The 221,738-nt window shown below is 65.6% G+C and carries 218 protein-coding genes and 4 pseudogenes (2 of these 222 only partly in view); 103 read left to right on the top strand and 119 right to left on the bottom strand.

Annotated elements, in window-relative coordinates:
* Window positions 1–518, top strand: partial view of an alpha/beta fold hydrolase gene (locus FHW64_RS15845; RefSeq protein WP_184527796.1) — the 3' portion only. 340 nt of this gene lie to the left of the window's left edge; only the last 518 of its 858 coding nucleotides appear in the window; its start codon lies off the left edge, out of view; it ends in the stop codon at window positions 516–518.
* Between the two features lie 21 nt (window positions 519–539).
* On the opposite strand, the gene FHW64_RS15840 is transcribed toward FHW64_RS15845, so the two are convergent.
* From FHW64_RS15840 to FHW64_RS15830, 3 genes are all read right to left on the bottom strand, one after another.
* On the bottom strand, window positions 540–971 hold the full coding sequence (locus FHW64_RS15840) for a glutathione S-transferase C-terminal domain-containing protein (protein ID WP_260304388.1): 432 nt from the start codon (window positions 969–971) through the stop codon (window positions 540–542).
* 105 nt (window positions 972–1,076) lie between these two features.
* Window positions 1,077–2,279 (bottom strand): MFS transporter, encoded by a 1,203-nt coding sequence (locus FHW64_RS15835; RefSeq protein ID WP_184527795.1) that lies wholly within the window; start codon window positions 2,277–2,279, stop codon window positions 1,077–1,079.
* A 277-nt stretch (window positions 2,280–2,556) separates the two neighbouring features.
* A complete protein-coding gene (locus FHW64_RS15830) occupies window positions 2,557–3,219 on the bottom strand; it encodes a peroxiredoxin-like family protein (protein ID WP_184527793.1) in 663 nt (220 codons plus the stop codon).
* Window positions 3,220–3,319: 100 nt separating this feature from the next.
* On the opposite strand from FHW64_RS15830, the gene FHW64_RS15825 reads away from it, so the two are divergent.
* The gene (locus tag FHW64_RS15825) at window positions 3,320–4,240 is read left to right on the top strand and encodes a LysR family transcriptional regulator (RefSeq protein ID WP_184527791.1); all 921 of its coding nucleotides are present in this window, start codon (window positions 3,320–3,322) and stop codon (window positions 4,238–4,240) included.
* A 1-nt stretch (window position 4,241) separates the two neighbouring features.
* Here FHW64_RS15825 and FHW64_RS15820 read toward each other — a convergent pair whose 3' ends face one another.
* The 7 genes from FHW64_RS15820 to FHW64_RS15790 form a co-directional block, all read right to left on the bottom strand.
* On the bottom strand, window positions 4,242–4,877 hold the full coding sequence (locus FHW64_RS15820; RefSeq protein ID WP_184527789.1) for a response regulator transcription factor: 636 nt from the start codon (window positions 4,875–4,877) through the stop codon (window positions 4,242–4,244).
* Window positions 4,878–4,918: 41 nt separating this feature from the next.
* A complete protein-coding gene (locus FHW64_RS15815; protein ID WP_184527787.1) occupies window positions 4,919–6,028 on the bottom strand; it encodes an alkene reductase in 1,110 nt (369 codons plus the stop codon).
* 115 nt (window positions 6,029–6,143) lie between these two features.
* The gene (locus tag FHW64_RS15810) at window positions 6,144–7,133 is read right to left on the bottom strand and encodes a zinc-dependent alcohol dehydrogenase family protein (protein WP_184527785.1); all 990 of its coding nucleotides are present in this window, start codon (window positions 7,131–7,133) and stop codon (window positions 6,144–6,146) included.
* 12 nt (window positions 7,134–7,145) lie between these two features.
* A complete protein-coding gene (locus tag FHW64_RS15805) occupies window positions 7,146–8,057 on the bottom strand; it encodes an alpha/beta fold hydrolase (RefSeq protein WP_184527783.1) in 912 nt (303 codons plus the stop codon).
* A gap of 13 nt (window positions 8,058–8,070) precedes the next feature.
* Window positions 8,071–9,174, bottom strand: coding sequence for an alkene reductase (locus FHW64_RS15800; protein ID WP_184527781.1), 1,104 nt, complete (start codon window positions 9,172–9,174; stop codon window positions 8,071–8,073).
* Window positions 9,175–9,504: 330 nt separating this feature from the next.
* Window positions 9,505–10,251: an SDR family NAD(P)-dependent oxidoreductase gene (locus tag FHW64_RS15795; protein ID WP_184527779.1), complete on the bottom strand. Its 747-nt coding sequence runs from the start codon at window positions 10,249–10,251 to the stop codon at window positions 9,505–9,507.
* A gap of 238 nt (window positions 10,252–10,489) precedes the next feature.
* On the bottom strand, window positions 10,490–11,701 hold the full coding sequence (locus FHW64_RS15790; protein ID WP_184527777.1) for an MFS transporter: 1,212 nt from the start codon (window positions 11,699–11,701) through the stop codon (window positions 10,490–10,492).
* A 100-nt stretch (window positions 11,702–11,801) separates the two neighbouring features.
* Between FHW64_RS15790 and FHW64_RS15785 the strand changes: the two genes are divergently transcribed.
* The 5 genes from FHW64_RS15785 (at window position 11,802) to FHW64_RS15765 (ending at window position 19,019) form a co-directional block, all read left to right on the top strand.
* Window positions 11,802–12,398 carry a TetR/AcrR family transcriptional regulator gene (locus tag FHW64_RS15785; protein ID WP_184527775.1) on the top strand — a complete coding sequence of 199 codons (597 nt, stop codon included), beginning with the start codon at window positions 11,802–11,804 and terminating at the stop codon, window positions 12,396–12,398.
* A 214-nt stretch (window positions 12,399–12,612) separates the two neighbouring features.
* A complete protein-coding gene (locus tag FHW64_RS15780; protein WP_184527773.1) occupies window positions 12,613–12,927 on the top strand; it encodes a c-type cytochrome in 315 nt (104 codons plus the stop codon).
* A gap of 192 nt (window positions 12,928–13,119) precedes the next feature.
* Entirely contained in the window at window positions 13,120–13,593 is a 474-nt protein-coding gene (locus FHW64_RS15775) for a (2Fe-2S)-binding protein (protein WP_184527771.1), read from the top strand.
* Between the two features lie 2 nt (window positions 13,594–13,595).
* Window positions 13,596–15,773, top strand: coding sequence for a molybdopterin cofactor-binding domain-containing protein (locus tag FHW64_RS15770; RefSeq protein ID WP_184527769.1), 2,178 nt, complete (start codon window positions 13,596–13,598; stop codon window positions 15,771–15,773).
* A 360-nt stretch (window positions 15,774–16,133) separates the two neighbouring features.
* On the top strand, window positions 16,134–19,019 hold the full coding sequence (locus FHW64_RS15765) for a winged helix-turn-helix domain-containing protein (protein WP_184527767.1): 2,886 nt from the start codon (window positions 16,134–16,136) through the stop codon (window positions 19,017–19,019).
* On the opposite strand, the gene FHW64_RS15760 is transcribed toward FHW64_RS15765, so the two are convergent.
* Window positions 19,000–20,328, bottom strand: a complete 1,329-nt coding sequence (locus FHW64_RS15760) for an MFS transporter (RefSeq protein ID WP_184527765.1) — start codon at window positions 20,326–20,328, stop codon at window positions 19,000–19,002. The two genes, FHW64_RS15765 and FHW64_RS15760, sit on opposite strands and share 20 nt — an antisense overlap.
* 314 nt (window positions 20,329–20,642) lie before the next feature.
* Between FHW64_RS15760 and FHW64_RS15755 the strand changes: the two genes are divergently transcribed.
* Window positions 20,643–21,443, top strand: a complete 801-nt coding sequence (locus FHW64_RS15755) for an acetoacetate decarboxylase family protein (protein WP_184527764.1) — start codon at window positions 20,643–20,645, stop codon at window positions 21,441–21,443.
* Between the two features lies 1 nt (window position 21,444).
* Window positions 21,445–22,749 (top strand): sensor histidine kinase, encoded by a 1,305-nt coding sequence (locus tag FHW64_RS15750; RefSeq protein WP_184527762.1) that lies wholly within the window; start codon window positions 21,445–21,447, stop codon window positions 22,747–22,749.
* Window positions 22,750–23,448: 699 nt separating this feature from the next.
* On the opposite strand, the gene FHW64_RS15745 is transcribed toward FHW64_RS15750, so the two are convergent.
* Genes FHW64_RS15745 through FHW64_RS15730 form a run of 4 tightly spaced genes read right to left on the bottom strand, consistent with a single transcriptional unit; the run spans window position 23,449 to window position 27,585 of the window.
* Entirely contained in the window at window positions 23,449–24,693 is a 1,245-nt protein-coding gene (locus FHW64_RS15745) for an amidohydrolase family protein (RefSeq protein WP_184527761.1), read from the bottom strand.
* Window positions 24,690–25,016, bottom strand: a complete 327-nt coding sequence (locus FHW64_RS15740; RefSeq protein ID WP_184527759.1) for an antibiotic biosynthesis monooxygenase — start codon at window positions 25,014–25,016, stop codon at window positions 24,690–24,692. The genes FHW64_RS15745 and FHW64_RS15740 overlap by 4 nt, the downstream gene beginning before the upstream one ends.
* Window positions 25,013–26,179: a Xaa-Pro peptidase family protein gene (locus tag FHW64_RS15735; protein WP_184527757.1), complete on the bottom strand. Its 1,167-nt coding sequence runs from the start codon at window positions 26,177–26,179 to the stop codon at window positions 25,013–25,015. Before FHW64_RS15735 ends, FHW64_RS15740 begins: the two co-directional genes overlap by 4 nt.
* Before the next feature lie 35 nt (window positions 26,180–26,214).
* Window positions 26,215–27,585: an MFS transporter gene (locus FHW64_RS15730; protein WP_184527755.1), complete on the bottom strand. Its 1,371-nt coding sequence runs from the start codon at window positions 27,583–27,585 to the stop codon at window positions 26,215–26,217.
* A 129-nt stretch (window positions 27,586–27,714) separates the two neighbouring features.
* Here FHW64_RS15730 and FHW64_RS15725 point away from each other — a divergent pair, with 129 nt between their 5' ends.
* The 6 genes from FHW64_RS15725 to FHW64_RS15700 all read left to right on the top strand — a co-directional run bounded on the left by FHW64_RS15725 (window position 27,715) and on the right by FHW64_RS15700 (window position 35,309).
* Window positions 27,715–28,632, top strand: coding sequence for a LysR family transcriptional regulator (locus tag FHW64_RS15725; protein ID WP_184527753.1), 918 nt, complete (start codon window positions 27,715–27,717; stop codon window positions 28,630–28,632).
* 845 nt (window positions 28,633–29,477) lie between these two features.
* Window positions 29,478–30,503, top strand: coding sequence for a TRAP transporter substrate-binding protein (locus FHW64_RS15720; protein ID WP_184527751.1), 1,026 nt, complete (start codon window positions 29,478–29,480; stop codon window positions 30,501–30,503).
* A 4-nt stretch (window positions 30,504–30,507) separates the two neighbouring features.
* Window positions 30,508–32,397, top strand: a complete 1,890-nt coding sequence (locus tag FHW64_RS15715) for a TRAP transporter large permease subunit (RefSeq protein ID WP_409350620.1) — start codon at window positions 30,508–30,510, stop codon at window positions 32,395–32,397.
* A gap of 22 nt (window positions 32,398–32,419) precedes the next feature.
* The gene (locus FHW64_RS15710) at window positions 32,420–33,505 is read left to right on the top strand and encodes a LacI family DNA-binding transcriptional regulator (protein WP_184527749.1); all 1,086 of its coding nucleotides are present in this window, start codon (window positions 32,420–32,422) and stop codon (window positions 33,503–33,505) included.
* A complete protein-coding gene (locus FHW64_RS15705) occupies window positions 33,502–34,506 on the top strand; it encodes a D-isomer specific 2-hydroxyacid dehydrogenase family protein (protein ID WP_184527747.1) in 1,005 nt (334 codons plus the stop codon). The genes FHW64_RS15710 and FHW64_RS15705 overlap by 4 nt, the downstream gene beginning before the upstream one ends.
* Complete coding sequence (locus FHW64_RS15700; protein ID WP_260304291.1) at window positions 34,503–35,309, top strand: amidohydrolase; 807 nt, start codon at window positions 34,503–34,505, stop codon at window positions 35,307–35,309. The genes FHW64_RS15705 and FHW64_RS15700 overlap by 4 nt, the downstream gene beginning before the upstream one ends.
* Before the next feature lie 77 nt (window positions 35,310–35,386).
* On the opposite strand, the gene FHW64_RS15695 is transcribed toward FHW64_RS15700, so the two are convergent.
* A complete protein-coding gene (locus FHW64_RS15695; RefSeq protein ID WP_184527743.1) occupies window positions 35,387–36,466 on the bottom strand; it encodes a helix-turn-helix domain-containing protein in 1,080 nt (359 codons plus the stop codon).
* Between the two features lie 182 nt (window positions 36,467–36,648).
* On the opposite strand from FHW64_RS15695, the gene FHW64_RS15690 reads away from it, so the two are divergent.
* Window positions 36,649–38,142 (top strand): carotenoid oxygenase family protein, encoded by a 1,494-nt coding sequence (locus FHW64_RS15690; RefSeq protein ID WP_184527741.1) that lies wholly within the window; start codon window positions 36,649–36,651, stop codon window positions 38,140–38,142.
* Between the two features lie 47 nt (window positions 38,143–38,189).
* Window positions 38,190–38,735, top strand: coding sequence for a DUF6790 family protein (locus tag FHW64_RS15685; RefSeq protein ID WP_184527739.1), 546 nt, complete (start codon window positions 38,190–38,192; stop codon window positions 38,733–38,735).
* Window positions 38,736–39,126: 391 nt separating this feature from the next.
* Here the strand turns inward: FHW64_RS15685 and FHW64_RS15680 are convergent, their stop codons facing one another.
* A complete protein-coding gene (locus FHW64_RS15680; RefSeq protein WP_184527738.1) occupies window positions 39,127–39,498 on the bottom strand; it encodes a hypothetical protein in 372 nt (123 codons plus the stop codon).
* Between FHW64_RS15680 and FHW64_RS15675 the strand changes: the two genes are divergently transcribed.
* The 3 genes from FHW64_RS15675 to FHW64_RS15665 all read left to right on the top strand — a co-directional run bounded on the left by FHW64_RS15675 (window position 39,497) and on the right by FHW64_RS15665 (window position 41,838).
* On the top strand, window positions 39,497–40,099 hold the full coding sequence (locus FHW64_RS15675; RefSeq protein WP_184527735.1) for a TetR/AcrR family transcriptional regulator: 603 nt from the start codon (window positions 39,497–39,499) through the stop codon (window positions 40,097–40,099). The genes FHW64_RS15680 and FHW64_RS15675 overlap by 2 nt on opposite strands.
* A gap of 125 nt (window positions 40,100–40,224) precedes the next feature.
* Window positions 40,225–41,085 (top strand): MBL fold metallo-hydrolase, encoded by an 861-nt coding sequence (locus tag FHW64_RS15670; protein ID WP_184527733.1) that lies wholly within the window; start codon window positions 40,225–40,227, stop codon window positions 41,083–41,085.
* A gap of 3 nt (window positions 41,086–41,088) precedes the next feature.
* Window positions 41,089–41,838 carry a DUF4760 domain-containing protein gene (locus tag FHW64_RS15665; protein WP_184527731.1) on the top strand — a complete coding sequence of 250 codons (750 nt, stop codon included), beginning with the start codon at window positions 41,089–41,091 and terminating at the stop codon, window positions 41,836–41,838.
* Here FHW64_RS15665 and FHW64_RS15660 read toward each other — a convergent pair.
* The 6 genes from FHW64_RS15660 to FHW64_RS15635 all read right to left on the bottom strand — a co-directional run bounded on the left by FHW64_RS15660 (window position 41,796) and on the right by FHW64_RS15635 (window position 46,856).
* A complete protein-coding gene (locus FHW64_RS15660; RefSeq protein ID WP_184527729.1) occupies window positions 41,796–42,134 on the bottom strand; it encodes an SDR family oxidoreductase in 339 nt (112 codons plus the stop codon). The two genes, FHW64_RS15665 and FHW64_RS15660, sit on opposite strands and share 43 nt — an antisense overlap.
* Before the next feature lie 19 nt (window positions 42,135–42,153).
* On the bottom strand, window positions 42,154–43,065 hold the full coding sequence (locus FHW64_RS15655; protein ID WP_184527949.1) for an SDR family oxidoreductase: 912 nt from the start codon (window positions 43,063–43,065) through the stop codon (window positions 42,154–42,156).
* A 57-nt stretch (window positions 43,066–43,122) separates the two neighbouring features.
* Window positions 43,123–44,283: an acetyl-CoA acetyltransferase gene (locus FHW64_RS15650; protein WP_184527727.1), complete on the bottom strand. Its 1,161-nt coding sequence runs from the start codon at window positions 44,281–44,283 to the stop codon at window positions 43,123–43,125.
* Complete coding sequence (locus FHW64_RS15645) at window positions 44,280–44,651, bottom strand: Zn-ribbon domain-containing OB-fold protein (protein WP_184527725.1); 372 nt, start codon at window positions 44,649–44,651, stop codon at window positions 44,280–44,282. The genes FHW64_RS15650 and FHW64_RS15645 overlap by 4 nt, the downstream gene beginning before the upstream one ends.
* An 11-nt stretch (window positions 44,652–44,662) precedes the next feature.
* Window positions 44,663–45,646, bottom strand: coding sequence for a tripartite tricarboxylate transporter substrate binding protein (locus FHW64_RS15640; RefSeq protein ID WP_184527723.1), 984 nt, complete (start codon window positions 45,644–45,646; stop codon window positions 44,663–44,665).
* Window positions 45,647–45,707: 61 nt separating this feature from the next.
* On the bottom strand, window positions 45,708–46,856 hold the full coding sequence (locus tag FHW64_RS15635) for a cupin domain-containing protein (protein ID WP_184527721.1): 1,149 nt from the start codon (window positions 46,854–46,856) through the stop codon (window positions 45,708–45,710).
* 181 nt (window positions 46,857–47,037) lie between these two features.
* Between FHW64_RS15635 and FHW64_RS15630 the strand changes: the two genes are divergently transcribed.
* The gene (locus tag FHW64_RS15630) at window positions 47,038–47,991 is read left to right on the top strand and encodes a LysR family transcriptional regulator (RefSeq protein ID WP_184527719.1); all 954 of its coding nucleotides are present in this window, start codon (window positions 47,038–47,040) and stop codon (window positions 47,989–47,991) included.
* A 12-nt stretch (window positions 47,992–48,003) separates the two neighbouring features.
* On the opposite strand, the gene FHW64_RS15625 is transcribed toward FHW64_RS15630, so the two are convergent.
* The 5 genes from FHW64_RS15625 to FHW64_RS15605 all read right to left on the bottom strand — a co-directional run bounded on the left by FHW64_RS15625 (window position 48,004) and on the right by FHW64_RS15605 (window position 54,363).
* The gene (locus tag FHW64_RS15625; protein WP_184527717.1) at window positions 48,004–48,978 is read right to left on the bottom strand and encodes a tripartite tricarboxylate transporter substrate binding protein; all 975 of its coding nucleotides are present in this window, start codon (window positions 48,976–48,978) and stop codon (window positions 48,004–48,006) included.
* A 49-nt stretch (window positions 48,979–49,027) separates the two neighbouring features.
* Window positions 49,028–50,122 carry an enolase C-terminal domain-like protein gene (locus FHW64_RS15620; RefSeq protein WP_184527715.1) on the bottom strand — a complete coding sequence of 365 codons (1,095 nt, stop codon included), beginning with the start codon at window positions 50,120–50,122 and terminating at the stop codon, window positions 49,028–49,030.
* Window positions 50,123–50,138: 16 nt separating this feature from the next.
* Complete coding sequence (locus FHW64_RS15615) at window positions 50,139–51,509, bottom strand: alpha/beta fold hydrolase (protein WP_184527713.1); 1,371 nt, start codon at window positions 51,507–51,509, stop codon at window positions 50,139–50,141.
* A gap of 216 nt (window positions 51,510–51,725) precedes the next feature.
* A complete protein-coding gene (locus tag FHW64_RS15610; protein WP_184527711.1) occupies window positions 51,726–53,414 on the bottom strand; it encodes a thiamine pyrophosphate-binding protein in 1,689 nt (562 codons plus the stop codon).
* A gap of 22 nt (window positions 53,415–53,436) precedes the next feature.
* The gene (locus FHW64_RS15605) at window positions 53,437–54,363 is read right to left on the bottom strand and encodes a ketopantoate reductase family protein (RefSeq protein WP_184527709.1); all 927 of its coding nucleotides are present in this window, start codon (window positions 54,361–54,363) and stop codon (window positions 53,437–53,439) included.
* Window positions 54,364–54,700: 337 nt separating this feature from the next.
* On the opposite strand from FHW64_RS15605, the gene FHW64_RS15600 reads away from it, so the two are divergent.
* From FHW64_RS15600 to FHW64_RS15590, 3 genes are read left to right on the top strand one after another with little or no spacing between them, the layout of a single operon-like run.
* Window positions 54,701–55,675, top strand: coding sequence for a tripartite tricarboxylate transporter substrate binding protein (locus FHW64_RS15600; RefSeq protein ID WP_184527707.1), 975 nt, complete (start codon window positions 54,701–54,703; stop codon window positions 55,673–55,675).
* Window positions 55,676–55,693: 18 nt separating this feature from the next.
* Window positions 55,694–56,881: an acyl-CoA dehydrogenase family protein gene (locus FHW64_RS15595; protein WP_184527705.1), complete on the top strand. Its 1,188-nt coding sequence runs from the start codon at window positions 55,694–55,696 to the stop codon at window positions 56,879–56,881.
* Between the two features lie 19 nt (window positions 56,882–56,900).
* Window positions 56,901–58,028, top strand: a complete 1,128-nt coding sequence (locus FHW64_RS15590) for an acyl-CoA dehydrogenase family protein (RefSeq protein ID WP_184527703.1) — start codon at window positions 56,901–56,903, stop codon at window positions 58,026–58,028.
* A 39-nt stretch (window positions 58,029–58,067) separates the two neighbouring features.
* Here the strand turns inward: FHW64_RS15590 and FHW64_RS15585 are convergent, their stop codons facing one another.
* The 3 genes from FHW64_RS15585 to FHW64_RS15575 form a co-directional block, all read right to left on the bottom strand.
* Window positions 58,068–58,859, bottom strand: coding sequence for an IclR family transcriptional regulator (locus FHW64_RS15585; protein ID WP_184527701.1), 792 nt, complete (start codon window positions 58,857–58,859; stop codon window positions 58,068–58,070).
* A gap of 108 nt (window positions 58,860–58,967) precedes the next feature.
* Window positions 58,968–60,590, bottom strand: a complete 1,623-nt coding sequence (locus tag FHW64_RS15580) for an acyl CoA:acetate/3-ketoacid CoA transferase (RefSeq protein ID WP_184527699.1) — start codon at window positions 60,588–60,590, stop codon at window positions 58,968–58,970.
* Between the two features lie 388 nt (window positions 60,591–60,978).
* Window positions 60,979–62,541, bottom strand: coding sequence for an acetolactate synthase large subunit (locus FHW64_RS15575; protein WP_184527697.1), 1,563 nt, complete (start codon window positions 62,539–62,541; stop codon window positions 60,979–60,981).
* Window positions 62,542–62,701: 160 nt separating this feature from the next.
* On the opposite strand from FHW64_RS15575, the gene FHW64_RS15570 reads away from it, so the two are divergent.
* Genes FHW64_RS15570 through FHW64_RS15560 form a run of 3 tightly spaced genes read left to right on the top strand, consistent with a single transcriptional unit; the run spans window position 62,702 to window position 64,999 of the window.
* Window positions 62,702–63,307, top strand: a complete 606-nt coding sequence (locus tag FHW64_RS15570; protein ID WP_184527695.1) for a cupin domain-containing protein — start codon at window positions 62,702–62,704, stop codon at window positions 63,305–63,307.
* 1 nt (window position 63,308) lies between these two features.
* Complete coding sequence (locus tag FHW64_RS15565) at window positions 63,309–64,274, top strand: tripartite tricarboxylate transporter substrate binding protein (RefSeq protein WP_184527693.1); 966 nt, start codon at window positions 63,309–63,311, stop codon at window positions 64,272–64,274.
* Window positions 64,275–64,279: 5 nt separating this feature from the next.
* Window positions 64,280–64,999, top strand: a complete 720-nt coding sequence (locus tag FHW64_RS15560) for an alpha/beta hydrolase (protein ID WP_184527691.1) — start codon at window positions 64,280–64,282, stop codon at window positions 64,997–64,999.
* A gap of 1 nt (window position 65,000) precedes the next feature.
* Here the strand turns inward: FHW64_RS15560 and FHW64_RS15555 are convergent, their stop codons facing one another.
* On the bottom strand, window positions 65,001–65,969 hold the full coding sequence (locus FHW64_RS15555; protein ID WP_184527689.1) for a LysR family transcriptional regulator: 969 nt from the start codon (window positions 65,967–65,969) through the stop codon (window positions 65,001–65,003).
* A gap of 144 nt (window positions 65,970–66,113) precedes the next feature.
* Between FHW64_RS15555 and FHW64_RS15550 the strand changes: the two genes are divergently transcribed.
* The 3 genes and pseudogenes from FHW64_RS15550 to FHW64_RS34450 form a co-directional block, all read left to right on the top strand.
* The gene (locus tag FHW64_RS15550) at window positions 66,114–67,253 is read left to right on the top strand and encodes a cupin domain-containing protein (protein ID WP_184527687.1); all 1,140 of its coding nucleotides are present in this window, start codon (window positions 66,114–66,116) and stop codon (window positions 67,251–67,253) included.
* Between the two features lie 15 nt (window positions 67,254–67,268).
* Window positions 67,269–67,445, top strand: a pseudogene (locus tag FHW64_RS34455) (IS3 family transposase); the annotation flags it as partial.
* Window positions 67,426–67,530, top strand: a pseudogene (locus FHW64_RS34450) (integrase core domain-containing protein); the annotation flags it as partial. The pseudogenes FHW64_RS34455 and FHW64_RS34450, both read left to right, overlap by 20 nt.
* Before the next feature lie 161 nt (window positions 67,531–67,691).
* On the opposite strand, the gene FHW64_RS15535 reads toward FHW64_RS34450, so the two are convergent.
* Window positions 67,692–67,922, bottom strand: a complete 231-nt coding sequence (locus tag FHW64_RS15535) for a hypothetical protein (RefSeq protein ID WP_184527681.1) — start codon at window positions 67,920–67,922, stop codon at window positions 67,692–67,694.
* A gap of 229 nt (window positions 67,923–68,151) precedes the next feature.
* On the opposite strand from FHW64_RS15535, the gene FHW64_RS34740 reads away from it, so the two are divergent.
* A complete protein-coding gene (locus FHW64_RS34740; protein ID WP_311733310.1) occupies window positions 68,152–68,409 on the top strand; it encodes a BatA domain-containing protein in 258 nt (85 codons plus the stop codon).
* Window positions 68,370–69,185, top strand: a complete 816-nt coding sequence (locus tag FHW64_RS15530; protein ID WP_311733309.1) for a VWA domain-containing protein — start codon at window positions 68,370–68,372, stop codon at window positions 69,183–69,185. The genes FHW64_RS34740 and FHW64_RS15530 overlap by 40 nt, the downstream gene beginning before the upstream one ends.
* 7 nt (window positions 69,186–69,192) lie before the next feature.
* On the opposite strand, the gene FHW64_RS15525 is transcribed toward FHW64_RS15530, so the two are convergent.
* Window positions 69,193–69,930: a FadR/GntR family transcriptional regulator gene (locus FHW64_RS15525; RefSeq protein ID WP_184527679.1), complete on the bottom strand. Its 738-nt coding sequence runs from the start codon at window positions 69,928–69,930 to the stop codon at window positions 69,193–69,195.
* Between the two features lie 116 nt (window positions 69,931–70,046).
* On the opposite strand from FHW64_RS15525, the gene FHW64_RS15520 reads away from it, so the two are divergent.
* The 3 genes from FHW64_RS15520 to FHW64_RS15510 are packed head-to-tail and all read left to right on the top strand — an operon-like array spanning window position 70,047 to window position 73,276.
* Window positions 70,047–71,243: a mandelate racemase/muconate lactonizing enzyme family protein gene (locus FHW64_RS15520; protein ID WP_184527677.1), complete on the top strand. Its 1,197-nt coding sequence runs from the start codon at window positions 70,047–70,049 to the stop codon at window positions 71,241–71,243.
* 2 nt (window positions 71,244–71,245) lie between these two features.
* Window positions 71,246–72,205 (top strand): 2-hydroxyacid dehydrogenase, encoded by a 960-nt coding sequence (locus tag FHW64_RS15515; RefSeq protein ID WP_184527675.1) that lies wholly within the window; start codon window positions 71,246–71,248, stop codon window positions 72,203–72,205.
* Window positions 72,206–72,256: 51 nt separating this feature from the next.
* Window positions 72,257–73,276, top strand: a complete 1,020-nt coding sequence (locus FHW64_RS15510; protein ID WP_184527674.1) for a tripartite tricarboxylate transporter substrate binding protein — start codon at window positions 72,257–72,259, stop codon at window positions 73,274–73,276.
* Here the strand turns inward: FHW64_RS15510 and FHW64_RS15505 are convergent.
* From FHW64_RS15505 to FHW64_RS15495, 3 genes and pseudogenes are all read right to left on the bottom strand, one after another.
* Entirely contained in the window at window positions 73,263–73,892 is a 630-nt protein-coding gene (locus FHW64_RS15505) for a LysE/ArgO family amino acid transporter (RefSeq protein WP_184527672.1), read from the bottom strand. The two genes, FHW64_RS15510 and FHW64_RS15505, sit on opposite strands and share 14 nt — an antisense overlap.
* A 6-nt stretch (window positions 73,893–73,898) precedes the next feature.
* Window positions 73,899–75,197, bottom strand: a pseudogene (locus FHW64_RS15500) (flavin-dependent oxidoreductase).
* Window positions 75,194–76,609: a hypothetical protein gene (locus FHW64_RS15495; RefSeq protein ID WP_184527670.1), complete on the bottom strand. Its 1,416-nt coding sequence runs from the start codon at window positions 76,607–76,609 to the stop codon at window positions 75,194–75,196. The pseudogene FHW64_RS15500 and the gene FHW64_RS15495 overlap by 4 nt, the downstream one beginning before the upstream one ends.
* Window positions 76,610–76,849: 240 nt before the next feature.
* Here FHW64_RS15495 and FHW64_RS15490 point away from each other — a divergent pair, with 240 nt between their 5' ends.
* Window positions 76,850–77,398, top strand: a complete 549-nt coding sequence (locus tag FHW64_RS15490; protein WP_184527668.1) for a GAF domain-containing protein — start codon at window positions 76,850–76,852, stop codon at window positions 77,396–77,398.
* 10 nt (window positions 77,399–77,408) lie between these two features.
* Here FHW64_RS15490 and FHW64_RS15485 read toward each other — a convergent pair whose 3' ends face one another.
* Window positions 77,409–77,891 (bottom strand): Lrp/AsnC family transcriptional regulator, encoded by a 483-nt coding sequence (locus FHW64_RS15485; protein WP_409350625.1) that lies wholly within the window; start codon window positions 77,889–77,891, stop codon window positions 77,409–77,411.
* Window positions 77,892–78,047: 156 nt separating this feature from the next.
* Here FHW64_RS15485 and FHW64_RS15480 point away from each other — a divergent pair, with 156 nt between their 5' ends.
* The 3 genes and pseudogenes from FHW64_RS15480 to FHW64_RS34850 all read left to right on the top strand — a co-directional run bounded on the left by FHW64_RS15480 (window position 78,048) and on the right by FHW64_RS34850 (window position 81,663).
* Window positions 78,048–79,226: a M20 aminoacylase family protein gene (locus tag FHW64_RS15480; protein WP_184527665.1), complete on the top strand. Its 1,179-nt coding sequence runs from the start codon at window positions 78,048–78,050 to the stop codon at window positions 79,224–79,226.
* A 1-nt stretch (window position 79,227) separates the two neighbouring features.
* Window positions 79,228–80,421, top strand: a pseudogene (locus FHW64_RS34855) (diaminopropionate ammonia-lyase); the annotation flags it as partial.
* Window positions 80,407–81,663: a Zn-dependent hydrolase gene (locus FHW64_RS34850; protein ID WP_409350624.1), complete on the top strand. Its 1,257-nt coding sequence runs from the start codon at window positions 80,407–80,409 to the stop codon at window positions 81,661–81,663. The pseudogene FHW64_RS34855 and the gene FHW64_RS34850, both read left to right, overlap by 15 nt.
* A 3-nt stretch (window positions 81,664–81,666) precedes the next feature.
* Here FHW64_RS34850 and FHW64_RS15470 read toward each other — a convergent pair whose 3' ends face one another.
* From FHW64_RS15470 to FHW64_RS15440, 7 genes are all read right to left on the bottom strand, one after another.
* A complete protein-coding gene (locus tag FHW64_RS15470; RefSeq protein ID WP_184527661.1) occupies window positions 81,667–82,584 on the bottom strand; it encodes a protein NO VEIN domain-containing protein in 918 nt (305 codons plus the stop codon).
* A gap of 42 nt (window positions 82,585–82,626) precedes the next feature.
* Window positions 82,627–83,403: a S9 family peptidase gene (locus tag FHW64_RS15465; RefSeq protein ID WP_184527659.1), complete on the bottom strand. Its 777-nt coding sequence runs from the start codon at window positions 83,401–83,403 to the stop codon at window positions 82,627–82,629.
* Window positions 83,387–84,517, bottom strand: coding sequence for a DUF3182 family protein (locus tag FHW64_RS15460; RefSeq protein WP_184527645.1), 1,131 nt, complete (start codon window positions 84,515–84,517; stop codon window positions 83,387–83,389). Before FHW64_RS15460 ends, FHW64_RS15465 begins: the two co-directional genes overlap by 17 nt.
* Window positions 84,518–84,548: 31 nt before the next feature.
* Window positions 84,549–84,737, bottom strand: coding sequence for a DUF3606 domain-containing protein (locus FHW64_RS15455; RefSeq protein ID WP_184527643.1), 189 nt, complete (start codon window positions 84,735–84,737; stop codon window positions 84,549–84,551).
* Between the two features lie 110 nt (window positions 84,738–84,847).
* Window positions 84,848–85,189 (bottom strand): hypothetical protein, encoded by a 342-nt coding sequence (locus FHW64_RS15450; RefSeq protein ID WP_184527641.1) that lies wholly within the window; start codon window positions 85,187–85,189, stop codon window positions 84,848–84,850.
* A gap of 107 nt (window positions 85,190–85,296) precedes the next feature.
* Window positions 85,297–85,518, bottom strand: a complete 222-nt coding sequence (locus tag FHW64_RS15445) for a KGG domain-containing protein (RefSeq protein WP_184527639.1) — start codon at window positions 85,516–85,518, stop codon at window positions 85,297–85,299.
* Window positions 85,519–85,698: 180 nt separating this feature from the next.
* The gene (locus FHW64_RS15440; RefSeq protein ID WP_184527637.1) at window positions 85,699–86,853 is read right to left on the bottom strand and encodes a LuxR C-terminal-related transcriptional regulator; all 1,155 of its coding nucleotides are present in this window, start codon (window positions 86,851–86,853) and stop codon (window positions 85,699–85,701) included.
* A 390-nt stretch (window positions 86,854–87,243) separates the two neighbouring features.
* On the opposite strand from FHW64_RS15440, the gene FHW64_RS15435 reads away from it, so the two are divergent.
* Both FHW64_RS15435 and FHW64_RS15430 read left to right on the top strand, forming a co-directional pair.
* Window positions 87,244–88,020, top strand: coding sequence for a helix-turn-helix transcriptional regulator (locus FHW64_RS15435; RefSeq protein WP_184527635.1), 777 nt, complete (start codon window positions 87,244–87,246; stop codon window positions 88,018–88,020).
* Window positions 88,021–88,144: 124 nt separating this feature from the next.
* Complete coding sequence (locus FHW64_RS15430; RefSeq protein WP_184527633.1) at window positions 88,145–89,830, top strand: ATP-dependent DNA helicase RecQ; 1,686 nt, start codon at window positions 88,145–88,147, stop codon at window positions 89,828–89,830.
* Window positions 89,831–89,834: 4 nt separating this feature from the next.
* On the opposite strand, the gene FHW64_RS15425 is transcribed toward FHW64_RS15430, so the two are convergent.
* The 5 genes from FHW64_RS15425 to FHW64_RS15405 form a co-directional block, all read right to left on the bottom strand.
* Window positions 89,835–91,253, bottom strand: a complete 1,419-nt coding sequence (locus FHW64_RS15425; RefSeq protein WP_184527631.1) for a M20/M25/M40 family metallo-hydrolase — start codon at window positions 91,251–91,253, stop codon at window positions 89,835–89,837.
* Window positions 91,254–91,358: 105 nt separating this feature from the next.
* Window positions 91,359–91,754 carry a hypothetical protein gene (locus tag FHW64_RS15420; protein ID WP_184527629.1) on the bottom strand — a complete coding sequence of 132 codons (396 nt, stop codon included), beginning with the start codon at window positions 91,752–91,754 and terminating at the stop codon, window positions 91,359–91,361.
* Between the two features lie 118 nt (window positions 91,755–91,872).
* Window positions 91,873–92,517, bottom strand: a complete 645-nt coding sequence (locus FHW64_RS15415; protein ID WP_184527627.1) for a response regulator transcription factor — start codon at window positions 92,515–92,517, stop codon at window positions 91,873–91,875.
* The gene (locus FHW64_RS15410) at window positions 92,514–94,742 is read right to left on the bottom strand and encodes an MASE3 domain-containing protein (RefSeq protein ID WP_184527625.1); all 2,229 of its coding nucleotides are present in this window, start codon (window positions 94,740–94,742) and stop codon (window positions 92,514–92,516) included. Before FHW64_RS15410 ends, FHW64_RS15415 begins: the two co-directional genes overlap by 4 nt.
* Window positions 94,743–94,783: 41 nt before the next feature.
* Entirely contained in the window at window positions 94,784–95,575 is a 792-nt protein-coding gene (locus tag FHW64_RS15405; protein ID WP_184527623.1) for a TetR/AcrR family transcriptional regulator, read from the bottom strand.
* Between the two features lie 97 nt (window positions 95,576–95,672).
* Here FHW64_RS15405 and FHW64_RS15400 point away from each other — a divergent pair, with 97 nt between their 5' ends.
* Window positions 95,673–96,590, top strand: a complete 918-nt coding sequence (locus tag FHW64_RS15400; RefSeq protein WP_184527621.1) for an aminotransferase class IV — start codon at window positions 95,673–95,675, stop codon at window positions 96,588–96,590.
* Between the two features lies 1 nt (window position 96,591).
* Here FHW64_RS15400 and FHW64_RS15395 read toward each other — a convergent pair whose 3' ends face one another.
* The 7 genes from FHW64_RS15395 to FHW64_RS15365 all read right to left on the bottom strand — a co-directional run bounded on the left by FHW64_RS15395 (window position 96,592) and on the right by FHW64_RS15365 (window position 105,230).
* Window positions 96,592–98,172, bottom strand: coding sequence for an amidase (locus tag FHW64_RS15395; protein WP_184527619.1), 1,581 nt, complete (start codon window positions 98,170–98,172; stop codon window positions 96,592–96,594).
* A 17-nt stretch (window positions 98,173–98,189) separates the two neighbouring features.
* On the bottom strand, window positions 98,190–100,505 hold the full coding sequence (gene tynA, locus FHW64_RS15390; protein WP_184527617.1) for a primary-amine oxidase: 2,316 nt from the start codon (window positions 100,503–100,505) through the stop codon (window positions 98,190–98,192).
* Window positions 100,506–100,606: 101 nt separating this feature from the next.
* Window positions 100,607–101,584: a helix-turn-helix domain-containing protein gene (locus tag FHW64_RS15385; RefSeq protein WP_184527615.1), complete on the bottom strand. Its 978-nt coding sequence runs from the start codon at window positions 101,582–101,584 to the stop codon at window positions 100,607–100,609.
* Window positions 101,585–101,722: 138 nt separating this feature from the next.
* On the bottom strand, window positions 101,723–103,153 hold the full coding sequence (locus FHW64_RS15380) for an aldehyde dehydrogenase family protein (RefSeq protein WP_184527613.1): 1,431 nt from the start codon (window positions 103,151–103,153) through the stop codon (window positions 101,723–101,725).
* Between the two features lie 102 nt (window positions 103,154–103,255).
* A complete protein-coding gene (locus FHW64_RS15375; RefSeq protein ID WP_184527611.1) occupies window positions 103,256–104,059 on the bottom strand; it encodes a LuxR C-terminal-related transcriptional regulator in 804 nt (267 codons plus the stop codon).
* Between the two features lie 70 nt (window positions 104,060–104,129).
* Window positions 104,130–104,660 carry a dual specificity protein phosphatase family protein gene (locus tag FHW64_RS15370; protein ID WP_184527609.1) on the bottom strand — a complete coding sequence of 177 codons (531 nt, stop codon included), beginning with the start codon at window positions 104,658–104,660 and terminating at the stop codon, window positions 104,130–104,132.
* 45 nt (window positions 104,661–104,705) lie between these two features.
* Window positions 104,706–105,230, bottom strand: coding sequence for a TraR/DksA C4-type zinc finger protein (locus tag FHW64_RS15365; protein ID WP_184527607.1), 525 nt, complete (start codon window positions 105,228–105,230; stop codon window positions 104,706–104,708).
* On the opposite strand from FHW64_RS15365, the gene FHW64_RS15360 reads away from it, so the two are divergent.
* Both FHW64_RS15360 and FHW64_RS15355 read left to right on the top strand, forming a co-directional pair.
* Window positions 105,229–107,322 carry an NAD(+) synthase gene (locus tag FHW64_RS15360; RefSeq protein ID WP_184527605.1) on the top strand — a complete coding sequence of 698 codons (2,094 nt, stop codon included), beginning with the start codon at window positions 105,229–105,231 and terminating at the stop codon, window positions 107,320–107,322. The two genes, FHW64_RS15365 and FHW64_RS15360, sit on opposite strands and share 2 nt — an antisense overlap.
* A 100-nt stretch (window positions 107,323–107,422) precedes the next feature.
* Complete coding sequence (locus FHW64_RS15355) at window positions 107,423–108,655, top strand: alpha/beta fold hydrolase (protein WP_184527603.1); 1,233 nt, start codon at window positions 107,423–107,425, stop codon at window positions 108,653–108,655.
* 57 nt (window positions 108,656–108,712) lie between these two features.
* Here the strand turns inward: FHW64_RS15355 and FHW64_RS15350 are convergent, their stop codons facing one another.
* The 4 genes from FHW64_RS15350 to FHW64_RS15340 are packed head-to-tail and all read right to left on the bottom strand — an operon-like array spanning window position 108,713 to window position 111,219.
* Complete coding sequence (locus FHW64_RS15350; protein WP_184527601.1) at window positions 108,713–109,693, bottom strand: ABC transporter substrate-binding protein; 981 nt, start codon at window positions 109,691–109,693, stop codon at window positions 108,713–108,715.
* A 50-nt stretch (window positions 109,694–109,743) separates the two neighbouring features.
* Window positions 109,744–110,697 (bottom strand): metallophosphoesterase, encoded by a 954-nt coding sequence (locus FHW64_RS15345; protein WP_221210337.1) that lies wholly within the window; start codon window positions 110,695–110,697, stop codon window positions 109,744–109,746.
* 25 nt (window positions 110,698–110,722) lie between these two features.
* Window positions 110,723–110,878: a hypothetical protein gene (locus FHW64_RS34445; RefSeq protein ID WP_260303992.1), complete on the bottom strand. Its 156-nt coding sequence runs from the start codon at window positions 110,876–110,878 to the stop codon at window positions 110,723–110,725.
* Complete coding sequence (locus FHW64_RS15340; protein WP_260303991.1) at window positions 110,872–111,219, bottom strand: GntR family transcriptional regulator; 348 nt, start codon at window positions 111,217–111,219, stop codon at window positions 110,872–110,874. Before FHW64_RS15340 ends, FHW64_RS34445 begins: the two co-directional genes overlap by 7 nt.
* Window positions 111,220–111,447: 228 nt before the next feature.
* On the opposite strand from FHW64_RS15340, the gene FHW64_RS15335 reads away from it, so the two are divergent.
* Window positions 111,448–111,894 carry a GAF domain-containing protein gene (locus FHW64_RS15335; protein ID WP_184527599.1) on the top strand — a complete coding sequence of 149 codons (447 nt, stop codon included), beginning with the start codon at window positions 111,448–111,450 and terminating at the stop codon, window positions 111,892–111,894.
* A 7-nt stretch (window positions 111,895–111,901) separates the two neighbouring features.
* On the opposite strand, the gene gltS is transcribed toward FHW64_RS15335, so the two are convergent.
* Complete coding sequence (gltS, locus tag FHW64_RS15330) at window positions 111,902–113,116, bottom strand: sodium/glutamate symporter (RefSeq protein WP_184527598.1); 1,215 nt, start codon at window positions 113,114–113,116, stop codon at window positions 111,902–111,904.
* A gap of 155 nt (window positions 113,117–113,271) precedes the next feature.
* On the opposite strand from gltS, the gene FHW64_RS15325 reads away from it, so the two are divergent.
* The 4 genes from FHW64_RS15325 (at window position 113,272) to FHW64_RS15310 (ending at window position 115,404) form a co-directional block, all read left to right on the top strand.
* Entirely contained in the window at window positions 113,272–113,508 is a 237-nt protein-coding gene (locus FHW64_RS15325; protein ID WP_184527596.1) for a hypothetical protein, read from the top strand.
* A 154-nt stretch (window positions 113,509–113,662) separates the two neighbouring features.
* On the top strand, window positions 113,663–114,307 hold the full coding sequence (locus FHW64_RS15320; protein ID WP_184527594.1) for a hypothetical protein: 645 nt from the start codon (window positions 113,663–113,665) through the stop codon (window positions 114,305–114,307).
* A gap of 61 nt (window positions 114,308–114,368) precedes the next feature.
* A complete protein-coding gene (locus tag FHW64_RS15315) occupies window positions 114,369–114,614 on the top strand; it encodes a hypothetical protein (RefSeq protein ID WP_184527592.1) in 246 nt (81 codons plus the stop codon).
* A gap of 157 nt (window positions 114,615–114,771) precedes the next feature.
* A complete protein-coding gene (locus tag FHW64_RS15310) occupies window positions 114,772–115,404 on the top strand; it encodes a murein hydrolase activator EnvC (RefSeq protein WP_260303981.1) in 633 nt (210 codons plus the stop codon).
* A gap of 21 nt (window positions 115,405–115,425) precedes the next feature.
* Here FHW64_RS15310 and FHW64_RS15305 read toward each other — a convergent pair whose 3' ends face one another.
* A complete protein-coding gene (locus FHW64_RS15305; protein ID WP_184527588.1) occupies window positions 115,426–116,049 on the bottom strand; it encodes a response regulator transcription factor in 624 nt (207 codons plus the stop codon).
* Between the two features lie 244 nt (window positions 116,050–116,293).
* Between FHW64_RS15305 and FHW64_RS15300 the strand changes: the two genes are divergently transcribed.
* From FHW64_RS15300 to FHW64_RS15285, 4 genes are all read left to right on the top strand, one after another.
* Window positions 116,294–116,479, top strand: coding sequence for a hypothetical protein (locus FHW64_RS15300; RefSeq protein WP_184527586.1), 186 nt, complete (start codon window positions 116,294–116,296; stop codon window positions 116,477–116,479).
* A 125-nt stretch (window positions 116,480–116,604) separates the two neighbouring features.
* A complete protein-coding gene (locus tag FHW64_RS15295) occupies window positions 116,605–117,150 on the top strand; it encodes a hypothetical protein (RefSeq protein WP_184527584.1) in 546 nt (181 codons plus the stop codon).
* Window positions 117,151–117,409: 259 nt separating this feature from the next.
* Window positions 117,410–118,252: a hypothetical protein gene (locus tag FHW64_RS15290; protein WP_184527582.1), complete on the top strand. Its 843-nt coding sequence runs from the start codon at window positions 117,410–117,412 to the stop codon at window positions 118,250–118,252.
* A gap of 124 nt (window positions 118,253–118,376) precedes the next feature.
* Window positions 118,377–118,733, top strand: a complete 357-nt coding sequence (locus tag FHW64_RS15285) for a hypothetical protein (protein ID WP_184527581.1) — start codon at window positions 118,377–118,379, stop codon at window positions 118,731–118,733.
* Between the two features lie 67 nt (window positions 118,734–118,800).
* On the opposite strand, the gene FHW64_RS15280 is transcribed toward FHW64_RS15285, so the two are convergent.
* From FHW64_RS15280 to FHW64_RS15235, 10 genes are all read right to left on the bottom strand, one after another.
* Window positions 118,801–119,625 carry an SDR family NAD(P)-dependent oxidoreductase gene (locus tag FHW64_RS15280; protein ID WP_184527579.1) on the bottom strand — a complete coding sequence of 275 codons (825 nt, stop codon included), beginning with the start codon at window positions 119,623–119,625 and terminating at the stop codon, window positions 118,801–118,803.
* On the bottom strand, window positions 119,622–120,530 hold the full coding sequence (locus tag FHW64_RS15275; RefSeq protein WP_184527576.1) for an NAD(P)-dependent oxidoreductase: 909 nt from the start codon (window positions 120,528–120,530) through the stop codon (window positions 119,622–119,624). Before FHW64_RS15275 ends, FHW64_RS15280 begins: the two co-directional genes overlap by 4 nt.
* A gap of 13 nt (window positions 120,531–120,543) precedes the next feature.
* Window positions 120,544–121,746 carry an ABC transporter substrate-binding protein gene (locus tag FHW64_RS15270; protein WP_184527574.1) on the bottom strand — a complete coding sequence of 401 codons (1,203 nt, stop codon included), beginning with the start codon at window positions 121,744–121,746 and terminating at the stop codon, window positions 120,544–120,546.
* Window positions 121,747–121,817: 71 nt separating this feature from the next.
* Window positions 121,818–122,522, bottom strand: coding sequence for an ABC transporter ATP-binding protein (locus FHW64_RS15265; RefSeq protein WP_184527572.1), 705 nt, complete (start codon window positions 122,520–122,522; stop codon window positions 121,818–121,820).
* Window positions 122,522–123,241 carry an ABC transporter ATP-binding protein gene (locus FHW64_RS15260; protein ID WP_184527570.1) on the bottom strand — a complete coding sequence of 240 codons (720 nt, stop codon included), beginning with the start codon at window positions 123,239–123,241 and terminating at the stop codon, window positions 122,522–122,524. The genes FHW64_RS15265 and FHW64_RS15260 overlap by 1 nt, the downstream gene beginning before the upstream one ends.
* A 20-nt stretch (window positions 123,242–123,261) precedes the next feature.
* Complete coding sequence (locus FHW64_RS15255) at window positions 123,262–124,251, bottom strand: branched-chain amino acid ABC transporter permease (protein ID WP_184527568.1); 990 nt, start codon at window positions 124,249–124,251, stop codon at window positions 123,262–123,264.
* A gap of 37 nt (window positions 124,252–124,288) precedes the next feature.
* A complete protein-coding gene (locus tag FHW64_RS15250) occupies window positions 124,289–125,140 on the bottom strand; it encodes a branched-chain amino acid ABC transporter permease (RefSeq protein ID WP_184527566.1) in 852 nt (283 codons plus the stop codon).
* Window positions 125,141–125,159: 19 nt separating this feature from the next.
* Complete coding sequence (locus tag FHW64_RS15245) at window positions 125,160–125,963, bottom strand: SDR family NAD(P)-dependent oxidoreductase (RefSeq protein ID WP_184527564.1); 804 nt, start codon at window positions 125,961–125,963, stop codon at window positions 125,160–125,162.
* Between the two features lie 260 nt (window positions 125,964–126,223).
* On the bottom strand, window positions 126,224–127,996 hold the full coding sequence (locus FHW64_RS15240; protein WP_184527562.1) for an FAD-dependent oxidoreductase: 1,773 nt from the start codon (window positions 127,994–127,996) through the stop codon (window positions 126,224–126,226).
* A 1-nt stretch (window position 127,997) separates the two neighbouring features.
* Window positions 127,998–128,798 (bottom strand): shikimate dehydrogenase, encoded by an 801-nt coding sequence (locus FHW64_RS15235; protein ID WP_184527560.1) that lies wholly within the window; start codon window positions 128,796–128,798, stop codon window positions 127,998–128,000.
* A gap of 135 nt (window positions 128,799–128,933) precedes the next feature.
* On the opposite strand from FHW64_RS15235, the gene FHW64_RS15230 reads away from it, so the two are divergent.
* Genes FHW64_RS15230 through FHW64_RS15200 form a run of 7 tightly spaced genes read left to right on the top strand, consistent with a single transcriptional unit; the run spans window position 128,934 to window position 136,899 of the window.
* Complete coding sequence (locus FHW64_RS15230) at window positions 128,934–130,013, top strand: Gfo/Idh/MocA family protein (protein ID WP_184527558.1); 1,080 nt, start codon at window positions 128,934–128,936, stop codon at window positions 130,011–130,013.
* On the top strand, window positions 130,010–130,840 hold the full coding sequence (locus FHW64_RS15225; protein ID WP_184527556.1) for an IclR family transcriptional regulator: 831 nt from the start codon (window positions 130,010–130,012) through the stop codon (window positions 130,838–130,840). Before FHW64_RS15230 ends, FHW64_RS15225 begins: the two co-directional genes overlap by 4 nt.
* Window positions 130,841–130,854: 14 nt before the next feature.
* Complete coding sequence (locus FHW64_RS15220) at window positions 130,855–132,687, top strand: FAD-dependent oxidoreductase (RefSeq protein WP_184527554.1); 1,833 nt, start codon at window positions 130,855–130,857, stop codon at window positions 132,685–132,687.
* Complete coding sequence (locus tag FHW64_RS15215) at window positions 132,672–133,298, top strand: NIPSNAP family protein (protein WP_093165774.1); 627 nt, start codon at window positions 132,672–132,674, stop codon at window positions 133,296–133,298. The genes FHW64_RS15220 and FHW64_RS15215 overlap by 16 nt, the downstream gene beginning before the upstream one ends.
* A 10-nt stretch (window positions 133,299–133,308) precedes the next feature.
* Window positions 133,309–134,124 (top strand): sugar phosphate isomerase/epimerase, encoded by an 816-nt coding sequence (locus FHW64_RS15210; RefSeq protein ID WP_184527552.1) that lies wholly within the window; start codon window positions 133,309–133,311, stop codon window positions 134,122–134,124.
* 10 nt (window positions 134,125–134,134) lie between these two features.
* Entirely contained in the window at window positions 134,135–135,295 is a 1,161-nt protein-coding gene (locus tag FHW64_RS15205) for an acyl-CoA dehydrogenase family protein (RefSeq protein ID WP_184527549.1), read from the top strand.
* An 11-nt stretch (window positions 135,296–135,306) separates the two neighbouring features.
* A complete protein-coding gene (locus tag FHW64_RS15200; protein ID WP_184527547.1) occupies window positions 135,307–136,899 on the top strand; it encodes an acyl CoA:acetate/3-ketoacid CoA transferase in 1,593 nt (530 codons plus the stop codon).
* On the opposite strand, the gene FHW64_RS15195 is transcribed toward FHW64_RS15200, so the two are convergent.
* The 3 genes from FHW64_RS15195 to FHW64_RS15185 are packed head-to-tail and all read right to left on the bottom strand — an operon-like array spanning window position 136,883 to window position 139,843.
* Complete coding sequence (locus FHW64_RS15195) at window positions 136,883–137,233, bottom strand: NIPSNAP family protein (protein ID WP_184527545.1); 351 nt, start codon at window positions 137,231–137,233, stop codon at window positions 136,883–136,885. The two genes, FHW64_RS15200 and FHW64_RS15195, sit on opposite strands and share 17 nt — an antisense overlap.
* Complete coding sequence (locus FHW64_RS15190) at window positions 137,230–138,987, bottom strand: FAD-dependent oxidoreductase (RefSeq protein ID WP_184527543.1); 1,758 nt, start codon at window positions 138,985–138,987, stop codon at window positions 137,230–137,232. The genes FHW64_RS15195 and FHW64_RS15190 overlap by 4 nt, the downstream gene beginning before the upstream one ends.
* 22 nt (window positions 138,988–139,009) lie before the next feature.
* Window positions 139,010–139,843, bottom strand: coding sequence for an SDR family NAD(P)-dependent oxidoreductase (locus tag FHW64_RS15185; protein WP_184527541.1), 834 nt, complete (start codon window positions 139,841–139,843; stop codon window positions 139,010–139,012).
* A gap of 112 nt (window positions 139,844–139,955) precedes the next feature.
* On the opposite strand from FHW64_RS15185, the gene FHW64_RS15180 reads away from it, so the two are divergent.
* Entirely contained in the window at window positions 139,956–140,837 is an 882-nt protein-coding gene (locus FHW64_RS15180; RefSeq protein ID WP_184527539.1) for a helix-turn-helix domain-containing protein, read from the top strand.
* Here FHW64_RS15180 and FHW64_RS15175 read toward each other — a convergent pair.
* From FHW64_RS15175 to FHW64_RS15165, 3 genes are read right to left on the bottom strand one after another with little or no spacing between them, the layout of a single operon-like run.
* Window positions 140,834–142,717 carry an FAD-binding monooxygenase gene (locus FHW64_RS15175; protein ID WP_184527537.1) on the bottom strand — a complete coding sequence of 628 codons (1,884 nt, stop codon included), beginning with the start codon at window positions 142,715–142,717 and terminating at the stop codon, window positions 140,834–140,836. The genes FHW64_RS15180 and FHW64_RS15175 overlap by 4 nt on opposite strands.
* A gap of 33 nt (window positions 142,718–142,750) precedes the next feature.
* The gene (locus tag FHW64_RS15170; RefSeq protein ID WP_184527535.1) at window positions 142,751–143,524 is read right to left on the bottom strand and encodes an SDR family oxidoreductase; all 774 of its coding nucleotides are present in this window, start codon (window positions 143,522–143,524) and stop codon (window positions 142,751–142,753) included.
* 7 nt (window positions 143,525–143,531) lie between these two features.
* Window positions 143,532–143,945: a thioesterase family protein gene (locus tag FHW64_RS15165; RefSeq protein ID WP_184527533.1), complete on the bottom strand. Its 414-nt coding sequence runs from the start codon at window positions 143,943–143,945 to the stop codon at window positions 143,532–143,534.
* Between the two features lie 132 nt (window positions 143,946–144,077).
* On the opposite strand from FHW64_RS15165, the gene FHW64_RS15160 reads away from it, so the two are divergent.
* The 4 genes from FHW64_RS15160 to FHW64_RS15145 all read left to right on the top strand — a co-directional run bounded on the left by FHW64_RS15160 (window position 144,078) and on the right by FHW64_RS15145 (window position 148,120).
* Window positions 144,078–144,782, top strand: a complete 705-nt coding sequence (locus tag FHW64_RS15160) for a Crp/Fnr family transcriptional regulator (RefSeq protein WP_184527531.1) — start codon at window positions 144,078–144,080, stop codon at window positions 144,780–144,782.
* Window positions 144,783–144,887: 105 nt separating this feature from the next.
* Window positions 144,888–146,240, top strand: coding sequence for an MFS transporter (locus tag FHW64_RS15155; protein WP_184527530.1), 1,353 nt, complete (start codon window positions 144,888–144,890; stop codon window positions 146,238–146,240).
* Between the two features lie 34 nt (window positions 146,241–146,274).
* On the top strand, window positions 146,275–147,165 hold the full coding sequence (locus tag FHW64_RS15150; RefSeq protein ID WP_184527528.1) for a 3-keto-5-aminohexanoate cleavage protein: 891 nt from the start codon (window positions 146,275–146,277) through the stop codon (window positions 147,163–147,165).
* Window positions 147,166–147,178: 13 nt separating this feature from the next.
* Window positions 147,179–148,120 carry a 3-hydroxyacyl-CoA dehydrogenase NAD-binding domain-containing protein gene (locus FHW64_RS15145; protein WP_184527526.1) on the top strand — a complete coding sequence of 314 codons (942 nt, stop codon included), beginning with the start codon at window positions 147,179–147,181 and terminating at the stop codon, window positions 148,118–148,120.
* A gap of 72 nt (window positions 148,121–148,192) precedes the next feature.
* On the opposite strand, the gene FHW64_RS15140 is transcribed toward FHW64_RS15145, so the two are convergent.
* Window positions 148,193–148,732, bottom strand: coding sequence for a DinB family protein (locus FHW64_RS15140; RefSeq protein ID WP_184527524.1), 540 nt, complete (start codon window positions 148,730–148,732; stop codon window positions 148,193–148,195).
* Window positions 148,733–148,748: 16 nt separating this feature from the next.
* Between FHW64_RS15140 and FHW64_RS34845 the strand changes: the two genes are divergently transcribed.
* On the top strand, window positions 148,749–149,213 hold the full coding sequence (locus FHW64_RS34845; protein WP_409350619.1) for a hypothetical protein: 465 nt from the start codon (window positions 148,749–148,751) through the stop codon (window positions 149,211–149,213).
* 15 nt (window positions 149,214–149,228) lie between these two features.
* On the opposite strand, the gene FHW64_RS15130 is transcribed toward FHW64_RS34845, so the two are convergent.
* Window positions 149,229–149,570, bottom strand: coding sequence for a copper-binding protein (locus FHW64_RS15130; protein ID WP_184527520.1), 342 nt, complete (start codon window positions 149,568–149,570; stop codon window positions 149,229–149,231).
* Between the two features lie 167 nt (window positions 149,571–149,737).
* On the opposite strand from FHW64_RS15130, the gene FHW64_RS15125 reads away from it, so the two are divergent.
* On the top strand, window positions 149,738–150,298 hold the full coding sequence (locus FHW64_RS15125) for a dihydrofolate reductase family protein (protein WP_184527518.1): 561 nt from the start codon (window positions 149,738–149,740) through the stop codon (window positions 150,296–150,298).
* A gap of 174 nt (window positions 150,299–150,472) precedes the next feature.
* Here the strand turns inward: FHW64_RS15125 and FHW64_RS15120 are convergent, their stop codons facing one another.
* From FHW64_RS15120 to FHW64_RS15100, 5 genes are all read right to left on the bottom strand, one after another.
* A complete protein-coding gene (locus FHW64_RS15120) occupies window positions 150,473–151,117 on the bottom strand; it encodes a hypothetical protein (protein WP_184527516.1) in 645 nt (214 codons plus the stop codon).
* Between the two features lie 118 nt (window positions 151,118–151,235).
* Entirely contained in the window at window positions 151,236–151,928 is a 693-nt protein-coding gene (locus FHW64_RS15115; RefSeq protein ID WP_184527514.1) for a hypothetical protein, read from the bottom strand.
* 73 nt (window positions 151,929–152,001) lie between these two features.
* Window positions 152,002–154,098, bottom strand: coding sequence for an acetate--CoA ligase family protein (locus tag FHW64_RS15110; protein ID WP_184527512.1), 2,097 nt, complete (start codon window positions 154,096–154,098; stop codon window positions 152,002–152,004).
* A 4-nt stretch (window positions 154,099–154,102) separates the two neighbouring features.
* Window positions 154,103–154,903, bottom strand: a complete 801-nt coding sequence (locus tag FHW64_RS15105; RefSeq protein WP_184527510.1) for an enoyl-CoA hydratase/isomerase family protein — start codon at window positions 154,901–154,903, stop codon at window positions 154,103–154,105.
* Window positions 154,904–154,922: 19 nt separating this feature from the next.
* Entirely contained in the window at window positions 154,923–155,900 is a 978-nt protein-coding gene (locus FHW64_RS15100; RefSeq protein WP_184527507.1) for a tripartite tricarboxylate transporter substrate binding protein, read from the bottom strand.
* A gap of 147 nt (window positions 155,901–156,047) precedes the next feature.
* Here FHW64_RS15100 and FHW64_RS15095 point away from each other — a divergent pair, with 147 nt between their 5' ends.
* Together FHW64_RS15095 and FHW64_RS15085 are read left to right on the top strand one after the other, a co-directional pair.
* Window positions 156,048–156,851, top strand: a complete 804-nt coding sequence (locus tag FHW64_RS15095; RefSeq protein WP_184527505.1) for an IclR family transcriptional regulator — start codon at window positions 156,048–156,050, stop codon at window positions 156,849–156,851.
* A 314-nt stretch (window positions 156,852–157,165) separates the two neighbouring features.
* A complete protein-coding gene (locus tag FHW64_RS15085) occupies window positions 157,166–157,918 on the top strand; it encodes a PepSY-associated TM helix domain-containing protein (RefSeq protein ID WP_184527501.1) in 753 nt (250 codons plus the stop codon).
* A gap of 460 nt (window positions 157,919–158,378) precedes the next feature.
* Here the strand turns inward: FHW64_RS15085 and FHW64_RS15080 are convergent, their stop codons facing one another.
* The 4 genes from FHW64_RS15080 to FHW64_RS15065 all read right to left on the bottom strand — a co-directional run bounded on the left by FHW64_RS15080 (window position 158,379) and on the right by FHW64_RS15065 (window position 161,097).
* Window positions 158,379–158,783 carry a VOC family protein gene (locus tag FHW64_RS15080; protein WP_184527499.1) on the bottom strand — a complete coding sequence of 135 codons (405 nt, stop codon included), beginning with the start codon at window positions 158,781–158,783 and terminating at the stop codon, window positions 158,379–158,381.
* 59 nt (window positions 158,784–158,842) lie between these two features.
* A complete protein-coding gene (locus tag FHW64_RS15075; RefSeq protein ID WP_221220709.1) occupies window positions 158,843–159,394 on the bottom strand; it encodes a hypothetical protein in 552 nt (183 codons plus the stop codon).
* A gap of 222 nt (window positions 159,395–159,616) precedes the next feature.
* Complete coding sequence (locus FHW64_RS34735; protein ID WP_184527495.1) at window positions 159,617–160,066, bottom strand: glutaredoxin family protein; 450 nt, start codon at window positions 160,064–160,066, stop codon at window positions 159,617–159,619.
* 218 nt (window positions 160,067–160,284) lie between these two features.
* Window positions 160,285–161,097 carry a CPBP family intramembrane glutamic endopeptidase gene (locus FHW64_RS15065; protein ID WP_184527493.1) on the bottom strand — a complete coding sequence of 271 codons (813 nt, stop codon included), beginning with the start codon at window positions 161,095–161,097 and terminating at the stop codon, window positions 160,285–160,287.
* Window positions 161,098–161,224: 127 nt separating this feature from the next.
* On the opposite strand from FHW64_RS15065, the gene FHW64_RS34840 reads away from it, so the two are divergent.
* Window positions 161,225–161,386 carry a YdeI/OmpD-associated family protein gene (locus tag FHW64_RS34840; RefSeq protein WP_184527491.1) on the top strand — a complete coding sequence of 54 codons (162 nt, stop codon included), beginning with the start codon at window positions 161,225–161,227 and terminating at the stop codon, window positions 161,384–161,386.
* Here FHW64_RS34840 and FHW64_RS15055 read toward each other — a convergent pair.
* The 3 genes from FHW64_RS15055 to FHW64_RS15045 form a co-directional block, all read right to left on the bottom strand.
* Window positions 161,383–162,417 carry a GNAT family N-acetyltransferase gene (locus FHW64_RS15055; protein ID WP_184527489.1) on the bottom strand — a complete coding sequence of 345 codons (1,035 nt, stop codon included), beginning with the start codon at window positions 162,415–162,417 and terminating at the stop codon, window positions 161,383–161,385. The two genes, FHW64_RS34840 and FHW64_RS15055, sit on opposite strands and share 4 nt — an antisense overlap.
* 6 nt (window positions 162,418–162,423) lie before the next feature.
* Window positions 162,424–162,678, bottom strand: a complete 255-nt coding sequence (locus FHW64_RS15050; protein WP_184527487.1) for a DUF6868 family protein — start codon at window positions 162,676–162,678, stop codon at window positions 162,424–162,426.
* Window positions 162,679–162,778: 100 nt separating this feature from the next.
* Window positions 162,779–163,780 carry a GNAT family N-acetyltransferase gene (locus FHW64_RS15045; protein WP_184527485.1) on the bottom strand — a complete coding sequence of 334 codons (1,002 nt, stop codon included), beginning with the start codon at window positions 163,778–163,780 and terminating at the stop codon, window positions 162,779–162,781.
* 191 nt (window positions 163,781–163,971) lie between these two features.
* Here FHW64_RS15045 and FHW64_RS15040 point away from each other — a divergent pair, with 191 nt between their 5' ends.
* On the top strand, window positions 163,972–164,310 hold the full coding sequence (locus tag FHW64_RS15040) for a hypothetical protein (RefSeq protein WP_184527482.1): 339 nt from the start codon (window positions 163,972–163,974) through the stop codon (window positions 164,308–164,310).
* 33 nt (window positions 164,311–164,343) lie between these two features.
* Here the strand turns inward: FHW64_RS15040 and FHW64_RS15035 are convergent, their stop codons facing one another.
* From FHW64_RS15035 to FHW64_RS15025, 3 genes are all read right to left on the bottom strand, one after another.
* Window positions 164,344–164,823, bottom strand: a complete 480-nt coding sequence (locus FHW64_RS15035; protein ID WP_184527480.1) for an ASCH domain-containing protein — start codon at window positions 164,821–164,823, stop codon at window positions 164,344–164,346.
* An 18-nt stretch (window positions 164,824–164,841) separates the two neighbouring features.
* Complete coding sequence (locus tag FHW64_RS15030; RefSeq protein ID WP_184527478.1) at window positions 164,842–165,633, bottom strand: SDR family NAD(P)-dependent oxidoreductase; 792 nt, start codon at window positions 165,631–165,633, stop codon at window positions 164,842–164,844.
* 112 nt (window positions 165,634–165,745) lie between these two features.
* On the bottom strand, window positions 165,746–166,543 hold the full coding sequence (locus tag FHW64_RS15025; RefSeq protein ID WP_260303899.1) for an IclR family transcriptional regulator: 798 nt from the start codon (window positions 166,541–166,543) through the stop codon (window positions 165,746–165,748).
* 108 nt (window positions 166,544–166,651) lie between these two features.
* On the opposite strand from FHW64_RS15025, the gene FHW64_RS15020 reads away from it, so the two are divergent.
* The 3 genes from FHW64_RS15020 (at window position 166,652) to FHW64_RS15010 (ending at window position 170,045) form a co-directional block, all read left to right on the top strand.
* On the top strand, window positions 166,652–167,809 hold the full coding sequence (locus FHW64_RS15020; RefSeq protein WP_184527474.1) for an acyl-CoA dehydrogenase family protein: 1,158 nt from the start codon (window positions 166,652–166,654) through the stop codon (window positions 167,807–167,809).
* 62 nt (window positions 167,810–167,871) lie between these two features.
* On the top strand, window positions 167,872–168,828 hold the full coding sequence (locus FHW64_RS15015) for a tripartite tricarboxylate transporter substrate binding protein (protein WP_260303886.1): 957 nt from the start codon (window positions 167,872–167,874) through the stop codon (window positions 168,826–168,828).
* Window positions 168,828–170,045 carry a CaiB/BaiF CoA-transferase family protein gene (locus FHW64_RS15010; protein ID WP_184527470.1) on the top strand — a complete coding sequence of 406 codons (1,218 nt, stop codon included), beginning with the start codon at window positions 168,828–168,830 and terminating at the stop codon, window positions 170,043–170,045. The genes FHW64_RS15015 and FHW64_RS15010 overlap by 1 nt, the downstream gene beginning before the upstream one ends.
* A 42-nt stretch (window positions 170,046–170,087) precedes the next feature.
* On the opposite strand, the gene FHW64_RS15005 is transcribed toward FHW64_RS15010, so the two are convergent.
* Complete coding sequence (locus tag FHW64_RS15005; RefSeq protein ID WP_184527945.1) at window positions 170,088–170,984, bottom strand: LysR substrate-binding domain-containing protein; 897 nt, start codon at window positions 170,982–170,984, stop codon at window positions 170,088–170,090.
* 182 nt (window positions 170,985–171,166) lie between these two features.
* Here FHW64_RS15005 and FHW64_RS15000 point away from each other — a divergent pair, with 182 nt between their 5' ends.
* The 10 genes from FHW64_RS15000 to FHW64_RS14955 are packed head-to-tail and all read left to right on the top strand — an operon-like array spanning window position 171,167 to window position 180,019.
* Window positions 171,167–171,859 (top strand): substrate-binding domain-containing protein, encoded by a 693-nt coding sequence (locus FHW64_RS15000; RefSeq protein ID WP_184527468.1) that lies wholly within the window; start codon window positions 171,167–171,169, stop codon window positions 171,857–171,859.
* Between the two features lie 45 nt (window positions 171,860–171,904).
* Window positions 171,905–173,278: an MFS transporter gene (locus FHW64_RS14995; protein WP_184527466.1), complete on the top strand. Its 1,374-nt coding sequence runs from the start codon at window positions 171,905–171,907 to the stop codon at window positions 173,276–173,278.
* A gap of 49 nt (window positions 173,279–173,327) precedes the next feature.
* Window positions 173,328–174,356, top strand: a complete 1,029-nt coding sequence (locus FHW64_RS14990) for an amidohydrolase family protein (protein ID WP_184527464.1) — start codon at window positions 173,328–173,330, stop codon at window positions 174,354–174,356.
* 23 nt (window positions 174,357–174,379) lie between these two features.
* A complete protein-coding gene (gene ligK, locus FHW64_RS14985) occupies window positions 174,380–175,063 on the top strand; it encodes a 4-carboxy-4-hydroxy-2-oxoadipate aldolase/oxaloacetate decarboxylase (RefSeq protein WP_184527462.1) in 684 nt (227 codons plus the stop codon).
* A gap of 18 nt (window positions 175,064–175,081) precedes the next feature.
* On the top strand, window positions 175,082–176,017 hold the full coding sequence (locus tag FHW64_RS14980; protein ID WP_184527455.1) for an amidohydrolase family protein: 936 nt from the start codon (window positions 175,082–175,084) through the stop codon (window positions 176,015–176,017).
* 9 nt (window positions 176,018–176,026) lie between these two features.
* A complete protein-coding gene (ligA, locus tag FHW64_RS14975; protein ID WP_184527446.1) occupies window positions 176,027–176,470 on the top strand; it encodes a protocatechuate 4,5-dioxygenase subunit alpha in 444 nt (147 codons plus the stop codon).
* On the top strand, window positions 176,471–177,337 hold the full coding sequence (locus tag FHW64_RS14970; RefSeq protein ID WP_184527444.1) for a class III extradiol dioxygenase subunit beta: 867 nt from the start codon (window positions 176,471–176,473) through the stop codon (window positions 177,335–177,337).
* Window position 177,338: 1 nt separating this feature from the next.
* Complete coding sequence (locus FHW64_RS14965; protein ID WP_184527442.1) at window positions 177,339–178,298, top strand: Gfo/Idh/MocA family oxidoreductase; 960 nt, start codon at window positions 177,339–177,341, stop codon at window positions 178,296–178,298.
* Window positions 178,299–178,303: 5 nt separating this feature from the next.
* On the top strand, window positions 178,304–179,305 hold the full coding sequence (locus FHW64_RS14960; RefSeq protein WP_184527440.1) for an aldo/keto reductase: 1,002 nt from the start codon (window positions 178,304–178,306) through the stop codon (window positions 179,303–179,305).
* A gap of 3 nt (window positions 179,306–179,308) precedes the next feature.
* Window positions 179,309–180,019, top strand: coding sequence for an alpha/beta fold hydrolase (locus FHW64_RS14955; RefSeq protein WP_184527438.1), 711 nt, complete (start codon window positions 179,309–179,311; stop codon window positions 180,017–180,019).
* Between the two features lie 10 nt (window positions 180,020–180,029).
* Here the strand turns inward: FHW64_RS14955 and FHW64_RS14950 are convergent, their stop codons facing one another.
* Together FHW64_RS14950 and FHW64_RS14945 are read right to left on the bottom strand one after the other, a co-directional pair.
* On the bottom strand, window positions 180,030–180,878 hold the full coding sequence (locus FHW64_RS14950) for a class III extradiol dioxygenase family protein (protein WP_184527436.1): 849 nt from the start codon (window positions 180,876–180,878) through the stop codon (window positions 180,030–180,032).
* A gap of 26 nt (window positions 180,879–180,904) precedes the next feature.
* Window positions 180,905–181,246: a protocatechuate 4,5-dioxygenase subunit alpha gene (locus tag FHW64_RS14945; RefSeq protein WP_184527434.1), complete on the bottom strand. Its 342-nt coding sequence runs from the start codon at window positions 181,244–181,246 to the stop codon at window positions 180,905–180,907.
* Window positions 181,247–181,317: 71 nt separating this feature from the next.
* Between FHW64_RS14945 and FHW64_RS14940 the strand changes: the two genes are divergently transcribed.
* Window positions 181,318–182,232 carry a LysR family transcriptional regulator gene (locus tag FHW64_RS14940; RefSeq protein WP_311733308.1) on the top strand — a complete coding sequence of 305 codons (915 nt, stop codon included), beginning with the start codon at window positions 181,318–181,320 and terminating at the stop codon, window positions 182,230–182,232.
* A gap of 4 nt (window positions 182,233–182,236) precedes the next feature.
* On the opposite strand, the gene FHW64_RS14935 is transcribed toward FHW64_RS14940, so the two are convergent.
* The 10 genes from FHW64_RS14935 to FHW64_RS14890 are packed head-to-tail and all read right to left on the bottom strand — an operon-like array spanning window position 182,237 to window position 190,363.
* Window positions 182,237–182,632: a hypothetical protein gene (locus tag FHW64_RS14935; RefSeq protein WP_184527430.1), complete on the bottom strand. Its 396-nt coding sequence runs from the start codon at window positions 182,630–182,632 to the stop codon at window positions 182,237–182,239.
* Between the two features lie 32 nt (window positions 182,633–182,664).
* On the bottom strand, window positions 182,665–183,840 hold the full coding sequence (locus FHW64_RS14930; RefSeq protein ID WP_184527428.1) for a 4-hydroxybenzoate 3-monooxygenase: 1,176 nt from the start codon (window positions 183,838–183,840) through the stop codon (window positions 182,665–182,667).
* Window positions 183,841–183,875: 35 nt separating this feature from the next.
* A complete protein-coding gene (locus tag FHW64_RS14925; RefSeq protein WP_184527426.1) occupies window positions 183,876–184,721 on the bottom strand; it encodes a creatininase family protein in 846 nt (281 codons plus the stop codon).
* A gap of 12 nt (window positions 184,722–184,733) precedes the next feature.
* The gene (locus tag FHW64_RS14920) at window positions 184,734–185,429 is read right to left on the bottom strand and encodes an ABC transporter ATP-binding protein (RefSeq protein WP_184527424.1); all 696 of its coding nucleotides are present in this window, start codon (window positions 185,427–185,429) and stop codon (window positions 184,734–184,736) included.
* On the bottom strand, window positions 185,416–186,183 hold the full coding sequence (locus FHW64_RS14915; RefSeq protein WP_184527422.1) for an ABC transporter ATP-binding protein: 768 nt from the start codon (window positions 186,181–186,183) through the stop codon (window positions 185,416–185,418). Before FHW64_RS14915 ends, FHW64_RS14920 begins: the two co-directional genes overlap by 14 nt.
* Window positions 186,180–187,130 carry a branched-chain amino acid ABC transporter permease gene (locus tag FHW64_RS14910; protein ID WP_184527420.1) on the bottom strand — a complete coding sequence of 317 codons (951 nt, stop codon included), beginning with the start codon at window positions 187,128–187,130 and terminating at the stop codon, window positions 186,180–186,182. Before FHW64_RS14910 ends, FHW64_RS14915 begins: the two co-directional genes overlap by 4 nt.
* Window positions 187,127–187,996 (bottom strand): branched-chain amino acid ABC transporter permease, encoded by an 870-nt coding sequence (locus tag FHW64_RS14905; protein ID WP_184527418.1) that lies wholly within the window; start codon window positions 187,994–187,996, stop codon window positions 187,127–187,129. The genes FHW64_RS14910 and FHW64_RS14905 overlap by 4 nt, the downstream gene beginning before the upstream one ends.
* A complete protein-coding gene (locus tag FHW64_RS14900) occupies window positions 187,993–189,201 on the bottom strand; it encodes an ABC transporter substrate-binding protein (RefSeq protein WP_184527416.1) in 1,209 nt (402 codons plus the stop codon). The genes FHW64_RS14905 and FHW64_RS14900 overlap by 4 nt, the downstream gene beginning before the upstream one ends.
* A gap of 14 nt (window positions 189,202–189,215) precedes the next feature.
* Window positions 189,216–189,665 carry a nuclear transport factor 2 family protein gene (locus FHW64_RS14895; RefSeq protein WP_184527414.1) on the bottom strand — a complete coding sequence of 150 codons (450 nt, stop codon included), beginning with the start codon at window positions 189,663–189,665 and terminating at the stop codon, window positions 189,216–189,218.
* On the bottom strand, window positions 189,665–190,363 hold the full coding sequence (locus FHW64_RS14890) for a cysteine hydrolase (RefSeq protein WP_184527412.1): 699 nt from the start codon (window positions 190,361–190,363) through the stop codon (window positions 189,665–189,667). Before FHW64_RS14890 ends, FHW64_RS14895 begins: the two co-directional genes overlap by 1 nt.
* 181 nt (window positions 190,364–190,544) lie before the next feature.
* Here FHW64_RS14890 and FHW64_RS14885 point away from each other — a divergent pair, with 181 nt between their 5' ends.
* Window positions 190,545–191,780, top strand: coding sequence for a LysR family transcriptional regulator (locus tag FHW64_RS14885; protein ID WP_184527410.1), 1,236 nt, complete (start codon window positions 190,545–190,547; stop codon window positions 191,778–191,780).
* A gap of 9 nt (window positions 191,781–191,789) precedes the next feature.
* Here the strand turns inward: FHW64_RS14885 and metE are convergent, their stop codons facing one another.
* A complete protein-coding gene (gene metE, locus FHW64_RS14880) occupies window positions 191,790–194,090 on the bottom strand; it encodes a 5-methyltetrahydropteroyltriglutamate--homocysteine S-methyltransferase (protein ID WP_184527408.1) in 2,301 nt (766 codons plus the stop codon).
* 103 nt (window positions 194,091–194,193) lie between these two features.
* Between metE and FHW64_RS14875 the strand changes: the two genes are divergently transcribed.
* On the top strand, window positions 194,194–195,084 hold the full coding sequence (locus FHW64_RS14875; protein ID WP_184527406.1) for a LysR family transcriptional regulator: 891 nt from the start codon (window positions 194,194–194,196) through the stop codon (window positions 195,082–195,084).
* Between the two features lie 7 nt (window positions 195,085–195,091).
* Here FHW64_RS14875 and FHW64_RS14870 read toward each other — a convergent pair whose 3' ends face one another.
* The 7 genes from FHW64_RS14870 to FHW64_RS14840 all read right to left on the bottom strand — a co-directional run bounded on the left by FHW64_RS14870 (window position 195,092) and on the right by FHW64_RS14840 (window position 203,498).
* Complete coding sequence (locus FHW64_RS14870) at window positions 195,092–195,961, bottom strand: oxaloacetate decarboxylase (RefSeq protein ID WP_184527404.1); 870 nt, start codon at window positions 195,959–195,961, stop codon at window positions 195,092–195,094.
* 2 nt (window positions 195,962–195,963) lie between these two features.
* Window positions 195,964–196,935 (bottom strand): tripartite tricarboxylate transporter substrate binding protein, encoded by a 972-nt coding sequence (locus FHW64_RS14865; RefSeq protein ID WP_184527402.1) that lies wholly within the window; start codon window positions 196,933–196,935, stop codon window positions 195,964–195,966.
* A gap of 52 nt (window positions 196,936–196,987) precedes the next feature.
* A complete protein-coding gene (prpF, locus tag FHW64_RS14860) occupies window positions 196,988–198,166 on the bottom strand; it encodes a 2-methylaconitate cis-trans isomerase PrpF (RefSeq protein ID WP_184527400.1) in 1,179 nt (392 codons plus the stop codon).
* A 12-nt stretch (window positions 198,167–198,178) separates the two neighbouring features.
* Complete coding sequence (gene acnD / locus FHW64_RS14855) at window positions 198,179–200,806, bottom strand: Fe/S-dependent 2-methylisocitrate dehydratase AcnD (protein WP_184527398.1); 2,628 nt, start codon at window positions 200,804–200,806, stop codon at window positions 198,179–198,181.
* Window positions 200,807–200,871: 65 nt separating this feature from the next.
* Window positions 200,872–201,849 (bottom strand): tripartite tricarboxylate transporter substrate binding protein, encoded by a 978-nt coding sequence (locus FHW64_RS14850; protein ID WP_184527396.1) that lies wholly within the window; start codon window positions 201,847–201,849, stop codon window positions 200,872–200,874.
* A gap of 90 nt (window positions 201,850–201,939) precedes the next feature.
* Window positions 201,940–203,106, bottom strand: a complete 1,167-nt coding sequence (gene prpC / locus FHW64_RS14845; RefSeq protein ID WP_184527394.1) for a 2-methylcitrate synthase — start codon at window positions 203,104–203,106, stop codon at window positions 201,940–201,942.
* The gene (locus tag FHW64_RS14840; protein ID WP_184527392.1) at window positions 203,103–203,498 is read right to left on the bottom strand and encodes an acyl-CoA thioesterase; all 396 of its coding nucleotides are present in this window, start codon (window positions 203,496–203,498) and stop codon (window positions 203,103–203,105) included. The genes prpC and FHW64_RS14840 overlap by 4 nt, the downstream gene beginning before the upstream one ends.
* Window positions 203,499–203,630: 132 nt before the next feature.
* On the opposite strand from FHW64_RS14840, the gene FHW64_RS14835 reads away from it, so the two are divergent.
* Window positions 203,631–205,043: a short-chain fatty acyl-CoA regulator family protein gene (locus tag FHW64_RS14835; RefSeq protein WP_184527390.1), complete on the top strand. Its 1,413-nt coding sequence runs from the start codon at window positions 203,631–203,633 to the stop codon at window positions 205,041–205,043.
* A 16-nt stretch (window positions 205,044–205,059) separates the two neighbouring features.
* Here the strand turns inward: FHW64_RS14835 and FHW64_RS14830 are convergent, their stop codons facing one another.
* Entirely contained in the window at window positions 205,060–205,767 is a 708-nt protein-coding gene (locus FHW64_RS14830; protein ID WP_184527388.1) for a GntR family transcriptional regulator, read from the bottom strand.
* Between the two features lie 94 nt (window positions 205,768–205,861).
* On the opposite strand from FHW64_RS14830, the gene araD reads away from it, so the two are divergent.
* From araD to FHW64_RS14790, 8 genes are all read left to right on the top strand, one after another.
* Window positions 205,862–207,589: an L-arabinonate dehydratase gene (gene araD / locus FHW64_RS14825; protein ID WP_184527386.1), complete on the top strand. Its 1,728-nt coding sequence runs from the start codon at window positions 205,862–205,864 to the stop codon at window positions 207,587–207,589.
* Between the two features lie 30 nt (window positions 207,590–207,619).
* A complete protein-coding gene (locus FHW64_RS14820) occupies window positions 207,620–208,330 on the top strand; it encodes a ribonuclease activity regulator RraA (protein ID WP_184527384.1) in 711 nt (236 codons plus the stop codon).
* Window positions 208,331–208,367: 37 nt separating this feature from the next.
* The gene (locus FHW64_RS14815; RefSeq protein ID WP_184527382.1) at window positions 208,368–209,351 is read left to right on the top strand and encodes a tripartite tricarboxylate transporter substrate binding protein; all 984 of its coding nucleotides are present in this window, start codon (window positions 208,368–208,370) and stop codon (window positions 209,349–209,351) included.
* A 37-nt stretch (window positions 209,352–209,388) separates the two neighbouring features.
* Complete coding sequence (locus FHW64_RS14810) at window positions 209,389–210,384, top strand: tripartite tricarboxylate transporter substrate binding protein (RefSeq protein WP_184527380.1); 996 nt, start codon at window positions 209,389–209,391, stop codon at window positions 210,382–210,384.
* 13 nt (window positions 210,385–210,397) lie between these two features.
* Window positions 210,398–211,381, top strand: a complete 984-nt coding sequence (locus FHW64_RS14805) for a tripartite tricarboxylate transporter substrate binding protein (RefSeq protein ID WP_184527378.1) — start codon at window positions 210,398–210,400, stop codon at window positions 211,379–211,381.
* Window positions 211,378–212,349 carry a 2-hydroxyacid dehydrogenase gene (locus tag FHW64_RS14800; protein ID WP_260303865.1) on the top strand — a complete coding sequence of 324 codons (972 nt, stop codon included), beginning with the start codon at window positions 211,378–211,380 and terminating at the stop codon, window positions 212,347–212,349. The genes FHW64_RS14805 and FHW64_RS14800 overlap by 4 nt, the downstream gene beginning before the upstream one ends.
* A 116-nt stretch (window positions 212,350–212,465) precedes the next feature.
* Window positions 212,466–213,173, top strand: coding sequence for a DUF2628 domain-containing protein (locus tag FHW64_RS14795; protein WP_184527374.1), 708 nt, complete (start codon window positions 212,466–212,468; stop codon window positions 213,171–213,173).
* A gap of 43 nt (window positions 213,174–213,216) precedes the next feature.
* Window positions 213,217–213,981, top strand: a complete 765-nt coding sequence (locus FHW64_RS14790; RefSeq protein ID WP_184527372.1) for an META domain-containing protein — start codon at window positions 213,217–213,219, stop codon at window positions 213,979–213,981.
* 16 nt (window positions 213,982–213,997) lie between these two features.
* Here the strand turns inward: FHW64_RS14790 and FHW64_RS14785 are convergent, their stop codons facing one another.
* A complete protein-coding gene (locus FHW64_RS14785; protein WP_184527370.1) occupies window positions 213,998–214,477 on the bottom strand; it encodes an Lrp/AsnC family transcriptional regulator in 480 nt (159 codons plus the stop codon).
* 131 nt (window positions 214,478–214,608) lie between these two features.
* On the opposite strand from FHW64_RS14785, the gene hppD reads away from it, so the two are divergent.
* The 7 genes from hppD to FHW64_RS14750 all read left to right on the top strand — a co-directional run.
* Window positions 214,609–215,712: a 4-hydroxyphenylpyruvate dioxygenase gene (gene hppD, locus FHW64_RS14780; protein WP_184527368.1), complete on the top strand. Its 1,104-nt coding sequence runs from the start codon at window positions 214,609–214,611 to the stop codon at window positions 215,710–215,712.
* A gap of 34 nt (window positions 215,713–215,746) precedes the next feature.
* A complete protein-coding gene (gene phhA / locus FHW64_RS14775; protein WP_184527366.1) occupies window positions 215,747–216,655 on the top strand; it encodes a phenylalanine 4-monooxygenase in 909 nt (302 codons plus the stop codon).
* Window positions 216,656–216,683: 28 nt separating this feature from the next.
* Window positions 216,684–218,033, top strand: coding sequence for a class II 3-deoxy-7-phosphoheptulonate synthase (locus FHW64_RS14770; RefSeq protein WP_184527365.1), 1,350 nt, complete (start codon window positions 216,684–216,686; stop codon window positions 218,031–218,033).
* 61 nt (window positions 218,034–218,094) lie between these two features.
* Window positions 218,095–218,910 carry a class I SAM-dependent methyltransferase gene (locus tag FHW64_RS14765; RefSeq protein ID WP_184527363.1) on the top strand — a complete coding sequence of 272 codons (816 nt, stop codon included), beginning with the start codon at window positions 218,095–218,097 and terminating at the stop codon, window positions 218,908–218,910.
* A 59-nt stretch (window positions 218,911–218,969) separates the two neighbouring features.
* Entirely contained in the window at window positions 218,970–220,469 is a 1,500-nt protein-coding gene (locus tag FHW64_RS14760) for a cytochrome P450 (protein ID WP_184527361.1), read from the top strand.
* Entirely contained in the window at window positions 220,466–220,720 is a 255-nt protein-coding gene (locus FHW64_RS14755; RefSeq protein WP_184527359.1) for a hypothetical protein, read from the top strand. Before FHW64_RS14760 ends, FHW64_RS14755 begins: the two co-directional genes overlap by 4 nt.
* A gap of 151 nt (window positions 220,721–220,871) precedes the next feature.
* Window positions 220,872–221,738 carry the 5' portion of an FAD-dependent oxidoreductase gene (locus FHW64_RS14750; protein WP_184527358.1) on the top strand. It continues 963 nt past the right edge of the window, so only the first 867 of its 1,830 coding nucleotides appear in the window; the start codon lies at window positions 220,872–220,874; the stop codon falls past the right edge of the window.

Genomic DNA, 221,738 nt, shown 5'->3' with positions numbered 1-221,738 from the left:
CCGCGCAACGCGCTCCGGCCCTCGTGCGTCGCCTGGTGCTCGTCGGCACCGGCCCGCGTCATGGCGAAGGCATGGCCACGTTGACGCCGGAAGCGCAGGAGATCTTCGGTGCGACCTACGCCGAGCCGGACCACCTGTGGCTGCGCGTGATGTTCACGCCTTCGGAGCGAAGCCAGGCCGCGGGCCGGGAATTCCTCAAGCGCTTTCGCCTTCGCAAGGAAAACCGCGATCCGGAGGTCAACGAGAAGGTCGCTCCCGCGCAGATCGCTGCCCTGACCAGGTGGGGCGCGCCGGCCGACAGGCCGTTCGAGTACTTGCGCGACATCAAACAGCCGACGCTGGTCGTGAACGGAAGCAACGACGTGATCATCTACACGATCAACTCGTACATCCTGCAGCAGAATTTGCCGAACGCGCATCTGATCCTGTATCCGGATGGCAACCACGGCGCCCAGTACCAGTACCCGGAGCTATTCGCGTCGCAGGTGAACGACTTCCTTTCCCGTCCAGCGGACTGAGTCCCCAAGGCTTGTCTGTTCTCAGGCAAGAGAAGATGGGCGGCTGGCGACGACGTCGTACCAGCGGCGGATGGCCGTATGGGTCGCTGGCAGCGGCTTGCCGATGGCCGTCGCGAAGTCGACCGTGGCAAACGCGGTGATGTCCGCGACGGTGAACGTGTCGCCCACGACAAAGGGGGACGCCTGTAGATGCTCCTCCAAGTCGTCGTAGAAGTTATCGATGCGCTTCAGACTGCGGTCTGCCAGTGCCGGAATCTGGTCGTACGCGTGCGGTCCCGGCAAGGCGCGACCCACGAGGCCCGGTGCGCGATTGCGAGCGGCCTCCATGGCCGGAGTAAAGCCATTCAGGTCCATGCGCCGCTCCCACATGGCGACCAAGGCAATCTCCTTGGCATCTCGGCCGAGAAGAGCCTTTTCCGGGAAGTGCTCCTCGAGGTAGCGCCAGATCGCCAAGGCCCTTCTCGGCGACGTAGAAGCGAGCGCGACGCGCGTTGGGAGAAACGGAAGAGTGAAAGAGCTTCATTGCGTTGACTTGTCGGTGCCGCGGAGCGGCCGCGTTCAGCCATTGGTGTGGCAGACGCTACAACGAGGCTGCCTCAGGCGGTCACTGAGTCGCCCGGCTCGGCACCCCGCTTCCGATCGGTCCTTGAAATTTGCGATCGCCCAGGCGATGGCGCTCAGGGATGCGATAGTCACGGCGCCAAGGTCGACTGCAGCGCCGAGACCCCAATGGGCCGCGGCAAGGCCAAGAAGCAACGCTGCCGATCCCATGGCTAGATAGGCCACGAGCAATGCCGCCGAGACGATACCGCCCCGATGCTTGGAGGAACTGGCTGTCGCGAGGGTTACGAGGCCGCCAGAGACTTGGAAACTGTAACCAGCGCCGGATGCGGCTGCCGCGGCGAACATGATCGGAACGGAACGCAGGGCGATTGCGACGGCCAGCAGCGTCATGCCAACGAGGGACCCGAGCGCGCCGCGATTCAGGAGCGTCTGCGGCTCGGTACCACGCGCGAGTACGCCGGCGAGGCCCAACGCGATCGGGAACAGTGTCAGAAGCGCCGCGTTCACCAGCGCATTGGGGGAGCCAATGAGATCGTGCGCAATATGGCCGCCGAGCGACAACAGAAGCGCGCCATTTGTGTAGGCGGTGGTCAGGCTAGCGGTCGCGATGAGGAAGGGGCGGCGCCCAGCGGGCGGGACGACGGGCAAGCTCGGGCGCCAGTGCGACCACGCGATCGGAACGCGTGGCCGCGGTACCCGTCGCACGGCCGCAAGCAGGCCTACGAGCAGCACTGCCAATACAACGAAGCTCAGTCTCGTAGGGTACGGCGCGTATTCGATCAGGGCGCCGCTTAGAAGTAGCGCCGCCGCCATCCCGATCGATTGGGCCGCTGTGGCCGTCAGCGAGGCGACGTCCGCCCGTCCTGGCGGGCTGAAGTCCACCAGTGCGGCGGTTGACGGGCCGGCAGACAGTCCGACGCCGACGCCCATGAGCGCGCGACCCACGAATAGCGCGGCGAGATTCGTTGCGGCGGCGAAGAGTGTGATGCCGCCAAGCGAGAAGCTCACCCCGAGCAACATCGCGGCTCGACGCCCGACAATGTCAGAGAGATTGCCGAACAGCAATAGCGTGCTCACAACCGCGATGGGATAGACGGCGAAGATAGCCATCGTCGCAATCGTCGATAGGTGCCATTGCTCCTCGTAGAGCCTGTAAGCGAGCGCAGGCGCCGCACTCGTCCACAGCGTGTGGCTCACGACCGCCGCCGAGACCCAGAAGGCGATCTGGCGGAGGCGTTCGGCTTGCAGCGCAGTGTTGGTGGGGCCAGGCGACGTTGGAGACATGACGATTCCGTTTCAGAGGACAGAGGTAGGCAGGGGCGACCGACTTTGGGGTCTCGGAGGACTTGGCATGCACTTCGGCCAAGCCTGACTTCGATGGAGGGAATCTAGAGATTGACCGTCGTTTAGAACAATACTTTCTAGGCCCGGCAGCCATGCTTGCGCGGAATGTTCGGGTAAGGGACTCTGGCGGTCACGTGTGGTCAGTTCGTGGTCGCGCGATGTACTGAGGAGAGCGACCGCCACGTGCCTTCAAGGCTTTCAGCGCAGTAAGCAGGAACAGCGGGTCGAACGGCTGTCGGTAGTCCGAATCCACGGCCCCAAGCACTACGGTGCCATCGCGGTCAAGAACATAAGTTGCCGGCAGCGGCACCAGCCACTCGCCAGCCTCGCGCGGCGCTGGTGGCGAATAGCCGAGGTTGACGTATCGTTTGCGCAAGCCCTTGGGCAGGGTGAACGCAAGTCCGAACTGACGGATCACACGCATTTCGACGTCCTGGAGTTCGCGCACTGGCAGACCTTCTATGTGAGCGTGCCCCACGCGGACCGGAGTGATGGCGACAGCGCTCGCGCCAAGCGCAACAACTTGGCGATGGGTCGCAGCGAAGTCTTTCAGACTCTGCTCCGAGAACGAGCACCATGCCCCACGAATGAAGTGCAAGACGACCGGGCCCATTCGCAGCAGGTCTCCAAGCGCGACCTGCGCGCCGGTTTCGTCGGCGAGCGTGAAAAGCGGCGCCTTCGTGCCGGCGCGCAACGCGCCCGAGGCTGCCTCGGTTGCGACCGCAATCGCGAGTTCGGCGTCGGCCTCGGATGGGGCGCTGGGGTCGCGCGTCGTCGTGTCGGGTGCAGCCACGAATGTCCCTTCGTCCTGATGACGCGTTTGAATCTATCGACTGGCGTGCCTCACCGGAACATGCAAAATCGCATGGCGCTCATTCCGCCGGAGAATCACGATGGACCGCTTATCGGCGATCGAAATCTTCATTCGCGTTTTTGAGACGGGCTCGTTCTCGACGGCGGCCCGTCATTACGAAATCGGGCAGCCGGCCGTCTCGAAGGCGATCGCACAACTCGAGGAGTGGATTGGCGTGAAGCTCTTCCTGCGTTCCACGCGAGGACTCACGCCGACGGAGGCCGGCGCAAGCTTCTACTCACGAGCCAAACGTGCGATCGAGGAGACGGACGAAGCAGTACTGGCAGCGCGCGGCACGGCAGCTGGCCTGTCCGGCAAATTGCGTGTCTCAGCGGCTGTGTGTTTCGCTCGGCTGCACATCGTTCCGCGCATGCCGGAGTTCCTCGATGCGCACCCGGATCTCGAGGTCGACCTGGTGCTCGACGATCGCGCAATCGATCTTGTCGAGGAAGGCATTGATCTCGCGCTGCGCATGGGCCCGCTCGCGGATTCAAACATGACCGCGCGAAAGATCTCCGAGGGACGTCGCCTGGTGCTTGCAACGCCGAAATACTTCGAACTCCACGGTATCCCTCGCACTCCTGCCGACCTGATGTCGCACCAGGTGCTCATCTATACGCGGGATAGCGGCGGCGGCGAGGAATTCACGTTCCGCAAGGACACGGCCGAAGTTTCGGTGAAGGTACATGGACGCGTCCGCCTCACCGCCACGGAAGGTTTGCGCGCGGCCGTTTTCGCGCACATGGGGCTGGCCATTGCTTCGGAATGGGCGTTCGGCCCGGAGCTCAAATCGGGTGTCGTCGCACCCGTCATGGAGGACTGGACGCTCCCACGCCTCGGCCTGTCCGCGGTCTATCCGACCGGACGGCTCGCCAGTGCCAAGGCGCGGAATTTTGTGTCGTTCGTGGAGCGCTGGCTCGCTGAGTCGGGTACGGGCGAGCCTGCGTTGGTGATGGAGTAGCTCAGGGCAGGCCCAGGATCCCGCGACTCAATGCAAGTACGACAGCATTCGTACGATCGGCGGCGCCCAGTTTGGAGAGGATCTGCGCGAGGTAGTTCTTCACAGTGCCCTCGCTGAGGAGTAGCTGCTTGCCGATCTCCTTGTTGGCCAGCCCTTGCGACACGAGCCGAAGTACTTGGATCTCGCGCTCGCTGAGATCCCGCTCGTGTGCGTGAGCCGCCATACGGCGACTGACGTCGGAGTCGATCACGCGGTGACCGGCCTTGACGCCGCGGATGGCCGCGACGATGTCGCTGCCCGGCCGACTCTTCAGAATGTAGCCCTTGGCGCCCGCCGCGAGGGCGCGGCGGGCGCCTACATCGCCCGATGACTCTGTGAGGACGACGATCTGCGTCGCCTCGTGAAGGCCACGCGCGGCGGCGATGACGTCGAGGGCCGTGCCGTCAGGCAACCGCATGTCTGTCAGCACGACGTCCGGCCTCAGCTGTTCCAACTGCTGAACGGCCTGTTCGACGCCGGCAGCCTCCCCGACGAGCTCCAGCGATGGGTCTCGCGCCAATAGTGCGGCCACGCCAGTGCGGATCGTTGGATGGTCGTCGACGCACAGGACGCGCACGCGATTGGTGGCCGATTCCATGAGCAGGCTGCCTCGCAGATCGTCGCAGATCCAGGACTAACTCAAGCGGCCTTCGCAGTTTCCCGGTAGAACGGGTAGTCGGTATAGCCAACCTCTGTCCCACCGAAGAACGAATCACGGACATAAGCGTTTAGTGGCCAGCCGTGGCGGAACCGATCGGGCAGGTCGGGGTTCGAAACGAAGTGGCGGCCGAAAGCGACAAGATCCGCGTCGCTGGCCTGAAGAATCGCTTCGGCCGATAGCGCTGTGAAACCACCCGCCGAGATGATCGTGCCCTTGAAGTGCTTGCGCAGCAGCTCGGAAGCTACCGGATTCGGGTCGGCGCTCTCGTCGTCGCTGTTGCCGATGACGCGAGGTTCGATCAGATGCAGGTAGCCGATGTGAAGCTTCGAGAGCTCTTGCACGACGTACGTGAACAGACCTTGCGGGTTGGTATCCGACATGTCGCCGAATGTGCCACTCGGCGCCAGGCGGACCGCCACCCTGTCCGTGCCCCAGATCGAGATCACTGCGGCGGTGACTTCGCGAAGGAAGCGGAATCGATTCTCGAAGGACCCGCCGTATTCGTCGGTACGCTTGTTGCTGCCGTCCTGCAGGAACTGGTCGAACAAATAGCCGTTGGCGGCGTGCAGTTCGACACCGTCAAAGCCGGCATCCTGAGCGCGCTGCGCCGCCGAGCGGAAGCTCTCGACCAGTGCGTGGATTTCGGCCACGGTCAACGCGCGGTTCGGGGTATTGGGCACCCAGCCTGCTTCGGTGTAGGCCACGCCGCCGTGTGCGATCTCGGAGGGTCCGATAGGCGCCTTGCCGCCCGGCTGCAGTTGTGCGTTCGACTGCCGACCGGCGTGGTAGAGCTGCGCAAAGATGACGCCGCCCTTGGCGTGGACCGCATCGGTGACTTTCTTCCAGCCAGCGACCTGGCGATCATCGTGAAGACCGGGCGAGCCGAGGTAGCCGCTGCCGTCGGGTGCAGCAATGGTCGCCTCTGAGATCATGAAGCCGCCGCGGGATGTGCGCTGTGAGTAGTACTCGACCATCAGGTCGCCGGGAATCGCGCCAGCCTCCGCACGCATGCGGGTCAGCGGCGCAAGCACCACGCGGTGCGCGATGGGGAAGGGGCCGACTTGGGTTGGGGACAGGAGCTTGGACATATCTGGAAATCCTTGGATGTGAGGGAGTCGACCGTGGCCGACAGGGAACACTGGCGCGGCTTCGCGCCAGCGCCTGGTTAAGCAAGCGAACGTGGCGACGAGCGTGCGGGCCCGATCAGACCTTCACGACGATCTTTCCGAACTGACCGTTCTGCTCGAGGTAGCGGTGCGCGTCCTTCATCTCGTCGAACTTGAAGGTGCGGTCGATGACTGGCTTGAGCTTTCCGCTCTCGAGACCCTTCAACACGTAGTCGACGGCGGTGTTGCGGCGTGTCTCATCGCCGCTCGTGCCCCAGATGTTGTGAGCCTGAATGGTCGTCATCTTCGAAAGCATGTTGAGCACTGGAATGTCGGTTGCTTCGGGGCTCAGCGCACCGTAGATGAAGGCGATGCCTTGGAAGGAAAGCAGCGAGACCAGTTTCTGGAAAGTCGGTCCCCCGACCGGGTCGAACACGACGCGCACGCCCTTGCCTTCAGTAATGCGCTCGATCTCCTTCACCAGGTCCACTTCTTCCGTGGCAATCACGTGTCCGGCGCCCAGTTCGAGGAGTTGGTCCCGCTTGGCCGAAGTGCGCGTCAGCGCGATCGTGGTGGCGCCTGCGTAGTTGGCGATCTGGACCGCCGCGAGGCCGACGCTGCTGGAGGACGCCGGAATCACGACAAAGTCGCCGGGGCCGACCTTCGCGGTCTCGATCAGTGCGCCATAGGCCGTGACGAACATCATCCACACCGAGGCGGCTTGCTCGTAGTTCAGCGACTTGGGCTGCGGGATGACCGCATAGTCCGGCATCACGATCACCTCGCCGTAGGTCGTGTATTGGTTCATCGAGAACGAGGGCATGACGTTGACCTGGTCACCGACCGCGATGCCTTTGACGTCCTCGCCGACAGCGTCGACAACGCCGGCCGCCTCGTAGCCCAGGCCCGCGGGGAAACTGACGGGCTCGATGTAGTCGTCTACTCGCCACATGGCTTCGGCGCGGTTGATGCCGATCGCCTTGACGCGGATGCGCACTTCGTGGGCCGCGGGCGGCTTCACGGGCGCGTCGACGAATTGAAGGACTTCCGGGCCGCCCGGGGCGGCGAATTGGATGGAGCGTGCCATGATGTTTTTGCTTCAGTTGGAGGGTTGTTGGGCCGGGAACGGCAGGCGTTCCTCCGTGGAGACATCGTTCTGCAGTTCCCATGACAGGAATTGCTCGGCGTGTGCCACGAAGAGCGCCGGGTACTGGTAGAACGAGCCGTGGTTGGCGTCGGGGTACAGGACCAGTTGGGCGTTAGGGAGGGTCTGCTGCATGGTGTACGAGTTCACTGTCGGTGCAATCACGTCGTTGTGGCCTTGCACGATCAGCGTGGGCTGAGCGATGCCCTTGAGGTAGTCCGCGACCCCTTCATGACGTTCGCCGTACTTGCCCAGAGCCGCGATCTGCGCAGGGCCCACCCTTTCGTTCACTTCCGGATCGCGTCCTTCCTGGCGCAGGTGCTTGCGCTTCAGGAAGGCGCGGCCCGCGGCCTGGCTGGCGGGTGATGGCGTGAAGTGCACAGACAGCCACAGGTTCTCGGGCGGATCGTAGGTGGCCCCGAAAATCGCGGCGGCCTCCTCCGTCATCGGCGCAATGCCGACGCCACCGCGCATTCCGGTGCCGACCAGAATCAGGCGGCGCACCAGTTGCGGGGCCTGCACCGCGATCTCCTGCGCCACCATGCCTCCGATGGAGAAACCCAGAACGTCCACCTGCGTGAGGCCGAGCGCGCGGATGAAGGCGATTGCGTTGGCGCCCATCTCGTCGATCGACTCAGGCACTTCGCCGGAGCTGCTCGATATGCCGGCGTTGTTGAACAGGATCACCTCGCGGTGCGCGGCCAGACCGTTGGTGACAGCAGGGTCCCAGTAGTCCATGGTGCCGGTGTAGTGCTGATTGAACACGAGCGGAATGCGACCGGTCCTGCCGAAGCGGCGGTAGGCAAAACGGATGCCACCGGCTTCGACGTATTGCGTAGGTGCGGTCTGATTGTCATGCGTACTCACAATGTGTTTTCCTTCAGGCGACCTGCGCCTCTTCGTACGTGGGGAAATCGCTGTAGTTCTTTTCGTCGCCGCCCCAGAACGCGGCGCGCACGTATGGGGTCAATGGCAGGTTGTGCTGCAGGCGGTACGGCAGGTCGGGGTTGGAAGTGAAGTGGCGGCCGAATGCCACGAGATCCGCGTCACCCTTTTCGATGATTGCCTGCGCACCGTCGCGGTCGAAGCCGCCAGCCGCAATGATCGGGCCCTTGAAATAAGGGCGCAGGTATGACGAGGCGACTGGCGGGTGACCCGCATGGAGCGTGTCGTCTCCCTTGATACGCGGCTCGATCACATGCAGGTAGGCGATCTTGTAGCCGTCGAGCACCTTGGCGACGTAGCTGAAGGTCGCTTCAGGATTGCTGTCCGAGAGGTCGCCCCATTCGCCGGAAGGCGAGATGCGCACGCCGACGCGGTCGGCGCCCCACACCGAGATCAGCGCCTCGACAGCCTCGCGCAGGAACCGCACACGGTTCTCGATCGGGCCACCGTAGGCGTCGGTGCGCTTGTTGCTGCCGTCCTGGATGAACTGGTCGACCAGGTAGCCATTCGCACCATGCAGTTCGACACCGTCGAAGCCCGCATCCTTCGCGCGTTGCGCGGCGACGCGGAATTCCTCGATGATGCCTGGGATCTCCTCAAGCTCGATCGCGCGATGAGGCGAGGCCGGAACGAACCCGTTCTTCGTCAGCGCGACGCCCTCGAACGGGACGACCGAAGGTGCGAGAGGCGCGACACCGCCGGTCATCTCCACGTGACTCTGGCGGCCACCGTGGATCAACTGCATGAACACGCGGCCGCCCTTGGCGTGCACCGCATTGGCGACAGCCTTCCAGCCGGCAACTTGGCCGTCGTGGAAGAAACTCGCGGCGCCGAGGTATGAGCGAGCGGTAATGGAAATGCTCACGCCTTCGACGATCTCGAGGCCGCCTCTAGAGGCACGCTGGCCGTAGAAGTCGGCCATCATCTTGCTCGGGATGTCATCCGGCTGGTTGGTGCGCAGACGCGTCATTGGGGCGAGCACAACGCGATGCGACAGATCGTAGGCACCGACTTTGATGGGTGAGAACAGGTTGGACATTGCGATTCCTTTGCAGTGAACGAATTGATTGCGGTAGGTGAGAACCTGGTGGTGAATCTAGGTATTCCAAAACGACCGCAGAAGACGCTGATTCGGATATGACTCATTCCAGACTGCGGCCAACATCTGTTGATTGCGGCGAGTCGCATGCATCGCGATCCCTCGCGTCATCACATCGTCGCGGCGTAAGTCCGACGAACCAATCCCCGCGTGGCACCTCACCAACCCTCTCTTTCGAGATAGGGTTGCCGGCTTATCCAGGACGTCGCCCAGACGTCGCAAGGGGCTTGGACAGCAGGCGGCGAGCGCGGCTGCCGCCAAGGCGGAGGCTCAGAGCTTGGAGCCTCCGTCGACGTGGATCGTGTCGCCCGTCACCCAGCGCGAGTCGTCCGACGCGAGGAAGGCAATGACAGGCGCAATGTCGGTCGGATGCGCAACGCGCTTGAGACTCTGGATCCCAAGTGCGAACTGCTGGCCGGCATCGGTCTTCGTGAAGGCAGACATATCGGTTGCGACGATGCCGGGCGCGACCGCGTTCACGCGGATGCCGCGAGAGCCCAGAGCCGATGCGAAGTGCTTGACTAGGGTATCGATGGCACCCTTCGTAGCCGCATATGCGTAGATCGTGCCGACCGCTGCGCGCGCTGCGAGCGACGACAGCAGCACGACGCTGCTGCCATCGCCGAGCACCGGCAGGAGTTGCTGGACCAGGAAGAACGGTGCGCGAACGTTGATTGCGAACAGCTTGTCGAAGTCTTCGACCGACAGATCCTCGATCGGTGCGGCGTTCGAGACGCCGGCGTTGGCGACGAGGACGTCGAGCCGATTGCCGACGATCTCGCGAACCTTTGCGGCGAGCACATGCGCCCCGTCGGCAGTGCCGAGATCGGCGCCCACAGCCGTCGCCTTGCCTCCCGCACGGACGATCTCATCGACGACGGCTAGCGCTTCAGCAGCCGCAGAGCTGTAGTGGACGATGACTAGCGCGCCGTCGTTGGCGAGTGCAAGAGCGGTGGCGCGACCGATGCCGCGTGAGGCGCCGGTGACAAGGGCGGCTTTGCCATTAAGTCGGGACATGATGAATCCTTTCAACTGAAGAGGCGCTGCTCGGCTCCATGCCGACGCGCTGGGTCGAAACACTTCGACGGGCCTGGGCTTCCAGTGCCATGAGGTATCTGCCGCGGTTGGCTTGTGCTTCGCCGCTGGCAACTCGATGGAATGAAATCTAGGGACTGACAGCCTGTTTGAGAAAGACTTTGTTGGCCCATGCCCATGCCTCGTAGGCATGTCAAAGGCCCGCCTTAAGGCCCCCGGCTCAGCTGCGACTCGGCCGACCGCTGGCCCCAAGCCAGAAAATCGTCAGCCCGATCGCGCCGACGAGGGCACCGAAAAACATCGCACTGCCCAGGCCCAAGCCGTCGACAACAAGGCCGCCAAGGAACGACCCGAGCGCGATGGAGATCTGGAAGTTGGCGACGAACAGGGCCATCGCGCCTTCGCTCGCGTTCGGTGCGGCACGAACCATCCACATCTGCAGCGCCACGGGCATGGCGCCGTAGGCAATCCCCCATATGGCGAGCATCAGCAGCACGCCGACGTGCGACGCTGCCACGAAGGGCAAGATCGCGACCGGCAGGGCAAAGAACAGCATCGTGGCCGCTAGCGTGTTCTTCACGTTGCGTCCTGCACCAGCGCCGCCAATGAAGTTGCCAAGCATTCCGATTAGCGTGTAGCCCAGGAGGATGGATGAGATAACTTTGCCGTCAAAGCCCGAGGCCTTCGCGAGCAGCGGGGTGATGTACGTATAGGTCGCGAATTGCCCTGATAGCACCAGCAGCATCGCCAGCAGCCCAACGCGCCCATCTCGCGTCAAGGTGATGGCGATCAGGTCGCGGGCCTTCAATCGCTGATCGACTCGCAAGGTGGGGAGGAAGGTGGCCTGGGCGGCCAATGAGAGCAACGAAAGCGCCAGCGACGCGGTGAATGCTGTTCGCCAGCCGAGAACCTCGCCGATCAACGCGCCGGCGGAGCCGCCGACAAGCATGCCGATGGAAACCCCAGCGAAGATCGTCGAAGTGGCCTTCCCAACGGACTCGGCGGAGACCAGGCGTCCTCCAAGGCCGGCTCCGATCGCCCAGAAGCCGCCGAGGCCGATGCCGAAGAGCACCCGGCCCAGCAGCACCGTCGCGAAGTTGGGCGCAATCATGCCGAGGAGGTTCGACAGAACCAACATGAGCCCGAGGCCCAGTAGCACGCGCTTCCGATCAAGGTTGCCGACAGCCATGGTGATGAGCGGAGCCGAGATCGCCGCCAGAATCCCGGGCACCGTGACCATGGTCCCCGCCAGGCCCTCACTCACATGCAGACCCGCGCTGACGAAGCGAAGCAGGCCCACGGGAAGGAATTCGGAGGAGCAAAAGACGCTCGCAGTGAACGCGACGGACAGCACTGCTCGCCACGGTTTGGGAGCTGAAGTGTTGTGCGGGAGGCGCCCCGCAATGCCTGGGGTGAGATCAGTGTTGCTCATGAAGTACTCTGTAATTCAATACCGGTCGGTATAGTACTGGTCGGTATAAAACACTTGACTCTTCGGGGTTTTTTATTCGGATCGGTATAAAATTGAGCGCATGGGAAGGCATAAGGAATTCGACCCCGACGAAGCCCTGGCAAGGGCTGTGGAGCTCTTTTGGGAGAAAGGCTACGAGGGCGTGTCGCTCAGCGAACTGACCGACGCGATGGGAATTACCAAGCCCAGCCTGTACGCCACGTACGGCAACAAAGAAGAACTCTTCCGCAAGGCGCTTGACTACTACGACGAGCATTTCATGGGGTTCATCGGTTCGTCGCTTCGGCAACCGACCGCTCGTCTCGCGATGGAGCATCTGCTGTACGGCTATGTGGATTCGCAGACGCTGCCGGACCATCCATGGGGCTGTCTTGGCGTGCACGGGGCATTGCCGGACGAGGGCGAGGCCTCCATGCATCGGGAGTTGGTAGACCGTCGCGCAGCGGTGCGCGACGCCGTACGTATGCGTCTTGAGGCGGCAATAGAAGATGGCGACCTCGCAGCGGATGCGAATCCTGCCGACCTGGCAATGCTGGCGATGGTCATCGCCCAGGGCACGGCCACGCAGGCGCGCGCGGGAGCGGCGCGCCGGCAGCTTCACCGTGTAGTCGCGCTCGCGTTGCGTTCGTGGCCCTTCGTCGGGCCCTCGAAGCGCTGATAGATTGCCAGGCGCCACTCGCGAGGCTTTGCGGTGCGTGCACATGATCAGGTCGTTCAATCGCGATCGATGGAGGATTACTGACGCAGCAGCGTAGTGACGAACGTTGCATTTCGGTAGTCGCAATAGGTGGCTCGGACGGCATGACTTTTGAGACATGCGGCAGCACGAGTCCACAGGTATCAATCGAGGTCTCGCAGTTCAGGAGATCAAGATGTCCCCATCCTTCATCGCAGCAGTGCTATCACTCGGAGTGATCGCAGCGTCGATGGCACGCGCCGCGGACGGCGCTGCGCTCGCCTCGTCCGCTCAGTGCATTGCCTGCCACGCGGTTGACAGCCGAGTCGTCGGGCCGTCATTCAAGGAGATCGCCGTCAAGTACAAGTCGTCGCCGAATGCCGCCGACAGATTGGCCGCGAGCGTGCGCGAAGGCAGCCAGGGCAAGTGGGGCTCGACCCCGATGCCCCCAAACGCTTCCGTCAACGACGCGGACGCGCGCACGCTGGCCGCCTGGATCTTGTCGCAGTGACGCGGTCTAGGCGGATGGTCAAGTGCCTTCCGGCACGATTGGACCAATGGTCTCCGTGCGCCAAGATCAGGAGCGATGAGGTCCAAGCCCCCGCAACGCCGCATGCGTCGATGCGCCTCGCGCTCCTCTTGCTGCCTTCTTCTGTTCACCAGCGATCGGCGTGAGGACGCCCGATCGACTCAAGGAAACCACATGATTTCGATTCATCTCAATGGAAAGCCCCAGGCGTTCGACCTTTCGCCGGACGTACCTTTGCTGTGGGCATTGCGCGACGTCGCGCGCATGACGGGCACCAAGTTCGGCTGCGGCCTCGGTCTGTGCGGAGCGTGTACCGTCCATGTCGATGGCGTCGCCACGCGCTCATGCGTCACGCCTATCGGCAGCCTGTCTGGCAAGCGTGTCACAACCATCGAAGCGATCGGTGAGGCACCCGCCGGCAAGGCAACACAGGTCGCATGGCTCGCGCAAGAAGTCGTGCAGTGCGGCTATTGCCAATCGGGCCAGATCATGACGGCCTCGGCGTTGCTTGCGAAGCATCCCGAGCCGACCGACGCGCAGATTGACGAGGCCATGTCCGGCAACATCTGTCGTTGCGGCACCTACTCACGCATTCGTGAGGCCATCAAAGCGGCGGCTGTGTCACCGATCCTGAAGAGGGGAGCGTGACCATGGCTTTCGAAATTTTCAAATGCCCGGCAAACGACGTGGGACCCGCGTCGGCTTCGCGGCGTGCACTCCTGCAGACTGGTGGCGCCGTCGCGGCTGGCCTCGCCATCGGTGTGAACCTCTTGCAGGAATTTGCCGCCGCCGCAAGCGCGAGCTCATTCGCGCCGAACGCCTTCGTACAGATCGAATCCGACGACCGGATCACGCTCACCATGGCGAAGATCGAAATGGGGCAGGGGACATACACCTCGATCGCCATGCTCATCGCCGAGGAACTCGAAGTGAATCCGGAGCGCATCGTCTTGCGACACGCTCCCGCCGATGTGAAGGCCTACGGCGCACCGTTCGGTGACCAATTCACGGGCGGGTCTACGTCCATCCGTACTTTGCACGAGCCGATGCGACAGGCAGGTGCCGCCGCGCGTATTCTGCTGGTGAACGCGGCGGCGCAGACGTGGAACGTCGCAGCGTCAACCTGTCGTGCGGAGCGCGGCGAAGTCATTCATGGGCCGTCGGGCCGGCGGTTGCGTTACGGGGCGCTTGCCGCGCGCGCGTCGCGGTTGCCAATGCCGAAAGACATTCCGCTCAAGCCGGCGAGCGAGTTCAAGGTGATTGGAAAGGCTGTCAAGCGCCTCGACGCCAAGGGCAAGACCGACGGCACGGCACTGTTCGGCATCGACGCTGTCGTTCCGGGGATGAAGTTCGCATCGATCGTGGTGTCGCCCGTTATTGGCGGACGAGTCAAGTCGGTGAACGACGGCAAGGCGAAGGCGTTGCCCGGTGTCGTTGACGTGGTCAAGATCGACGATGCAGTCGCCGTCATCGCCGAGAACACCTGGTACGCGCAACGCGGCACTCAAGCCCTTGAAATCGTCTGGGACGAAGGGCCGAATGCCCACTTGTCCACGGATGACCTGCACCAGCTGATGTCCCTGGCGCTCGGTCGCCCCGGTGTAGTTGCCCGCAATGACGGTGATGCCCTCAAGGTCATTGCCGCCGATCCGGCTCGCGTGAGTTCGAACTATTCGAACCCGATGCTGGCGCACGCGACGATGGAGCCTGCCAACTGCACTGTGCATGTGCGTGCGGATGGTGCCGACATCTGGGTAGGCACTCAGGTGCCTGCACGCGCTCGCGACCGAGCAGCCCAATTGCTGGGCCTGCCGCCTGAGAAAGTGACGCTGCATAATTTTCTGCTAGGTGGCGGTTTCGGCCGCAGGCTTTATCACGACTACGTCGATCAGGCAGTGCTGATCGCTCGCCAAGTGAACTATCCGGTCAAGGTGGTCTGGCCGCGCGAGCAGGACATACAGCGCGAGCCGCATCGCGGCCACTACGCGCACACGATCACCGCGTCGTTAAACGCGGAGGGCCTGCCCGTCGCGATCTCGCACAAGACAAGCGGGCCATCCAATCTGGGCGTGTTCGCGCCAGCCTGGATCAAGCCTGATGGCGTGGACATCGATGCTGCCGATGGGGCGGTGACGTTCCCATACGACGTTCCCAACGTTCGTACCGAGTTCGTCCGCGAGGACGGCCCGATCCCGAGTGGCTTCTGGCGCGGCGTGGGACCAACACGCAATCTTCTGGCCATCGAGAGCTTCATGGACGAACTCGCGCATCGCGCGGGCAAGGATCCTCTCGCCTATCGGCTGGCGCTCCTGAGTCGTGACGAACGTTCACGCCACGTACTTCAGCGCACCGCGGAGATCTCCCGGTGGGGCGAACCGCTCGCCCCCCGGCGCGGCAAGGGCATCGCACTGCTCTATGCCTGGGACACCGTGCTCGCTCAAGCGGTTGACCTGAGCGTCGAATCGGACGGCACGATCAAGGTGAACAAGGTGAGCTGTGTCGTCGATTGCGGCACCGTCGTCAATCCCGATACCGTCGTCGCGCAGATCCAGGGCGGCATCAACTTTGGGCTCACTGCCGCGCTCTATGGCGAGATTGTCGTGAAGGATGGCCGAGTGCAGCAGAGCAACTTCCATGACTACCGTATGCTGCGAATGAGCGAAGCACCGCAAATCGACGTCGAAGTGGTTCGCAGCGCGGAAAAGCCTGGCGGCATTGGGGAGCCTGGCACGGCGGGCTTGGGTCCGGCCTTCGTCAACGCGATCTTCGCAGCTACAGGAAAACGCGTGTACGCGCTGCCAGTGAAGCCCGCATCGCTGGCGGCCTAGACGCATAGCTCCCGCGGCGGGGACGTTCTCTACCCGGGAGTTCGCGCCTCGTCAGTTCCTGCCTCCACGCAGGAGTCGGAACAGCTGGTTGGAGTCGAGCGACGAATCGTACCGAGACTGGCGCACTGCCTCTCGCGGCAATGGTTGAGCCTCGGCACAAGCGTCGGCGCGCGGCTCACGCTATATCGTCATTGAAGCCGCCACTCACGTCGGAATGTGCCAAGCCTCGACCCACAGAATGAGGGTCACTCTTGTAGACTAGGCACATCGATGAACGGGCGTCGCATGTCTGCGATGCTCGGTTGCCGCCACTGCCCCGGCGAGGGGCCACGGGAACTATGGACGAGCTGAACGAGGCAAATGCTACCCAAACCCGCGCCGTCCGGTGACGACCGAGCCGGGCATATTCGCATTGGCACGTCGGAAGTCAGTCTGGCGACCGGCGAGCTTGTCCGCAACGGTCGTGTCGTGCCGCTGGGCCGTCGCACATTGGCATTGCTGTCAGTGCTTGTGGATGCCAAGGGCGCTTTGGTTTCTAACAAGCAGATCCTCGATAAGGTGTGGCAGGGCAGGGTCGTTGAACAAAACACCCTTCAGTGGCAGATCTCCTCGTTGCGCAAGGCATTGGGCGCGGATCGCAGCCATCTCAAAACCTACTCTGGGCGCGGGTATCGAATTGTCGCGTCGATCGGCACGTCGAGCGAGCCGGTCGCCCAAGAGCCGCGTGACGCCTTAGGTCGCGAAGACTCGGAAGCCGAGGTAGCCTGCAACTTGCCATCTTCGCCGTCGGCCTTGATCGGGCGTGAGGATACGCTGGCTGAATTGTCGACTCTGCTTCAACGCCAGCGATTTGTCACGCTGACGGGTCCTGGCGGCATCGGCAAGACTCGCCTCGCCCTTGAAGTGGCGTGGAAATCTCTATGCGACTTTGACGGGGGCGCCTTCTTCGTCGACCTTTCGTCCATCGTCAACGCCGTCGACGTCGCGCCAGCCATCGTCTCGACGATCGGGATAGGGAGAGGCTCGCATACGACGCTTCAGGCTCGCGCCAAGAGCCTTGGAAGCCGTCCCGTTCTTGTCGTACTTGATAACTGCGAACACGTGATCAAGGTCGCCGCGACGGCGGCGGAGACGATCGTGCGCTCGAACGCCGTGGTCACGGTGCTTGCGACGAGCCGCGAGCCTCTGCGCGGCGACGGCGAGCACCTGTTCCCGGTGCCACCGCTGCGGCTGCCTTCGGCGGATTTCCAACCGGTGGCCAGCCTCCTTGAATGCGGTGCTACGCAACTTTTCATTGATCGCTCCGTCGTGGGCAAGGCGCGGTACATGAAGAGCTCGACCGTCGGCGAGCAGATCATCAAGATCTGTAGGCGCTTGGAGGGCAATCCCCTTGCGATCGAACTGGCTGCGGCGCGTGCGGACAACATCGGCATCGAGGAAGTCGCGCAGCGACTTGAGAACGTCCTTGCCATCCTCGTCGACGGAAAGCGCACGGCACTGCCACGGCACCAGACATTGCGCGCGATGCTTGCATGGAGCTACGAACTTCTTAGCGAGAGCGAGCGCGTCCTGTTTCGACGACTCGCCGTTTTCGCAGGAGGGTTCACGCTGGCGTCGGCGTGCAGGGTCGTGTCGAATGGAGAGTTCTCCGATTTCGAGGCGCTGGATCTGGTGTCCGCCCTTGTCTCTAAGTCCCTGATTGCGATCGACGCGGATTGGTCAGACAGGCGCTATCGATTTCTGGAGACGACGCGCGCCTATGCGCTCGAGATGCTCAAGGAGTCGGGCGAGTTTGAGCGAGTCAGCGCCGCGCATGCCACGTACTACTTGGAGCAATTGGACACAGCGGCATTCAAGACAAGCGATTCGATCCACGAGTTCGCGCTTGTCTCGTTTCGTCCTGAATGGGACAACGCCCGAGCGGCCCTGGACTGGGCGTTTTCCGATTCGGGACGCGAAGAACTCGGCATCGCGCTCGCTTCTCGCGTGACGCCATTGATGTACGAGATGCTGCTGCTGGAGCAGTGCATAACCGTGGCTTCGCGCGCTCTCGAGGCGTCGTCCGAAAATGGCGGACACGATGAGAGGATGAATCTGCCGACGAGGACGGCCTTGGCTTGTTCGCTGGTCTATCTGCGCGGACCGACCGAAGCGACTGTCGAGGTTTGGTCACACGTTCTAAAGGCGTCCCGCGAACTGAGGGAGCGCGGTTACGAGATCCGCGCCCTCTGGGGCCTTTGGACGAGCTACACGTACCGGGGATGTCCTGCACTCGCGATGCAGTACGCCCTAGAGTACAGGGGCGCTGCGGATGCTCACTCGAGCGAACAAACAGCAATGCTGGCCAACCGCATCGTCGGCGTATCCCACCACTACCTCGGAAACCACGAGGACGCATATCGACACCTGAACTTGTCGATCAGTTGCTATGTCCACGGTTCCCAATCCTTGCCCTTGAGCAACCTCATCGACCATGCCACGCTGACTCGGGCGACTCTGGCGCGCGTGCTCTGGTTCCTCGGGTTCGCTGATCGGGCAACCGACTTGGTGGAGGTGGTTGTAAGCGACGCGCTTGCCGAAGATGATCCCTTGGCCATCTGCTACGTGACCGCCGAATGCGCGCTGCCGATTGCCCTGCTTGCAGGGGATTGGGCGGCCGCACGACGCTACCAGATTATCCTGAGGTCCGCCGCCGAACGACACGGATCGACATTCTGGGCACTCATCGACCGATGCTATCTGGCACTTCTGGATGCTGAACAGGCGATGGATTCCCGCAAGCTGTCAGTGCTCAGACAAGCCATCGACGACCTGCATGTCTTCGCATTCGACACTTACAGCGTTGATCTACGCAACCGGTTGGCGCACTTGCTGCATAGAGCCGGGCGCATGGACGAAGCCCTCGCACTGACGAACCAGACCTTGGATCGAATACGCCAGACCGACGAAAGGCTTTGGGAGGCTGAGATCCTCAGGACGCGCGCGATGTTGAGCCGATACGGTGATGTGGCTTCGGAGGCAATCGACGCCGAGCACGATCTTGCTGTGTCCATTCGAGTCGCACGCGAACAAGGCGCCCTCTCGCTGGAGTTGCGATCGTCGACGGACATGGCAAGGCTGATGGTGACGCAGGGGCGGCGAGTGGAGGCCAGGACGCTGCTGGAAAGCGTCTGCGGCCGATTTCAAGAGGGACATCAGACGATCGAGAGGCAAGAGGCCTGGGAACTCATCGACTCCCTTCGTTGAAGGCGGTCGCAGCGTCGCGAGCCCCGGTTTCCGAAAGGCGTCTCGATCTCGAGGCGAAAACGACGGCGAGTGCTGCGGCCGCTGATATGCAGGCTGCGACAAACCATGCCGTGCGAAATGAATCGGCCCGCTGAACGATCAAGCCAGTCAACGCCGGCCCTGCGATGCCCCCGAGGTTGGCGATGAAATGCGTGAATCCGCTGATACGGCCCACGTGCGTGCTTGGAACAACATCCTGCACGATGGCCCAGAACGACGTTCCCGCGAGGTATAGAGAGCACAGGGCGACCGACGCGACCACCACCGCTGCAAGCGCCGATGGTGCTTCCCCGACGAGTGCCGTTCCGGCCGCCGCCACCAGCAGGCCGCCTACTTGCACGAGCGTTCTCGAGAAGACAAGACGCCCGGTCGACCTGAAGATGCGATCGGAGAGCAGCGCCCCCGCCCAGAGGCCGACAAAAGCCATGAGCCAAGGGACGGATGAGCCGAACGCCGCGCCTTGAAGGTTCAGATGATGCCTTGACACGAAAAACGTCGGCATCCAGGAGAGGTACACGGACAGCAGATACGTGTAGGCGAAGTAGGCTCCAGCGTTCGCGAGGACAAGCTGATGGCCGAAGTAGCTGGCCGCTCGTTCAGATTCGGTGCCGCGCTCTGCCGGGCTCGGGCCGGGAACCCCAGGATCGGGCAACTCTGAGAGCCTGGGTGTGGACTGTGCAGGAACTGGCTCAGCACGGTCGGCTCGGGGTAGGTGGACCATCGAGTAGAAAGTCCATGCCATCGCGAACGCGATTCCTCCTACGGCGACGATGGTCAACGACACCCTCCATCCGCAGTATGAGATCAGCACGCCTACGAGGGGCCCGGCTGCGAGTGCGCCGAACGGAGTGCCCGATGTAGCGACAGCCAAAGCGCGCGAGAGCTCGCGCTTGGGGAACCAGGCATTGATGATCTTGGCGGCGGTAGCGCCGAGCGGCCCCTCGGAGGCGCCGAACGCGACCCGGAGGGAAATCAATGACCAGAACCCCTGGGCGAGCGCTGTTAGGCCGCATAGCACCGACCAAGCCGTTAGGGAAAGTGCCAGCACAAGGTTGGGACCATAGCGATCGGCCGCCAGACCTCCGATCAGGTTCAGCAGCGCGTATCCGGCGAAGAAACTGCTGAAGACGAAGCCCATCTGCTCCGCGCTCACGTGCAGGTCGGCCATGATCGCCGGCGAGGCGATAGAGATGGCCATCCGATCCATGTAGTTGAGGGCGCCCGCTACAAAGAGGAATCCGGCGATACACCAACGACGTGTGAGGATCATGCGAGTACTTATTGATGGGTGAGGCTGCTTCCTCTCGAAGCCCAGAGGCATCGGCGCGCTTTCGAGTCAGTCGTGCTCCTACTGTATGTGCGGCTGCGAACGTACCACATGCGCTGTGTCTGGCGTGAGCGGACGACATTCCTCAGGTTTTCCTCACGTTCACGGCTTGGCGAGAGCCTAAGCTTTGTTCGGTCGCAATTCCCGATCGCCTCCGACCCGGTTGTCTGCATCCGCCTCTCGGCCACTTCGGCTGTAAGGATGGCGATGCCAGCGTGGCTGCGGCGGTCGGCTAGTCCGCAGGAAAGAACACACGAATGCCCAAGGGATTCGCCGTTCCCCGATCGCCTCTAGGCCGTGCCGCGATCAATCCGCCGCCGCCGTGGCACTACTCTAGCGAGGTCATCGGCGTCGATTTTTGGGCGGATCCGGTCGCGACGGCGGCGCTGCTTCCGGAGGGGCTCTCGCCGGATCCAGCAACTAACGGTCACGCCCGGGTTCTGTTTTCCGACAGCCAGTTCACTGCACAGGACGATGAATTCCTTGATCCTGCGCGCTATCAGTTCCGTGAGGTGCGCGTCTTGATCGACGCCGTCTGGGGCGAGACCGCAGTGACCTACTGCCCCTTTAGCTTTGCGGACAACGATGCAGCGCTGTCGCGCGGCTGGATGCAGGGCCTGCCAACAAAGCTTGGACAGATCGCCCAAACCCGCAGCTATGCGGCGTGGAGCGAGGCGGCAGCACCAGTCAGTCCCGGCGGCCGATTTGCGGCGAGCGCTTCGGCCCACGGTTGCCGCCTCATTGACGTCAGCGTGACGCTAGATCGGCGCGAGGAAGACGGTCGGAGCTTCTTCGAGCGGCCCACCGCACTGCTCAGGTACGTTCCCCAGTTGGTTGCGGGTCAGCAGCACAGGCCAGCCATGCACGAGCTGACGCTGCTTTTGGTCGAGAACGTGCGAACTGTCGACATGTGGATTGGTCACGGCTTCCTGTCCTTGCCGGAAGTGCGGGGAGAGGAACTCGACGCACTTCGGCCTCTACGGATGAACTTCGGCTTCAGGTGCGGCATGGCCTATTCCGTCGAGGATCTAAGAGTTCTGCAGGATCTGAGGGATTGAAATGGGCTTCGAGGGACAGTCTCGCCTATACATCGCGGCGATGCTTGCGGTCGAATACGCCACAACCTGTGCGCTGCTCGCTGCCTATTGGATTCTGGGTAGGGTCGATGGCCGGATCGTTGCGGCGATGGTCGCCTATTCTCTCGTGGTCAACGCGATAGGGCTGCATATGACGTCGACCGGTCAATCGAAGAGGCTGTCCGCTTCGACTGCGACGGCGTTGCAACTCGTCGCAGCCTGCGTCCGCGACTTTGGTGGTTGTCTCCTCGTGCCCGACCTCTGGTTCATCTTCGTCTTGAATCTCGTAAATGTGATGCCGCTTGCGAGCCTTCAATTCTCGGGTCGTACCCTCGGCCGCTTCTGCCTCGGCACGTGCATCGGGTTCGGACTGATATTCGTTGTATTTCTGGACAGCCCTGAGCTCCACTTCGACGGTCGGCCGGAACGGCTGCTTTTGTGGACCGTCATCGCCGCAGCGCTCGCTCGCCTAGCGATGTTCGGCTCGCACGTCGCTTCACTACGTCAAGAGTCGCTCTCGAGGGTAGTTGCGCAGGATGAAGCGAGTCGACGACTGGAGCGGGAACAAATTTCCCGTGAGCTACATGACTCGCTGCTTCAGGCCGCGTATGGGCTGGTTTGGCGATTCGCAGGATTGTCGCGGGAGCTTCCGCCGGACGATCCCGTCCGCAGAAAACTCGATACGGCCCTTGATCGCGCCGAAGACACCCTCAAGGTCATACGTGACGAAGTTTTCGGACTTCGCAGCGCGTCGCCCCAGCAGATGTCACTCGCTGAAGGCCTGCGACACGCAGGGGAAAGACTGGCCAGTGATTGCGGCATGTCGTTCATCATGCTGTCGCATGGGGCAGAAATGTCCCTGACTGAAACTGTTCGCGCGAACTTTGCGAACATCCTTCACGAAGCCATGCTGAACGCGTTTCGTCACTCGGCAGGGTGTAGCGTGCGTTTGGAACTGCACTTCTCGCCGAGAGAATTGCGGGCTTCCGTCACCGACGATGGACTAGGAATTGAGGAAGACGCCGAGCGCACGTGCCGAGACGGACACTTCGGCCTGGCCGTCATGAGGGAGCGAGCTGCCAATGTCGGCGCTAAGATCACGATTGGCAGGACGACGGCGGGCGGAACGCTGGTCGAGATTCGTGTTTCCGCTGCGCTCGCCTATGCGACGCGCTCGCGTGAGGAAGCCGGCGCGTCGAGTGCGTTGGGCAGCGGAGAGCTGAAGCCGTCTACTCGTGCCATTCATCCGCATCCCTGGTTCCCGGACATATCATCCAGAGCGCGATAGTCCCGATTGAGCGTCGGCGTCGATGGGGTTGACGGCGGCGGCGTTGCGGACCGTCCAAGGTGGGGCCTGACAGGTCGTCAAGGCTCCTGTTTGGTCAATCTCAGCGAGCCAGCCGACCTCGCGGAAGCTGCAGCGTTCGGCGGCGTGGCACCTATGTCCGGGCCAGAGTCTGAAACCGAAGCCCGGCTTCCGGCCGGAGTGCAGCGAGAGGCGAAGTTCCTGGGTGCAGCACCATGGGACCGGTCAGTGCCCTGAGCAGGCACTCGTCACGCGCGGAAATGGCTGTCATCGCGTTGATCCTGAACGGCGTGCGTTCCTGCTCTAACCGCCGTGAGCTTGAGGACTGCGCGAGTTTCTCGAATATTGCTGGCGCGAGCCTTGTGCACGCAAGTGTCCGCTGATGCAGGGGTCTGAATTGATGACGACCTCGCAGGCCAACCCATCTGGCCGAACAATAGATGTCCCGCGCATCCGAGACCTTGCGGATCGAAGTTCTGGTGCGATTCGAACTGCCGGGTGTATTCCTCAGACATTTGGGGAGACAGCGCCATCGCGTGGACAGGCCTGCTACTTCGTGCGTGAGCGGAAGCGACTTCCTTCGATCGGCGTTGGCGTCTGCTTGTTCGGAGGCTAATAGCAGTCAGCAGTAGTTCAAGCGGCTTGCTTTCGACACCGCCGGACCTTTCTGGCGATTTCCGACTACAGCGCGTTGAACTGCACCACGCCGTCCTTCATCACGAGCGGAATGTGCTCGCCCTGACCCAGCAGGCAGTCGACGCTCTGCAGCGGATTGCCGTCGACCAGCAGGAGGTCGGCCAGCGCGCCTGGCACCAGACGTCCCAGGCGGTCCTGCATGCCGAGGATCTCGGCGCCCACCGTCGTGGCGCTGGCGATCACCTCGGCGGGTGACAGCACCTGCGCGCGCAGGCGGAACTCGTCGCTCTGCAGGCGGTGCGATTCGCCGAGCAGGTCGGAGCCAAAGCCCATCTTCACGCCCGCGGATTTGAAGATCTGCAGCGCACGAAGGCCCGCTTCACGCACGCTGGCCACCTTGGCCACGCTATCGGCCGGCAGGCCGAGCGAAGCCCCCTCGTTGGCCAACGCGTCGTAGGTCACAAGCGTGGGCACCGCGTAGGCGCCCATCTGCGCCATCAGTGCGGCGGCCTCGGCATCCACCAGGTTGCCGTGTTCGATGGAGCGCACGCCACAGCGCACAGCGCGGCTGATGGCTTCCGCCGTATAGGCATGGGCCAGCACATAGGTTTGCCGCGCCGCGGCCTCGGCCACGATGGCGCGGATCTCGTCCTCGCTGTAGCCGTGGGCGCCGACCGGATCGGTTGGCGAAGCCACACCGCCTGAGGCCATGATCTTGATCTGGTCCGCGCCCATCTGCAGTTCTTCGCGCACCGCCTTGCGCACGGCATCGACGCCATCGACAACGCGCGCCAGAGAACCAACGCGCGCACAGGTGGGGCAGCCTTCGGGCTGCGCGATGTAGTCGGAGCGTGCGCGCCCATCGCCGTGGCCGCCGGTCTGGCTCAGTGCACGGCCCGAGACGAACAGGCGCGGCCCCTGCGCCAGGCCGGATTCCACCGCCTGCTTGAAAGCATGGCCCGCGCCGCCGGCGTCGCGCACGGTGGTAAAGCCGCGGCGCAGCATGCCACGCAGGACAGGCAGGCTGCGCAATGTGATCAGCACGTTGGGCATGTGCGCCTGGCGCGGCAGGTTGAGCTCCACCGCGATCACGTGCACATGCAGGTCGATCAGGCCGGGCATTGCGGTCTTGCCGCCCGCGTCGATGACCTGCGCGCCGCCAGCCGCAATGGGCTCGCCCGACACCTCGCGGATGGTGTTGCCTTCGATCAGGATGTCGTGGCGGTCCAGAAGTTCGGGCTGCAGTGGATCGAGCAGGCGGGCGTTCTTGATGAGTGTGGTCTGGGTCATGGAGCCTCCGGCGATGCGATGTAGGAATGAACGATCTGCAGCAGCGCGGCGCTGGGCTCGTGCGCAAGAAAGGGCGCCAGGGCGGGGCCTTGCGCGGCACGCACGGGGCTCGCGAGCCATTGCTGGTATGCGGCCTCGTTGATCCACTGCGCCGTGACATACATCAGATCGGGGTCCTCTTGCGAAAGCATCAACTCGCCACTCAGGAAACCTGCAACGGCCTGGGCGCACTCCTCCAGCACCCGCCCTTGGACGAAAGTGCGCACGGCCTCGTCGCGCATGCCGGGGCGCACCTGGAACGTGAGCAGTGACCTGTACTTCATGCGCCCACCTGCAGCGTCAGCGCTTCCAGCGTTTCGGGCGCCTCCGTGAGCTTCTGGTTGCCGGTCTCGGTGACCAGCACCGTGTCGGAGAAGCGAAAGCCACCGACGCCGGGCAAGTAGATGCCGGGCTCGATGCTGAACACCATGCCGGGCTTGATCTCTCGCGAATAGCCCTCGGCCAGGAAGGGCGCCTCATGCCGCGTGACGCCGAAGCTGTGACCGGTGCGGTGCAGCAGGTGGTCGCCATAGCCGCGCGTCTTCAGCAGATCGTTGACGCGGCGGTCCACCTCGGCCATGTCGGCACCTGGCACCGCCAGCTCGTAGCCGAGCGCGCGCGCCTCGAGCATCGCGTGGAACGGCCGCACCGCCGCCTCGGGCACATGGCCGATGAAGAAGGTCCGCTCCACTTCCGCGCCGTAGCCGTTGGACGTGCCGCACACCAGCGTGACGTGCGGCCCGCCGTCGGCCAGCTTGCACGACAGGTCGGGCACCAGATGCGGGTCGTGCGAGAACGCAGGCGGCGTGGCCACCGCGATCGCCTCGCAGGCCAGCACGTTGGCATGCGGGTTGGCGACGAGCAGTTCACCGACCAGCGCACCGGCGATCTGTGAGTTCAGCGCCATCGTCGCCGCGCCCGGCCTGGCGGCGGCGAGCAGCCGCGCATGGCCCCGACTGAGCCACTGGCTCGCGTAGGCGAGGCGGCCGATCTCGTAGGTCGACTTGATTTCGCGCACCTCGTCGACGATGTCGGTCGTCACCGCGGTGCCCGGAACGGCGCGGAAGACCGCCAGCGGGCACAGCGATTCGACGCCGACCCGATGCGCCGGCTTCAGCACCTCGTGCAGGCGGTCGAACCACATTTGCCCCGTGGGCGCCGGGAACTCGAAGTAGTCCAGCAGTTGCAGTTCGCCGACTGCGCGCGAGCGCACATGCGACGCCTCCAGCTTTGGAATGAGAAAGACCGGCGTGCCGCTGGCCGGCACCAGCAGGATGAACGGCCGCTCGTGGACGAAGTTCTTGAAGTTCGTCAGATAGAAGACGTTCGACGGATCGTGGCAGAGGTAGAAGTCCAGGTTCTGCAGCGCCATCTCGGCCTGGACCGCAGCCAGGCGCCTCGCGATTTCGGAAGGATCGGGGTTCTCGCAGGAAGGAACGATTTGCATGGTGGCCTCTTTGGGTGTCGTGTTGGGTGTTGTCTCTAGTGGGCCAACTCGTCGGCCGTGATGGCTTCGAGCGAACGCCCCTTGGTGGGTACGCCGAGGATGAGCACGGCGGCCGCACCGCACACCAGCACGGCCGTTGTCATGACGAACACTCCTCCGAAGCTGAAGCTGGCGGAGACCATGCCCACCAGCACAGGGGCGGCGACGCCACCCAGCCGACTCATGGTCGAGGCCAGCCCTGCGCCAGTGACGCGCACATGGGTCGGGAACAGCTCCGGCGTGTAGGCATACAGGCCCGCATAGGCGCCGTTCATGAAGAACGAGAGCAGGACGCCCGCCACCAAGATCTGGCTGTCGCCGTGGGCATAGGCCATGCCGATCGCGGCACAACCGCCCAGCAGCATGTACGAGACGATCACTGCCTGTCGCCCGATGCGCTCGTTGAGCCAGGCAGCGGAGAAGTAGCCTGGGATCTGCGCGATGGCGAGCACGATGGAGAAGCCGAAGCTCTTCGTGATCGTCATGCCGTTCTGCACCAGCAGGGTGGGAATCCAGGTGAAGAAGGCGTAGTAGCTGAAGGACTGCGTCATCCACATCAGCCAGGTCATGATCGTGATGCGGCGAAGCTTGCTCGACAGAAGCGTTCGGTAGTTGCGCGCCGCCGAGCCACGCTCGCGGCTGGGCGGCGGCGAGTCAACTTCTTGCGGGTCCAGCGTGGGCAGAACGGTGCCACGGCGCAAGGCGTCGGTTTCCATGGCGTCGAGGGTCGTCTCGGCCTCGGCGACGCGGCCCTGGCTCTCCAGCCAGCGCGGTGATTCGGGCAGGCTGCGGCGCCACCACAGCAGCATCACCACCGGCGCGGCGGTGACGAGGATGACGTGGCGCCAGCCTTCCGGCGAGGCCGGCACGAGGAAATAGCCCAGCACCGCCGCCAGCACGAAGCCGAACGAGAAGAAGCCAGCCAGCGCCCCGGTGAAGATGCCGCGATAGCGACGGGCGACGAACTCCGACAGATAGGGCGCGATGATCACGCTCTCGGCACCGGCACCGATGCCGGCCACGACACGCCAGCTCAGGAAGGACGTCCAGTCGTTGACCACCGCGCTGCCAGCAGATGCCACGCAATACAGCACCAGCGCGGACATCATCACCTTGCGCCGGCCAATCAGGTCGCCCAGCGTGCCGGCCGCCAAGGCGCCGAGCACGGCACCGACGAAGCCGGCGCTGGCCAGCATGCCAAGTTGCACGGCGGACAGGCTCCAGGCAGTGCGCAACGCAGGCAGTACGAAGGCGAGCACCGCCGCGTCCATGGCGTCGAAGGTGTAGCCGAGGCCACCCGCGAGCAGCAACTTGCGATGGAAGCCGGCGAAGGGAAGGCGCTCGATCCGCGCCGAGATCATGGTCATGAAATTCGTCTCCTGGGCGGGTGGGATGCCCGTGTGCCCCAAATCGTAGGAGCCGGCCTCGATAGAGACAAATTTATATGGCGTATCCTTTTTATAGACCGTGTGAATATTCAAGGAGCCTCGCACATCATGAACTACCGCAATGCCGACCTCAATCTGCTCAAGGTTTTCGAGGCGTTGATGACCGAAGGCAACGTGACGCGCGCCGCGCACAAGCTGTCGCTCACGCAGCCCACGGTGAGCAACGCGTTGCGCCGGCTGCGCGAGACCTTCGACGACCGGCTCTTCGTGCGCCATGGCGCCGGTGTGCGCCCCACGCGCAGGGCCGTGGAGCTATGGACGCCGCTGGCGCGCTCGCTGCAGGCAATACGCGGCGCGCTCGAAGGCGAGAGCTTCGATCCCTCGCTCAGCGACGCGCAGATTCGCGTCACGATGACGGACTACGTGTCCTGCATCATCGCGCCGCGCCTCATGCAGCGACTGGTGGAGGTAGCGCCGGGCATGCAGTGCCACACCCTGCCCGGCACCGTGGTGGACTTCTGCCAGGCGCTGGCCGACGGCAAGGCCGACTTCGCCATCGGCGCCTACAACGACGAGGTGCAGCGCCCCGCCTTCCTGCGTTCACGTCGCCTGTGGCCGGTGGACTTCGCCTGCTTCATGCGCCGCGGCCACCCGCTGGCCCAGGAACGCAAGATCACGCCGAAGAAGTTCCTGACCGCGCGGCACGTGGACGTCAGCCTGACGGGCGAAGGCGCCGTCTACGACCGCCTGCTGCGCAGCCGCGGTCTGCAGCGCAACTTGGTGGCCACCGTGAGCCACTACAGCGCCGCCTACGAGGTGGTGCGTCGCTCCGAACTGATTGCCGTCCTGCCCTGGTCCGAGGGGCGCGAGGCCGTGCGCATGGACGGGCTGGTGCGCTTGGCCCCGCCCATCGCCGCGCCGGCTCGCACCATCGAACTGTTCTGGCACGAGCGACACGAGACCTCCGTGCTGCACCAATGGTTGATCGGCTTACTCGTCGCGATGTTCGCGCGCGAGCCGATATAGGGGCCGTAGCTGAAGGAGCTAGTCCTTCTCTTGAGTTCGATGAGCCGCGCGATGGAACCGAACCGCGCAAGATCGGAATTGGCGCGAGCCGTGGCATCGCTGGGCGAACTTCCAATCGGAGTCCAGCCGGCCTCGACGAGCTTCTTCGGCGCGAGCTTCGAGAGGGCAAGTCAGTGCCCGTTGCGGTCCTTCGTTCGAATCGGAAGTACCGCTTTGGAGCCGTGCGACCTTTCGGTTCGTCAGGCCGTCCGTCCTCACTCCCTGCGCGGGAGCCTCTAGAGGGCGCGGCGGACCTTCAGTGGGAGAGAAGCCGATGGTGCATCCGCCGGATCGACCACCACACGCTGACCGCGACCAGTGTGTCTGTTGCCGAATGAAGCGACAAGCGGTTCGAGTCCAGAGCGGCGCCAGGGCGCCGCCACCTGGCACCGACATCGATCGGCAGGTCTCGGGTGAGCTGTGTAGTTGACGAAGGCCAGTATTCGCTGAGGCCGCGGACCGCAATGGGCGCAGTGTTACCGGTCGCGATGATCCTAGGACAGTGGTCGCTTGAACTTCCGTAACCTGGCGGTCACTCGCCTGTGGAGAAAGCTCCGCTGACCGTCCGCTTTCGCTGCAAGACGGGCGGGGCGGTTTGACTGCTCGGTTGCCCTCCTCCGATGATCCATCGATTCTTCCCGATCGCTGTCGTGAACTCGTGCGTCTTTCGGGTCCGACGAACGAACGCCTTGGCGAGTGGCAACAAGCGGGCCACGAGACGGCTCGGGTGAAACCCTATTCGCGGGGTGTTTGTGTATCGATATAGTAAATCGATACACTACTCGCCAATCGGTAGGAGAAAGCGTATGACCGCCACCCTGTCCCGCCGTCGCTTCGTCCAGTCTTCCTCGACCGTCGCAGCCGTTCTTGCCGTGCCGGGACTTGCATGGGCGCAGAGTCCGGTGGCGCTGCGCTTCTCGTCCTCGATGACGGCGGACGACAACGCCGCCCACTACGTCTGGTACCAGCGCCTGCAGGCCAACCTGAAGGCCTCGGTGGGCGATGCGATCCGGCTGGACTACTTCCCCAACAACCAGCTGGGCAAGGAAAGCGACGTGGTGCAGCAGGTGAAAGTGGGCTCCATTGACATGATGGTCACCGGCTCGTCCATCTGGGCCACAGTGCTGCCCGAGCTGGGCATACTGGACCTGGGCTACCTCTTCGACAGCTACGCCCACGTGGCCCGCGCCATGGATGGCAAGGCTGGCGCCGCGCTGGACGACATGCTGCAGAAGCGCGCCGGCTGCACCGTGCTCACCTGGACCTCGCACTTCGGCCCGCGCAGCGTCTACACCAAGAACCAGGTGAAGTCGCTGGCCGAGGTGAAGGGCGTGAAGCTGCGCGTGCTGCCCACGCCGGCCTTCATCGAGACCTTCAAGATCATGGGCGCGATCCCCACGCCCATTCCCTTCGGCGAGCTCTACATGGCGGCACAGACCGGCGTGGTCGACGGCTTCGAGCACGACGCAGCCACGGTACTGGCCAGCAAGCTCAACGAGGTGACCAAGTCCTGCTGGATGACCGAGCACCTGTTCAGCCCCATGGTGGTGGTGATCAGCCGGCGCAGCCAGGACAGGATCCCGGCCAACCTGCGCCCGGCCTTCATGAAGGCGGTGGCCGATTCCACCGCTCAGCAGCGCGGCCTGGCGGGCGAGAAGGGCGCGGCCGCCATCGAGGAACTCAAGAAGAAGGGCATGACCTTCTTCCCCATGGCCCCGGCCGAGCGCGATGCGGTGCGTAAGGAGATGGAGGCCAAGCTGTGGGCCGACTTCGCCAAGCAGTACCCGAGCACCGCGCCGCTCTTCGCGGACATAGCGGCGGCGCGGGGCTGATGCGGTGAGCGTCGCCATCGATACCCAGGCGCCTGCCCTGCCGGCCTTCGGCTTCAGGGCGGGCACGCAGTCGGGCCGGCTGCTGGCCGGCCTCACGCACTGGATCGAGGTGCTGTCCGCCGTGGTGTTGGCGGTGGACGTTCTGATGGTGTTCCTGTCGGTGATCTACCGCTACGTGCTGCACGACCCGGTGGACTGGGCCGAAGAGGTGGCGCGCGCGCTGATGCTGGTGCTGGTCTTCTTCGGCGCGGCCTCGGTGCTGGCGCGCAGCCAGCACGTGGGCGTGGACCTGTTCCGCCACATGCTGCCGTCGCACTGGCAGCCTGCGCTGCTGCAGGTGGGGCACTGGATCATCGCGGGCGTGTCGGCGAGTCTCTTCGTCTCCTCGATCCTGCTGCTGGTCGACACCTGGGGCCAGACCACGCCGCTGGGCCTGGCGCAGTGGCTCTATGTCTTTCCCGTGGTCTTCGGCAGCGCCTTCATGACGGTGTTCGCGATCGCACATGCAACGGCCGGGCCGTCTCGCCTGGTGTGGGCCACGCTCGTCGGCGCGCTCGTCGTGCTCGGTCTGGTGTACGGCTGGAACGCCTTCATGCCCGCCCACGCGGTGCCGCGTGGCCTGCTGCTGGCCGTCGGCTTCTTCGGCGCGCTGGCGCTGGGCGTGCCCATCGGCTTCGTGCTGGCCTTCGCCGCGCTGCTGTACTTCCTGGCCGATCCCTCGCTGCCGCTGCTCATCTACTCGCAGCAGGTGATGGCGGGCAGCGACCACTTCGTGCTGCTGGCCATCCCCTTTTTCGTGCTGGCGGGCCTCCTGATGGAACAGAACGGCATGTCGGCGCGGCTCATCGAGCTCCTGCTGCGCATGTTCGGGCGGGTGCGAGGGGGCCTCGGGCTCATCACCATCACCGCCACCGCCTTCTTCTCGGGTGTGTCGGGCTCCAAGCTGGCGGACATCGCGGCGGTGGGCGGCATCGTGATGCCGGCGGTGCGGCGCACCAAGCAGGACCCGAACGAGGCTGCTGGCCTGCTGGCCTGCACTGCCGTCATGGCCGAGACCATCCCGCCTTGCATCAACATGATCATCATGGGCTTCGTCGCGAACATCTCCATCGCGGGCCTGTTCATGGCGGGACTGGTGCCGGCCGCGGTGATGGCGCTGTCGCTGGCCGCGCTGGCCATCGCGGTGGGCGGGCGCATCAACCCGGACGACGCCTTCGAGCACCGCACCCCCATGCTCAAGCTGTTGGGCGGGGCGCTGGTGGCGATCGTCATGGTGGCGATGATCGGCAAGGGCGTGACCTCGGGCGTGGCCACCTCCACCGAGGTGTCGGCCTTCGCGGTGATCTACGCGCTGGTGGCCGGCAGCCTGGTGTTCCGCGAGCTGAGCCTGGGCGGGCTGGCGCGGCTCTTCGTGAAGTCGGCCTCGATGGCGGGCAGCATCCTCTTCATCGTGGCGGCGGCTTCGAGCCTCTCGTTTGCGCTCACGATCGAGCAGATCCCGCAGCAGGTGTCGGCCAGCATCGTGGCCTTCGCGCACCAGTACGGCAGCATCAGCTTCATCGTGCTGGCGGTGGGAATGATGGTGGTGTTCGGCGCGGTGCTCGAAGGCGCACCGGCCCTGATCATCTTCGGGCCGCTGCTCACGCCGATCGCACAGCAGCTGGGCATCCATCCGCTGCACTTCGGCACGGTGATGGTCATCGCCATGGGCCTGGGCCTGTTCGCGCCGCCCATCGGCCTGGGGCTGTTCGCCACCTGCGCCATCACCGGCACGCAGGTGAAGGACGTGGCGCGGCCCATGGCCAAGTACTTGGTGGTGCTGACGGTGGCGCTGCTCGTGCTGGTGCTGGTACCCTCGTTTTCCTTGTGGCTGCCGCTGCGGCTGGGGCTCTAGAAGCGATTGAACCGAACAAGAGATGACGACGATCCAGGACGTGGCCAGACATGCCGAGGTGTCGGTGAGCACGGTGTCGAACGTACTCAACGGCCGCGTCGACCGCATGCGGCCCGACACGTTGGCGCGGGTGCGCACCTCCATCGAGGCGCTGCAGTTCCGGCCGAGCAAGCTGGCGCAGCAGCTCAAGACCGGGCAGACGCCATTGCTCGGGCTGCTGGTGCCATCGCTGACCAACCCGATGTATGGACACATCGCCCGCGAGGTCGAGACGGCGGCGCAGCAGCGCCACGGCTTCCGGCTGCTGATCGGCAGCACCTACCGCGACCGCGAGAAGGAGAGCGCCTTCTTCGAGGACCTGCTGGCGCATGGCGTGCGACGGGTGATCGTGATCTCCTCGCTGGCGGACGAGCGCCATTTCGAATCCGCTGTGGAACGCGGCATGGTGGTCATCAGCTACGACCGTGGCGCCACGCCTGGCCGGCGCTCGCGCGTGGGCCACGTGATGCCCGACAACTTCGAGGCCGCGCGCATGGCCACCGCGCACCTGATCGCCAAGGGGCACCGGCACCTGGCCTTCGCCACCGTGGCGGGCCTCACGATGAGCCGTAGCGCCAAGATCGACGGCTTCCACGCCGCGGCCGAGGCGGTGGGCTTGGCGCAGCAGGCGCAGGTGATCGACGGCGGCGCGCTCAACGAGTACAGCGACGCAGTCATCGCCGAGGTGGGCCGCGCCATGGCAGCGCGGCTGGCGCGCATGAAGCAGCGCCCCACCGGCGTCGTTGCACTCAACGACTTGATGGCCTTCGGTCTGATGGCGGGCCTGCGCGACCTGGGCGTGCGGGTGCCGCAGGACATCTCCATCGTGGGCATCGACGGGCTGTACCTTTCGGGGTTGTCCAACCCGGCCCTCAGCACCGTGGAGTTGCCGGTGCACGACATGGCGCAGGCGATGGTCGAGCAGGCCATGGCCCGCAGCGAGGACGAGTGGGCGCGCGAGCGGGTCTTCGTGCCGCGGCAGCTACTCGAGCGCGAATCCGTTGCCGCCCCGCCGCGCGCGGCGCCACGAAGCAACAAGCCGCGCGCGGCCGAGGCGAAGGCCAAATGAGTGCACGGGTCTTCGTCACCCATCCCTGCGACAAGTTGCCGAGCTACTTCGGCCAGCGCGCCCTCGACGCGCTGCGCGCAGTGGCCGAGGTGCGGCTGAACCCGCAGCCGCGCGACCTGCCGACGGACGAGCTGATCGCCGCGGCCAGCGACTGCGACGCGCTGATCGCCTACCGCCAGACGTCCGGGCCTGCTCGGCTGTTCGACGCGCTGCCGCGCCTGAAGGCCTTCATCCGCTGCGCCATGGACATCCGCACCGTGGACGTCGCCGCCGCCAGCGCGCTCGGCGTCCTGGTGACGCAGGCCGGGCCCGGATTCAACGCGGCGGTGGCGGAATGGATCGTCGGCGCCATGATCGACCTGGCCCGCGGCACCAGCCGCTACGTGCAGGCGTACCGCCGTGGCGAGCAGCCGGTGCCGGTCATGGGCCGCGAGCTGCGCGGCGCGGCGCTGGGCATCGTGGGCTTCGGCGGCATCGGCAGCACACTGTGTCCGCTGGCGCGCGCCTTCGGCATGCCGGTGCTGGTGAACACGCTGCAGCGCATCGAGCCGCGCGAGGGCGTGCGGCAGGTCGAGTTGCCCGTGCTGCTGGCCGGCGCGGATTTCGTGGTCTGCCTGGCGCCGGCCAACGCGGGCACGGCCGGCCTGTTCGGCGCCGAAGCCTTCGCCGCGATGAAGCCGGGCGCCTTCTTCATCAATGCCTCGCGCGGCGAACTCGTGGACGAGGCGGCGCTGCTGCAGGCCCTGGAGACCGGCCAGGTGGCGGGCTGCGCGCTCGACGTGGGCATGGCACCCGACCAGATGCCCAGCCCGGCGCTGGCACGCCACCCGCGCGTGGTCGCCACGCCGCACATCGGCGGGCTCACGCCGCCGGCGATCGAGCATCAGGCGCTGGAGACCGTATCGCAGCTCACCGCATTGCTGCAGGGGCAGATGCCGGCCGGCGCAGTGAACGCTGGCGAGGCCTTCCGGCTCAAGGCCGCGGGATGGAAGAGAACATGATCGAAGGCGCCTGCGACTGCCACGTGCATGTGTACGGGCTGGGCTTCGCTCTGGCACCCACGGCCACCTTCCAGCCGCCGCCCGCGCCGGCCTCGGCCTATCGCGAGGTGCAGCGCAAGCTGGGCCTTGACCGCGTGGTCATCGTGCAGCCTACCGGCTATGGCTTTGACAACAGCTGCACGCTGGCAGCCATCGCCGAATTGGGGGAGGGGGCGCGTGGCGTGGCCGTGGTTGCGGTGGACGTGCCCGATGCGGAGCTCGACCGCCTGCATGCCGGCGGAATGCGCGGCGTGCGTTTCATGATGCTGCCCGGCGGCGTGCTGCCCTGGTCCGCGCTCGAGCCGCTGGCCAAACGCCTGGCGCCACGCGCCTGGCACGTCGACCTGCAGCTGGACGGGCGTGATTTCCGCCAGCATGAGCAGCGTCTTCTGGACTTGCCCTGCCGCCTCGTCATAGACCACATCGGCAAGTTCCTCGAGCCGGTGGAGACGGGCAGCGAGTCCTTTCGGTCGCTATGCCGGGTACTCGATGGCGGCAACGTCTGGGTCAAGCTGTCCGCGCCTTACGAAAGCTCGCGCAGCGGGCCACCTCGTTATGAAGACGTCGAACCCATCGCGCGCGAACTGGCCCTCCGTTATCCGAAGCGCTGCCTGTGGGGCAGCAACTGGCCGCATCCCAATGTGAAGCCCGTGCCCGACGAGCATGCTCTGTTGGACTGGTCGCTGGCCTTGCTTGACGGCGGTGCGACGTGGGCGAAGGCGATGCTGGCGGACAACCCGGCGCATATCTACGGCTTCGACTGAAGACGGTCAGGCAGTCCCGCGACCTGACTCAACCCAGCGCTGTCTCCGGTGGAGCGCCGTAGCGCAGACTTCCCGTCTCAACGCTGCTGCGCGCGCAAGAGATCGTAGTAGGCGCGCGCATCCGAACTCGCTGAAAGCAGCCGAGAAGCTATCGGTGCCTGCGCTCGCGCCTCGCTCGGGCTATGGCCGAAATGCTGCCGAAAGCTGCGACTGAAGTGGGAAGCGTTGGCGAACCCGAATTCCTCGGCGACGCCGACCAACTGTCGCGCTGCATGTTCGGGCGCAACGATGGCTGCGTAGATGCGCTTCAGTCTGCGCTCCTTGATGTAGTTGGCGACACCGCCGCGTGTCTCGAAGAGGCGGTATAGCGTGCTTCGCGACACCTTGAACCTGCGGCAGATCGTCGAGACCGACAGCGCCGGATCGCGAAGCGACGCGTCGATCCACTTGCAGACCTGCTGCATCAGCGTGTCCTCGATCGCCGGGCGCGCCCGCTCCAGCGCTTCCGGCGTGGCCCGCAGGCTCACGGCGAGGAGGCTTGCGGTCGCCACGGCGACGCCGCGCGCTTCTTCAACCGTAAGTTCCGCCAACCGTTCCGACACGTTCACGAGATGGCTCACCAGCAGGTGCGCAGACGCGCCGCGCGGAACAACGCCGTGCAGATCCATGCCCCCGGGAAGCACATCTGCCAAGGCATCGCGCGGCAAGAGGACAACGATGCCCGGTCCGCCCGGCGAGTCAAAGGTCGATGGGCGCGTCATATCGGTCAGTACCGGCTCGCAGGCGGCGAGGATCAGCCGCTTTCCATCTGCATCGACCCGAGCGCCAGGGCGCTTCAGGTTCATGCGAAGGTGCAGATGGTTGAACTGGTCGGCCCGGACGAGCCGAGCCGATCGCTTCGAGATCATCGGCGTGTAGTCACCGGCCGTCAGCAGGTGAGGTCCGAGATTCCACAAATGGGTCCGGCTGCGGAAGTCGCCTTGTGCCACACCGCTTGGCAGCAGCAACTCGTAGGAGGTCGCTGTGCGCTCCTTCCAAAGCTCGAAGCGCTCCCGCGGCGCCAGCAGGCTGGCGTCGAACGTGATGGGCGAAACGACGCGCGCCGATTCGCCATCATGCGAACCGAACCAGTCCTGGGGCGCGGATCGCTGGTTCATAAGCGCCTCATTTTCCCATCTTTGAATCAGGCAGAACAGACATGGGACGCTCAGTCAACGACGAACGACGCAGCGCTTCCTAACATTCATGGACCGGTAAGAACTCCGCCCGTCGACGCACTTGATTGCCCAGCAGGGCATTGCCGACAAGGAGATCACTCACTTTACCTTCGAGGAATGTCATGTCGCATCAACTCACACGTCGTTCTTTCCACCGCTTGGCCGCGTCCGGCGCCGCGCTCATCGGCAGCCATGCACTCTGGCCGCTGGCCCACGCCGACGAACCTGCGGATGTCCCTTGGACATCCGACGATCCACACCTGAGCGGCAACTTCCTTCCGGTGCAGCGCGAGGTCGATGCGCGCGACCTGCGGGTGATCTCGGGACGCATTCCCGCCGACCTGCGCGGCGTCTACATGCGCAACGGACCCAACCCCGAATTCAAGCCGCTGGGCTACGCCTATCCGCTGGACGGCGACGGCATGATCCACGCCGTCTACATCGAGGACGGCAAGGCGCGCTACCGGAACCGCTTCGTCGACACCGAAAGCCTGAAGGTGGAGCGCCGCGCCGGCCACGCCGTCTTCGGCAGCTTCACGCACCCGGTGCCGGTGGATCCGGCCATGTTCGCGCCGGGCGAAGTTCCGTCGCAACTCAAGAACGGCGCCTTCGTCAACATCATCCGGCACGGTGGCCGACTGATCGCGCTGAACGAGGCCACGACCAGCTACGAGATGAGCATGGAACTGGACACCCTCGGCCAGTGGACCGCAGGGGGCACCGAGCCGCTGCGCCTGGGCGCCCACAACCGCCACCATCCACGCACCGGCGACCTCTATGCGCTGGAGTATTCCTGGCGCACGCCGATGGTGAAGTTCCACCGCATCGATCCCAGCGGGAAGCTGGTGAGCACACGGTCCGTGGAAATGCCGATGCCGACCATGATCCACGACTTCATCCTGACGGAGCGCTACATCGTCCTCATCGCCGGGCCAGCGGTGTTCGACGCCCAGGCGGCGAAGGCCGGGAAGTCCATGCTGCAATGGCGTCCCGATCTTGGCATGCGGATCGCGTTGTTGCCGCTGGACGGCGGCGCGCCGACCTGGATCGAGGGCGACCCCTTCTTCGTCTTCCACTTCGGCAACGGCTTCGAGCGCGGCGGCCGGATCGTGGTCGACTATGTCCATCACGAGAGTTTTGCGCTCGTGCATGGCAAGGATGCCACCTTGCGGCGCCTGACGATCGATCCTGCCAGGCGCAGCTTCAAGGTGCATCAGTTCTCCGACGAGGTCACGGAGTTTCCGCGGGTCAACCATCTGTACGAAGCGCTTCCGACACGCTATGTCTACGTACCGACCCTGACGTCTTCGCTGAAGCTGCCGGACCCGCCGTCGGCAGTCTTCAACACGGTGCTCAAATTCGACACCGAAACCGGCCGCTCCAGCCGCCACGACCTCGGCAACCAGATCGTCGGCGAGGCCGCCTTCGTGCCGCGGCCCGGAGGCCACCGCGAGGACGACGGCTATCTTGCGGCGTTCACCTACGACCCGGCTCGCCGCAGCAGCAACTTCGTGTTGCTCGATGCGCGCAGGATCGAGGAGGCGCCGGTCGCGGTGATCGAGATGCCGCAGCGCGTGCCACAGGGGCTGCATGGCAACTGGATCACGCGGACCTGATGAACGCCGACCGACGGCAATGCGCTGAACTTCAATGAGGAGAGCAAATGGCTGATTTCATCAGGGCCACGATCCATTTCGTATTGGCCAACTATCCGCTGACCTTCCTTGTGATCGGGTTCCTTGTCTCAGCCGCGGCCATCGCGCGCCAGCACCGCCCATGGGTCCGCGCTGACATCGTCGAGGCCTTGCTGCGCTGGTTCGTTTTCTTCAGTGTGGGCATCTACAACTTCTACAACTTCGTGATGCACGTCTTCTTCGGTGCGCTGTCGGCCCAATTCATCGGGTGGGCCGACAGCCCTTTCCAACTGGAGGTCGGCATGGCCAGCCTGGGCTTCTCAGCGGTCGGCCTCCTGGCGGCGTTCCGCAGCTTCGACATGCGCCTGGCTGCCATCCTGGGCCCAAGCATCTTTACCCTCGGCGCAGCGGTCGGCCACCTGCGCGAAATGGTCACCGCCCACAATTTCGCGCCCGGCAATGCGGGACTGATGTTCTATGCGGACATATTCGTTCCCATGGCCGGCTTCGCCCTGCTTTGGGCAAGTCGCCCGCCAACGTATCACGCAGAACCTGTGCCTTTGATTTTGCGTTGAATGACCGGCTGGGGAGCCGGCGACCGGCACCTTCGGGCCCGGTGCCGCCGCAGGAGTTCGTCCTGACCAAGCCGGCAGTGCAGTGAGAGCGGTCCCATCGGATATGCACTACGAAACCTTGAGCCGACCGCCTGTAACGTGCCCGTCTATGTCCGGCCAGTAACGGCCCGGCGTCCTCGCCTCCACGATGCCGTGTATGGGCAGTTCTGCGAGGTCAGTACCGGCTGGCAGCTTCAGATAGTGCACTCGTCCGTCGATGCCACGACGTGGAGGACGTGACCGGAGCGGAGGACATGCGGGCAACGGCACCGAACCGTGGCATCGAACCCTTATTTTGCAGCTGACGAGGGTCGAAGCAGGATGCCCTCCCTCGATCGCAAACTGGTTCCGACTACTTGCCCGCTGCGCGTGTGGATACGACGAACTGGAGGTACTGATTGCCGTCGCCCTTCGCAACGACCTGATACTTGGTTCCGGCGCTGATCGTAGCCCAGCAGTAGTTCACGTTGGGCAAGCTATTGCTGACGCCACCACTTCCGTTGCAAAGCACCTTTCCGCTTTGATCGAGCACCGAGAAGCTCTGAATTGATCCGGACGAATTCATCGTGGCCAGGATGCGGCCTTGAGACTTGCTGAGTATCGGCCCCGACTTGTAGTTCCCGGACGCATCAAAGGCCGCGATATTGCGACGGTCGCGAAAACGACAAATACGTTGGAGAGACGAAAATAGAATGAATATTCTTTCTTCGAGACGCTTCGCCATGCCCAAGATCAACGACGAGCAAAGAGAAGAGCGCCGCAGCCAGATCCTTGAGGCGGCCTGGAATTGCTTCCACCGGTACGGCATCCACTCGACGACGATGGAGGACATCATCAAGGAGTCGAAGTTGTCGGCCGGTGCGATGTACCGGTATTTCAAAGGCAAGGACGACATCATCTTCGAGGCGATCCGCGGTTCGCTGACCGACCTCGGCGCGGTCCTCGGGCCGGTGGTCGAGAGCGAATCGAGCGCTGGGCCCGCGGAGTTCGTCGGCCAGGTGGTGGAGGCCATCGCGAAGTACAGCAAGCGCAACGACTTTCATTTGTCATCGCTCGCCGTGCATGGCTGGAGCGAGGCGCAGCGCAACGAGGCAGTGCGCGTAATGGTGCGCGACTTCTACCTGCTTTTCCGCGAACGGGTACGTGCACGCGTCACTCACTGGCAGAAGGCCGGCGTGGTGGCGAAGAATGTCTCGCCGGACGAGATGGCGATGACGCTCCAGTCGCTGATACTGGGCTTCGTGGTCCAGTCCGCAGTCACCCGCGATGCCGATCCAAGAAAACAGGCACGTGGCCTGGCCGGACTGATGGACAGCAATCCCTGACCCATGGGCATGAGCGCAGCGACGTTCGTCCCGCGCCAGATGTAAAAAGGAATGTTCATTCTTGACGGATGGGAGATCACCGCCTAGAGTAAAAGGGAATATTCATTCCGCTTCAGGAGGCCTTCATGTCCTACGTACGATTGAAAGTCCACCACCTCAACTGCGCATGCATCCAGCGGCTGACGATTCATGGCCAGCAGCTCGCGTGTCATGTACTCCTAATCGAGACGCCTTCCAGCGGCCTCGTCCTCGTCGATACGGGCCTGGGCACTGCCGACTACGCGAACATGCCTTCGCGGCTCGGGTACATGTTCGCATACGGCTACGCCAATCCGCGGCGCGACCCGAAACTCGCGGCGATCGAGCAGATCAAGGCGATGGGCTATCAACCGTCGGATGTGAAGCACATCGTTCTCACGCACATGGACCTCGACCATGTGGGCGGCCTGTCGGACTTTCCCGCGGCCAAGGTGCATCTGCACGCGACGGAACTGAAGGCTGCGATGGAGCGCAGGACCTTCAAGGCGCGACATCGCTATATGCCTGCGATGTGGGCGCACGGGCCGGACTTCCAGCCGTATGCGGTCGAAGGCGAGCGCTGGCTCGGCTTCGAGGCGGTGCGCGAACTCGCGGGCCTGCCGCCCGAGATCTTGCTGATCCCTCTCTTCGGCCACACGCTTGGGCATTGCGGCGTCGCGGTGCAGGGCGAGGACGGCTGGCTCCTCCATGCGGGTGACGCCTACTTCGATCCGCGCGAAGTGAAAGGGCCGGTGCGCAAGTGCGCGCTCAAGGTCGGCCTTTTCCAGTTCGCGGTCACCACCAATCGCCGGATGCGCTTCTACAACCAGGACCGCCTGCGCAGTCTCACCGCCGACCATCCCGAGGTGAAGCTCTTCAGCGCGCACAACCCCTTCGAGTTTCCGGATGGCCTGCAGCCGGCCGCGCCCTACATCCCGCGCACGGCGCCCGCCGGCAGCTTCGCCTGAAACGTGTCCTGGCACTCGATACGGCGGCTCTGTCGCAGGCGCAGGCCGCGCAGTCCCAGTCCGCTGCTTCAGGCGCTGCTGTGCCTGCTGCTCCTGGCATTGGCATGTTTCGTCCACTCCGAAGCCGACGGATCGCTCCTCGGCATCGAAACACCGCAGTTCCGGCTGGAGAAGGGGCAGTGGATCCTGCTGTTCGGCGTGGTGGCTGCCATTGTGGGCTGGATCATCTCGTCGATGGTGGCGATCCGAAACGGCATTCGCCAGCACACCATCAACATCCTGCTCCAGTCGCGCCTGTCACAGACCTACATGGAGCAGGCGATGATCGTTCACATGCGCTACTTCCATCGCCACGGCATGCGGTACTTGACCGAGGAGGAAATCGAAACCGACAGTCCCGACGCGCGCCTGCCTTCGCTGCGCTACGTGCTGAGCTACCTGGAGTTCATCGCGGTCGGCATCCGCTACGGCGACCTCGACGAGAAGCTCATGCGCCGCACGCTGCGCGACGTGGTCTGCAGCCTCTACGAGGCCAGCGGCGCGCTGATCGCCGGCGGGCCGCGCACGGCCGCGGGCAGGCGCGCGCAGGTGACGTTCAGCTCACTGGAGAACCTCAGCTGGCTCTACGAGCTGTGGTACGACAAGCGGCTGCAGCGGCCGCGGGTGGTCTCGTTTCCGCCGCCGGCGGACACGGCCGCTTCACTGCAGGCTCAACGCGCGCCCGTCACGGGAAGCACTGCGCCGCTCACGTAGGAGGCCCGGTCCGACAGCAGCCAGGCGATGGCCTGCGCGCATTCCTCGGGCTGCCCGATGCGGCGCATCGGCACCAGTTGCAGCAGGTCCGGCATCTTCGCGGCGAGTCCGGCCTTCTCGTGGATCGCGGTCTCGATGATCCCCGGCAGGACCGCGTTCACGCGGATGCCGTCCGGTGCGAGCTCGCGCGCCAGGCCCACGACGTCGACGTCAAGGATCCGCCGCACGGCCGCGGCGTCGAGCTTCTCGACCGTGCCCGCGCGGCCCGAACCTGTCACGAGGACGACGTCTTTCATGCGTGGTGTCTCCATGGTTTCAGACGGCGTCCCACGCGAACACGTCGCGGGCGCGGTCCAGGGGTGTCAGGGAAGGCCGGAAGGCGGGCAGCATCTGTTCGGCCAGCCGCCGTGGCGACCAGCCCGCGTCGCAGTGCATCGTGCGCACCGGCCGCGGCTGGCTGTAGAGGTACACCTCGTTGCCGCGCACGCCGAAGACCTGTCCGCTCACTTCGCACGCAGCGTCGCTCGCGAGGAAAACGGCAAGCGGCGCGACCTGGTCCGCGCGCACGGTGGCCTTCAGCTTTTCGCGGAACCTCGCCTGCTCTTCCGCGGACTGGCCGGGGATCGACTCGATCATTCGGCTGAACGCGGTCGGCGCGATGCAGTTGGAGCGCACATTGAAGCGCGCCATGTCCAGCGAGATCGATCGCGACAAGCCGACGATGCCGAGCTTGGCCGCCGCGTAGTTGGCCTGTCCCAGGTTGCCGATGAGGCCGCTGGTCGAGGTCATGTGCACCAGGGCGCCCGAGCCCTGCGCGCGGAACAGGCTCGCTGCTGCGCGGCTCAGATGGAACGCGCCATACAGGTGCACCTTGACGACCGCGTCAAACTCGTCCACGCCGAGCTGGTGGAAGATTCTGTCGCGCAGGATGCCGGCGTTGTTGATCACCGCGTCGAGCCTCCCGAAGGTGCCTACCGCCGACTGCACCATGCGCTGGGCCGCTTCCCAGTCGGTCACCGAATCGGTGTTCGCGACTGCGCGGCCCCCTGCGGACTCGATGTCCGCGGCCACCTGGGCGGCGCGCGCGGCATCGCGGCCATCGCCGCCCACCGTGCTGCCCAGGTCGTTGACCACCACGCTCGCGCCTTCGCGCGCCGCATGGAGCGCGATGTGGCGGCCGATGCCGCCGCCTGCGCCGGTCACCAGGATCACCTTGTCTGCGAGCAGGCCTGCCGATTCGTTCGATGTCATGGTTTCTCGATGAAGGTTGAAGGATGGCTGCCGTCACAAGGCGGCCGACGTTCCAAGCACCACGGTGGACTGACTCGACAGCACGCCGCCGTTGCCGTGCGCGATGGCCGTTACATGGCGCGGGAGTTGCCGCGCGCCGCACTCGCCGCGAAGCTGCCGCACCGCTTCGATGAGTACGTAGAGGCCGTACATCCCTGGATGCCCATAGGAGAGTCCGCCCCCGTTGGTATTGACCGGCAGCCGGCCTCCCGGCGCGATTGCGCCGTCGGCGACGAAGCGCCCGCCTTCGCCCTTGGGGCAGAACCCGAGGTCTTCGAGGAAGAGCAGGGTGGAGATGGTGAAGGCGTCATAGACCTCGACCACGTCGATGTCGGCAGCGCGCAGGCCCGCCATCCCGTAGGCGAGGCGGCCGGACTCCGCCGCGGCGGTGATCGTGAGGTCGGGCATGCTGCCGATGGTGAGATGCGTGGTCGCTTCGCCCGTGCCGAGGACGAAGACCGGCGGCTTGCGCAGCGCGCGCGCACGTTCGGCTGACGTCACCACGATCGCGCCGCCGCCGTCGGTCACAAGGCAGCAGTCGCGCACCGTGAGCGGCCGGCTGACCGGGCGCGCATCGAGCACTTGCCGGACGGTGAGCGGTTCCTTCTCCCAGGCGGCGGGGTTGCGCAGGGCCCACTCGCGGGCCGCCACAGCGACGGACGCAAGCTGCTCGCGCGTCGTGCCGAAAGCGTGCATGTGCCGCGAAGCGGCGAGCGCATAGGCGCTGGCGGGCAGCAACGGCCGGTAGGGTGCCTCGTAGGGATTGGGGTCCGGCGGCTGCAGATTCGCCCGCCCGATGGTCCTCTGCGTGCTGCCATAGGCGATCACCGCCACCTCGCACAGCCCATGCTCGATGGCCGCCTGCGCGTGTGCGAGCAGCGACATGAACGAGGAACCGCCGATGTTGGTGCCGTCCTGGTAACGCGGCTGCAGGCCGAGGTATTCGCAGATGGCGAGCGTCGGCATGCGCAGTTGCATCGCCGCGCCGAAGACGCCATCCACGTCGGCAAGCCGCAGCCCACATTCATCGAGCGCGCGCATGACGCCCTGGCCCATGAGATCCACCGGATGGGTTCCGGCCGGGGCCTCTCCCATGCCGGTCTCTGCCACGCCCACGATGGCGACCGAGCCGCGACGCAATGCGGGCGTGCTCATCCGGCAACCGGATCGAAGACCGGCAGCACGCCGTCGGATTCGCTCGCGCGCATCCGCACCTGCACCCGCGTGCCGATGCGTACTTCGTTGGCCGGCAGACCTTCGACGCGGCTCATCATGCGGAAGCCTTCATCGAGGTCGATCAGCGCGACGTTGTATTCGCCGCCATCGCGCGTGCCGATCGCGGTCGTCGCATACACGCTGCCCAGGCCGCGGCTGATCCGCCATTCGAGCCCCGAGCGGCCCGCCTCGGCCACGCGCGGATAGAACACCGCGCGTCCGCTGACAGGGTCGTACTGGTAGGCCAGCTCGCCGCGCCCGAGGTGGCGTCGATAGATCGCCAGCGGCGACTCGACCGGTTCGGTCATGCGGTACTCCTTTATTCGATGACGATTTCCGATTGCGCGGCGATCCGGCGGAACTGGGTCATGTCCCTGCGAATGGTCTGTTCCATCGCGGCGGGCGCGCCATAGGCGGGTGCCAGTCCGTAGTCGCGCACGCTCATGCGCACGTCGGGGTCGTCGGCCACGGTGCGCAGCGCCTGCACCAGCTTCGCGACCACTTCGGGCGGAGCGCCGGCCGGCATGGTCAGACCCTGCCACCAGGTGAGCTCATAGCCCGGCAGGCCGCTCTCGGCGACGGTCTTCAGTTGGGGAAAGCGCGGGTCGCGCTGGCGGCCATCGGTCGCGATCAGCTTGAGCTTGCCCGAATCGACGTACTGCTTGACCTCGCCCTGATGACTGCAATCAGCAACGCCTGCCAGCACGTCCTGCAATGCGGGCGCGTTGCCGCGGTAGTGCACGCTCAGCGTCTGCACGCCCGCCATCATGTTGAACAGCTCGTTGGTGAAGTGATTGCCGCTGCCCGGCCCGGCGGTCGCCATCGTGGGCTTGCCGGGGACCTTCTTCGCGTAGGCGATGAAGCCCGCGATGTCGTCGAAGGGGAGGCTCTTGTTGCACACCAGCACCGTCGTGTAGTCGAACAGCAGGCCGAGCTGCGTGAAGTCCTTGAGCGGGTCGTAGTTCATGTTGCGCACGGTTGCGGGCAACAGCGCCTGGGTCACCGCGTTGGCGAACAGCACCGTGTAGCCGTCGGGCTTGCTGTGCGCGACCTCCGCGGCACCGATGCGGCCGCCGCCGCCGCCCTTGTTCTCCACGACCACGGGTTGCCCGAGTTCCTGGCCGAGTCTCTTCGCGACCACGCGGGCGGAGATGTCGGTCATGCCGCCCGCGGCGGCCGGCACGATCATGCGGATAGGCCGCTCCGGCCAGGCCTGCGCGGATGCAGCCCCGGAAAAGGCCGCCACCGCCAGGGCCGTGGCAAGACAGCGCGCGCGCTGCGTGAGGAATGCCCGATGCGTCATGTCTCACTCCGTTGTCGTTCTGCTCCGGCGCGGCACGAAGCCGCGCCGGCCTTCGCGTGGATCAGGCGGCCTCGACCCGGTCCTCGGCGTCGAAGATCAGGTGGATCTTCTCGAAGTCCTTGATCACCTGCGGGCCGAAGCGCTTCTCCATCTCAACGCCGACACGCTTGGGAAAGGCCACCATGTCGGTCATCTGCTCGGCGCCCTGGATCACCACGAACAGGCGGCTTCGGCCCGGCCCGGTGTTGCGGAAGCCGCGCATCACCTTGGTCGGCATCGCCACGATGTCGTAGGGCTTCACCTTCGTCACGTGCTCGTGATGGAAGCCGGTGGTCATCTCCCACTCGCCCTCGATGCACAGGAAGGACTCCTGCGTGTCGGAATGCGAGTGCGGCGGCGGGCCGGCCTCGCCGGGCGTGCACTCGGCGATCGACAGGTAGAGCGACGGCAGTCCATACATCGGTGCCTTGCGGGCGCGGCCCGAATGGCCCACCGGGACGATCAGCGGATAGACCGAACCGGCCGAGAGCATCTCGGTGGCCTGCGGGGGAATGCCGGACGAGGCACTGAGCTCGCGCTTGTACGCCACGAGTTGCTCGCCGCGCGTCACGCGGCCCTCGATCTCGCCGTCTTCGAGCGCGAGGCCTGCTGCGGCGTCGAAGCTCACGCTCAGCGCTGTCAGTGCTTCCGCCGGAAGCCCCGCGACCTGATCGAACACTGCCGGCCATGTGCTGCCGGTCGGCCCGTTGAGGCAAATGACCATTCGGCCCGGCACGCCGCCGGTGTTCTCGATCGCGTGGCGCACGTCGACCGGCACTGAGACCATGTCGAAGCGTTCAAGCGTGATGCTGCGCTCCAGCTTCGGCCCGACACGCACCTTGAGCTTGCCTTCGAGGCAGAGGATGTTCTCGATCGCGTCGGTGTTGCGATAGGCCCGCGTCACCGCACCCGCGGCCAGTTCGCCGAAGCCGGTGCAGGCGCGTTCGGGGCAGCTCAGCGCCGCTTGCGAGAAGCGACCGGCCGAACCTTGCGGGGAGAGCATTGGCACCAGGCGCATGTTCCACAGCGAACTGACCGTCGATGCATGCGCGAGCGCAGGCGCATCGGCGGGCGCGCGATAGTCGGGATAGCGCGAGGTCCAGGTCTGCATGGCTTTCTCGCTCATCGGGACGCGTGTCTTGATGGCCGGCGGATGAAGGACTGCTGACATGAGGCGAATCTCCTGTAGATGTGAAAGAGAAGTGGGAAGGTCGGAAGGCGAATGCATTGCATCATTCGCCCGGTGCGCTGCCCATCCGCGAGCCGCAATGGCGACATGTCCCGGTGTCGATGCCGCACTGCGGGATTGACGGCGCATGGTGATTGCGCGCGGATCGCGCCACAATCGCGCCATGTCGGTGCCACGCCATGTCAACTTGCAACTGCTGTGCTATCTCGATGCGCTGGTGGCGGAGCGGCATGTGACCCGCGCCGCCGACAAGCTCGGCATCGGCCAGCCCGCGATGTCCGCTGCGCTGGCGCGGCTGCGCGAGATCTTCAAGGACCCGCTGCTCGTGAAGACGCGCACCGGCATGGAGCCCACGCCCTATGCCGTGGAGCTTGCCGGCCGCGTACACGAGGCGATCGACCTCATGGATGTGGCTGCACGCGCGAACCGCAGCTTCGATCCGTCGACGGCCACGGAGCACTTTCGCATCGTGTCATCCGACGGCGTGGCGATGCTGTTCCTGCCCGGCCTGATGGTGAAGGCCAGGGCGATCGCGCCGAACATGCGCTTCACCTACAGCACTGGCGACATGCGCCGCGCCGGGGAGTACCTGCGCGACGGCGAGGCCGAACTGGTGATCGCGAACCTGCGCGAGGTGCCGCAGGAACTGCACCAGTCGCCGCTCTATCCGCAGCGCATGCGTTGCATCGCGAGCGCCAGTCATCCGGCGATCCGCGGCAGCCTGAGCGTGGAACAGTTCGTTGCCTTCCCGCATGTGGTGTTCGGTGCACCGCCGGTCACCTTCACCAGCATGGAAGCCATGGTCGAGGCTGCCCTTGCGCGTGCCGGCCTTTCGCGCAAGGTGGCGTTGCGGGTGCCCAGCATCACGCTGTCCCCGCCGATCGTCGCGGCGACCGATCTGCTGGCGGTTGTGCCTGAGCGCGTGGCCCTTGAAAGCGCGGCGGCGCTCTCGCTGCAGGTGCTGCCGGTGCCCTTCGAGCTGGAGCCCGTGGACCTCAGCATGTTCTGGCATGCGCGCTGGCATCGCGATCCGGCGCATGTCTGGCTGCGCAATGCGATGCGCGCGCTGTCGGCCGAGCTCCAGGTCGGCGCCCCCGCCGCACTGCGGCGCGCCTGATGCGCGCCGCGGTCATTCGAAGCTGATGCGCAGCTCCCGGCTGAGACTCTGGTACTTCTCCACTTCAGCCGCGATGAGCTTCTGCAGGTCGGCGGCATCGCCGGGCAGGATGTTGAGGCCGAGTGCCTTCGCCTGCTCCACGTAGGTCGGCGATGCGGCCACTTCTTGCATCGCCGCACGCAGCCTGGCGGTCACGTCGGGCGGCAGTTGCGCGGGCGCGAAGAGCGCCTGCCAGATCGTCATGTCGAAGCCTGGGTAGCCTGACTCCTTGATCGTCGGGACGTCGGGGTACTGGATGTCGCGCGTGGGCCCGCTGGTGGCGATAGCTCTCACGGTGCCGGCCGCGATGTGCGACTTGGCCGCGCCGTCGAACGAACAGTCGACCTGGCCGCCGACGACCGCCTGGAGTGCCGACGCACCGCCGCGGAAGGGCACGTGCAGCATCTTGATGCCGGTCAGCATCGCGAGGTATTCGGCGTTGAAGTGCACGCCAGAGCCGATACCTGCGCTGCCGTAGGTCAGGCCGTCGGGCTTCGTCTTCGCATAGGCGACCAGCTCCTTGAGGTTCTTCGCCGGCACCGAGGGGTTGCAGATCAGCACCGAGCTGTACCAGAACAGTGGAGCGATCGGTGTGAAGCTCTTGATCGGGTCGTAGGTCGGCTTGTTGGTGGAGGCCATCAGCATGCCGTGGGTGACCGAAAGACCGAAGAGCAGGGTGTAGCCGTCGGGCCTGGCGCGTGCGACCGCTTCGGCACCGATGCGGCCTGCTGCGCCGGCGCGGTTGTCGACGATGACGGGCTGCTTCAGCGTCTCGCCGAGCCGCGTTGCGACCAGCCGCGCGGCGAGGTCGGTCACACCACCGGCCGGGAACGGTACGACGAGTGTGATGGGGCGGCTCGGATAGGTCTCGGCGTGCGTGGGCGCGATGGGGGTCATTGCGGCGAAGGCCATGCCGGCGAGCGCAAGAAGATGTCTGGCGAATGTCATGTCGTGTCTCCTGTCTCTTTCTGTTGTCTGACGCCTTTGCCGGTGAACGCTATTCGATTCGCAGCCTCCGCACGGCTTTCGCGTCCCAGTCGATGCCGCTGCCGGGGCGGTCGGGCATCTGCACATGCCCGTCGACCACCTGCAGTGGCTCCTGCAGGATCGCGTCGGCCCAGTCCACGTACTCCAGCCAGTGGCAGCTCGCGCTCGCGGCCAGCAGGTGCGCGCTGATCTCCGGCATGAGGTGCGAGGACATCGGAGTGCCGCTGACCGCGGCCAGTGCGGCCGCATCCATCCATCCGGTCACGCCGCCGATGCGCTCGACGTCGGGCATGCAGTAGTCGCAGGCATTGGCGGCCAGCGCGAGCGCCATGGCCTGCGGACCGACGAAGTTCTCGCCGATCTGGATCGGCGTGGCGACGCTGGCGGCCAGTGCGGCGCAGCCCGGATAGTCGTCATGCCGGATGGGTTCCTCGATCCAGTAGAGGCCCTCGTCGTCCAGCGCCCTGCACCGCTGCAGGGCCTCGGCGCGGCCGAGTGCCTGGTTGTAGTCGGCCATCAGCACCACGTCCGCCGGCAGTACACGCCGCACCGTGCGCACCGCGCGGAGGTCCGCCTCGAGATCGGCGCGGCCGAGTCGGATCTTCACCGCCTTGAAGCCGCCTTCGAGCAGTTCGAGCGCCTCGGCCGCGAGCGTCTCGGGCGCGCTCATGCCGAGTCCGCAGCTGTTGTAGGCGCGGATTGGCCGGCGCCTGCCGCCGAGCAGTTCCACGAGCGGCGAGCCGGTGGCGCGTGCCATCGCATCCCAGCAAGCCATGTCGAAGCCCGCGAGCGCGGTGTTCACCACGCCGGTGGCGCCGACCAGTCGGAAGTGCCGCTTGAGCTGCGCGGCGAGATGGCGCGGCGCGAGGCGTTCCCCCGTCACGGCCTCGGCGATCTCGTCGCAGGCCGCCTTTACCGCGACTGCGAGCCGCTGCAGGTAACAAAAGACGTAGGCATGGCCGGTCACGCCTTCCTGCGTCTGCACGTCGATCAGCAGCATGGGGGCGGAGACGATGGTCTGCACGCTGGTCACCAGCGGTCGCTTCATCGGCACGTTGACGGGCGTGACGGTCACGCCGCGCAGGGTGAGGAGCTTGTTGTCCATCGCGCTGGCCCTCGGCTCAGCCCGCGTTCCCGCGCAGGATGTCGGTGACGGCCTGTGCGTTGGTCAGCGCCGGGAAGTGGCCGCCGCGCGGCAGCAGGTAGTGCTTGGACTTTGCATAGCGATCGCGCACCTGCTGGCGCACCGCGGGCGGGATGATCGGGTCGTCCTCGCAATCGATGACGATGATCTTCTCGGCCGGCAGGTCCAGCGCCGGCACCGGCCGCGCGGTCGCGAGGCCGACGATGCGCGCCTTGAGGTTCTCCGCGTCCTGCTTGGTTGTCAGTGCCAGCAGCGTCGCCTTGGCGATACCTTCGGGCCATTGCTGCACCATCGCGAGCCGCTGCTGCTTAAGCGCCTCGGCCGGGGTCGCGATCAGCTCGGCTGCCGGCTTGCCGCGCTGCTGCAGCACGGTGGCGTCGACGAAGCTGGTGGCTACGTAGAGCTTCTCGACGCGCTGCGGATGGCGCGCCGCGAAGAACTGCGCCCAGTAGCCGCCGAACGAACCGCCGAAGAGATGGACCTTGTCGATCCCGAGGCGGTCCAGCACGCCGGCGAGTCCGTCGGCAAGCTGTTCGGGCTCCGCGAGGCCCGGATACCACAGCGAGATCACGCGGTACTGCGAGGCGAGCTGCCGGAGCTGTTCCGCATGGATCTCCGCGGTGCCTTGCGCGCCCGGCAGCATCACCAGCACGCGGTCGCCGCTGCCGGCTTCCATGTAGCGCCAGGCGGCGCCTTCGTGCTCGATCACCTTCTCTGGATGCTGTCTGAGCAGTTCGGTGAAGTCGACCGTGACCGGCTGCACCGGGCGCGGCGCGTCGATGCCCGCATCGAATCGCAGGCCGATGGTGCGCAGCTTCTCGATGATCTCGGCGCCGAACTCGCGCTGGACATCGCGTTCGACATCGGGCGTGAAGGCCGAGGGATCGGACTGGTCGCCCGTGGTCTGGATCAGCGCCAGCAGCCGGCCGGTCTTGTCCGACACGTTTCTGAACGTGCGGCACACGCCGGCCGGCACCGAGAGGAAATCGCAGGGTTTCAGCAAGATCGAGTCCTCGCCCTTGTCGCCCCAGGACACTTCGAACTCGCCCTCGACGACGAAGAAGTTCTCGGTGGTCTGCTCATGGCAATGCAGGGCCGGACCATCGCCGGGCGGGCATTCGGCGAGCGCTGCGATGAGGCCTTCCTCGCCACGCAGCGGCGCGCCGGCGCTGCGGCCCTTGTAGGCCTTGGGCACGAGGATCGGGAACACCTTGTGCGCCGCGAGCTTCTCCATCACTGCGGGCGGCAGTCCGGCGGCGCTTTCGAGCTGCTTCTGATAGGGCTGCAATGCCGCGAACTGCACATGGCGCTGGCGCATCGTTTCGGGGGTGACTTTGATCGTCTTCAAGCGTGTCTCCAGTGGGTGAATGTCGAATCTCCATGCTAGGAAGCGCACCCGCGGTGGAAAAGCTGAATATGCGATCGGTTCCAGCGGTCGAAATCCCGATTCCGGAATTCGGAATTTCGGGCAATGCACTTCCTGTCGAGCCCATGAAGAAAGCCCCAGGTGCGGAACGCCGCGCCTGGAGCTTCATGGAAGGCGATCGGATTCGTGGCGCCTGCTTCAGCGAACGCCCTCGGCCGTCGTCTGCGCCTGCTGGCGCAACGCGGAGAGCGTCGTGGTCGGTGTGATCGCTTCCGGATCCATCAGGCAATGCAGCAGCGCGGGGCGACCGCTGTCGATCGCGCGATCGAAGGCCGCACGGAATTCGTCTGCCGTCTCGACGCACTCGCCATGGCCGCCATAGGCACGCGCCAGCGCTGCGAAGTCCGGGTTGACCAGCGCGGTCGCGAAAGGGCGGCCCGGATAGCTGCGCTCCTGGTGCATGCGGATGGTGCCGTACATGCCGTTGTCGATCACCACCACGACGATCGCGATGCCGTGCTGCACTGCGGTCGCGAATTCCTGTCCGTTCATCATGAAGCAGCCGTCGCCCGCGAGCGCCACTACGATCCGCTCCGGATGCTGACGCTTCGCCATGATCGCGGCCGGCACCCCGTAGCCCATCGAACCCGAGGTCGGCGCGAGCTGCGTGCCGAATGCGCGAAACGGAAAGAAGCGGTGCAGCCAGATCGCATAGTTGCCCGCGCCATTGCAGACGATCGCGTCGGCCGGCAGGCGGCCGCGCAGCCATTGCAGCGCCTCGCCGTACTGGAAGCGGCCGGGGTTCGCGGGCGGTTTCGCGGTCCATGCGAGGAAGTCCTCGCGCGCCGACATCGCGTGATGCGCCCATCGCGGCCTTTCAGGCGCATCGAGCCGGAGCGCGGCAGCGGTCCAGGTTGCAGGCGTGGCGTTGAGCGCGACCCGCGGCTGGTAGACGCGGCCGAGCTCCTGGGGGTCCGGATGCACATGTACGAGCGCCTGCCGGGGTGTCGGCAGGTCGAGAAGCGTATAGCCGTCCGATGGCACTTCCGAGAGGCGTCCGCCGACCAACAGCAGGACGTCGGCCCGCTGCACGCGTTCGCGCAGCCGCGGGTTCATGCCGAAGCCGAGCTCGCCCGCGTACAGCGGATGAGTCGACGAGAACAGCGATGCGCGCCGGAAGGACGTAACCGCCGGCAGTTGCCAGCGCTGCGCGAAGCGTTCGAGCGCGGCCACCGAGCCCGCGTCCCAGCGCGATCCGCCGGCGATGAGCAGCGGAGCTTCGGCGTGCGCCAGCAGCGCGTGAAATTCCTGCACGGCGACCGGGTCGGGTGCGGGCTCGGCGGGCATCACGCGCGCAGCATCGTCGACCTCGGCAGTGGAGAGCAGCATGTCCTCGGGCAATGCGATCACGACCGGGCCGGGACGGCCCTGCATCGCGACGCGGAAGGCGCGCGCCACCAGCTCTGGAATGCGCTTTGTGTCGTCGATCTCGCACACCCATTTCGCGATCCCGCCGAAGCTCGCGCGATAGTCCAGCTCCTGGAAGGCGTCGCGGCCACGGAAGCCCGTCTCGACCTGACCGACGAAGAGGATCATCGGCGTCGAATCCTGCGTTGCGACATGCAGGCCGTGGCAGGCATTGGTCGCGCCCGGCCCGCGCGTGACCAGGCAGATGCCCGGCCGGCCGGTGAGCTTGCCGTATGCCTCGGCCATGAGCGCGGCGCCGCCTTCGTTGCGGCAGACCAGCGTGTCGATGCCGCTGTCGCGCAGCGCGTCGATCACCGGCAGATAGCTCTCGCCGGGCACGCAGCTCACTCGCTCCACGCCCTGGCGCAGCAGTTGATCGACCAGCAGGCGACCGCCGTCGCGCGGCTTCGTGTGATCCATGCGGTGCATCCTCCTCTCTCGCTCAGGACTGCAGATCGCCGTTCACGTACAGCGCCAGGATGTCGCGTATCGCGCTGTTGGCCGGCGTCGGTACCCCGGCTGCCTGGCCCATGTCGGCGACCGCGCCGCTGAGCCACGGCAGTTCGAGTGGCTTGCAGCGCTTGAGGTCGCCGTGCATCGACGAGGTCATCTCCGCGGGCAGCGTGTCGCAGAAGCCCAGGCGGCCGTCGACGAAGTTGTCCGCGAAAGTCACGCCCTGCGCGCGTCCGACAGCGACCGTCTCGGCGATCACTTGGCGCAGGAAGGCACGCGTCGTCCTGTTCGAGCGAATCGGGCCGATAGGCTGGCGGATCGATGCCGTGGTGCCCGACAGGCCCACGAGGAACACGAACTTCTCCCATGTCAGGCGCCGGATGTCGTCGCTGATTTGTGCATCGATGCCGGCGCGCACGCAGGCCGCGAGAAAGCGCTCGGCGCGCTCGGAGCGCTGCCCGTCGAGCTCGCCGAACACCAGCTTCTGCATCGTGCCGGTATGGACGATCTCGCCCGGCTCGCCGATCACGGCCGCGATGTAGCAGACGCCGCCCATCACGGCCTCGGCGCCGAGCGTGCGGGTGAGCAGATCGTCCTTGCCCACGCCATTCTGGAACGACACCACCGCCGTGCCGGGCCCGAGCAGCGGCTTGAGCGACTGCACGGCGGACTCGGTGTCCCAGAGCTTGACCGACATCAGCACGATGTCCACCGGGCCGATGTCGGCCGGCGTGTCGGTTGCCTTCACGTCCTTCAGGTGCAGGTCGCCGAGCGCGCTGCTGACGCGCAGGCCGTCCTGCCGCATGGCCGCGAGGTGTGATCCGCGCGCGATGAAGGCCACGTCCTCACCGCCGGCGGCCAAGCGCGCGCCGAAATAGCCGCCGAGGCCGCCCGCACCCATGATTGCGATCTTCATGATTCCGTTCCTTGTGTTGCCGCGCCGCATGGACGCCATGTGAAGCCCCGGAGATCGTAGGGACGGGCCGCTCGCCGCCGCAACGCGAATCTGCGCGCGATTCCGTCTATCGGAATCCGGGTTCCGGGATTCGGCATCCACGCGAATTCGGCGTGGCGATGCGTTTTCCCTTCGATCAAAGTGTGCGTTCGGTCCGGCGCGATGTCATGCGCGGGGCCATCGAGCCGCGCGCATGTGCCTATCGTCGCCGGCCGATGGACAAGGCGGGTGCGCGGGCGATTCAATCGGCCGGCCCGGCGGAGATGTCCTGCCCACGACGACGAGACGGAGACACGCGATGAACAGACGACAGTGGATCCATGCCGCGCTCTGCGGTGCCGCCATGGCCCTTCCGGCCGCTAGCAGCGCCGCCGCGGGCACCTACCCCGAGCGCCCCATCACGCTCGTGGTGGCGTACACGCAGGGCGGGCCGACCGACATCGGCGCGCGCCTCTTCGCGGCGAAGCTCGGCGAGGTCCTCCGGCAGAGCGTGATCGTGGACAACCGTGCGGGCGCCGCCGGCCGTATCGGCACCGAGTACGTGGCGCGCGCCAAGGCCGATGGCTACACGCTGCTCTTCGCGAACTCGACGACGCACGGCCTGTTGTCGGCATCCACGCAGCCGCTGCCCTACGACCCGGTCGCGAGCTTCACGCCGATCGCCCCTCTGTTCCAGTACACCTCGGCGCTGGTGTGCAACCCGCGCCTGCCGGCGCGCAACATGGAAGAGCTGGTCGCCTACGCGAAATCACGGCCGCAGGGACTGAGCTACGGCAGCCCGGGCATCGGCACCGGCTCGCACTTTGCCGCCGAGGCCTTCGGCGCGGCCTACGGCGTCCGGATGCTGCATGTGCCCTACAAGGGCAGCGCGCCCGCGCTGCAGGCCGTGATGGCGGGCGACGTCGACTGCAGCTTCGATGGCGCGGCGCGCGCGCAGATCGCGGCCGGCAGTGTGCGCGGCATGGCCACCACCAGCATTCGCCGCGATCCGACCTACGACCACCTGCCTACGCTCGACGAGGAAGGCATGCGCGGCTTCGACCTCGTGACGTGGCAGGCCCTGCTGGGCCCCGCAGTCTTGCCGAAGGACGTGGCGCAGCGGCTCGCCGCCGCGACGGCCGAGGTCATGAAGTCCGAAGCCTTCGTCGCGCGCCTGCGCGAGCTGGGCTTCAACCCCGTGCCGGGCGGCGCCAGCGACCTGGCCGGGATGATCGGCGTCGAGGTTGCGAAGTACCGCAAGCTGGCGCACGACCTGAAGATCAGCTTCGACTGAAGCGAGGGAGCACGAACGATGAAGCTGGATCTGGCCCCGGAGGACCTGGCATTTCGCGACGAGGTGGCCGCATGGGTGGCGTCGAACCTGCCGCGGGACATCGCCGCCAAGGTGCACGGCGGGCTGCGGCTGGAGAAGTCCGACATGCAGCGCTGGGCGCGCATCCTGGGTGCGCGCGGGTGGCATGGCGTCGCCTGGCCGCGCGAGTTCGGTGGACCGGGGTGGACGCCGCTGCAGCGCCATCTCTTCGCCGAGGTCTGCGCGCTGGCCGGCGCGCCGGGCATCGTGCCTTTCGGGCCGGTGATGGTCGCGCCGGTGCTGATGGCCTTCGGCACGCCCGGGCAGCAGCAGCAGCACCTGCCCGGCATCATGAGCGGCGAGGTCTGGTGGAGCCAGGGCTACAGCGAACCCGGCGCAGGCTCCGACCTCGCTTCGCTGAAGACGCGCGCCGAGCGGCGCGGCGACCGCTACATCGTCAACGGGCAGAAGACCTGGACCACGCTCGGGCAGCATGGGGACTGGATGTTCTGCCTCGTGCGGACGTCCAACGAAGGGTCCCCGCAGGCGGGCATCAGCTTTCTGCTGATCGACATGAAGTCGCCGGGCGTCACGGTACGGCCGATCATCACGCTCGACGGCGAGCACACGATCAACGACGTGTTTCTCGACGATGTCGACGTGCCGGTGGACCAGCGCGTCGGCGACGAGAACGCGGGCTGGACCTGCGCGAAATTCCTGCTTGGCCACGAGCGCACCAACATCGCCGACGTGGCGCGCACCAAGCGCGAACTGGTCCGGCTCAAGCGGATCGCCCGCGCCGAGGGCGTGTGGGACGACGCACGCTTTCGCGACCAGGTCGCGCTGCTCGAAGTCGAGGTGGTCGCGCTGGAGATGACCGTGCTGCGCGCGCTGGGCGCCTCCGGACGCCACGGTGCGCGGCCGCTCGACGTGGCCGGCGTGCTCAAGATCCGCGGCAGCGAGATCCAGCAGCGCTACACCGAATTGATGATGCTCGCGGCGGGACCTTCCGCCCTGCCGTTCGTCCACGAGGCCATGGATGCGGGCTGGCAGGGCGACGCGGCCGGTCTGGCCGTGCACTGCCTGCCGCTGGCCGGCGCCTACTTCAGCCATCGAAAGACCAGTATCTACGGCGGGACCAACGAAGTGCAACGCAACATCATCGCGCGGCAGGTGTTCGGCCACTGAACCTACGAGGACGACACGCATGGACTTCGAACTCAGCGAGGAGCAGCAGGCACTGCGCGAGGCGGTTCGGCGCTGGGCCGAGCGCGCCCATGGTGCCGAGCAGCATCGGCGCATCGCGCGCGAAGGCGGCTTCTCGCCCGCGACGTGGCAAGGCCTGGCCGGCATGGGCCTGACCGCGCTTGTCATTCCGACGTCCGAGGAAGGAATGGGCCTCGGCGCGGTGGAGGCGATGGTTGTCATGGAAGAACTGGGCCGTGCGATGGTGCGGGTGCCGTTCCTGGAGGCCGCGCTGATGGCGCCGCTGGCATTCGCGCAGGCGCCCGCGCAGGTGCGTGCTGAATGGATGCCGCGCATGGCGGCCGGCGCTGCGATGGTCGTGCCCGCGCTCCAGGAACGTGGAGTGCGTCATGCCTTGCATCCGACACGGATGCGTGCGACCCGATCCGGCAAGGGTTGGCGTCTGCACGGGATAAGCAGCCAGGTGCCATGCGGGGATCATGCCGACGCCTTCGTGGTGATTGCCCGGCTCGGTGAAAGCAACGATGCCGGCCTCTTCCTCATCGAACGGACACATGCGGGCGTGCGCGCCCACGGCTATCCGACACAGGACGGCGGTCGCGCCGCCGAGGTCGCGTTCGAGGATTGCATCGCCACCGCGATCTGTCCTCCGTCGTCCACCGATGCGTTGCTGGCACAGATGCGCGACACAGGCATCGCTGCCATCGCGGCGGAGGCCGTCGGCGCCATGGAGGCGCTGTTCGCGATGACCGTGGCCCATCTCGACCTGCGGCGCCAGTTCGGCGCGCCGCTGTCGTCTTTCCAGGCATTGCGGCACCGCATCGCCGATTGCCACGTTCAACTGGAGCTGGCGCGCTCCATGAGCTGCTACGCCACGCTGTGCCTCGACAGCAGCGGGGAGCGCCGCCGCATCGCCGCCGCGCGCACCAAGGTGCAGCTTGGCCATTCGATGCGCTTCGTCGGGCAGCAGTGCATCCAGCTGCACGGCGGCATCGGCGTGACCGATGAATGCGCCGCGTCGCACTACTTCAAGCGCCTGACCTGCCTGGAGCTGATGCTGGGTGACACGCTGCACCACCTGGGCCGGGTGGCCGATGCGATGAACGACAGCGCGGACGTGCTCGGCTGAGGCAGTCCGTCATGCGTTCACCCCGGATGCACGACCACATCAGAGGATCATCGTCGACGCGCTACGCACCATCTCGACCAGCTTCGGCCCCACCTTGCCGATGATCTTCTCCTTGGGCAGCAGATTCGACGGACCCGCGCAGGTCACGCCGTACACATGCTGGCCGTCGCGCGAAACCAGCGGCACGCCGACCGCGTGGATGCCTTCCTGCCAGCCGCCCAGCACTGCGCAGAACCCGGTCTCGCGAACCTGCGCGATCGAGGCCTCTATCGCACGGCGGTTCTTGCTCCATTCGCGTGGCCATGCAAGCCGCAGCAACCGCAGCGTGTGGGCGAGTTCGTCGGGCAGCAGTCCCGCGAGGTAGGCGTGGCCCATCGCGGTCGTCGTGATCGGCACTCGTGCGCCTACCGTCACGTGGACGCCCATGCGGATCGCGCGGCAGCGGCACTGCTCGATGTAGAGCATGTTCAGGTCGTCGATGGTGCCGACCGAACAGCCGGCCATCGCGAAGTCCGCCACCTCCTGCAGATAAGGGCGGATCAGCTCGCGGATCTCGTAGTTCGCCAGAAAGGTGAAGCCCAGGTCCAGCACCGCGCTCGTCAGGCGGTACTTGCGGTCCGGCGTCGTGCGCAGGTAGCCCAACTCCACTAGCGTCGCGGTGAAGCGCGCCACCGTCGGGCGCGGCATGCCCGTGCGCTCCGACAGTTCCTTATTCCCCAGCACGTCGTGGTTGGGCTCGAAGCAGCGAAGGATCTCGAAGCCCTTGCGCAGCGACTGCACCGTCTCGGGCGCGGCGGGTTCAGCGCGCGGTGTCGTGGATCGTGAAGGCATGAGGCAATGAATCGCGTCGGCGCGCACTCGTGGGGACGCCATCCATCCTACGAACCTGCGCCGCGCGCCTTGACAGTGAAAGCCCTCGTTCGGTGAATCCGCGCTGCTTCAGCCGGCCTTGAGTCCCATCGGCCCTTCGCGGAAGATTTCCGTCGGCATGAGCCGCAACCGATCCGCCACCGCGATGCCCGCACGACAGCGCGCGAGCACGTCGCGCACGGGATCCAGCCCCGGGGCGATCTCGGTCATGGTGAGCCGGCCGTCGCGTAGTTCGAACACCGCGCGCTCGGTCACGTAGGTCACCTGGATGCCCTGCCGCTGCGCATACGCGCCGTTAAAGCTCAGGTGCTCGACTTCTTCCAGCAGCTTGGGCACGTCGCCCTCGCGCTCGATGTGCAGCGTGCCGTCCTGCGCCTTTATCCGCAGCCCGCCGCCGCTGAACGCGCCCATCAGCACCACGCGCCGCGCGCTCTGCGAGATGTTGATGAAGCCGCCGATCCCGGCCAGGGTGCCGCCGAAGCGGCTCACGTTGACGTTGCCCCGGCTGTCGAGCTGCGCCATGCCGAGGAAGGCGATGTCGATGCCACCGCCGTCGTAGAAGTCGAACATCGCGGCCTGATCGATGATGGCCTGCGGGTACGCGCTCGCACCGAAGCTCAGGCCCAGCGCCGGTGTGCCGCCGATCGGGCCGGCCTCGAGCGTGAGCGTGATGTTGTCCAGCCCTTCGGCGCGCGCCGCGATGCCGATGCCGGCCGGCATGCCGGCTCCGAGATTGACCACGGGGCGCTTCAACGGCAGCAGTTCCATCACCGCGCGCCGCTGGATGATGCTGCGCACGTCCAGTGGCGGGGGCGCAGCGGGCGCAGCGGGCGCGGGCCCGGCATGCATCGCTGCCTGCGTGTAGGCCGGGTTCATTTCCTCCGCGTAGGTCATCCAGTGGTCCGCCGGATCCTCGGTCAGCACGATGTGGTCCACCAGGATGCCCGGCACTCGGACCAGGTTGGGGTCCAGCGTGCCTGCGGGCACGATGCGCTTGACCTGCGCGATCACGATGCCGCCGCTGTTGTGCGCGGCCTGCGCGTTGACCAGCAGATCCTGGTGGAAGGGCTCGTGCTCCGTCGTGAGGTTGCCGTGCTCGTCCGCCGTGGTCGCGCGGATGAGCGCGACATGCACCGGCAGCGTCGGGAAGAACAGATGCTCGTCGTCGCCGATCTTCATCAATTGCACGATGGGTGGCGAATCGGGGGTCAGCCGGCCGCCATCGATGCGCGGATCGACGAACGTGTGCAGGCCCACGCGCGTGATGACGCCCGGCTTGCCGCCGGCCGTTGCGCGATACAGGTGCGCGATCACGCCCTGCGGCCAGTTGTACGCATGCACCGCGTTGCGCGCGACCAGCGCACCCAGCCGCGGCGCCGCCATCCAGTGGCTGCCGATGATGCGCGTCGTCATGCCTTCGTTGCCGAAGTGATTGACGCCGCGATGCATGCGGTCGCCCTGGCCGGCTGCGTACATGAGCGTGAGGCCGCGCGGGGAGCCGGTCGCGAGAAAGCGCTTCTCCAGCGCCGCGGTGACGGCTTCGGGATGCCCCGCGCCTACGAAGCCAGCGCAGACCACCGTGGTCCCGTCCTCGACGAGTTCCGCCGCCTGTGCGGCGGTGATGATGCGGCTGGCCGTTTGCGTACGAAACGGACGTTCTTTCGCGGCAGTGCACGCGGGGGCGACGGTCATGAGTCTGTCTCCTTCGACGGGCTGAGGGCTGTGCGGATTGAAGCGTCTCGCCTTGGGCCTGTCCATCGGCCCGGAAAAATGGTGACATGTCGGCGCCATGATGGGCCTTCTTCGTTGCGCCGCGGCCTGGTCTCACAGCAGGAGCTCGATGAGCGAAGGCCATTCGTCCGTATTGACTTTTCGCATCGCATCCGCGAACTGGCCCAGGGCCGACACACGGCAGGCTGGAACACCATGCCCCGATCATGGTCACGTTCAGACTCCGTGCGCGATGGTCCACGGAGACTAGAGCGTATACATCGCACTGCCATCCTGGTTCCGTCAGCAACCCACGCCGAACGTTGATAGCATCCAGCAGCGCCGTGATTGCCTGTCTGGCGTTGGCCCGCTACACAATCACTTCAATCAGGCTGGGCCCTCCGGATGACAACGAACGTCGCATTGCATCCGCGAATTGCCCGAGCGTCGAGACGCGGCACGCCGGCAGTCCGTGACCGGCCGCCAGCGCCACCCAGTCGAGCGCGGGCCGGTCGAGGCTGAGCATGTCGCTGGCCCGCTGGCCCGGCGAGCCGGCGCCGACCTGCGCGTATTCGCCGCGCAGGATCTGGTAGCTGCGGTTCGCGAAGACCACCACCGTCACGTCGAGGCTCTCGCGCGCCATCGTCCAAAGCGCTTGCAGCGTGTACATCGCGCTGCCATCGCCTTCGAGCGCGATCACCTTACGGTCCGGTGCCGCAATGGCGGCGCCGACCGCGACCGGCAGGCCGAAGCCGATCGAGCCGCCCATATTGGTCAGCCAGTCGTGCGGCGCGGCGTCACGTGTCGTCTGGTCGAAGGCGCGACCGGTGCTGACCGCTTCATCCACGACGATGGCGTTCTCCGGAATCAGCGTGGCGAGCAGCGTGCCGATCGATGCTGGCGTGAGAGGTCCTTCTTCATGCTGCGGCGTTGCGACGAGGCGCGTGCAAGTCACGGGCTGGACGCGCATCGCGCCGAGTTCCTCGCACAACATGCGAAGTGCCTCGGCGGGGTCTTGCGCGTGCGTCGACAGCGTCGTGAACTTCGCTTGCGGTGATGAGAGTCGGCCGGGCTTGTCGGGGTAGCCGAAGAATGCGACCGGTTCGACCGCATTGACCAGGACGATGTGCTCGAAGCGCGACAGCACTTCAACCGCACCCTGCACCGCGTAGGGAAGCCGAGGGATCGCGACCCGGCCTGCGCCGCGCTCGATGCGCTCGGCATAGAACTCGGACATCACCGCGCAGCCGGTGGCCGCCGCGATGCGACCCGCCCATTCAGTGGCCCGCGCCCGCACCGCGCGTCCGCCGAGCAGCAGCATCGTGGCGCTGCCATGGTCCTTCAGGATGCGCGTCGCGGCGATCACGGTGTCCTGCCCGACGGCGCGGGGCTCTGGCTCGCGTACCGCACCGAGCCCCGGCGGCGGCGTGTCGACGGTCGACCACGCCATGTCCGCCGGAAGTGCCAGCGTCGCGATGCGGCCGGGACGGCCCGAGGCCTGCGCAACCGCCTCCCTACCATCGTTCGCAATGGCATCTGTGCTGCGCACCGTGTGCACCCAGTGGGACATCGGCCGCGCCAGCCCTTCGATGTCCGAAGTGAGCGGCGCATCGAGCGCAAGGTGTGTCGTGGCATGCTCGCCGACCACGTTGACGATGCCCGAACGTGCCTTCTTCGCGTTGTGCAGGTTGGCGAGACCGTTGGCGAGCCCCGGTCCCAGATGCAGCAGCGTGGCTGCGGGACGATCGGCCATCCGGTAGTAGCCGTCTGCCGCGCCGGTCACCACGCCCTCGAAAAGGCCGAGCACGCATCGCATGCCCTCGATGCGGTCGAGTGCCGAGACGAAGTGCATCTCGGAGGTTCCGGGGTTGGCGAAGCAGGTGTCCACGCCAGCATCGAGCAGGGTGTGCACCAGTGATTCAGCGCCGTTCATTCAAATATCTCCTGATCCTGTGTCGCGACGATTGAAGCACGGTCGTGCGAGGCTTCGCCATCGGATTCATTGATGGCGCCATTGACCGACCGCCATGGCGACCGGGGGCCGCAGCGCCTAGATTCCATCGACCCTGATTCAACTCAAACCGGAGACATTCATGCCCACGCTCAACCCGACACCCGCCGAAATGGAAAGGCGCATCGTGCGCGCCAAGACCATCCAGCCGAAGAAGCGCCGCTTCGAAGCCAGCGGCGGCATTCCCGCCAAGGCGCTGGAATCGATCGCCGCCGACTCGATCTATCTCTACATGGCGCCCGGCGAAGGCGTCGGTGCAACCAGCCAGAACCCCGGCGTCGTCGGCTTTCCGGGCCTGACCGTCAACGTGTGCCGCTGCCCGGTCGGGCAGGGGCCGGACCTGCATGCGCATGCGCGCACGCTCGAAACCTTCATGTGCCTGAGCGGCCAGTTCGAGGTGCTGTGGGGCGATGAAGGCCAGTACAAGACGGTGCTGGACGAGCACGACATGATCTCGGTGCCGCCGAACGTGATGCGCGCCTTCCGCAACAGCGGCAAGACGCCCGAAGCGGTGCTCCTCGTGCTCATCCAGGGCGAGAACCGCGACATGGCGGCCGACGTGCAGTACGCGCCGGCCACGGGCGAGAAGATCGAGCGCGACTTCGGCACCGACGTGCGCCATCGCATCGAGGAAATGGGCTGGCGCTTCGATGCGGTGCTCGGCAGCAAGGCCGGTGAGGCAGCCTGAGATGCGGCGCCGATTCTTCCGCGCGCTTGTATCGCTTGCGGCGCTGGCGGCAACTGGGTCCGCACTGGCGCAGGGTGGCTATCCGGAGCGCCCGATCAGGCTGATCGTTGCCTTCGCGGCTGGCAGCGTCACTGACATCATGGGGCGAGCCTATGGAGAACAGCTCAGGGACCAGCTCGGCCAGCCGATCGTGGTCGACAACCGGCCCGGCGCGACGGGCGCGATTGGCGCGGACCTCGTCGCCAAGGCACCCGCTGATGGATACACGCTGCTGCTCAACTCCAGTGCGATGGTGATCAATCCGTGGGTGAAGAAGCAGCCCTTCGATTTCCGCAAGGACCTCGTGCCCGTGGCGCGCGCCGCCAATTCGGTCTATCTGCTCACAGTCAATCCGTCGCTGCCGATCCGCAACCTCAGCGAGTTCATCGACTACGCGAAAAAGAATCCCGGCAAGCTGCTGTGCGCGACCTACGGCATCGCGTCACCACCCCATCTGGCCCTGGAGCTCCTGAAGAAGGAGGCCGGCATCGATGTGGTGCATGTGCCCTACAAGACCTTCGCTCAGGCCTTGCCCGATTTGATTTCAGGACAGTTGTCGTGCAGCCTCGACCCGCCGACCATTCCGCTCCAGCAGGTGGCGGCCGGCAAGATTCGGGCGGTGGCGCAGACGGGAAATGCACCGATGGAAGGACACCCCGAAGTGGACGCCATCGGCCAGCGCTTTCCAGCGGCGACGGTGGTGGGCTGGCAGGCGGTCTTCGCGCCGGCCGCGACGCCGGCGCCTGTGCTCGCGAAGCTACGCACCGAGTGGCAGAAGGCGCTGGCGAGCCCTGCGGTGCAGAAGACGATCCGGGACGCGGGCTTCGAGGCGTCCAAGGGATCGCTCGACGACTTCACGAAGGAGATCGGCGCCGACTACGAGAAGTTCGGCCGCGTGATCCGCGACAACAACATCCAGCTCGATTGAGATCCATGCCACAAGAAATCCTGAACGATCTTCCGCAGCCCAAGGCGCTGGCCGTCGAACGAGCGGGCGCCGTAGTGCCCACGGTGTACTGGCAGCCTGCGGGTGAATGCCGCGGCGTGGTGCTGGCCTGCCACGGCGGCAGCGGTCACAAGAAATCCAATGCGATCCTCATGATTGCGCGGGCCTGCTTGCCGCGCGGCCTCGCGGTGCTTGCGATCGACGGACCGGTGCAAGGCGATCGTCGCAGCGACGGCGACCTTGACCCGGGTACCGCGCGGCAGAGTTTTCGCGAGGCCTGGCGTGCAGGCGTCGGCCGCACGGGCATGGGCGAGGACATGCGCGCGGCGCTCGATGCGTTGCAGCGCGTGCCCGGCTTCGGCGAACTGCCGGTGGGCTATGTCGGCGTTTCGATGGGCACGGCCTACGGCATTCCGATGCTGGCCGTCGAGCGTCGTGTGCGCGCCGCCGCCATCGGCCTGTGGAGCACCACGTACGCCGCGAGCGAGCACCTGGCCGGATTCGCGCAAGAGATGCGATGCGACGTGTGGTTCACCCAGCAGTGGGACGATGAGTTCTTCGACCGCGAAGGCACCTTCGCGCTCTTCGATGCCATCGGCTCGCCGGACAAGCGCCTTGTCGCCTACCCCGGACCGCATCGCGAGCTGGAAGGCGAGCGGCTCACCGACGCGATCGGGTTCGTCGCCGGCCGGCTGCTCGGGCAGTAGTTCAGACGCTCGGCCGCTTCGAGAGCTTGCGGCCGATGTCGCGCAACGATTCGCGCATCCACTTGTGCGCGGGATCGTGATGTAGTCGCTCGTGCCACACCATACTCACGTCCACGCTCGGCACCTTGAAGGGCAGCGGCAGCAGCTGGATCGGCAGCGAGCGCGCCGCAGCCCGGGCCATGTGCTCGGGCACTACCGCAAGCAGGTCTGATCCTGCGACGACGTCGGGCAGCAGCGTGAGGCTGGACACGAGCAATGTCACTGGTCGCGAATGACCCAAGGCTTCGAGGGCTTCGTCCACCATCGCTTCCATGGTGGCATGCGCGACCGGAGGTGCGCCCCAGCGCGCATGCTGCGAGCTGGCGAAGTCCTCGATGCTCACCTTGCCCTTGACCACGGGATGCCCCTGCCGCGCGATGCACAGGAGCTTCTGCGGATAGAGCACCGTCTGCCGAAGCTCGGAAGGCGGGGAGCGCACAAAGGAGAGTGCGAGATCGAAATCCCCATCGCGCAGGTATTCCGAAAGACGACGCGGATCGCCAGGCTGCACCGTGAAGCGCATGTGCGGCGCATCGGAAGTCACCAGCGCCATCATCTCGGGCAGCAGGGTGCGCGAGATGCCGTCCGAAGCCATGATGCGCCAGCGCGCCTGCGAGGTCGCCGGATCGAAATGCGCGGCCTCGAATCCACGGCCGTCGAGCATGTCGGTGATCTCGCGTACCCGCCGGATCAGGTCCAGTGCACGCGGCGTGGGTTCCATGCCGGTCGTCGTCTTCACGAGCAGCACATCCTTGAACACTTCGCGCAGGCGCGCGAGCGCGGTCGACATCGCAGGCTGGCCGATGCCCATGCGCTCGGCGGCGCGGGTGACGTGGCGTTCCTCGACGAGTGCCTGGAGGTATTGAAGATGCTGGAACGTCAGCCGATTCAGCGAAGGCTGACTCGTCTCCTGCCGATTCCCGTTGGACATGTCTCTTTCCTTTTTCGATCGTGGCAGCGTCTTGCACTGTACAGGCGGCCTGCATTGACGGCGGTGAATGGCGCATTGAACGGCAGCCATGGCGGAGGGGGGGCATGGCCGGTCCAATCGAGGCACTTCCACAGGAGACCGTTGATGAATACATCCCTCGCTGCCCGCCCGGGCGCACTCAGCGCCGATCAGATGAGCCGGCAGTTCGCAGCATTTCCCGGCTATCGCGGGAATCAGTCCGCACCGGCTGCGCGGTTCGCTGCCGAGGCCACCCAACTCTGGGGCGGCCCGCTGACGCCGATGATGTCTGCGGCTGCTTGCGAGGGGCGCTTCTCGAACGCGGCGCTGGCCTGCCCACCGACTGCTTGCACCGGCGCGATCGAGTTGGTCGCCGGCGCCCGATCGCAGCCGTGGCGCAACCCCGATGCGATCGAAAACCTCGTATGCGTGGCGGGCAGTGTCGACGTCGCGTTTGGCCCGGAACTCGCGGACTCGATCGCGCTCGGCTTGTGGGACATGGTCTCCTTGCCGGCAGGCGTGCGCCATGAGATCCGCAACGGTGGCGGCTCGCCCGCGCGCCTTGTCGCGGTGCTGAGCGTTGCACCTGACGGCAGCTACGACGCGGTGTTCGATGTATCGGCCGCTCCCGGCATCACCGATGAGGCCCGCACTGCGCTCGGCGTGCGTTTCGACGAAGACAAGGGCGATGCCATCGACCCCGCCGTTCTCGCTGGCCGCACCACGCGCTTCGCGACGCTCGTGCCGTACAAGAAGGATCTGAACCGCACTGGCGGGCTCCCGCCCGAAGCCACGATGCGCCTTTCGGCCGGCTCGGTCTTTCCGCTGATCGTCCCTGAAGGCCATATCGGCCGCTCGCGCACTGCGCCGATGCATGGCAACCAGGGGCTGTACATCTCGATCGCCGAATGCTCCGCTGGCGATGACGGCCCACCGCCGCATGCGCATTCGGACACGCAGGAATCCTTCTATGTGCTCGACGGCAGCTTCGATATCTGCACCGGGTTTGACAACGAAAGCACGGTGCCTGCGCGCCCGAACGATCTGTTCGCGGTGCCGAACAAGGTGATGCGCACCTTCAGGAACACCAGCGGCAAACCGGCGCGGCTGCTCGTCATCATCCAGGGGCCGGACCGCATGCAGGACACGGTCTCCTTCTCGCGCAGCATCGGCGAGGAGTTCAAGGTGCGATTCGGCGAGGAAATCATCGGCAAGTACGCGGACATCCGCATGACTTTCGACGCCGAGGAAAGGCTCGGGGCATGAAGCGCCTGCACACATCGGTTCGGCTATCTGCGCGTGCTGGTGATGCTCAAGCGCGAAGGCTGGGCGGTCGGCAAGAAGCGGGTCTATCGCCTGTACCGGCTGGAGGGATTGCAGCTTCGCATGAAGGTCAAACGCCGCAAGCGAATCAGCCTGCTGCGCGGCCGACCGGCCGATGCAGGATGCGCGGGAGAAGTTGAAGGCTTGGCAACATGACTACAACCATCACCGCCCGCACAGCTCGCTCGGCCACCTGACCCCGAGTGAGTTCGTCAAAAAGAGGTCAGAGAACGAAGCCGGAAGCCGCCCGACTCCAGTTTAGAAATGACCGGATTCGGGGGAGACGTCACCCGGGAGGACCGGGCGCGGCAGTCTAGGAGATTCTGTAACGGCCGCGCAACCTGGGGTAACGCGAGGTATCCGGCACTGGAGGCTGGGAGCCTAGATCAGTCCTCGCAAGCGGCGTTGTGCCCGGTCGAGTCCGACGACGAGGCGGTTCTCGATGCTTTCGGCTTCGGTGATCCGTTCGTCGAACCATTCAGCCTCCGGACTTGCCACCTGCGACATCCGCTGCAGCATGGCGCCGATGAGCGCGTTGTGGTCCTTGATCAGCCCGTCCCAGAGATCGATGTCTGCCTGGGCGCCTTGTATTTCCACGTAGCTGGCCGTCATCTTTGTCTCCTGTGCCCGTGTGGGCCGGAGCGTAGCACCGGGCCCGGCGGGGCCAAAGAAAAACGCCGGGGAGCGGCAAGGCTTCCCGGCGTCTTGCGGATTGTGGATTCGCCCCTCGTCTTGCGGTTGCGAATCGCGGGCTTCAAGGGCACGATATCGCGACATTGCCGAGCAGGGTCGACACCTTCGTTGTCGTCCGCGGCACTGGCGAAACCGCACGACGACGCCGATGTTCTTCCTCTGGCCTGACGTCTTCTGGTTGCTGATGCTGCTTCCGCTGCTGCCGGTGGCCTACGTGTGGTTGCTGCGGCGCCGCAGCAAAGCGGCGCTGCGCTTCAGCAGTCTGAGCCTCGTGCGCGGCGCGGCGCGGCACTCATGGCGGCGGCATCTGCCGCCGGCGCTCTTTCTTCTGGCACTCGTGGGATTGATCTTTGCGGCGGCCGTCCGGTGGCTCGCGTGCCGCTGCCGTGGATGCGCTCCTCGGTGATGCTGGCGATCGACATATCGCTCAGCATGCGTGTCAGCGACGTCAAGCCCACCCGGATCGCGGCGGCGCAAGAGGCCGCGAAATCATTCCTGCTCGAGCTGCCGAAGAACATCGAAGTGGGCCTCGTGACCTTCGCGGGCAGCGGCCAGGTCGCGCAGCGCATGACGCTCGATCGCGAGGCGCTCATCACCAGCATCGACGGCATCCAGATGCAGATGGGCACCGCGATCGGGAACGGGATCGTGCTGTGCCTTGCGGAGCTCTTCCCGGACCAGGGCATCCAGCTCGACGACTTCGACAACCCCAGCACACGCTACGGACGCAGCCTCGACCAGAAGGAGAAGAAACCGGTCAAGGACTTCACGCCGGTGGCGCCGGGCTCCTACGACTCCGCCGCGATCATCCTCCTGAGCGACGGCCGCCGCACCACCGGCGTCGACACGCTGGAAGCCGCGAAGATGGCCGCCGATCGCGGCGTGCGCATCTACGTGATCGGTCTGGGCACGGTCGACGGCGACGTCCCCACGCCCGATGGCCTGGCGATCTACATGCAACTCGACGAGCCCACGCTGCGCGAAGTGGCGCGCATGACCGCCGGCGAATATCACCACGCAGGCACCGCGGAGACGCTGCGCAGCGTCTACCAGAACCTCGGCTCGCGCGTGCAGGTGCTGACGCGAGAGACGGAAATGTCCGGCGTGGTCACACTGATCTCGGCGGTGTTCGCGATTGCGGCGGGTGTGCTGTCGTTCGTGTGGTTCGGGCGCGCGGGTTAAAGCGGACTCACGTCTCCTGGCCGAACAACCGCGCGATTCCTCCGCGCAGGTGCGCTTCCATGGCTCGCCGTGCGCCGTCAGCATCCTTGCGCTCGATCGCGTGCTCCACGGCCGCATGTTCCAGGCACACACCCGCCCGGCGCTCGCCCTGCGGGCGTCCGGCGAGGCTGCGTGACAGGCCGATGCTGAAACGCGTCTGCGGTGCCAGCGCCGTCATCGTCATGCTGAAGAAGCGATTGCCGCACGCCTGGGCCACTGCGTCGTGAAAGGCAACGTCTTCCTCGACGGCATCGCTGCCAACCGCCAGCGCCTGATCGAAGCGCTCGCGGCAACGGCGGATGTGGTGCATCTCGTCGGCGGTGCGCATGAGTGCTGCGCGGGCCGCGGCTTCGCCTTCCATGAAGCAGCGGAATTCCAGGAAGGCGCGGATGTCCGCGATGTTCTTCAGCGTGCTCAGCGAGATGGGCTTGGCCTGCGGCAGGGCATCGGTGACGAAGTTGCCCGAGCCTTTGCGCACGTAGATGCGGCCCTCTTCGCGCAAGCGCGCAAGCGCCTGGCGCAGCACCGGACGCGACACGCCGAGACGCTGCGACAGGGCGGTCTCGCCGGGCAGGCGTGCACGCGGCTCGAAGCCCGGCGTGCCCAGCAACTGCAGCAAGTCTTCGTAGACCTTGTCGCCGAGCAGGCGGTCCGCCTTGGGCGCTTGAGGGGTTGGGGCGGTGGCGCCTGAAACGCTTGTTTTCATGTGACAGCTATTTACAGGGAAATCGTGAGACGTTTATGGATTCAGAGAGGAACACAATTCTCGCAAGGTCAGAGCGACCAAGAAATTCCCCTCAAAGATATAAAAAGCTGTAAATCATGTCAATCATCCGCTGCCTCCGAACCTACCGGCTGCCGGACCGGCCCAGCCTGATCTGGCTTGAACTCGAAACGAGCGATGGCCTCGTCGGCCTCGGCGAGACCTTCCGCGGCGCGGTGTCGGTAGAGACCTGCCTCCACGATGAACTCGCGCCCTGGCTGTTGGGGCGCGATGCACGGCACATCGAGGGCATCTCGCGCCACCTGCTCACGCCCTATGTGGGCTACAACGGCTCTGGGGTCGAAGTGCGTTCGGCCAGCGCGGTCGACATCGCCTTGTGGGACCTCGCAGGCCAGCGGCAGGGCGTGCCGATCCACGAGGCGCTGGGTGGTGCGGCGCGCGAGAGCGTGCCGGTCTACAACACCTGCGCGGGCTACGCCTACAACAGCACGGGCAAGCGTCGCGACATCGGCAACGAGGACAAGCCGCAAGGTCCCTACGACGATCAGGTCGCCTTCATGCACGACGCGGGCGAACTCGCGCGCAGCCTGCTTGACGAGGGCTACAAGGCCATGAAGATCTGGCCTTTCGACATCTACGCGCCCAAGAGCGGTGGCCATCTCATCAGCCTGCCCGATCTCGAGAAGGGCCTCGAGCCATTTCGCAAGATCCGCGAGGCAGTCGGCAATCGCATCGAGGTGATGTGCGAGCTGCACAGCCTCTTCGGCGGCCACTCGGCCTTGCGCATCTGCCAGGCGCTGGAGGACTACAACGTCTTCTGGGTCGAAGATCCGCTGTGCAAGATGGACGACCACGTCGCGCTCGCCGACCTGCGGCGCCGCACGCGCGTGCCGGTGTGCGGCAGCGAGACGCTGGGTGGCCTGCGTCCCTTCCGCGACCTGCTCGCCAACGATGCGCTCGACGTGGTGATGCTGGACCTCGCGTGGTGCGGCGGCTTCAGCGAAGGGCGCAAGATCGCCGCGCTGGCGCAGGCCTACAACCGACCGTTGGCACCGCACGATTGCACCGGCCCGGTCACGCTGATGGCGGGCTTGCAGATGGCGCTGCACGCGCCGACGGCGATCTACCAGGAGGTGGTGCGCGCCACGCTGGCAACCTGGTACCGCGACATCGTCACGGACCTGCCGGTGATCCGCGAAGGCATGGCGCAGCCCACCGTGGCCGCGGGGCTGGGCACGCGCCTGAAGGACAGCTTCAAGCAGCAGCCCGGCCTCATCGTTCGCGAAAGCCGCTAGCCATGCACATCCAGATCGTCGGGCTCCATGCGCCCAACGCGCCGCGTCTGCGCAAACTCCTCGGGCCTGACCATGAGGTCGAAGCGCTCCAGGCCCTTCCGGAAGCCGGCGCGATCCAGTCGGACGTCGTCATCAGCAACAGCATCAACGCGGACGAAGCGCCCCGCCTGCGCTGCCGATTGGTCCACGTGCCCGGCGCCGGGTCGGAACAGATCGCCTGCCAGTCGCTGCCTTCGGGCACCACGGTCTGCAACGTGCATGGCCACGAAGTGCCGATTGCGGAGTTCACGCTTCACGCGATCCTGGAGCACAGCCTGCAGCTCTGGCAGGTCCCCGCGCGCCTGGACGCGGATGCGTGGGCGAAGGTCTATGCGAACCGGCCGCAGCATGACGAGGCGCACGGAAAGACGCTTGCCATCGTGGGGTTCGGTCACATCGGGCAGGAGATCGCGCGCCGCGCACGGGCCCTTGGCATGCATGTGATCGCGGTGACGCGCAGCGGCAAGCCCGGTTCGGCGGAATTGGCCGACGAGTTCGTTGCGGTGTCGGCGCTCGACGAAGTGCTCCCTCGCGCGCAGTTCCTCGTGATCTGCTGTCCCCTCGACGACAGCACCCGCGGACTGATCGGCGCGCGCCAGCTCGCGCTGCTGCCCGCAGAGGCGCTGCTGGTCAATGTCGCGCGCGCCGAGGTCGTCGACGAGCTGGCCTTGTACGAAGCCCTGCGCGACAAGCGTCTCGGGCGCGCAGTGCTCGACGTCTGGTATCAGTACCCGAAGAAGGGCCAGCCGCCGGTGAATCCATCGCGCTGGCCGTTGCACGAACTGCCCAACGTCCGCGCCACGCCCCACATCTCGGCCATGACGCCGGCGCTGCTCGACCGGCGCTACCGCTTCATGGCGGACAACATCGTGCGGCTGCAGCAGGGGCAGCCGCTGCTCAACGTCATCTTCCGGGCGCCCTGATCGCGCGCCACTTCGCCACTTCCTTCGCGTCCACACATCACGGAGATATCGATGCAAGCCGAGACTTCCACCATCCCATTCGTCCCCGCCATGGCGCGGCGCGCGCTGCTCGGCATCGCTGCCGCGGCGATGCTGGCCGGTGCGACGCTGCCGGTTCATGCAACGGACGCGGCGGCGAACTATCCCAGCAAGATGATCCGCATCATTGTTCCCAACCCGCCTGGAGGTACATCCGACGTGCTTGGCCGCCTGCTCGCCAAGGAGCTGGGCGACACCTTCAAGCAGACGGTCATCGTGGACAACAAGGCCGGCGGCAACGGTCATATCGGTGCGGCATACGTCGCCAAGTCCGCGCCGGACGGCTACACGCTGCTGCTGCTCGACATGAGCGTGCTGACCATCGGCCCGAGCGTTGTGGCGCAGCTCACCTACAACCCAGAGAAGGACCTCGCGCCCATCGCGATCCCGGCGTATTCGCCGCACCTGCTTGTGGTCCGCAAGGACCTGCCGGTGAAGAATATCGATGAACTCGCCGCATATGCCAAGAAGAGCGGCAAGCCGGTCAGCTTCGGCACGCCGCTGGCTTCCATCAGCCAGCTCGCGGGCATCCTGCTCGCGCAGAACCGCGGCTTCGAGTTCAACGTCATCGGGTACAAGGGCGGCTCGCAGGCCCTGGCCGATCTCTCGGGCGGGCAGATCGACAGCGCGATGGCGAGCGTGGTGGCCACCAACCAGCTCGCGCAGAGCGGCAAGGTCAAGGCGATCGCGGTCACGAGCGCGAAGCCGTTCGCGGCGACGCCGGGCGTACCGACGGTCGCATCGCAGATTCCCGACTTCGTCACCGGCTCCTGGCAGGGGCTGCTCGCGCCCGCCAACACGCCGCCAGCCATCCTCGACAAGCTGCAGGCAGCCGTTCAGAAGATCGTGGCGCAGCCCGAGTTCGCCAAGCACCTGCAGGACCTGGGCTCCGAACCGTCGCCGATGACGCGTCAGCAGATCGCCGAATGGATGCGCGCCGAGTCGCAGCGCTGGGGCAAGGTGGTCAAGGACAACAACATCAAGGCGGAGTGAGGGCGCTGCGCACGAGCAGCACGGCGAGCGCGATCATGGTCAGGCCCACGAGACCGTCGAGCATCTGCCAGGCCTTCGGCCGTGCGAACCAGGGCGCGAGCCATCGCGCGCCGTAGCCCAGAAGCCCGAACCAGAAGAGGCTCGCCGCGCTCGCGCCGGCCACGAACCAGCCTCGCAAGTCCACAGGTTGCTGGGCGCCGATGCTGCCGACCAGCAGCACGGTGTCGAGGTACACATGCGGGTTCAGCAGCGTGAAGGCGGCCGCTTGCGCCAGCACGGCGGCACGACCGACCGAGCCTGATCCTTCCGCCGCCTGCAGGCTGTGCGCGCGGCGCGCACGTCGCAGCGCCTGCACGCCATAGGCAGCAAGAAAGGCTGCGCCGGCCAATGCAAGCGCGCGAGACAGGCCGGGACGATCCCCTAGCGCATGTGCCATGCCGAGTACACCCGCCGCGATCAGCACGCCATCCGCTACCGCGCAGAACAGCACCACGCTGCCCACGTGCTCGCGCCGCAGGCCCTGCCGCAGCACGAAGGCGTTCTGCGCGCCGATCGCGACGATGAGCCCGAACGAAAGGGCGAGCCCCTGGATGAAGACGGGGAAGGCGAGGGACACGTCGCCCTACGCGCCGCGCACCCGCGCGCCCGGCGCGATGGTCGGCGGCGAAGCGTTCAGCGCATCGATCGCGAAGCCGGCCGCGGCCTTGTAGCGCGCCATGAAGGCTTCGCGTTCGGCCGCCGGAATGACCTTCTCGATGTCGTCGAACACGCCGCCGCAGCGCTCGTCCACCAGCCCCAGGATGCCGAACGGACCCGCGCCGCGATTGCGCAGCACCAGCGCCGAGATGTCGGCGCAGAGCTGGTCGTTGTAGGCATCGAGGGCCGCAGGCGTCGCGCCGTGCGCCAGCACCGCCGCGCCCAGCACGCGCGCATCGACGATGGCCTGGCTGGCGCCGTTGGAGCCCACCGGATACATCACGTGCGCTGCATCGCCGAGCAGCGTGACGCGGCCGTCCACCCAGGTGGGCACCGGGTCGCGGTCGATCATGGGGTATTCGAAGACCTCCTTCGCGCCGCGCAGCATCGCGGGCACGTCGAGCCAGTCGTAGTTCCAGCCTTCGAAGTGCTGGATGAAGTCGTCCACCGAAACGCGGCGGTTCCAGTCGCCCTGCGTCCAGCCGTCGGAGTTGTCGACCGTGATCTCGGCGATCCAGTTGATGGTGGCCAGCCCCGTCGCCGGATCGGGCGGCGAGATCGGATAGAGCACCACGCGATGCCGCAGCGAACCGACGCCGACGAAGGACGCGCCACTGCGAATCGGCACGCCCGGGGTCGTGCCGCGCCACAGGATCGCGCCGCCCCATTGGATGGGTGGCTGGCCGGGGTGCATCTGCGCGCGCACCGCCGAATGCAGGCCGTCCGCTGCGATCAGCAGGCGGCCTGCGATTTCCTTGCGCTGCCCGTCGCGCGTCTCGACGAACGCAGTCACGCCGCCCTCGTCATTGCGATAGCCGGCGACCCGGTGGCCCACCCGGACCGCATCGGGGCCAAGGCGTTCGAGCGCCGTGCGGTAGAGCAGCATCTGCAACTGCCCGCGATGCACCGAATACTGCGGCCAGCGGTAGCCCGCGAGCAGCCCGCGGGGCTCCGAATAGATGTCGTTGCCGTTGCGCCCGACCAGCGCTCATTCACGCGCCTGGATGCCGATGCCGTCGAGCGCGCGGTCGTCGATGCCGAGGTCGTACAGCTCGCGCACCGCGTTGGGCTGCAGGTTGATGCCGACGCCCAGCGGCTGCAGCTCGGGGACGGCCTCGAACACGATGCAGGGCACGCCGATCTGATGCAGGGTGAGCGCGAGGGCGATGCCCCCGATGCCGCCGCCGGCAATGAGCACCGGACGGGAATCGAACGAATGAGTCATGGCGCGGATTGTCGAGGAAGCACCATGCCGGCCTGTTCGATGGCGGCGATGAGATCGCCCGTATGGAGCATCGCGTCTCGCGCGCGGTGCGCCGTGTCGTACTGGTTCAGCGTCGCGCGCAGCCGCGGCTCGTGCGGCAGGGCGTCCCAGACGGCCATCAGGCTGGCGTGCAGCGGCGTGGCGCCGTCGGCCAGCGCGCAGGCGAAGGCAAGGCTGGCCGCTTCCGAGAGCAGCACGGCCTTGGCCGCCGCACCGAGCAGCGTGGGACGCGATTCGGTCGGCGCCGGACAGAGATAGATCACCGGCTCCGGCAGCGATGGGCCGAGCGGTTCGAGCGCGCGCAGCGAACGGCCGCGCAACCGCACGGCGCCATCGACCGAGGAGAAGGTGAACGACGCATCGCCGTCCGCCTGTGCAAGCCGCGCGAGTCCTCGGAGCAGGCGCGGCATGTCGGATGTGACGGCGGCAGGCGCCGCCTTGACCTCGGCCAGCAGCACGACGTCGCAGAGACCGTCATCGACGCTCTGCACGATCGCCGCGTCCCACTCCTCCTTGGACCGGTCGCCACCGCCGGACAGCTCCCGCGGCGTGAGCAGGGTGCGCAGCACCCGGTACGGACCGCGTTGATCGCCCTCCAGTTCGTTCAGGTAGGCGGCCACCTGGCGAAGGGCCGCTGCCGCCGCATGCTCGGCCTGCGCGCCCTCGCGCGCGGCGGCTCGGCCCTGGTCGAGCGCGATATCGCTCCCCGCCGGCGGCACACGACGGGCGCGCAGTGCGCGATAGCGCTGGACCGGTTCCAGCATCGCCATCGCCTCCGCCCGGATGCGCCGCTGCAACGCGGGGTGAGTCGCGAGATCCCGCAGGCTGCTGCGCAGTGTCGCTTCGTCTTCGTTCAGCGACGTGACCAGGGATTCGGCCTTCAGCGCCAGCGCGCGCCATTCGCCGGCCGCGACAAGCGCATGCAGGTGCGACAAGGCGTCACGCCGCTCGCCCTCGGCCATGTCGCGGAGCTTGCCGGGATGCGCGAAGGCATCGACCGCCGTACGCAGCGTCCGCGCGTCGGCTGTTGCGGAACTCTCGATCTGCACCCAGTCGCGAACCTGCTTGTCGCGGGACTGCAGCACCTGCGCCTGGAAGACCGGATCGCCGCCGTCGGGCGTCATCGTGCGCCGGATCAGCGCGGCCAGCGCGATGGTGAAGGCTTCGCCATGCGATGCCGGCAGCGGGGAGCTGCGCTCCGCGGCGACGCGCGCGGATTCGATCGTGAAAGCGAGCGTGGCCTCGGTGCCCGCGGCGACCGCCGCTTCGAGACCCGTTGGCAGCGGTGGTGCCCGGTATCGCCGCGGCACCGCGCGCAGGAGCGCACGCAGCGCTGCCTGGGGTCGGTCATCCGATACCGGGGACGTTTGCACGGAAGTCTCCAAGTCTGCTTCCCCGCGGCGCATGGGCCACGGGCGCGTTGCATTGTCGCTGCGGGAGCAGGCCGGCGCCTGCAAGAAAAACGTATTCAAAAGAACGATGGCCGTCTGATATTGACCACGGCCGGGCATGAAATCGAATGTCTTTTGATCCATCGCAAGCCTGTCGGCGACAGGGCCCGCGTACCATGCTGCGCACCTAGGAGCAAATTGATAGTGGAACGAGGGAGCGAGATGCCCGCGTTCGATCACGTGGAATGGTCGGAACGCATCGCGGCAGTCACCGCCGAGGCCTACGGGGCTGACGGCATTTCATACATCGAACGTTCGATCGGCGGCCTGTTGCGCATCGTGCGCGAGCAGATCGACCTTGAAGTGGTCTTCGTCGGCGAGTTCGTCGAAGGCCGGCGGGTTTTCCGTCACGTGGTCGCCAAGGATGACGACGCGATCATCGAAGTCGGCCAGTCGCATGAGCTCGACAAGACCGTCTGCCAGCGCATCGTCGACGGCCGCATGCCCAATGTGATGGAAAGCGTGGCGCGCGTGCGCACGCAATACGGCCTGCCGCCGGTCTGCGAAGTGCTCGGCGCGCATATCGGTGTGCCGGTGCGTTTCGCCGATGGCGGCCTCTACGGCGTGCTGTGCGGATTCAGCCTCGAGCCGCGCGACCACCTCTGCGATCGCGACGTCCGGCGCATGGAGATGGCGGCCAACGCGGCGGCCCGGCTGATCGCACAGGCGCGCGGTCTCGATGTCGATGTGCCGGCAGAAGCGCTGAACTGAAACCGCCCGTTCAGGCGAGCCCGCTCGCCGGTGGAGGCAGCGGCACACGGGTCTCGAACTTCGAGCAGTTCATCGCGAACATGCTCTTGAAGTTGCGCACGTTGTTGTTCGACGAGAAGACTTCGCGCGTGAAGGCGTGGTACTGCGCCATCGACTCCGCGTTGACGATGATGAGGAAGTCGAACTCGCCCGAGACCTCGTAGCACGCCATCACGTCCTCCTCGGCGGCCATGCGTTTCTCGAACTGCGTGAGCAGGGCGGCGTTCTGCTTGTCCAGTTCCACCGAGACGAAGACGGTGAGCGGCCGCCCGACGAGCTGGCGATCCACGATCGCCACCTGTTTCTGCAGCACGCCTGATTCACGCATCTGTGCGATGCGGCGCTGGCAGGTGGCCGGCGAGCTGCCGACCTGATCGGCCAATGTACGCACCGGCAGCGAAGCGTCGCGCTGCAGCAGGTCGAGCAGCGCGGTGTCGAGCGCATCGAGCGCCACGGGAATGCCGTTCTTGCCAGTTCGTCGAGACATATGGGGCTCCAGGGCGGCCTTGATGAGACAAAGAAGTCATCAAATGGCTTCGAGGTGGTGATTTCGCTCGCGATGATGCCCCAAGAATTCTGTTCATCGCAAAGGCAGCAGGAGCCGGCCACCATGCAAACCACGAACGACATCGCCCCCGAAGCCGACTGGGTGCGCTGGCGCCATGACTTCCATCGCTTTCCCGAGACGGGGTTCGACGAGCAGCGCACGGCGGGCCGCGTCGCGCAGATCCTCGACATGCTTGGGCTGGAAGTGCATCGCGGCATTGGCGGCACCGGCGTCGTCGCGAACCTGAAAGTCGGCACGGGAAGCGGCGTGATCGGGCTTCGCGCCGACATGGACGCGCTCGCGATGCAGGAGACCGCGGCGGACCGCGCCCATGTCTCAACGAATCCGGGCCGCATGCACGCCTGCGGTCACGATGGCCACATGGCGATGCTGCTGGGGGCGGCGCAGTTGCTCTCCACCCGACGGGATTTCGACGGAACGGTGCGTTTCGTCTTCCAGCCCGCGGAGGAACACGGCAAGGGCGCCGCCGCGATGCTCGCGGACGGCCTGCTGGAGCGCTTCCCGATGGACGAGATCTACGGCGCGCACAACATCCCCGGCATGCCGGCCGGGCATTTCGCGACCCGCGCGGGCGGCATCATGGCGAGCGAGGACAACTTCGTGATCCGCATCACCGGCCGCGGTGGGCACGCAGCACGGCCGCACATGGCGGTCGATCCGCTGATCATCGGCGCGGAGATCGTGCTGGCGCTGCAGACCATCGTCGCGCGCTCGGTTGATCCGCGCCATTCGGCGGTGGTGTCGTGCACGGAGTTCATCACCGACGGCATCCGCAATGCGATCCCCACCGAGGTCGTCATCAAGGGCGACACGCGCAGCTATGCGCCGGAGGTGCAAGCGCTACTCGAAAAGCGCATGCGCGAACTGTGCGAAGGCATCTGCCATGCGCATGGCGCGCGCTGTGTCGTCGAATACACGCACGAGTTCGCGCCGACGGTGAACTGGCCGCAATGCGTGCCCGTCGCGGTAGAAGCAGCGCGCGCCATTGCAGGTGCGGCGCATGTCGATGGCGATGTGCCGCCGATGATGATTTCCGAAGACTTCGGTCGCTTCCTGCAAGACATCCCTGGCGCCTTCGTGTTCATCGGCAATGGCGACGGCGACAACCCCGGCGCGGTGCCGCTGCACAACGCGCGTTACGACTTCAACGATTCGATCCTTCCCATCGGTGCGCGCTATTTCGCCGAACTGGCGCGCATCCGGTTGCCACGTTCCCACTGACATGTTCCTGCTCAATTCCCGCGCCAGCCGTCGTCCGTACGACGCCGATCTCCAGTCCGTTCTGAGCCTTGCCGAAGGGCGCGCCAGCCGGCAGCGTCTCTCGACATGGGACCGGCTCTCGCCGCATCCGACGCCCGCGTGGTCGCTGCCCGGCCTCGCGCGCACGCTCGGCATCGCCGGGCTGACGCTCAAGGATGAATCGAAGCGCTCCAGCCTTGGCAGCTTCAAGGCCCTTGGGGCACCCAATGCGCTCATTCGACTGGTGTTGCGCCGATGGCCCGATCGCGCATGGCGTGCGGAAGACCTGTTTCGCGGATCGCATGCCGCGGCGTTGCGTGACTTCGTCGTCATCAGCGCGACCGACGGCAACCACGGTCGTGCGCTCGCGGCGGCTGCAGAGAGCATCGGCTGCCGCTGCGTGATCGTGCTGCACGCGCATGTCAGCCAGGAACGCGAAGACGCGATCGCCGCGTTCGGTGCGGAGATCGTCCGCATCGCAGGCAACTACGACGAGTCGGTGGAGGAGGCCGCGCGCCTCGCACGCATCAACGGGTGGGAAGTGGTCTCCGACACGTCCTACGAAGGCTATGAGGAAGTGCCTCGGGACGTGATGCAGGGCTACGGTGTGGTTGCCGAAGAACTGCTGGAGACCGCGCCTTCCGGTGCCTGCCCGTGGACTCACGTCATCCTGCAAGGCGGCGTCGGCGGATTGGCCGCGGGCATCGTGAGCCACTTCTGGGAGTGCTACGGCGAACACCGCCCGCGCTTCATCGTCGCGGAGCCCGAGCAGGCGGATTGCCTCTATCAAAGCGCGCTGCAAGGCCATCCGGCGCGCGCGACCGGCAGCGTGGATTCGGTGATGGCGGGGCTCGCGTGCGGCGAGACATCGCCCCTCGCGTGGCGCTTTCTGCAGCCGGCGGTCGATGTCTTCATGACGGTGTCCGACGCGCAGGCGGTCGAGGCGATGCGCATGCTGGCGCGCGGTTCGCAGGGCGATGTGCCGGTGGTCGCCGGAGAGTCCGGCGTCGCGGGCCTGGCCGCGCTCCAGCGCATCGCGCGCGACGAGGCGTTGCGGCAGCAGGCGGGCCTCACGTCGGATGCACGCGTCCTCGTCATCAGCACCGAAGGCGCGACGGCACCGGCGGTGTACGAAAGCCTCGTCGGGCGCTCGCACGATGCCGTGCTCGCTGCCCAGCGACAGTGGCTGCAGCAACGTTCGGTCGGCGAGGCGGCACTTATCGAACGCATCGAGGCGCATGCAGTCATCGGCGCGATCGAAGGCGGTGGCGTGTGCCGCATTGCGCTGACCGATGCCGATCGCGATGGCCGCGACCGGCTCGTCGCGTGGATGCGTCAACTGGATCTCGACGTGTCCGTCGACCGCATCGGCAACATCTTCGGCGTGCGACGCGGCAAGACCGACCTGCCGCCGGTGATGACCGGTTCGCATATCGACACCGTCGCGACCGGCGGCCGGTACGACGGCAACTACGGCGTGATGGCGGGGTTGGAAGTCGTGCGCTGGCTCAACGAGCGCGGCATCGTCACGCACCGGCCGCTCGTCGTCGCGGCCTTCACCAACGAAGAGGGTGTGCGCTTCCAGCCCGACATGATGGGCTCGCTGGTGCATGCCGGCGGCCTTCCGCTGCAACAGGCGCTCGACGCACTCGGCACCGACGGCGCGCGGCTGGGCGACGAACTTGCGCGCATCGGCTACGCCGGCGAAATGCCGTGCGGATCGATCGTGCCGCATGCGTTCGTGGAACTGCACATCGAGCAGGGCCCCGTCATGGAAGCTGAAGGCGTGCAGATCGGCGCGGTCGAGAACCTGCAGGGCATCTCCTGGCAGGAGTTCACCATCACCGGCCAGTCCAACCATGCGGGCACGACGCCGATGCGCCTGCGGCGCGATGCCGGCTTTTGCGCGGCGGCGATCTCGGTCTTCGTGCGCGAGCTGGCGCTGCGCTACGGCGGGAGCCAGGTCGCGACCGTGGGGGCCGTCGATCTGCACCCGAATCTCATCAACGTGATCCCGGCGCGAGCGAAGGTCAGCGTCGATCTGAGGAACACCGACGAGGCCACCCTGCAGCGCGCAGAACGCGAGCTCGCCGGATTCGTGGAAAAGCTTGCCGACGAGCAATCGGTGCGCATCGAGACGCGCCGGCTCGTGCGATTCGAACCAGTGGTGTTCGACGAACGGCTGGTGCGGAACATCGAGCGCGCATCGCAGACGCGGGCCCATGCGACACGCCGCATGACCTCCGGTGCCGGGCACGACGCACAGATGATGGCGCGCATCTGCCCTTCGGCGATGGTCTTCGTGCCCAGCGCGCTGGGCATCAGCCACAACCCGCGCGAACACACCGCGCCCGCGGACTTGCTGCGGGGCGCGGATGTGTTGCTCGATGTGCTGCTGGCGCTGGCCGAAGAAGCCTGATGGCTACGGCTGCAGCCCGGGCGCGCTGTCGACTTCGGAGCCCCTGAAGAGCTTGTGCTGCGCCGCAGGTCCCGGGGCATCGCTGACCACCGCGAGACGCCACGGATCGCCCGCCTTGGCGCATGCGCGCTCCGCGCTGGTGAGCTGGAACCCGGGCGCGCCGGACTTGACTCCCTTCACAGCGATCTTCAGCAGCGTCTTGCCCTTCTTGTCCGAAACCTCGATGTCGTAGCCGAGCCCCTGCGCCGTCACGTTCTCGGCCTTGTAGCCGTAGCCCGCGAAATGCTTCGTCAGGTGCTCCATCGCGGCTGCGTGCAGTTCTTCGGGTGACGCGGGGCCGGCGAGTGCATCCGCTTCGGGGGCCGGCTCGGGAATGGCGGCCCGGCTGCGCGCAGCCTTCATCTCCGAGTCGCTCGGGGTCCAGCCGCGCGCGCCTCGCACCAGCACTGCGATCTGCTGGTCGGCATTCCAGTCGGCGATGTGCCATTCGTCGTCGTCCGGCACGCGCACGGACACCTTGGCCGTCTTGTCGGACTCCATTTCGAGCACCGGTACGCGGTTGGTCTGCAGCACGACACGTACGCCCCGGTCGGCGTCGTAGGCGCGCTTGAGCAGGCCGTGCCGGTCCTTGGCGCGTTGCGCCTGCAGCGCGCTGCGGTCGCCGCCGCCGATGCGGATCTGCGGATTCAGCGATTCGACGTAGAACCAGCGCCCGCCGGCGCTGACGTTGACGAGTTCCGCCCAGAGCGTGGCGATGACGTTGAGGTTGTCGCCGGTGGCGATCCATGCGAGGTCGCCGGCTTTTTCGCGGGCTTCGAAGACGCCCATGCGCGCGATGATGTCAACGGGCGTGCGCTTTTCGCCCATGAGGCGCTTTTCATTGATGATCCCGAGCACCGCGGGATCGACTTCCTTGTCCATTCGGCTTGATCTGACGAGTTATGTTCGGCGCCGAGTATGCCTCTATGCGGGCACGCGCGGCACCGGACGGATCTTTCCGGCCGCAGCCTTGGCGCCGAGCACCATCTCGGTCATCCAGCTCACGAGCTGGATTCCGTAGGCGTGCCGCATCTCGTCGGTCGACAACGCGTGGTCTGCATCGGAGAGCACGCGGTAGGTGATCGAGCGTACATGCTTGAAGGCGTGGACGTAGTTCTCGATCACTTCGTGCGGCACGGTCTTGTCGATCTCGGATTCGACCACCAGCACATCGCCGCGGAAATCCGCGCAGGCCTGCAGCGCACGGTTTTCCTCGGGCCGGATCGCTGTGCGGCGGTAGGCGTTCAGGTCCTCGCGGTCGAGCTTGCCCTTGGGAACGTCCCAGTTCTCGTCGCGGTAGATCGCCGGCGCCCGCAAGGCGAGCCAGCGGGTCGGCCGCAGCGCGCTCGCGAGGGCCGCAAGGTAGCCGCCGTAGCTGCTGCCGACGATCGCGATCGATTTGTCGTCCACGCTCGGATGGGCGGCTAACGCGTCATAGGCGGCGAGCACGTCCTGCAGGTTGTCCCCGCGCGTCACGGCGAGGCGCTGCGACTGGTGGCGCGCATGGCCCCGCAGGTCGATTGCAAGGCAAACGCAGCCCAATGCGGCGAGCTCGTGCGCGCGTGCGATGTACTGCGCCTGGCTGCCGTCCCAGCCGTGGACGAGCAACACGCCGGGAATGACGTGGGAGGGCGCGACCAGCGTGCCGTCGATGTGCTGGTCGTCGACAGGGATCTCGATGGTTCTAGTCAGGGTCGGCATCGGGTTGGATGAAGGCGTATTTGGCAATGGGCCCGATCTCCGGATCGTGACCATGGAAATAGACCGTCGCGCGCGGCGGCGGAGCCGTGCCGCCGTAGGCCTCGACGCACGAGGCACGGACCACGCCGCGATCTTCGCGCAGGCGGAAAGCTTCGAGCGCCGCGACCTCCGCGCCGGTCGCGCCGCCAATGCGCCACGACTGCTCCAGGACGCCACTGCGGGGCTCGCCGCGCTGGTTAGGGCCCTGCGCCACGTCGTAGTTGATGCGTGAGGCGAAGAAGCCGGGGTAGCAGTCGACCACCGCCGCGTGATAGAGCGCCGCTTGCTCGACCGCGCGCCGCACGCCCGGCGCGAGTGGCTGTCGCAGCAGCGCATCGAAATCGCCGCGCACCATGTGCAGGTCGGTGCCGCCGTAGATCACGTGGTTGCGGTTGCTGCGCGTCTCGCGCTGCACGCCGTGGTAGCTGGCGACGATGCCGTCGACGCGCACCTGGCCCACGCTGTGGACGATCGGGTCGCTCAGGTTTTCTTCGAGCACGACACCGAAGGTGCGCAGCTCTTCCGGGTCCAGAGCGTCGAGGCGGCGCGCGAGTTCCGTCGCATCGGTCACCACGCTCTGGTCCTTGCCGCCGGCCGCGCGCGCCGGCTTCACGCGCACCTCGCCGTCCGAAAGCAGTTGCCGGCCAGCCTGCAGCGCATCGGCACGTGTGAAGGCGGAAAAGCCCTTCAGCGTGGCGTCCGCGACCGCATCGCCGAAATGCGCCACCCAGCCTTCGGGCCGCACGGCATCGGGATGCACCAGCGAGTGCGTGATGACCTTGGACGCCACGAACGGATGCGGCACGACGCCACCGAACAGATCGTCGGGCCCGCGGATGCCGAGCGCCGCCGCCGTGTCGACGTGGAGCGTGTCGCTGGGTACGAAATAGCGGGAGCCTTCAGGGGCGGGGCGCAGGTCGGGGTCGAACTCGCCTGCGAAATCGAAATGCTTGAGCGCCGCAAGGCGTCGCGAGACTTCGTTGCGCGTGGCCCGTTCATGTTCGGTGCCGAAATGATGTCCCTCGACGGTCCACGAGAAGACACGGCCCCGGACCGCACCCGCATGGTCTGCCATGGTCGGGCCTCTGGCATTCGCGGGGCGTGGGCTACATCGCGTTGCCGGGTGGCGCGCCCAGATAGTCGCGCACGTCGCAGGGCCGGGTTCCGGCATCGGCAACTGCGCGCCGTAGCGCTTCCTCCGTCACGCCGAGCGTGTCCATCCAGTAGCGGACTTCGTCGTCCTCGGTCACGGTCACTTCGGCGTGAAGCTGCATGGCAGCTTGTTTGTCTGGCATGTGAACTCTCCTTGGGTGCGCGCAGAAGCTACCGGGGCCCGCGTTTCCCGGATGTAGGAAGCGGCCCCGGGTGGGGCGTCGCACTGTCCTGCGGTCCGGTGTCTGGAGCTTCAGGCGTCGCGTTCCTCGAGCCAGTGCGTCGTCAGGCCGAAGAGGCGCTGTCCTTCCGCGACGGCCGACAGGAGCAGCAGCCGGTTGTATTCGGTGTCGGGATGCCAGAGGCCGCCGTTGCAGGGCGTGCCGTCGTTGTGCATCAGCAGGCCGTCGGTCCAGCCGACGCGGATTTCGCGCGCACGGAGATAGGGCCGCACGGTCCAACTCGGCGAATCGCCCGACGGCGACATCCCGTCGGCGATTCGCTCGTGCTCGTTGGTGCGGATCTCGCAGGAGGCCGACGACTTCATGGCCGTCAGCGTGCGTTCCAGGAAGGTCCGTGGATCTTTGCGGGTCATGGGGAACGCGATTGGGATGCCACGGGGGCCCGCTGAACGGGGCCAGAGAAGTCACGCAGGTTACGCCGAGGCCCCTTGAGGCCTCGTGCGATTCATCGCGTGGGGGTTCAGCCCTCTTTTTGCTGCGCGGCTTCGCGCGCGATGCGATTCATCCGGCTCTTCAGGCCGGCGGCGCGTGCTTCCGCGGGGCTGAACTCGTGGGCCGTGCCTTTCTCGTGGGCCGCGCGTCCGCCTTCACGGGCGATGTCGCGTTGGCGTGCGGGATCCATGCCGGCAAAGCCGCGCCCGCGTACGGTGGGTGTCTGGCTGAGGTCTTGGTCGTCTTTCATCGTGCGGTACTCCGGGGTTGGCTTCGGTCAATGCAGTCGGACAAAAACAAGGTCTGCCGGCGCGAGCCGGCTTCTGAAATGCTGTGACCGTGAGCCCGTGCGCGTTGTAGGAAGGAGTCGCAAAAGTCCGAAAGATGTGCACGGATTGATGAGCGGGCGATCGGCGCGAGGCCGCCAGCCTCAATGGACGCTCGCTTCGACGCGAACCGGCGGCGTGGAGCGATGCAGCAGGCTCAGGAGATCAGATTGCTTCGACGTCCCAGTCTTGGAGAAGATGCGCTGAAGGTGGGTACGCACTGTCGGTTCGCTGATGCCGAGCATCTCCGCCGACTCCATGCCGCCGAGCCCTTGCGAGAGCGCCAGCAGGACCCGGAGTTCGGCACCGGTCAGTCCGTGCAGCCGCGCGAAGGCCTCGCCCGGCATGAGCGGGACCTGGATCGGGTCCTGCATGAACACGGCGACCGAGGCGGCGAAGGGCGCGAGGATGCCGTTGCGCTGGCCGTTCTCGATCGGCAGCAGGGTGGCCACGTAGCCGCTGCCGGTGCCATCGGGGAGCGCGACGGAATGCTCGCTCCACGGTGATCCCGCATCCGTGCGCGTCGCCGCATCGATGTTCCTCGCCAGCGCTGCCCGAGCCGACGGGTCGATCGCGGACAACCGGTTGTTCGCGAGGCGGATCGAATGCCCGGCCCTCACCTGACGCTCGGCCGCGGCATTCATGTAGACCACGTGGCCGTCGCTGGCCGTGAGGTAGACGCCGGCGGCGAGGCCGTCCAGGGTCTTCTCGAGCATCTCGGACCGGAGCGCGCGGATGTCGAGCGCGTCCGAGATCGCGAGCGCGCGGCACACATGGGGAGACAGCAGCTTGAACAGCCGCACGTCGTGCTGCTGGTAGTAGGGCCGCGCGTCATTGCGGGACGCATGCAGCGATGCCATCCGGCCGCCGGTGCGCAGCGCCGGAAACCAGATCATGTCCGTCAATCCGAAGGGCTCCAGGACCTCGCGATAGAACCGGCTTTCGAGTAGCTGCCGGGGCTCCACGGCGAGGGAATTCACGTCGCCGACATTCGAGACTACGTCGGCGGCAGCCATCGGGCTTTCCGCGAACTGGCTGCCGAGCTTCTCCAGGAATTCCGGCTGGTAGCCGAAGACGAAGAGCTGGTCGTTCTGCACCTGCTTCAGGTCATGCACGCAGATACCGCCGCCGGTGCTGGCGCACAGGTTGGCGATGCTGCGACAGGTGGCCGGCCAGAGTCCGGGGTCGAGGGCGCAGTCGTAGATCGATCCGATCACGTCGGAGAGCTGCTGGGCGGTGATTCCTTCCAAACCGATCATGTCGGGCTCCTTTCTTTTGATGAGCTTCTGTGTCCGTCATTGCTTCGGATGACGCGGCGCCATGGGCGATTTCCTACGCTTGGACTCAGCGCGAATCCAAGGAAAGGTTGCCGATGTTCGACCGACTCTTTCGAAGCCTCTCCACGGCTGCAAGGCGGACGCCCCCGGTCTACGTGGCCACCTTCGTCGCCTGCATTCTTCTTCCGCTCGCTTGGAGGGCGCTGCAATGAAGATCGATCCGGTCGAGCCCTGGATTCCGCCGCGCTGAATATCGTGCGCTCCGATGCGTCTGGGTACTACCTGGAAAGGTGGCCTCAGGGCCTTTATGCTCGCCGACGTCTGCGGCCCGCAGACTCTTTCGGGGGCGACATGCATTCAAGCGCGGATTCCATGAATTCCCGGAGCGACGCCGTCTATGCACTCTGGGACCGGTTGGCCGAGTTCTCGGTCGGCGATGGCGACGCCGCGCTCATGCACTTGCTGGCGGCGCTGTGCGCCATGTTCGGGGCCCGCAACGCGCTGTGGTCGGTGGTCGTGCGACTGCCTTCCCCCGCGCCTTCGGACCCGCTGCTCGGCTGGCGTCCCCGCCTGATCCGGCTGCTGCATCCGGTTGCGCCGGTCGCGGCTTCGGTGCAGGAGCAGTTCGACACGCTCTGGACGACCAAGGTCGACCTCTCGCAGGTCCTGGCCGTGTCGGGCGACGAGCCGTTTCGCACGCGCCGGCTCTTCGAGGCGCTTCCGCCCGAATGGTTCGAGGGCGAGCACTATCGCCGCCACTACTTGGCGGTCGGGCATGCGGACAGCATGTCCGTTCGTCTTGCGCTCAACGACGACGTGCGGGTCCATCTCTTCATCTTCCGTGACGCGGACGCGCCACGGTTCTCCGCATCGGAGAGCAGCCTCCTCGGCTTCGTGACGCGCGGGCTGCGCTGGTTCTATCGGCAGCAGCTGCTGAGCCACGGGCTTCTCATCGCGAATGCGCCGTTGACGCCGGCCGAACGACGGGTGCTGCTCGGAATGCTCGACGGCCATGTCGAGAAACAGATCGCGCAAACGCTGGAGCAGAGCCCGAACACCACGCACTTCCACGTCAAGTCGATCTACAGCAAGTTCGGCGTGCGGAACCGCTCGGCGCTCACGGCGCTGTGGCTCGGCAAGCTGCGCTAGCGCAAGGGCGCTCGCACGGAGAGAGTGTCGATCGTCCTACTCAGGGTCCCGTCAGCCCGTCGTCAGATGGTTCATCCAGATCCGGCATCTGGCCCGGAAGCCACTGCGAAAGGACGACGACTGAATGTCGCTCGAAAGCCGCCTCAAACGCACGCTGCGTGACGCCTTCGGGCTCGAGTCGCTGCGACCGGGCCAGCAGCAGGTGATCGAGCGAGTTCTCCGCGGCCTGCCGGTGCTGGCGGTCATGCCGACCGGCGCGGGCAAGTCGCTGTGCTATCAGCTTCCATCGCTCATGCTGCCCGGGCGCACGGTCGTGATCTCGCCGCTGATCGCGCTCATGAAGGACCAGCAGGAAAAGCTCGAAGCGATCGGCGTGGAAGCGGTGCAGTTCAACAGCCACGTGCCGGCCGACGAGATTCGCGCAGGCGAGGCGGCGCTGCGCGACGGAACCGCAAGGATCGTCTTCACTACGCCCGAGCGGCTTGGCGATGCAGAGTTTCTGCAACTGTTGACTGAGCGGCAGACGTCGCTGCTGGTGGTGGACGAGGCGCATTGCATCTCGCAGTGGGGCCACGATTTCCGCCCGGCCTTTCTCGACATCGAGATGGCATTGGAGAAGCTCGGCCGCCCGCCGGTGCTCGCGCTCACCGCGACTGCGAGCGAAGAGGTTGCCGCGGACATCATGGCTCGGCTGCGCATCCCGAAGTGCGGCTGGATCGACACCGGCACCTATCGGCCCAATCTGCACTACGCAGTGGAGCAGCTCACGCACGAAGACGAGAAGCTGCGCCGCGCGCTGGAGCTGGTGCGCGGCACCGCGGGCAGCGGCATCGTCTACGCCGCGACGGTACGGGCGGCAGTCGCGGTGCATGACGCCTTGCGCGATGCGGGCGAATCGGTGGGGCTCTATCACGGGCGCCGCGCGGCGGCGGATCGCCGGCAGGCGCAGGACGCCTTCATGTCCGGAGAAGCGCGCGTGATGGTCGCGACCAATGCCTTCGGCATGGGCATCGACAAGCCCGACATCCGCTTCGTGCTGCACTACCAGATGCCATCGGCGCTGGATGCGTACTACCAGGAGTCCGGCCGCGCAGGGCGCGACGGTGCGCCGTCGTCGTGCACGCTGCTCTTCCTGCGTCGGGACAAGGCGGTGCAGCAGTTCTTTCTTGGTGGCCGCTATCCGGCAGAGGAAGAGCTCGATGCGGTGTATCGCGCGGTCCAGGCATGGCCTGACGATGCGCCCGAGACCACGCTCGCGCAATTGCGCGAACAGCTCGCGATCCCACGCAACAAGCTTCGCGTTGCATTGAGCCTGCTGCGCGGCAGTCGAGTGCTGGCGGTGCTACCGGACGGACGCATCCGCCTGCTGCGTCGCGACATGACGCCCGAGGCGCTGCATCTGCTCGCCGCCGGCTACCGGCAGAAACGGGAACAGGACCGCGAGGCGCTCGACCGGATCGCGTTCTACGCGCAGACCGGCCAGTGCCGCTGGCAGGTGCTGCTGGCCTACCTCGAAGGCGAGGCGCCGGTCGAGCGATGTGGCACCTGCGACAACTGCCGACGCATCGCGCGCCATGAGGCAGCGCTTGCCGCAGCGTCAGCGGCCCGCGTCGCGCGCGCGCCGCTGAGACGTCCGGCGACGCGCCGCATGCGCGCCCCGGCCTTTGCGTTGCGCCAGCCGGTCAAGGTCGGGCGATACGGCGAAGGCCAGGTGGTGAGTGCCGATGCGGCATCGATCACGGTCGAATTCGCCGACGGTAGCCGGCGCTGCTTCCTGCCCGGCTACGTCGAAGCGGTCGACCAACTGTGAGGCGTTACTGCGCGAACTGCTTGACCATGCGGTACATGAACTCGCGGCCGTCATAGAGCCGCGGAATCGCGACACGCTCGTCGAGGCCGTGCGCACGTGCATCGCTGGGCTCCGAGAAGATGCCCGAGACGCCATACATCGGGATGCCGATGTTGCGCATGAAGCGGCTGTCGGTCGCGCCCGTGCTCATCGTCGGCACGACCGGAATGCCGGGCCACATCTGCTGCGTGAGCGACTCCACCACCTGCACCACGTCCGGACGAAGCGGCGAGGGCGGGCTCTTCAGCGGCGGGTTGGACTGCTCGATCTTCATGCGCGGGGTTTCGAGCACCTTGCGCAGCGCGGCGTCGACCTCGGCCGGGTCGTCATGCGGCAGGATGCGGCAGTTGACCGTGGCCTTTGCCGATTGCGGCAGTGCGTTCTCCGCATGGCCCGCGGTGACCTGCGTGGCCACGCAGGTGGTGCGCAGCGTTGCGTTGTAGAGCGCCGATTTCGACAGGCGATCGGTGGCCGCTTCGTCGGGCTTGCCGGAGGCGACGGCGCGCATGTCTTCGGCGGTCTGACCGGTTTCGAACTGCGCGCTGCGTTCGAAGTACTTCTGAGTGACCTCGGCGAGCTTCACCGGAAAGCGGTACTTGCCGAGACGGTCCAACGCGGTGCCGAGTTCGTAGACCGGATTGGTCGGCGTGGGCAGCGAGCTGTGGCCGCCGACGTCGCGCACTTCGAGCTTGTAGGTGGTGTACATCTTCTCGGCCACCTGCACGCGGTGCAGCACCGGCTTGCCGTTGTTCAACTGGCCGCCGCCGCCTTCGTTGATGCCGAACTCGGCATCGAGCAGCGCGCGCTGGTTGTTCACCAGCCAGAAGGCGCCGTTGGTGGGCACGTCGCCGAGTTCTTCGTCGGCCGTGAGTGCGAGCACGATGTCGCGGTTCGGCTTGAAGCCTTCGCGCTTGAGCTGCGACAGGATCGACACGAACGAAGCGGCCATGGCCTTGTCGTCCGACGAGCCGCGCGCGGTGAAGTAGCCGTCGTCTTCCTTCAGCTTGAAGGGGTCGGTCTTCCAGTCGGAGCGCCGGGCCTCGACCACGTCGATGTGGGCGAGCAGCAGCAGCGGCTTCTTCGCACCGGTGCCCTTGAAGCGGACGACGAGATTGCCTTTGTTGGGATACGGCTCGAAGAGCTGGATTTCGTCAGCCTTGAAACCCGCATCCAGCAGGTGCTTGCGCATGGCCTGCGCGGCCTCGGTGTTGTTGCCGCTCAGGTGCGTGGTGTTGATCTCGACCAGTTCCTTGTAGATGTCATGGAAGCGCTGTTGCTCGGGTGTGAGCGGCGGCATCGGCGCGGGTGCAGCAGGTTGGGCGCCGGCCCAGGAAGCGGCGCAAAGCAGGGCGGCTGCGGCGCAATGTCGTACCTTGTAATTCATTTCTCTCATGTCTCCTTTGTTGACTGCTGTTGAAGCCATCGCCGTCCTGTCGGCGTTGGCTCGCGGCAGTATAGGAGGGGGGTACGAGAGCCCTTTCGGGCGTGCCTAGTGCACCGTCGGGTCCCACAACGCGAGGGCCGAAAGGTAGGCAGCGCGCCCGGCCATCTTGGCGTCGTCGGCGAGTTTCCGGTTCTGGTGGACCGCTTCCTGCGAATGGGCGTTGAGAGGCCGCTGGAGGATCAGCCGGCTCACGTCGAGCGTGTAGCGCAACGAAAGCAGGCAATAGCTGAGAGCGATCGTTTCGGGGTTCGCCTGTGCGCCCGCGCCCGCCCCGTCGCCAACGTGATTCCGCTCATCCAGCATCAGCTCCGCCGCGAGGCCCACATCGAAGGCCGTGGTCGTGGCGAACTGGGCAGCCTGGAGAAATGCCTCCACCTTTTCGACGGCCTCGGCCGCCGCCCGGATCAGGTCCAGGGTGACTTGTCTGTCGATTGCGTCCATACATCTCTTGACACCGGGCCCTGCGCGCCGGCGATCAGGGGCAGAACTGTACGGGCAGGAGGTCTAGACGTCTGTAGGGGATTCTTGACGCGCCGGGTGCGGAGCCTTGGTCGCCTCTTCAGTTGCCGTGCGCATCGATCAGGCCCTGGCGGATCGCAAAGCGCACGAGCGCGGTCACGTCGTCCACGCCGAGCTTGCTCATCAGACGGCTTCGGTAGGTATCCACCGTCTTTGGCGAGAGGTGCAGCTGGTCGGCGATCGTCGAACTGGATTGCCCCTTCACGACGAGCGTGACGACCTGGCGTTCCCGCGGAGAAAGTTCATCCAGCAATGCGGCCTCGTCGTTGTTCGAGACGAGCGCTTGCGCGGCCAGCTCGCCGACTTCGGGTCCGAGGTAGCGCCGTCCCGCGGCTACGGCCTCGACGGCGCGCAGCAGTTCCGCGCGCGGCGAGCCTTTGAGCAGGTACCCCATCGCGCCGAGCCGCATGGCCTCGGCGACATGGCGGGGCTGGGCCGACATCGTGAGCACCAGCGACCGCACCGGCAAGGCCCGCCGATGGATGTCGGTCAGCAGCTCGAACCCGGAGCGGGGCCCCAGGCTGAGGTCGAGCACCAGCAGCTCGGGTTGCAGCCGGAGCAGCTCGGCCAGCGCCACGGTGGGCTCGGCCGCCTCTCCGACTACGGTGTGGCCGCGCGTTTCGAGCATCGCGCGCAAGCCGTCCCGAACGATGGCGTGGTCATCGACCAGGTAGATACGGATCATGCTTCGCTGCCCTCCCATGCCAGCTTGACCGTAGTGCCCCCGCCGGGCGACGAGCGGGCCTCGAAGAGCGCGCCGATGGCGATGGAGCGTTCACGCATGCCGACCATGCCGAGGTGACCGGGTCTGACCGTCATGGCATCGGCCGCGAGTCCCACGCCGTTGTCGGCGACCTGCAGGTGAAGCGCCTCGGGCCCTCCGCTCAGGGAAACGCGGATCAGGGTCGCTCGCGCGTGCCGTATGGCATTGGCAATCGCCTCGCGTGCGACCATGAAAGCGGCGTATTCCACGTCGGGACTCCAGCGCTGCGTCTCCAGGTCTCCGAGCGCGTCGAGCCGCAGGGAGATCCGGTCCGTCGATGCGCGCCGGGTACTCAACTCGTTGTGCAGCGCCTCGAAGAGACCTCGCTCGTCGAGCAGCGTCGGCCGCAGCTCCACGAGCACTTCGCGCACCTCGCGCACGGCCTGGTCGATGAGCCGATCCACCCGTGCGTGACGCGCGGATTCATCCGCGTCGGCGAAGCGGGCCTCGCTGACGAAGTCGATGCGAATCGCCGTCAGCGTCTGGCCCAGCTGATCGTGCAGCACCTGCGCGAGCCGGCTCGAGGTCGCCTTCTCCTGCGCCATCAACTGGCGCGTCAGCTCGGTCAGTTCGTGCTGGGATTGCCGCAGGGCTTGCTCGGCACGGCTGCGATCCGTCACGTCCCGCAGGATCGCGGTCAGGACTTGTTTGTCGTTGACGGTCACCCTGGAAATCGACGCTTCGAGCGTCAGCTCGGCCCCGTCCGCACGCACGCCGGTGAGCTGCCCCTTGCCCTGGCTCGGCACGTCGGAGGCCAGGAAGGAGGCCAGATCGCGATCGCAATGTTCCCGGCTGCGCGCCGGCAGCAGTCGATGCAGCTTCTGCCCGAGCAGGTCGCTTGCGGCATGGCCGAAGATCCTTTCGGCTGCGGGATTGAACAGCGTGATTCGCCGCCCGGCGTCGACGCTGATGACGGCGTCGCTCGCGGAGTCGATCACGGCGGCGAGCATGGCTTCGTTCTCGCGGTCTTTTTTCTCTAGCGCGCGGCGCTCGGTGATGTCCGTCTGGATGCCGTCCCAGCAGATGCGGCCGTCGTCCAGCCATCGCGGCGACGAGAGAAGGTGCTTCCAGCGCAGCCGGCCATCGCGATGCTGCAGGCAGACCTCGACGTCGAAGACCTGCATGGTTTCGGCCGAGGTCTTTAGCGCCTTCCCGATCGCGATCCGGTCTTCCTCGCGCATCGCGCGTTCCATTGCGCTCGCGTCCCTGAAGATCTCCGCCGCCGAGATGCCGGTCAGCTCCACCACGGACTCGCTGATGTGCAGGAAGCGCATCGTTCCGTCCTTTTCCCTGACGATCTGGTAGACGACGGAATTCGGCAGGTGGTCGCTCAACGAGCGGATGCGGCACTCGCTTTCGCGGGCCCGCTTCTCCGACCTCACGAGCGCCTCGAACGGCGCATGCAGGCTGGTGATGACGGCAGCCCGGTACATCAGTGCATAGGCCGCGATCTTGTAGAGATGACCATGGAAGACACCGACGTCGGCGTGAGTGGTGTACGACACCAGTGGAAGCCCGCTCATCGCCATGATCCAGGCGGCACTGGCCAGAAGGAACAGCCTCGGCTCACCGGCTCTGCGGGCCTTTCGAAACAGGTAGATCGCCACGGCAATGTTCAGCACGGAGAGGCTCAACTCATATCCGGCCTTGAAGGGCGTGACGCCTTGTCCGGCAACGTACAACGTCGGGAAGAGGTCCTGTCGATAGAGCCCGAACCATGCGACTGCGGTTGCAACGAGGAGGCCAAGGCCAAGCGCCGTGGATCGCGAGAAGCGCGGGACGCGCCCCGTGGCCACCAGGGCGAGGGTCACCACTTCGAAGGAACGGCTCGTCAGCGCGAAGAAGATCGGGTATTCCGCGGTCTCTGCACCGAGAAACTGCGGCATCCGCGCGAAGGTCAAGGTGTGCATCAGATCGCACGTGGCGATGACCGCGAACCCGGCGATCAGGATCTGCGGGAACGACGTGGTCTGGTGATCGAAGGTGTGCCATGACACCGCGGCGATCTGGGTGGCAACGATGATCGCGAACAGCTCGAGAAGCAGGTGTGCCGACTCGATGCTCATGCCTGCTGGCAGCGCGACGATGCGCGGAGGCAGCATGCTCAAGAGCGCCTGCAAGCCTGCCGTCACGAGAAAGACGGCCATGCAGGCCTTGTCGGGTCGCCTGAATATCGCCATGGCGGGCCTCAGGACTTCGCAGTGCGCGACGCCCGGCGCAGGGCCCGGCTGCGCGATTCGAGCCCGCGCACGATCACGTCGACCCAGGCATCGAAGCTGCGTTCCAGCGGCGACTGGATGCCGTCGGACCAACGCATTAGGAACGCCCTGTTGCGCAGCGCCTCGCGTTCGCTGTGCAGGGCCGGGTGCTTCTGTGGATCGATCGCATCGATGCGTGCCATGCACGCATCGCGCCACGAGTCCGAAGCTTCGGTCGGTGCCACTGAAAGCTCGAGGGTCGCGAAACTGCTCATCGCCGCCACGACCACGTTGAAGGCATCGACGAGGGTGTCGCCCTTGAAGCCGGCAGACTTCAGTGCCGCGACGACGTGGTCCAGCAGCGGTTCGTCGAAGTCAGCGTTGTAGGCCAGTTCTGTCGCCACGGCGGGCGCCAGCTTCGGGTGCCGGCGCAGGGCCTCGCGATAGCCTTTGATCAAGGCGCGAATCGCGTCCTGCCATGAGGCGCCAGCGGGAAGGGCGTTGGCAATCCCCCCCAGCACCAACCCGATGGCACCGGAAACGAGCGCATCCCGATTGGGCACATGCCAGTAGATGGCGGCGGGCGCGACGTCCAGCTTCGACGCAAGCGCACGAATGTTGAATGCGGCAAGGCCGTCGGCATCGATCAGGGCCAGCGCCGCTTCGTAGATCGACAGGGGACCGAGCGCCGAGTTGCGGGGCCGGCCCCTGCTCTTCGGAGGACGGCCACGCCGTGGGGCGGTGGCAGCAGCAGCGCGTGAAGACGCGGAAGGGCGGGGCATGGGGCTTGATCCTTTTTGTTGAACGATGTTCAATAAGGTAATTGTACAGCGTACAATAAATCGTTCTTCATCGTTCTTCACCCTCCGAGGAGATCCCATGTCCGTTCCCGCCGCGCCTCTTGCTGGGCAATTCGAAGGTGGTTGCGCCTTCGCCGACGGTGCCTACGTGCCGCTCACTGAAGCCAGGATTTCGTTGTTCGATTGGGGCTTTACCCGTTCGGATGCCACCTACGACGTCGCCACCACATGGCAGGGCGCGTTCTTCCGGCTCGATGACCATCTCGATCGCTTCTTCGCGAGCCTCTCGAAGCTCCGCCTGAGCATTCCCTACGACCGCGGCGAACTGCGCCAGATCCTTCATGGCTGCGTACGCGCGGGCGGATTGAAGGACGCCTACGTCGCGATGATCTGCACCCGCGGCGTGCCGCCGAAAGGCGCGCGCGACCCGCGCATGGCGCAGAACCGCTTCTATGCCTATGCGTTGCCCTATGTGTGGATTGCGTCGCCCGAGAAGCAGGCGCAGGGGATCGACCTGCACGTGAGTTCACGCCAGCGCATCTCGCCGGCATCCGTCGATCCGACGGTCAAGAACTACCACTGGATCGACCTCGTGCAGTCGCTCTTCGACGCCTACGACCGTGGCCACGACACGAGCTGTGTGGTCGACGCCGAAGGCTGCGTGACCGAAGGCCCGGGCTTCAACGTGTTCGCCGTGAAGGACGGCGTCGTGCACACCTCCGACCATGGCGTGCTCGAAGGCATTTCGCGGCGCACAGCCATCGAGCTGTGCGCGCGGCTGGATATCCCGCTACGCGTGGCGCCGCTGCCTGTCGACCTGCTTCGTGGTGCCGACGAGGTGTTCATCACCTCGAGCGGCGGTGGCGTGCTGCCGATCGCGAAGATCGATGGCAAGCCGGTCCCGAAATTCCCGGGACCGGTCACCCAGCGGCTGCAGGACGCCTACTGGGCGATCCACGAAGAACCGCAGTATCGGGACCCTGTTCAGTACACCTGAATCACGCGAGCAGCAGCGGGCTGCGCGTGGCGGTGTACTTCGACGCCTGTTCGTAGGCATGGCCGAGCTGCAGCACCGCTAGGTCGGCCTGTGCACGCCCGATCACCTGAAGGCCCATCGGCAGTCCGCTCGGGCCGAAGCCGGCTGGCACGTTGAGCACCGGCAGGCCCGACAGCGTGCCGCCGACGACCACTTCCATCCAGCGGTGGTAGGTGTCCATCGGCTTGCCTTCGATGCTCTTGGGCCAGTCCAGCTTGGCATCGAAGGGGAAGATCTGCGCCGACGGCAGCACCAGGTAGTCGTAGCGCTGGAACAGCGTGTTGAGCGCCTGGTACCAGGCGCTGCGGTCGATGGACGCGCGATAGACATCACCGCCCGTGACCTTGAGGCCGTTCTCGACTTCCCACACCGCTTCGGGCTTCATCATGGCGCGCGTCTTCGGGTCGGCATAGAGCCCGCCCGCGATGCCTGCGACGATGAAGCCGCGCAGCGTGAGCCAGGTCTTCCACAGGCGATCCATCGAGAAATCCGGCTGCACTGCTTCCACCGTGCAGCCGATGGTCTCGAAGTTCTTGAGCGCCTTGGTGCAGGTGTCGAGCACGCCGGCTTCCATCGGCAGGTAGCCGTTGTAGTCGCCCATCCAGCCGATGCGCGCGCCCTTGAAGTCCTTGTCGAGCGGCTTGGTGAAGATGGCCGGGTCCTGGTCGATCGACAGCGGCACGCGCGCATCGAAACCGGCCTGCACCGACAGCAGCATCGCAAGATCGGCCACGCTCCGGCCCATCGGACCTTCGTAGCCGAGTTGCTGGATGAAGACCTCGTTGGTCGGCCCGTAGGGCACGCGGCCGAAGGAGGGGCGGAAGCCGAACACGTTGTTCCACGCCGCCGGATTGCGCAGCGAGCCCATCATGTCGCTGCCGTCGGCCACCGGCAGCATGTTGAGCGCAAGCGACACGGCCGCGCCGCCGCTGCTGCCGCCCGCGCTCTTCGTCGGGTCGAAGGCGTTGAGCGTGGTGCCGAATACCGCGTTGTAGGTGTGCGAGCCGAGCCCGAACTCCGGCGTGTTGGTCTTGCCGATCAGAACCGCACCAGCCTTGCGTGCGCGCTCGACCACGATCGCGTCGGTCTTCGGCACGTAGTTCTTGAGGATCGGTGAGCCTTGCGTGGTCACGATGCCTGCGGTCGCCGCAAGATCCTTCGGCGCCTGCGGAAAGCCGTGCATCCAGCCGACCGTGCGGCCTGCGCTCTTCGCGGCGGCAAGTTGTGCGTCGCGCTCCTTCGCCTGCTCCAGCAGCCCGTCGCGCGCCTGCAGGGAGACGATGGCGTTGACGCGGGGATTGAACTTGTCCACTTGCGCAAGGTAGGCGTTCATCACTTCGACGCACGAGACGCTACGTGACTGGATCGCGCGCGACAGCGCGATGGCCGACCAGCTCGTGATCTCGCTCGAAGGCTTGGCAGAGGCCCCCTGCGCAAGCGCACCCAGAGGTGCCGCAGCGAGCAGCGCCGCGCCGGTCTTGAGGAATTCGCGGCGGCCGGTGTCCGTGCCGTGATCGGAAGTCGAATCGTCGATGTCAGTCATGGTGGATGCTCTCGTGGTTACTTGGCTGGGGTGGCTGGACGGTTCAGCCCCAGCGTGGGCGTCTCGTCGAAGTAGTTCCAGGGCTTCAGCAGTGCGTGCACCCACTCGGTGGGCATGATCGGCCACTCCTCGGCGCGCGCGACGTGCGTGGTGCCGGTGGTGAGCCACACCACGTTGTCGGTGTTCACGATCGGCTGGTCGTCGGCAGTGAACTGGCCAAGGCCGGTGTCCTTGCCCGAGCGGTTGGGGTACTTGCCTTCGGGGAACTTCTCGTCGTCGTTGTAGCGCGTGACCCAGATCTGGCGGTCCATGAAGCTCAGGCGGTGGTTGATCCACTCGTCCTTCGCGAAGTTGGCGCCCTTGGCGATCGGGTGCGTGCCGCCCGCATAGGGGATGAGCTGATACGACACCGGGTTGCCGACCTTGTTGACCTTGTTCGGGTTGCTCAGCAGACGGATCGTCGAAGCATCGAACTTCTGCGCCGCCGCCTTCTCGCTCGCGACGGTGCGCTGCACCGTCTGCATGGTGCTGGTGCGCGGGCCGCCGCGCGTGTTCTTCTCGACCACCGGATCGATCTCGGTGAGCGAGTTGCCTTCGCCATCCACATCGAGGTCGAGCCGGAAGTTGTAGATGTGCTGGTGCGTGGTGCCGACGATGTTGTGATCGAGCAGCGTGCCGTAGCGTGTGTCCTCGGCGGCGGTCGGGTCCTGCATGGTGCGCGACTTCACGCCCTTGACCGCCTCGATGCCGGTCGCGCCGGCGTTGATGCCGATGGTGCCGTTCTCCGCGAAGACCCAGTCGAACATGTAGTCGTAGTTGCCGACGGTGCTGATCCAGCGCACCACCAACTCGCGCCGCTCGGTGCTCACGTTGGGCTTGCCCATTTCCTGGTGTTTGAACTCGGGGTCCGCATAGCGCTCGAAAACGGCGATCGCGTTCGGCACCTTGGCCGGCGCGCCGGTGTAGTCGGCGAGCGTGGCATCGAGCAGCACTGCGTTGTCCGGTGCGTCCTGGCCGCGCTCGATCGGCGATGTGAGCGTGCCCATGCCGTACTCGCCCGAATCGAGGTACGCCTTGAAGTACCAGCCCACGTCGGGATCGCCGTAGGGCACGATCATTCCGCCGAGCGAGCCTTCGTACATCACCTTGCGGCGCGTGCCCTTGTCGTTGTAGGTGACGGTCGAGAGCACCAGCCCGACACGCGAGTCGAGCCGCAGATGGAAGTCCCAGTTTCGCCAGTGAAGCGTGTTGCCGGTGATGGTGTAGTTCTTGCCCTCCGGCTCGCTGATCTCCAGCGGCTTGTGCGGCGCGGTGAGCTTGCGGTCGCGGCCGTCATAGGGCGTGGGCTTGAGCGGCACGGGGATGACGCCTTCGTCCTCGATCTTCACGACCTTCTTCTTCTCGAGGTCCACCACCGCGACGAGGTTCTCGATCGGATGCGCCCAGTAGTTGCCGTCGCCCACGTCGAGGTAGCTCACCACCTTGAGCAGGCGGTCTTCCTGCTTCAGTGAATCCTTGCCGTCGAAGTAGCCGACGGTCAGCGGCGTCGCGACGACCTTCTTCACGTCCGCGATGTCGCGCTTCTGCAGCGCCTGCGCGTACTCTGGACTGGCCTCGATCGCCGATTGCACGGTCGCGAAGTCGTCGATCAGCACCATGCCGTGCGCGCCTTCGACGGGCTCCCAGCGCGTCACGCTGCGCGCGGCGAGATCGACGGTGCCTTCGATCAGGTTCTTGCCGTCCAGCACCACCACCGATGCGCGGCGGGGCGCGTGCACCGCTTGGCCGGTGAGGGCGAAGTTCCATACCTCGTCCTTCGGTGGCGTCTTCAGCGTGATCTCGGTGAAGCGGTAGCCGGGCTTGTATCGGCCGGAGGCCTTGAGGATCGATACGACCGCGTTGATTTCATCGGCGGTCAGCGGGTTGAGCGGACTCGGCGTGCGCTCGATCGCGAAGGTCTTGTCGAGGCCCGACTGGAACACCTGGTTGATGAAGTCGTGCGAGACGAAGGCGGTCTTGCCGCGCATCGTCACCGGCACGTCGAGTTTCACTGGCTGGCCGTTCACCAGCGCGGTGCGCGAACCCGGCTTGACGCGCACCAGCGTGCTGTTGCGCGCAATGGTGAAGACGTCGGAGAAGCTGTCGTAGCGCACGTTCGCACCGAAGTGTTCGAGCGTCTTCTTCAGCGGCACCATGTGCGCCGCGCCGCCGTGCGCGTACGCGGGCGGCGTGAAGGTGGAGAGGGCCGAGAAGGCAGTGATGGCCGCGATGGCCGTCAGCGCTGCTGCGCGCGTGAAGAGAGGGCGGGAGGCCTTGGGCGAGGTGGGCTGCATCGTCGTACTACGTCGCTGTAGGAGTGGTTTCGACGGAGCGTACGAGCGCCGGCCGCAGGGCCGTTATCCCGATTTGGCAAGACTTGCGGGAGGCGAGCGGGTCAGTGCGCGAGCGACACCAGCCGCGCGGCGCCGCGCGCGCGGGTCACCGAGGGCAGCTCGCCGAAGTGCTGCCGGTAGTCGGCCGCGAAGCGCGACAGGTGCCAGAAGCCCCAGCGCGCCGCGATGTCGCCCACGGTGTCTTCGCAGTGTGCGAGCAGTTCGCCGCGCACGTGGTTGAGCCGCATCATGCGCAGGTAGGTCACAGGGCTCAGGCGAAGGATCTCTTCGAATGCGTACTGCAGCGCGCGCCGCGACGCGCAGGTCGCCTGGCACAGGTCGGGCACGCTGATCGGTTCGTCGGCATGCGCGCGCATGTAGTCGCGCGCAGCGTTGAGGATGCGCCGCCGCGCGGCAGCGCTGGGCCGCACGCTGGCTTCGCGGCGGTCGCCGGCGAAGCCCTCCAGCATGGCTTCGGAGAGCGACAGTGCCAGCATGCGCTGCGCCGCTGGCTGCTGCAGCATGGCGGGCTGCTGGCGCGCGAGCGAGAGCGCGGTGTCGACGAGATTCCTCAGCCCGGCCTGCACGGCATCGGAGGCGCTGAGCACGCACGGCCCGCGCGCCGGGAACACCGCATGCTCGCCGCCGCGAAGTTGCGTGGCCAGCGCGGCCAGGTGTGCAGTGTCGATCGAGATCCCGGTCACGGCCATGCCGGCGCCGGCGGTCAGGTCGAATTCGGAATCCGACGCGATCATGATCATGTTCTCGTCATCCAGGCGATGACCGCAGAACCAGCCGCCTTCTTCCACAGGCTGCATGAGCCCGATCGTGTGCGTGCCGGGGCGCGGCATACCGCACTGAAACACGGCGCGGCTCGCGGTCTCCACGAAGATCTGCACCGGACCGACATGCAGGTCTTCGACATGCCCGTCGAAGCGACCGGCGGAGATCTGTTCGTAGCGCTGGTCCCAGGCGCTCAGGCCCGCGGCATGTTCATCCGCATCGCGGGTATCGAGGGTGGTGTAGCAGACGTCTTCCATGGGGCGCTCTTTCGGACACGCTTCGCGCAAGAAGCGTGCCCTCTCAGCCGTTCACAGCGATGCTGCCGTAGCGGGCTGTTGCCATGGAAGCCGGATTACCCTGATTGCGCGAACCAGGGTGCCGGCATTTCGATCGTGTTACTTCTTGACGCTGATGACTTGCGGCTGGGTGACGGACTTGAGTCCGTCGATGCCGAACTCGACTCCCCAGCCCGAACTCTTGACGCCGCCGAAAGGCACCATCGGGTGAATCGTGCCGTGCTGGTTGATCCACACGGTGCCTGCCTGAATGCGCGACGCGACGGTGCGGGCCTTTTCGATATCGCTGGACCAGACCGACGCGCCCAGTCCCACGTCGAGGCGGTTCGCGCTCGCGATTGCCGAGTCCACATCGCTGTATCGAATGATCGGCAGCACCGGACCGAACTGCTCTTCATCCACCAGGCGGCTGCCGTCCGCGATCCCGGTGACCAGCGTGATCGGATAGAAATTGCCGGCACCGCCAGTTTCCTTGCCGCCGCACACGATGGTCGCGCCGTGCGCCTTCGCGTCCTCGACGAGCGACACCACCTTGTCGAACTGCATGCGGTTCTGGATCGGCCCGATCGCGACGCCGGGCTCCATGCCGTTGCCCATCGGCATCGCTTCGGCGAGCACCTTCAGTTCCGCGACCACGGCGTCGTGCAGGTTGTCGGGCACGTAGAGGCGCTTCGCAGCGGCACACGTCTGGCCCATGTTGAGGAAGGCGCCCCAGAAGAGGCCCATTGCGATCGCCTTCGGATCAGCATCGGGCAGCACGATCGCCGCGTCGTTGCCGCCGAGTTCCATCGTGGTCGGCACGAGGTTGCGCGCCGCAGTGGCGGCAATGCGCGCGCCGGTCGCAGTCGAGCCGGTGAACATGATCTTGTCGATGTCCGTGTTCTCCACCAGCGCCGCGCCGACGTCGCCGCCACCGCTCACTGTGTTGAGCACGCCCGGAGGCAACACTTCCGCAATGATCCGGACCATCTCCAGCGTGCCGATGCTGGTGTATTCGGACGGCTTGAGCACCACGGTGTTGCCCGCGCGCAGCGACGGGATGATCTGCCAGATGGCGATCAACAGGGGCCAGTTCCACGGCGCGATCGCGGCGACCACGCCGAAGGGCTTGCGGTGCACTTCGTCGCGGCGCGTGTCGTCCTCGAAGGCGACTTCCACCGGCAGCTCCAGGCTCGCGGGCACCTGTGTCCAGACTTCGCAGCCCCAGATCTCGAAGCGCGCGCCAGGGACCTGATCGGGACCGACGCCGCCGAGCGGCTTGCCCTGTTCGCGCGTGACCCATTCGGCGAGGTACTCGTTGTTGGCCTTGATCGCCTCGGCGACCTTCATCAGCAGCGCCTTGCGCTCGGCGTCGGGTCGTGCAGCCCAGCCGGGCTGTGCGGCGCGCGCCGCGGCGACGGCCTCCGCGACCTGCTCGGACGTGGAGTGGGGTACGAGGCCGAGCGTCTCGCCCGTGGCGGGGTTTTTCGATGCGAAAGTGCGGGCCGAGCCGACGAGGCGGCCGTTCACGGTGTTCTCAAAGGTCTTCACGATGTCTCCGGGCTAGGGCTTGTATTGCCGGCGGAGTCTAGGCAGCGCGGTCGCGCGACTCCATCGCGAAGATTCGCGATAGGGTTCGCCCGGAGGGCCTCGTCAGTGGCTGAAGCGGGCCGCCAGCACGCTGGCGAGTCGTGCGGTCGACGCCACGCCCAGCTTGTCGCGCGCACTGCGCAGCTGGTGGTCGACCGTCGAAAACGAACGCCCCAGTTCACGCGCGATTTCCTTGTAGCTCATGCCGGTCGCCGCCATGCGCGCGACCTTGAGCTCTGCGGGCGTGAGCCCGGCGACGGCGGGTGGCGGATCGCCGTCCGTTTCACCGAGTGAACGCGCCGCTGTCAGCACCGGTGTGAGCACCGAGCGCGCCAGCAGCGGCAGATGCAGGCAGGCTTCGGATTGCCAGCCGGAGCGGGGCTCGATCCAGTCGGCGCACAGCAGTCCCAGCGGCCGGTTGCCGTCGTGCAGCGAAATTGCCAGCTTGGCGCCGGTGCCGATCGAGGAGAGCTGCGCGCGCATCGCGGGCCCGAAACGCGCGTCGTTCGCGACGTCGCCAAACATCACCATGTCGTGGGAAGACCAGACGGCAGCCAGGCTCGGGTCGCGTGCGTCCATTGCCGCACCGACCACCGAGGGCACCCCACGGCCCGGCCGCAGCGATTCGGCCAGTGGCGCGTAGAGCGCCTGCCCAGGCTGCGCGAAGCCGCCATCGACGCGATCGGCATCGAGCAGCTCGCGCAGGCATTCGACCCCGACGCGCCAGCACTGGAGCGGGTCCTCGACGTAGAGGAGCATCTGCGCCGCGAACTCCCGGGCCGGCCGCCAGGGCAGCGTGCAGCGGTCATCGAGCAGGCTGCCGCGCAGCCTGCGTTGGGCCTGGAGCACGTGGTCGCTGTGGATCATGTTGGTTCCCCGCGTCGGGCATGCCGCGCATGCCAGGGCCGCATTTTCCACGGATGCGCGGCAACGGGGCTCAGCGCCGCTTCGGACGGACGTAGGCGACCTCGGTGAATTGGTCAAAGCTGGGCAGCTTCCAGTCGACGTCTCGAGTGAAGCGATAGCTGTCCAGCCACGCGCGCCAGCACTCGAACTGCGGCGGCGATGGTGCCACCTGCGGGCGCTGCTTCTTCAGCAGCGCGAGCGCCTCGAGCGGCGGCATGCCGCGATGCACGAGCACGCACAGGGCCAGCGTGGCCGAGCGCCCGATGCCGTACTCGCAATGGATGAGCACGCGCTTGTTCGCATCGAGGAATTCATTCGCGAAACGGATGCCGTACTCGAGGTCGGGCGTTTCAAGCGCGCACATGTCCTCGGTCGGAAGATGCAGCAGCGAGATGCCGTGGCGGCGCATCACGACCGCGTCGGGCACCGCCTCGCCGCGCAGGTCGACCACCGCCGCGATGCGGTGGTCATGCGCGAGCGCATCCGCGCGTTCGAGCGGAAAGCTTCCGCCGACGGCGAGCTGGTTCGTGATCCAGCTGAGGTTCGGGTGCCAGAGACTCATTCAAAAACTCTATGTCCATTGGTGCCCCGCGCTGGCTCAGGCGTTTCAGGCCGGGTGATGCGCCTCGTAAAGCCGCTGGCAGGGCACGCAGCGCTCGCTGGAGGGCTGCACCTCTAGTCTCTCTCGCGGAATCTGCGTATCGCAGTCGATACACCGGCCGTAACGCCCGTTACGCATGCGCTCCCTGGCATCGGCGATGCGGCGCAGTTCGAGCGCGTCGCGCAGCGCCTCGCCGTCGCGGATCGTCTCGTGGGTCCGGGCGTCGGCCTGATCGACGGTGTCGCCGGCTTCCAAGGGCGGCAGGTGCGCCGATGCCTCCATCGCCTCGTTGTTGATGGACGCGAGCTCGGCCGACAGCTCCGCCTCTCGCCGGTCGAGCTTCTTCCGCAACGATGCCAATTGCTTTTCGCTGAGCCCGGTCATGCAGCTCTCCTTGAGTTTCAGTACGCCATCAGGCCCGAAGCTCATGAGTGCCACCTTCGGCGCTGTTCCCGTGCGCGGGTCAGTCCAGGCCGACAGAAATTCCCGGATTCCGCCTGTTTCGGCGCGTACCTGCAAAATCCGGTCCATGACGACTCCGCTCGATTTCCACAACCCGTACCGCCATGGTTTTGCCCGCGTGGCCGTTGCGGTCCCGCGCAATCGCGTTGCCGACCCCGTGTTCAACGCCGCCGAAACCGTACGGATGTACCGCGAAGCCGCCGCCAAGGGCGCCGTGCTGGTGGCGTTCCCCGAACTGGGGCTCTCGGCTTACACCTGTGACGATCTGTTCCACCAGGCCGCGCTGCTCGATGCCTGCGAGGCCGCCTTGCAGACGGTCGTCGAGGCCTCGCGCGAGGTGAACGCGGTCGCGGTGGTGGGTCTGCCGCTTCGCGTCGATCACCGGCTCTTCAATTGCGCAGCGGCGGTTGCGGGCGGGCGCGTGCTCGGGGTGTTCCCGAAGACCTACCTGCCGAATTACGGCGAGTTCTACGAGGCGCGCCAGTTCGCGGCAGCCGATTCGGCGCTCGCGACCGAGATCGAGCTGTTCGGACAGCGCGTGCCTTTTGGCACCGACCTGATGCTGCGTGCGCGCCAGTTGCCCCTGCTGAAACTGCACGTCGAGATCTGCGAGGACGTGTGGGTGCCGATCCCGCCGTCGAGCCATGCGGCGCTTGCAGGCGCGACGGTGCTGGTCAACCTCTCCGCATCGAACATCACGATCGGCAAGTCGGCCTACCGGCATCAGCTCGTGAGCCTGCATTCGGCGCGCTGCCTCGCGGCGTACCTCTATTCGTCGGCGGGGATCGGCGAATCGACCACCGATCTCGCGTGGGACGGGCAGGCGCTGATCTACGAAAGCGGCGAGATGCTGGCCGAGAGCGAGCGTTTCAGCAACAGCTCGCACATGATCTGCGCGGACGTGGACCTCGAGCACCTGGCGCGCGAGCGCATGCGGCAGAACTCCTTCGGCGTGTCGGCGCAGAAGCATCGCGCGGTGCTCCAGACGTGGCGAACGGTGGATTTCGACCTGGAGATCCCGCGGCCTGCATCGCGCGAACTGCTGCGCAAGGTCGAGCGCTTTCCGTATGTGCCGGCCGATGCGGCGCATCGCGACGACCGCTGCCACGAGGTGTTCAACATCCAGGTGCAGTCGCTGGTGCAGCGCATGGAGGCAGCGGGCATCAAGAAGCTCGTCATCGGCGTCTCGGGCGGGCTGGATTCGACCCACGCGCTGCTGGTCTGCGCGAAGGCGGTGGACCGTCTCGGCATCCCGCGGTCGAACATCCTCGGCTACACGATGCCCGGCTTCGCGACGAGCGATCGCACGCTCGGGCAGGCGCACGCGCTGATGCGCGCGGTCGGCTGCACGGCGCAGGAGATCGACATCCGCCCGAGCTGCACGCAGATGCTGGTCGACCTCGGCCACCCCTTCAAGGACGGCGTGCCGCAGTACGACATCACCTTCGAGAACGTGCAGGCGGGCGAGCGCACCAGTCATCTCTTCCGGCTCGCGAACCATCATGGCGGCATCGTGGTCGGCACCGGCGATCTCAGCGAACTGGCGCTTGGTTGGTGCACCTATGGCGTGGGCGACCACATGTCGCACTACAACGTGAACGCGAGCGTTCCCAAGACGCTCATCAAGCATCTGGTGCGCTGGGTCGCCGAGAAGAACGAGATCGGCGCCGAAGGCAGCCGCGTGCTCGAAGCCATCGTCGACACCGAAGTCAGCCCCGAACTGGTGCCCGCGACCGCCGCGGCCGGCTCGGATGCGCGCGCGCAGCCGGGCCAGCGCACCGAGGACACCATCGGCCCCTACGAGCTGCAGGACTTTCATCTCTACTACACGCTGCGTTTCGGCTTCCGGCCGACGAAGGTCGCGTACCTGGCCTACCAGGCTTGGCATGACCGCACGCTCGGCGCATGGCCCGATGAGTTGCAGACCGAGCGCAACGAGTACGGGCTCGCCGAAATCCGGCGCCATCTGCGCACCTTCCTCTATCGCTTCTTCAAGACCAGCCAGTTCAAGCGCAGCTGCGTGCCGAATGCGCCGAAGGTCGGGTCCGGCGGGTCGCTGTCGCCCCGAGGCGACTGGCGTGCGCCGAGCGATTCTGAAGCGGCGGTATGGATGGCCGATCTGGAAGGCATACCGGCCGAGGCACCTCCCGCGAAGGGCTGACTGCACCACATTTTTCAGCACTACCCGAATCGAGAATGGGCCGCCGCAGGCAATCGGGTCGCGCCCGAGGCGAGCGCACGTTCGGGTTCTAATGCGAGCCATGAGTACGACCTACCGCATGCCCGGGGCAGTTTTGACCGAGCGCGAGCACTCGGTTCCCTTGGTTCACGGCGACCCGCTGCGCGGCACGATCAGTGTGTTCACGCGCGAGCTTGCTGCACTAGACGGTCTTGATCGCCCCTACCTCGTGTTCCTGCAGGGCGGCCCAGGCTTCGAGGCCGCTCGCCCGACGAGCCCGCCCTCAGGGTGGATGGCGCGTGCCCTTACCGACTTCCGGGTCCTGCTGCTTGACCAGCGGGGCACAGGGCGCTCCACGCCCGTCGGGCCAGTCATCCCAGGGGCAGCGCCTGCCGACCAAGCCGAGTACCTCACGCATTTCCGCGCCGACTCGATCGTGCGCGACCTCGAACTGATCCGCGCTGAACTCGGCGCCCTGCGCTGGAGTCTGCTCGGTCAGAGCTTCGGGGGCTTCACCTCGCTCACCTATCTGTCGCTGGCCCCCGAGGGCCTGCGGGAGGTCCTCATCACCGGCGGCCTCGCGCCGATCACGAATCGGCCGGTCGACGAGGTCTACGCGGCGACATGGGTGCGTGTGTGCGAAGCGAATCAGCGCTATCACGCCCGATACCCAGGAGACCTCGATCGTTTGCGGACGATCCTGCGCCGGCTCGACGAGGAAGACGTCCGCTTGCCCAACGGCGACCGCCTCACATCGCGTCGGTTTCGGCAGACCGGAATGTGGCTCGGCGACAGCGCCGGGTTCGAACGGCTGCATCACCTGCTCGAGCTGCCCTTCGGCTCGGCGGCATTCATGATCGACGCGCAGATGGCGTCACCCTGGGAGCGCAATCCGATCTACGCGACGCTCCATGAGTCCTCGTACGCCGATGGCGGTGCCACCCTCTGGTCGGCACACCGGCTCGCGCCCGAGGAGGCGCTGACCGGCGACCTCCTCGGCGCAGAGCACGTCTTCCCTTGGATGTGGGACGACTACTCGGGCTTGCGCGCGCACCGCGAGGTGGCGCAGCTGCTGGCCGAGCATCCATGGCCACGCCTGTACGACGCGGACCGACTCGCCCGCAATGAGGTCCCGGTGGCAGCGACCGTGTACGTCGACGATGTCTACGTGGAGCGATCATTTGCCGAGGAGACGGCTCGTGGCGTTCGTGGGCTGCGGGCCTGGGTGACCAACGAGTACGCCCACAACGGCCTGCGGGCCGATGGCGAGCGCATCGTGGGTCGCCTGCTCGACATGGTCCGCGGCCGGGCGTGAACCGATGGGCGCGGCCTTCGCGTACGCAGCAAAGTGGCCGACGATGGATTCAAGCCCTCAACTGATGAGGCGATTGGCCCGCACCAGCAGCGACTGCGGCAGCTGGAGCCCGATCGCGTTGGCGGTCTTGACGTTCAGCACCAACTCGAAAGTGGTGGGCCGCTCGATCGGCAAGTCTGCCGGTTTGGCACCCTTGGCGATTCGGTCGACATATGAGGCGAGCCGTGCGTACGAGTCCACGAGGCGCGGCCCGTAGGTGCAGAGCGCACCGCTGTCCGCGAAGACCGGCCAGCCCGTCATGACGGGCATCTTTCGCGCAATCGCGAAATCGAGGATCTGCCGCCGGTTGGACACCGCGAAGCTGTCGCTGAAGATCGACACGGCACGCGCCGGCGAATCGGCCATCGCCTGGAGCGACGACGTCAACTCTTCGCGCGTTCGCGCGGGAAAGTATTCGGTCCGCATGCCGAGCTGCCTTGCCGCGCCGTCGGTGTAGTCGCGCTCGATATTGCAGCCGGGGTGTTCGGGGTTGGCGACGATGGCCACATCGCGCACTGTCGGAAGCATCTCGCGCAGGATCTCCAGCAGCTTGCCATTCATCTCGGCGGCCAGCAGCGTCAGGCCGGTCATATTCGATTCGGGGTGCGCAAGGCTCTTCGCGAAGCCGGCCGAGACAGGATCGCCGCTGTAGACGTAGGCCACAGGAACGGCCACCGGAAGGCCGGCCACGACGTTCACCGCCGGGCCGCCCTGCACGAGCAGGATGTCGATCGGCAGGCGCTGAAGTTCCGCGACCATTTCAGGAACCCGATCGGCAGAGCCGTCGCCATACCTGAACGCGATGGAGACGTTCTGGCCTTCGACGTAGCCCAGCCTGGCCAGCGAGGCGCGCAGCGCGGTGACCATCGGCGTCAGGCTGGCGGCTTCCTGTGCGGTCACCCATCCCAGGCGCAGCACCTTGTCGGCCGCGCCCGCGCGCGGACTGTTCTGCACCAATGCAAGGGCGCAGGCAGTGCCCAGGACCGTCCGGCGTTTCATGCCGCGAAGCGTGCACCATCGGCGGTGGCCGCGCAATATGCCGTAGCGCATCAGCCGCGGTGCAGCCGATGCAATGTGACCTCGGGCAGGCAATTGAAGCGGACATCGACCATCGACGACCCACAGCCGACCGAGGTGTATCCGACCATCCCGCGGTGCTGCCACGCCCCCCGCACAGTGGCGCGAGGAGCCTGCGATCCCGTGATGATCGGGATGCCGCCGGGCAGGCAGATCTGCCCGCCATGGGTGTGCCCGCTCAGCATCAGGCTGAAGTCGGCGTGCGCTGCAAGGCGATAGGGCTCGGGTGTGTGCGAAAGCAGGATCGCGCAATCGTCGGGCGCAAGATCCGCCGCGGCCTTGTGAAAGTTGTGCGTTCGAAAGTAATGCGCATCATCGATGCCCGCCAGCATCAGGGAATCGCCGTCGCGTTCGATTCGCACAGATTCATTCATGAGCACGCTGATGCCCATCGCTTCCATGCCCGGCACCAGGCGGACGGTGTCATGGTTGCCCAGCACCGCGTACGCCGATTCGCCCAAATGTGGCCGCAAGAGTGCCAGCGCATCCAGTGTGGGACCGTACGGCCCGAAGTTGCGAAACCGGAAGTCCCCGGTCAGCACGCAGATGTCATGCGCAACGCCCCGCACCGTCTCGACAAGGTGCTCGAGATGAGCCTCGCTCATGTCGATGTGCAAGTCGCTCAGGTGCAGCAGTCTGAATCCTTCGAAGGCAGGCGGCAGACGCGTGAGCCGGACCTCGTTGTTCCGCAGCTGTATGTTCAGCACGTTGCGCAATCCGCGTCCGTGCATCCCGGTCAGCAAGAGCCCGATGCGGACCAGGGCGTTGAGCGAATACAGGTTTCCGAGTCCGAAGGAGCGCGTGCGCCGGCGGATGACGCGAGCCTCGAGCTCGGCCTCGATGCTCAGGCGTTGCCGCAGATGCGCGCGGCCAACCCTCGCTTCGAGGGCAGCGAGATCCATGCGCTCGTGTTCGCTGCTGTCCATTCGCCCTTCGCGGATCAAAGGCGCGTCAGTGGCGCCCGCCGAGGGTTGAGTCGTCGCCCGACGCACCGCGCGAGCGCTCGTCGTCCTTTCCGATCTTTGTGATCCTCGCCGTGTTGAGGTGCTGCCGCAGGAATTGCGACGCCTCCATGCGTTCGCCCTTCACCAGCAGATCGATCAGCACGAGGTGCTCCTCGCATTGCCGGTGAAGTCGGGCCCGGTCGAGGCGGGTGCCGTACTCGACGACCCGGCTGACGCTGGATTCGGCGCCAACTCCAGCTCACCGAGTTCGGCGGGCATCCGCGCCACCTGGAATCCGCGATTGCGTTCCGAGGTGACTGCGCCAGCCTCCTGCAGGAACTGCAGCGCCTTTCGCACCGGCGAGCGGGAGACATCGAGCTCCTCGCACAGCGCCTGCTCGGTCAGCCTGTGGCCGACCGGGTACCCTTCGCGCCGGATCATCTCGACGATGCGCCGGGCTAGTGTCGGGATCAGAGGGCTGACGTTGGAAGGAGCTTTTGGCATGGGCCTCGGGTGCGAATGTTGTTGCTCCTTGTGATCGCCATAGTTTCTACGACCGACATGGCACCTCTTTGAAGGGAGGCGCTGGGCACCCTTTTAAGCGCAAATGAGAATGGCTCGCATTGTGGGGTGCATCTGAATCGCGTTTTGTCTCACCCGCAGCGGGTGGGCGATTGCTTCAGATGGTGTGCGCGCCATCTCTGCGTCACTGGGCCGGCGTAGACTGTTCGCATGAACTTACGCAGCGTCGAGGCGTTTCTGGATGTGGTGCGCAGTTCGGGTGTCGAAGAAGCACTCGCGTGGCTCAACTCAGGCGTGCCGCATCGGTTCAGTGCGATCTATCGGTTCGAGGGTGCGCTGCTGCGCAACGAATTCCTCTTCGATAAGAAGAATGCTGCACGTCCGGCCTATCTGCTCGCGGTTCCGTTCGAGGTGAGCTTCTGCCGCTTCGCGTTGCGCGATGGTTCGTTTCGCACCGACAACTCTGCAGTGGACGAGAGGCTGCTCGGGCATCCCTACCGTGGCGTGGTGGTGTCGTACCACAGCGTTCCGGTGGTCACACCGGAAGGCGATCTCTGGGGCACGCTTTCGCACTTCGACACCGAGGCGATCCACCTCGACGATGAGGAGTTCGAGCTGCTCAAGGCCGCTGCGCAGAAACTGTCTGCGTTTCTCTGACCCGTGCTCAACGGGCCATGAACCCGATCACCAAGGCATTCACCAGATCGATGAAGAAGCCGCATACCAGCGGCACCACGATGAACGCGCGAGGCGCGGTGCCGTGCTCGCGCGTGACTGCGCTCATGTTGGCGATGGCGGTGGCGGTCGAACCCAGCGCGATGCCGCCGAAGCCCGCGCAGACCACGGCCGCGTCGTAGTCGCGGCCCATGAAGCGGAACACCACCAGCACGGTGAACGCGATCGCCGCCAGCACCTGAAGCGTCAGCGCAGTCAGCACGAAGGTGGCGACGCCGTGCATCTGCCAGAGCTGCAAGCCCATCAGCGCCATCGTGAGGAACACGCCGAGACAGATGTCCGAGATCAGCGACACGCCGGCGCGCATCCGCTCCCAGTGCCAGAGCTGACCTTTCTGTTGCGTGAACATCGCCGTGATGTTGCGCACCAGGATGCCGGCGATGAGGCAACCGACGAATGCCGGCAGTCGCAGTCCGGTCAGCGCGATCGCGTCGCTCACGCCGCGGCCGAGGATCAGTGCAACGTTGAGCCAGAGCAAGGCCATCAGCACGCTGTTGTAGTCGAGTCGTGCGCGATCCTCGTCCTCGTAGTGCCCGCCGGCGGGCAGCGCCGCCTCCGCTGATGACTTCAGGTTGTGGCGGCGCAGCAGGAAGGCCGCGATGGGGCCGCCGATGGCGCAAGCCGCGATCAGGCCGGCCATGTTGCTTGCGAGACCGAGGGTCTCTGCATCGGCGATGCCGAGGTCGCGGGCGAAATGGGGCGCCCATGCGAGCGTGGTGCCCACGCCGCCGGTCAGCGAGACCGAGCCGGTCAGCAGACCGGCGCGGTGGTCCAGCCCGAACGCGCTTGCGATCGCCATGCCAATGAGGTTCTGCATCACGATGAAGCCGCTGGAGAGGGCCACGAGCACTACGAGCGGGCGTCCACCTTGACGCAGGGTCCGCACGTCAGAACCCAGGCCGATCGCCGCGAAGAAATACAGCAGCAGGACATCGCGGACGCCAAGCTGGAAGTCCACTTTCAGCCCGATGCCCAGATACAGCGCGCTGACCACCACGATGCAGACCAGTCCGCCCATGACCGCTTCCGGGATGCTGTAGCGCCGCAACAACTCGAAGCGCCGGGTGCACGCCTTGCCGACGAAGAGCAGCAGGATCGCGATCGTGAAGCTGACGTAGCCGTCGAGGTGAAGATCGTGTTGCAAGGCGGTGTTCCGTTCAATGCGTTGACGAATGCGGCAGGAGCATACCGGGCGCGCGAACCGGATCTTCGTATGGCATTCGTCATAGGCGTGAACTCCCGACGCTGCCTCGTGTAGATTCTGGGGAACTGCCAAATTGCCTGCTACTGGTCGAGCCCATGTCCGCCGTCCCCTCCCATGAAGAACTCGCGAGCCTCGACGAAGAGGAATTGATTGCCTACGCACAAGGTTGGCGCGCGCGTGCCTCGCGCGGTGACAAGTCGGCCTATGGCGTGGCGCATGCACTGGAGGTCGAGTTGCGCAGGCGACAGAGAACCAGCCAGCTGCAGCAGCTCGCGATAAAGCCGCCGGAGCCGCCCCGCCCCTGGTGGAAACGCTGGGTCACCGGCAGCTGACGCGCATCCGTATTTGCCGCGCCTGTGAAACATCTGTTCACAGGTAATATGCGTGCGCGGCTGCGAGCCGCTTGTACGACTTGCGAACGCGCCACTTCCCGATGCCCGACTCTTCTTCTGCGGCCCGCCGCTTCGACTGCCCGGGGGCCTCCTGGTGATCCTTTCAGGACACGAACTCTTTGCCATCAAGTTCGTTGCCGTCGCCACGCCGGTGGCCGGGCTCGCGGCTTTCGCGCATGTCAGGGCGCGGCGGCGCAGGGCGCGCGCCATGCGTGCCGAACGGGCGCGCAGCACCGCGCGAAAGGCGGTCATCGAAGTTTCCGCGCGCGGCTCCACGCGGCCTGGACTGGTCACCATCGAACTCACGCCGCATCTGCTGGCGTGCCTCGCTGCCGCAGACAGCGCGCACCTTCGCGGCTACCCGACGCCCGATTCGGTCATGATGGCGCCCGCCGTCGAGGCCACATGGCAGACGCGCGGCGAACGGGACTTCGACGAATTCCAGCCGGCAAGCAAGCTGATCGTGACGCGCGAATTCGTGAAGGTACGTTCGTCCTCGCGTTCGATCGAGAGCATCCGCATTCCGTTGCGCCAGTTGCTCGAAGCGCATCGCCGTACGCCGTTGGGTCTGCCGCTGTACTGCGAGGCGGGAGGGGTGATTCGCTCCACGCCTTCGGAGGCATCGCGCCGGACCCCGAGCGTGGGCGCGGCGAGCACCCGCAAGGAGTTCTATTGGGTTCGCGCGGATGCAGCGGCCAAGGCCTCGAAGGCAGAGACCGATACGAATCGTGAAATCTGACCCGTACCGACCGTGCGCTTCTGCACAGGGCGGTCCGAACGGCGTATAGGCAAGTCCCCGGATGAGCAGGCAGACTGCCTGCCAACTCAACAAGGGATTTCAGATGGACTCGTACTGGATCTATGTCATGGCGGCCATTGGTGCGATCGGTGCCGTCTGGTTCGCGCTGGCGCCGCGCCTTCGCGGAGAGAAAACCATCAACGATCGCATGAACGACCAGGTCACGCGATCGGCGGAACTAGTCAGGGAATGCTCGAGCACCATGGGATGCGGTACGGCCTTCGGCCGGCTCTCGACGATTCGCTGATGCGGGCTCGGCGATCGGACGCCGAGGGCCGGTACATTAGCGCGACATGCAAGAGAGAGATCGGGCCGTCCGGCCATCGACCCGCACGGGTCAGTTCCTAAACATTCCCCAGAATCCAAGAATCGTTTCGGGTCTTCGTTACGCCCTCGGTGTGTTGATGTGCACGTTGGTCGTGGCGTGCGGTACATCGCCGAAGGAAACGCAGTCTTCGCGTGCTTCTTCATCGCCGAAAGTCTCGCGCGCGGATTCCGCCACCGCCAAGGCGTCGGGCGACGCTGAGACGCAGCAGGCCCGCGCGAAGCAGGCCGATCCGAAACGCAAGAGTGGTTCGACCCGTGCGGCCGCCGCGAGCAAGAAATCCAGCAGCTCGAATGCGCCGAGAGTCGCGGCTTCTCCGTCGCCTGGCGCAGCGGCCGGGACTTTTCTTTGGCCAGCCTCCGGACAAGTCGTCGGCCGCTTCAACGGGGGCACCAACAAGGGCATTAACATTGGCGGCAAGCCGGGTGACCCGGTCGTGGCGGCAGCCAGCGGGCGCGTGGTGTACGTCGGCTCGAAGCTGCGCGGCTACGGCAACCTCGTGATGGTGAAGCACAACGACGAGTTCATCTCGGCCTACGCGCACAACCGCAAGATCCTGGTGCGCGAGAACGAGCAGGTGAAGGCGGGTCAGCAGATCGCGGAGATGGGCAGCACCGATTCGAGCTCGACCCAGCTCCACTTCGAGCTTCGGCGAAAGGGCAATGCGGTCGACCCGATGCCCTATCTCAAAACGCAGCCGCCGGCGCCCTGATTCCGCCTGGCGGCTCGGCGCTCAGTGCTTCGAAGGAAGCAGGCCGTTGATCCGTGCGTAGTGCAGCGCCTGCGTGCGGCTCGTGACACCGATTCGCTTGAACAGACGGTACATGTGCACTTTGATCGTGTGCTCGCTGACCTGAAGGTGCTCGGCAATTTCGCGATTGCCGTACCCACGAGCGATGCACTCGACGAGCTGCACCTGCCGTTTGGTCAACTTGCCGGCTGCTGCACCTGCCGGAGTGTCGGCTTCATCACCGTCGCTGTCGGCGTCGGTGTCTTCTGAGAGCAGGGCGCGCAGCGAATCGGCGAGCCTCGTCGAGCCGGTGGCCTTGTCGATGTAGACGTCTGCGCCGCTTGCGAGACAGAGCTGTTCCATGTCTTCAGCCGGCGACGCGGAGTAGACCGCGAGCGGAACATCCGAGAACTCTTCTCGCAGCGACACGACGCCCGAGCAGCCACTGGCATCGGGAAGATTCAGGTCGAGACAGAAAAGCGTGGGCGCGCCATGCTTGTCGATGGCGCTCGAAAGCCTGGAGAGGCGGTCGAGCTCGACGATGTTGGCGGCCGGACGCACGCGCCGCAGCACCATCGAGACGGCGTCGCGCATCAGGGGGTGGTCATCGATGACGTAAATGCTCATTGGAAATTGCTTAGCCGGTCGCAGGAATTTTCGTTTCGGATTTCGATACTCGCATGGTCGGATCGGCATTTGCCATACCGTTCGAGACAGCGTGTAGTGTGCCTGCGACGTATTTCACGAAGATGGAATGGACCGTTGCAGGTGGCTTTTTTGAAATGAAAACTAATGTCTCACTGATGCTTGGCGCCACTCTTTCGGAGGAGTCTGGTGGGCGCAGCAGACAGGCTCTTCAAACATCGGGAGGATGCACCGAAACAATACTCACGACGCGACCGAGCGTCCTCTCCAAAGCGAACCCGCTGCCCCATTCCCCCACATTGCGCTGCTGCCATCGAGCTTTACCGCCGCCGTCGTGGTCAAGGAACTCGACGAGGTGCAGGCGCTCGCCACTTGCGCCCGCTACGGCATCCCGGTGTTCTGGAGAGCTTGAAGTGCCATCAGCATCAGCAGGCCCGTGCATTTTTGCGCGAATCGACCTGTGCGACGCGCTGTAACCCGTTTGCATTCAGTCCGTGTAACAGGACAATCGCCCGAAACTCCAAACCGCACGCCATCATGGAAGCAACCCAGTCTCTCGGAACGTTCCAGCGCCTGTACAAGGAACTCGTGGCCTTTCTCACAAGGCCCGTGTTCGCGAAGCCCGCGCCGGCTCCGCGTCGAGCGGCGCGTCCCGTTCGGCCGGTGGAAGCCCAAAGGGTTGCATCGCCTGGCGTGGAGGCGAAGATCGTGGCTCCGGCTGTGGTCGCTCCCCCCAAGATCGAGCAGGCCGAGAAGCCTGTGCCAGTGGTGATTCCGCAGCAGGTGGCACCGGTTGTCGATCAGCCCGTGGTCGCGCCTGTAGCGAAGACGCAAGCCCCTGAAGAAAAGCCCATGCGAACGCTCGCCGAGGTGCGCGCCGATCTGGCTCGCCTGCGCGAGAAGTCCCGTGAGCGGCAGGCGCAGCAGCTCGCAGCAGCGCGCCACGACGCCACCTTCCCGGCCACCGACTTCATGGAATTCGTTCCCTCGGTGCCCGAGGCGAGCGCCGAGAAGCCGGAAGAGACGAGCGAGAGCTTCGCGCCGACGGCCTATCTCGACTTCACGGTGCTGAAGGCCCGCTGACTCCAGCACGTTGATACGACGAGGCCGACAGCGGATCGGTCTTGCGAGCTCGCATCGGATTCGACCGATGCATTTCGACACTTCGGTGACTGTTCGTAGCGAACGTCGCTTCAGTGTTTTGGCGCTGCAAATACAGGCGCCGTCTTACAAGCACGCTCCCTCCTTGCGTCGACAAAAGTTGCTTTGACACGCGCGTGGCTTTCATCGGTCGCGGCTGGCGCGAGTCGGACTTGAGGCGCAACGGATGAAGGAGCCCAGCATGCAACTCGTTACCTCTGCGAATTCCATCTGGCCAACGGCGGCGCCATCCGTCGCCTATGCGCAGCTCGGCGATCTGGTGGAGATCATGCTGCACCCGAAGGACGCCGTCTTCGCCACCTGTGGCTTCTGCCAGACCCTCAATCGCAGAGGGGCCGCCCGCTGCCGTGCTTGCGGCGGCTCGTTCCTTGCGTCGGACGAGAGCGAGCAACTGGACGCGGACGAGGCCGATGCTGAACAGTCCGGCGAGAACGCGGTGACGGACGGCAAGTCCTTCGACCGGCCCGAGTTCTCGGACATGCCCGCGCTGCGCAGCATGCTGCTACTCGTACTGGTGCCGCCGATCGTGATGTTCCTCGCCTTCTTTGCATGGAACAAACTGCGCGTGAGCGATGCCGGCCCGGTCGGGCTGCCGGACCGCTCGAGCATCGAGTCGGTGTTTACCGTGCCGAACGCGAGTGCCCAGGCGATGCTGCCGTCCATTCCGCAGGACGAGCGCGCGCGGCATGTGCAGGCAAAGCCCGAAGTGCGCGCGCCTGTGGAAAGGGCCGCGGGCAATGAGACCCCCGCGACCGTCGAGGGCACAAATCTCGCGGAGATCGACGCCGAGCGCGATGCCCAGAAGATGACGCCAGTGCGGCCACGGCCCGTTCCTTCGCATCAGCCACTTCGTCTGCAGGCCAACCCTGTCGCCGCATGCAGTGGCTATTCCTTCATCGCCCGCGCCGTATGCGTGAACAAGAGCTGCGCGCAGCCCAGGGCTGCTCAGCATGCCGAGTGCAGGGAAGCCAACCGGCAGCGGCGAATCGATGAAAGCCGTCGCAACCCGGTACTGATGGGTTGACTCCGTTGCCCTATGTCCACGCCGATGGCGGGGCGCAACACCCGATGTGGACATGGCTGGGGACTCTTGGCAAGATGCACGCGCCCACGTCGTGGGCCACTCTCAACTTCGAAAAAAGGTCCCCATGCGAAAAATTCTTCTGACTGCTGGTCTTGCCCTGATCCCGATGATCGCGACGACTGCATTTGCGCAATCGAGCGGTGAGGTCGATCCTTCGCAAGGCAAGGCGCGTCCGGTCGCGCCGACCACGCCGGCCGAGCGGTCTGAGGCACGTGGCGAGCGCAAAGATGCAGGCGCAGCTGCCGCACGTGGTCCGCAAATCGGCGAGGGCCAGGCCCAGCCCACGACGGCGCCCAAGGTTTCGCGCTCGGACCGCAAGTCCGCAAACGCCAAGCGCCGCGCAGCGACCAAGCAGGCCAACCAGGCCGGCGAGCTTTCGCGCGGTGGCAACACTGACGCGCCCGAGCGTCAAAAGCCCTGACGCAAGGTCATAGCTTCATTCCATGCGCGCGCCTGCGACGGGCGCCGCATGGTCGGACTGGCGCCAGCTAGTCCGCGATCGCCGGCTTCCCCGGTCTCCCGGGAATCAAGCTGAGCATGTGATCGGAAATTCCACCGTCCACCATGATGCTCTGGCCGGTGATGTACGACGCTCCCGCGCTTGCGAGAAAAGCCACCGTGGCACCGATGTCCGCGACGGTCCCGATTCGTCCCAGCGGGACGAGCGCGCGGCGGCCGCGATGCGTTTCCTCATCTTCGTAGGCCGCCTCGGTCAGCGGGGTGCGGATCATGCCGGGGCTCACGCTGTTCACGCGAATGCCTTCATGTGCCCATTCCTGAGCGAGCTGGCGGCAGAGCATCACCAACGCGGCCTTGGCCGGCGCGTAGGCGCCATACCCCGGGTGCGGCAGGTGCGCCGACATGGAGGCAATCGCCGTGATCGACCCGCCTGTGCGCGCGAGCGAAGGGCGCGCCGATTGCGCGAGCAGCCACACCGCGCGGACGTTGAGATTGAAGGTGCGGTCCCACTGGGCAGCGGGCAGGTCGGCGAGGCGTCCTGGCCCCGATGCGCCCGCATTGCACACCAGCGCACTGAGATCACCGCCGCGATCGATGGCCTGCCCCACGATGTCCGCGCAGCTCGAGGGATCGGTGAGATCGCCGGCGACACCGGTGGCGGTGGCACCCGCGGACCGCAGCTCATCCACGAGTCGGTCCAGGCGTTCACCCGGCCGTGATGCCGCCGCGGTGATGTGAATCGCCGCGCCGTCGCGCTGTGCCTGCTCGATCAGCGCGAAGCAGATGCCGCGGCCAATACCGCCGGGTGCGCCCGTGACGAGTGCGTGTCGCTTGCTAGCGGTCGATGTGGTCATGCAGAACCCTGGAGCGAACGGTAGTGAGAAAGAGTCGCGGCGATCCCGTCGGCGAGCGTGCTTCGTCCGTGTGCCGGGAGCAATGCATCGAGGCCTTCTTCGGCCACGTCGGCGGCGATCGTCAGCGGCGGACCTTCGGCACGCAGATCGGCATCTGGCACCTGTCGCCGGATCTCGGCGATCACCTCGTCGATCGAGTGCATCTGGCCCACGATATTGAAGACCTTCGCGCCTTCCGCGGGTGCGAAGAGCGCGTTTTCGAAAGCCTGCGCGACGTCGTCGACATAGACCAGCCCGCACGTACCCGTGAAGCCGATCGTGTAGGGAGTGCCGCGCACGGCCGCCTGGCATGCAAGGCTCGGCCCCGCGCTGACGCCGGTCTCGCGGCCCGGGCCATAGACCACGAAGGGCCTGAAGCCCACGCTCGCGATGCGATGCTCGTTCCAGTAGGCACGCGCAGCGCCTTCGACCGCAAGCTTGAACGCGCCGTAGTGCGTCGCCGGCTCCGGATGGCGTGAATGCGCGGGCCCATACACGCCGGCCGAACTGGCGTAGACGACCTTCGAGAGGCCTTGCGCGCGTGCGGCGTCGAACACGTGAAGCGAGCCGATCAGGTTGATCTCCGCGCCGCGCACAGGGTCCGCGCTGCAGGCCGGCGTGAGTACGCCCGCGAGGTGTGCGACGCCGTCGCAGCCGTCCATCGCGGCGCGTATATCGTCGGCCTTTCGGATGTCGCCTTCCCACCATTCGAGCAGCGACGAATGCCGCGGATCGACGATGCCGTTCGCGGTGCGCGGAGCGCCCGGAACATCGAACAACCTCGACCGCAATCCGCGCGCCGCCAGCCGACGCGCGATCCATGCCGCGAGAAAGCCACCGCCGCCGGTGATCAGCACCTGCTTCATGAATCGACCTGCCTCAGCTCATCTTGCAAAGCGGCGACGGTGCGGGCACCAGCGACGGCGGGAAGGTGTGTTCGATCACCGGCACGATGGCGCCATCGACGGACTTGGCGCGCGCCACGTAGTTGGGCAGCAGCAGCTGGTTGTCGGCGGCACGCATGGTCACCTGCCCGTAGATGGAGTCGATCTGCGCACCGCGCAGCGCCTTGCTGACGTCGGCCGGCTTCACGCTGCCCGACTTCTTCACGCCCTCGAACATCACCTGCATGCCGTTGTAGGCCTGTCCTTCGTTGTCGGTCGGCAGGCGATTGAACTTGGCCTTCCATGCCGTGACGAAGGCCTTGTTGCGCGGGTTGTCGATGGTGGCGGTGTAGGCGGTGTTGCCCGGCGTGCCATCCAGCGCCTTGCCGGTGGCGTTGATCATGAAGTTCTGGATCAGCGCATGGCCGATCAGCTTGGTCTTGGGGATCAGGCCGAACTCTTCCGCCTGCTTGACGAAGGCGATCGCATCGCGGCCGGTCTCCGCGACCCAGACTGCATCGACGTTGGCTGCCTTGAGCTGCGCGATGTAGGGCGAAAAGTCCTTGGTGCCCAGCGGCACGTACAGCGACAGCGCGACGCTCTTGCCGTTCGCCTCGGCCGCCTTCTTGAACGATTCGCCGGAGTCGCGGCCCCAGACGTAGTCGGCCGCGAGCACTGCGAAGGTCTTCTCCTTCAAGTCCTTGGCCCATTCGTTGATCATCGCGATGTCCATCGAATCCGAATGGTTGGTGCGGAAGCTGCGCGGCCGGCAGGTGTCGCCGGTGAGCTTGTCCGACTTGCTCGCGACCACGAAGTAGGCCGCGTCCCAGCGGTCGAGATTCTGGGCAATCGCCAGCGAGATGGAGGAGGGGATGGCGCCGATCAGCAGGTTGTTGCCGTCGCGCGCAAGCTTCTCGGCGACGCGCCGACCCGCATCGGGCGTGCCTTCGTCATCCGCCTCGGCATATTCGACCTTGCGGCCATCGACACCGCCCTTGGCGTTCGCTTCATCGATCGCGAACTTCACGGCGCGCATGACTTCCTCGCCCTGCTGCGCGAACACGCCGGACTTGGACGAGACGAGGCCGACCTTGACGGGCTCCTTGCCTTGCGCCACTGCGGCGAATGGAATCACGGCCGCGAGCGTGCCAAGTGCAATGGCGTTGCGAGCAAAGCGGAAAGTCTTTCGATTCAACATGCAAGTCTCCTAAGTAATCAAAGTCCAAAGCCGAAGACGGTCCGGCAAACCGTAGAACGCAAGTGCGTAGGTCAGACCACCACGTGGGCCTCCAGGTCGTGGAGGCTCTCGCGCGAGTGCTCGACCTGGCCTTGTGCGATGACCGATCCCTTCGCCATCGCGTAGTAGCGGCGCGCGACGCGCACCACGAGGCTCATGTTCTGTTCGATCAGCAGCAGCGCAGTGCCCTGGTCGGCCACGCGGTTGAAGATGTCGGCGAGCTGATCGACGATCACCGGCGCGAGGCCTTCGGTCGGCTCGTCGAGCAGGATCAGCGACGGGTTCGCCATCAGCGCGCGTCCGACCGCCAGCATCTGCTGCTGCCCACCGGAGAGCGCCGTGCCCGGCGTGTGCGCGCGCTCGGCGAGGATCGGGAACAGCTTGTAGATCTCGGGCACGTTCCATGGTCCCTTGCGGCCGACCGCGGCGCCCAGCAACAGGTTCTCTTCCACGCTGAGATTGGCGACGATGCGCCGTCCCTGCGGAACGACCACCACGCCGTGCTGGGCCGCGACATACGGGCGCGGTCGCGCGAGCACCTGGCCACCAAGCGCGACCCGACCGCTACGCAGGCTTGCAAGACCCAGGATGGTGTTGACCACCGTCGTCTTGCCCACGCCGTTGCGGCCTACGAGCGCAACGCGTTCGCCCGCGTTCACCTTCAGGCTCAGCTTGTGAAGGATGTGGGCCGAGCCATAGCAGGCATCGACCTTGTCGAGTTCGAGAAGAGGATTCATCAGGCAGCACTCCCGAGATAGGCTTCGCGCACACGGGGATCGGCGCGTACCGCTGCAGGCTCGCCTTGCGCGATCACGCGTCCGAGTTCGAAGACGGTCACGACATCCGAGATGCCGAAGACCACGTCCATGTCGTGCTCGACCAGCAACACCGACACGTTCCAGCGCGAGGTCAGCGCCTTCAGGTGAGCGGCGAGGTCGTGCGATTCCTTGGCCGACAGGCCGGCCATCGGCTCGTCGAGCAGCAGCACCGTTGGCCGGCCCACGAGCGCGAGGGCGAGATCGAGCCGGCGCTGTTCGCCGTAGCCGAGGTCTTCGGCGACATCGTCGGCACGATGCAGAAGGTCGAGCTCGCGCAGCACGGCTTGTGCGTCGGCCTCGTGGTCCTTCGGGTTCATGCGATGCGAAGCCAGTTCGACCTGCCGCCGCACCTTCATCTGGCCGAAGATGCTCGTGCGCTGGAAGCTGCGCGAAAGACCGCGCGCGCGGCGCTCGACCACGCCACACGCAGTGACGTCCTCGCCGCCGAGCATCACCTTGCCGCGCGTGAGGCGACGGCGACCGGTGATCGCATCGATCACTGTGGACTTGCCCGCGCCGTTGGGCCCGATCAGACCGCGGATCTGCCCGCGTTCGAGCGTGAGCGAAACGCCGTCGACCGCCTTCACGCCACCGTAGTGGATCGCGACGTCGTCGGCCTGGAGTACGTAGTCGACCATTGCGGATCTCCTTCTGGGGCTCAGTGAGCCGACGCGGCGCGCGCGACGGGCTCGGGCTGGATCTTTTTGCGCGGCTTGAAGAGGCGGCCGAATGCGCCTGCGATGCCGGTGGGCGAGAAGACGATGACGGTGATCAGCGCGATGCCGAAGATCGCCATCCAGTGGTTCGCGTAGTCGCCGAGCACGTCCTTGAACAGGAAGTACACGATGGCGCCGAGCGCAGGGCCCCACAGGGCCTTGTAGCCGCCGACGACGACCATCATCAGTGCGACGCCCGACACACTCCAGTGCAGGCTCTCGGGCGAGACGAAGCCGGTGTTCAGCGCCGAGAGCACGCCGCCGAGGCCGGTGAGGAGTGCCGACAGCGCGTAGATCGCGGCGCGCGGGAGCAGCGTGCGCACGCCGATGAAGCGCGCGCGTTCCTCGTTGTCGCGCACGGCCTCGGTCACGCTGCCGAAGCGGCTGCGCAGCAGCAGCGCGAGTGCGAGCGTGACGAGCACGAGCACCGTCCAGCACACCATGAACAGCACGGCAGGCTGGTGCAACTGCGACTGCGAGAGGCCGAACAGGCTCTGCGGCCAGTTGATGTTCATGCCGTCGGCGCCGCCCGTCAGGCCGCGGGCGCGCGATGCGGTCAGGAAAGCCATCTGCCCGATCGCCAACGTGAGCATGCTGAAGGCAACGCCGGGCACCCGCACGATCACCAGTCCGACGATGAATGCGATGACCGTGATGCCGATCAGCGTGGCCGCGATCGCGAGTTCGGCCGGCATCAGTCCGAGCTCGAGGAGGATCCCCATCGAGTAGCCGGAGACGCCGAAGAAGAGTGCGTGGCCGAAGCTCACCATGCCGTTCTGCCGCAACAGCAGGCCTACGCCCATGGCGAAGACTGCGTAGATCACGGCCTGCGTCAGCAGCGAGAGCACGGTGCCTGAGGTGATGAATGCCGCCACGAGGCCGCCGGCGACGAGCGCAACCACCGCGCTCGAGCCCATCCGGGTGATGTTCATGCGAATTCCTTGAGGGAAGAAAAGCCGGGGGCGAACGTCAGGTCCTGCTTCCTGCGAAGCCGGATGGCTTCCAGATCAGCACCGCGACCATGATCACGAAGGGCAGGATGGCGGAGAAATCGGGCACGTAGACCGCGCCGAGCGCCTGGATCATCCCGAGCGCCATCGCTGCGACGAAGGCACCTGCGAGCGAGCCGAGCCCGCCGACGACAACGACCACGAACGAATCGATGATCACGTCGCTGCTCATCGACGGCGAGAGCGAGAGGAAGGGCGCAGCCACCACGCCGGCCAGGCCCGCGAGCGCGGTGCCGAGGCCAACCACGCCGGCACTGAGCAGGTCGGTGTTCACGCCCTGCATTGCGGTCGTCGTGGGATCAGTGCTCGCTGCGCGCACGAAGAGCCCCACCTTCGAATGGCGCAGCCACAGCGTGAGCCCCAGCGCGACCATCGCACCGACGACGATCACGCCGAGTCGGTAGGCAGGCAGCGGTGTGCCGAAGAAGTTGATCGACGTCGCGAGTGCGGCAGGCACATCGACGGTCAGGTTGCTCTTGCCCCAGACCGTCTGCACGAAGTCTTCGATGACCAGCAGCAGGCCGAAGGTGACCAGCACCACCGTGAGCGGATCGCGGTCCTGCAGCAATCGGAATCCGTATCGGTCGAGCACCACGCCGAGCAGCGCCATGACTGCAGGCGCGGCCACGAGCGCAACCCAGAAGTTGCTGTGCAGCGCGATCGAGTAGCCGAGGTACGCGCCGAGCATGTAGAGCGAACCGTGCGCGAAGTTGACCACGCGCCGCAGGCCGTAGATGAGCGCGAGCCCCGAGCACATGATGATCAGCAACGCCCCGTAGACCAGGCCGTTGAAGAGGTTAATGGTGAGCATCGTGTTGTCTCCTCGAGATTCAGATGTCGGCCAGCGCGCCGGTGGGTGCGCCGAATGCGGTCCAGCCGCCGTCGGCCGACAGCACGGCGCCGGTGACGTAGCTCGCGGCAGGCGATGAAAGAAAGAAGATCGTCTCGGCGATCTCTGCCGGTTCGGCCATGCGGCCCAACGGCGTGCGCGAAGCGATCGCGTGTGCATCGATCGCGCCGCGCCGCACCAGGTCGTCCACCAGCGCGGTGCGCACATAGCCGGGCGCCACTGCATTGACGCGGATGCCTTCGCGCGCCCATTCGCTTGCGAGTGCGCGCGTCATCCCGAGCACGCCGGCCTTGGCGGCGCTGTAGGCGTTGCGGCCGGGAATGCCCGCCAGGCTTGCAATGGAGCCGAGGTTGACGATGGCGCCGCGCTGTCCGCGTTCATCGCGCGTCTGCGAGCGCATCGTGGCGAGCACCGCCTGCGTCATCAGGAACGCGCCCTTCAGGTTGACCGCCAACACGCGGTCGAAGCCTTCGGGTGTCTGCTCGAGCGTCGGCGCGTTCTGTTCGCTGATGCCGGCGTTGTTGACGAGCGCGTCGATGCGGCCGCAGCGCTCAGTGACGCTGGTGACTGCGGCGCGGACGCTGTCGGCATCGGTGACATCGCAGGCGATGGCGATGTGATCGTCGCCGAGTGCAGCTGCGCGTGCTTGCGCAGCTTCGTCGCGCAGATCCAGCAATGCGACGCGCCAGCCGGAAGCGGCGAAGCGTTCCGCGGTCGCGAAACCGATGCCGTCGGCAGCGCCGGTCACCAGTGCGGTAGGCATGTGGATGGATGCGTTGGCCATGGCTCAGGCGGCCGTGCGCCGTGTTGTCGGTGTCCGGCTGAATCCGGCATCGCGCGAGGCTTCGGCAAGTTGCCGTTTGCTGCGCGACGCGCACGCGTGATCCGCTGTCTTCTGCATGTCTTGTCTCCTGGTTTCCTCAATTGCCATGCGGTCTGCGCGGTGTTTTGCGCGCATCGCATCCATGGCGGAATTTTTGGCGAGGGGCTTGCCGCGTGCGTCGACGATTCAGGCCGACACCCGGACAATTCGTGCGCGAGCGATCAGGTTTTCCCTAGGGCCACGGCCGGCTCCGTGCGGGGTGCGTTTCGTGCAGCCCGCGCAGCGGCGTGGCGTGCGGCAAGTCGTGCGAACACGATGCCGGGGCCGATCGTGATGCCGGGTGCGGTGTAGACACCGCCCATGATCGAGTGCATGTCGTTGCCCACTGCGTAGAGGCCTTCGATTGGTGCGCCGGCTGCGTCGAGCGCGCGTGCGTTCGCATCGGTTGCGAAGCCGGTGGCCGCGCCGATGTCGCCGGGGTAGAGGCGCACTGCGTAGAAGGGGCCTTGCGTGAGCGGGCCGAGACAGGGGTTGGGGCCCGGCCAGGTCGCGTCGCCGATGTTCTGCGAGTAGACGGTGCTGCCTCTCTGGAAGTCAGGGTCGACACCCTGGCTTGCGTTCGCGTTGAAGCGTTGCACGGTTTCGGCGAGCTTCGCGGGGTCGATCGAAAGCGCCTGGGCCAGCGATTCGATCGTGTCGCCGCGCACCAGGTAGCCATCGGCGAGGTAGGGCGCGAGACCCTTGCCGCCGGGGCGGACCATGCCGATGCCGTACTTGCGCAGCGCTTCGGCATCGCAGATGAGGAAGGCCGGCACGCTGTTGCTGCCGCCCTGTTGCAGCTTCTGCATTGCGAGGCCGAAGAGGTGGTACGACGTGCTTTCGTTGACGAAGCGTTCGCCGGCCTGGTTCACCGTGAGCATGCCGGGCTTGGCGCGGTCCATCACGAAATGAGGGAACACACCGGTGCTGCCGTCGGTGCGACGGCGCTTGGAGACGGGTGCCCAGAAGGCGGGGCTCATCGCGCCTTCGCCATAGCGCGCGCCTACGGCTTCTGCCAGCGAATGCGCTTCGGCGGTGTGGCCGGGTGCGCCGGGGCACCACTCGGGGTCGACGCCGGGCAGCATCGCCTGGCGGCGCGCGGGGTCGCGATTGAAGCCGCCGCTGGCCAGCACCACGCCGCCCTGGACATGCACCGTGCGCCGCGTGTCGCCCTGTTGGAGGACGATCGATTCGATGCCGTCGTCGGCGCGGCCGATTCGTTCGACGCTCGTGTCGAGTGCCAGGCTGACTTCGTTGCGCCGCGAGAGCGAATACAGCAGTCGCGCGATGAGCGCATTGCCCATGACGAGCCGCGTGCCGCGCGCGTGCTGCAGTCGATCGGCAGCGTGGCGTCCGAGGATCTTCGCGGAATGGCGAAGCGATGCGACCGAGCGCGACATCCCCAGCAGATGATTGATGTCGGTGCGGTCGACCATCATGCCGCCGAGCACCGTGAATTCCGGAATCGGCGGACGCACGAGTGAAAAGAGCTCGCCCAGCAGGCGGCCGTCGAACGGCATCGGTTCGAGTGCGCGGCCATTGATCGTGGAGCCGACGAGGTCGGAGATGTAGTCCGGGTGCCTGGGGCAGGCCCGGAAGTGCACATCAGTCGTGGATTCCAGCGCCTCGATGGCTTCGGCACCGTGGTCGAGGAAGGCTTGGCGAAGGCTGGATGGCGTACGGGTGCCGATCGCGTTGTCGAGGTAGCGTGCGGCTTCCGCGATGGAGTCCTGCGGATTCACACCGGCACCGAGGCGCGTTCCGGGTACCCAGGTCGTGCCGGCGGACAGCGCGGTGGTTCCGCCGACGTGCGAAGTGCGCTCGACGAGCAGCACCTGCCGGCCTTCGAGCGCCGCGAAGAGCGCCGCCGCCATGCCGGCACCGCCGGCGCCGATCACCACCACGTCGAAGGTCGAGTCCTGCGGCAGGGAAGCAAGGGTCTGGATGCGATGCATGTCATTGCTCCACGAGAAAGTCGACCATCAGGTCGCGCACGCGCGCGAACATGTCGGCACCGGTGGCAGTGGCGCAGCCCTTCGACCTTGCAGCGGCGATCAGGGGCGAGATGGCGGGTGCGGTGATCACGCATCCGACGAATGCGCGTGGATCGAGCCGCTCGACGTCGACCGGATAGGGATCGCTTTCCTTCATGCCAGCAGGCGAGGCGTTGATGACGAGATCGAAGCCCTCAGGGTCGCTGCTGCCGACTGCTACCGGGCATTTGTCGAGTCCCGCGAGACGTGCGACGAGTGCATCGCGGCGCGCGGTGTCGCCGTCGTGGATCGCGAGCGAGTCGACACCGGCCATGACAAGGGCATGAGCGATCGCGGAGCCCGCGCCACCGGCGCCGACGAGGAGCGCCTTGCGGCCGGCCGGGTCGCATCCGCGATCGCGCAACGCGGCAACGTAGCCGAGGCCGTCGAACATGTCGCCGTGCCAGGTGCCGTTGGGGTTGCGGCGCATCGTGTTCACCGCGCCGAGGAAGCGGGCGCGGTCGGAAGCGGTGGCGCAGAGTGCGAAGCACGCGAATTTGTGGGGCACGGTCACGATGACGCCATCCACGTTCTGCGCGAGAGAGACGCCTTCCAGCCAACGCGCAAGCGCCGCTGGGGCCACGTGGGCGGGCATCACCATCGCGTTGAGTCCGCGCTCGGCGAAGGCGCGGCTCACGTCGCCGGGCGATTTCACCTGTGCGACGGGGTCGCCCACGATGTAGTGGACGCGGGTTGCACCGTTCAACAAAAGCTGTTCCGACATTCCGACCTGTCTCCTGGTTGTGTGCACATCCGCATCTGGCGAGCGGGTGATTGGCGGAATCGTATCGAAAACTGGAATACTATTCAAGTATTGAAATGGATTCAGAGAAAACCTAGAATTCCGCCGGAGACAACCATGAACCATCGCAAGACTCCCATCGCCCTGTTCGGCGCCGGCGCCATCGGTCGCACACATATCGATCGGCTGCAACGCAGCGACAGGGCATCGCTTGCAGGGATCGCCGACCCGACGGAAGGCGGTCGTGCAGCGGCGGAGGCCGCCGGGGTGCCCTGGTTCGCGGACCACCGCGCATTGCTCGAAGCTGTCCGGCCCGCCGGCGCGATCATCGCGACGCCCAACGCGACGCACGTGTCGATTGCGCTCGATTGCCTCTCCCAGGGCGTCGCCGTTCTGGTCGAGAAGCCCGTTGCCGACACCGTGGTCGATGCAGAGCGCCTTGTCGCGGCCGAAGCCCAGTACCGCGTGCCGGTGCTGATCGGCCATCACCGTCGCCACAACCCGGTCATCCGACGCGCACGTGAGATCGTGTCTGCCGGCCGGCTCGGTCGCATCGTCGCGGTCAATGCACTGGCGACCTTCCTCAAGCCCGACAGCTATTTCGAGACGTCTTGGCGCCGCCAGCACGGAGGTGGCCCGGTGCTGATCAACCTCATCCACGACATCGATCTGCTGCGCTTCCTCGTCGGCGAAATCGAATCGGTGCAGGCCGTCGACAGCCACGCCACGCGCGGCTTCGAAGTCGAGGACAGTGCCGCGGCCGTGCTGCGATTCAGCGGCGGTGCGATCGGCACCGTGATCGTCTCGGACTGCGTCACGGCCCCCTGGTGCTGGGACTTCTGTGCTGGCGAATCGCCCGCCTATCCGCGCCAGACCGTGCAGTCGCACTTCATCGCGGGTACGCACGGTTCGCTCTCGCTGCCCGACCTCGCGCTGTGGCAGTACCCGGGCGAGCGCGGCTGGCACGAAGAACTCACCCGCGAACAGAGCGTGGTTCACCAGCGCGATCCGTACGAACGGCAACTCGCGCATTTCGCCGACCTCATCGAGGGTCGCGAAACGGATTCCCTGTGCAGCGCGCTGGACGGCATGCGCACATTGGCCGCGACTCGCGCGGTGCTCGAGGCCGCGGCCAAGGCGCCCCTTGCATCGGATACGCTGACCCTTCCCGTCAACGAAGGAAGGAACGAATCATGAGCGGCGTCATGGAAAGAACACTGGGCATTCTCGAACTGCTGTCCCAGCACGGAGAAGGTCTCGAACTCGCGGCTGTCGCCGACCAGCTCAACATGCCGCGCAGCGCGGCGCACCGCCTGCTGAACGAGCTGATCCGCGTCGGCTACGTGCGTCAGTTGCGCGATCACGGCGACTACATGCTGACCACCAAGCTGGTGTCGGTCGGTCTCTCGTTCCTGAGCCAGAGCGGCATCGTCGACTTCTCGCAACCGTTGCTCGACCGGCTGGCAGAGATATCGGGGGAGCTCGTGCGCCTGTCCGTCATCGACGGCGAGCGGCTCACGTGGGTGGCGCGGGCGCAGGGCGCTCGCCAAGGCCTTCGCTACGACCCGGACATGGGCAGCGACGCGCGCCTGTCGTGCTCCTCGTCAGGCCTCGCCTGGATGTCCGGCCTCAGCGATGACGAGGCGATGACGCTCGCATCCCGCCAAGGCATCGGCCAGCCCGAAGAATACGGACCCAACGCACCGCGCACCATGAAGGAAATGATGGACATGGTGCATGCCGCGCGCGAGCGTGGCTACAGCGTGACCGTCGAGACCTTCACCGCCGGCCTCAACGCGATGGCCGCGCCGGTCCGCCTCGGCAACCGGCCGCCGATCGGCGTCATCACGATCGCCGGACCCACGGTGCGATTCACCGAAGAACGCATGCACGCGCTCGCACCCGAGCTGCTCGCGATCTGCGAGCAGATGGCCGCTGCGAGCGGCACTTCGCCCTTCTTCCAGGGCGCCCACTCCGGCAGCGGCGGACGGAAGTCCGGCCGATTGCCGATCTACGCCGCCTAGCGGCACTTCCGACGATGCCCGACGACGCAGATCCCCACGATTCCACGCCCCCTTCCTCGGCCACTCTTGCGTGCGATCTGCTTGTCGTCGGCTCCGGCGCCGGGGGACTGGCCGCCGCGGTCACTGCGGCACACCTGGGCCTTTCGGTCATCGTCGTGGAGAAGGAATCGCGGCTCGGCGGAACCACTGCGTGGTCCGGCGGCTGGATGTGGATTCCGCGCAATCCGCTGGCCCGCGCGGCGGGTATCGAGGAAGACGCAGGGCGGCCGCTGGCCTATCTGCGCCGCGAACTCGGCGCGCAGTTCGACGAAGCGCGCGCGCTTGCCTTCCTCGACAACGGCCCGCGCATGGTGGATTTCTTCCAGCGCCACACCGCGCTGCAGTTCATCGACGGCAATGCGATTCCTGATTTCCATGGACGCACGCCTGATGCATCGACAGGCGGGCGCTCGGTCTGTGCTGCGCCGTTCGACGCTCGCCGGCTCGGCAAGCGCGCTCACCAGATCAAGCCGCCATTGCCCGAGACCACGCTCTGGGGCATGGGGATTGGCTCCGGGCGGGAGCTGCGGCACTTCCTCGACGCAAGCACCTCGCCGCGTTCCGCGTGGTACGTCGCGAAGCGCCTCGCGGCCTATGCCCGCGATCGCCTGCTGCATGGACGCGGGCTCCGGCTGGTCAATGGCAATGCGCTCACGGGCGCGCTTGCGGCGTCAGCTTTCGAGGCCGGCGTGCAGGTCCTCGTCGATCACGCAGCGCGTCGCCTGTTGCGACGTGGCGAGCGCGTGGTGGGGGCGGTGGTCGAGTCACCCGCGGGGCGCGTGCGCATCGAAGCATCGCGCGGCGTCGTCCTCGCATGCGGCGGGTTTCCGCACGACCCTGAGCGCCTGAAGGCGCTGTTGCCGCATGCACCCACGGGCCGCGAGCACTGGTCGGCCGGATCGCACGGCAACACTGGCGATGGACTGCGCCTCGGTGAGTCGGTCGGCGGCCTCGTTGCCGATGACCTCGCGCAGTCTGCTGCGCTCGCGCCGGTGTCGCTGGTGCCACGCGCGGACGGCTCGGTAGCGCACTTCCCGCACCTGATCGAACGCGCCAAGCCGGGGCTGATCGCAGTGCGCTGCGATGGACGGCGCTTCGTCAACGAGGCCGATTCGTATCACGACTTCATGCGCGGATTGCTCGCGGCCACGCCGGCCGGCGAGCCGGTCGAAGCCTGGTTGATCTGCGATAGCGCGTTCATCCGTCGATTCGGTCTCGGCGCCGTCAAACCTGCACCGATCCCGCATCGCCCAATGCTGGCCAACGGCTATCTCAAGCGCGGTCGCACCTTGGCCGAACTTGCAGTGGCCTGCGGCATCGACCCGGCCGGTCTCGCTGCCACAGTCGATCGCTACAACGCGCAAGCCCTGCAGGGCCGCGACGAGGATTTCGCAAAAGGCGAGACGCCCTACAACCGCGTGCAGGGCGAAGTGCGCGCCGGCCTCGCGAATCCATGCATGGCGCCGATCGAACGCGGGCCGTTCTACGCCGTGAAGGTCGTCGCCGGCAGCCTCGGCACCTTTGCCGGTTTGCGTGTCGACGCGAAAGCACGCGTGCTCGACCGCCAGGGCGCGCCCATTGCAGGCCTCTACGCCGCTGGCAACGACATGGCCAGCGTGATGGGCGGCCACTACCCGAGCGGCGGCATCACGCTCGGCCCCGCCATGACCTTCGCCTGGATCGCCGCGCACGACGCCGCGGGCGTGGCGTCCCCTTCCGCAGATCGTCGGCCGTCCGCGCCGGCGCCGTCCCAGACCGTCTCCACCGAACCACTCATCGAGGAACCCATCGCATGTACTACGAGATAGCCACACTGACCTTGCCCTTCGGCACCGCCGCGCAGGCCGCGCAACAGGTGCAAGCCTTCGCGAACGCGCCCGGCGCTGGCGGTGAACTGCTGGCCTGCTGGACCAGCGACATCGGCGTGTTGAACCAGATGATCGTTCTGCGCGGCTTTGAAGACCGCTCGGCGCTCGACGCCGCGCGACAGCGCACCCTCGCCAGCGCGAGCCCCTTCGGCTGCGGCGAGCTCTATCAGCGGCTCGAACTCGCGAGCTACCGTGCCTTCGACTGGATGAAGCCGGTGCGGCCGAGCGCCGAATCCGGCATCGCCGGGCCGGTGTACGAAATCCGCACCTACGGCATCAAGCCCGGCGGCGTCAGCAAGACCAGCGAGTTGTGGGCCGAGTACCTGCCCGCGCGCGAAAAGCTGTCGCCGTGCGTCATTGCGATGGTTGCGCTCGATGGCGCGCCGCGCTTCACCAACATCTGGGCCTATCCCTCGCTGGATGCGCGCAGCAAGGCACGCGCCGACGCGGTCGCACAGGGTATCTGGCCGCCGAAGGGCGGGCCGGCATGGCTCACGACCGACATGGTTTCGACGATCGCGCTGCCGACGGCAGTGTCCCCGCTGAAGTAAGGAGATCGCGATGTCCCGCGTCTTTTCCATGGCGTATCTGACTGCATGCGACGCGACGCCGCCCGAGGCGGTGCGCATCGCCGCCCGGCTGGGCTATGCGCATGTAGGCCTGCGCCTGCTGCCCAACGCGCCCGGTGCGCCACAGCAGCACCTCATCGGCAAACCCGAAGTGCTGCGCGAAACCGTAGCGTTGCTGCGCGACACCGGCGTCGGCGTCTTCGATCTGGAGATCATCCGCATCAACGAGGGGTTCGACCCGCTGGACTTCCGTCCGCTTCTGGATGCGGGTGCCGCGCTTGGCGCACGTGCAGTGCTCGTGGCTGGCGATGACTCCAACCCAACGCGCCTCGCCGACGGTTACGCACGCCTGTGCGAGCTGATGAAGCCCTACGGCATGACCGCCGATCTCGAATTCATGCCCTGGACGGCGGTGCCGCATGCGCGCGCTGCGCTATCGGTCATCGAGGCCGCCGGCATGCCCTCCAACGCCGGCATCCTCGTCGACGCGCTGCATTTCGATCGCTCGGACACCACGCTGGAGGACATCCGTGCGTTACCGCGCGAGTTGCTGCACTACGCGCAGATCTGCGACGCGCCCGGCCGCGCCCGGCAGGGCCGCGACTTCACGGTCGAAGAAATGATCCACACGGCTCGCTGCGCCCGTCTGCAGCCCGGAGAAGGCGACATCGACCTGGCCGGCCTGTTCTCGGCCTTGCCGGCCGATCTGCCGGTGAGCGTCGAGGTCGTGCACCTCGACCGCATGCGCGCCATGGACCCCACCGAATGGGCCCGCCAGTGCCTCGAGGCGAGCCGCCGCTATTTCTAGGAGACAGAACATGGATTTCGCGCTCAACGACGAGCAGAAGATGATGATCGACACCGTGCGGCGCTTCATCGCCGAGGAGCTTCGTCCGCTGGAAGAGCGGCTCGAGAACGACGGCAACATCGATCGCGACACCGCCACCACGATCCACGAGAAGGCGAAGGCGCTCGGCCTCTACGCGCTCAACATGCCCGCTGACATTGGCGGCGGCGGCTTGTCGAACCTCGACCGCATCCTGTGCGAAGAGCAGTTCGGCCACACCAGCGACTACCTCATCCGCCGCGCCTTCGGCAACGTCTACGAACCGCTGTTGCATTGCCGCGGTGAGCAGGTCGCGCGATGGCTCGAACCCTCCGTCGCAGGCAAGCGCACCTGCGCAATCGCGATCACCGAGCCCGGCGCCGGATCGGACGCGGCCGGCATTCGCACCCACGCGAAGAAGACGGACACAGGCTGGGTCCTCAACGGCGGCAAGCACTTCATCAGCGACGGCGAATGGAGCGACTTCTTCCTCGTGTCGGCCCGGACCGGCGAGAAAGAGATTTCGATGTTCATGGTCGACAAGGGCCTCGCGGGCTTCACCGTCGGCAAGGACCAGAAGATGATGGGCATCCGCGGCACGCCGCACCTGGAGCTCTTCTTCGACAACGTGCAGCTCGAAGACGCGGCACTGCTCGGCGAGCGCGGACAGGGCTTCAAGCTCGCGATGGGTGCGCTCAACGTGGTGCGTCTTGCGCAAGTGGGTGCGCGCGCAGTTGGCAAGGCAAGTCACGTGCTCGAACTGATGACAGCCTATGCCAACGACCGACAGCAGTTCGGCCAGCGGATCGGCGACTTCCAGATGGTCCAGCAGATGCTGGCCGATAGCGTGATCGAGATCAACGCCGCGCGATGGATGGTCTATCACGCCGCGTGGATGCTCGACCAGGGCTTCGATGCGCGCGAGCAGATCGCGATGGTCAAGGTGCACGCAGCGGAAACGCTGGGCCGCGTGGTCGACCGCGCGGTGCAGGTCTTCGGCGGCATGGGCTTCTGCAAGGAGCTGCCGATCGAGCGCTACTACCGCGATGCGCGCATCTACCGCATCTTCGATGGCACCAGCGAGATCCATCGCGGCGTGATCGCCAAGAGTGCGATGAAGAAGGGCGCCTCGCTCTTCGAACTGCATCGATAGGAGCCGCAGCGATGACGCATTCGAACAGCGGCAAGTTCATGACCGCGCGCGAAGCCGTTGCCTTGATCCGCGACGGCGACACGATCGGCTTGATGGGCGGCGGTGGTGGCCTCATGGAAGCCACGCATCTCTTCGAGGCCGTGCAGGCGCGCTTCCTTGAGACCCAAGCGCCGCGCGCACTCACGGTGATGCATGCGCTCGGCATCGGTGACAAGAAGACCAAGGGCATGAACTGCTTCGCGCACGAAGGTCTGGTGAAACGCGTGATCGGCGGCCACTGGGTCTGGTCGCCCGCCATGCAGCGCCTTGCGGAGGAAGAAAAGATCGAGGCCTACATCCTGCCCGGCGGCGTGTCGAGCCAGCTCATGCGTGAGATTGGCGCCGGTAGGCCGGGGCTCTTCACCCACGTCGGACTGGGCACCGTGTGCGACCCGCGCCAGGGCGGCGGGCGCATGAATGCATCGGCGCGGGAAGATCTCGCCGATGTGGTGCAGATGGATGGTCGCGAATACCTGCGCTACAAGCCCTTCCCGATTCACATCGCGCTGGTGCGCGCCAGTGCGGCCGACGATGACGGCAACATCAGCTTCGAGCACGAGGCGGCCAATCTCGATGCGCAATCGCTCGCGCTCGCTGCGCGCAACAGCGGCGGCAAGGTCATCGTGCAGGTGAAGGAGAGGGTGCCCAGCGGTTCGCTCAAGGCGCGCGAAGTGCGCATTCCGTCAGCCTGGGTCGATGCGATCGTGGTGGACCCTGCGCAGGCCACGAGCTACGCGATTCCGTTCGATCCGGCGTTCTCGGGTGAACTCATCGGCGCCTCGCGCCGCGATAGCGAGGCCACCGACCATGCGATGGAAAAGGCCGCATCGGCCGAGGCCTTCGGCGAGCGGCAGGCCGTGGCGCGTCGTGCCGCCGAGGAGCTGTTCAACACCGGCAAGGCGCGCCCGGTCGTCAACTACGGCGTCGGCGTACCCGACGCGGTAGCGCGGCTCGTCGCGCTACGCGGCGACAGCGGCCGCATCTACCAGACCATCGAGCACGGCACCTATGGCGGCCTGCTGATGGATGGCGAACTCTTCGGCTACGCGCGCAATGCCAGCGCGATGCTGGACGCCGCGACGCAGTTCGACTTCTACGCCGGCGGCGGTCTTGACATTGCCTTTCTCGGCTTTGGCGAGTTCGACGAGGAAGGCAGCGTCAACGTCTCGCGCCTTGGCGGCTTCACGGTCGGTCCGGGCGGCTTCATCGACATCGCGCAGAACGCACGCAAGGTCGTGTTCTGCGGGACCTTCGCTGCGAAGGGTGTGAAGCTCTCCACCGGCGACGGTCAGATGCGGGTGATGCAACAGGGTACGGTGAAGAAGCTGGTGCAGCGCGTGGATCAGATCACCTTCAGCGGCCCGCAGTCGATCGTTCGAGGTCAGGAAGTGCTCTATCTCACCGAACGCGCGAGCTTCCGGCTGGGGCCGCAGGGCGTGGAACTCTTCGAGATCGCGCCGGGCATCGACCTGGAGCGCGATGTGCTCGCGCAAATGGACTTCGCGCCCCGCATCGCGAAGGACCTCGCCGTGATGCCGGCGCGCTTCTTCAGCGCTGCGGAATGAGGCTTCTCACGCTCGGGAGGTCTGCGGCGCGAATCAGCCGCGTCTCCTGAGCCGTGATGAGGTGCGCCGAGGCCTGCAGGTACGCCGGGAAGTCCGGATGCGTGTCGCGGGCCCGGCTGCGCGTCTCGTAGTCGGCCAGGCTTTCGTAAGCCCAGAGGTGCACGAACTGATTCTGCGGGCCGACGACGCTGGTGAAGAAGCCGATGGGATGGCCGAGGGTCTCCAGCAGGATGGGCATCGCAAGCCGGTCGAAGACGTCGAGGAACTCCGGCATCTTGCGCAGCGCGATGGTGTAGACGCGATGGTCCACGAGCGGTCTTGCGACGAGGTTCATGCGACAGGCTCCAGTTGACGAGCGGGCGCAGTCGAGGCTGCGCCTGCCTTGGGCTTCTCGGCAAGGTCCGCGACGTGATTGGCCGTGACGTAGGCAAAGGTCATGTTCGGCCCGTGCGTGATCCCGGCGCCGGGATAGTTGCCGCCCATCATGCTCGCGCGATCGTTGCCGACGGCATAGAGGCCAGCGATCGGCGCGCCGTCGCGCTTGAGCACTTCGCCGACCGGACTCGTGCGGATCCCGTCGAAGGTGCCGAGGTCGCCCATCACCACCTTCACTGCATAGAACGGGCCGGATTCGATCGGCGCGACGCAGGGGTTGGGCTGGTGTTCGGGGTCTGCCAGGTAGCGGTTGAACGCGGTGCGGCCGCGGTCGAAGGCTGGGTCCTTGCCTTGCGCCGCGCCGCCTGCGTTGTATGCGCGCACGGTGGCCTCGAGCCCTGCCGGATCGATGCCGGCACGCTGCGCGAGTTCGGCAAGTGTGCGGCCCTTGATCAGGTAGCCGCTGCGCAGATGCGGGCCGACCGGCATCGGCGCGGGCTTGACGTAGCCGAGGCCGTACTTCGCGAGCGCAGTCTTGTCGACCACCAGCCACATCGCGGTTTCCTTCTCGCTTGCGCACGCGCGGATCATCGCGGCGCCCACGTCGTGGTAGGAGTTCGACTCGTTGGTGAATCGCTTGCCATTGCGCAGCACGCCGATGACGCCGGGCTTGTAGCGGTCGAGCAGATGGGGGAACACACCGAACTCGCCGTTCGCATAGGGCACGCGCGACACCGGCATCCATGCCGCGCTGTCGGCGAAGCGGATGTCGGCAGTGCCGCCGGCGGATTCGGCCATGGCCACGCCGTCGCCTGTGTTGCCGACGGGCGTGGGCGACAGATGCTCACCGCCTCGCGCCACATGCGGATAGGCCTTGGCGATCCGCTGCACGTCATGCGGGAAGCCGCCGCAGGCGAGCACCACGCCGCGCCGCGCGCGGATGCGGCGCATGCCGTCCGGACCTTCGACCTGCAGGCCGACTGCGCGGCCGTCTTCCATCAGCACCTTGCGTGCGGGCGTCGAGGTTTCGATCGGAATCCCGAGGTCCAACGCCGATTTCGCCAGCCGCGCCGCGAGCGCATTGCCGCTTGTGACGTTGATGCCGCGCCGGTAGAGCAGCAGTTCCTTCATGTGCGTGGCCAGCCGGCGGGCGACATAGAGGAAAGAGGTGAGCGACTTCGTTGCGCGGAAGAAGTGCTTGAGGTCCGCGTTCGACGAGTTGAACATCATCCCGATGAAGGTGATGGTCTTCAGCGGCGGCTTCAGGCGCTGCATGTCCTTGCCGAGGCCGCGAATGTCATACGGCGCCGCGAGGATGGAGCGGCCGATCTGCGCGCCGCCGGGCTCGTCGCAGTGGTAGTCGGGATAGAGCGTCTGCACGAACTTCATCTCGGTCTCGCGCTCGAAGAACTCCACCATCTTCGGACCGTTGTCGAGAAAGGTGTCGACGGTCGCCGCATCGAAGAAGCGACCCGTCTCCTGCATGAGGTACTCGCGCGCTGTCTCGCGCGTGTCGGCGGGATTCTGCTTGCGGCCGTGCGGCGCCAGCGGAATCCACAGCACGCCCCCTGAAAGTGCCGTGGTGCCACCGAAGACGGGTTCCTTCTCGATCACCATCACATCGAGTCCGCGCTTCTTCGCAGTGATGGCGCAGGCGAGTCCGGCAGCGCCGGAGCCGACTACCAGCAGGTCGTATTCGCGTTCCTGGGTCATTGCTTCGTCTCCTTGAGTGATGTCAGGCGTTCGCCGTGGTGCGGTTGAAGCCGGGGCGGGGCACCATGTCCATCAACATGCTGGACATGCCGCCATCCACCATCAGTTCGGCGCCATTCACGTAGGCCGAACGCGGACTCGCGAGGAAGAGGGCGGCATCGGCGATGTCCTGCGGCTCGCCGATGCGGCGGCTGGCCGTCACTTGCGCGCGCCGCGCCTCGAAGCCGGGTTCCTCGTAGAACGTGGCGGAAAGGGCGGTGCGGATCATTCCCGGGCAGATCACATTGCTGCGAACACCCAGCGGACCCCACTCCACAGCCATTTGCCGCGACATCAGCAGCACGCCGGCCTTGCTCGCGCTGTAGGCGCCGCTACCGGTCTGCGGGTGCAGCGCCGAGATGGAAGCGACGTTCACGATGCTGCCGCGCCGTGCATCGCGCATCGGTTTCGAGAAGGCGCGTGCGCACAGCAGGTAGCCGGTCAGGTTGACCGTCAGCACCTGGTTCCATGCATCGAGGCTTACGTCCGCCAGGTTGCCGGCGCGAAGCATGCCCGCGTTGTTGACCAGCACGCTGCAGGCGCCGAGTTCGTCGCCCACGCGTTGTGCGGCCTTGGCGACGCTGCCCTCGCTGGCGATGTCGCATTCGATCGCGATGGCGCTCCGGCCTTGCGAACGCAGTTGCGCGGCGAGCGCTTCCGCGCCCTTGCCGTCGAGGTCGAGCAGCGCGACCTTCGCGCCCGCGTCGCTAAGCGATTGCGCGACTGCGGCACCGATGCCGCTGGCCGCGCCGGTGACGACCGCAACCTGGTCTTCGAGCGCCAGCCATGCGTTGTCGTGAGGATGAGTTGTTGTCATGAATGTCTCCTTGGGTACACGGCTTCATTGTTCGGCGCGCCCCTTGTCGGCGGTTTGACGATTCATGCCAACAACAGGACAATTCCGGCCTCCCTGCCTGAGCGTTGCCTCCATGCCAAGAGTCATTCCCAACTACTCGCTCTATGGCGATCAGGCCCAGCCAAGCTGGCAATCCACTTTCGATTTCGAATGGATTCCTGCGCGTTCCAAGCGCTACAACTGGGAGATCCAGCCTCACACGCATGACGCCTTCGTGCAGATCCTTCTGCTTCGTCAAGGCGCTGTCGAGGTGCAAGTCGACCATGCGCGGATCAACGAGCGCGCGCCTTGCCTGATCCTGATTCCTGCACAAACCGTGCATGGATTTCACTTCGCGCCCGACACCGACGGACCGGTCGTCACCGCGGCCCAGCGGCCGCTCGAATCACTGGCGCAGGTGGTCATGCCCGATCTCGTCGAGAGCATCCGCAAGCCGCTCGTGATGTCGCTCGCACAGCAGGACGAGGCGATGGATGCGCTGATGCCGATCTTCCTCGCGATCGAACGCGAGTCGCGGCGAAGCTCGATCGGGCAGGTTGCGGCAGCCTTGTCGCTGATCACCGCACTGCTGGTGCAGATTGCACGGCTGCGACAGGTCGATGCGGAGACGCCGGTGCTTCGCGATTCACGCAAGCACGGGCAGATCCAGAAGTTCCGCGCGCTGGTCGATGCGCGATTCAAGCAGCACCTGCCGCTGCAGGACTACGCGTCCGAGCTCGGCATCACGCCGGGACAGCTCACGCGGCTGTGCCGTGAGGTGCTCGGGACTTCGAGCCTCGCTGTGCTGCATGCGCGGCTGGTGCACGAGGCGCAGCGCGAGCTGGTCTACACCGACGTCAGCATCAAGCGGCTTGCGAGTGACCTGGGCTTTGTCGATGAAGCCTATTTCGGCCGCTTCTTCCGCAAGCACACGGGACTCACGCCGCGGGAGTTTCGCTCCCGCGCGCGGGCCTAGTTCCGATCGAGCAGGAACTGGCCGAAGAAGGCGGCGAGTTCGTCGTGCGCATCGAGCGGCAGCACGTTCGAGACGTACTGGTCCGGACGAACGATGACCATCGCACCCTTCTCGCGATCGATGCCGCGCAGATCGAAGATGTCCGGTCCGTTCTTGAGGTCCGGGCAATAGGCCTTCTCGTAATCGATGAGGCCGAAGCATCCCTTGCGCGGCATGAGGATCGACGGAAGCTCTTCCACCTTGAGCTCGAGGTGTCCCTGCTGGAAGACGGCGCGAACGTCGATGACGCTGTCGATGTCGACGTCGTCACCGGTGGGCGTGAAGCGGCGGATCGGCGACGCCGGCGAGTCCGCCAGGAAGGTCGTGAGGTCTCGCAGGCGCTTGCCGGCCTTGTCGGCGAAGGCATAGATGCGCCAGGCGCCGTCGGCGCGCGCCGCATGGCCGAGCTGCACTGGCTTCGCGTCGGCGAGGCGCACGACGGGGGCCGAGTGGAATCGCATGCCGATCGTGAATCCCTTGGCGAGGTCCTGATGGGTCGACTGGGCCGTGAGTAGTGTGGTTGGTGTGTAGTGCGTCGCGACGCCGGCCGTGTAGCGCCCTGACTTCACGAAGTAGGCCTGCAGCTCTTGCGGATCCACTCCACCGAGTTCGGGGTGCTCCGGATCCTTGGGCGGCGACGCCATGATCTTCGACCACTCCTTGTCGAAGTCGATGAGCTGCTGCGCGATCGCATGGCGCTCGGCGGTGTAGGTGCGCAGGAGTTCCGGGCCGGCACGTCCTTCGAGGACCGAAGCGAGCTTCCAGCCCAGGTTGAAAGCGTCCTGCATCGACACGTTCATGCCCTGGCCGGCCTTTGCGCTGTGGGTGTGGCAGGCGTCACCGGCGATGAAGACGTGCGGCAGTCGGGTGCCGACCTGGTCCGTGGGCACGTCGTCGAAGCGGTCGGTCACGCGCTGGCCGACCTGGTAGACCGCAAACCACACCACGCGCTTCACGTCGAGCGAATACGGGTGCAGCACACGCTGAGCAGTCCCGATGACCTTCTCCTGCGTGAAGTCCTTGATCGCTTCGCGATTGTTCGGATCGATGTCGCCGAGATCGACATAGAGCCGCACCATGTAGCCGCCCTCACGCGGAATGAGCAGGATGTTGCCCTCGTCCGCGGACTGGATGGCCGCCTTGAGCCGGATGTCCGGGAAGTCGGTGACGGCCAGCATGTCCACGACGCCCCATGCGTGGTTGGCGAAGTCGCCGTGCGGCATGGCACCGATCGAATTGCGCACGAGACTTCGGGCGCCATCGCAGCCGACCACGTATCGGGCGCGGACTGTGGACTCCGAACCCTTGGCCACGTCGCGCAGCGTCACCACGACCGGATGCTCGCCCTCGGGTTCGACCTTCAGGGTGACGAACTCGAGCCCGTAGTTGGCCTCCAGCCGCGTCGGCGACATGCGCATGTAGTCGAGCAGGTACTGCTGCAGCCGGGCCTGGTTGACGATGAGGTGCGGAAACTCGGACAGGCCGTCTTCCGTGTCCTGCACGCGGCCGGTGCGCTCGATGCGCGTGCGGTCTGTCTTGGATGGCCGCCAGAAGACCGTCTCGTTGACCCAGTAGGCCTCGCGGATGAGTTTCTGCGACAGGCCGAAGGCCTCGAACATTTCGACCGTGCGGCAGGCGATGCCGTCTGCCTGGCCGACCTTGAGCGGGCCTTCTCGACGCTCGATCAGCCGGGTGCTGATGCTCGGGAAATTCGAGAGCTGCGCGGCCAGCAACGCGCCTGCGGGTCCACTGCCGACGATGAGAACGTCGACGGTGTCGGGGAGCTTCTCTTTGATGATGTCGGGATCGCCGGGTGCGTAGCCATTGAGATAGAACTGCATGGTGCCTCCGTCGTTGGGGTGTGTCGTGAGGGCTCAGGAAGCGCTCTGCGAATCGCCGTCCACCGGAATCATCTGTCCCGAGATCGAGCGCGCGGCGCCTGAAGCCAGAAAGACCACCAGCGCCGCAATGTCTGCCGGGTCGACGAAGCGCTTGATCGACTGATTGGCCAGTGCGGCGGATTCTTCCTCTGCAAGGCTGCGTCCCGAGACCGACGCGCGCCCTTCGAAGACCTGGCGCAGGCGCGCGCCGTCCACTGCACCCGGCAGGATCGCGTTGACGCGAATGCCGAACTCACCGAGTTCGCGTGACAGGGTCTTCGTGAAGCCGATGAGCCCCCATTTGGTCGTCGCGTAGGGGCTGCGATTCGGGTAGCCGAAGCGACCCGCGAGCGACGACATCACCACGATCGATCCTGCAGCCGATTGCTTCAGGTGGGGGATGGCGGCCTGTGTCACAGCGAATGTGCCTGTGAGGTTGACGCGCAGGACGGCTTCCCACGCATCCGGGTCCATGTCTGCGACGCTCGCTGTAGGGCCCGCGATGCCGGCGTTGTTCACCAGCACATCGAGCCCACCCATCGAATCGGCCGCCTCCTTGACCATGCGTTGCACTGCGGCGCGATCGGCAACGTCGCAGACGCTCGTCGTGATGGAGGGAGCCTGCGCTCGCAGGTCATTCAGTGCATTGGCGTCGATGTCGCATGCGTGGACGCGCGCCCCCGCCGATGCAAATGCCATGACGATGGAGCGGCCGATGCCGCCCGCGCCGGCAGTGACAAGGATGCGTTGAACGTTGGTGGTTGTCATGGGTGCCTCAAGCACAGGCGTTACGGATGAAATCGGGCACGGGCACCGCCTTGAGCTTTCCGCTGTCTTCCTTCACGCACAGCGCCCGCGTCTCCCGCCCTTCGCAGATCAGTGTGTCGCCTCGCGTCACGCGATGGGTCTGGATGAAGACCTTGCCGCGCCATTCTTCGACGCTGGTGTGAATCTCGATGCGCTCGCCGTAGGAAACCGCGGTGTGAAAGCGCGTATGGATCTCCAGCAGCGGTGCGCCGATGCAGCCGGGCAGTTCCTTCATCGCTCGCCAGGGTGGCAGGCCGCAGGCGGTGAAGTAGTGATGCGAGGCGGCATCCATCCATCGCGAGTAGTTCGGAAAGAAGACAATCCCCGCGGGGTCGCAGTCTCCGAACTGCACGTCGACGCCATAGACGATGGTCTTGCTCATGGGATTCAAACAGCTCGCTTCGATAGGGATCATTGTTCTTCTCTGCGTTCGGAAGCACAGTCGACGCGCGGACACTCCGGCTAAGGGTTTTCCCTTTATCGGGGCAAAGGCGCTGCTCCCCGGGAGGCAAGGATGACCCGTCCGCAACGTGCGCCTGCCACGTCACTCACGCTCGACGAGTTGCTCGAACAGTCGGCGTGGTTCGTCCAGCTCGACGAGCCCACGCAGGCGCAGGTTCGCCGGGATGCAACGGAACGCGCGGTGGCGCTTGGCGATTCGCTCGGCCACCATGGCGAGCAGCAGCACGCTTGGTATGGCGTGCTCGAGGGCTTGGTCAAATGGGCGATCACCGCGCAAGACGGACGGACGGTCTCCCTCGGCGGCCAATCGGTGGGCAGCTGGTTCGGCGAGGGCACGCTGATCCGCAACGAACCGCGCCAGTCGGACCTCGTGGCATTGCGCCCCAGCAGGGTCGCGCTGATTCCGTTCGACACGTTTGATTGGCTGCGCCGCAACCGGCCGACATTCAACGACTTCCTCCTGATGCAGGTGAACGAGCGACTGCACTGGTTCATGGGCAACTACGCAGCGCAGGGTCTGCTGGATACCGACAGCCAGGTGGCCCGCGCGCTCATCGGAATGGTGAATCCGCTGGCCAACCCGCTCGGCGAGCGACACCTGCAGCTGTCGCAGGAAGAGATCGCCAATCTCGCTGCCGTGTCGCGCCAGAGCTGCAACAGCGCCTTGATGCGCTTCAAGAGCGCCGGCCTTGTTCGAAGCGAGTACGGCGGCATCGTGGTGCTCGACATTCCCGGCCTGCAACGACTGGTTCCGTAGGCGCGGGTTTACCCTGATTCGAACTGTCGGACGATCGACTGCGGCAAAGCGGGCGTCTCGGAATGATGCGTGTCATGGCATGACGCCATCGCAAGGAGACACGCAATGAATCACGCAGCGTCGGTGGCCCGCGGGGTCGCAGACATCCACCCGGCATCGCTCCGATCCGCAGAGGACGACATCTATCGCAGGATCAGCTGGCGGGTGATGCCGATCGTGCTGGTCGCCTACGTCTTCGCGTTTCTTGATCGCATCAACGTCGGCTACGCCCAACTGCAGATGAAGCAGGACCTGGCGTTTTCCGATGCGATCTACGGATTGGGCGCCGGCCTCTTCTTCATCACGTATCTGCTGTTCGAGGTGCCGAGCAACCTGCTCCTCGAAAAGATCGGGGCTCGCCTGACGTTCCTGCGCATCATGGTGCTCTGGGGGCTTGCATCGTCGGCAACGGCCTTCGTCACCGAGCCCTGGCAGTTCTACGGCGTGCGGCTGCTGCTGGGCATGTTCGAGGCCGGCTTCTTCCCCGGCATCATCCTGTACCTCACCTACTGGTATCCGAGCCACCGTCGTGGGCGCGTGACGGGCTTGTTCCTCTTCGGCATGCCGATCACAGGCGTCCTCGGCGGTCCTCTGTCGGGAATGATCATGAGCGGCATGGAGGGCATGGCCGGCATGCATGGCTGGCAGTGGCTGTTCATCGTGCAGGGCCTGCCGACCGTCGCCCTTGGCTTCCTGCTCTACCGGCTCCTGCCGAACAAGCCGTCCGAGGCACGCTGGCTGAGCGACGGTGAGAAGGCACTCGTGCAATCCGTGCTCGACGCCGACCACAAGGCCGACGCGAAGCCCGGCCACCACGGCAAATTGTCTGCAGCGCTGTCAGACCCAAAGACCTACGTGCTGGCCTTCGTCTACTTCTGCTGTGCGTGCGCGGTCTACACCGTCACGTTCTGGCTGCCGACGATGATCAAGGGCCTGGGCATCACATCGATCGGCGCGATCGGCTGGATCACTGCCGTTCCCTACGTCTTCGGTGCGCTCGGCGTTCTGGTGATCAGCCGAAGCTCGGACCGTTTCAAGGAGCGTCGCTGGCACGTCGGCGGAACCCTCGTCATGGGTGCAGCGGCGCTGTTCGCCACGTCCTTCCTCGGCACGGCCTTTGCCCCGGTGATGGTGCTGCTGTGCTTCGCGGCGTTCTTCATCTTCGGCGGCGGCTCGCTGTTCTGGTCGATTCCGCCCACCTATCTGAGCCGCGAAGCGGCAGCCGCCGGCATCGCTGTCATCAGCTCGATCGGCATCCTGGGCGGCTTCGTCAGCCCCACGGTGATCGGCTGGATCAAGAGCCTCACCGGCAGCATCCAGATCGGGCTCGCCGCCTTGACTGCGCTGGTCATCGTCGGCGGACTCACGATCCTCATCGCCTTGCCGAAGAGCGCAGTGCGCGTCGGCACCGAAGCCTGATCCCACCTTCTTTTTCTTCACAGAGACACGAGCCATGAGCAAACCCAAAGTCATCGTGACCATCGCCCCGACCGGCGGCATGGCCACCAAGAAGATGAACCCGAACCTGCCGACGCAGCCGCAGGAGATCGCCGACGACACCTATCGCTGCTACAACGCGGGCGCCAGCCTGGTGGCAGTCCATGCGCGCCGGCCCGACGACGAGGCGACCTGCGAGCCGTCGATCTACACACGCATCAACCGGCTCATCCGCGACAAGTGCGACATCATCCTGAACAACTCCACCGGGGGCGGCATCAACGGCGACATGGTGCGCCCGTTGCCCAACGGCCTCTGGGAGATCCAGTGGGAGGAACGCCTGAAGGGAATGCAAGGCGAGGGCGTCGAGATGTGCACGCTCGACGCACAGACGGTCATCGCGAGCTTCGGCGGCAAGGAGATCCTCGTCGCGACGCCACCAACGTGGATCCGCCAGATCGCCAGCATGATGAAAGAGCGCGGCATCAAGCCCGAGTGGGAAGTCTTCGGCCTGGCGGACATCGTGCAGGACGTCCAGCGCTCGCTCAACGAAGGACTCGACGATGCGCCGCACTTCATCAACATCGTCATCGGCGCCAATGCGTTCCAGGGTGCCTTGCCCTACACGCCGAAGCTGCTGCAGACGATGGTGGACCACCTGCCGGCGAAGACGGTGTTCAACGTCAGCGCGATCGGCGCGGCGCAATTGCCGGCCGCGATGAACTCGCTGCTGCTTGGCGGCCACGTCCGCGTCGGTCTCGAGGACAACCTCTACTACGAACACGGCGTGCTGGCCACCAACGTGCAGCTTGTCGAGCGGCTCGTCCGGCTCATTCGCGAGATGGGCTATGAGCCGGCCACACCGGCGGAAGCGCGAGAGATCATCGGCCTGCGGCCGTTGCGGTGAACAGTTGGCGATCATGGATAGAGCAAACACCAAGATCGCCGTCGTTGGCACCGGCGTCATCGGCGCGGGCTGGGCGGTGCACTTCCTGGCGCAAGGATTCGAAGTCGTGGCCACCGATCCTGCCCCAGGCGCAGAGGCGCGCCTGCGCGAGTGGGTCGACGACTACTGGCCAGCCGTCGAAGCCCTCGGGCTGGCGGAAGGCGCGTCAAAGGACCAGCTGTCGTTCACGACCGATGTTGCGCAAGCGGTGCGGGATGCCGCCTTCATCCAGGAGAGTGGCCCCGAGCGACTGGAGGTCAAGCACGCCTTGATCGCGACGATCGAATCGGCGGCGAAAGCCGACGTCCTCATTGCTTCGTCATCGTCCGGCCTCTCGGTCAGCGAGATCCAGGCGGGTGCCAGGCACCCGGAGCGCATCGTGCTCGGGCATCCGTTCAACCCGCCGCACCTCATTCCGCTGGTAGAAGTCGGAGGCGGCAAGCTGACGTCCGCCGAGAGCGTGACCAAGGCGATCGCGTTCTACGTATCGACGGGCAAGAAGGCCATCCGCATCAACAAGGAAGTCAAGGGCCACATCGCGAACCGCCTGCAGGTAGCGCTCTGGCAGGAAGCCATCTCGCTGGTGCAGAAAGGTGTCGCCTCGGTGGAAGACATCGATACCGCGATCTCCTACGGCCCGGGCCTGCGATGGGCATTGCTGGGTCCGTTCATCAACCTGCACGCGTCAGGCGGGGCAGGGGGCATCACGCATCTGCTGCAGCATCTGGGTGCCTCCCAGCGCGAATGGGCGCGCGATCTCGGCCAGTATCCGGAGACGGACGACTACATCGAACAGATCGCGCGGGGCGTTGATGATGAATTGAAGGGGCGCGATTTCGCGGCGATGCTCCGCGAGCGCGATGAGTTACTGGTTCAGTTGATTGCGACGAAGGCGTCGAAGGTGCAGATTCCGTAGCGCGGCGGGAGTGGCAGTGACGTTGAGCGGTGGCAATGCGGCCGTTCCTTCTGCCCTCTGAAGGCGGCCGCACTAGCTGGAGCGCCGTCCGCTCAGTTTCGATCCATGTTCCTCACGTCTTCCGGGCTCTGCCCTGTGCAAGAAGACCGCAAACGTGTCCCAAGGGAGATCAACCTGGGTGTCTACCAACACCCGACCCACCTCTCCCCGGTGGTAGCCGCTATGCGTCAGGACGTGAAGAAGCATCTCTTCGCGCGACATGCAACCTCGATCTCCGTCAGTGAATTCGAACGGAATCCTCTCCGCGAGGGTCTCCGGGGTTACCGTGGCTACATAGGCCTCATACCACTGATCAGATGTCTTCAGTCGCGTCTTCAAATCGCTTGGTAATGGGATGTCCCGCGCAATGGCGGACTCAATCCGCTGTTGCTCTCCGCTCAGGTGCGCTATGAAGATTCGGTCCACCAGATAGTAGTGTTCGATCAGGCGCAGGGCCGTTCCGCGTTGTGCTGCGTAGCGCGTTGCATCGACGCGCAACAGGGTGGATAGCAGTTCGTCGTTGGCCCAACTGCGATAGTCGAACAGACTCTTGAGCAGGCGCGATGTCGGCATACGGCAATTCGAATAAATGCGAGTAATCTGCTCGTATCTTCTTTCTCGGAGGTGCTGTTGTCTACTCGCATTGCCGGACCAAAAAGCAAGTTGCGCAAAGCACCGCGGCAAGCCAGGTCGCGAGCCATGGTGGACTCGATCCTCCGAGGAGCGCGCGAAGCACTTGGTCGATGGTCTTCTTCAGGCCCACTCCCACCAGCCCGGATTGCACAGGGTGCTCATCGAGGTCTCGCCTCCTTCGGCGCATCGGTCTGACGGACTCTTTGATCGTCAGTACCTGGACGCTTACAGGAAAGTGATCGCGGCGGCGCGTGGCGCTTCGCCTGACGTCAGGCTCGCGGTGCCCGCGAAGCTACTGGCCGGAGCGGTCGAAGGGGCGATTCATCTGGGTGTCCGCTCGGACGTGGCGTCGTCCCTGCGCTGGAGACGTGGGTTGGTTCGCTTGGTTCATCGCTTCCTGGAAGACGAACTACCTCACTAGCGCCCGACTTCGACTTCAGTCGCATGGCTGAAACCGCTTGCACTCCGCCACGACGTGAATTGAGGTCAGGGTGTTCTCGCCGTCAATGTGCTTCGAAGTGAACTTGACCGATGAACCTTCAGGAATATCCGCCACCAGCGAGCGGTCGGGAAGCCTGAAGGTTTGAGTTGTGAAGGGAATCTTGGACTTGGGGAGTAGCCTTAACCGCACATAAAGCTTCCCGCCAGCTTCTTCAAACAGGGACGTGAGTCGGGCTCGTGTGTAGACCGGGCTTGGGTCGTTGCCCTGCGCAGCGACCCCACTCGTGACGATGATGCATATCGCCGCCGCGATGGCTCTGCACAACGAATGCGACATCTTGAGCTCCTTCTGGCCGATCTATTCGCCGCATTCTGCGCTGCGCGCGCCATATGTACCGGGGCAGCGGCGACCACGGCTGCAAACGCAACGAGAGACAGCAGACCGAGCAGGTATTCTTCGACGAGCGATAGTCCAGCCGACCGCCGAACCCGGAGGAGACCTGCATGGGACTTCTAACCTTTAGCCTCAACGTCACCCTGGACGGCTGCGTCGATCACCAGGAGGGGATCGCCGACGACGAGACGCATGCCTTCTTCACCCGCCTCATGGACGAGAGCGGGGCGATGCTGTGGGGCCGCGTCACCTACGAGATGATGGAGAGCTACTGGCCGGCGGTCGTCCGCGGCGATGTGGACGCGCCGCCGACGATGCGCGAATGGGCGGTCAAGCTGGAGATCAAGCCGAAGTACGTCGTGTCGTCGACGCGAACGGAATTCCCGTGGACCAACAGTAACCACATCGCTGGCGACCTGCGCCTGGGAGTGCAAAAACTCAAGGACGCGACCCCGGCCGGCGTCCTCCTCGGTAGCGGCAAGCTCGCAACCGAGCTGGACCGGCTGGGTCTGATCGACGAGTACAAGTTCCTCGTTCACCCGAGGATCGCCGGCCACGGCCCGACCCTGTACCAGAGCGGGCTGCCCAACACCCGACGGCTTGAACTGGTCTTGGCGGAGCCGCTCAGCAACGGCGCGGTCGTCATGCATTACCGGCGAGCGCGCGGCTAACGGGAGCGTCTGCTTCTGCAACGTGTCCGTCTACGTGCGGGCAGCGGCGGTGACCGGACTGCTGCCGGTGACTGGCTGTCGGTCCGTTACCGCCGCTCACCGGTCACCTTGCGGGTCTCCGGTGACAGTCGGCTTTCGCTGCACTCTTTGCCGCCCGCATAGGGAGGCGATCGGCTACCTGCCCGCGAGGGCCGCAAGCTTCTTCCTTGCGCTTTGCAAGAGCCCTTCGGGTTCGCATGCGAGTCGCGCCTTTGTGTCGCCCGGCGCGATGATCTGCAGGGCCGAGCTCGATCGAAGCCTGGCGTGGAGATGGTCTCGACCCGTGAGGGCTTCGTATCGTTGAGTGGAGATCACATGGACCACGAGGTGCCGGCCAATGGCTGTCGACAACTTCTTGCAGGCAGCAGCCATTTCCGTTTCTTGCGGAACAAGTTGCCCATGCACGACCAGTACCTCGACGGCTGCATCCTGCTTCTCACCAAGGACAAACGCTTGCACCACTGAGTCCCTGAATTTCGAGCGCAACATCTTCCGGATTGGTTCTGCAGCCGCGAAGGACTTCAGGGCGATCGCGCGCAACTCGTTGTAGAAGATAAAAGCCTTGTTCGCGGCAACGGTCGCGGGGTCGTCACCTTCGGCGGGGCTTTGGGTCAGGATGCCGCTCGCAACCAAGTGGCCTTGTGTCGCCTCGAGCTCCGCCAACTCAAGCTTGGTTCTCTTCAGCAATTCGGCAGAGGAGAAGTGCGTGTCGGGCTCGGCGAAAACGACGGAGAGAGTTTTTTGGACCGCAGGGGAAAGAAGGAAATCGGCGACGCTCATGCTGATAGGAAGCTCCTTCGCTTGATTATTGCGTCGGGCAGGAGAAGCAAGAGGGTGGAAGGCAGGACGCAAAGAACATCCGCGTCCGACAAGACGCGGGCGGGTTCGCATCGGGCAGCTATGAACCCTTCCACTTGGCAATCAGACGCCCAACCACGCCTGTGGCGCCCTTCGGATCGGAGCCGATCGGTCGGTCGTGATACAGGGCACGCAACTCGCCCAGGACTTCGTTCAGGGCGAGAAGATTCTTCTCGGTGTACAGCCACACACCGGTGACCACAAAGTGTCCTGGGATCGCTGATGCCAGGGGAGCAATCTGGACATCTTCGATCCCGATTCGATGCATGATCTCTGCCCTCTGTGCCGCATCCTGCGCGCCTCTTGAGAGCAGTGTCCGCGAGCGCGAGAAGGCAAAGCTCACTGCCTGAACCTGGTGGAAGTTCTCCACGACGAAGGCGCAGATCTCCAGAAAGACGAGCCGGCCGAGATGGCGGTTTTCTTCGACGTCACTGAGAGGCGGGGAGAAGTGTTCCACCCGAATCTCATTGCCTGAAGGACTGACTGGTACGGGATCAAGGGTGCAAAGGAGGGCGTCTTCGTCAAAGACGAACATCGGATCACCCAGCCTGTACGTGGCCCCGCCCGGGCCTGATATGCGAAGTCTGCTCAAGATCAAATGGGAGCGGATCCGGTCCTCAAGCCCGGCGCCGCTCCGCCGCCTCCCGCCATCGATGTCACGACTGTAGTGCGAGGCGAGCTTGCCGGCTGGCGCACGCGCGACTTCAGGGCGGGCGAAGCTGGAGAAGTTCACGCGTGTTGGCTCTGCGTGTGCTCCGACCGCCGCAGTTGCCAGGACGGCGCGGCGCACCGTGCTCACGTGCGCTTCAGTCGTTCGCGTTCGCAAGCACCACGACGCCATCTGCAGCGCGTACACCGCTGCCCTCTGCCAGCACGAAGACCGGATTGATCTCCGCCTCGATCAGGCGATCGCCAAGCTGAGCGGCCATACCGGAGAATGCGACGATGGCGTCGACCAGCGCTTGCACATCGGCCTTGGGGCGTCCCCGAAACCCATCGAGCAACGGCCAAGTCTTGAGCTCCCGCGCCATGGCTAGCGCCTCGTTTCTCGTGAGGCTGCCTTGCACAGGCAAGAGGCGCATCGTCGTGTCCTTGAAGAGTTCGGCGGTCACTCCGCCCATGCCGAGCAGGATGGCCGTGCCGAGCGCATCGCGGTGCATTCCGAGGATCAGTTCGGTCCCGCCCCGCACCATCTCCTGCACCAGAAAGCGCGCGGGACGCACGCCGGTATTTCGTTCGACCTCGCTGGCCATCACATCGAGACGTTCGGCAATCTGCTCGGCAGGCACGTTCACCGCCACGCCGCCGACATCGCTTTTGTGAGTGATCTCCTTCGAGAGGATCTTCAGCACGACAGCGCCACCGAACTCGCGCGCTGCGCGTTCCGCCTCGGCGCCACTCTGGATGACCACCTCCCGTGCGCATGGAATGCCAAATCGTGAGAACAACTGCTTGGCCTGCGCCTCGTCGAGCGAACCTGCAGGAAGGTCGTGCATGCTCACCGGAGCGACGCTTTGCAGCTCTGCCTCGGGGGCGTGCCACTGGCTTGCCTGCAGCATGCCGGCCAGCGCCGCAGTGCAGCTCTCCGCGGCAACGAACGCGGGAACACCGCGCTGCGTGAGCATGGTGGCTGCCTCGGGCGCGTGCGGGCTCACGTAGGCCAGGACCGGCTTGTCGGACAGCGGCAGGCAATCCTCGATCGCGCTGGCCATGAGCTCCGGCCGGCCGACACCCGACGAACCGACGATGAGCACCAGGGCGTCGTAAGTGGGACTTGCGAGCAGTGTCTTGATCGCCCCGCGCAGCAGGTCCGGCTGCAGCCCGGCCAACGTGACGTCGATCGGATTGCGATCCAGTGCTGCATGGTCTCCGCTCTGCAGTGCGCGCAGCGCCGCCGCCGTTTGCTCGTCAGGCACAGGCGTCTCGAACCCGGAAACACCCAGGCTGTCGGAGACGAGCGTGCCGGCGCCACCGGTAGAGGTCAGGATTGCGACACGCTTGCCGCGAAGCACGCGCCCGGTTGCGAGTGCGGCGGGGATGTCCAGCAGATCCCCGAAGGTCTGCGCACGGATCACGCCGGTCTGCCGGAACAGGGCGTCGTACATGCGGTCCGCACCAGCCAGCGCACCCGTATGCGAGACCGCGGCCTTGGCACCGGCCTCTGAGCGGCCGATCTTGAACGCGACGATCGGCTTCCCGGCGCGCGCGGCCCGTAGTGCGGCGGCACGGAATTTCTCTGGATGCCGGATCGCCTCGATGTATAGCGCGATGACCCGCGTCGCCGGATCGTCGACCAGCGCGTCCACGAAGTCTGCGAGCTCCAGGTCCACCTCGTTGCTGGTGGAGATCAGTTTCGAGAGCCCGATGCCCCGCGCGGCGGCACGCGACAGAAGCGCGCCGAGGATGCCGCCGCTCTGCGAGACCACGCCGATCGCGCCGGCGTGGAAGTGATCCATTTCGAGAGCGCCGCTGGCGGATAGCACGATGTCATCGGTCAGGTTCACGAGGCCGATCGTGTTCGGGCCGAGGATGCGCATGCTCCCTGCCGCTTCGAGCAACTGCTGCTGGCGTCGCGCGCCTTCGTCACCAGTCTCGGTGTAGCCACTCGCCAGCACGATGGCGGCTGCCGCCCCGCGATCGGCGAGTTCGCGCACGGCGATGTGCGCCCGCTCCGCACCCAGCAGGACGATGCCGACGTCAGGCACTTCGGGAAGCGCGGCCACGTTGCTGTAGCAAGGCAGCTCGCCGATGTGATCGAGCTTCGGGTTGACCGGATAGATCGTGCCTCCGAAGCCGTGCTTGAGAAGGTAGGACACCGGACGGCCAGAGGTCTTCGCCGGGTCGCCCGAGGCGCCGATCACGGCGACGCTTCGGGGCTGGAGCAATCGGGAGAGCGTCTGCATCACGTCACTCCTTGGAGGCCTTGGCACTGCTGCTGGCGAGGAAGGCCTGGACCGACTCGCGGTGCTCGGTGCTCGTATAGCAAATGCCTTGCGCCTGGCTGCCCTGCGCGAAGACCTGCTGGGCCGGCAGCTCGAAGGTCTGGTCGAGGATCGTCTTGGACAGCGCGAGCGCCGTGGCAGAGCCCTTGCTCAACTCGCGGGCCCAGGCCTGTGCATCGGAAACGAGTCGATCGGCCGTGGTCTTGCGATCGACGATTCCCAAGGCAAGGGCTTCGTCGATATCCACCTTGCGCCCCGTGAAGATCAATTCCTTCGCCTTGGGCAGGCCGACGCGGCGCGGAAGGAAGTACATGCCACCGCCGTCGGGAATGATGCCGCGATGAATGTAGGACCAGCTGAAGCTGGCCCACTCGCTCGCAATGATGAAGTCGCAGGCAAGCGCCGTATCGGCACCAAGACCGGATGCCGCGCCATTGACCGCGGCGATCACCGGCTTGGGCATCGTGTGCAGCAGGGTCTGCGTGTGATGCACACGCTGTTGCCGGTGCCAGCCGTTGAATGCGACCTCGCCAGCCGGTGCATTCATGCGGCGTTCCATGCCCGCGATGTCGCCGCCGGCGCAGAAGCCCTTGCCTGCGCCCGTGAGCACCAGGGCGCGAATGGCCTTGTCCGCAGCGACACGCTCAAGCGCGTCGATGAACTCGGTGCGCAGATCGTCGCTCATGGCGTTGCGCTTTTCAGGGCGGTTGAAGGTGATCGTGGCGATGCCAAGCTCGACCTGCAGTTGGATCAATGCGTAGTCCATGGGATGTCCTTCCTTGGCCTCAATCGACCTTGACGTTGTTTTCCTTGACGATTCGCGACCAGCGAGCGGTCTCGGCGTCGACGAATTCCCCGAGTTCGGTCGGCGCACCGGCGCTGACCGAGAGACCTTCCGGTTCGAGCATCTTGCGGAACTCGGCGCTCTCGGTTGCCTTCTTCGCGGCCGCGTTGAGCTTGCCGATCACTTCGGCGGGCGTTCCCGCGGGGACGAACAGTCCATACCAACTCTCGACCGCGTAGCCGGGGACGGTTTCCGAAACTGCGGGAACGTCCTTCAAGGCCGGTGCGCGGCGTGGCGTCGTGACACCGATGGCACGCAGCTTGCCGCCGGCAACTTGCGACGAAGCCGCTGCAGCAGTGGCGAACATCATGTCCACCTGGCCACCGAGCAGGTCCGTCAATGCCGGACCGGCACCCTTGTAAGGGATGTGCGTCATCTTCACCTTTGCCAGGTTGGTGAACATCTCGCCTGCCAGATGTGCCGAGGTGCCGTTGCCCTGCGAGGCATAAGTGAGCTTGCCAGGGTTGGCTCGCGCGGCTGCGACCACATCCGCCACCGACTTGTAGGGACTGTCGGCGCGCACGACGAGCACGTTCGGCCCACGGGCGAGGAGGACCACCGGTGCGAACGCTTTCTGCGTGTCGTACGGCAGCTTCGCCATCAGGCTCGGGTTGACCGCGTGGGCGAAGGTCGACACCAGCACGGTGTAGCCGTCCGGCGGGCTCTTGGCTACGAGATCGCTCCCGATGATGGTGCCGGCGCCTGGCCTGTTGTCGACGATGACCGGCTGCCCGAGCACCTGGGACATGCCGACGCCCAACGCACGTGCTATCGCGTCCGTGCCGCCGCCGGGCGAAAACGGAACGACCAGCTTGATGGGCTTGTCCGGAAATGCGGCGAGGGCCGCGGGAGCCGCGAACACTGTCGCTGCCACGCTCATGGCCACGCGGCACAGGAGCGAACGAAGGGATGCTTTCATGGATTTGTCTCCGCGTACGTGAACTCTGAGGTTGGCGTCTCCGCTGAGATCGCCATGGGAAGTAGCTTAGGAAGACGGTCCTCGTTTAGCATCCCCCGAATTCCAAGCAGTGGAATTGACGCCTGAGCAAGCTGCATCGATCACCTCATGAGTTCCTCGACACAAGCACGGTCCCTCGGGGCCGAAAAGCCGGGCATCTCTCCTGCCAACAGGTCGTTGGAGCGCGGCATCGAGATCCTGCGATCGTTCCGCCCCGGCTCCGAACTGCTCGGCAATGCGGAGATAGCGGAGAGGACAGGGCTTTCGCGCTCGACCGTGAGCCGCCTCACGCAAACCTTGGTCGGGTGCGGCTACCTCGAGGTCGAACCACGCTCCCGTGCATATCGCCTGGCGCCGTCTGTCCTCAGTCTTGCGCACGCAATGCGCACGGGCTCGTCCGCGCTGGCGATAGCGGCCCCCCACATGCGTGACGCTGCACAAGCGGAACAGATCAACGTAGGGTTGGCGGCTCCTGATCGCGACGAGATGGTCTATCTGGAGTCGATCCGGTACAACCGCAGGCCATCGCTGCGGAGAGTCGTCTCAGGTCAGCGCGTTCCGATGGAGCTGACTTCCCTCGGGCGTGCCTACCTCGCGATAGCTCCGCAAGGCCAGCGCAAGGCGCTCCTCGCCCACTTTCGTCGGCTGCGGCGCTCCCAGTGGGCTGAACTCGAACCGGCGCTCCTGGGCGCCATCCGCGACGTTGAGACATCGGGCTTCTGCGCGGCGGCGTGGCAGCACGAAGTCGTCGCCGTCGCTACTCCGCTGTTGTTCAAGGGAGCGCCCTACGCCCTGAATGTGAGCGTGTCGACAGCGGAGGCATTCCAGGAGACCGTCGACAGGCTCGCTCCGAAACTGCTCGATCTGCGCGCACGCATCCAGAAGGAGTTCGACGCGGCGACGGACGCATGATCGCCGGGAATGAGGCATGGGCGATCCACCGACCTGTGAGCAGTCTCGTCGCCGCCGATCTTGTGATTTGCCAGACCGGCTGTCTCAGCCATGGTGCGTACTGGCGCGTGCAAGACCTTTGCCGGCGCACCGGCAAGGCTTGCGTACTGGTCCAGGAGCCGGACTCCGTTCGCATCGTTCGAATTGACAGGGAGCCTGCGCGCGAGCAACACGACGCGTGATGCCTCCGCGCGGCGTCAAAGCTTGGTGCCCCACACTGATGGACATCCCATCACATCTCTGTTGGAAAATGGAGCGACACCTATGTCGCGCACATGAATACTGCTACCGATCTCTCAGCCAACGCCGATGCTGCTACTTTTGTGCCTTCCGAGGCGCTCGTCGACCGCCTTGAAAGCCGCCAGCGCCGAGCTGCTCTCGTGCAATGGATCCGCAAGACACATGGCTGGATCGGCTTGTGGGGTGCGATTCTCGGATTGATTTTTGGCACAGCCGGCGTCTGGCTCAACCACCGCGCAGTTCTCAAGCTGCCGATGGCCCAACAGCGTCTCAATGCGCAACTGGCGCTGCCGGACCCGGCACCGGCAAGCGCCAAGGAGATGGCGGCCTGGCTTCAGGCGGCGCTCGGTCAGAACGGCCCGCCCAATTCCATGCGCATCGAGCCGGCAAAGCATGTTGCGTGGATGGAAAAAGACAAACACGCACCTGGGCTCGCGTCTGAAGGCGACGCCCCGCGTTTGCCTGTTCTGATGCAGCCGGAGCGTTGGGTATTCAGTTTTGGTGGTCCCGATTCCATCGTCCAGGCAGAGTACTGGCGCGACAACCGGTCGGTCAGCATCACGACGACCAGCAATGGGTTCGTCGCCACTTTGGCGAATCTGCACAAGGGTGTCGGAATGCCGGTCGCATGGATCCTGCTGGTCGACACCCTCGCAGGTAGCCTGATCTTCCTGTCGATCTCTGGAGTCGCGCTCTGGATGTTGACGCACCGGCGACGGCGCGTCGGCTTCATCATCTTTGGGACCTCGGTCGCGCTCACCCTTGGCCTGATCTTCATGCAGCTCTGACAGACGCCCAAGCGCTTTCACGCTTCGTGTCTCGTTCCTGGCGTTTCGAACGTCAAGTTCCCTTGCGGCGCACTGATTGTCTGGGCTTGTCCGTCACGTTGCCCCAAGTGCCGACATTCGCCGACTTCAGCAGGGGCGATGCGTGGCCCGTCACCGCCAGCTCGTCGGCAGCGGCGGGCCGAACTCCTGCATGCGCTGCAAGGTCAAGCGGGCCGACGGCCCCGCAATGGGTCGAAGGAAAACGCCGGAAGACTATTGGCTGTTTCGGTTGATGGGGCCCCTGTCGCGGTGGCTGCAGTCATGGGTCCGCAGTCCTGGCCGGCGCGCGCCGCGCCCACGATGACCAGCGTCAGGAACACCGCCACCACCATCTTTGCGACGAGATTCGCAAAGATGGTAGTCAAAGGCCCACAAGTCATTGGCATGCCGCAGTTCTGATGATGAAGGTTAGCGTCTGCGTTCATGCATCGTCAGGCGCCGGGGCGTGACAAGCAACGCAGAGCTTGTTGCCGTCCGGGTCGCGAAAGTAGGCGCCGTAGTAGTTGTCGTGGTACTGCGGGCGAAGACCCGGGGGACCCTCGCAGACGCCACCATTCTCCAAGGCCGTCTGATATGTTTTTTGAACCGCCGCCCTGGTGGAGGCGGCGAAAGCAACCATTTGCCCATTTCCCGGGTGGTGCGGCTGTCCGTCAAAGGGTTTGCAGATGACGAAGAAGGGACGCGCACCACCTGCGCTGTGCCAACCAGCCCATGGTTTGTCCTGCTCGCAGAAGCGCCGCTCGATTCCAAGGCTGTCCATCACCGCGCTGTAGAAGCGCAAGGCGCGCTCGAAATCGCTGACGCTTACAAAGACGTGGGAAAACACGTTGGCTCCTCAAGGCTTAAAGACGTCGACCGGCTACTGGCGCTTCCGGTCCTTCATGGTCAATTCCCGCCGGCCGTTTCCTTCGAGCAATTGCCGAACTCGCAGCGAAGGCCAAGTGTCTTGCCATCGGAGCATTGAACGCTGTATCGCTCGAAGCCGGGACCTTTCTCTTCAAGAACGGCCCGCGGCGAGGCATTGCAATTCGTGGCCTTTGCAAACTTCTCGGCGACGTACGTATCAAGGCCCGTCTTTCGGGTTGGCAATGAAGGTTCACTCTGCATGGGGGCCACATAGGTGACCGTCACGTTCGGGTCCATGTTCTTGTAGCCTTTGCGAGCCATGCAATTGACCAAGGCCGATTGCTGCATCCTCGGCTCTGGGCGCTCGCCGTTCGGATAGGCCTCGTCGTACACCGCAGTTGCGATACCCCCGACCACGGCTGCGCCCGCTATCGCCACAGGAAAGACCAGGGCCGCGCCAATCACGATGACGTCCGAGACGTCGTTGCCGTAAACCCTGGTGCGCTGCACTCGCATGTTCGAAGCTACCGTCCGGCACGCTTCAACATCCCTCGCATAGGCGTCGGGCTGAACACCCTCCATATCGACCATGGGTGCGTAGGCCGCGCCTGAACCTTGACCAGGCACGGTCGACGGTTGGGTTGCGCAGCCACAGGCGAGCACGGCTGCGCAAACTGCACTTAAGACGTTGTTCACTGATATCAAAGCGGTAGCGATTGTTGCTTGGCCAGCTGTCAGTGCGCACACGCTCCGGCGGTCGCGGCTTCCGAGCGAGTGCGGGATTGGTGCATCGAAGCTACGGTTGTGGCTTCATCATTTGCTGTTCAACGCCGCAACGAACTCGGCCGAGTCGAATCCGTCCTCCATATGGTGGCCCTTGACGATCAGGTAGGGCACGCCGTCGCTGCCCAGCGCCGTCAGTTGCTGGGCACAGCCGGCGCCCTTGTCGACGTCGCACGTCTCGTAGCGAAAGCCGTACTGATCCATCCAATTCCTGGCGGCCCGGCAGTTCGGGCACCAGTCGGCTGTGTACATCAGCACGTCGCCGGGCTGCGTACCTGCTGCCAGTGCGGCGAGTTGATCCGTCGTGGGGTTGGCGCCGAGGCGAACAGCAATGCTTGTCAGGCCGCTGCCACCCGCGCCCGTTCTACGAACATGACCCTGGTATGCCGCGTAGATCCCGCACAGGACGGCCCAAACCAGCAGCCACTTGCGCCAGTTGAAGCCTCTTTTCGCGTCGGTACCCGCAAGCACTCGCGTCACTGAATGATCCAAGGGAGCGCTTCCGCCCCCATGTCCGCCCTGGGCCTTGACATAGGCCACTCCACAACCAGGGCACTGCCAGTCGGGCACTTGGGCGTCTGCTGGGCGGACGAGGTTGCACTTGGCGCATATCGTTGTCATGCCGCGTCTTTCTGCCTATCCATCAATTGCTTCATTCTTGACTGACCGCTTCCGGCGCTCGGACGTCTGGGACTCTTTCAATCAAGCACCACTTCGGCCGTCGGCTTTGGTCGTGCGAGCATGGCACGCAATGCAACGGCACCCATCAATGCGAGAACAACGGAGCCGGTCCAGAACATCAGCTCCGCACCACGCCATCTCTCCGCATCGCGTCCGAAGTTCGCAATAACGACAGTGCCGGTGTTGTAGACCCCATGGAGGGCAATACAGGGAATGAGAGAACGCGTCCTCTCGTAGAGCCAACCGAGCAGTGCTCCCATCACAACGCCGAGAACGAACTGATAGATGTTCAAGTGGGCTGCTCCAAACAGAACCGCGGAGCCGAAGATGGCTATCGGCCGTGGGTATTGCTCGAGGAACCCGCGCAGGATGACGCCGCGGAAGAGCATCTCCTCAAGAACGGGAGCGAGGACACAGACCGCAACCAACGACGCCATGCCCAGGCCGGACACTCGATCAAAGAACTGCTGCTCCCACGCCGAAAGCGGAAATGCCCATTGCAAGCCTTCCTGAACCACGCCCATGACAAGGAGCAGGGCGGGTACCAGCATCAAGACAGGCGGCACGACCAGAAAGAAAGTCGCACGTGCTGATGAAGGCGAATCATGAAACAACCCGCGGTAGGTCAGGCCTCGGAAGTGCATCACCAAGACGAAGACCAATCCGTTTGCAAGCAACACGCTCAGGGCGTCGCGCTGCATCTGCGACAGGTTCAGCAGTCCCTGCGCATCGCGAAGCGCAGAACTGACCACTACCTCGCCGAGCAACAGCGCCAGGTAGAGGAGCGCGGCTTGAAATCCCGTGGGAAACGGTCCGGGTCGATTGCGCATAGTGCTTACGAGCCATGCTTGGCAGGAGTCACCGCGCGAGCGCCTCCGGGAATCCCCCGGTTCTCTCAGAGGAGTGAACGTCGGGGGTGCAAACGGTGGAAGCGCGTCGCGCTATCCACGTTAGCGAATGATACGAAACGTATCATGGGGCGGCAACGGTACTAGACTGAGCGCGTGGTTTTCAACGACGATCCACGACGCAAAGACACAGAAGACGCGCCTACAGCGCATCCAGAAATTCGTCGCCATGCTTGAGCGAGGCGAGATGATTCATCCCGGCGCCGCTTAGCCTTCGGCCCTGAGCTGCTTTCGCATGGGAAGGCCCTCGATGCCAAACGCCGAAATCGGGGGGCCGTCGGGAACGAATCCGTTGCGCGTGTAGAAGGGCAGCGCTGTGCGTGTGCTCTCAAGGCGCAATGCCTCGACCCCCGTCCCGGCTGCGTGTTCTTCGATTGCTGCGAGGAGAGCCTTGCCTACACCCGTGAACCGAACCGAAGGCGCGACGTAGCAGAGCGTCACTTCACCGGTGCTCGAGGCAGAGGCGAATCCAACCGTTTCGTCGCCATTGCTGGCAACAACTGAGAACGAGTTCGGCGCGAGGATGAGCCTGCGCAAGAACTCGGGTGTCTTGTTTTGCAGCCATCTTTCGACTACTGCAGCATCGTCGCGGTGGTCCTCACCACAACACTCGAGGATTGAGTTCCGAATGACTTTGCACGCGGCGGTTGCATCGTCTTCCGTTGCAGGCCGGACTCGAATCCTCTCCGGCTCTTCCGACGTCGCACGATTCGCCAAGGAAGCGCTCTGAGGAAGACGAAACTCGCACAGGTCTTCCCACCGCCCCGACGAGTTTTCAATCAGGGTGACAGAACTGCAATTCGCCGTCACCGCAGCACCCTGGTCAACGTGCAGCCGGAGTGCCTCTTCCGCCTCGTCGGCTTCGGCGGCACTCCCATGCGCGACGGTGAGGTGCGGCACGACGCTATGGTGCTCGCCGGCATACGGCTGGAAGTCGGGGAAGGCTTCTGCCAGCGCGCGGGTCATCGCGACGAACGGCGCTGCCGGTTCAGGCACGAGATAGGCTGTCGCGGGAAATCTGCCGACGGAGCTCAGTTCGAATGAGAACGCTGCGGTTTGCTCCAAAGCACGCTGCGCCTTTTCCAGCACGCCAGCGGTGATGTCGCCGGGGTCCATGAAGGGAACAAGCACCGTGATGTGAGCCGGGACGCCGAGCTTGGATGTGGCGTCAAAGCCCTCACGCAGCGGCCTAACCAAAGGCTCGGCAGCGGGGACCTTCACGATAAAGGCAGATATGGCCATGGCCTGTCATCCTGCATGACTCGACAGAATTCGAAGAGCAACGTACGGCACGAGGCAGAAGAGAAGGATGCCGATCTTGTAGACCGCCATGCAAGCGTAGTGGATGCCATCGAAGCGCTCATCCGAGATGTGAAACCATCGACCGTGAAGCCTTCGCATCCAGCCACGTGCAAACGTGAAAGCGCTGAACCAGGCAAGCAGCACGGCGTAGTTGAGCACGGCGCACCACAGCAGAAAATCACTCGAAAGCTGAAGCGTCATTGCCGAGTCTCCTTGAGAGTGTGCTTTGTCACCCGAACTCGATGAAGATGTCGGCCGCATTCTGCCTGCGGTCGACCTCGCTGTGCGGTGCTCTTTGGGTTCATTGCGATTCGCCCGGCACAAGCGACTTGCGAAAGATTCGGTTCCGTTTGACTACAACGAACCCGCAATCTTCATAGACCCGATTCGCCCCATCCAGGTTCTGACTGTCGACCCCCAAGCCGGACTCCTCCATCCCGGCCGCCTTTTGGGCTCGCAAGCTCAGCGAGATGAGCGCACGGGCAAGGCCACGTCGTCGCCACGGTTCGCCGACGCTGATGAACTCGGTCCATCCTCGCTTGCGCCCATTCGCTGAGTTCCACACATGGTCGATGTATGTCCGCACCTGGCCTGCAACCTGGCCGGTGTGCAAGTCCCACGCGACCTGCCACAGATGCGGCTGAAAGACCTGGCTTGCTTGCCAACGCTGATAGTCCGCCTCATTGGGTGGTGAGAAGCCCCAGTGCGTTCTGAACGCCCGGATATGCGCTTCCCAGATCGCGCGCAGGTCCGCAGTCTGTACGGGTCGCACTTCGAACCCAGGTGGAAGTGCAAAGTCAGCGATGTCATCCAACGTCGGACGAACCATGGTCGAGAAATAGCGCTCGACACGGTAGCCGGTCTTTTCCAGGAGTGCCGCCCGCGCAATTTCCCCCTCGGTGACGAAGGCGTGGTGTGCGTGGCCGAGCGCGCCTTGGTGAGCCAGTGCCATCTCGCGTTGTCTCGACTCCAGCCAGGAGTGCAAGGAGGCACCGATGCCCCGCCGACGCCATTGAGGAGCCACAACGCCGAACTGCCCGTAGAAATGGAGTCCATCCGCCTGCGCCCAATGCCAGGCACGCACATAGCCGGCAACTTCTCCTTCCACTTCGGCAATCCAAACGTCCCGTTGCGGCACGCAGTCGGTGAATGAAGCGTAGTCGCGCGCCACTTCTTCGACCGTTCGAAAGAAGCCCGTGTGGTCGGTGGCGAAGCTGGCATTGGCGCAGGCGACCATGGCTTCGAAATCCGAGGGGCCCTCAAAGGCACGAAAGCGAGGAGTCGGTTCGATGGAGGTTGGCATGTCAGGTCCGTATGTCTGCAATTCTTCCCAAACCAACCTTCGGCGAAGCCAAAGATGGAGCGCGTCGAGGGTCCGCATCATCAGGATTGATGGGAAGTCCACGGCGCCACAGCGACAGCAAAACGATGCGCTTGACGCAGCCATCGCAGCGGGACTACCGTGCGGCCTCTCTGGACTTGCAAGGAGTTGCCGTGATGGCTTTTGCACGTATCGCATCGGTGTTTTTGCTTTCAAGTTGTGTCGCGCTCGGTGCCAGCTATTCGTTTGCCCAGACGTCGCCGTCAGACCGTGAGGCCGCGGCCGCCGCCCAGGCAAAGCGCCAGGGCAAGCTGCCCACCCAAGGCGATGAGCAGTATCAGAAGAACGCGCTCAAGCGCTGCGAACGCCAGCCGGAAGGGACTGCGCGAGACGCTTGTGTGAAGCGTGTGACCGGTGCTGGCGACACCACGACACGGGGCAGTGTCCAAGGTGGCGGGCAGGTGCGGACCAACACGATGCAGGTGCCGCCGGCAGACGCGCCCAAGAACTGAGTACGCGACCGGCAGACTGCCGAGCTCGGCACCTCACGAGCCGGCTCTATAGACCACGCCGAAGCGTTCACAGGCGACGGGCATGGTCTGACTCGGCTGTCGCCCCAAGCGCGCGCACTCGCGGCCAAAGTAGGCCCAGTGCGCCTGACGCCAATACGCCAGCGAACCATCGCCTTCGCCTTCGATGGCTGCGAACCCGGCATCGACTTGCTCGAATGGCAAGACCTTGACCTCCTGGGTCTCGATGACGCATGCAGGAGTTCCATCCCAGTAGGTGACGACGCTGAGGGCGCCCGGCGCGGGCAGCGGGCGGTTGGCGCTCTCAAAGGACCAGACAAGACTCGCAGTACCACGTTTGACCCCTGCGAGCACGAGGTCCGCGAGGGCGTTGGCATCGCGTTCGTTGTCGTCGAAGTGGAACGCCTCGAAGAACCGGGCGGAGCAGTCCTCGCCTGCATCGGCGCAGAAGGCACCAAAGAACGCCGCGATGCTTGAGGAACTGCGCGTGTTCATCGGCCAGAGAGCCGCAGCCTAGAACGCGCTCTTGATGCAGCCACCATCGACGCGAAGCGCCGCCCCGGTCGTCCCCGATGCAAGCGGGCTGGCGATGTAGGTCACCATGGAGGCAATCTCCGCCGGACTTTCGAACCGCTTGATGAGGGACGTCGGTCGCACGTTCTCGAAGAACTCCTTCTCGAAGGCATCGAAGGACTTGCCATCGGCCTTGGCGAGCGTCTCGACGAAATCGCCCACGCCCCGCGATTTGGTCGGACCCGGCAGGACGCTGTTGACGGTGATCCCGGTGCCGGCGACGGCTTCGGCCAATCCGCGGGAGACGGCCAGTTGCGCCGTCTTCGTCATGCCGTAGTGAATCATTTCCGATGGGATCTGGACCGCACTCTCGCTCGAGATGAAGATGATCCGGCCCCAGTTGGCGCGCCGCATCGCGGGCAGTACCAAACGCGCCAGGCGGACACCGCTCAGGACATTCACATCGAAGAAGCGCGTCCAGTCCTCGTCCGGGATGTCTTCGAACGGCTTGGGTTCGAAGATGCCGAGGTTGTTGACAAGGATCTCGATGCCAGGGTGCTTCGCCACCAGCGCTTGCGCGTTGGCGGCCGTGCTCAGGTCGCCAGCAAAGCCGATGACTTCGCCACCTTCCGCCGCCTTGATCTGGGCGACTGCAGCGTCGACCGCGTTCTGCGAACGCCCATTGACGATGACACGTGCACCCTCTGCTGCAAGGGCTTGCGCAATGGCAAAGCCGATGCCTGCCGTGCTGCCGGTGACCAGCGCAAGCTTGCTTGTGAGTTGGAGATTCATTGCGGTTGCCCTTCAAAAAAGTGAAGGGCCCGCGCGACGGTGGCTGGCCCTTGGACCTCAGCGTAGGCGAATTCGAGGCCGCCGTCGAGCGGGCGCGCTGCCCCGCCCTGCGCTAACGCAGACCCGACTGCCGGTCTGCTGCGCCGACCAGTTGCACGAGTCCCGGGCCGATGGTGTCCAGCAACTGGGCCCGCTTCCACCGAAAGCCCGGCACCGCGCAGTTGAAGAGCAGGCGACGCGGCCCGTACTGCATGCGTGCGGCCACGCCCACGGCGAACACGCCAAAGCCGGAATCGCCAAGGTTGATCGAGAAGCCACGCTTGGCGTAGTGCGCCAGGCTTTCGCGCACGCCATCGCTGCTGCGCGCGTACTCGTCCGGGCGCTCTAGCTTCACGTGGGCGAGGAACTCTTGCCGTTCGCCCGCCGGCAGCTGCGCGAGCCAGGCACGGCCCATCGCGGTCTCGACGATGCCGCGGACCGCGCCCACGCCGGGGCGCTTGAGAGTCCCGCCCTCGTGGGCACAGGTTTCGAGATAGACCACATCGAGGTCCGTGGCCACGCCCACCGAAACCGCACCCTCGATGCGGTCGGCCAGTTGCTGCATGGCTGGCCGCAGCGTGCCCAGCATGGGCGTGTTGATGATGTAGGGGTAGCACAGCGCCACGGCTGCGGGGCCGATGAAGTAGCGATCCAGCCGCTCGTCGTGGTCGAGGAAGCCCATCGTGAGCAGGGTGCGGCACAGGCGCGAGACGGTCGGCCGCGACAGGCCCAGCTTGGCGGCGAATTCGCTGTTGGCGTGCGCGCGCGGGTCTCTAACGAAGGTCTGCAGGATGAGCAGTCCCTTGGCAAGGGTTCCGGAAAAGTAGGGGTCGTCGTCCCGTACCCGGCGCAGGTCGTCGGAGTCCTTCATGTTCTGGCGCCGATTCTGTGCAGGACGGGTCATGGGCTGAATCGCAGTTTCAATAATTGAAATCGAGTGCCGCAGATTGTGGACCGGCTCCATACAGTCGCGCCCACCATGATCCGAGACAACGCACTCCTCGAGGCCCTGCTGGGCGACATCCGCACCTTCGTCCGCGAGCGCTGGCATCCGCTGGAAGAGCAGGTCAGCCGCGACAACGACATTCCGCCTGACGTGGTCGACGAGTTGCGCCGCAAGGGCTACTTCGGCTGGAGCATTCCCGAGGCGTATGGTGGCCTGGGTCTCACGACCGAGGAGCTGGTGCTCTGCGCGATGGAGCTGTCTCAGTCGTCGGTCGCGCTGCGTGCTCGCGTGGGCACGAACACAGGCATCGGCTCGGAGGCGCTGGTGGCCGATGGCACCGAGGAGCAGAAGCAACGCTGGTTGCCGCGCATGGCCACCGGCGAACTCACCGGGTGCCTCGCGCTCACGGAGCCCGAGGCCGGCTCCGAAGCGAGCAACGTGCAGACCACCGCGCGCCGCGAGGGTGACCACTATGTGCTCAACGGCGGCAAGCGCTTCATCACCAACGCGCCGGTCGCGGACGTCTTTACCGTCATCGCGCGCACCGAGGAGGGGTCGAAGGGCAGCAAGGGGTTGTCGGCCTTCCTCGTGGAGCGCGGTCCTGGCCTCACGACGGGCGAGCCCTACCGAATGATGGGGCAGGCGGGGTCCTTCGTATCGGATGTGCGCTTCGAGGATTGCCGCGTGCACGTCGACCAGCTCATCGGCGGTCGCGAGGGCGTGGGCTTCCAGACGGTGATGAAGGTGCTCAACAAGCAGCGCATGCATCTCGCAGCGCTGTGCACGGGGCCTGCGATCCGAATGCTGGACCTGGCCATTGCGCACACCAGCAAGCGCAGCCAGTTCGGCCAAGCCGTGTCGGACTTCCAGCTGGTGCAGGCCATGATCGCCGACAGCCGGACCGACATCTACGCGGCGCGTTCCATGATCCTCGAAGCGGCCCGAGCGCGCGACCGCGGCGAAGACGTGGCGATGTCCGCCTCGATGTGCAAGTACTTCGCCTCCGAGATGTGCGGCCGCGTGGCGGACCGCGCAGTGCAGATGTTCGGCGGCTCGGGCTATGTGGCCGAGTTCAGCCCGATCGAGCGCTACTACCGCGACGTGCGCCTGTTCCGCCTCTACGAGGGCACCAGCCAGATCCATCAGCTCAACATCGCCAAGTTGGCTTTGCGCGAGGCGAGTGCGCGATGAGTTTTCGTGTTCAAGACAACTGGAGACTGAAGATGAAGTACTTGCGGACGAAGCTTTCACGCATGGCGACAAGCCTGGGGCTGAGCCTGTCGCTCGGCCTGGCCGCGACCTCGGCGCTGGCTGCCTTCCCCGATCGACCGGTGAAGCTGGTGGTGCCCTTTCCCGCTGGCGGCAGCACCGACCTCGTGGCGCGCGAAGTGGCACTGGAGATGGGCAATGCGCTCGGCCAGCCAATCGTGGTCGAGAACAAGGCCGGCGCGGGCAGCCTCATCGGCTCCGAGTTCGTGGCCAAGTCCGCGCCCGACGGCTACACACTGCTGATGGCCGGCTTGACCAACATCTTTCTTCCTTATGTGCACAAGGGGCTGAACTGGAATCCGGTGGACGACTTCGTGCCCGTAGGCCTCGTGGCCGACCTGCCCAACGTCATCGCGGTCAACGCCAAGACGCCGTACCAGAAGCTCCCCGAACTCATCGCCGCCGACAAGGCCAAGCCGGGGCAACTCTCGTTCGGCTCCGCGGGCGTGGCCACGCCTTCGCACTTGGTGTGCGAGATGGTCAACCACCAGGCCGGAACGAAGATGCAGCACGTGCCTTACAAGGGCAACGCCCCAGCGGTGAGCGACCTCGTCGCCGGCCACATTCCGGTGATGTGCAACAACCTTGGCGGCACGCTGCCCTACATGAGCGGCGGGCAGATCCGCATCCTGGCGCAGACCGGACGCACGCGATCGCCGTCGGTGCCGGATGTGCCCACGTTCAGCGAGCTGGGCCTGCAGGGGCTGGACAGTGGCCTGTGGATGGGCATCGTCGCGCCAAAGGGCACGCCCGATGCCGTGGTCGTTTCGCTGCGCAACGCACTGACCAAGGTCATGGCTTCGCCCGCGTTGAAGGACAAGCTCGGCAAGCTGGGCGCGACGCCGCTGGACCCGTCGCTCGCGGCTTTCGACAAGCGCGTCGCCACAGACCGCAAGGCGTGGGATCCGGTGCTCAGGCGCGTGGACCTGAAGAGCAACTGATGAACCCGCAAGCCGATCAGGCGCCCCTGCGTGGGGTGCGTATCCTGGATATGGCGACCGTGCTCGCGGCACCGTTCTCGGCGACCCTGTGCGGCGACATGGGCGCGGAAGTCGTCAAGCTGGAACTGCCCGCCGGCGGCGATCCACTGCGCGGGCTCACGCCGGTGCACGAGGGCCATCCGCTGTTCTGGAAGACGGCGAATCGCGGGAAGAAGGGCATCTCGCTCGACGTGCGAAAGCCCGAGGGGCGCGCACTGTTCCTGAAGCTGATCGAAGGCTTCGACGTGCTGGTGGAGAACTTCCGCACCGGCACTCTGGATGGTTGGGGGCTGGACATTGCGACCTTGCACGAGGCCAATCCGCGCCTCATCGTGCTGCGCCTCACGGGCTTCGGCCAGACCGGTCCCTATGCGCGCCGGCCGGGCTTTGCGCGCATCTTCGAGGCGATGAGCGGCTTCACGCATCTCACCGGCGAGCCCGGTGGCCCGCCGCAACACATGAACTACCCGCTGGGGGATGTGGTGGCTGGCCTCTTCGGTGCCTTTGCCATCAGCACTGCATTGGCCGAGCGCAACGCGCAGCAGCGCGATCAGCAGCGCGGCGTCGAGATCGACCTGTCGGCCACAGAGGCGATGTCGCGCCTGCTCGATCCGCTGGCCGCCGAATACCGCATCGGTGGCGTTGTGCGCGAGCGCACCGGCTCGCGCGCCACCTACACGGCGCCCTCCAATGTGTTCTGCGCAGCCGACGGCGTGTGGTTCACGCTGGTGGGCACGGGAGACCCGATCTTCGCGCGCATCTGCCGGGCAATGGGGCGCGGCGATCTGATCGAGGACAGCCGCTTTGCAGACAATGCCGCGCGCATCCGCCACCTCGAGGCGCTGGACCGCGTCATCGTCGAATGGTGCGCCAGCCTTCCGTTTGCAGACCTGGTCACCCGGCTGGACCGGGAAGACGTGCCCTACAGCAAGGTGTATTCGATCGCCGACTTGCAGGCTGATCCGCACATAGAGGCGCGCGGCGCCTTCATCGAACTGCCGGATGAGCAATTCGGCACGGTGCCGGGCCCGGCCCCAGTGCCGCGCTTCGTCGGGCGGAGCCCGATGCCACCGCCCGCGACCGGACCACGCACCGGGCAGCACAACGGCGACGTGTACGGCGCCCTCGGTCTCACCGACGCGCAGATTGCCGCGCTGCGCGAGGCCAAAGTCATCTGAAAAGAGTGTCAGGGGCCGCGGCGGCCGTTCTCGCTCGCGCGATCAGGGGCTTCCCACCAGTTCCTTCAGCAACTTGATCGTCGCTTGTTGTGTGCGCGTGACCGGTCGTTGTGCGCTGGTGGCCAACCAGGCCCGCACCCGCAATGACGGCTCGCCAATGGGCCGCACCATGTAGGCCGAGGGCCGCACCGAACTCGCCACCGCGTGACGGGTCAGGACTGCGCTGCCCAGTCCTTCGGCCACCAGTTCGAGGATGGCGGGGACGCCGTCGATCTCCATCGCCACGCGCGGCAGCCGGCCGAGTGCAGCCAATTCGGTCTCCACCTGCATGCGAATGGCATTAGGCCGGCTGGGAATGATCAATGGCAGGTCGGCCAGTTGCAGCGCGGACACGGGCAGCGGAGGGTCTTCCGCCAGTCCGAGCGGGCGTTGCTGCACCAGGACCAACTCCTCTTCCATCAGCGGAAGGATGTCGAAACCGGTGGTGGGCTGGGCGTTATAGAGCACCGCGATGTCGAGCCGGCCGGAGCCCAGCGACTCCTGCATGGCGATGCTCAGCCCTTCGGTGATCGACAGCTGCGCCTGCGGCAGCCGCTGGCGAAATTCGCGCATGAGCGGCACTGCGTAGGCGCGCGCCACGCTGGGAGGAAGCCCCAGCGCCACCCGGCCGGCCAGGCCACCGCGCTCGAAAGCCAGTTCTTCTTGCGCGCGTGCCACCTGGTGAAGGATGCCCCGCCCGTGCTCCAGGAGGAGATTGCCGGCGTCCGTCAGTGTGACGCCGCGGCCGTTGCGCACCAGGAGGTTCTGGCGCAACTCGACCTCCAGCGATCTCACCTGGCGGGAGAGGGCCGGTTGCGCTATGTCGAGCACCTGCGAGGCCCGCGTGAAGCTGCCTAGTTCGGCCACTCGCACGAAATATTCAAGTTGCTTGAGGTCCACGTCCGCCCAGGTGATCGTGACAATAGGTATCGCGAAAGTGCGAATCTTATCGAAAGGTATGCCGATTTGCTCTAACTGATAGCCAGAGAAGTTGCTGTTCAAGAGGCTCCGCCGTTCCGACAATCCGCCTCACCTTCCCGCCGCTCACGCCCAGAGCGCAGCACCCAACAGGAGACAAACGAATGACCACTCCCTTGCGAGGCATCTCGTCCATGGCGACGCGCCAGGTTCTCGCCGAACTGGTCCAGGGCTGGACGACTCGCGGCGGTGAGGCCGTCGCCATCGAATCGGTCGGTGGGGTTGATGCGGCCCGTCGCGTGCAGGGCGGCGAAGAACCCTTCGACGTCGTTTTCCTTGCCTCCGACGCCATCGACAAGTTGCTGGCCGCAGGCCGCGTCGTGCCGGGCAGCAAGGTGGATCTCGTCCACTCCGGCGTTGCGGTGGCCGTGCGTACGGGCACGCCGCACCCTGACTTGACTTCCGAAGCGTCCGTCCGGCAGGCCATCCTGGCCGCGCCCACGATCGGCTATTCGACCGGACCCAGCGGCGTCGCGCTGCAGAAGCTCTTCGAGCGCTGGGGCGTCGCCGATCAAGTGCGCGAGCGCACGGTGCAAGCCCCGCCCGGCGTCCCCGTCGGCTCCCTGGTGGCGCAGGGGCAGGTGGCCCTTGGCTTCCAGCAATTGAGCGAACTCATCAGCCTTCAAGGCATCGACGTCGTCGGCCCGCTGCCGGCGGAAATCCAGATCACCACCACCTTCTCGGGTGGCGTCGTGGCCGGCTCTCCGAATGCCGACGCCGTGCAGCGCCTTCTGACATTCATGGCCTCGCCCGAAGCGGCCGAGGCCAAGCGGCGCCAGGGCATGGATCCGGCCTGAGCACAGTTTTTTCTTCAACGCGTTCAATTAAAAAAGGGAGACCCCATGACCGATCGTGTTTCGCAGGCGAATGTCCAGACCCTGCTCAATGAAACCCCCTTCACCCCCTATCAATGGATGGTGTTCGGGTTGTGCTTTCTCATCGTGCTGCTCGACGGTTTCGATACCGCGGCGATCGGCTTCATCGCTCCCTCGCTCATCAGTGAGTGGGGCATCGACAAGGGCGATCTGGGCCCCGTGCTGAGCGCCGCCCTGTTCGGTCTGGCGTTCGGCGCATTGAGCGCGGGCCCGCTGGCCGATCGCTTCGGCCGCAAGAGCGTCCTCACCGTCGCCGTTCTCATCATGGGCGTGGCATCCATCGTGTCGGCCTTCTCCGGCTCGTTGACGTCGCTCACGATCTGGCGTTTCATCACCGGTCTCGGCCTGGGCGCTGCGATGCCCAACGCGGTGACGCTGATGAACGAGTACTGCCCCGACAGCAAGCGATCCTTCATCACCAATTGCATGTTCTGCGGCTTCCCCGTGGGTTCGGCGTTTGGCGGCTTCTTCGCGGCCTGGCTGATTCCCCATTTCGGCTGGCGCAGCCTGTTGATCTTCGGTGGCGTGACGCCGATCGTGCTGGCGTTGATCATGCTTGTGGCGTTGCCCGAGTCGGTGCGCTTCATGGTCGCTCGCCACTATCCGGCTGATCGCATCCGCAAGGTGCTGTCCCGCATCACGCCTCGCGCTGCCAAGGCGGAAAGCTTCACCCTCGATGAAATGCGCGAACCGGCACATGCGGCCGGCGAGGCCGGTCCCCAGGGGCTGCGGCTCATCTTCACTCGCAAGTTCCTCGTCGGCACGCTGATGCTCTGGATCGCCTACTTCATGGGCCTCGTCATCGTCTACGGTCTCGTGAACTGGATGCCGGTGCTGTTCAAGGAATCCGGCGTGCCGCCGGCACAGGCTTCGATCGTCGCGGCGCTCTTCCAGCTCGGCGGGGTGGGCGCCATCTTCTTCGGCCTGCTGATGGACCGCTGGAACGCCAATCTCATCATCGCGGCCGGCTACTTCATCACCGCCATCGCGGTGGCGATCATCGGACAGGTCCTTGGCTCTGGCGTGGGGTCGCTCGTCGTGGCGGTGTTCCTCGCGGGCCTGATCATGAATGCCTCGCAGTCGTCCATGCAGGCGCTGGCCGCGGAGTTCTATCCCACGTCCGGACGGGCGAGCGGTGTTTCCTGGATGCTCGGCATCGGCCGCTTCGGTGGCATCGCCGGATCGTTCCTGGTCGCCGAACTCTCCCGTCGCCACCTGGAGTTGCCGCAGGTCTTCCTGATCGTCGGCATTCCGGGACTGATCGCCGCTGCCGCGTTGCTCATCAAGAACCGCGCGGCCGGCCCTGCAGGCGGTGCGGCCATGCAGGTTGTCGCCCACTGAGCGAAAAACAGCCCAACATATTCATCTACAGCAGAACAGGAGCTCAAGCATGATCATCGATTGCCACGGCCACTACACGACGGCCCCGAAGGCGCTGGAGAACTGGCGCAATGCGCAGATCGCCGGCATCAAGGACCCGTCCGCCAAACCCAATCCTGCCGACCTGAAGATCAGCGACGACGAGCTGCGCGAGTCGATCGAGACGAACCAGCTGCGCCTGATGAAGGAACGCGGCTCCGACCTGACCATCTTCAGTCCGCGTGCGAGCTTCATGGCGCACCACATTGGCGACTTCGAGGTTTCCAGCACCTGGGCTGCGATCTGCAACGAGCTCTGCTACCGCGTGAGCCAACTGTTCCCCGACAACTTCATCGGCGCGGCCATGCTGCCGCAGTCGCCCGGCGTCGATCCGAAGACCTGCATTCCCGAGCTGGAGAAGTGCGTCAAGGAATACGGCTTCGTCGGCATCAACCTCAATCCGGACCCGTCCGGTGGCCACTGGAACAGCCCGCCGCTGACCGATCGCCACTGGTACCCCATCTACGAAAAGATGGTCGAGTACGACATCCCGGCCATGATCCACGTCAGCACGAGCTGCAATGCGTGCTTCCACACGACCGGCGCGCACTACCTGAACGCCGACACGACGGCAGTCATGCAGTGCATCCAGGGCGACCTGTTCAAGGATTTCCCGACCCTCAAGTTCGTCATTCCGCACGGTGGCGGCGCGGTGCCTTATCACTGGGGCCGCTTCCGTGGCCTCGCGCAGGAAATGAAGAAGCCGCTGCTCTCGGAGCACATCCTGAAGAACATCTTCTTCGACACCTGCGTGTACCACCAGCCCGGCATCGACCTGCTGACCAAGGTGATCCCCGTCGAGAACATCCTGTTCGCGAGCGAGATGATCGGCGCGGTGCGCGGCATCGATCCGGAGACCGGCAACTACTACGACGACACCAAGCGCTACGTGGCCGCCACCGCCAACCTCACGGATGAGCAGCGCTACATGGTGTTCGAAGGCAATGCGCGGCGCGTATTCCCGCGTCTCGACGCCGCCTTGAAGGCCAAGGGCAAGTAATCCAGCAATCCAGGAGAACGAACATGTACGAACTCGGCGTTGTCTATCGCAACATCCAGCGCACCGATCGCGAATCGGCCGACGGCCTTGCCGCGCTCGGCTCGGCCACCGTGCACGAAGCCATGGGCCGCGTTGGCCTGCTCAAGCCCTACATGCGCCCGATCTATGCGGGTGCACAGGTATCGGGCACGGCCGTGACCGTGCTGCTGCATCCTGGCGACAACTGGATGATGCATGTGGCTGCTGAGCAGATCCAGCCGGGCGACATCGTCGTCGCCGCTATCACGGCCGAGTGCACAGACGGCTATTTCGGCGACCTGCTCGCCACCAGCTTCAAGGCACGCGGCGCACGGGCACTCGTGATCGACGCCGGCGTGCGCGACGTCAAGACGCTCACCGAAATGCAGTTCCCCGTGTGGAGCAAGGCGATCAGCAGCAAGGGCACCATCAAGGCGACCATCGGCTCGGTCAACATCCCCGTGGTGTGCGCCGGCATGCTCGTGACGCCGGGCGACGTGATCGTGGCCGACGATGACGGCGTGGTCTGCGTGCCGCGCGCCATGGCCGCCAAGACGCTGGAAGCCGCCCGCAAGCGCGAGGCCAACGAAGGCGAGAAGCGCGACAAGCTGGCCAGCGGCGTGCTGGGGCTGGACATGTACAAGATGCGCGAGCCGCTGGCGGCCGCAGGCCTCAAGTACATCGATTGATCCATCGAGGACATTGACATGAGCAAGCCAACGACAGGCCCCTTCGAGAAAACAGCCGGCTGGCTAGACTGGTACACCGGTCCGAGCAAGCCGAAGTTCCAGGTCCCGCCGGGCAGCGTCGACGCACACTGCCACGTGTTCGGTCCCGGAGCCGAGTTCCCCTTTGCACCCGAGCGCAAGTACACGCCGTGCGACGCGAGCAAGGCACAGTTGTTCGCGCTGCGTGATCACCTCGGCTTTGCCCGCAACGTGATCGTGCAGGCCACCTGCCATGGTGCGGACAACCGGGCGCTGGTCGATGCGCTGCAGTCGTCCGATGGCAAGGCGCGTGGTGTCGCGACCGTCAAGCGCTCCGTCACGGATGAGGAACTGAATGCGCTGCATGCTGCCGGCGTGCGCGGTGTGCGCTTCAACTTCGTCAAGCGCCTGGTGGACTTCACGCCGAAGGACGAATTGATGGAGATCGCCGGCCGCATCGCCAAGCTGGGCTGGCATGTGGTGATCTATTTCGAGGCTGTGGACCTGCCAGAGCTGTGGGACTTCTTCACCACCCTGCCCACCACCGTGGTGGTGGACCACATGGGCCGTCCCGACGTGAGCAAGCCCATCGACGGACCGGAGTTCGAGCTGTTCCTGAAGTTCATGCGCGAGCACCCGAACGTCTGGAGCAAGGTGAGCTGCCCCGAGCGGCTCTCCGTGTCCGGCCCGCCCGCACTGAATGGCGAGCAGGCGGCCTACCGCGACGTGGTGCCCTTCGCGCGCAAGGTCGTCGAAACCTTCCCCGACCGCGTGCTCTGGGGCACCGACTGGCCGCACCCCAACCTCAAGGGCCACATGCCGGACGACGGCCTGTTGGTGGACTTCATTCCGCACATCGCGCCGACGTCCGAGCTGCAGAAGAAGCTGCTTGTCGACAACCCCATGCGCCTGTACTGGCCTGACGAAGCCAAGTAGGAGAACACCGTGTCACTCGACAAACCGTATCTGGACGTGCCCGGCACGATCATTTTTGACGCCGACCAGAGCCGCAAGGGCTACTGGCTCAACCAGTTCTGCATGAGCCTGATGAAGGCCGAGAACCGCGAGCGCTTCAAGACCGACGAACGCGCCTATCTCGACGAATGGGCGATGACGGAAGAGCAGAAGCAGGCCGTGCTGGCGCGCGACCTCAACTGGTGCATGCGCACCGGCGGCAACATCTACTTCCTCGCGAAGATCGGCGCCACCGACGGCAAGAGCTTCCAGCAGATGGCCGGCAGCATGACCGGCATGACCGAGCAGGAATACCGCGACATGATGGTTCACGGCGGTCGCTCGGTCGAAGGCAACCGTCACCTGGGCGAGAACGGCGATGCACAGCCGCAGAACCAGCCGCAAGGCGCCGCCCACCGCAAGAAGGAGGCTTGAATGGCCCGCATCACCGCATCCGTCTATACATCGCACGTTCCCGCCATCGGCGCGGCCATGGACCTGGGCAAGACCCAGGAGGACTACTGGAAGCCGCTGTTCGCCGGCTATGACTTCTCCAAGCAGTGGATGAAGGACAACAAGCCGGACGTCGTCTTCCTGGTCTACAACGACCACGCGACCGCGTTCAGCCTGGACCTCATCCCGACCTTTGCCATCGGCACCGCCGCCGAGTACAAGCCAGCGGACGAAGGCTGGGGCCCGCGCCCGGTGCCCAAGGTCGTCGGTCACCCCGAACTTGCCAGCCACATCGCGCAAAGCGTGATCCAGCAGGACTTCGACCTCACCATCGTGAACAAGATGGACGTCGACCATGGCCTCACGGTGCCGCTGTCGCTGATGTGCGGCGAGCAAGACCCCAAGGAAGGCGCCTGGCCCTGCCCAGTGATCCCCTTCGCGGTCAACGTGGTGCAGTACCCGATTCCCTCGGGCCAGCGCTGCTTCAACCTTGGCCAGGCAATCCGCAAGGCCGTCGAAAGCTATGACGACGACCTGAACGTCCACATCTGGGGCACGGGCGGCATGAGCCACCAGCTGCAGGGCGCGCGCGCCGGCCTCATCAACGCAGACTGGGACAACAAGTTCCTCGACCGCCTCATCGCGGAGCCGGGCGAGCTCGCCAAGGTGCCGCACATCGACTACGTGCGCGAAGCCGGCAGCGAGGGCATCGAACTCGTGATGTGGCTCATCGCCCGCGGCGCGATGGCCGACGTGGCCGGCGGCAAGGCGCCGAAGGTCGCGCACCGCTTCTTCCACGTCCCGGCGTCCAACACGGCCGTAGGCCACCTCATCCTGGAGAACAACTGACATGACCATCAAAGTAGCCCTTGCCGGTGCCGGCGCGTTCGGCATCAAGCACCTGGACGGCATCAAGAACATCCCTGACGTCGAAGTCGTTTCGCTGGTCAGCCGCGAGCTCGAAAAGACCCGTGAGGTTGCCAACCAGTACGGCATCAAGCACGTCAGCACCGAGCTCTCCGACAGCCTGGCGCTCAAGGAAGTCGATGCCGTCATCCTCTGCACGCCCACGCAGATGCATGCTGCGCAGACCAAGGCCTGCCTGGAAGCTGGCAAGCACGTGCAGGTCGAGATCCCACTGTGTGACGTCCTGAAGGAAGGCGAAGAGATCCTCGCCCTGCAGAAGAAGACCGGCAAGGTGGCCATGGTCGGCCACACGCGCCGCTTCAACCCCAGCCACCAGTACGTGCACAAGAAGATCAAGGCGGGCGAGTTCAACATCCAGCAGATGGATGTGCAGACCTACTTCTTCCGCCGCACGAACATGAACGCACTGGGCCAGCCGCGCAGCTGGACCGACCACCTGCTGTGGCACCACGCCGCGCACACGGTGGACCTGTTCGCCTACCAGTGCGGCAGCCCGATCGTGAAGGCCAATGCAGTGCAAGGCCCGATCCATCCGGATCTGAAGATCGCGATGGACATGAGCATCCAGCTGCAGGCCGCCAACGGCGCGATCTGCACGCTGAGCCTCTCGTTCAACAACGACGGCCCGCTCGGCACCTTCTTCCGCTACATCGGCGACACCGCCACCTACATCGCGCGCTATGACGACCTGGTGCAATCGCACAGCAAGGGCGCGGAGACGCCGGTGGACGTGAGCAAGGTGGACGTCTCGATGAACGGCATCGAACTGCAGGATCGCGAATTCTTTGCCGCCATCCGCGAAGGGCGCGAGCCGAACTCCAGCGTGGCCCAGGTGCTCCCGTGCTACCAGGTGCTGCACCAGCTGGAACAGCAGCTCAAGTAAGCCGGATGCGCACGCGAAGAATCGGGCCCTTCGAGGTCAGCGCGATCGGGGTGGGGTGCATGAACCTCAGCCACGCCTACGGCGTGCCCCCTTCGGCCGAAGAGGCGGAGCGCGTGCTCCACGCGGCGCTGGACGCGGGCGAGACCTTGTTCGACACCGCCGCGCTCTACGGCTTCGGGGCCAACGAAGAGCTGGTCGGACGGGTGCTCAAGCCGCATCGCAATCACATCACCCTGTGCAGCAAGGGCGGCATGGGCGGTGTGAAGGGCGACGATGGCGTCGTCCGCCGCGTAATCGACGGTCGGCCCGAAGCCGTGCGCCGCAACTGCGAGGACAGCCTGCGCCGTCTGGGGACGGACGTGATCGACGTCTACTACCTGCACCGCTGGGACAAGAAGGTGCCGATCGAGGATTCGATCGGTGCGATGTCCCGGCTGGTGGAAGAGGGCAAGGTGCGTACGCTGGGGCTTTCCGAAGTCTCTGCAGCCACCGTGCGTCGCGCGCATGCAGTGCATCCGATCGCTGCGGTGCAGACGGAGTATTCGCTCTGGACGCGCAACCCCGAGATCGCCGTGCTGGAGGCATGTCGAGAGATCGGTGCAGCCTTCGTGGCGTTCAGTCCGCTCGCCCGGGCGTTCCTGACCGGCACGCTCACGGAGGTGGACTCCCTTGACGCCAAGGACATACGGCGTCCGATGCCGCGTTTCTCGCCGGAGAACTACGCGCTCAACCTGAAGCTGCTGCCCGCGTTCGAAGCTTTGGCGCGCGAAGCCGGCTGCACACCGGGCCAGCTGGCGCTCGGCTGGCTGTTGCAACAGGGCGAGGACATCATTCCCATCCCCGGGACGACCCGCGTGTCTCACCTCCTGGAGAACCTCGCGGCGGCGGACCTGAACCTGGACGCCTCGGTCATCGCCCGCGCTGGGGCGCTGATCAACCAGAGCACGGTGATCGGCCACCGCTACGCCGCACAGGCCAGGCAGGAAGTCGACACCGAGGAGTTCTGACGCATGCCCCGTCCCTGCGTCGTTCTGCTGCCCGGGCTGCTGTGCGATGAAACCGTCTGGCTGCACCAGCGTTCGGCGCTGGTGTCGGCGGACTGCTTCATCCCCTCCTATGGGGACATGAACGATCTTGGCGACATGGCGCGCGGCGTTCTGGCGAACGTGCCGTCTGAGCGGTTCAGCCTGGCCGGTCATTCCATGGGCGGGCGCGTGGCGCTCGAGATCATGAAGCTCGCGCCCGCGCGCGTCGAGCGGCTGGCCTTGCTCGATACGGGTGTCGACCCGATTGCGCCGGGAGACGCAGGCACGCAGGAGCGCGACAAGCGTATGGCGCTGCTGCAGATCGCCCGCGAGCACGGTATGCGCAGGATGGGCGAGCAGTGGGCGCGCGGCATGGTCCACGAAGACCGCATCGGCACGCCCGTGTTTGCGGAGATCCTCGACATGATCGAGCGGCGCACGCCGGACATCTTCGCGGCGCAGATTCATGCCTTGCTCAATCGCCCCGACGCGACCCCTGTGCTTGGTGCGCTGCGCTGTCCCACGATGTTCCTGTGCGGTCGCCAGGATGCGTGGAGCCCGCTGTCGCGTCACGAGCGCATGCATGAAATGTGTCCCGGCTCGCAGCTCGTTGCCATCGAGAACAGCGGGCACATGAGCACCATGGAGCAGCCGGAAGCGGTTTCTCGCGCGCTCCTGGAGTGGATGAGCCGCTGAGGACGCTCCCTCAGACCGCCAAAGCCATCACGGCGGTGGCGGTATTCGAAATCGGTATGTGGTAGTTGCTGTGCACCTTCCGTACGGAGGGGCCCGCAGCCGTCAGCGATCCGCGCATCGCAAGCCACATCAGCAGTTCGACACCCTGCGTGCCGGTCTTCTCGACCAGGTCGTGGATCGAGAACTGCGTCGCCCACTCCGGGTTGGTCAGCAGGCTGTCCATGAATTGCAGGTCGAAGCTTTTGTTGATGTGGCCCGCGCGCGTGCCGTCGAGCTGGTGCGACAGCCCGCCCGAGGCCACCATCAACACCCGCTGATCCGAACCCCACGCGGCCACTGCCTCGCCGACGGCCTTGCCCAGCGCATAGGCGCGGCTCGCCTTGGGCAATGGGAACTGCACGGTGTTGATGCACACCGGCACGATGCGCACCGGCCAGTCGTCGCCGGCCTGGGGCCACAGCAGCTTCAGGGGCAGGGTGCACGCATGGTCGATCAGCATCTCCTGGCAACTCACGATGTCGAACTCGCGCTCCACCAGCGTGTTGACCAGCTGCCATGAAAGGTCCGGGCAACCCTGCACCGGGGGCTGGGTCGGAATACCCCAGCCCTCATCGGCCGACGTGTATTGCGCCGCGGCGCCGATCGCGAAGGTGGGAATCTTGTCGAGGAAGAAGTTCAGCCCATGATCGTTGTAGAACATCACCACCACGTCAGGGCGGGCGGTGGCCAGCCAGTCGTGGATGGGCGGAAAGCCGTCGAAGAAGGGCTTCCAGTAGGGCTCGTTCTGAAGCCCCTTGTGTATTGCGCCGCCGATGGCCGGAATGTGCGAGGTTCCAACCCCGCCGATGATCGTTGCCATGATGTGTCTCCTGTGATCGCTTGTTGCTACTGCAGGGCCGCTGCATTCAGCATGGCCTGGAATGCTTCCTTGGTCATGCCGGTCTGCTGCGCGCCGATGGCCTGCATGTCCAGCTTGAAGATGCCGGCGAACTTCGCGAGGTAGTAGGCGTTGCCGCCGGCCTCGATCAGTTGCAGCACGTTGCGCGCGCGGATCGCGGCGGCCTGCTGCTCGTTCAGGCCGAAGCGCCGCATGTACGCCTCCTCGTCCGCCAGAAAGGCCTTGCGATTGGCTTCCTCGTTGAAGGAAAAGCACATCTTGTTGAGTGCATAGCCCTTCTTCGCCTGCTCGCCGTCGAAGAGCGTGGTGCCGGGAATCGGTGTCTCCATGTCTGTCTCCAGGTGTGTGGGTCGGCTCCAGTGTCGGACTTCGATTGCGACAAATAAACAGATCGGTCATCATGAAACGCATGAGCGAAATCGATGAATACAACCTGGACACCCGGTTGCTTCGGCTGCTGGTTGCCGTGGTGGAGGCCGGATCGATCACCGGCGCGGCGGCGCACCTCGGGGTCACGCAGTCGGCCGTGAGTCATCTACTGGGGCGTCTGCGGGCCATCGCGGGCGATCCGCTGTTCGTGAAGTCAGGTCGCGGGATCGTGGCGACCGCGCGCGCGGGTGAGCTGGCTGCCCAGGCGCGCGAGTTGTTGGCCGACATGGAGGCGTTTGCGCGCGGCGATCGCTTCGAGCCCGCCCGGTGGCGCACCACCTTCACCATCGCCGCGAATGACTTCCAGCGCGATGTGCTGCTGCCTGCATTGGCTGCGCGGTTGCGCGCTCTGGCGCCCGGCGTGTCCTTGCGCATCATTCCGTCGGACGTGCCGACGCTGGAGCTGCTGCGCGGTGGCGGTTGTCATCTTGTGATCAGTCCCAGGCCACCGGAGGGTGGCGACGTGATGCAGAAGCGCCTGTTCGAGGACCGCTGGCGCGTCTACTACGACCCCGCCGCGCGCGAAGCGCCGCAGGGCCGGCGCGACTACCTTGCCGCCGACCACGTCACCGTGCTCTACGAGCCGCGCCGCATGCTCGCGGTGGACGAGGCGCTCGCAGAGGCCGGTGTGCAGAGGCGCTTCGCCGTGACGGTGCCGGGCTTCGCAGGCTTGCCAGCCTTTCTGCGAGGCAGTCCGTTGCTGGCCACCGCACCGGCGCGGCTGGGGCAGGGCCTCTTGCGTGATTTCGCGAGCGTCGTGCCGCCGGTGACCTGTCCGCCGCTACCGATGTACATGATCTGGCATCGGCGCCATCACGAGGACGCGGCGCATCGCTGGATGCGCGCGCAGCTCGAAGCGGAGGTGCCGTCGAAGCCCAGGAATTGAGCGCCTATGGGTGCGCATCCGGCACGACGATCAGGTCGGCCAGCAGCGGGCGAATGCGCTCGTCCTGGTAGTAGCCGCCGTACTCGGTGTAGCGCAGGAAGGCGCCGTCGCACGCCTTGCAGATCCATACCGCGCACTGGTTGTACGGATGCCAGCCCAGCGCGATCGGCGCATCGGGCGACCACATGTAGGTTCCGTTGGGGTGGTACTCATCCAGGCTCTCGGCGGCGTCCTCGGAGCGCAGCGATCCGACATTGGACAAGTGGTTGATCTGCGTGGCGCCCGAGACGGATTCCCAGGCCGGCCGCCAGAGCGGCGTGCACGCGCCGCAGCGCGCTCGGCTCGCTGCGCGGGCGGCAAAGTCCCGCACTTCCTTTTCGGTGAGCGTTTGCGAAGTCATAGCCCCGCATTATTCGCGAGGCTGGGGAGTGTTCAATCCGCGACGTTGGAGAGCTTCACGTACTGCTCGGCGATTGTTCGCTGCGCCGCTTCGGACTGCGAGATGAATTCCAGTTCGGTCAGCTGCATGCCGCGGTCAAAGGGCGAATGCTCTTCGAAGCGATGCAGCAGACCCGTCATGTACGACGAATAGCGGATCGTCTTCCAGACGCGCAATCCGCATTCTTCGCTGTAGCGATCGAGCCCCGCGCGCGATCCGCCGGAGAAATACGCCGCCATGCCACGAGCGAGCACGCGTGCATCCGCGACGGCCATGTTCATGCCCTTGGCACCGGTCGGCGGAACGATGTGCACCGCATCGCCGGCCAGGAACAGGTTGCCGTACTGCATCGGGCTGGCGATGAAGGCGCGCAACTGGGCCATGTCGCGCTGGAAGATTTCGCCTTCCTGCACCTCGGTGCGATCGGTGTCGAACATGCGGGTATGCAGTTCGTCCCAGATCTGCGCATCGGACCAGTTCTCGGGCCGGTCCGTGGCGGGCACTTGCAGGTACAGCCGCGAGATGCTCATCGACCGCCGGCTGCACAGCGCGAAGCCGCGGTCGTGGTTCGTGTAGGTCATGTCGGGGATCGGCGGCGCCTTGACCAGTATCCCGAGCCATGCGAAGTCGTAGTTCCGGGTGTAGGTGGTGATCACGCCTTCCGGCACCGCCGCGCGGGCGATGCCGTGGAAGCCGTCGCATCCGACGACGAAGGTGCAGTCCAGCGTCTTGTCGACGCCTTCGTGCGTGTAGTGCACGCGCGGCGATGCGGTGTCGGGGCCTTCGATGCGAACGACTTCGGCTTCGAAGATCAGCGGATCGCCTTCGGCCACCCGGGCGCCGATGAGGTCCTTGACGACCTCCTGCTGTCCGTAGATCTTCACGCTGCGGCCGGTCAGGCCGGGCAGGTCGAGGTGGATGGTGCGTCCGCGGAAGCGCATGTCCAGGCCGTTGTCGACGAGGCCCTCGCGCATCATCCGTTCGCCCAACCCCAGGTTGTTCAGTGTGTCGATCGTTCCCGCTTCGAGCACGCCGGCGCGCACGCGCGCTTCGACGTAGGCGCGGCTGCGGGATTCGAGGACCACGGACTCGATGCCATGCCGCTTCAGCAGATGGGCCAGGAAGAGGCCTGCCGGGCCGGCGCCAATGATGGCGACTTGTGTCTTCATCTTCATTTCTCTCGGTTGTGTTCGTTGGTGTCGGGTCAGGCCAGGCGGCGCACCAGTCCCTGCACGATGGCCTCTGCCTCGCGTTCGATCGATGTGCGTCCCCGTTCGGCCGTGGCAGCGGCGGGATCGCCGAAGTAGCCGTTCGGCGTCACGCGGCGCGAAACCTCGAAGCCCTTGCGCCACTCGGCAAGGTCGTCCGGGCCAAGATTGGTCGGCGCGAGGTCGTGCAGCTTCTCCTGGCGCACGGTGTCCGGATTGAAGGCCAGCATCACGGAAGTCTCCCAGTCGCCGGCGTGGATGTCGAGGAAGGGGCCGGGCGGCTGCTCTGGCGGCACGCTGAACGGCATGACCGCGGGGTCCGCCGGATCGATACCCAGTCGCCGCACGATGGCTTCCTCGCAGATGAAGCAGGCCTGTGCTTCGGATTCGGCCGAGCCCTTGCACATGGCCTGGAAGATCGCCTCGTTGTGGGCACGGTCGTTGTGGCCGGAGATGCAGAAGACTCGCCGGACACCATCGCCGGCCAGGCTCTTGATGACGTCGACCACCAGTTCGATCATGACTTCCGCCCGCACCTTGATCGAGGCAGGAAAGCTCGCGGAGACGAAGTTCACGCCCCAGTAGAACGGCGGAATGATGATCGACTCGATGCCTTGCGCGGCCAGCAGGCGCTTGACGGCGCGCAGCCGGGCGCTGGGAATGTAGACATCGGTGGCGGTCGGCAGGTGCGGACCGTGCTGTTCGATGACGCCCATGCTCCAGAGTGCGACCGCGCCGCGCTCGATGGCTGCTTCGACCTCCGGGTAGGTCATCTCGGCGATCGTGTCCTGGAAGATCGACGGGCCCGAGTCACGGGATGACGGGTTCAGTTCAGGTTTCATGATGTGTATTCCTCAGACGGCGATCCATTTCTGGACCGCGGAAATGTCGTCGAGCAGGTGCGTCGCCGGACCCGATTCGACGATGCGGCCGCGATCGAGCACGATCGCGTCGTCGCTCAGCCGCAGGGCGTCCTCGGCGCGCTGCTCCACGATGATGGTCGCGAAACCTTCTTCGCGACGCAAACGGCCGATCGTGGCTTCGAGTTCCTCGACGATCACCGGCGCAAGCCCCTCGAAGGGCTCGTCCAGCAGCAACAGGCGCGGATTGGTCATCAGCGTTCGACCGATCGCGAGCATCTGCTGCTCGCCACCGGAGAGCTTGTCGCCCATGTTGCGCCGGCGTTCGCACAAACGCGGGAAGAGGCCGTAGACCTTGTCCAGGTCGTAGCGCCCGGGCGCCGCGGCCACGCGCAGGTTTTCTTCCACCGTCAGCGACGGGAAGATGTTGCGCTCCTGTGGCACCCAGCCGATGCCCAGGCGCGAGCGCACGACCGTAGGCTGCGAGGAGATGTCCTCGCCCCGCCAGAGGATGCGTCCGCCGAAGTGGCGCGTGTGGCCGATCAGGCTGAGCATGAGCGTCGTCTTGCCCACGCCATTGCGGCCGAGAACGGCGAGGCCCTTGTTTTCGTCGAGCGACAGCGACAGGCCGTCGATGACGACGGCATCGCCGTAGCCGGCGGTCAGGTTGTGGATCTCAAGCAAGGGCATGGTGACCTCGTCGTCCCAGGTAGACCTCGCGCACGCGATCGTCGGCGCGAATCTCCGCCGGCGTCCCCTCGGTCATGAGGCTGCCGGAGACCAGCACCGAGATCCTCTCTGCAAATCGGAACACCAGGTTCATGTCGTGCTCGATGAAGAGCAGGGTCATGTCCTTCGGCAGCGCGCTGATGCGCTCGAAGATCAGCTCGCTCTGGGCGGCCGGCACACCCGCCGCCGGTTCGTCGAGGATCAGCACCTTGGGACGGGTCGCCAGGGCGATCGCGATCTCGACCAACCGGCGCTGGCCGTAGGCGAGCGATGCCACGGGTGTGCTCTCGAAGGACTCCAGTTGCACCAGAGCGAGCAGTGCGCGCGCCTCGTCCGCAAGGTGTCCGCGAGACGGGATGGCGCGCCAGAAGACCTGCGAGAGACCTTCCTGTTCGATGAGCGCCATCTGGATGTTCTGCAGCACCGTGAGCCCGGTGAAGAGCTGGTTGATCTGGAACGTACGAGCAAGTCCCTGACGCACGCGCTGTGCCTGCGAGAGTCGGCTGACATCCTGCCCACCGAGCAGCACGCCGCCGCTGGTGGCGCGCACCGAGCCCGTCAGCGCGGAGACGAAAGAGGTCTTGCCAGCACCGTTCGGTCCGATGATCGCGTGGCGCGCGCCGTTGGGCACTTTCAGGGACACCGCGTCCACCGCCGTGAAGTTGCCGTATCGCAGCGTGAGACTCTGCGTCTCGATGGCGTGGCTGCCCGTCATTTCTTTCTCCACAGGCGGCAGAGCATTCCGGTCAAGCCCGCAAGACCGCGCGGCAGCACGAACACCGACGCCATCAGGACCAGCCCGACACCAAGCTGCCAGTACTTGGGGCTGACGGAGGAGAGGATGTCCTTCAGCCCGGTGAACAGCGACGCACCGAGGATGACGCCCGCAATGCTGCCGGTGCCACCGAGCGCGGTCATCATCATCACGTCGGCCGAGCGCTCGAAGCCGAGCATGTCGAGCGATGCGAAGTTGCTGGTCTGCCCGAGCATCGCGCCCGCCATGCCTGCCAGCGCGCCGGACAGCACATAAGCCAGCGCACGATGCCGCCCGACGCTCGCGCCCACTGCATGCATGCGTGCGGTGTTCTCGCGAAGGCCACGCAACGCCAGGCCGAAGGGCGAGGTGGATACGCGCCAGACGATCAGGTAGGCGACGACCAGGCCCGCCAGCGTGTAGAAGAAGGCCACGTGGCCCTGGAAGTCGAACGCGAAGAGTCCGGCGATCGGGCCGACGGTGAACGACGAGAGACCGTCGGCGCCACCGGTCAGGTCATGCGCCTGATTGGCGGCCTCGTAGAAGAGGAAGCCCACGCCCAGCGTGACCAGCAGGCGGTTGAAATCGTTACCGACCACCACGATGGGCACCAGGATGCCTGCAGCGATGCTCGCAACGACCATGGCCGCGACCAGCGTCAGCAGCGGTTCGGTCACGCCGTGGCCGCCGAGGACGGCGACGGTGTAGGCACCCAGTCCGAAGAAGACGGCATGCCCGAGCGAGACGATCCCCGCGTAACCCTGGAGCAGGTCGTAGGAGAGCGCAAAGATGGCGGCGATGAAGATCGTGCGCAGCAAGCCGAGGTAGTCGGGCAGGAGGAAGTAGCAGCCCGCCGCAACCAGGAGCAGGATCGGCAGGCTGATTCGGATGTCGAGGGTCCGGTTCATGCGGTCCTCCGTTTCAGGCCGCGCGGCATGAAGACCATGGTCAGCACTAGGAGCGCATAGATCACGAAGCTGCCGGTGGCCGGCACGTAGTACTTGAAGAGGGCGTCGACCGCGCCGAGGAACAGTGCCGCTGCGAACAACCCGAGGATCGAGCCCGGCCCGCCGATGGCAACCACCATCAGCACGATCACGAGGTACTTCAAGGGAAAGCTCGGATCGAGCCCGAGGAAGCCGACCGCTAGCGCACCGCCCAGACCCGCGAACGCAGCGCCCAGTGCGAAGGTCATGGCAAAGAGCCGCTTGACGTTGATGCCGATGCTTTCGGCCGTGCCGCGCAGATCCACCGCTGCACGCACGCGCGCCCCGAAGAGCGTGCGCTGGAACAGCGTCACCAGCACGCCGAGTGCCACCACGCCGCAGACCATGACGAAGATCCGGTAGCCGGTGGTCCATGTGCCGAGGAGCTCGACTTTCGCGGAGGCCCACGCCGGCAGCGGAATGGGTTGCTGCTGCGGACCGAAGACGATGTTGGCGATGGCCCCGGCGACGAAGGCCAGCCCGATGGAGAAGAGCACCTGCTGCAGTTCCGGCTTGCGGTAGAGGTGCGTGATCAAGGTCCGTTCGAGTGCAGCCCCGATCAACCCCGTGACGACGAACGCCGCCGGCAGCGCCAGCAGGAAGGGGATTCCCATCAGGCCCGTCAAGACCACCATCAGGTAGCCGCCGCACATCGCGAAGGCGCCGTGCGCCAGATTGATGAAGCGCATCAACCCGAGCGTGATCGACAGGCCGATGGAAAACAGGAACAGCAGCATTCCATAGGCCAGCCCTTCGATGAGGACCGTCAAGAATCCCTGGACGTTCATTGCTTCGCCGGGTCCTTGACGGCCTCGACCGTCGCGATCGGCTTGTTGACGGCCACGCCCTGGGACATCACGCCGCGCCGGATGTAGATGTTCTCGACGATCTCGCGCGTGGCGGGGTCGATGCGGATGGGGCCGCGCGGGCTGTCGATCTCCATGCCCTTCACGGCCTCCATGAAGGCGTCGCCCGTCGTGCCGCCGGTCTTGTTCAGTGCCTTGTAGACCATCGCCATTGCGTCGTAGCCCTGCATCACGCGATAGCTCGGCAGCTTGCCCGCACCCTGCTTGGCCTGGAACGCCTTCAGGAACGTCTTGTTGGCCGGGTTGTCGATCTCGGCCTGGTAGTGCCACGCGGAGATCACGCCCTCAGCGGCGTCGCCCATGGCAGGCAGCAGGTTGTCGTCGACCACGTCGCCGGTGACCATGAGCTGGATGCCGGTGCCCTTCAGTCGCGTCCCCGCCTGCTTCACGAATGCGATGGAGACATCGCCGCCGGGATTGAAGCCGAAGACCACCTCGGGCTTGGCCTCGATGGCGCGCTGCAGGTAGGGGCCGTACTCCATCGCGGAGAGCGGCGTGCGGTCCTTGCCGACGACCTTTCCGCCCCCCGACTCGAAACCCTTGATGAACCACGTTTCGGCATCGATGCCCGGTGCGTAGTCCGAGACGATCACATAGGCCGTCTTCTTGCCTTGCGCCGCAGCCCACTTGCCCTGCGTGTAGGCAACCATGGGCATGGTGCCGGAGATGCGGGTGTAGTAGGGCGACTTCTCCGTCAGCACCGAGGTCATCGCGTTCACGATGATCGCGGGCGTCTTCGCCTGCGTGAGGATGCTGGCCGCTGCCATCGCGTTCGGCGTGAAGCTGTAGCCGACGATCAGCTCCGCCTTGTCGCGTGCGATGAGTTCCTGGGTCAGCCGGCGTGCGAGGTCACCCGAGCCCGGACCCTGGTCGTCCTTCACGACGAGCTTGACGTCCTTGCCGCCCGCCTTGGTGCCGTTGAGCTCCTGATACAGGCGCATGCCCGTCTCGTAGTGGGACCCTTGGTCGGCGAACGCACCCGATAGCGGGAGGATCACGCCGACGACCACGTCGCCTGCTGCGTACGCCGGTGCGGCGGACAGCCCCAGCGCGCCGATCGAAAGGACGAGTGCAGTACACAGGGCCTGCCGGCGAACGGGAGAGAAACGGCCTTCTCGCAAATCCATGATGGGTCCTTGGCTCAATGTTGGTGGGTGGTGGAGGAATCGGTGGAGCGCCTGGTGAAGGTCACCGGGTCGAAGTCGGTGAAGCCCTTGCGGGATACGAAGCGCCAGCCGTCGGCGGTGCGCCTCAGCAGGTCTTCGAAACCGCCGACGGTGACGGTGCCGCTGCCGGCATCGCGCTCCACCAGCAGGATCGAGAAGCAGGTGGCGCGGGCGTTGTCCTCGTCGATCAGCTCGACTTCGGGATTGGCGACGAGGTGGCGTCGCGGCGCACCGGCGGGGCGGTCTAGAAAGGACTGCAGGATCGCCGTGCGGCCCACGATCGGCCGGTCGGGATCGCTCGGTCGGATGAAGTGCGCGTCTTCGGTGAAGAGCTCGGCGACCTCGTGCCAGCGGGCTTCGTCGTTGAGCTTCGCGTAGCGGCGCTGCAATCGCTCGATGGCGTGGATGTCCGCGTCCGCAGTCATCACGCGCCGCCCTGCGCGTTCGCGCTCTGGAGGATCTCACCGAGCATCTCGTCGACCGAGACCACGTCGCCAAAGCTCTGGTAGACGGTCTGGAAGCCGACGTTGTGGTCGTCTTCAAACCGTGCCGCGTTGGCATCGGACACCATCGCCACGTGGTAGTCGAGCATCATCGCGTCGCGCGCCGAGGTCTCGCAGCAGAAGTTGGTGAGCATGCCGACGATCGCGACGTTGCGGATGCCGCGTGCATCCAGCTTCTGCGGCAGGTCCGAATGCGGTGGGATGAATGCGCTGAAGCGATGCTTGGTCGCGTAGATGTCCTCCGGCCGCGGCTCCAGGTCGGCATGCAGCTCGCAGCCGCTGTGGCCGACGGTGAGGTTGTCGCGGTGCCGGGCCGCGTTCTCCGGCGTGAAGAAGGCCTCGTGATAGAGCGGCCAGAAGCTGCGCCCCGCCTCGCCGGCCACCATGCTCACCCACGCCACGTGCCCGCCGCGCTCGCGAAAGGCGCGCGCCATGCGGTTGATGTTGGGGATGATCGCCACGGCCGTGGGCACGTCGCGCACATAGAACTCCTGCATGTCGATCACGACAAGGGCGCTCTCACGGGGCTCGAAGCGTTCGAAGACACGACGTCGGCCACGCTTCTTCATCACGCGATCGATGACGTACTGCGGCATCTTGAACTGGGCGGGCTCGGTCATGTGTGCTTCTCGGTGCAGGAAAAATGTCGAGCGCCATCTTCGGCGTGCAACTTGCTTTCCGGTGTGAGAAACGCAACGCGTCCATTCAGAAATGCTTATGGGCTGCGCACTTTCACGATCCTGACAAAATGCCCCAGGCGCTTTCCGGAACCCTCCAACGCTGTAAGCCGCCTTTCGAGAGATGCTTGCAATCAATCCCCGCCACCTGAAAGTCTTCCTCGCCGTGGCGCACGCGGGCAGCGTGGTCCGCGCTGCCGATGTGGTGCCCCGGGTTCAGTCGGCGATCACGCGCTCGGTCCAGGAACTCGAAGCCGACCTGGGCGTGCCGCTGTTCGAGCGCCATCCCCACGGCATGCTGCTGACCGAATTCGGCAGCGTGCTGCAGGCGCGCGCGGAGGCCGCCTTTGCCGAGCTCGATGCCGGGCGTGAGGCGATCGACGCGCTGCTGGCCGAATCTCGCTGGAACACGAATGCGCCGATCCTCGCGCTGGGCATCGGCAAGCAGCGGCTGCTGGTCTTCATCGAGTTGATGAAGCAGCGGCACATGGGCGCGGTGGCCGAGCAGTTCGGCATTTCGCAGCCGGCGGTGAGCTTGGCGCTGCGCGAAGTGGAGCAGGGCATGGGCCTTGCGCTGGTGACACGCACGGCTGCCGGCATCGTGCCCAACGCAGTGGGAGAGCAGCTCGCTTTTCACTTGCGCCGCGCGCTCGCGGAACTGGCCAAGGCCGAAGAAGAGATCGTCTCCATCCAGCAGGGCATCACCGGCCGCGTGACCGTGGGCACGCTGTCGCTCGGGCGTGGATGGCTGCTGCCGCAAGCGATCATCCGCATCACCGAGGCGCACCCGAAGATCCGCGTCTCCACGGTCGAAGGAAGCTTCGAGCACCTCGCGAGCCTGCTGCATGCGGGCGAACTCGATTTCATCCTCGGCGGACTTCGTCCTGAAGAGGAGATGGCCGGATTTCGCAGGCAGCCGATCTTCGGCTCAGGCATCGTGCTGCTGGCCCGCAAGGACCATCCGCTGTGCGAATCGTTGCAAACCGAAGGCTGGCGCGGACTCGAAGGCGCACGCTGGGTGCTGCCGCATCGCGGCACATGGACGCGCAGTTCGCTGGAAGCCACGCTGGCCGATAGTCAACTGCCGCCCGCGGAAGTCGTCGTGGAGACGGCCGACAACACCATCACGCGCGCGCTCGTGATGACCGGCGACCTCATCACCGCGGCGGCGCCGCATCTCTTTCAGGAAGAGATCGCCTCGGGCCGGCTCGTCGTGCTTCCGCTCGCACCGACCGCCAGCCCGCGCGACATCGGCATCGTGGTGAGAGCGAATGGAACGCTCACCGTCGCGGGCCGCTTGCTGATCGAATCGGTCATGGGCGCCATGACCGACGCGCCCGCCGCCGAAGCAGTGCAGTAGGGCGCGCGCCTATGCCTGAGCGTGAGCCGGGCGCAGTGCCTTAGCGGCAGACACCATGTTGGTCAGTGCCGGAAGCACCTCGGCCCATTGCCGCGTCTTCAGTCCGCAGTCCGGATTGACCCAGAGCCGGTCGGCAGGAATGCGCTCTGCCGCCTTGCGCATCAACTGCTCGATGTGCGCCTGCGTCGGGATGTTCGGCGAATGGATGTCGTAGACGCCGGGGCCGATTTCGTTGGGGTAGTTGAAATCGTCGAACGCGTCGAGCAGTTCCATGTCCGAGCGCGAGGTCTCGATGGTGATCACGTCGGCGTCCATGTCGGCGATCGACGCGATGATGTCGTTGAACTCCGAATAGCACATGTGCGTGTGGATCTGCGTCTCGTCGCGCACGCCGTTGGCAGTGATGCGGAATGACTCGACGGCCCAGTCCAGATACTCCTTCCACTGCGACTTGCGAAGCGGCAGGCCTTCGCGCAGCGCCGCTTCGTCGATCTGGATCACGCGCACACCGGCGTCTTCGAGATCGAGCACTTCATGGCGGATGGCGAGCGCCAATTGCTTGCATGACGTCGAACGCGGTTGGTCGTCGCGCACGAAGGACCAGTTGAGGATGGTCACCGGGCCGGTCAGCATGCCCTTCATCGGCTTGCTGGTGAGCGATTGCGCGTACCGGATCCAATCGACCGTCATCGGCCGTGGGCGGCTGATGTCGCCGAACAGGATCGGCGGCTTGACGCACCGCGAGCCGTAGGACTGCACCCAACCGAACTGGCTGAAGGCATAGCCTTCGAGCTGTTCGCCGAAGTACTCGACCATGTCGTTGCGTTCGGCTTCGCCGTGCACCAACACGTCGAGGCCCAGCGCTTCCTGCTCGCGCACGCTTCGCTGGATCTCGGCCTGCATGGCGGTCTTGTAGCCCGCAGCGTCCAGTCGGCCGGCCCTGAATTCGCTTCGCGCATGGCGGATCTCGGCGGTTTGCGGAAACGAGCCGATCGTGGTCGTCGGGTAGAGCGGAAGCTTGAGCAGCGCTGCCTGTTTCGGGGCCCGGCTGGCATAGGCGCTCTCGCGCTCGCCGAGGTGCTTGCGGATCGCGCCCACGGCGGCCTGAACCTCAGGGTTGTTCACACGGGGCGACGCGCGACGCGCTGCCAGAGCCGCATGGTTGGCCGTCAGTTCCGAGGCGACCGCCTCGCGGCCATGGCGAAGCGCAGTCGCGAGCACCTTCAGCTCATCGAGCTTCTGCAACGCGAAAGCCAGCCAGGACTTGAGTTCCGTATCGAGCTTCCGCTCGCTGGCGAGATCGACCGGCACATGCAGCAGCGAGCATGACGGCGCGATCCAGAGGCGATCGCCGAGCCGCTCTGCAATGGGTTCGAGCCAGTTCAGCACGGCAGTCAGATCGGTCTTCCAGATGTTGCGACCGTTGATGACGCCGAGCGACAACACCTTGTGCGAAGGCAGCATGCCCAGCAGCGGCAGCACATCGTCGCGGCCGTTGATGGCATCCACATGCAGGCCGGCGACCGGCAGGTTCGCGGCAAGGTACTTGTTGTCCTGGAGTTGGCCGAAATAGGTGGCCAGCAGAAGCTTCACGCGGCTGCTCTTGAGATGGTGATACGCCGTGTTGAACGCGTGCTGCCAGGCGGCATCGAGCTCGGTGACGAGCAACGGCTCGTCGATCTGCACCCATTCCACGCCTTCGCGAGCCAGGGTGTCGAGCAGTTCCGCGTAGACCTGCAGAAGGCGCGGCAACAGGGCCAGCCTGTCGGAGTCGTCCTTGGCCTTGCCGATCGCGAGGTAGGTCACCGGACCGACGATCACCGGCTTCGCCTTCACGCCCTGGGCCTTCGCTTCGGCCAGTTGATCCAGCAGGCGCGTTGCGTCGAGCCTGAACTCGGTCGCGGCAGTGAACTCGGGGACGATGTAGTGGTAATTGGTGTCGAACCACTTGGTCATCTCGCCCGCCGCCACGCCGCCGCAGCAGCCCGCATGTGCCTCGGCTGCCTGCGTCGATCGGCCGCGCGCGACCCGGAAGTAGTTGTCGAGCGCGTCGCCATGAAATCCACGAACCCGCTCTGGCAGGTTGCCCAGCGTGAAGCTCATGTCGAGCACCTGGTCGTAGAAAGAGAAGTCGCCGATGGGCACGAGGTCGATGCCCTGCTGGTCGTTCCAGTGGCGCTGGCGGAGTTGCGCGCCGAGTTCTTCGAGTTCGCTGCGAGAGGATTCGCCCTTCCAGTACGACTCCAGCGCGAACTTCAATTCGCGCTTGGCGCCGATGCGGGGGAATCCGAGGTTGTGAGTGGTGGTCATCTACGTTCTGTGCAAGTCAAGGCCATGGATGCTAGGCTCGCGGGTCGATGAAGACAAATGGTCTTATCTCACGTATCCATGAATCTCACTCATACACAAACCAATGCTTGAACGGATGCATCTCGCGATCGTGCAGGAGGTCGAGAAGCAGGGCTCCCTTACTGCGGCGGCCAATGTCCTGTGCGTGACCCAGTCGGCGCTCAGCCACAGCATGAAGAAGCTGGAGCAGCAACTCGGCACCGACATCTGGCTGCGCGAAGGTCGCAGCCTGCGGCTCACGCAGGCGGGGCAGTATTTGCTGGCAGTGGCCAATCGCGTGCTTCCGCAACTGGATCTCGCCGAAGAGCGTCTACGCCAGTTCGCGCAGGGCGAGCGCGGTACGCTGCGCATCGGCATGGAATGCCATCCCTGCTACCAGTGGCTGCTCAAGATCGTGTCGCCTTATCTGGCCGAATGGCCCGATGTCGATGTCGACGTGAAGCAGAAATTCCAGTTCGGCGGCATCGGCGCGCTCTTCGGCTACGAGATCGACCTGCTGGTCACGCCGGACCCGCTGTTCAAGCCTGGATTGAAGTTCGAGCCGGTGTTCGACTACGAGCAGGTGCTGGTGGTCGCCCGCAGCCATCCGCTGGCCGGTGCCGCCTACGTCAAGCCGCAGCAATTGACGCGCGAAGTGCTGGTCACCTATCCGGTCGAGACGGATCGCCTGGACATCTACAACCAGTTCCTGATGCCCGCGGGCGTTACGCCGAAGCGGCACAAGACCATCGAGACCACGGACATCATGTTGCAGATGGTCGCCAGCGGCCGGGGCGTCGCCGCGCTGCCTCGTTGGCTGGTGGAGGAGTACGCGGAACGGATGGACGTCGTGCCGGTCCGTCTCGGTCCGCGCGGTATCGCCAAGCACATCTATCTCGGCGCGCGCGAGGCGGAAACGCAGGTCGACTATCTCAAGGCATTCGTCGACATTGCGCGCCGGGGCGCGCCCTCATGACGGTGGGCTAGACGTAGCGCTTTTCGAGCGCATCCCACTCAGGCTTGCCGACGAGCCGTTGTCGTTCGGCAAAGGGCGTGACCAGACCGCTGGATTCCTGCACTTCTTTTTCGTCGCGCAGCACGGTCAATGCCTTCTGCATGCCAGCCACGGCGCCTTGTAGCGCGGCATTGGCGTAGAGGACGATGCCGTAGCCCAGCTCCGCGAGCTGGTCGGCATTGAAGATCGGCGTGCGACCGCCGATCACCATGTTCATCAGTTGCGGCTTCGAGAGGCGCTGGGGCAGGGCGCGCACTTCTTCCGCTTGCGTCACGGCCTCGACGAACAGGATGTCGGCGCCGGCCTCCGCGAACTTCTGCGCGCGCTCGATGGCCGCTTCGAAGCCCTGCGTGGCACATGCATCGGTGCGGGCGAGGATGAGCAGGTCTTCGTCCTGCCGCGCATCGACAGCCGCCTTGATCTTGCTGACGGCTTCTTCGGTGGAGATTACGTCCTTGCCCGAGAAATGACCGCAGCGCTTGGGAGCGACCTGATCCTCGAACTGGATGCAGTCGGCGCCTGCGCGCTCCAGCGTGCGCACCGTGTGGCGCACGTTCAGCGCATTGCCGAAGCCGGTGTCTGCATCGACGATGAGCGGCAGGCTGACCGCATCGCGAATACGCGCCGTGTGGTCCGCGATCTCGGCCAGGCCCATGAAGCCCTGGTCGGGCATGCCGAACCACATATTGGTCACGCCGGCGCCGGTGATGTAGATGGCCTCGAAGCCCAGGTCTTCGATGACGCGCGCGGAAAGGGCGTTGAAAGCGCCGGGCACCAGCACGCCGCGGCGCGCCTCGGCCAGCGAGCGCAGGGTCTTGCGGGTGCTGGTTGAACTCATCTTCAGTCTTCTTTCATACCGGTGGACTTGACGACGGCACCGAGGCGCGCGCGTTCTTCATCCACGAACTTGATAAACGATGCCCGGGTGCCGCCGATCGGCTCGATGCCCATGCTCTTGAGGCGCTGCACGGTGGCCGGGTCCTTCATGGCCTTGTCCACTGCCTCGGCCATTTTTTCGAGGATTGCGGGTGGCGTGCCGGCTGGCGCATGCACGCCGGCCCAATGTGCGATGCGGATGTCATCGAAGCCTTGCTCCACGGCGGTCGACAACTCCGGATAGGCGGAGATGCGTTGCGTCCACGTGGTTGCCAGAGGCTTCAGCTTGCCGCTCTTGATGTAGGGCAGCACTACGATGCTGGCTTCCGACGTCGCATCGACCTGATTGCCCAGCACGGCGGTGATCGATTCGGAGCCGCTCTTGTAGGGCACCACATCGAGCTTGGCGCCGTGGTTCTTCTCCAGCAGGCCTTCCACGAAATGCGGCGTGCTGCCAGTGCCCGCGGTCGCGAAGTGCAAGCCCTTGCCCTTCTTGGAGGCAGCAACGAAGTCCTTCAGGTCCTTGTAGGGTGCGTCGGCTGGCGCGACGACGACTGAGGGCGCGAGGGCGATCATTGCCACCGGAACGAGGTCGCTGTCCTTGTACGGCACGTTCTTGCGGATCATGCTGTTCGACACCACGCCGGCCGCGCTGATCAGGAAGGTATAGCCATCGGGTGCGCTCTTGGCGACTGCGTCGGTGCCCAGCATCGCGCCGGCGCCGGGTTTGTTGTCGACCACCACCGGCTGGCCGAGCGCCTTGGAGACGCCGTCAGCCGCAGCGCGCCCCATCAGGTCATTGGCGCCGCCTGCCGAGAACGGCACGACGAAGTGAATCGGCTTGGTCGGCCACTGCTGAGCCGATGCGGCGCCGGCGAGCGCCAAAGCCGAGAGGGCGAACACCGCTGCGCGGCGTGCGATGCGAACTTGAGTCATGGTGGGTCTCCTGAGTTGTGGATCGAACACTTCAGGAGAAATCATGCCCGAATCATCCCGGCACACGCACCCAGCCTTCCATCAGCACACGCGCGCTGCGACTCATCAGTGCCTTGGTGACGGCCCACTTGCCGCCATCCAGCCGTGCTTCCGCGCCGACCCTGAGCGTGCCCGAGGGATGGCCGAAGCGGACTGCATGGCGTTCGCCGCCACCCGCTGCGAGGTTGACCAGCGTGCCCGGCACCGCCGCCGCCGTGCCGATGGCTACCGCCGCGGTGCCCATCATCGCGTGATGCAACTGGCCCATCGAGAGCGCACGCACCAGCAGGTCGACCTCGGCCGCTTCCACGGACTTTCCGCTGGACGCCACGTAGCTCTGGGGCGGTGCGACGAAGGCGACCTTGGGTGTGTGCTGCCGCGTGGCGGCTTCGGCGATGTCCTTGATCAAGCCCATCTTCACTGCGCCCCACGCGCGAATGGTTTCGAAGCGCGTGAGCGCCGCTTTGTCTCCGTTGATGGCGCTCTGAAGTTCGGTCCCCGTGTAGCCGATGTCCTTCGCATTGAGGAAGATCGTCGGGATGCCGGCATTGATCAGCGTGGCCTTGAACGTGCCCACGCCCGGCACTTCCAGGTCATCGACCAGATTGCCGGTCGGGAACATGGCACCGCCGTCTTCGCCCTCGTCCGCAGGGTCCATGAACTCCAGCGCCACTTCGGCGGCGGGGAAGGTCACGCCGTCGAGTTCGAAGTCACCCGTCTCCTGCACTTCTCCGTTGGTGATCGGCACATGGGCGACGATGGTCTTGCCGATGTTGGCCTGCCAGATCCTGACGGTGCACAGGCCGTTGGCCGGAATGCGATCGGGTGAGATCAGGCTGTTGGCAATCGCGAAGGGACCGACAGCTGCCGAGAGATTGCCGCAGTTGCCCGACCAGTCCACGAAGGCCTTGTCGATCGCGACTTGCCCGAACAGGTAGTCCACGTCATGGCCGGACCGCGTGCTCTTCGAGAGGATCACGGTCTTGCTGGTACTGGACGTGGCTGCGCCCATGCCGTCGATCTGCTTGCCATAAGGATCCGGGCTGCCGATCACGCGCATCAGCAGTGCATCGCGCGCCGGTCCGGGTTGCTGGGCTGCTTCGGGCAAGTCTTGCAGGCGAAAGAAGACGCCCTTGCTGGTGCCCCCGCGCATGTACGTGGCGGGGATCTTGATCTGGGGTGCGAATGCCATCTTTGATTCCGTTCAGGCCGCTGCCGCGGCGGATGCGAGAAAGTCCTGCGCGAAGCGCTGCAGCACGCCGCCCGCTTCGTACACCGAGACTTCCTCCGCCGTGTCGAGACGGCATGTGACCGGCACGCGAAGGGTTTCGCCGTTTCGTCGATGCACGAGCAGCGTCAGTTCGGCGCCTGGCGTGCGTTCGCCGGCCACGTCGTAGGTTTCGGTGCCGTCGAGCTGGAGCGTCAGGCGGTTCGTTCCGGCCTTGAATTCAACAGGCAGCACGCCCATGCCGATGAGGTTGGTGCGATGGATGCGCTCGAAGCCTTCAGCCACCACCGTCTCCACGCCCGCGAGACGCACGCCCTTGGCGGCCCAGTCGCGGCTGGAGCCTTGGCCATAGTCGGCGCCGGCAATGATGATCAGCGGCTGTCGGCGGTTGAGGTAGGTCTCGATGGCTTCCCACATGCGCACCACCTTGCCTTCGGGTTCGATGCGGGCGAGCGAGCCCTTCTTCATCGCGCCATCGACCACGGCCATTTCGTTGACCAATTGAGGATTTGCGAAGGTGGCGCGCATGGCCGTCAGATGGTCGCCCCGATGCGTCGCGTAGGAATTGAAGTCCTCTTCGGGCAGGCCCATCTTCGCCAGGTATTCGCCGGCTGCGCTGTTCATCAGGATCGCGTTGGAAGGCGACAGGTGGTCCGTCGTGATGTTGTCCGGCAGCAAGGCCAACGGACGCATCCCCTTGAGCGTGCGCGGGTTGGCGGCCAGTGCGCCAACGCCTTCGGTGTCCCAGTAGGGTGGGCGGCGGATGTAGGTCGACATCGAACGCCAGTCGTACTGCGGACTGGCCCTTTCGCCATCGTCCGCTCGGATCGCGAACATCGGCTCGTACACCTTGCGGAACTGCTCGGGCTTGACGGCCTTGGCGACGATCTCGTCGATCTCCTCGTCGCTGGGCCAGATGTCCTTCAGACGCACTTCATTGCCTTGCGGATCGATGCCCAGCACATCCTGCTCGATGTCGAAACGGATCGTGCCTGCGATCGCATAAGCCACCACCAGGGGTGGAGAAGCAAGAAACGCCTGCTTGGCGTACGGATGGACGCGCCCGTCGAAATTGCGGTTGCCCGAGAGCACGGCAGTCGCGTAGAGATCGCGATCGACGATCTCCTGCTGGATCTTCGGATCGAGCGCACCACTCATGCCATTGCAGGTGGTGCATGCGAAAGCGACGATGCCAAAGCCGAGCTTTTCCAGATCGGGCAGCAGGCCGGCCTCTTCCAGGTACAGCTCGACTGCCTTGGAGCCGGGTGCGAGGGAACTCTTCACCCAGGGCTTGCGCGCAAGGCCGCGTGCATTGGCATTGCGCGCCAGCAGCGCTGCGGCGATCACGTTGCGCGGATTGCTGGTGTTCGTGCAGCTCGTGATGGCCGCGATGATCACTGCGCCATCAGGCATCAGGCCCTGTGCTTCTTCTGCCTTCGCCTTGTCGAGATCGATGGCGATGCCTCGCTCGCGAAGCGCGGCGGTGGGCAGGCGGCGATGCGGATTGGAAGGTCCTGCCATGTTGCGCACGACGCTCGAAAGGTCGAAGCGCAGCACGCGCTCGTACTGCGCGGTCTTCAGGTCATCGCCCCAGAAGCCGGCCGTCTTCGCGTAGTGCTCGACGAGCTTCACCTGTTCGTCGCTGCGTCCGGTGAGCTTCAAATAGTCGATCGTCTGCTCGTCGATGTAGAACAGCGCGGCAGTCGCACCGTACTCCGGGCACATGTTGGAGATCGTCGCGCGGTCGCCGATCGAGAGGCTCTCTGCGCCTGCGCCGTAGAACTCCACATACGCGCCGACCACCTTTTCCTTGCGCAGGAATTCGGTGAGTGCAAGCACGATGTCGGTGGCGGTGATGCCCGGCTGGCGGCGGCCGGTGAGTTCCACGCCGACGATGTCCGGCAGCCGCATCCACGAGGCGCGGCCGAGCATCACGTTCTCGGCTTCGAGGCCACCCACGCCTACCGCGATCACACCCAGCGCATCGACGTGTGGCGTGTGGCTGTCGGTGCCGACGCAGGTATCCGGGAAGGCCACGCCGTCCTGGACATAGACGACCGGGGACATCTTCTCGAGGTTGATCTGATGCATGATCCCGTTCCCCGCGGGGATCACATCGACGTTGTCGAAAGCCTTCTTCGTCCACTCGATGAAGTGGAAGCGGTCTTCGTTGCGGCGGTCTTCGATCTCGCGGTTCTTGCGGAAGGCGTCCGGATCGAAGCCTCCGCACTCCACGGCCAGCGAGTGGTCGACGATCAATTGCACAGGCACCACGGGGTTCACGGCGGCAGGGTCACCGCCCTGGGCCGCGATCGCATCACGCAGGCCGGCCAGATCCACGAGTGCCGTCTGTCCGAGGATGTCGTGGCAGACCACGCGCACCGGGAACCACGGAAAGTCCAGGTCGCGGCGGCGTTCGATCAGTTGCGTGAGGTAGTCCAGCAGGTGCTCGGGCTCTGCGCGACGCACGAGGTTCTCGGCATGCACGCGGGCGGTGTAGGGGAGAGTGGCCCAGGCACCCGGGCGCAATGCGTCGACAGCAGCGCGTGCGTCGTAGAAGTCGAGAGGGGTACCCGGGAGAGGCTGGCGATAAGGATGATTCATGGGAAAGTGGGGCGGCCGATGCCATCCCGGGGAGCGGCGCCGGAGCCTCCGGCGCCTGCCCGGGCTCAATCGGCCTTGATGTTGTTGTCTTTCGCGACTTTGGCGTAGCGCGGGATCTCGACCTTGATGAGGTTGCCGAACTGTTCGGGCGTCCCGCCTGCTGGCGATACGCCGGTGGGATCGAGCTGCGCCACCAGTTCAGGCGCTTTCAGCCCGGTATTGAGCGCACCGTTGATCTTGGCAATCGTGGCGGGCGGCACACCCTTCGGTGCGATCAGTCCATGCCAGGCGACGACGTCGTAGTCGCGCAGCCCGGATTCGGCCACCGAAGGAATATCCGGATACGCGGGCAGGCGCTGTGCCGTGGTGACGGCGAGCGCGCGAAGCCGTCCCGACTTCACGTGCGGCATCAACGCCTCGGTGCCTGCCACCAGCATGTCCACGTTGCCCGCCACGAGGTCTGTCACGGCCGGGCCCGTGCCCTTGTAAGGCACGTGCGTGGCCTTGACCTGCGCCATGCCGAACATGTACTCAGTGACGATGTGGAGGTGACTGCCGTTGCCAGCTGACGCGAAAGTCAGCTTTCCGGGGTTCTGCCGGCCATAGGCCAGCAGCTCCTGCAGATTGGTGGCCTTCACCTTATTGGGGTTGATGCAGACCACATACGCACCCTTGGACAACTGGATCACGGGGGTCATGTCCGCAATGGGATCGAACTTCAGCTTGTAGAGCGAGGGATTGACCGTGTAGCTCCCCGCAATCAGCAGCAGTGTGTAGCCGTCGGCAGGCGCATGCAGCGCAACTTCCGTTCCGAGCGTGCCGCCGGCACCGGGCCGGTTGTCGACGATCGCGCTCTGACCCAATCCCTTGCTGAGCAGGTTGGACGCCACTCGCGCGATGAAGTCCGAACCGCCGCCGGGTGCGAAGGGGCAGATGATGCGAATCGGCTTGCTGGGAAATGCGTCCTGCGCGCTCGCGACGAGCGGCAGGGGGATAGCGAGACTTCCAACGGCTGCGGAAAACGTGCGGCGGCTCAGCGTCATGACTCATCTCCAGTGTTGTAGTAGCGGCATGCTAGCCGCCAGCCGGTGTTGTGGTCCAAGCCGTTGATCCGCAAATACCCGCCCCGTGTGTCACTTGCGCTGGTCGATGGGGATGAACTTCTGGTCTTCGGGGCCGGTGTAGTTGGCGCTCGGACGGATGATCTTGTTGTCGATGCGTTGCTCGACCACGTGCGCAGCCCAGCCGCTGGTGCGTGCGATGACGAAGAGCGGCGTGAACATGGCCGTCGGCACGCCCATCATGTGATAGCTCACCGCGCTGAACCAGTCGAGGTTGGGGAACATCTTCTTGACTTCCCACATCACCGTTTCCAGTCGCTCGGCGATGTCGAACATCTTCGACGAGCCCGCCTCATCGGACAGTCGCCGGGCCACGCCCTTGATGACGACGTTGCGCGGATCGCTCACGGTGTAGACCGGATGCCCGAAGCCGATCACGACTTCCTTGGCTTCGACACGGCGGCGAATGTCGGCCTCGGCGTCGTCGGGGTTGTCGTAGCGCTTCTGGATCTCGAACGCGACTTCATTCGCGCCGCCGTGCTTCGGACCCCGCAACGCGCCGATGGCACCGGCGATGGCCGAGTACATGTCGCTGCCGGTGCCGGCGATCACGCGTGCCGTGAAGGTGCTGGCGTTGAACTCGTGCTCGGCATAGAGGTTGAGCGATGTGTGCATCGCGCTCACCCACGCCTGCGAAGGCTTGCGTCCGTGCAGCAGATGCAGGAAGTGGCCGCCGATCGAGTCGTCGTCGGTCTCGACCTCGATGCGCTTGCCGGAGGTACTCCAGTGGTACCAGTAGAGCAGCATGGAGCCGAGCGAAGCCATCAGGCGGTCCGCGATGTCGCGTGCCCCGGCGATGTTGTGATCGTCCTTTTCCGGCAGCACGCAGCCGAGCGCGGAGACGCCGGTGCGCATCACGTCCATCGGATGTGCGCTGGCGGGCAGGCTCTCGAGAGCCTCCTTCACGCTCGCCGGGAGACCGCGCATGGCCTTGAGCCGGTTCTTGTAGGCGCGAAGCTCCGCGCGCGAAGGCAGCTTGCCGTGCACCAGCAGGTGTGCGATCTCTTCGAACTCGCACACCTCGGCGATGTCCAGGATGTCGTAGCCGCGGTAGTGCAGGTCGTTGCCGGTGCGGCCGACAGTGCACAGCGCCGTGTTGCCCGCCGTGACACCCGAAAGGGCAACGGACTTCTTCGGCTTGAAGGTTGCCGAAGGTGCGGCTTCCGTCGTGGTGGTCATGTGGTTTCCTTGTCCAGATAAGAGCGATCGATGGGAGCGGGGCGGCCGTGGACGTCCGTTGCCACCATCTCGAACACACCCTTGAGCACTTCCTCGGCCGGGGCGCCCGGGGCTTCCGCGAGCCCCGTCACGCAGACAGTCATCGAACTGCGGCCGACCCGGCTGACCCAGGCGCGCAAGAGCAGGTCGTGTCCGACCGGCACTGGAGCCAGGAAGTCGACGCCGGTGATGGCCGCCATCACGACTTCGCGCTGAGCAAGGCTTCGTCCCGCCAGAAAGGCCGCCTTGGCCATGAATTGCAGGCCTTGTCCGGCGAACAGCGTGCCGTGATGGTTCGCAAGTGCTGGCAATACCAGTTCGCGAAGCTCGACTGTTCCCGGGGGTGTTGTCATGCTTCGCAATTTACGCAGAATGCACACCGTCGCCAATGACTGAAAAGGCGAATTCTTGCGAACGGAAGGCTGCGAATTTGCGAAGGTTGCGAATTTCTCGCGGCGGACCCAACTTGAGACCCGGACATCACGATGAAAAAGACATTCATGGGCGTGCGCCTGCGCAAGCTGCGCGCCGAACGCGGCCTGTCGCAGGTCGCGCTCGCGAATGCGATCGGGCTGTCGCCCAGCTACCTGAACCAACTCGAACAGAACCAACGCCCGCTGACGGTTGCGGTGCTGCTGAAGATCCATCGCGCATTGGGCGTGGACATCCAGCAGTTCTCGGAAGACGAGGAGGCCCGCCTCGTGGCCGGCATGCGCGAGGCGTTGGCCGATGCGCCCGAGCCCGTCGCGTTTCCCGAACTGCAGGAAGTCGCATCGCAGATGCCGGCGCTCGGCCGTGCGCTCATTGCATTGCACCGGCGCACTGTCGAAGCACAGGAGCAACTCGAAACGATGGCGATGCGTATGGGCGACGATCGGTCCGAACTCGCGACGCCGCGCGCCATGCCTTTCGAGGCGGTGCGGGATTTCTTCTTCGCCAACCAGAACCACTTCGATGAGGTCGACCGGCGCGCCGAGGCCCTGGCCGACGAAGCGGGGGCGACCGGCCCTCTGCTGGTGGATTGGCTGACGCAGCGGCTGCTGCATCGGCACAAGGTGCGTGTGCTCCCCGTCGCTGAGGGGCACGGAGGCAAGCGCCACTTCGATCCGGCAACGCGAACGCTTCGTCTGTCGGTCACGCTGGATGCGGCACAGCAGGTGTTCCAGCTCGCGACGCAGTTGGCGCTGGTCGAGCTTTCGGCGTTGATCGATTCGCTGGTGGCCGCGCCGCCGTTTGTCGACGATGCGCCATCCCGGCACCTGGCCCGCGTCGGGTTGGCCAACTACTTCGCGGGCGCTTTGCTGCTGCCGTACGCGAAGTTCCTCGAAGCGGCGGAACGGCTCCGCTATGACATCGACCTGCTCGGACAGCACTTCGGCGTGGGCTTCGAGACGGTGTGCCATCGGCTCAGCACACTGCAGCGACCGGGCGCGCCCGGCGTGCCTTTCTTCTTCGTGCGGGTGGATCGGGCGGGCAACATTTCCAAGCGGCAGTCGGCGACGCATTTCCACTTCAGCCGGACCGGCGGCACCTGCCCACTGTGGAACGTCTACGAAGCCTTCGAGCACCCCGGGCGCATCCTGCCGCAATTGGCGCGTATGCCGGATGGGCGCTCGTACCTCTGGATCGCGCGGACGGTGACGAGCCGGCAGGGTGGCTACGGCGCGCCGCAGAGGGTCTTCTCGATCGGGCTCGGCTGCGACATTCGCCACGCGCCTCGTCTCGTGTATGCCAAGGGGCTCGACATGCGTGATCCGGAAGCGGCGACACCCATCGGGATGGGCTGCAAGGTCTGCGAGCGGATCGATTGCCCGCAGCGCGCCTTTCCGTTTGTGGGGCGGCCGCTGGATGTCGACGAGAACCAGAGCCGCTTCACGCCTTACGGCGTCGCGGGTTGAGCAGCGCGCCTCCGAGTTACGCCGGCTGCGCTTCTTCGGCTTCGATGTAGTCGGGGTAGCGCGCGCAGATTTCCGCGACCGCACTGAGCGTGCCGGAGAGATGCTTGCGCAACGCCTTTTGTGCGCCGGCAGGGTCGCCTCGCTTGATGGCCTGCGCAATCGCGCGATGGTCGCGCAGGATGGCCTCGGTCTTTCCGGCGGTCGGAAGGTGCAGCCGGCGCAGGCGATCGACGTGGCCTGACATGCGGGCCACCATGTCCCACAGCCCGGCGACTCCGGCTGCCTCGTACATCAGTTGATGAAACCGGCGGTCGGCTTCGACGAAGTCGCCGTAGAGCTGCGCGGAGGCCAAGGCGGCCTGGCGGGCGATCTGTGCCTCGAGGTCTTGCACCAGGCCGGGCGGTGCTTCTTCGGCGAGCTGATGAACGATCTCCAGCTCGATCGAGCGCCGTAGAAAGTGCGCCTGCCGCGCCGCCGCGAGGTCGATGCGGCTCACCAGCGTGGCGTGCTGCGGAAACACATCCACCAAGCCTTCTTCGCTCAGTCGAAGCAGGGCCTCGCGCACCGGCGTCTGGCTGACGCCGAATTGCTCGGCCAGTTCCTGCCTTGCCAGCACGGCGCCGGGTTCGAGTTCGAGCGAAAGGATCGCATCGCGCAGCCGCTCGAGCACCTGCGGTGCCGCGTGTCGGGAGCGATCGAGTCGGATTTTCTGGTGCGTCCTCATCGGCGGGATTCTCGCATTGACGTACTAATATATTAGTGTTTTAATTTTCCCATCGCAACGAGACAAGACTGATGCCCACGTGGCTTTCCCACTCATGAAGCGCACCTACGACTCCCTGCGCAGCGCACGCTGGTTCGCACCGGACGACTTCCGATCCTTCGGCCACCGCTCGCGCGTGATGCAGATGGGCTATGCGCCCGCCGATTGGGCCGGCAAGCCGGTGATCGCGATCGTCAACACCTGGAGCGACGCGAACCAGTGCCACGCGCATTTCAAGCAGCGCGTCGACGACGTGAAGCGCGGCATCCTGCAGGCCGGCGGCTTTCCGCTGGAGCTGCCCGCGATCTCGCTGTCGGAAAGCATGGTCAAACCCACCACCATGCTCTATCGCAACTTCCTCGCGATGGAAACGGAAGAGCTGCTGCGCAGCCACCCCGTCGACGGCGCGGTACTCATGGGCGGTTGCGACAAGACCACGCCCGGGCTCACGATGGGCGCGCTCAGCATGGGCATTCCGTTCATCTACCTGCCCGCCGGCCCGATGCTGCGCGGCAACTGGCGCGGACATGTGCTCGGCTCGGGCTCCGACGCCTTCAAGTATTGGGACGAGCGCAGGGCAGGGCGGCTGTCCGACCAGGCATGGCACGAGATGGAAGCCGGCATCGCGCGCAGCCACGGCACCTGCATGACCATGGGCACCGCCGCGACGATGATGGGCATCGCCGAGGCCGTCGGCTTCGCGCTGCCGGGTTCGTCGAGCATTCCGGCGGCCGACGCGAACCATATCCGCATGAGCGCCGACTGCGGACGCCGCATCGTCGAGATGGTGTGGGACGACCTCACGCCCGCGAAGATGCTCACCCGCGCCAACTTCGAGAACGGCATCGCCTGCGCGATGGCGATGGGCTGTTCGACCAACGCGATCATTCATCTCATCGCGATGTCGCGCCGCGCCGGTCACGCTGTGAGCCTCGACGACTTCGACGCCGCGAGCCGCGAAGTGCCGGTCATTGCCAACATCCGGCCAAGCGGCGATGCCTACCTCATGGAGGACTTCTTCTATGCAGGCGGTCTTCCGGCACTGCTGGAGCGCATCCGCGGCCATCTGAAGACCGATGCGATGACTGTCAACGGCCGCACGCTCGGCGAGAACATCGCTGGCGCGGAGGTCTACAACGACGACGTCATCCGGCCGCTCGACAACCCCATCTATGCCGAAGGCGCACTTGCGGTGCTGCGTGGCAATCTCGCGCCCGATGGCGTGGTGATCAAGCCCAGCGCCTGCGCGCCGCATCTGCTGAAGCACACCGGGCGCGCGATCGTCTTCGACGACTACCCGAGCCTCAAGAAGGCGGTCGACGATCCGGACCTCGACGTGACCGGCGACGACATCCTCGTGTTGCGCAATGCCGGGCCGCGCGGCGCGGGCATGCCCGAGTGGGGAATGCTGCCGATCCCGACCAAGCTGCTCAAGCAGGGCGTGAAAGACATGCTCCGCCTGAGCGACGCACGCATGAGCGGCACCAGCTACGGCGGCTGCCTGTTGCACTGTTCGCCCGAAGCCGCGATCGGCGGCCCCCTCGCGCTGGTCAAGACCGGCGACCGCATCACCGTCGATGTGCCGGCGCGGCGCATCCACCTGGAGATCAGCGACGCCGAGCTTGCCAACCGCCGTGCCGCATGGACGCCGCCGCCGCCGCGCTACGAGCGCGGTTACGGCTGGATGTTCGGCCGCCAAATCCTGCAGGCCGATGCCGGCTGCGACTTCGACTTCCTCGAAACCAGCTTCGGCAAGCCGGTGCCCGAGCCCGACATCTTCTGAATCCATCGATACGCCACGGAGACGAAACCAGTGAATCCCAAGACCCGCGAGCAGCTGATGAAGGTCAGCACCGCCACGCTTTGCACCGCCTTGTTCAAGCGCGGATTGCGCAACCAGTTCATCCAGGACGTGCGCCCGCTCAACGCAGGATTGCCCAACATGGTGGGCGAGGCCTTTACGCTGCGCTACATCCCGGCGCGCGAAGACCTCAACACGATCAACGTGTTCCTCGACCGCCAGCATCCGCAGCGCCAGGCTGTCGAGCAGTGCCCGGAAGGCGCGGTGTTGGTGATCGACAGCCGCAAGGATGCGCGCGCCGCATCGGCCGGCGGCATTCTCGTGAGCCGTCTGATGAAGCGCGGCGTGGCTGGTGTGGTGACGGACGGCGGCTTTCGCGACAGCCCCGACATCGCGAAGCTGCCTTTCCCCGCGTATCACACCCGCCCCAGTGCACCGACCAATCTCACGCTGCACCAGGCAATCGACATCAACGTGCCGATCGGTTGCGGCGATGCGCCGGTGTTTCCGGGCGACGTGATCGTCGGCGATGCCGAAGGCGTGATCGTGATCCCGGCGGGCATCGCCGACGAGATCGCCGCCGAGGCCACCGAGATGACTGCGTTCGAGGACTTCGTGCAGGAGAAGGTGCTGGAAGGCCGCTCCATCCTCGGCCTCTATCCGCCGACCGAAGAGCAGTCGCGCACCGACTTCGCCGCATGGCGCGAGGCAAAGGGCCGCTGAGAGCCCGACAAGACAAGACCACAAAGAGAGACAACCCATGACCCTTCTTCGACGCGCGCTGCTCGCAGCAGCCTGCGCACTGCCGACCTTTGCCTGCCTGCAGGCGCAAGCCGCCGACTGGCCCGCCGCCAAGCCGATCACTTATGTGGTGCCTTTCACCGCGGGCGGCTCGACCGACATCGTCGGACGCACGCTCGCACAGAAGATGTCCGAGAACCTGAAGCAGTCGGTCGTCATCGACAACCGGCCCGGACAGGCCGGAGGCATCGGCGCCGCCTACGTCGCGAAAGCGGCACCCGATGGCTACACGCTCTTCGGCGGCACCATCAGCACCCACGCGATCAACGCGAGCCTCTACAAGAAGCTCCCGTACGACCCGATGAAGGACTTCGAGCCGGTCTCGCTCGTCGCGCGGCTGCCCAATGTGCTCATCGTCAATGCACAGCTTGGCGTGAACTCGGTGCCGGAACTGATCGCACTGCTCAAGAAGGACGAGAGCAAGCGCACATTCGCTTCGTCGGGTGCAGGCACCTCGACCCATCTCGCGGGTGAGCTTTTCGCGGACCAGATCGGCGTCAAGCTGACCCATGTGCCCTACAAGGGCACGCCACCCGCGATGACCGACGTGGCCGCTGGCCTCGTGCCCTTCATGTTCGACCAGGTGACTGCCGCGATGCCGCTTGTCCAGAGCGGCAAGCTCAAGCTGCTGGCGGTGACCACCAGCAAGCGCATCGCGCTGGTGCCGAACCTGCCCACCATGATCGAGTCGGGCTTGCCCAACTTCGAGATGTCGTCGTGGCAGGCGGTCTATGTGCCCAAGGGCACGCCGCGCCCGATCGTCAATCGCCTGAACGCCGAGATCGTCAGCGCCTTGAAGCAGCCGGACGTGCAGGCCAAGCTGCATGACCAGCTTGCGATGGAACTCGTCGGCAGCTCGCCGGAAGAACTGCGCGACTTCATGGCGCGCGAAATCCCGCGCTGGGCAGAGCTCGTGAAGAAGTCGGGCGCCACCGCCGACTGAGTCTCTCTTCTTTCTCGCACACTCCAGAAAGGCAAGCATGCAGACAAGCAGATTCGCGCGCCGGTCGATCGTGGCCCTGGCGCTCGGTACCCTGGGCGCCGCCCTCGCGCCCATGGCCGCGTACGCACAAGGCAGCTACCCCGAACGCACCGTGACCGTCGTCGTGCCCTTCGCACCTGGCGGCGGCACCGACATCGCGGCGCGCATCCTCGCCACCAAGCTGGGCGAGAAACTCAATCAGACCTTCGTGGTGGACAACCGCACCGGCGCGGGCGGCCTCGTCGGTGCCGAAGCGGTCGCCAGGGCCAAGCCCGACGGCTACACGCTGCTGGTGGGCAATGTGGGCACTCAGGCGATCAACCAGTCGCTCTATCCGAAGATGCCCTACGACGCGGACAAGGCCTTCGCGCCGATCTCGTTGTTTGCAGACTTGCCATTCGCGCTGGTGGTCAATCCGAAGGTGCCTGCGAAGACGCCGAAGGAACTGGTCGCGCTCGCCAAGGCCGAGCCGGGCAAATACACCTTCGCCAGCTCCGGCAACGGCGGCTCGCCGCATCTCACGGCGGAGATCTTCCAGCAGGCCACCGGCGCGAAGCTCACTCACGTGCCCTACAAAGGCGGCGGTCCTGCGATGGCGGATCTGATGGCTGGGCATGTCGACATGCTCTTCGCATCGATCCTGGAGACCTACAGCTACGTGAAGACGGGCAAGCTGCGCGCACTCGCGGTGACCAGCCCGACGCGATCGCCCGGCATGCCCGATGTGCCGACGCTCTCGGAGCAAGGCATCGCCAATGCCGACTCGGGTTCGTGGGTCGCGTTGTTGGCACCTGCAGGCACGCCGCAGACGATCATCGACAAGCTCTCGGCCGCGGTGAAGGAAGTGGTGGCCTTGCCCGATGTGAAAGAGAAGCTCATCGCGCAAGGCGCAACGCCGCGCGGCACGACGCCCGCCGAGCTGCAGGCGACCATCAATGCCGACAAGGATCGCTATGCGCGCGTCATCAAGGCGGGCAATGTGCGCATCGAGTGAGCGGAGCAGACTGATGATCCAACGTCGAACGCTCGCGATCGCACCGCTTCTCTGCGCGGCAATCGCAACACTTGCTGCCATCGCGCCTGCACAGGCGCAGACCTTCCCGACCAAGCCCATGACCATCGTGGTGCCGGCGTCGCCCGGCGGCGCGATCGATCTCGCCGCGCGCCTGATCGGACAGAAGATGTCCGAGAGCTGGGGCCAGCCGGTTGTCATCGACAACAGGACCGGCGCGACCGGCATCATCGGCACCGACTTCGTTGCCAAGAGCCCGCCGGACGGCCATACCCTCGCGTTGGTCGCGAGCAGCCATGCGATCAACCCGTTGATGGTGAAGAAGCTGCCCTTCGACACGCTGAAGAGCTTCGAGCCGGTGGTCCAGACGCATGCCGTGCCCCTGGTGCTGGTGGTCGCGCCGTCCTTCCCGGCGAAGAACCTCAAGGAGCTGATCGCCTATGGCAAGGCCCATCCGGGCCAGCTCTCCTTTGCTTCGAGCGGCTCCGGCGGTGCACCGCACTTTTCCGGCGAGTTGTTCAAGAGCATGACCGGCATCGACATGGTGCACGTGCCATACAAGGGCAGCACCCTCGCGCATCCCGATCTGTTGAGCGGCCGTGTCTCGCTGATGTTCGACACGCTCGCGGCGGTGAGCACGCAGGTGAAGGCCGGCAAGCTGCGTGCACTGGCCGTCACCACCTCCAAGCGCGTCGCGATGCTGCCCGATGTGCCCACCATGGCCGAGGCTGGACTGCCGGGCTATGAGACGAGTACGTGGGGTGGCTTGCTCGCGCCCGCAGGTACGCCGAAGCCTGTCGTTGCCAAGATCGCCGCAGAGACGACGCGCATCCTGGCGCTGCCCGATGTGAAGCAGCGGTTGATGGATGCCGGCGTGGAGCCGGTGGGTGGCACGCCCGAGCAGTTCTCCGCCTTCATCGCGCAGGAAATGGGCAAATGGGCCAAGGTCGCGAAGGACGCCGGCATCCAGCCCGAATGAACCCGAACCAGAAAGACATCGAACGCATGACCAAGCCCCGCATCCTCCAGAAAGGCCGCCTGCTGCCACAGCTCGAAAGCGCGCTCGTCGATAGCTATGACGTGCATGTGCTGGACCCCGAGAAGGACAACAGCGCCTGGCTCGCCGAGCACGGCCACGAGTTCGTCGCACTCGTCAGCTCGGCCCGCTATGGCGCCGAACGCGCATTGATCGACGCGCTGCCCAACTTGCGCGTGATCTCCAGCTTCGGCGTTGGCTACGAAACCATCGACATCGCGCGTGCGCGCGAGCGCGGCATCCCCGTCGGCTACACGCCCGACGTGCTCAACGATTGCGTGGCCGATACCGCCTTCGGCCTTCTGATGGACGTGGCGCGCCGCTTCTCGGCAGCCGACCGCTTCGTGCGCCGTGGCGACTGGCTCAAGGGCCAGTACCCGCTGACCACGCGCATCTCGGGCAAGAAGCTCGGCATCCTCGGCATGGGCCGCATCGGCCGCGTGATCGCATGGCGCGCAAGCGGCTTCGACATGGAGGTGCGCTATCACAACCGCCGCGAGCTGCAGGACAGCCCCTATGCCTACGAACCCACTCTGAAGGGCCTCGCGAGCTGGGCCGACTTCCTCGTGGTCGCGAGCGCCGGCGGGCCGGAGACGCGCAAGCTGGTCGATGCGGGCGTGCTCGACGCGCTCGGCCCCGAAGGCTTCCTCATCAACATTTCGCGCGGCTCGGTCATCGACGAAGCCGCCTTGCTCGATGCGCTGCGCGAGCGCCGCATTGCCGGCGCCGGCCTCGACGTGTTCGAGAAGGAGCCGCAGGTGCCCGAAGCCTTCTTCACGCTCGACAACGCGGTGCTGCTGCCGCATGTCGCCAGCGCCACCCGCGAAACCCGTCAGGCGATGGCCGACCTTGTGATCGAGAACCTCCGCAGCTTTTTCGCCGAAGGCAGGGTGAAGGTCGCCGTCTCCTGAGCGACGCATCGGTGTAAGTTCCGACTCGGCCGGCGAAGTGGTTGGGATATAAACCTCGCCATCTCAACTTCGGCCCTGCCCGAACCGCTGTGATGTACTGCGCCCAGTGCGGCACCTTGAACGGACCCACCCTTCCACTGTGCTCGAGCTGCGGCGTCAGTGTCAGAAGGGAACCCACCGCCAACGGCGGCACCGGACAACGAAAGAGCCTGCTGGGCGCCCTCGACAACCCGCGCGAGACGCGTGAAGGGCTACGCGAGCTCTACGCGGCAGCAGTCGGGCCCAGGAATCGCGACCACTATCTCGCGAAGTTCGCGCTCTTCGACCATGAGCGCAAGACATCGGCTGGCTGGCACTGGCCGGCTTTCTTCGCCACTTTCTACTGGCTCCTCTACAGAAAGATGTGGGGCAAGGCGGCGATCTACTTCTTTCTTCCGTACATGGTGCTGGTGCCTGCGGCGCTGTTCGGGCGATCCGTGCCATGGGCACTCGGCGCTGGCTACCTGGCGTACCTGCTGGCCATCTTCATCCTGCCGCCGCTTCTTGCCGACGCGGCCTATTACCGGCATTGCGAGCGCGTGATCGGGCGTGCGCGGGCGATCAACCGCAGCCAGGAAGGGCAACTCGGTCTCGTTGCGCGCAACGGCGGCACGAGCAGCTTCATGCCCTTCGTTGCCGGCGTGCTCTCCGTCGCGATGCTGGTGGGTACCGTGGCCTCCGTCGCCTTGCCGGCCTACCAGGACTACACGGTGCGCATGAAGGCGAAGCAGGCCGCGGATTCGGGTGATCTTCAATCGGCTGGACGTGTCTTGACCTCTGACTAAGATCTCGCTTCGAACGACACGCCCGCAGGGCGAAGGAGCCGAAGTGAACGCGAAGCGATCTGTCTTTACGGTGCTGGGTTCGATGGTGTTCTCCCTGTCCGCCGCGGCCGCGGGAATCGAAGGGCCGACCTGGGCCCTCACCAACGTGCAAGGGCTGGATGCGAGTCTTCTTCCGAGCGGGCCGCAGGCCGTGACCGCCAGATTCGAAGGGGGGCGTGTTTCCGGCTTTTCGGGCTGCAACCGCTTCTTCGGCTCGTACAACTTCAAGCAACCGGACCGGCTCGTCATCGGCCGCCTCGCCGGTTCGATGATGATGTGCGACGGCAATGCGATGAAGGTGGAGGGCGCGGTCCACAAGGCGATGGCCGGCACCTTCCGCCCTGTGCTGAGCGGCGATAGCCTCACCCTGATGTCGGCACGCGGCGAACCGGTGATGACCTTCAAGGCCGAGCCGAAGCCCAGCCTGATCGGCCTGCGCTCGAACGTGACCGGCTTCAACAACGGCAGGCAGGCGGTGGTGAGCCCGATGATCGACACGACGATCTCCCTGTCGTTCGGCGAGGGCGTCGTGCGGGGCTTTGCCGGGTGCAATACCTTCCAGGCCAGCTACACGGTGGACGGCAGCCGGATCGCCGTCGGGCCGATCGTGACCACGCGCCGAGCCTGCGCCGACGCCGTGATGGAGCAGGAGCGCCAGTTCCTGGCCGCGCTCAAGTCGACCACGACATGGGCTTTCAGCGGCGCCTTGCTCGACATGCATCGCCCCGATGGCGAGCGCACGGTGATGGGTTCGCGCGAACCCGGCTGACAGGGCTTGCGCGCCGCTACACCATCGAAACGCCTGACTTGAGCGGCCGCATGACGAAGCTCGTGCGGCAGTCCTGCACGCTCGGGTGCTTCAGCAGCGTGTCCATGACGAATCGGGTGTAGTGGTCCATGTCCGCGACGAGCACCTTGAGCAGGAAGTCCATGTCACCGGTCAGGGACACGCATTCCACCACTTCGGGCCATGTCGCGACTTCGGCCGCGAAGCCGTCCATTGGCGTTCTCTTGCTGCCGCCGGTGTGCTTCTCCAGCCGCACGTTGATGTAGGCGGTGAGGTTGAGCCCCACGCGGCGCGCGCGCACCAGCGCCGCATAGCCGGCGATGACGCCTGCTTCCTCCATGCGCCGCACGCGCCGAAGTGCCGCGGAAGCCGACAGCCCGACTTGGCTGCCGAGCTCGTCGAATGAAATCCGTCCCTGCGCCTGCAGGACAGTCAGGATGCGTCGATCAAGAGAATCGAGCTCGATGGCTTCTTCCATCCGGGCATCTTCGCATGAATCATGCGTAGAAGGCGGTGTTGCGCCTTGAAATCGCAAGATAAATGCGTCGGGAAATGCCTACAGTCTCTCCATCCCCCAGCCAACGGCTGCTTCATTCCTGGAGACGATGTATGACCGACCTGTTCGAGAACCCGATGGGCCTTTGCGGCTTTGAGTTTGTGGAATTCGCTTCTCCGAAGCCGGGCGTGCTGGAGCCGCTGTTCGAGAAGCTGGGCTTCACGCTGGTCGCCAAGCACCGTTCCAAGAACGTGCTGCTGTTCCGCCAGGGCGATATCAACTTCATCGTGAACAACGAACCGGGCCAGGCGGGCTACTTCGCGGCTGAGCACGGGCCCTCGGCCTCTGGACTGGCCTTCCGCGTGCGCGACGCGCACAAGGCTTACAAGCGTGCCCTCGAACTGGGTGCGCAGCCCATCGACATCCCCACCGGCCCGATGGAACTTCGCCTGCCGGCTATCAAAGGCATCGGCGGCGCGCCGCTTTACCTGATCGACCGCTTCGAAGACGGCAAGTCCATCTACGACATCGACTTCGAATTCCTGCCCGGCGTGGACCGCCATCCCAAGGGCCACGGCTTCCAGGTCGTGGACCACCTCACGCATAACGTCTATCGCGGCCGCATGGCCTATTGGGCGGACTTCTACAGCAAGCTCTTCAACTTCCGCGAGATCCGCTACTTCGACATCAGCGGTGAGTACACGGGCCTGACCTCCAAGGCGATGACGGCACCGGACGGGCTCATCCGCATTCCGCTCAACGAAGAAGCCAAGCAGGGCGGCGGGCAGATCGAGGAGTTCCTGATGCAGTTCAACGGCGAAGGCATTCAGCACATCGCCCTCTTGACCGACAACCTGCTCGACTCGATCGACCAGCTGCAGATGGCGGGCATCCCGCTGCTGACCGCGCCCAACGACATCTACTACGACAACCTCGAGAAGCGCCTGCCCGGCCACGGCCAGGAAGTGGGCGAATTGCAGGCGCGCGGCATCCTGCTGGACGGAACGACCGAAGGCGGCAAGCCGCGGCTGCTGCTGCAGATCTTCTCGGAGCCGATGCTCGGGCCGGTGTTCTTCGAGTTCATCGAGCGCAAGGGCGACTATCGCGAAGGCTTCGGCGAAGGCAACTTCAAGGCGCTGTTCGAGTCGCTGGAACGCGACCAGATCAACCGCGGCGTGCTGGCGGCCCCTGACAAGGCGGAAAAAGAACCCGCATAAGCCAGGGCCCTGGCCCGCTTGATTGGATCGCACCATGCTGCAACAGCTCAAGGAATCAGCCAGGCACGGCCTTGCCGCCGGCGAGATGCATGCGCCCGCGCGGCCTGACTGGACGATCGACCAGGGATGGTCGAACTACACGAGCGAAGAGCACGCCGTCTGGCGCACGCTCTTCGAGCGGCAGTCGAAGCTGCTGCCGGGACGTGCATGCGACGAGTTCATCCGTGGCATGCAGGACTTGCCGATCGGGCCCGAGCAGATTCCCGATTTCGAGCAGATGTCCAAGGTCCTGAGGAAACGCACCGGCTGGGAGGTCGTGGCCGTGCCGGGGCTCGTCCCGGACGATGTGTTCTTCGAGCACCTGGCCAATCGTCGCTTTCCGGCGGGCCATTTCATCCGCAAGCCGCATGAGCTGGACTACCTCGAAGAGCCCGACGTCTTCCACGACGTCTTCGGCCATGTGCCGATGCTGGTGAACCCGGTGATCGCGGACTACATCCAGGCCTACGGCGAAGGCGGGCTGCGCGCCAAGCGGCTGGGAGTGCTGGAGAAGCTGGCGCGGGTCTATTGGTACACGGTCGAGTTCGGACTGGTCCAGCAACCCGACGGCCTGCGGATCTACGGCGCCGGTATCGCATCCTCGGCCAGCGAGACCCGCTTTGCCGTCGAGGACGACTCTCCGAACCGCATCCGCTTCGAGCTCGAGCGGGTGATGCAGACGCGCTACCGCATCGACGACTTCCAGGAGACCTACTTCGTGCTGGGTCACCTCGATGAGCTGCTGGAACTGGCCCACATCGATTTCGCTCCGCTCTACGAGCGCCTGGCAGGCTCGCCGGAATACGAGGCGGGGACGGTGCTTGCCACCGACACCGTCGTGACGCGGGGAACGGGCCGATACCACGCCGCCAAGCGTCCTGAGGCCGCGCGCGGGATGGCCTGAAGCCGGCGACAGGTCTAGCATCGTGGCCGTGCAACATTGGTCACCATCCTCCTGGCGCGAGCGCAAGGCGCTGCAGCTGCCTGCCTACCCTGATGCCGGCGCACTGCAGGCAGTGGAAGGCCGGCTGTCGTCCCTGCCTCCCCTGATCTTTCCGGGAGAGATCACGCAGCTCAAGGCGCGGCTTGCGGCCGTTTCCCGTGGCGAAGCATTCCTGCTGCAAGGCGGAGACTGCGCGGAAAGCTTCGATGAACTGGGGCAGATGCCCGTGGAATCGACATTCCGCGTGATCCTCCAGATGGCGGTCGTGCTTACCTATGCGGCGTCCTGTCCAGTCATCAAGGTCGGGCGTATCGCAGGGCAGTTTGCGAAGCCGCGGTCCTCGGATACCGAGACCGCACAAGGCGTAACGCTGCCTTCCTACCGCGGCGACATCATTAACGGCGCGGAATTCAGCGCCGATGTGCGAACGCCTGATCCGCAACGGCTCCTGACGGCTTACTCCCACTCGGCGGCCACGCTCAACCTGCTGCGTGCCCTGGCGCAAGGCGGCTTCGCGGACCTGCATCGGGTGCATGGCTGGACGGCGGATTTCGTCCGGCGCAGCCCGCAGGGCGAACGCTTCGAAGAACTGGCAGATCGCATCGATCAGTCCCTGGCGTTCATGGAGGCTTGCGGGTTCGACGCGGCGAAGGCGCCTCAACTGCATGCTGTGGAGTTCTACACCTCGCATGAGGCGCTGCATCTGCACTACGAGGAAGCGCTGACGCGCCACGATGAAAGCTGCGATCGATCCTATGGTGCATCGGCGCACATGCTCTGGCTGGGCGAGCGCACGCGAGGCATCGAGGGTGCGCACGTGGAATACCTGCGCGGCATCGACAACGCCGTCGGCGTCAAGCTGGGACCGGCCGCCCGGCCGGAAGACGTGCTGGCCCTTTTGGATCGCCTGGATCCAAACCACGAACCCGGTCGCATCGTCCTGATCGCGCGCATGGGCAGCGACAAGGTGGCCGATGCGCTCCCGCCATTGCTGAGCGCGGTGCGGGACGCGGGCCGTACGCCCGTGTGGTGTTGCGACCCGATGCACGGCAACACCGTGACCTCGTCGAACGGCTACAAGACGCGCGACTTCGGGCGCATCCTCGATGAAGTTCGCGGCTTCTTTGCGGCGCACCGGCAGGAGGGGACCTATCCCGGCGGTCTTCACTTCGAAATGACGGGGCAGGACGTCACCGAATGCCGCGGAGGTGCGCAGGCCCTTGGGGATGAAGGGCTGGCGGAACGCTATCGCACGGCATGCGACCCGCGGCTCAACGGATCGCAAAGCCTGGAGTTGGCATTCCTCGTCGCCGATGTGCTCCGGTCACGCGGGCGCTGACGCCTCCTCCCTGCAGTGGATGACGCACTGCAGCGCGTGTCTCCAAATCGCGGCACGAGCCATGAATTCAAACGACGTCGCTAATTTCTGGGAGGCCAACGCGGACGCATGGACACGCCTTGCTAGGCTGGGTGTGGATGTGTTCCGCGACATGCTCAACAGTCCGGCCTTCTTCGGCATGCTGCCGCCCGTGGCGGGCCTGTCGGGGCTCGACGTGGGCTGCGGCGAGGGGAGCAACACGCGTCAGCTCGCACGGCTCGGCGCGCGGATGGCCGCCGTCGACATCGCGCCGACCTTCGTGCGCAATGCGCGCGATGTCGAAGAGGCCGCGCCGCTGGGCATCGACTACCGCGTCGGCGACGGCATGGCGCTGCCCTTTGCCTCGTGCTCCTTCGATTTCGTGACGGCCTTCATGTCGCTGATGGACATGCCGGACCCGGTGCGCGCCCTGCACGAAGCGAGCCGCGTGCTGCGGCCCGGTGGCTTCCTGCAGTTCTCGATCCTGCATCCGTGCTTCGCACCGCCGCACCGCGAGGTGGTGCGCGACGCGAACGGCAGGGCGAAGGCGATCGAGATCGGCGGCTACTTCGAATCGACCGAAGGGCGCGTCGACACGTGGTGGTTCTCGACGCTGAAGGCCAAGGAGCGCGAGCAGGTCGCGCCTTTCCAGACGCCCATCTTCCACCGCACGCTGAGCCAGTGGTTCGACATCGTGATCGGCGCGGGCCTCAGCATCGACAAGATCGGGGAGCCCACCGCGGGCACCGGTTCGAGACACGCGGATGCCGTGGTCGACGACACCCGGGTCGCGCCGCTGTCGTTGCATATCCGCGCGAGCAAGCGCAGGGCGCGCCACCGCAAGCCGGCCATCGCTTGACAGGCGGGTGCGGCCCGGTGGATTCTCGCCGGGCACTGGTGCACTGCTGGAACCCGCCCATGGAAACGTCCGCTGTCGAGAAATCCATCCATTCGCCGCCGAAGGCTTCGCGCCGTATCGAAGAACTGCCGGGGCCGCGCGGCATCCCGGTGCTCGGCAACCTACTGCAGATCGAGCCCCAGCGCATGCATCGCCAGCTCGAGGACTGGTGCGCGGCCTACGGGCCGTATTTCAAGGTGAAGTTCGGCAAGCGGCCGATGCTCGTCGTCGGCGAGCACCAGGCGATCGCGGCGGCCCTGCGCGACCGGCCCGAGGGGTTCAGCCGCACCAGCCGCCTCGAAGCCGTCGCGAAGGAGATGGGCCTCAAACCCGGCCTGTTCGGCGCCAACGGCGACGACTGGCGGCGACAGCGGCGCATGGTGATGGCGGGCTTCGATCCTGCACATGTCAAGGCGTACTTCCCGTCGCTGAGCAAGGTCGCCGATCGGCTTGGCGGCCGCTGGGCCGCGGCGGCGCGCGAAGGCCGTGCCATCGACCTGCAGGCCGATCTGATGCGCTACACCGTCGACACCATCGCGGGGCTGGCTTTCGGTGCGGAGGTCAATACGCTGGAGTCCGGCGCGGACGTCATCCAGCAGCATCTCGACAAGATATTCCCCGCATTGCTGCGCCGCGTGCTCGCGCCGTTCCCGACCTGGCGCGTGTTCCCGACAGCGAGCGACCGCGCGCTCAAGCGTGGCGTGATCGCAGTCAACGAGGCCGTCGACCGCTTCGTCGCCGAGGCGCGGCAGCGGATGGAGGCCGAACCGGACCGGCGCACGAATCCACGCAATCTGCTCGAGGCGATGATCGCCGCGGCGGACCAACCCGAGAGTGGCATCAGCGACACCCAGGTGGCCGGCAACGTGATGACCATGCTGCTCGCGGGCGAGGACACGACCGCCAACACCATCGCGTGGATGATCGATCTGTTGTGGCGCCACCCGGCCGAACTGGCCCGCGCCACCGAGGAGGTCCGGCGCGTGCTGCCGGATGGGCAGTTGCCCGACTTTGCCCAGGTGGGCGATCTCGACTTCATCGAGGCCTGCGCACTGGAGACCATGCGCCTCAAGCCGGTCGCGCCGCTCATCTTCGTGCAGGCCGCGCGCGACACGGTGGTGGGTGATGTCGAAGTGCCGGCAGGTGTGGTCATTGCCACGCTGATGCGCCGCGACAGCGTGAGCGACGACCACGTGCCGAATGCCGCCACCTTCGCGCCTTCGCGTTGGCTTGCGGACGAACCGGACGCCATGAGCAGTACGGCAAAGCGCACCTCGATGCCCTTCGGTGCAGGCCCCCGCATCTGCCCGGGCCGCTACCTTGCGCTGCTCGAAATGAAGATGGCGATGGCGGTACTGCTGAGTCGATTCGACATCGTGTCCGTCGACACGCCGGACCACCGGCCGACACGCGAACTGCTTGCATTCACCATGACCCCGGTGGGGCTCCGGATGCGTCTGCGCGAGCGTGCGACCGGACTGGACGCCGCCAGGGATTCGATCGAAAGGGCCCCCGAATGAAGCTGTCCCTGCTGTCCGTGCTCGCCGCGCTGACCTTGTGCGCGTGCTCGACAACCCAGTCCGACCTGGTCCTGCTGAAGAACCACATCGAAGGTCCGCGCTGCACGGCGCCGGCCGCGGGTGCATGTGCGAGCTGCGAGACCGGGTGCCCGGTGGGCAAGCAGGCGCTGTGCATCGGCGGCACCAACGCGGCAGAGACGGCGAGCGCGGCGCCTTCGTGTGTCAAGCCCGCTTCGTGCTCATGCATGTAGTGCATGTAGCACGCAGGTACTTAGGCGGGCATTAGCGGCCGCTTTGCTGCGGGATTCCACCAAGGTTGCGCCCGGACGTGCGCGGCGCATACTGGCGCCAGACCCGTGAAGCCTTCCCCCCAGGGCAACGGGCGGCATCCAGGAGACCGCATTGCAGCGAACCAACATTGCCAACCCGGCCTATTTCCACAAGGTCGTCGATTGCCAGTACGCCTGTCCCGCGCACACCCCCGTCCCCGAATACATACGGTTGATCGCCCAGCGTCGCTATGACGACGCCTACATGATCAACTGGGCCTCCAACGTCTTCCCCGGCATCCTCGGCCGCACCTGCGACAGGCCCTGCGAGCCCGCGTGCAGGCGAGGGCGTGTCGAGGAAAGTAATGCGAAAGACCCAGAGCCGGTGGCCATCTGCCGGCTCAAGCGCGTGACGGCCGACATGAAGAACGACGTGCGCGCGCGCATGCCCAAGGTCGAGCCGCGCAACGGCAAGCGCGTTGTCTGTGTTGGGGCCGGGCCGGCTTCGCTGACCGTCGCGCGAGATCTCGCGCCGCTCGGCTATGAGGTCACGGTGTTCGATGGCGAGCCCAAGGCGGGCGGCTTCATCCGCACGCAGATCCCGCGCTTCCGCCTGCCCGAATCGGTGATCGACGAGGAGACCGGCTACATCCTCGACCTCGGCGTGACCTTCCGCGCCGGCGAGCGCATCGAGTCGATGAAGTCGCTGATGGCGCAAGGGTGGGACGCGGTCTTCGTCGGTTGCGGCGCACCGCGCGGACGCGACCTCGACGTGCCCGGGCGCAAGGAAGCGGCGGAGCGCATCCACATCGGCATCGACTGGCTGGCCTCCGTCTCGTTCGGCCACATCACGAGCATCGGCAAGCGTGTGATCGTGCTCGGCGGTGGCAACACGGCGATGGACTGCTGCCGGTCCGCGCGCCGTCTCGGCGGCTCCGATGTGAAGGTCATCGTGCGAAGCGGCTTCGAGGAGATGAAGGCTTCGCCGTGGGAGAAGGAA

The organism is Variovorax sp. Sphag1AA, assembly GCF_014192575.1.
Lineage (GTDB): Bacteria > Pseudomonadota > Gammaproteobacteria > Burkholderiales > Burkholderiaceae_C > Variovorax.
The sequence above is the reverse complement of the archived record's forward strand: the minus strand, read 5'-3'. Positions and strand labels throughout refer to the sequence as shown.

Excerpts from the sequence above, each read along its gene's own strand:
- FHW64_RS15825 (WP_184527791.1), top strand. The coding sequence starts at position 3,320 with ATGGACCGCTTATCGGCGATCGAAATCTTCATTCGCGTTTTTGAGACG.
- FHW64_RS15820 (WP_184527789.1), bottom strand. The coding sequence starts at position 4,877 with ATGGAATCGGCCACCAATCGCGTGCGCGTCCTGTGCGTCGACGACCAT.
- FHW64_RS15815 (WP_184527787.1), bottom strand. The coding sequence starts at position 6,028 with ATGTCCAAGCTCCTGTCCCCAACCCAAGTCGGCCCCTTCCCCATCGCG.
- FHW64_RS15810 (WP_184527785.1), bottom strand. The coding sequence starts at position 7,133 with ATGGCACGCTCCATCCAATTCGCCGCCCCGGGCGGCCCGGAAGTCCTT.
- FHW64_RS15800 (WP_184527781.1), bottom strand. The coding sequence starts at position 9,174 with ATGTCCAACCTGTTCTCACCCATCAAAGTCGGTGCCTACGATCTGTCG.
- FHW64_RS15795 (WP_184527779.1), bottom strand. The coding sequence starts at position 10,251 with ATGTCCCGACTTAATGGCAAAGCCGCCCTTGTCACCGGCGCCTCACGC.
- FHW64_RS15790 (WP_184527777.1), bottom strand. The coding sequence starts at position 11,701 with ATGAGCAACACTGATCTCACCCCAGGCATTGCGGGGCGCCTCCCGCAC.
- FHW64_RS15785 (WP_184527775.1), top strand. The coding sequence starts at position 11,802 with ATGGGAAGGCATAAGGAATTCGACCCCGACGAAGCCCTGGCAAGGGCT.
- FHW64_RS15780 (WP_184527773.1), top strand. The coding sequence starts at position 12,613 with ATGTCCCCATCCTTCATCGCAGCAGTGCTATCACTCGGAGTGATCGCA.
- FHW64_RS15775 (WP_184527771.1), top strand. The coding sequence starts at position 13,120 with ATGATTTCGATTCATCTCAATGGAAAGCCCCAGGCGTTCGACCTTTCG.
- FHW64_RS15770 (WP_184527769.1), top strand. The coding sequence starts at position 13,596 with ATGGCTTTCGAAATTTTCAAATGCCCGGCAAACGACGTGGGACCCGCG.
- FHW64_RS15765 (WP_184527767.1), top strand. The coding sequence starts at position 16,134 with ATGCTACCCAAACCCGCGCCGTCCGGTGACGACCGAGCCGGGCATATT.
- FHW64_RS15760 (WP_184527765.1), bottom strand. The coding sequence starts at position 20,328 with ATGATCCTCACACGTCGTTGGTGTATCGCCGGATTCCTCTTTGTAGCG.
- FHW64_RS15755 (WP_184527764.1), top strand. The coding sequence starts at position 20,643 with ATGCCCAAGGGATTCGCCGTTCCCCGATCGCCTCTAGGCCGTGCCGCG.
- FHW64_RS15750 (WP_184527762.1), top strand. The coding sequence starts at position 21,445 with ATGGGCTTCGAGGGACAGTCTCGCCTATACATCGCGGCGATGCTTGCG.
- FHW64_RS15745 (WP_184527761.1), bottom strand. The coding sequence starts at position 24,693 with ATGACCCAGACCACACTCATCAAGAACGCCCGCCTGCTCGATCCACTG.
- FHW64_RS15740 (WP_184527759.1), bottom strand. The coding sequence starts at position 25,016 with ATGAAGTACAGGTCACTGCTCACGTTCCAGGTGCGCCCCGGCATGCGC.
- FHW64_RS15735 (WP_184527757.1), bottom strand. The coding sequence starts at position 26,179 with ATGCAAATCGTTCCTTCCTGCGAGAACCCCGATCCTTCCGAAATCGCG.
- FHW64_RS15730 (WP_184527755.1), bottom strand. The coding sequence starts at position 27,585 with ATGACCATGATCTCGGCGCGGATCGAGCGCCTTCCCTTCGCCGGCTTC.
- FHW64_RS15725 (WP_184527753.1), top strand. The coding sequence starts at position 27,715 with ATGAACTACCGCAATGCCGACCTCAATCTGCTCAAGGTTTTCGAGGCG.
- FHW64_RS15720 (WP_184527751.1), top strand. The coding sequence starts at position 29,478 with ATGACCGCCACCCTGTCCCGCCGTCGCTTCGTCCAGTCTTCCTCGACC.
- FHW64_RS15710 (WP_184527749.1), top strand. The coding sequence starts at position 32,420 with ATGACGACGATCCAGGACGTGGCCAGACATGCCGAGGTGTCGGTGAGC.
- FHW64_RS15705 (WP_184527747.1), top strand. The coding sequence starts at position 33,502 with ATGAGTGCACGGGTCTTCGTCACCCATCCCTGCGACAAGTTGCCGAGC.
- FHW64_RS15700 (WP_260304291.1), top strand. The coding sequence starts at position 34,503 with ATGATCGAAGGCGCCTGCGACTGCCACGTGCATGTGTACGGGCTGGGC.
- FHW64_RS15695 (WP_184527743.1), bottom strand. The coding sequence starts at position 36,466 with ATGAACCAGCGATCCGCGCCCCAGGACTGGTTCGGTTCGCATGATGGC.
- FHW64_RS15690 (WP_184527741.1), top strand. The coding sequence starts at position 36,649 with ATGTCGCATCAACTCACACGTCGTTCTTTCCACCGCTTGGCCGCGTCC.
- FHW64_RS15685 (WP_184527739.1), top strand. The coding sequence starts at position 38,190 with ATGGCTGATTTCATCAGGGCCACGATCCATTTCGTATTGGCCAACTAT.
- FHW64_RS15675 (WP_184527735.1), top strand. The coding sequence starts at position 39,497 with ATGCCCAAGATCAACGACGAGCAAAGAGAAGAGCGCCGCAGCCAGATC.
- FHW64_RS15680 (WP_184527738.1), bottom strand. The coding sequence starts at position 39,498 with ATGGCGAAGCGTCTCGAAGAAAGAATATTCATTCTATTTTCGTCTCTC.
- FHW64_RS15670 (WP_184527733.1), top strand. The coding sequence starts at position 40,225 with ATGTCCTACGTACGATTGAAAGTCCACCACCTCAACTGCGCATGCATC.
- FHW64_RS15660 (WP_184527729.1), bottom strand. The coding sequence starts at position 42,134 with ATGAAAGACGTCGTCCTCGTGACAGGTTCGGGCCGCGCGGGCACGGTC.
- FHW64_RS15650 (WP_184527727.1), bottom strand. The coding sequence starts at position 44,283 with ATGAGCACGCCCGCATTGCGTCGCGGCTCGGTCGCCATCGTGGGCGTG.
- FHW64_RS15645 (WP_184527725.1), bottom strand. The coding sequence starts at position 44,651 with ATGACCGAACCGGTCGAGTCGCCGCTGGCGATCTATCGACGCCACCTC.
- FHW64_RS15640 (WP_184527723.1), bottom strand. The coding sequence starts at position 45,646 with ATGACGCATCGGGCATTCCTCACGCAGCGCGCGCGCTGTCTTGCCACG.
- FHW64_RS15635 (WP_184527721.1), bottom strand. The coding sequence starts at position 46,856 with ATGTCAGCAGTCCTTCATCCGCCGGCCATCAAGACACGCGTCCCGATG.
- FHW64_RS15630 (WP_184527719.1), top strand. The coding sequence starts at position 47,038 with ATGTCGGTGCCACGCCATGTCAACTTGCAACTGCTGTGCTATCTCGAT.
- FHW64_RS15625 (WP_184527717.1), bottom strand. The coding sequence starts at position 48,978 with ATGACATTCGCCAGACATCTTCTTGCGCTCGCCGGCATGGCCTTCGCC.
- FHW64_RS15620 (WP_184527715.1), bottom strand. The coding sequence starts at position 50,122 with ATGGACAACAAGCTCCTCACCCTGCGCGGCGTGACCGTCACGCCCGTC.
- FHW64_RS15610 (WP_184527711.1), bottom strand. The coding sequence starts at position 53,414 with ATGGATCACACGAAGCCGCGCGACGGCGGTCGCCTGCTGGTCGATCAA.
- FHW64_RS15605 (WP_184527709.1), bottom strand. The coding sequence starts at position 54,363 with ATGAAGATCGCAATCATGGGTGCGGGCGGCCTCGGCGGCTATTTCGGC.
- FHW64_RS15600 (WP_184527707.1), top strand. The coding sequence starts at position 54,701 with ATGAACAGACGACAGTGGATCCATGCCGCGCTCTGCGGTGCCGCCATG.
- FHW64_RS15595 (WP_184527705.1), top strand. The coding sequence starts at position 55,694 with ATGAAGCTGGATCTGGCCCCGGAGGACCTGGCATTTCGCGACGAGGTG.
- FHW64_RS15590 (WP_184527703.1), top strand. The coding sequence starts at position 56,901 with ATGGACTTCGAACTCAGCGAGGAGCAGCAGGCACTGCGCGAGGCGGTT.
- FHW64_RS15585 (WP_184527701.1), bottom strand. The coding sequence starts at position 58,859 with ATGCCTTCACGATCCACGACACCGCGCGCTGAACCCGCCGCGCCCGAG.
- FHW64_RS15580 (WP_184527699.1), bottom strand. The coding sequence starts at position 60,590 with ATGACCGTCGCCCCCGCGTGCACTGCCGCGAAAGAACGTCCGTTTCGT.
- FHW64_RS15575 (WP_184527697.1), bottom strand. The coding sequence starts at position 62,541 with ATGAACGGCGCTGAATCACTGGTGCACACCCTGCTCGATGCTGGCGTG.
- FHW64_RS15570 (WP_184527695.1), top strand. The coding sequence starts at position 62,702 with ATGCCCACGCTCAACCCGACACCCGCCGAAATGGAAAGGCGCATCGTG.
- FHW64_RS15565 (WP_184527693.1), top strand. The coding sequence starts at position 63,309 with ATGCGGCGCCGATTCTTCCGCGCGCTTGTATCGCTTGCGGCGCTGGCG.
- FHW64_RS15560 (WP_184527691.1), top strand. The coding sequence starts at position 64,280 with ATGCCACAAGAAATCCTGAACGATCTTCCGCAGCCCAAGGCGCTGGCC.
- FHW64_RS15555 (WP_184527689.1), bottom strand. The coding sequence starts at position 65,969 with ATGTCCAACGGGAATCGGCAGGAGACGAGTCAGCCTTCGCTGAATCGG.
- FHW64_RS15550 (WP_184527687.1), top strand. The coding sequence starts at position 66,114 with ATGAATACATCCCTCGCTGCCCGCCCGGGCGCACTCAGCGCCGATCAG.
- FHW64_RS15535 (WP_184527681.1), bottom strand. The coding sequence starts at position 67,922 with ATGACGGCCAGCTACGTGGAAATACAAGGCGCCCAGGCAGACATCGAT.
- FHW64_RS34740 (WP_311733310.1), top strand. The coding sequence starts at position 68,152 with ATGTTCTTCCTCTGGCCTGACGTCTTCTGGTTGCTGATGCTGCTTCCG.
- FHW64_RS15525 (WP_184527679.1), bottom strand. The coding sequence starts at position 69,930 with ATGAAAACAAGCGTTTCAGGCGCCACCGCCCCAACCCCTCAAGCGCCC.
- FHW64_RS15520 (WP_184527677.1), top strand. The coding sequence starts at position 70,047 with ATGTCAATCATCCGCTGCCTCCGAACCTACCGGCTGCCGGACCGGCCC.
- FHW64_RS15515 (WP_184527675.1), top strand. The coding sequence starts at position 71,246 with ATGCACATCCAGATCGTCGGGCTCCATGCGCCCAACGCGCCGCGTCTG.
- FHW64_RS15510 (WP_184527674.1), top strand. The coding sequence starts at position 72,257 with ATGCAAGCCGAGACTTCCACCATCCCATTCGTCCCCGCCATGGCGCGG.
- FHW64_RS15490 (WP_184527668.1), top strand. The coding sequence starts at position 76,850 with ATGCCCGCGTTCGATCACGTGGAATGGTCGGAACGCATCGCGGCAGTC.
- FHW64_RS15480 (WP_184527665.1), top strand. The coding sequence starts at position 78,048 with ATGCAAACCACGAACGACATCGCCCCCGAAGCCGACTGGGTGCGCTGG.
- FHW64_RS15470 (WP_184527661.1), bottom strand. The coding sequence starts at position 82,584 with ATGGACAAGGAAGTCGATCCCGCGGTGCTCGGGATCATCAATGAAAAG.
- FHW64_RS15465 (WP_184527659.1), bottom strand. The coding sequence starts at position 83,403 with ATGCCGACCCTGACTAGAACCATCGAGATCCCTGTCGACGACCAGCAC.
- FHW64_RS15460 (WP_184527645.1), bottom strand. The coding sequence starts at position 84,517 with ATGGCAGACCATGCGGGTGCGGTCCGGGGCCGTGTCTTCTCGTGGACC.
- FHW64_RS15455 (WP_184527643.1), bottom strand. The coding sequence starts at position 84,737 with ATGCCAGACAAACAAGCTGCCATGCAGCTTCACGCCGAAGTGACCGTG.
- FHW64_RS15450 (WP_184527641.1), bottom strand. The coding sequence starts at position 85,189 with ATGACCCGCAAAGATCCACGGACCTTCCTGGAACGCACGCTGACGGCC.
- FHW64_RS15445 (WP_184527639.1), bottom strand. The coding sequence starts at position 85,518 with ATGAAAGACGACCAAGACCTCAGCCAGACACCCACCGTACGCGGGCGC.
- FHW64_RS15440 (WP_184527637.1), bottom strand. The coding sequence starts at position 86,853 with ATGATCGGTTTGGAAGGAATCACCGCCCAGCAGCTCTCCGACGTGATC.
- FHW64_RS15435 (WP_184527635.1), top strand. The coding sequence starts at position 87,244 with ATGAATTCCCGGAGCGACGCCGTCTATGCACTCTGGGACCGGTTGGCC.
- FHW64_RS15430 (WP_184527633.1), top strand. The coding sequence starts at position 88,145 with ATGTCGCTCGAAAGCCGCCTCAAACGCACGCTGCGTGACGCCTTCGGG.
- FHW64_RS15425 (WP_184527631.1), bottom strand. The coding sequence starts at position 91,253 with ATGAATTACAAGGTACGACATTGCGCCGCAGCCGCCCTGCTTTGCGCC.
- FHW64_RS15420 (WP_184527629.1), bottom strand. The coding sequence starts at position 91,754 with ATGGACGCAATCGACAGACAAGTCACCCTGGACCTGATCCGGGCGGCG.
- FHW64_RS15415 (WP_184527627.1), bottom strand. The coding sequence starts at position 92,517 with ATGATCCGTATCTACCTGGTCGATGACCACGCCATCGTTCGGGACGGC.
- FHW64_RS15410 (WP_184527625.1), bottom strand. The coding sequence starts at position 94,742 with ATGGCCGTCTTTCTCGTGACGGCAGGCTTGCAGGCGCTCTTGAGCATG.
- FHW64_RS15405 (WP_184527623.1), bottom strand. The coding sequence starts at position 95,575 with ATGCCCCGCCCTTCCGCGTCTTCACGCGCTGCTGCTGCCACCGCCCCA.
- FHW64_RS15400 (WP_184527621.1), top strand. The coding sequence starts at position 95,673 with ATGTCCGTTCCCGCCGCGCCTCTTGCTGGGCAATTCGAAGGTGGTTGC.
- FHW64_RS15395 (WP_184527619.1), bottom strand. The coding sequence starts at position 98,172 with ATGACTGACATCGACGATTCGACTTCCGATCACGGCACGGACACCGGC.
- tynA (WP_184527617.1), bottom strand. The coding sequence starts at position 100,505 with ATGCAGCCCACCTCGCCCAAGGCCTCCCGCCCTCTCTTCACGCGCGCA.
- FHW64_RS15385 (WP_184527615.1), bottom strand. The coding sequence starts at position 101,584 with ATGGAAGACGTCTGCTACACCACCCTCGATACCCGCGATGCGGATGAA.
- FHW64_RS15375 (WP_184527611.1), bottom strand. The coding sequence starts at position 104,059 with ATGATCCACAGCGACCACGTGCTCCAGGCCCAACGCAGGCTGCGCGGC.
- FHW64_RS15370 (WP_184527609.1), bottom strand. The coding sequence starts at position 104,660 with ATGAGTCTCTGGCACCCGAACCTCAGCTGGATCACGAACCAGCTCGCC.
- FHW64_RS15360 (WP_184527605.1), top strand. The coding sequence starts at position 105,229 with ATGACGACTCCGCTCGATTTCCACAACCCGTACCGCCATGGTTTTGCC.
- FHW64_RS15365 (WP_184527607.1), bottom strand. The coding sequence starts at position 105,230 with ATGGACCGGATTTTGCAGGTACGCGCCGAAACAGGCGGAATCCGGGAA.
- FHW64_RS15355 (WP_184527603.1), top strand. The coding sequence starts at position 107,423 with ATGAGTACGACCTACCGCATGCCCGGGGCAGTTTTGACCGAGCGCGAG.
- FHW64_RS15350 (WP_184527601.1), bottom strand. The coding sequence starts at position 109,693 with ATGAAACGCCGGACGGTCCTGGGCACTGCCTGCGCCCTTGCATTGGTG.
- FHW64_RS15345 (WP_221210337.1), bottom strand. The coding sequence starts at position 110,697 with ATGGACAGCAGCGAACACGAGCGCATGGATCTCGCTGCCCTCGAAGCG.
- FHW64_RS15340 (WP_260303991.1), bottom strand. The coding sequence starts at position 111,219 with ATGCCAAAAGCTCCTTCCAACGTCAGCCCTCTGATCCCGACACTAGCC.
- FHW64_RS15335 (WP_184527599.1), top strand. The coding sequence starts at position 111,448 with ATGAACTTACGCAGCGTCGAGGCGTTTCTGGATGTGGTGCGCAGTTCG.
- FHW64_RS15325 (WP_184527596.1), top strand. The coding sequence starts at position 113,272 with ATGTCCGCCGTCCCCTCCCATGAAGAACTCGCGAGCCTCGACGAAGAG.
- FHW64_RS15315 (WP_184527592.1), top strand. The coding sequence starts at position 114,369 with ATGAGCAGGCAGACTGCCTGCCAACTCAACAAGGGATTTCAGATGGAC.
- FHW64_RS15310 (WP_260303981.1), top strand. The coding sequence starts at position 114,772 with ATGTGCACGTTGGTCGTGGCGTGCGGTACATCGCCGAAGGAAACGCAG.
- FHW64_RS15305 (WP_184527588.1), bottom strand. The coding sequence starts at position 116,049 with ATGAGCATTTACGTCATCGATGACCACCCCCTGATGCGCGACGCCGTC.
- FHW64_RS15300 (WP_184527586.1), top strand. The coding sequence starts at position 116,294 with ATGCACCGAAACAATACTCACGACGCGACCGAGCGTCCTCTCCAAAGC.
- FHW64_RS15295 (WP_184527584.1), top strand. The coding sequence starts at position 116,605 with ATGGAAGCAACCCAGTCTCTCGGAACGTTCCAGCGCCTGTACAAGGAA.
- FHW64_RS15290 (WP_184527582.1), top strand. The coding sequence starts at position 117,410 with ATGCAACTCGTTACCTCTGCGAATTCCATCTGGCCAACGGCGGCGCCA.
- FHW64_RS15285 (WP_184527581.1), top strand. The coding sequence starts at position 118,377 with ATGCGAAAAATTCTTCTGACTGCTGGTCTTGCCCTGATCCCGATGATC.
- FHW64_RS15280 (WP_184527579.1), bottom strand. The coding sequence starts at position 119,625 with ATGACCACATCGACCGCTAGCAAGCGACACGCACTCGTCACGGGCGCA.
- FHW64_RS15275 (WP_184527576.1), bottom strand. The coding sequence starts at position 120,530 with ATGAAGCAGGTGCTGATCACCGGCGGCGGTGGCTTTCTCGCGGCATGG.
- FHW64_RS15270 (WP_184527574.1), bottom strand. The coding sequence starts at position 121,746 with ATGTTGAATCGAAAGACTTTCCGCTTTGCTCGCAACGCCATTGCACTT.
- FHW64_RS15265 (WP_184527572.1), bottom strand. The coding sequence starts at position 122,522 with ATGAATCCTCTTCTCGAACTCGACAAGGTCGATGCCTGCTATGGCTCG.
- FHW64_RS15260 (WP_184527570.1), bottom strand. The coding sequence starts at position 123,241 with ATGGTCGACTACGTACTCCAGGCCGACGACGTCGCGATCCACTACGGT.
- FHW64_RS15255 (WP_184527568.1), bottom strand. The coding sequence starts at position 124,251 with ATGAACATCACCCGGATGGGCTCGAGCGCGGTGGTTGCGCTCGTCGCC.
- FHW64_RS15250 (WP_184527566.1), bottom strand. The coding sequence starts at position 125,140 with ATGCTCACCATTAACCTCTTCAACGGCCTGGTCTACGGGGCGTTGCTG.
- FHW64_RS15245 (WP_184527564.1), bottom strand. The coding sequence starts at position 125,963 with ATGGCCAACGCATCCATCCACATGCCTACCGCACTGGTGACCGGCGCT.
- FHW64_RS15240 (WP_184527562.1), bottom strand. The coding sequence starts at position 127,996 with ATGCATCGCATCCAGACCCTTGCTTCCCTGCCGCAGGACTCGACCTTC.
- FHW64_RS15235 (WP_184527560.1), bottom strand. The coding sequence starts at position 128,798 with ATGTCGGAACAGCTTTTGTTGAACGGTGCAACCCGCGTCCACTACATC.
- FHW64_RS15230 (WP_184527558.1), top strand. The coding sequence starts at position 128,934 with ATGAACCATCGCAAGACTCCCATCGCCCTGTTCGGCGCCGGCGCCATC.
- FHW64_RS15225 (WP_184527556.1), top strand. The coding sequence starts at position 130,010 with ATGAGCGGCGTCATGGAAAGAACACTGGGCATTCTCGAACTGCTGTCC.
- FHW64_RS15220 (WP_184527554.1), top strand. The coding sequence starts at position 130,855 with ATGCCCGACGACGCAGATCCCCACGATTCCACGCCCCCTTCCTCGGCC.
- FHW64_RS15215 (WP_093165774.1), top strand. The coding sequence starts at position 132,672 with ATGTACTACGAGATAGCCACACTGACCTTGCCCTTCGGCACCGCCGCG.
- FHW64_RS15210 (WP_184527552.1), top strand. The coding sequence starts at position 133,309 with ATGTCCCGCGTCTTTTCCATGGCGTATCTGACTGCATGCGACGCGACG.
- FHW64_RS15205 (WP_184527549.1), top strand. The coding sequence starts at position 134,135 with ATGGATTTCGCGCTCAACGACGAGCAGAAGATGATGATCGACACCGTG.
- FHW64_RS15200 (WP_184527547.1), top strand. The coding sequence starts at position 135,307 with ATGACGCATTCGAACAGCGGCAAGTTCATGACCGCGCGCGAAGCCGTT.
- FHW64_RS15195 (WP_184527545.1), bottom strand. The coding sequence starts at position 137,233 with ATGAACCTCGTCGCAAGACCGCTCGTGGACCATCGCGTCTACACCATC.
- FHW64_RS15190 (WP_184527543.1), bottom strand. The coding sequence starts at position 138,987 with ATGACCCAGGAACGCGAATACGACCTGCTGGTAGTCGGCTCCGGCGCT.
- FHW64_RS15185 (WP_184527541.1), bottom strand. The coding sequence starts at position 139,843 with ATGACAACAACTCATCCTCACGACAACGCATGGCTGGCGCTCGAAGAC.
- FHW64_RS15180 (WP_184527539.1), top strand. The coding sequence starts at position 139,956 with ATGCCAAGAGTCATTCCCAACTACTCGCTCTATGGCGATCAGGCCCAG.
- FHW64_RS15175 (WP_184527537.1), bottom strand. The coding sequence starts at position 142,717 with ATGCAGTTCTATCTCAATGGCTACGCACCCGGCGATCCCGACATCATC.
- FHW64_RS15170 (WP_184527535.1), bottom strand. The coding sequence starts at position 143,524 with ATGACAACCACCAACGTTCAACGCATCCTTGTCACTGCCGGCGCGGGC.
- FHW64_RS15165 (WP_184527533.1), bottom strand. The coding sequence starts at position 143,945 with ATGAGCAAGACCATCGTCTATGGCGTCGACGTGCAGTTCGGAGACTGC.
- FHW64_RS15160 (WP_184527531.1), top strand. The coding sequence starts at position 144,078 with ATGACCCGTCCGCAACGTGCGCCTGCCACGTCACTCACGCTCGACGAG.
- FHW64_RS15155 (WP_184527530.1), top strand. The coding sequence starts at position 144,888 with ATGAATCACGCAGCGTCGGTGGCCCGCGGGGTCGCAGACATCCACCCG.
- FHW64_RS15150 (WP_184527528.1), top strand. The coding sequence starts at position 146,275 with ATGAGCAAACCCAAAGTCATCGTGACCATCGCCCCGACCGGCGGCATG.
- FHW64_RS15145 (WP_184527526.1), top strand. The coding sequence starts at position 147,179 with ATGGATAGAGCAAACACCAAGATCGCCGTCGTTGGCACCGGCGTCATC.
- FHW64_RS15140 (WP_184527524.1), bottom strand. The coding sequence starts at position 148,732 with ATGCCGACATCGCGCCTGCTCAAGAGTCTGTTCGACTATCGCAGTTGG.
- FHW64_RS34845 (WP_409350619.1), top strand. The coding sequence starts at position 148,749 with ATGCGAGTAATCTGCTCGTATCTTCTTTCTCGGAGGTGCTGTTGTCTA.
- FHW64_RS15130 (WP_184527520.1), bottom strand. The coding sequence starts at position 149,570 with ATGTCGCATTCGTTGTGCAGAGCCATCGCGGCGGCGATATGCATCATC.
- FHW64_RS15125 (WP_184527518.1), top strand. The coding sequence starts at position 149,738 with ATGGGACTTCTAACCTTTAGCCTCAACGTCACCCTGGACGGCTGCGTC.
- FHW64_RS15120 (WP_184527516.1), bottom strand. The coding sequence starts at position 151,117 with ATGAGCGTCGCCGATTTCCTTCTTTCCCCTGCGGTCCAAAAAACTCTC.
- FHW64_RS15110 (WP_184527512.1), bottom strand. The coding sequence starts at position 154,098 with ATGCAGACGCTCTCCCGATTGCTCCAGCCCCGAAGCGTCGCCGTGATC.
- FHW64_RS15105 (WP_184527510.1), bottom strand. The coding sequence starts at position 154,903 with ATGGACTACGCATTGATCCAACTGCAGGTCGAGCTTGGCATCGCCACG.
- FHW64_RS15100 (WP_184527507.1), bottom strand. The coding sequence starts at position 155,900 with ATGAAAGCATCCCTTCGTTCGCTCCTGTGCCGCGTGGCCATGAGCGTG.
- FHW64_RS15095 (WP_184527505.1), top strand. The coding sequence starts at position 156,048 with ATGAGTTCCTCGACACAAGCACGGTCCCTCGGGGCCGAAAAGCCGGGC.
- FHW64_RS15085 (WP_184527501.1), top strand. The coding sequence starts at position 157,166 with ATGAATACTGCTACCGATCTCTCAGCCAACGCCGATGCTGCTACTTTT.
- FHW64_RS15075 (WP_221220709.1), bottom strand. The coding sequence starts at position 159,394 with ATGGTCGATATGGAGGGTGTTCAGCCCGACGCCTATGCGAGGGATGTT.
- FHW64_RS15065 (WP_184527493.1), bottom strand. The coding sequence starts at position 161,097 with ATGCGCAATCGACCCGGACCGTTTCCCACGGGATTTCAAGCCGCGCTC.
- FHW64_RS34840 (WP_184527491.1), top strand. The coding sequence starts at position 161,225 with ATGATACGAAACGTATCATGGGGCGGCAACGGTACTAGACTGAGCGCG.
- FHW64_RS15055 (WP_184527489.1), bottom strand. The coding sequence starts at position 162,417 with ATGGCCATATCTGCCTTTATCGTGAAGGTCCCCGCTGCCGAGCCTTTG.
- FHW64_RS15050 (WP_184527487.1), bottom strand. The coding sequence starts at position 162,678 with ATGACGCTTCAGCTTTCGAGTGATTTTCTGCTGTGGTGCGCCGTGCTC.
- FHW64_RS15045 (WP_184527485.1), bottom strand. The coding sequence starts at position 163,780 with ATGCCAACCTCCATCGAACCGACTCCTCGCTTTCGTGCCTTTGAGGGC.
- FHW64_RS15035 (WP_184527480.1), bottom strand. The coding sequence starts at position 164,823 with ATGAACACGCGCAGTTCCTCAAGCATCGCGGCGTTCTTTGGTGCCTTC.
- FHW64_RS15030 (WP_184527478.1), bottom strand. The coding sequence starts at position 165,633 with ATGAATCTCCAACTCACAAGCAAGCTTGCGCTGGTCACCGGCAGCACG.
- FHW64_RS15025 (WP_260303899.1), bottom strand. The coding sequence starts at position 166,543 with ATGAAGGACTCCGACGACCTGCGCCGGGTACGGGACGACGACCCCTAC.
- FHW64_RS15020 (WP_184527474.1), top strand. The coding sequence starts at position 166,652 with ATGATCCGAGACAACGCACTCCTCGAGGCCCTGCTGGGCGACATCCGC.
- FHW64_RS15015 (WP_260303886.1), top strand. The coding sequence starts at position 167,872 with ATGGCGACAAGCCTGGGGCTGAGCCTGTCGCTCGGCCTGGCCGCGACC.
- FHW64_RS15010 (WP_184527470.1), top strand. The coding sequence starts at position 168,828 with ATGAACCCGCAAGCCGATCAGGCGCCCCTGCGTGGGGTGCGTATCCTG.
- FHW64_RS15000 (WP_184527468.1), top strand. The coding sequence starts at position 171,167 with ATGACCACTCCCTTGCGAGGCATCTCGTCCATGGCGACGCGCCAGGTT.
- FHW64_RS14995 (WP_184527466.1), top strand. The coding sequence starts at position 171,905 with ATGACCGATCGTGTTTCGCAGGCGAATGTCCAGACCCTGCTCAATGAA.
- FHW64_RS14990 (WP_184527464.1), top strand. The coding sequence starts at position 173,328 with ATGATCATCGATTGCCACGGCCACTACACGACGGCCCCGAAGGCGCTG.
- ligK (WP_184527462.1), top strand. The coding sequence starts at position 174,380 with ATGTACGAACTCGGCGTTGTCTATCGCAACATCCAGCGCACCGATCGC.
- FHW64_RS14980 (WP_184527455.1), top strand. The coding sequence starts at position 175,082 with ATGAGCAAGCCAACGACAGGCCCCTTCGAGAAAACAGCCGGCTGGCTA.
- FHW64_RS14970 (WP_184527444.1), top strand. The coding sequence starts at position 176,471 with ATGGCCCGCATCACCGCATCCGTCTATACATCGCACGTTCCCGCCATC.
- FHW64_RS14965 (WP_184527442.1), top strand. The coding sequence starts at position 177,339 with ATGACCATCAAAGTAGCCCTTGCCGGTGCCGGCGCGTTCGGCATCAAG.
- FHW64_RS14960 (WP_184527440.1), top strand. The coding sequence starts at position 178,304 with ATGCGCACGCGAAGAATCGGGCCCTTCGAGGTCAGCGCGATCGGGGTG.
- FHW64_RS14955 (WP_184527438.1), top strand. The coding sequence starts at position 179,309 with ATGCCCCGTCCCTGCGTCGTTCTGCTGCCCGGGCTGCTGTGCGATGAA.
- FHW64_RS14950 (WP_184527436.1), bottom strand. The coding sequence starts at position 180,878 with ATGGCAACGATCATCGGCGGGGTTGGAACCTCGCACATTCCGGCCATC.
- FHW64_RS14945 (WP_184527434.1), bottom strand. The coding sequence starts at position 181,246 with ATGGAGACACCGATTCCCGGCACCACGCTCTTCGACGGCGAGCAGGCG.
- FHW64_RS14940 (WP_311733308.1), top strand. The coding sequence starts at position 181,318 with ATGAAACGCATGAGCGAAATCGATGAATACAACCTGGACACCCGGTTG.
- FHW64_RS14935 (WP_184527430.1), bottom strand. The coding sequence starts at position 182,632 with ATGACTTCGCAAACGCTCACCGAAAAGGAAGTGCGGGACTTTGCCGCC.
- FHW64_RS14930 (WP_184527428.1), bottom strand. The coding sequence starts at position 183,840 with ATGAAGACACAAGTCGCCATCATTGGCGCCGGCCCGGCAGGCCTCTTC.
- FHW64_RS14925 (WP_184527426.1), bottom strand. The coding sequence starts at position 184,721 with ATGAAACCTGAACTGAACCCGTCATCCCGTGACTCGGGCCCGTCGATC.
- FHW64_RS14920 (WP_184527424.1), bottom strand. The coding sequence starts at position 185,429 with ATGCCCTTGCTTGAGATCCACAACCTGACCGCCGGCTACGGCGATGCC.
- FHW64_RS14915 (WP_184527422.1), bottom strand. The coding sequence starts at position 186,183 with ATGACGGGCAGCCACGCCATCGAGACGCAGAGTCTCACGCTGCGATAC.
- FHW64_RS14910 (WP_184527420.1), bottom strand. The coding sequence starts at position 187,130 with ATGAACCGGACCCTCGACATCCGAATCAGCCTGCCGATCCTGCTCCTG.
- FHW64_RS14905 (WP_184527418.1), bottom strand. The coding sequence starts at position 187,996 with ATGAACGTCCAGGGATTCTTGACGGTCCTCATCGAAGGGCTGGCCTAT.
- FHW64_RS14900 (WP_184527416.1), bottom strand. The coding sequence starts at position 189,201 with ATGGATTTGCGAGAAGGCCGTTTCTCTCCCGTTCGCCGGCAGGCCCTG.
- FHW64_RS14895 (WP_184527414.1), bottom strand. The coding sequence starts at position 189,665 with ATGACTGCGGACGCGGACATCCACGCCATCGAGCGATTGCAGCGCCGC.
- FHW64_RS14890 (WP_184527412.1), bottom strand. The coding sequence starts at position 190,363 with ATGACCGAGCCCGCCCAGTTCAAGATGCCGCAGTACGTCATCGATCGC.
- FHW64_RS14885 (WP_184527410.1), top strand. The coding sequence starts at position 190,545 with ATGCTTGCAATCAATCCCCGCCACCTGAAAGTCTTCCTCGCCGTGGCG.
- metE (WP_184527408.1), bottom strand. The coding sequence starts at position 194,090 with ATGACCACCACTCACAACCTCGGATTCCCCCGCATCGGCGCCAAGCGC.
- FHW64_RS14875 (WP_184527406.1), top strand. The coding sequence starts at position 194,194 with ATGCTTGAACGGATGCATCTCGCGATCGTGCAGGAGGTCGAGAAGCAG.
- FHW64_RS14870 (WP_184527404.1), bottom strand. The coding sequence starts at position 195,961 with ATGAGTTCAACCAGCACCCGCAAGACCCTGCGCTCGCTGGCCGAGGCG.
- FHW64_RS14865 (WP_184527402.1), bottom strand. The coding sequence starts at position 196,935 with ATGACTCAAGTTCGCATCGCACGCCGCGCAGCGGTGTTCGCCCTCTCG.
- prpF (WP_184527400.1), bottom strand. The coding sequence starts at position 198,166 with ATGGCATTCGCACCCCAGATCAAGATCCCCGCCACGTACATGCGCGGG.
- acnD (WP_184527398.1), bottom strand. The coding sequence starts at position 200,806 with ATGAATCATCCTTATCGCCAGCCTCTCCCGGGTACCCCTCTCGACTTC.
- FHW64_RS14850 (WP_184527396.1), bottom strand. The coding sequence starts at position 201,849 with ATGACGCTGAGCCGCCGCACGTTTTCCGCAGCCGTTGGAAGTCTCGCT.
- prpC (WP_184527394.1), bottom strand. The coding sequence starts at position 203,106 with ATGACCACCACGACGGAAGCCGCACCTTCGGCAACCTTCAAGCCGAAG.
- FHW64_RS14840 (WP_184527392.1), bottom strand. The coding sequence starts at position 203,498 with ATGACAACACCCCCGGGAACAGTCGAGCTTCGCGAACTGGTATTGCCA.
- FHW64_RS14835 (WP_184527390.1), top strand. The coding sequence starts at position 203,631 with ATGAAAAAGACATTCATGGGCGTGCGCCTGCGCAAGCTGCGCGCCGAA.
- FHW64_RS14830 (WP_184527388.1), bottom strand. The coding sequence starts at position 205,767 with ATGAGGACGCACCAGAAAATCCGACTCGATCGCTCCCGACACGCGGCA.
- araD (WP_184527386.1), top strand. The coding sequence starts at position 205,862 with ATGAAGCGCACCTACGACTCCCTGCGCAGCGCACGCTGGTTCGCACCG.
- FHW64_RS14815 (WP_184527382.1), top strand. The coding sequence starts at position 208,368 with ATGACCCTTCTTCGACGCGCGCTGCTCGCAGCAGCCTGCGCACTGCCG.
- FHW64_RS14810 (WP_184527380.1), top strand. The coding sequence starts at position 209,389 with ATGCAGACAAGCAGATTCGCGCGCCGGTCGATCGTGGCCCTGGCGCTC.
- FHW64_RS14805 (WP_184527378.1), top strand. The coding sequence starts at position 210,398 with ATGATCCAACGTCGAACGCTCGCGATCGCACCGCTTCTCTGCGCGGCA.
- FHW64_RS14800 (WP_260303865.1), top strand. The coding sequence starts at position 211,378 with ATGAACCCGAACCAGAAAGACATCGAACGCATGACCAAGCCCCGCATC.
- FHW64_RS14785 (WP_184527370.1), bottom strand. The coding sequence starts at position 214,477 with ATGGAAGAAGCCATCGAGCTCGATTCTCTTGATCGACGCATCCTGACT.
- hppD (WP_184527368.1), top strand. The coding sequence starts at position 214,609 with ATGACCGACCTGTTCGAGAACCCGATGGGCCTTTGCGGCTTTGAGTTT.
- phhA (WP_184527366.1), top strand. The coding sequence starts at position 215,747 with ATGCTGCAACAGCTCAAGGAATCAGCCAGGCACGGCCTTGCCGCCGGC.
- FHW64_RS14765 (WP_184527363.1), top strand. The coding sequence starts at position 218,095 with ATGAATTCAAACGACGTCGCTAATTTCTGGGAGGCCAACGCGGACGCA.
- FHW64_RS14760 (WP_184527361.1), top strand. The coding sequence starts at position 218,970 with ATGGAAACGTCCGCTGTCGAGAAATCCATCCATTCGCCGCCGAAGGCT.
- FHW64_RS14755 (WP_184527359.1), top strand. The coding sequence starts at position 220,466 with ATGAAGCTGTCCCTGCTGTCCGTGCTCGCCGCGCTGACCTTGTGCGCG.